A 230,686-nucleotide genomic window follows, 5' to 3' on the forward strand; every position below is an offset into this window, starting at 1 on the left:
CGGCCCCACGCGGCTGCGGTGGATCATCGGCATCGTCGGTGTGCTTGCCGGACTCGGCCTCGTCCTCGTCGGGATCCAGACCACGATGTGGGTCGGGGCGGCGGGCTTCGCCGTGATGGTGGCGGCCGTGGCGTTCGCGCTCACACCGCCGCGGCGCGGCAAGCTCGCCGTCGTGCGTGACGACGGCTCCACGGGCCCGGCCAGTTCCGGTCGCCGTCAGAAGAGCGGGTCCGGCTTCATGAACAAGCTCGACGACCGCTGGGACCGTCGCGGCCAGGACGGCTGGAACTGACAGACCACCACTGATTGCCCGTTTGGGTCAGTTGGTCGCTGCGCTCCGCGCTGGCCCAAACGGGCAATCAGTGGTGAATGAGCCTACGTGGCGAGGACGCCGATAACCCACGTGACGGCGATGAGCAGGCCGGCGCAGAGTTCGATGCCCATGCTCAGGGCGATGGCCTTGAGGGCGTGCTTGGTCCGGTCCCACGCCTGCGCACGGTCAAGGCTGCGGCCCTGCTCGACGAGGAAGATGCCGAGCACGAAGCCGACGAAGAAGCCGACAACGGGGATGACGAAGAACCCGACGATGCCGAGCAGCACCGCGAGGAGCAGGGTCGTGGTCTTGACGCCCTGCTGACGTAGCCGCTTGCCCGGGACGAGGAATTGCGTGGCGACCCCGGCGAGATAAATCGCGAGGCAGATCCCGAAGAAGGTCCAGGCCGTCGCGCCCCCGGTTTCCCAGGCCCAGAGGAGCACCCCGAGGACGGCGACGAGCAGACCGGGGATGACGGGAACGACAATGCCGACGATCCCCACGAAGATGAGGATCGCCGGCACCCAGACGGTGGTGCCCTCCGGAAGGAGGTTCACTCGACGGGGTCAGACGTCGATGTCGGCGACGGTGGGCGGCTCCGTCAGGCGGTCGCTCTCGTCCACGATGTCGGCGTGGTCGCGCAACTTCGGCAGGTGCTCACGACCGTGGTGGGCGCAGAAGAGCAGCTCGCCCCCAACGTGCAGGGTCGCGCGAACATAGGCCTGGGCTCCGCAGCGGTCGCAGCGGTCCGCGTTGGTCAGGGTGGGTGCCAGTGCGGTGGTCACATCGGCCTCCTCGGCTGATCTCGTCAGTGGGCCCACGCGGGTGCGTGGGCGTCAAGCGTTGCAACAGTCAAACACGCCAACCTCTTCCCGCGTGGGAGGTGTTCGCGTTGTGACCGATCCGATGCCGACGACTCGATCATTCCTCATGCCCCCGACAGCGCGCCTCGCCGGGCTTGTCGGCGCCCGGAGTTAGCCTGTCGCGGAACGCGAAGGTGAGCGGACGGCATACCCGATCCGCCTCTGGCGACCGACCGCGAACCGCACCTCCGCACCCGCACGACCGAAGGAACGCATGAGCCCCACGTCCACGGCCAAGAAGGCCGCGACGAGCAAGTCCTCGTCCGACTACAGCGCGCACCACCTCCAGGTCCTCGAGGGCCTCGAGGCGGTCCGCAAGCGGCCGGGCATGTACATCGGCTCGACCGACAGCCGCGGACTCATGCACTGCCTCTGGGAGATCATCGACAACGCCGTCGACGAGGCGCTCGGTGGGCACGGCGACCGCATCGAGGTCATCCTGCACAAGGATGGGTCCGTCGAGGTGCGCGACGAGGCCCGTGGCATCCCCGTCGACATCGAGCCACGCACCGGTCTCACCGGTGTCGAGGTCGTCTTCACCAAGCTGCACGCCGGCGGCAAGTTCGGTGGGGGCTCCTACACCGCGTCCGGTGGTCTGCACGGTGTCGGCGCCTCGGTCGTCAACGCGCTGTCCGCACGGCTCGACGTCGAGGTCGACCGCAGCGGCAAGACCTACGCCATGAGCTTCCGCCGTGGCGAGCCGGGCTACTTCCCGGACGTCGCCAGCAGCGACAAGAGTCCCGAGCACGAGTTCACGCCCTACGAGCGCAGCAGTGAGCTCGCCGTCGTCGGCAAGGCCAAGCGCGGCGCGACGGGCACGCGCATCCGCTACTGGGCCGATCCGCAGATCTTCCTCAAGGACGCCGAGTTCGACTACGACGGGCTCGTCGCACGCGCCCGCCAGACGTCCTTCCTCGTGCCCGGGCTCACCCTCGTCATCCGCGACGAGCGCGGACTGCCCGGGACGGCGGGGGAGATGGGGCCCCACGAGGAGGTCTTCGTCCACGACGGCGGCATCAGCGAGTTTGCCGAGTTCCTCGCCCCTGACCCGTCGGTCACCGACGTGTGGCGCCTCCAGGGCACCGGCAACTTCACCGAGACCGTCCCCGTCCTCGATTCCAAGGGGCACATGACCCCGCAGGAGGTCGAGCGCGAGTGTGAGGTCGACATCGCCGTGCGCTGGGGCACCGGCTACGACGCCAAGGTCAGCTCCTTCGTCAACATCATCGCCACACCCAAGGGCGGCACCCACATGGCCGGCTTCGAGCAGGCGCTGCTCAAGGTCTTCCGCAAGCAGCTCGAGGTCAACGCCCGCCGGCTCAAGGTCGGCAACGACAAGGTCGACAAGGACGACATCCTCGCCGGGCTCACCGCAGTCGTGACGGTGCGGCTGGCCGAGCCCCAATTCGAGGGGCAGACCAAGGAGGTCCTCGGGACCAACGCCGTGCGCGCCATCGTCGGCCGGGTGGTCGAGAAGGAACTCACGACCAACCTCACCTCGACCAAGCGCGGCGAGAAGCAGCAGGCCGCACAGCTGCTCGAGAAGGTCACCGCCGAGATGAAATCGCGCATCAGTGCGCGCCTGCACAAGGAGACGCAGCGCAAGAAGAACGCGCTCGAGACGTCATCACTGCCGGCCAAGCTCGCCGACTGCCGCAGCAACGACGTCGAGGCGACCGAACTCTTCATTGTCGAGGGGGACAGCGCGCTCGGGACCGCCAAGTTGGCCCGCAACTCCGACGTGCAGGCCCTCCTGCCGATCCGCGGCAAGATCCTCAACGTCCAGAAGGCCTCGCTCACCGACATGCTCGGCAACGCCGAGTGCGCGGCGATCATTCAGGTCATCGGCGCCGGCTCGGGGCGGACCTTCGACGTCGAGGCGGCCCGCTACGGCAAGGTCATCATCATGACCGATGCCGACGTCGACGGCGCTCACATCCGCACCCTGCTGCTGACGCTCTTCTTCCGCTACATGCGTCCGCTCGTCGAGGCCGGTCGCGTCTATGCCGCCGTGCCTCCGTTGCACCGCATCGAGGTGGCCGGCGCCGGAGCCCGCAAGGGTGAGCTCATCTACACCTACTCCGAGGGTGAGATGCGCAAGACCGTCGCCTCCCTGACCAAGCGTGGCCGCAACATCAAGCAGCCGATGCAGCGCTACAAGGGTCTGGGTGAGATGGACGCCGACCAGCTCGCCGAGACGACGATGGACCCGCACCACCGGACGCTGCGCAAGGTGACGATGGCCGACGCCGAGCAGGCCGAGCGCATCTTCGAACTCCTCATGGGCAACGAGGTCGCGCCTCGCCGCGACTTCATCGTCCGCGGCTCGGCGCAACTCGACCGCGAACGCATCGACGCCTGAGTTCGCAGGGTCGCCTGCGGCGACCAACAACGCAACGCGCCGGTATGCCGGGAAGGCGACTTCCCGGCATACCGGCGCGTTTCCGTTGCCCTGAGACGTGATGTGGGACACAGTGGGCCGATACAGGCGCCGGTTGGGCGCACCGACCAGGAGGGCTTCGAGATGAGCGGTCACACCGCAGGCGACACGGGCGTCATCGACGCACCGGGCGAGGGGCAGCACGAACTCAAGCGGGTCATGGGGCCCAGGTTGCTGCTGCTCTTCATCGTCGGTGACATTCTCGGCACCGGTGTCTACGCACTCACCGGTTCGGTGGCCGGCGAGGTCGGCGGCGCAGCGTGGGCACCGTTCCTCGTCGCGTTCACCGTCGCCACGATCACGGCGTTCTCCTACCTCGAGCTCGTGACGAAGTACCCGCAGGCTGCCGGTGCGGCGCTCTACACGCACAAGGCGTTCGGGATCCACTTCCTGACGTTCCTCGTGTGCTTCACCGTCATGTGCTCGGGCATCACGTCGGCCTCGACCGCGTCGAACGCCTTCGCCGGGTTCCTCCGGGACGGCCTCGGGATGAAGGAGGACTGGCCCGCCGGATCGACGCCGATCCTGCTCATCGCCCTGGGCTTCATGGCCCTCGTCGCGGCGATCAACTTCCGTGGCGTCGGCGAGAGCGTCAAGGCCAACGTCGTCCTCACCCTCGTCGAGCTGTCCGGTCTGCTCCTCGTGATCTTCATCGGCCTCTACGCCGTGACCCAGGGCAAGGCGGACTTCTCGCAGACGGTCGTCTTCGACAGCCCCAGTGACAAGAGCACGTTCTTCGCCATCACTGCCGCGACCTCGCTCGCGTTCTTCGCGATGGTCGGCTTCGAGGACTCGGTCAACATGGCCGAGGAGACGCACGAGCCCGAGAAGAACTTCCCCAAGATGATGCTCACCGGTCTGGGCATCACCGGCCTGATCTATGTGCTCGTCTCGATCACCGCCGTCGCACTGGTGCCCGTCGGGAAGCTCGCCGATCCGAACGAGGCCTCGGCCCTCACCCAGGTGGTCGCGGCGGGTGCGCCGAACTTCCCCTTCGACAAGGTCTTCCCGTTCATCGGCATGTTCGCGGTGGCCAACTCGGCCCTGATCAACATGTTGATGGCGAGCCGGCTGCTCTACGGCATGGCCAAGCAGGAGGTGCTTCCGCCGGTCCTCGGTCGGGTGCACCCCGGTCGTCGCACCCCCTGGGTGTCGATCCTCTTCACGACGGCCATCGCATTCGGCCTGATCATCTATGTGGTGCGGGCCAACGCCAGCAAGGACGGCGCCAACACGGTGTCCCTGCTGGGTGGCACGACGGCGCTCCTGCTCCTGTGCGTCTTCACGATCGTCAACATCGCCGTGTTGGTGCTTCGTCGGGATGGGGTGTCGCACAAGCACTTCATCGCGCCGTCGATCCTGCCGATCGTGGGCGCCATCGCCTGTGCGTTCCTGGCCGGCCCCTGGGCGCGCAGCGAGGCCCAGCAGGAGCAATACAAGATCGCCGGAGGCCTGCTGGCCGTCGGTGTCGTCCTCTGGGCGCTGACCTGGCTCGCGAACCGGTTCTTCTTCGCCAAGAAGACCTACATGCGTGATGTCGAGGAGCTCGGCGACCCCGACCACGAGCACCACTGACACATCATCTGATTGCCCGTTCGTGCCCGTGATGAGGGCAGCGACGAACTGGCCGAACGGGCAATCAGTTGGTCAGAGGGCAGTCGGGGGAGCGGTGCTGGCGCGGATGACGAGCTCGGTCGGGACGACGACTTCGGTCTCGTCACCACCGTCGGTCGCGACTCCGAGGGAGCGCAGCAGAATCTCCGCGGCCTGGCGTCCTTGTGCCGCAACGTCCTGACGGACCGTCGTCAGGCCCAGGACATTGCTCAGGGCGTGATCGTCGATGCCGATGACCGAGAGGTCCTCGGGGATGTGCAGACCTTGTGCGCGGGCGGCCGCCATGGCGCCGATGGCCATCTCGTCGGACGCTGCTGCGATAGCGGTGGGGCGATCGTCGGACGCGAGCAGGGTATGGGTGTCGGCGGAAGCACTGTCGGCCGACCAGTCGGATCCGAGGATCCACTGCTTGTGCTCCGCCAGTCCGTGCGACTGCATCACCTCGCGGAAGGCATCGAGTCGCGCCTGGGGCGTGCGGATGTGGGCCTTGTTGGACGGGACCGCGCCGATGTAGGCAATGCGTTCGTGGCCCAGGGAGACAAGGTGTTCGGTCGCCGTGCGCATGGCCTGCGCCTCGTCGATGCGAACGTTGGGGCGATCCGCGACGGGCGTTCCGATGGCCACGAGGGGGAGGCCGAGACGGTCCACGAGGTCGAGTTCGTCCTGGGTCATCGGGAGATTGAGGGTGATGACGCCGTCGACGCGCTTCCACAGCATGTTCTGTGACAGGGGGAGGCGCTGGTCGTAGGTGTCGTCCTCGAGGTCGAAGAGGAGGACATGGTGATCGTGCTGCCTCAACGTCTTCTCGATGGCGCTCACCAGGGTGGCGAAGAACCACCGGGTGAGGAAGGGCGCGACGACACCGACGACCTGGGTGCGCCCCGATGCGAGCGAAGTTGCCGTTGGGCTGGCAACGTAGTCGAGCTCGTTGGCCACCTTGAGGACGCGCTCCCGGGTGCGCGGGGACACCCGGTCGAGCCCTCGGAGTGCACGGGAGACCGTGGCCACGGAGACCCCGGCCTCCCGTGCAACATCCGTGATGGTGCTCATCCGCCGACGGCGGTCTGGAGCAGTCATGTCAGCCCTTCAGGCCGCCCGCGAGCAGACCCCGGACGAAGAAGCGCTGCAGCGACAGGAACACCACGACGGGCACGATCATCGAGATGAAGGCGCCTGCCGAGAGGAGGTACCACGCGTTGCCGCGCGTTCCGGCCAACTCGGCGACTCGCACCGTCACCGGCGCGACGTCCGGTGTTCCACCGAGGAAGACCAGCGAGACGAGAAGGTCATTCCACACCCACAGGAACTGGAAGATCCCGAAGGCCGCCAGGGCGGGCGTCAGCAGAGGCAACAGGATCTTGAAGAAGATCGTGACGTGGCCGGCGCCATCGACACGTGCGGCCTCCATGAGCTCACCCGGGAGTTCTCTCATGAAGTTGTGGATGAGGAACGTCGCCAGGGGAAGGGCGAAGATCGTGTGGGACAACCACACGCTCCAGTAGGACGCCCCGAAACCGAGCTTGTTCGTGTACATGTCGAGCAGCGGGATGAGCGCGATCTGGAGCGGCACGATCTGCAGCGCGAAGACCGCGACGAACAGGGCGTCACGTCCCGGGAACGGCATCCACGCGAAGGCGTAGGCCGCGAGCGAGGCGAGGAAGATCGGCAGCAGCACCGCGGGGATCGTGATGACGACCGTGTTGATGAAGTACTGGCTGAAGCTCGAGGTTGCTCCGGGCTCGAGCGCCTCGCGGTAGTTCTCGAGGGTGAACGCCCCCGGGTTGCCGAAGGCCGTCCACCATCCGCTCGAGTTGATGTCGCGTTGGGTGCGGAACGACGTCACGAGCAGTCCGACGGTGGGTGTCGTCCACAGCACGGCGATGATGATCGCCACGAGGGATGCCCACCGTGAGCTCACTGCGCGGGCGGCGTCGCCGGTCGCGGTCTTCTTTGCCTTGCCGGACGACGGCGGGACGGCGTCGTCGATCATCGACTCGGGCGTTGCTGCCGGTTGGAGGGTGCTCATGTCTCAGGCCTCCTTGCGCATCTGGACGATGTTGTAGGCGACGATGGGGATGACGAGGACGAAGAGCAGCACGGCCAGCGCGGCACCCAGACCGGGAGCGTTGTAGCGGAAGCTCTGGTTGTAGAACTCGTTGGCGACGACAGAGGTGTCGAACTGACCGCCCGTCATGGTGCGGACGATGTCGAAGACCTTGAGCGTGCCGATGCCGATCGTCGTGAGGACGACGACCACTGCCGCCCGGATGCTCGGCAACGTGATGTAGCGGAACATGCGGAAACCGGACACCCCATCGAGGCGAGCGGCCTCGATGATGTCGTCCGGGATGGCCTTGATCGCGGCCGAGAGGACGGTCATCGCGAAGCCCGCCTGGATCCACACCATGACGATGATCAGCATGAGCGTGTTGAGCGGCGCCTCGAGGAGGAACTGCTGGGTCTCGAGACCCACGAGCTTGAAGAGCTGGTTGAGCAGGCCGATCTGGGGGCGCTCGGTCTGCTTGTACTGGTAGACGAACTTCCAGATGATGCTGGCGCCGACCATCGAGATCGCCATCGGCAGGAAGATGAGCGCCTTGGCGAACGCCTCGCCGCGCGCCCGGTCGATGAGGATGGCGTAGAGGAGCCCGATCGCCGTGGCGAGGAAGGGCACGAGGATGACCCACAGGGCGGTGTTGCGCAGCACCGTGAGGAGTTCGGGCTGGCTGAACATCGCGCTGTAGTTCTCGAACGAGAAAGCACCGTCGCCGGACTTGCCTCGCAGCGACTGGATGATCGTCAGGACAGCGGGGTACAGCAGGCCGACCGCGAGAAGCAGCACGGCCGGTGCCGCGAACAACATGCCCTGACCCTGCTCGCCGCGCTTGCCCTTGAGCAGCGAGGCCAGGAAGAGCACAAGGCCGAAGACCGCCGCGAAGAACGCCACGGCGAAGAACATCAGGAAGAACTTGCCCGCGGTGCTCTCGGCACGCAGGAAGGGCTCCGGGATCCCGGACGGTGCGACGCTCAGCAGGCTCGCAACCATGACTCCACCTCCAGGGATGAGGGTGCTGACGGAAAGGAAAGCCGGGGTGGGGTGGACTCCACCCCACCCCGGCGTGTGACCTCGGAGTTCAGGTCAGGACTTGGGCCAGGAGTTCTCGATGTAGTCGAGCGTGGCCTTGTCGTTCTCTCCGGTGATCCAGTTGACCATGCCCTTCCAGAACGTGCCCGCGCCCACGGCACCCGGCATGAGGTCGGAGCCGTCGAAGCGGAACGTCGCGTTCTTGTCGGTGAGCATCGTGGCCGACAGGTTGTCGATCGGGTTCTTCAGGAGAGTCGGGTCAACGTTGACGTTGGCCGTGAGGCAGCCACCGGTGCCGCAGGTCTTGGCGCGCTCGACCGCCCACTCCGTGGAGGCGAGGTAGGTCTGGAACGCCTTGACCTCGGGGGCGTCGCGGAAGGCCGCGGTGACCTCACCGGCGCCGAGAACCGGCTTGGTCGTCTCGTCCTTGGCCGGCAGGTAGAAGGCCCAGATGTCGCCGTCCTCGGCGACGTTGGTGCCCTCGGGCCAGTTCGCCGCGTAGAACGACGCCTGACGGTGCATGAAGCAGGTGCCGTCGAGGATCGGCTGGCCCGCGTCCTGGAACGAGGTCGAGGCGATCGTCTTGACGTCGCCGTAGCCACCGTTGACGTACTTCGGGTTCTTGAGGATCTTGCCGACCTCGGCGAGGGCCGTGGCGACGGCGGGGTCGTTGAACGGGATCTCGTGGTTGACCCACTTGTCGTACGTCTCGGCGCCCGCGGTGCGGAGCATGACGTCCTCGACCCAGTCGGTGGCCGGCCAGCCGGTGGCGTCACCGGACTCGATCCCGGCACACCACGGCTTGGCCTCGGGGTTGTCCGTGGCGATCTTGTCGGTCAGCGCGAGGAGCTCGTCCCACGTCTTGGGGATCTCGTAGCCCTTGTCCTTGAACGCGGTGGGCGAGTACCAGACGAACGACTTCACGTTGGCGCCGAGCGGAGCGGCGTAGAACTTGCCGTCGACGGTGCCGTAGGTCTTCCAGTCGGGCATGTTCGCGTCGACGTTGGCCTCGGTCTCCGGCGGAGCGGGAATGACCTTGCCCGTCGCGACGAGGGTCTTGAGCAGACCCGGCTGGGGCAGGTACGCGATGTCGGGGGCGTTGCCACCCTTGACGCGCACGGAGATCTGGGCCTCCATCTCGCGCGAGCCTTCGTACTTGATCTTGACTCCGGTGCAGTCCTCGAACGGCTTGTACGAGGCGATGTGCGGTCCGTCCTCGGGGGCGACGATGGTCGTGTAGACCGACACTTCCTTGCCCTTGAGGTCGCCGAACTTCTCGTAGGGCGCGCAGTCGATCTTGGTCGCGGCGCTGTCGCCGCTTCCGCTGTCGCCGTCGTCGGACGAGCTACCGCAGGCAGCGAGTCCGAGGGACACCACAGCGAGGGTCGCGAGGACCTTCGCGGTGCGGCGAGGTGATTTGTGGGCCATGCCCGCCTCCATCTTTTCCAGGGGACGCGCCGGGCCAGCCACTGACCTCGGCGCTGAGGTGATCCGTTCTGCAGTGTAAAAGCGGTTACACCGGACAGGGAAGACCTCCACGCCGCCGGGATGTCACGATCGCGTAACGCGATCGTCATCCGGGAACTGTGCGGGGCGGCATACGCCGGTATGCCGTCCGCCCACCTCGGGCGACCGCGTCACCCTTCCGACTTCTTGCCCGTGTGGGACAACTCGCTGGCGCTCGCCGTCGCACACGGGCAAGAAGTCGCGCGTATCCGCCGTCCCACACGGGCAAGAAGTCGCGCGTCGTTCAGGAGAGGGGAGCGCCGATGCCGGTGATGATCGACGAGCCCTGGACGCCCGAGCCGTCGCGCCGACCGTTGGCCTCGGGCAGCTCGATGGCCACGCCACCGGCACCACTGGCCCGGGCGGGCGTGGCACCCACCCACGCGAGGATCAGCGTGTCTTCGCCCTTGAGGAAGCGGTGGGCCCGGACGCCGCCGGTGCCGCGCCCCTTGGCGGGGTACTCCGAGAAGGGCGTCACCTTGATTGCGCCCGGCTGCGTGCCGGGAAGGGCGTCGCCCGACCCCGACGCGGTGACGACGACGCCGTCGCGCGCGGGATCCACGACCCCGAAGAAGACGACCTTCTGGCCCGAGGCGACGCGGACACCGGCGATGCCGCCGCCCGAACGGCCCTGCGGCCGAACCGAATTCGCAGCAAAGCGCAGGAGCTGGGCATCGGACGTCACGAACACGAGTTCCTCGTCGCCCGAGACCACCTGCCCGACGCCGACGACCGAGTCGCCGGGCTTGAGCGAGATGACCTCCCAGTCGTGGGACTTGGGCTGGTCCGCCGTGACCCGCTTGACGATGCCCTGGGCGGTGCCCAGTGCGAGGCCCGGGCCGTCGGCAGCGAGCGACACGATCGACACCGCTTCCTCACCCTTGGGCAGGTCGACATAGGCCGCGAGCGGTGCGCCACCGGACAGCGACGGCGCGCCACCGAGCGGCGGCATCGCCGGCAGTTCGAGTGCACTGATCCGGATCATCCGGCCACGCGTCGTCACGAGACCGACCTCGCCGCGCGCCGTCGTGCGGACCGCGCCGATGATCGCGTCGTGCTTGGCCCGCGGACCCTCGGCCGGGATCGGTTCGTCGTTCGAAGTGCGCGCGAGCAGGCCGGTCGAGGACAGCAGCACCCAGCACGGGTCGTCCGCGACCTCGAGCGGAGCCGCGGCAGCGCTCACCGCACCAGTGCCGGCGGACTCGAGCAGGACGGTGCGCCGGGGCGTGCCGTACTTCTTCGCGACGTCCGCGAGCTCGTTCGAGACCGTGCGGTGGAGCAGCTTCTCGTCGCCGAGGATCGCCTCGAGCTCCTCGATCTGCTGCTGCAACTCGTCGCGCTGCTTCTCGAGCTCGAGGCGCGAGAACTTCGTCAGGCGACGGAGCTGGAGCTCGAGGATGTAGTTCGCCTGGAGCTCGCTGAGGTCGAAGACCGTCATGAGCCGCGCGCGCGCCGCCGCCGTGTCGTCACTGCTGCGGATGAGCTGGATGACCTCGTCGATGTCGAGGATCGCGATGAGCAGGCCCTCGACGAGGTGCAACTGGTCCTGCGCCTTGCCGAGCCGGAACTCGGTGCGGCGACGGACCACGTCGATGCGGAACTCGACGTAGTGGCGCAGCAGGTCCTTGAGCCCCAGCGTCTGCGGCTGCCCGTCGACGAGGGCGACGTTGTTGATGCCGAAGGAGTCCTCCATCGGCGTGAGCTTGTAGAGCTGCTCGAGCACGGCCTCGGGGTTGAAGCCGTTCTTGACCTCGATGACGAGGCGCAGTCCGTGCTTGCGGTCGGTGAGGTCCTTGACGTCGCTGATGCCCTGGAGCTTCTTGCCCTGGACGAGGGTCTTCATCCGCTCGATGACCTTTTCGGGGCCGACGAGGTAGGGGAGCTCGGTGACGACGATGCCGGACTTGCGCGGCGTCAGCTTCTCGATGCGTGCCGTGGCCCGGGTCCGGAAGGTCCCCTTGCCGGTGAGATAGGCGTCGCGGATGCCGTCGAGCCCGACGATCCGACCACCGAGGGGCAGGTCGGGGCCCGGGACGAACTTCATGAGGTCGTCGAGGCTGCAGTCGGGGTGGGAGATGAGGTGGCGGGCCGCGCCGATGACCTCGACGAGGTTGTGCGGCGGCATGTTCGTCGCGAAGCCCACGGCGATGCCGGAGACGCCGTTGACGAGCAGGTTGGGGTACGACGCCGGAAGCACGCCCGGTTGCATGAGCTGGTCGTCGTAGTTCGGGACGAAGTCGACGGTGTTCTCGTCCAGGCTCGCCGTCATGACGAGGGCCGCGGGAGCCAGACGCGCCTCGGTGTATCGCGAGGCGGCCGGGCCGTCGTCGAGCGATCCGAAGTTGCCGTGGCCGTCGACGAGCGGGAGGCGCATCGTGAACGGCTGGGCCATGCGCACCAGGGCGTCATAGATCGCGGTGTCGCCGTGCGGGTGGTACTTGCCCATGACGTCGCCGACGACGCGCGAGGACTTCACGTGCCCCTTGTCGGGACGCAGGCCCATCTCGCTCATCGAGTAGAGGATCCGGCGCTGCACCGGCTTGAGCCCGTCACGCACGTCCGGCAGGGCTCGCGAGTGGATGACCGAGACGGAGTACTCGAGGAATGCGTTCTGCATCTCGACCCCGACGTCGATGTCGACGATCTTCTCGGCGATCTCTTCGTCGGAATTCGAACTGGTGCGCTTGGCCATGTGCGGGCGGTCTACCTCGGGTCGTGTTGCCTCGCCGACGCGCGGCGAGCGATCACTCCATCTTCACTCACGCCTCCGACGGTGCCGCCCCCGACGCGCCGAACCGGCCGTGGTGGAGCACCTCACGCAGCGGCCGCCGACCGCGTCGCAGCGACGGACTCGTCACCCGTTGCGCTTCGTGACCCAACGCGATGACGCCGACGATCCGACGACCGGACGGGACGGCATACGCCGCCTTGACGGCCTCGTGCCGAGCGGCGGGTACGCCGAAGAACAACGCGCCCAGTCCGGCATCGACGGCGCCGAGCAGGAGGATCATCGCCGCCATCGCGGTGTCGGTGTCCCAGTAGGGAATCGGCCACCGATCGAGAGAGCGGTCGGTCCAGCCCTTGTCCGGCTCCGCATACCGATCGAGGTATGCCGTCGGGTCGGCGAGCATGATCAGGAGGACCGGCGCTGCGGAGACTCCGCGCAGCCACGCGCTCGGCTCACCGTCGATCTCGCGGCTCACCTCCCAGAAGCGGGCGCGGTCGGCGGGGTCGGACAGGGCGAGGACGTCCCAGCCCTGGGTGTGGCCCGCGCTCGGTGCCCGCTGGGCGAGTGCCACGAGCTGCGCGACCGTCTCGGCGGGGACATCGCGGTCGGGGTCGAAGCGCCGCACCATCCGCCGTCGCGACACCGCATCGATGAGGTCCATGGAGGTCATCGTGCCGTGCCACGATGGGCACATGAGCGACGAGCCCGAACTGCCGCCGGGCTACCCGGTCCAGTGGGAGGCCGACGTCGTGCTCCGCGATGGCAGTGTCGGCCACCTTCGTCCGATCATGCCGGCCGACGAGAAGCGCATTCGGGCCTTTCACGCGCGGCAGTCGGAGGAGTCGATCTATCTGCGGTTCTTCGCGCCGCTGCGACACCTGTCCGACAAGGACGTGCACCGCTTCACCCACGTCGACTACGAGGACCGCGTCGCGCTCGTCATCACGGTGCGGGACGAGATCATCGGCATCGGCCGTTATGACCGCACCGAGCCGTCGTCGGCGGAGGTGGCGTTCAACGTCAGCGACCACTACCAGGGGCGGGGGATCGGCTCGGTCCTGCTCGAGCACCTTGCCGCGATCGCGCAGGAGTTCGGCATCTCCCGCTTCACCGCAGAGGTGCTGCCGCAGAACCGGAAGATGCTCACCGTCTTCTCGGAGGCCGGCTACGAGGTGAGCCGCAAGGTCGAGGACGGCGTCGTCGCGCTGCACTTCGACATCGAGCCGACCGACCGGTCCAAGGCCGTCGCCATGTCGCGCGAACACCGCGCCGAGGCCATCAGCGTCAGCCGAATGCTGCGCCCCCGCACCGTCGCGGTCATCGGCGCGGGCCGTTCCCCCCAGTCGATGGGCCACCACTTCCTCAAGAATCTCCTCGCCGCTGGCTTCACGGGCGAGGCCCACCCCGTCAACGGCAACGCGAAGAAGATCCTGGGGCGCAAGGCCTACGACACGATCGGTGACGTCCCCGGCCACGTCGACCTCGCGGTCATCGCGGTCCCGGCCGACAAGGTCCTCGGGGTCGTCGACGAATGCGCTGCCGCCGACGTCGATGCGTTGCTCATCGTCAGTGCCGGCTTCGGCGAGGCGGCCGGGGACGGCGGGGACGAACTCCAGGCCGAGCTCGTCCGACGCGCTCGCGGGTCGGGCATGCGCATCGTCGGGCCGAACTCGTTCGGGCTGATCAACACGGACGCGGAGTTCTCCCTCAACGCGTCGCTCTCGCCGGACCAGCCGCCGACCGGGCACTTGGGTCTCTTCGCGCAGTCGGGCGCGTTGGGGATCGCGGTCCTCGCATCGGCGGCCCGTCGCAACCTCGGCATCTCGACCTTCGCCTCGGCCGGCAACCGCGTCGACGTGTCCGGCAACGACCTCATGCAGTACTGGATCGACGACGAGGACACCCACGCGGTCGGCCTCTATCTCGAGTCCATGGGCAACCCGCGCAAGTTCTCGCGGATCGCCCGCAACCTCGGCCGGATCAAGCCCGTGATCGTCGTCCAGTCCGGTGTGTCGTCGTACGGCACCCCGCCGGGCCACCGAGTGCGGCGAACGAAGGTGCGGCCAGCCGTGTTCGGCGCGATGCTTCGCCAGGCCGGGGCGATCCGCGTGTCCAACGTCCACCAGATGTTCGACGTCGCCCAGTTGGTCGTGCACCAGCCGCTGCCCGCAGGCCGTCGGGTTGCCATCGTCGGCAACTCCTCGGCCCTGGGCGCGCTGTCGGCCGGCGCCGTCGCGCAACGCGGATTGACCGTCACGCACGGGCCGGTGAACCTTCGGTCCGACGCGACCCCCGAGGACTTCCGGGAAGCGCTCACCAAGGCCTTCGACGACCCCGATGTCGATTCGGTCCTCACCTGCTTCATCCCGCCGATCGCCGCTCACGACGAAGAGGTCACCGACGCTGTGCGAGCGGCGGCACAGAAGTCCGACAAGACCTGTGTCGCAACGTTCCTCGGCATGCGCGGCGTCGACTCGTCCACCTCGATGGACGAGGGTGGCGCGTCCGGCCAGGCCATCCCGATCTATGCCATGCCCGAGGACGCCGCCTATGCGCTCGCCAAGGCGACGAAGTATGCCGCGTGGCGCAACAAGGACCACGGCCTGCCTGTCGCTCCGGCCGGGATCAACCGCCGTGTCGCCGAGGACGTCGTCCAGACCGTCCTGTCCGTGAGTCCCGAAGGGCGCCGACTCGACGCGGACGAGACGTCGGCGTTGCTCAGTGCCTATGGCATCGAGTTGTGGCCGTCCCGAGCGGTGGAGACGGTGGAGGAAGCCGTGCAGGCCGCCGAGGACATGGGTTATCCCGTGGTGCTGAAGTCGACGGCGCCCATGCTCCGCCACCAGGGCGGGATCACGGGTGTGCGTGTCGACCTCGCCAACGACCAGTCCGTCCGTGAGGCGTGGGCGTCCCTTCACGAACGACTGTCGCCGCTCGCCGCCGACCAGCTCGAGGTCCAACGGATGGCAACGCCGGGCGTTGCGTGCGTGGTCACCGCGGACGAGGACCCCCTGTTCGGACCCGTCGTGAGCTTCGGCGTCGCCGGTCTGCCCACGGAGCTCCTCGACGACATCGCCCACCGCATCCCACCCCTGACGGACGTCGCCGTCTCCGAGCTCATCTCCTCGGTCAAGGCGGCACCCGTCCTCCATGGGCACCGCGGGTCGACGCCGGTGCACCGTGCCGCCCTCGCCGACCTCATCGCCCGCGTGTCCGTCATGAGCGACGACATGCCCGAACTGGTCTCGCTCCGGCTCAACCCTGTCAACGCCCATCCCGGCGGTGTCGAGGTGCTCGGGGCAGAGGTGACCGTGGCCCCGATCGAGCGGCGGGCCGACCCCGGCCGGCGGTCCCTGACCTGACCGAGCCGCCTGTGGACAGCGCGGAGCAGCGCCGTCGGTGCGGCAGAATGGGCCCATGATGCGTTCGTTCGACGTCCCCACCCTCCCGGTGGACCTCACCGCCGCGATCGAGCGGGCGGGCTACTACCCGGCCCTCGTCGGTGACGTCGTCGCCGCCGCTCTCGCGGGGGAGCAGGTCCGGTCGCACCTCGTGCACCTCGAGACCACCTTTGACCGCGACGTCATTCGTCGGCACGTGACGGTGCTCGTCCTCACGCCCTCCCGACTGGTCATTGCCCACGCAGACGACCACGCCGACGAGGCGGCGGGCGCGGGGTCCGGAGATGCAGCAGGCGCCGGTGTGGGAGCCGGTGTCGACGCGGGGGGCGGGGCGCACGCCGCCGCCCTGGCCCAGGAGGTCGCGACCGCCACCACCGAGAGCATCCCGCTGTCGGCCGTGCGCGGAGTGATGCTCACGCACGTCGTCTCCGATCCCCAGAACTACGTGCCCGGTTCCCTCGGTCGCGAACTCACCCTCACCCTCGGCTGGGGTGCCGTGAGTCGGGTCGACCTCCTGCCCGCGACGTGCGGTGATCCCGGGTGCGACGCGGACCACGGCTACGACGGCACGATCTCGAGCGACGACATCGCGCTGCGTGTGTCGGCGACCGCGGATGGTGACGCCGCGCTCCAGCAGGCGCTCTCGTTTGCCCACGACCTCTCGGCCGCCCTCGGCCAGTGACCGCCACGTGACCGACCCCGGGGGTGAGGCAGTGGCGGAGCCTGCACCTCGCAAGGCGCGCAAACCACGCAAGGCGAACCCGAGCGCAACGTCAGGTGACGTGCCTCCGGGGCTGGGCGTCCCGGCATACACCGAAGGCGGTTTGTCCGACGTCCTGCCCTCGATCGCGGCCTCTCTCGGCGTCGCGGCCAGTGCGCCGCGCTGGGCCCTTCCGCGAGCGCGGAGCGCCGTCGTCGTCCTCGTCGACGGTCTGGGATACGACCTCCTGAGACGGCGTGGCGGGCACGCACCGTGGTTGCGCTCGCTCTTCGAGACGGGGCAGCGCGTCGTCAGCGGGTTCCCGTCCACGACGGCGTCGTCGATGGGTTCGTTCGGGACGGGGTTGACGCCGGGCGGGCACGGGATGCTCGGCTACGAGGTGCTCGTGCCGGAGGAGGATCGTCTCCTCAACGAGCTGTCGTGGGAGGACGGGCCGGTGCCCGAACTCTGGCAGCCCCGCAGCACGTGGTTCGAGCGCGCAGCGGCGGCGGGAATCGACGTTGTGCGGACGGGGCCGGCGTTCTTCGACGGGTCGGGTCTGACGCGAGCAGCGTTGCGGGGAGGGCGATTCGTCGCTGCCGAAGAACTCGACGCCCGCGTTGACGCCACCCTCGCGCACGCGCGGTCGCGGTCGTCGTCATTGACCTATCTCTATTGGGGGGAGCTCGACAAGGTCGGGCACGTGCACGGGTGCGAGTCCTGGCAGTGGGGCGATGAGCTGGAGTCGATCGACCGGTCGTTGGCGAGGTTGGCGGACGGCCTCCCGTCCGACTGCTCGCTGACGATCACGGCCGACCACGGCATGGTGGACGTGCCCATGGAGAACCGCATCGATCTCGCGCACGACGCCGAACTGGCCGCGGGTGTGCGGCACAGCGGGGGAGAGCCGCGCGCGCCGCAGCTCTATTGCGAGCCGGGTGCCGCCGCTGACGTGCTCGCCACGTGGCGTGGGCGCGTCGGCGAGCGTGCGTGGGTGCTCTCGCGTGACGAGGCCGTGGCCGCAGGGCTGTTCGGAGCGGTGCGGGGCGAGCACCTTTCGCGTATTGGCGACGTGGTGGTGGCGATGCGCGACGATCACGCCATCGTCGACTCGCGGCACCAGCGACCGCAGCTGCTCGCCCTTCTGGGCCTGCACGGTTCACTCACGGACGCCGAAGTGCCCGTGCCGATGTTCCACGTACCCGCTCGCGCAACATAGGGTGTCGGCTCGTGGCTGAGTTGGTGTTCTTCTCCGGGACGATGGATTGCGGCAAGTCCACGCTCGCGCTCCAGATGGACCACAACCACCGTGCCCGCTCACGTGTCGGGCTGATCTTCACCAAGCTCGACCGCATGGGTGAGTCGGTCCTGTCGTCCCGCCTCGGCCTGTCGACGGAGGCGCACGAAGTCACCGACGAACTCGACTTCTGGGACGTGGTCGTGGACCACCTCACGCACGGGCACCGGGCCGACTACCTCATCTGCGACGAGGCCCAGTTCTATACGGCCGAGCAGATCGAGCAGCTCGCCCGCATCGTCGACGAACTCGGGATCGACGTGAACTGCTTCGGCATCACGGCCGACTTCCGCACCGAACTGTTTCCCGGGGCCAAGCGACTGTTCGAACTCGCCGACCGGGTGCAGGTGCTCCAGGTCGCGGCGCTCTGCTGGTGCGGCGCCCGGGCCACGCACAACGCGCGCATCATCGACGGTGTCATGGTCGTCGAGGGCGAACAGGTCGTCGTGGGGGACACTGCCGCGGCGAGCGCGACCCTCGTCGAGTACGAGGTTCTGTGTCGCCGCCACTACATGCGGCGGATGAACAGCCACGCCGCCCGGATGGCGTCGGCCACTCCGGACGTGCTGCCGTTCGATCTCGACGTGTGTCCGGTGCCGCCGCGCGACTGACGCTGTGCTCCGGGGTGCGTTCTGACTGAGTTTCAGAAAGTGCCGCGTGCGGCCATCACGAGTTGCCGCGCCCGCCGCCGAACATGATGTCGTCCCAGCTGGGGACGCTCGGGCGCCCGCCCTTGCGACCGGAGGACTTGCGTCCTCGACCGGAGTTGTCGCCGTTCGGAACCGGCGTGAGCTTCGCCTTGTCCGAAGTCCCGCGAGCGGTCGCCTCGGCGTTGTGCGTGTCGTCGGGCCCATCGGCGTCGCTGGCCGAGTCCGCTGCGTCGGAGTCGGCTGCGTCGGAGTCCGCTGAAGCCGACTCCACCGAGTCCGAGTCCGAGTCCGCATGAGTCTCCGAGTCGACCTCGTCCGCGTTCGCCTCGTTCGTGGCGGGGTTGACCGTCGAGTTCGAGTCGTCGTCCGCGAGTGCCGGCTCAGCGGCTTCGGCCGGGGCCCGGTCGTCGAGGTGTGCCTCCACCGGGTGCTCGCCCCGGGCTGCGGGGGGCTCGGGGGCCGTCGCCGGGTCCATCACCAGTTCCTCGATGGGCAGCGCGTCGTCGCGAGGCGAGTCCTCCACCGGCGTGTGGGTCGGGGACGTGCGACGGCGCCCCCGGCCGCGACGGGAGCGGTTCGACTGCTCCCGCATCGCGGCCATGAGGTCGATCGGTTCGCGCGACGTGGCCCGCTGGGCCGAGATCGTGCCACCGCTGGCGGCAGAGTCATCGCCTGCAGCGCCATCGGACGATCCAGAGTCAGAGGACTCCGGGTGTGCTTCGGCGCCCGAAGCGGAGTCCGACGTCGAGCCGGATGCCGATTGCTGGTTCGTTCTTCGCGTGGAGCCGCCACGTGACCGTCCCTCGGCCACCCCGCCCTCGGCCTCGACATCGAAGACTGCGCTGGCGCGGTTCGCGTTGGTCGCCACGTGGGGAGTGGGAATCGCGGAATCACCGCTTGCTTCCTCACTGAGCCAACGAGCCTCGTCGTTGCCGGGCACCAGCGACTTGAGCCGCGGGTCGAACCGCCACGAGGCGGACCGCTCACGGCCACCTGCAGGGAACGTTGCCGTGACGGTCCACTGCCCGTCATCGAGTCGTGCGGAGTCCCAGCGCACCAACTCCTCGGCGACACCGCGGGACTTGAGGCGCTCATCAGCGCGGCTCCCGAGCGTTTGCTCGACCCCTGCAGACCGTCCGGAGCCGGCGCGCGGACGCGTCGTGCCGATGACGACAGCGCGGGCCTGGTTGGCGACGTATTCACGCTCGGCGAGGACGGGACCCTCGAACCGCTGCACCTTCTGCACGGTCCAGCCAGCTCGATCGGCGACTTCCTCGGTCGAGAGTCCGGAGCGGATGAGGGCCTGGACATCGCGCGGTCGGAGGCCGCCGTCGATCTCGATCTGGAGCTGACCGAGGCGCGGCCGATCGCGGCGGGCGGCAGCACGCATCGCTTCGTCGAGGGCGACGCGGTAGCGCTTGCCCTCGGCATCGGAGAGGAGGACGTGCTCTCCGTCCTCGTGGACGCCGATGAGACGAAGGTCTTGCATCAGAGATCTCCCGGGCTGTGGTCAGGTCACCCTTGACTGTGCCACCCCGGAGGCGTGGGACAAAGCAGCCCACGCCGGTCGGAGACGAGCAACCGCACCTGGCCCAGGGAACGAGGAGCCGCACCTCGTCCGTGCGCCATGCCGCACCCTCGTTAGGTTGGGACCATGTCGAACCCGTCCGTCGATGACGCACTCACGCCCTACGACGCCGTCCTCCTGCTCTCCTTCGGCGGTCCGGAAGCTCCGGAAGAGGTCGTTCCATTCCTCCGGCGGGTGACGGCGGGCCGTGACGTACCCGAAGAGCGCCTCGAGGAAGTGGCGAAGCACTACCACCACTTCGGCGGACGCAGCCCCATCAACGACCAGAACCGAGAGCTGCTTGCGGCGATCGAGGCCGAACTCGCCCGCCGCGACGAGAGCCGCCCGGTCCTGTGGGGCAACCGCAACAGCGACCCCTTCCTCACGGACACCCTGCGTGCGGCGCGGGCCGAGGGCCACCTGCGGATCTGCGTGGTCGTGACGTCGGCCTACTCGTCCTACTCCGGCTGTCGGCAGTACCGCGAGGACCTCGCCGCCGCGACGGATGAGTTGGGGCTGGCCGCCGTCGACCTGCAGCTCGACAAGATCCGGCCCTACGCGCTGCACCCCGGTTTCGTCGCCGCGAATCTTGAGCGCCTGGTCGAGGCCGTGGGCACGGTCGACCCGAAGCGCGCGACCACCACGCGGCTCCTGTTCGTGACCCACTCCGTCCCGGACGCCATGGACGACACCTCCGGCCCCGGTGACGGCGACGGCAACCTCTACATCGAGCAGCACCTGCGCGCCGGCCACCTCATCGCGCAGGGCCTCGCCGAGCGCACGGGCACGACGCTCGAGCACGAGCTCGTGTTCTGCTCCCGGTCGGGCAGCCCTCGCACACCGTGGCTCGAGCCCGACATCAACGACCGCCTCGCCGAACTCGCGGCAGGAGGCGTCACGGACGTCGTCGTCGCACCGATCGGTTTCGTCTCGGACCACATGGAGGTCGTCAACGACCTCGACCGTGAAGCGCGCGAGAGCGCCGAACGTCTCGGTCTGGGCTTCGTCCGCGTCCCGACCGCGGGGACGCATCCGCTCTTCGTCGAGGCCCTCGTCGACCTTGTCGAGGAGCGGGCGGCCGAGGCCCGGGACGAGGTGGTCGTTCCGGCCCAGGCCGACTCGGGTGACGTCCGGCCGTCGATCTGCGACTCGGGCTGCTGCCCCAACCTCCGAGAAGCCCGCCCGGCGCTCTGCGGGAGGGACTGACATGGCCGAGCAACCCCAGTCACCCGCTCTCCCGGCAACCGACCTGATCGTCGAACTCGAGGCCCTCGCGATCGATCTCGCCCGGACGGCTGGTCGTCTCGTCGTCGACGAGCGCCCTGACGCCGTCGAGGTCGCGGAGACCAAGTCCACCGCAACCGATGTCGTCACCGTCATGGACCAGCGTTCCCAGGACCACCTCATCGCGCGAATCCGCGAGGCACGTCCGGACGATGCCGTCCTGGGCGAAGAACGGGGTGGCGTCACCGGCACGTCCAGCATCACGTGGGTCATCGATCCGATCGACGGAACCGTCAACTACCTCTACGGCATACCCGCGTATGCCGTGTCGGTCGCCGCAGTCGTCGGCGACCCGACGACGCAGGGCGCGTGGCGCCCCTTCGTCGGCGCGGTCCACAACCCGGTCTCCGGCGAGCTCTTCTGTGCTCGCTCTGGCGGTGGTGCGCGCCTGCTGCGTCAGGACGGGACGGAGAGCCGACTGTCGCCGACCTCCTGCACGGAGGTGGGACAGGCGCTCATGGGAACCGGATTCGGGTATGCCGCACAGCGCCGTGAGCGTCAGGCTCGCCTGCTGCTCGACCTCCTGCCGATGGTGCGCGACATCCGTCGTATCGGCAGCGCCGCGCTCGACCTCTGCGCCATCGGCGCCGGCACGCTGGACGCGTACTACGAGACCGGGCTCAACCCCTGGGACCTCGCTGCCGGGTGGCTCGTGGCGACCGAGGCCGGGGCTTCCGTCGGGGGCTTCAACGGACCGGGGGAGTCGCTCACCTGGGCATGCGCCCCGGGGCTCGCCGGGACCTTCCCGGGACTCGTCGAAGTGGGCACCTCGCAACATCTTCAGGACTAGTTGAGGGTCCGTTGTGGCAATGCGCCCGCGAATGGTGCACAATCGCCGCTCGCACGGGCACAAAATCGACACTCCGTGCGTTGACTGGGCCAGCAGGGATGCCATCGCCGGATTCTCACCCGGTGGGTGGTCCGATTTCTTTGGGAAGGAGAGCCATGGCGACCGATTACGACGCCCCCCGCAAGACGGATGACGAGCTGTCGGAGGACTCCATTGAGGAGTTGAAGACGCGTCGCAACGACAAGCGGTCCTCGAGTGTCGACGTTGACGAGACCGAGCAGGCCGAGGGGTTCGAGCTCCCGGGCGCGGACCTGTCGGGTGAAGAGATGTCGGTGCGGGTCATCCCGCGTCAGGCCGACGAGTTCACCTGTTCCCGGTGCTTCCTCGTGCACCACCGCAGCCAGTTGGCCTCCGAGAAGAACGGCCAGATGGTCTGCAGCGAGTGCGCAGCCTGAACAGTTGTCACTGCGATCCGATCGTTGTCGGATCACGCGCCTGAGCGAGATAGGGTCAGTCCCCGTGACTGGCCCTTCTCGCATTCCGGTCGCCTTTCGGCGGCTCTCTCCGGAAGCCCGCCCACCGGCATACGCCTCCGATGGTGATGCCGGCGCCGACCTCACGGCCGTCGCGTCCGTGACGCTCGCACCCGGCGAGCGGGCGCTCGTGCCGACCGGCATCGCGCTGGCGCTGCCGCCGGGCACCGTCGGTCTGGTTCACCCGCGCTCCGGCCTGGCCGCGAAGCACGGAATCACCGTCGTCAATGCCCCTGGCACGGTCGACTCCGGCTACCGCGGCGAGATCCTCGTGAACCTCGTGAACCTCGACCAGCGTGAGCCGTTCACGGTCAACGTGGGGGACCGGATCGCCCAATTGGTCGTGCAGGAGTACCTCCACGCAGACTTCAGCGAGACCGACTCGCTCCCGGACAGCGTCCGGGGTGACACTGGACATGGATCCACCGGAGGCTTCGGTTCGACGCCCCCACACATCTTCGAGGAAGTGACCACACCGTGAGCATCTTTCGCCGGCGCAAGGCCGACGCAGAGACGGCCGTCGACGACGCGACCGCGATCGACGACACCACCGACGCCGACGCATCCGTCGACGCGGACGCCAGCCCTTCGAGCGATGCCGAGGACGGCGCCGACTCCGTGAGTGAGTCCGTCGTCGACCTGCCGGTCGACCGTTCGGCCGGACCGTTCGACGCGAGCGAGGTCCCCGACGACGACGGCCGACTGGACCTCGGAGCGCTGCGGATCAGTGGCGCCGAGGGCATGGAGTTGCGCCTCGAGATTGACCAGGAGCAGCAGCACGTCATTGCGGCGACGGCTGTTCTCGGCGAGTCCGCCCTCCAGATGCAGGCTTTTGCCGCGCCCCGTTCGGGTGGGCTGTGGGCCGACATCCGGTCCGAGATCGCCGAGGCCATCGAGGGTCAGGGCGGAACCGCGGACGTCGAGTACACCGACTTCGGCGGCGAGCTCCGCACCCGCATGCCCAGTGCCGGCCCCGACGGTCGCACCGTGTTCGCTCCCGCCCGATTCCTCGGGATCGACGGCCCCCGTTGGTTCCTCCGGGGAGTCATCTCCGGGCGGGGCGCGATCGACGAGTCGGCGGCTGAGCCGCTGCTCGAGATCTTCCGTCAGACCGTCGTGGTCCGCGGGGGCGATCCGATGGCCCCGCGTGAGCTGCTCCCGCTGCGACTGCCGCAGGAAGAGGCCGCACCGATGCCGGAGGCCCCGGCAACCGACGGTGCCCCCACCTCGACCGACGACCTCAACCCGTTCGAGCGCGGACCCGAGATCACCGAGGTGCGGTGATGGGTCTCAAGGAGCGGCTGCGCGACCTGGCCCGGACCGACGCCCAGCTCGAGGCGGACGAGATCCGGCAGCGCACCATCTCCGACCCCGAGGCGGCCGTGGCCTGCGCCGGCAAGCTGGTGGACCGCAAGCCGGCCACGGTTGCCGGCAGCATCAGGTGCATCACGATGCCCCCTCGCCAGAGCGTCCCCGTCCTCGTGGCCGAACTGTTCGACGGGGAGCGATCGGTCAACCTCGTGTGGATCGGTCGCCGCCGCATTGCCGGGATCGAGCCGGGAGTCTTCCTCATCGCCGAAGGTCGGGTCGCCACGGTCAAGGGGCAGCCGGCGATCTTCAACCCGAGCTATCAGATCGTGCCCGCCAAGTGACCGCGAACGTGGATGCGCAGACCGCCCAGACCGTCGAGGAGCTGATTCGCCACCGCCTCTCCACCGCGCTGGGTGGCTGGCGTGGGTCGCTCGAGACGGCACTGCCGACGATCGCCTTCATCGCTGTGTGGAGCTGGCGCGAGGACCTCAAGCAGGCCGTGTGGTCGGCGCTGGCCGTTGCGGTCGTGCTGGCGGTCGCCCGCATCGTGCAGCGCTCCAGCCTCCAGCACGTCCTCGGCGCCGTCTTCGCGACGGCCATCGCCGCCTTCTTCGCCATGCGCAGTGGCAAGGCGGAGGATGCCTTTCTCCCCGGGATGTTGCTCTCCGGTGGCTACCTCATCGGCACGCTCGTCTCCATCCTCGTGCGCTGGCCCGTCGTGGGTTTCCTCGTCGGTGCCGGTGACCCCAAGGCGGCGGAGGATCCGTTCGCGTGGCGACGCGACGCCGGGATGGTCCGGGTCTGCGCGCGCCTGACGTGGGTGCTCGTCGCCCTCTACGTCGTCCGCCTCGCCATCCAGATCCCGCTCTATCTCGGCGGTCAGGTCGCGGCCCTGGGCGCCGCCAAGATCGTGCTCGGCTGGCCGCTGTGGATCGGTGGCGTCGCCGTGATGGGGTGGCTGCTCATGCGCGGGAACACGCCGCAACAGCCGGATCGGGAGCAGCCCGAAGCCCAGGCCGACTGACAGCGGTCGACGGACACGGCCGTGGGCGCCAGGGGTACAGGGCAACTGAGACAACCGAACCCGATCAGTCGTCGATCTCGCGCTTCTGGCGGGTCGTCCCCGGGCTGAGCATCGACTCGAGGTCGGACTCACCGTCGGTCGTCGTGATGAAGAGCAGTTCGTCGAGCGGCTCGAGCGCGTCGTCGCGACTCGGCGCGATGGGTGCCCCTCCGCGGATGATCGCGGTCAGGACCGTATCGGCAGGGAAGGCGATGTCGCCGACTCGCGTCCCGGCATACGGGCTTCCCTCCGGCAACGTCATCTCTACCATCGCGGCGCGACCCTGCTGGAACTCGAAGATGCGCACGAGGTCTCCGACCGACACGGCCTCCTCGATGAGGGCGGTCATGAGACGCGGAGTCGACACCGCGACGTCGACGCCCCACGCCTCGTCGAACATCCACTCGTTCTTGGGGTTGTTGACCCGGGCGACCGTCCGCGGGACGCCGAACTCGGTCTTGGCGAGCAGCGACACCACGAGGTTCGCCTTGTCATCACCGGTGGCGGCGACGACGACGTCACAGTCGGCGACTCCGGCCTCGGTGAGGGCGCTCAGTTCGCACGCGTCGGCCTGGAGCCAGGCGGCGTCGGCGACCTTGGCGACCCGTTCGCCGTCGGCGTCACGGTCGATGAGGAGCAACTGGTGCCCGTTGCGGATGAGTTCGCGGGCGATGGAGCGGCCCACGCTCCCGGCTCCGGCGATGACGACGCGCATGCTTGAGGGTCCTTGTCAGTTGGCCGGGGGAGCGGCGTCGAGGATCCGCTCGGCCTCGGCGAGGCGGGTGCGGTCGAGGGCGAAGTGGACGAGGTCGCCGTCCTGGTGGACTGTGTCGTGGGAGGGGATGACGCCCTCGCCGAGGCGCGTGATGAAGGCGACGCGTCCGCCCACAACGGTCTCGAGGTCGGTGATGCGACGCCCGACCCACTCAGGGTTGACCGGCATCTCGGCGATGACGACGCGCCCGCTCGGGTCGGTGAACTCCGGCACGTGGCCCTGGGGGAGGAGGCGGCGCAGCACCTGGTCGCTCGTCCACTTGACGGTCGCGACCGTGGGGATGCCGAGCCGCTGGTAGATCTCCGCGCGGCCGGGGTCATAGATGCGGGCCACGACGTTCTCGATGCCGAACTTCTCACGGGCGACCCGGGCGGCGAGGATGTTGGAGTTGTCCCCGCTGGACACCGCCGCGAACGCGTAGGCGTCCTCGATCCCGGCCTCGCGCAACGTGTCCCGGTCGAATCCGACACCGACGACACGGCGGCCCTCGAAGGACGCGTCGAGGCGGCGGAAAGCCGTCTCGTCCTGGTCGATGATGGCCACCTCGTGCCCGGCCCGCTCGAGCGCACGCGCGAGTGAGGCACCGACACGGCCGCAGCCCATGATCACGAAATGCACGCTCCGACGCTACACCGACGAACGTGGGACCCGGCCGGGTGCGCGGATGCATAGAGTGGCGCTCGTGAGTTCCTCAGGTCGCGTGGTCAAACGCGTCATCCTCGGTCGAGCCATGCGCTCGGACCGACTCGGGGAGACGTTGCTCCCCAAGCGGTTGGCGCTCCCCGTGTTCGCCAGTGACGCCTTGTCGTCCGTGGCCTATGCGCCGGACGAGATCCTGCTGACCCTCGGCCTTGCGGGCGGCGCACTGGCCGCCACCCATTCGTGGGAGATCGCACTCGCGGTGGTCGTCGTCATGGCGGTCGTCGTCATGAGCTATCGGCAGAACGTCCACGCCTATCCCTCCGGCGGCGGCGACTACGAGGTGGCCAGCGTCAACCTCGGCCCCAAGGCCGGACTCACCGTGGGCAGTGCGCTGCTCGTCGACTACGTCCTCACGGTCGCCGTGTCCGTGTCGGCCGGGATCCAGAACGCCGCCTCCGCCTTCACCTTTCTGCGCGGCCACGAGGTGGCGGCCGCCGTCACCCTCGTCGTGCTGCTCACCGCGATGAACCTGCGGGGGGTCCGGGAGTCGGGCAAGGCCTTCGCGGTGCCCACCTACCTCTTCATGTTCACCGTGATCGGTATGGCGATCGTCGGCTTCTTCCGCGAGGCCGCGGGGACGCTCCCCAAGGCCGAGAGCGCGGCCTACGAGCTGGCGCCGGAGCCCGGCATGGGCACCCTCGGGACCGCCGCGATGGCGTTCCTGTTGCTGCGGGCCTTCTCCTCCGGATGTGCCGCGCTCACCGGTGTCGAGGCCATCTCCAACGGCGTGCCCGCCTTCCAGAAGCCCAAGAGCCGCAACGCCGCAACGACGCTGCTCCTCATGGGCAGCATCGCGATCTCGATGCTCGTGTCGATGATCGCGCTGGCCCTGTGGACCGACGTCAAGATCGCGGAGGATCCGGCCACCCAGCTCCTCAAGGACGGCGTTCCGGTCGGTGAGGGCCACGTCCAGGACACCGTCATGGGCCAGGTGGCCAAGGCGGTCTTCGACGGCTTCCACCCGGGCGTCGTCCTGGTGTCCATCGTCACCGGACTCATCCTCTTCCTCGCCGCCAACACCGCGTTCAACGGCTTCCCGGTCCTCGGCTCGATCCTGGCCCGCGATGGCTTCCTGCCGCGTCAGCTGCACACCCGCGGCGACCGCCTCGCCTACTCCAACGGCATCCTCATCCTGGCCGGAGCCGCTGCGGGACTCATCGCGATCTACGACGCCGAGGTCACCAAGCTCATCCAGCTCTACATCGTGGGTGTCTTCGTCTCGTTCACGCTGAGCCAGATCGGGATGATCCGGCACTGGAACCGCCACCTCGCCGTCGAGCGCAGTGGTCGCGAGCGTGCTCGCATGCACCGCAGCCGGATCATCAACGCGGTCGGGGCCGTCATGTCCGGCCTCGTCCTTCTGGTTGTCCTCGCCACCAAGTTCCTCCACGGTGCCGGCTTCGCCATCGCCGCAATGGCCGTGCTGTACGTGATCATGGTCGGCATCCGCAAGCACTACGACCACGTGCGCGACGAGTTGACGGTCGTCCAGGGGGATACCAAGGCCCAGCTGCTGCCCTCGCGCGTGCACGCCATCGTGCTCGTCTCCAAGGTCCACAAGCCGACCCTGAGGGCCCTCGCCTATGCCCGCGCGACCCGTCCCTCGATCCTCGAAGCGGTGACCGTCGACGTCGACCCCGAGGAGACGAAGGCGCTCCAGCTCGAGTGGGACAAGCGGGACATCCCCGTCCCGCTCAAGGCGCTGGACAGCCCCTACCGTGAGATCACGCGCCCGATCCTCGACTACGTGAAGTCGATCCGCTCGGGCAACCCGCGTGACCTCGTCGCGGTCTACATCCCCGAATACGTGCTGGGCCACTGGTGGGAACAGGTGCTGCACAACCAGAGCGCGCTGCGCCTCAAGGGGCGTCTGCTCTTCACACCCGGCGTCATGGTGTCGTCCGTCCCGTGGCAGCTCGCGTCGTCCGAGGGCTTCGAGGACCGCATGGACGGTCCCGTGGCCGGAGACGTCCGTCGAGGTGAGGGATGAGCGACCTCGCAATCGGTGACGAGGTCGAGGTCGAGGCAGGGCCCATCGCCCACGGCGGTTTCGTCGTCGCCCGCCACGAGGGTCGCGTCCTCTTCGTCCGGCACGCACTCCCGGGGGAGCGGGTCCGGGCGCGCATCACCGAAGGCGGTCCGGGAGTCCGCTTCCAGCGCGCGGACGCGATCGAGGTCCTCGACGCCTCGTCGTCGCGCGTCACTCCTCCCTGCCCGTATGCCGGCCCCGGACTCTGCGGTGGCTGCGACTTCCAGCACGTGGCCCTTGACGAGCAGCGCCGCCTCAAGGCGGCCGTCGTCGAGGAGCAGCTGCGCCGACTGGCGCACATCGAGCGGGACGTCGTCGTCGAGCCGGTCCCCGGAGACACCGGCGGGCTGCGGTGGCGCTCCCGCACCGAGTTCGCCGTTGGACCTGATGGTCGCGCAGGCATGCGGCGCCACCGCTCCCACGACCTCCTGGCGATCGACGACTGCCTCATCGCGAGCGAGCGGGTCGTGGAAACCGGTGTCCTGCAGGGCAATTGGCTGGGTGAGAAGGCCGTCGACGTCGTCGCCCCGAGCGAAGGGCCGGCCGTCATTGTGCGGGTTCCCACTGATGAGGCCGACGCGCCGGTAGTCACCGAAACCGTTGCGGCACAGGCACTCTCGCGTGATTTCGATGTGAGTGCCCGGGGCTTCTGGCAGGTCCACCCGGGCGCCGCCGCCACCTTCGTCGACGCCGTGATCGACGGCTTGCGTCCGCAGCCGGGGGAGCGGTGCCTCGACCTCTACGCCGGGGTCGGCGTCTTCGCGTCGGCACTCGCGCAGGCCGTGGGGGAGAACGGACAGGTCATTGCCATCGAGTCCGACGCCACGGCCGTGGCGCAGGCTCGGCTCAACGTCGAGTCCACGCCATGGGTGAACTACGTGCAGGGTCGGGTCGACCACGTCTTCGGGGTCGAGTCGACCGGCCGCGTCGCTGGCTCCCGCAAGGGTGGACGTCGACGGAGCGGGCCGCGCCGCCCGAACAGCGCGATGCCACCGAGTGCTGACCTCGTCGTCCTGGATCCACCGCGCACCGGGGCCGGCAAGGCAGTGATCGGTGCGGTCGCCGCACTCGCCCCGAGGGTTCTTGCCTACGTCGCCTGCGACCCGGCCGCCCTGGCTCGTGACACGGCCTACCTCGTCGAGCGAGGCTACGCTCTGGGCTCACTGCGTGCCTTCGATGCCTTTCCCATGACGCACCACATCGAGTGTGTGGCGATCTTCGAGCGCGACGAGACGTGACCACCGAAGGCGGGCACCCGGCATACCGGATTCTTGACGCCGGAACCCGCGCGTTCTGGCGCACGGTCGGTCGACGGATCGATCTCGACGGTGCCGATTCGTGGCTGCGAGGTCCGGCAGCGGACGCCGGAGTCATCGGGCCCTCCTGGCTCGACGCGGCCGCGGCGTCGGTGTCCGGCAGCGTCGAGCGCCACCCCGACAACGGCCTGCTGCCGGACCTCGCGGTCCTCGATGGGCCGGACTTCTGTGTGGCCGACGTGGACCCTCTCGTGCGCGACTTCTACGAGCACACGGGTGCGTGGACGATGGACGCCTGGTCGAGCTGGTCGCCGGTGTTCCACCCGGGCGGGATGCTCATCGAGCACCTCTTCGGGCGGCGGCTCCAACAGCTCGCCCTTCCGGTGCAACCACTCGACGTGAGCCACGGAATCGACAGCGAGATCGTCGCGATTCGGGACGCGGGCGGCGCACAGGTGTGGGCTGCGTGGCTGCGTCGCCTTCGCAGGACCGGCCAGTTCCTGTTCAGCGGTGCGTATGCCGTTCGCACCCTTCCGGGGTCCGCGCAGCCGAGTGTCCACGTCACCTTCCCGCTCGAGAAGGGGAACGTGCAGGTGTTCCTGCGGCCGCACGTGCGGGCCGATGGTGCCCTCCTGCTCTCGTCGGGGCGGGGGAGCCATGGGGCGGACGGGGCGTATGTGCTCGTTCACGGTGCGGGATCTGTCGGCTGGGCGGCGCGAGTGCCGATCCACGAGTCCTTCACGCTGTATCGCGACGAGCGCGGCGAGCTCCGCACCGACCACGAACTCCGCGTCGGCCGGGCTCGCGCACTCCGCCTCCACTATCGGATGCGGCGTGGGAAGGTTGGACAGGACGAGGCATCCGATAGTATCTTGACGTCAAGATAATTCGGTGGACCGATCAGACACGCGATGACGCGCGGAAGGGAGCAGGCTCGTGACGAGCACTGACAGCTTCAAGGCACACGGCGAACTCCAGGTGGGCGACAAGGCCTACGACATCTACCGACTGGCTGCGGTCGAGGGCAGTGAGACCCTCCCGTTCAGCCTCAAGGTCCTCCTCGAGAACCTCCTGCGGACCGAGGACGGCGCCAACATCACGGCCGACCACATCCGGGCCCTCGGTGGCTGGGACGAGAACGCCGAGCCCGACACCGAGATCCAGTTCACGCCCGGTCGCGTGATCATGCAGGACTTCACCGGCGTGCCCTGCGTCGTCGACCTCGCGACGATGCGTGAGGCCGTCGCCGACCTCGGTGGCAACCCGGAAAAGATCAACCCGCTGGCGCCGGCCGAGCTCGTCATCGACCACTCCGTCATCATCGACGTCTTCGGTCGCCAGGACGCGTTCGAGCGCAACGTCGAGATCGAGTACGAGCGCAACAACGAGCGCTACAAGTTCCTCCGCTGGGGCCAGACCGCGTTCGACGACTTCAAGGTCGTCCCGCCGGGCACCGGCATCGTCCACCAGGTCAACATCGAGCACCTGGCCCGCACGGTCATGACCCGTGAGATCGACGGAGCAACGGTCGCCTACCCGGACACCTGCGTCGGCACCGACTCGCACACGACGATGGTCAACGGCCTCGGCGTCCTCGGCTGGGGAGTCGGCGGCATCGAGGCCGAGGCGGCCATGCTCGGCCAGCCCGTCTCCATGCTCATCCCGCGCGTCGTCGGCTTCAAGCTCTCGGGCTCGATCCCGGAGGGTGCGACCGCGACCGACGTCGTCCTCACGATCACCGAGATGCTGCGCAAGCACGGTGTCGTCGGCAAGTTCGTCGAGTTCTACGGCGACGGCGTCGCCCAGGTCCCGCTGGCCAACCGCGCCACCATCGGCAACATGAGCCCGGAGTTCGGTTCGACCTGCGCGATCTTCCCGATCGACTCGGTCACCATCGACTACCTCCGCCTCACCGGCCGCTCCGAGGAGTCGCTCGCGCTCGTCGAGGCGTACGCCAAGGAGCAGGGCATGTGGCTCAACGCCGGCCCGGACCAGCCCGAGGCCCGCTACTCCGAGCGGCTCGAGCTCGACCTCTCGAGCGTCGTGCCCTCGATCGCCGGCCCGAAGCGCCCGCAGGACCGCATCGCGCTCACCGACGCCAAGGAGTCCTTCCGCAAGGTGCTGCCCACCTACGTCTCGCACCACGAGGGTGACGACGGCACGGCGAGCTCGTTCCCGGCGAGCGACCCGACGCCCCAGGGCTCGCCCGACGGCCAGAACGGCGGCGACAAGCCGGCCGACGAGGGCAACGGCTCGGACCGCCCGACCCAGAAGGTCGCCATCACGATCAACGGCCAGGAGGCCGAGGTCGACCACGGCATCGTCGCCATCGCGTCGATCACGTCGTGCACCAACACGTCCAACCCGTCGGTGATGATGGCCGCGGCCATGCTCGCCAAGAACGCGGTGGAGCGCGGTCTCACCGTCGCCCCGTGGGTCAAGACGTCGATGGCTCCGGGCTCCAAGGTCGTCACCGGCTACTACGACAAGGCCGGCATGTGGCCCTACCTCGAGAAGCTCGGCTTCCACCTCGTCGGTTACGGCTGCACGACCTGCATCGGCAACTCGGGCCCGATCATCGACGAGGTGAGCAAGGCCGTGAACGACAACGACCTTGCCGTCGTCTCGGTCCTCTCGGGCAACCGCAACTTCGAGGGTCGCATCAACCCCGACGTGAAGATGAACTACCTCGCGTCGCCGCCGCTCGTCATCGCCTACGCGCTGGCCGGGACGATGGACTTCGACTTCGAGACCGATGCGCTCGGCAAGGACACGGACGGCAACGACGTCTTCCTCAAGGACATCTGGCCGGCCCCCGCTGATGTCGAGGCGACCATCGCCGGTGCAATCAGCCAGGAGCTGTTCACCAAGGACTACGCCGACGTCTTCGCCGGTGACGAGCGCTGGCAGTCGCTGCCCACGCCCGAGGGCAACACCTTCGAGTGGGACGCCGAGTCGACCTACGTCCGCAAGCCCCCGTACTTCGACGGCATGCAGATGGAGACGACCCCCGTCACCGACATCGAGGGCGCGCGCGTCCTCGCCAAGCTCGGCGACTCGGTCACGACCGACCACATCAGCCCGGCCGGTGCCATCAAGACCGACAGCCCTGCAGGCAAGTACCTCGCCGAGCACGGTGTCGAGCGCAAGGACTTCAACTCCTACGGCTCGCGTCGCGGCAACCACGAGGTCATGATCCGTGGGACGTTCGCCAACATCCGCCTCAAGAACCTCCTGCTCGACGGCGTCGAGGGTGGCTTCACCCGCGACTTCACCCAGGGCGGCGAGCAGAGCACCATCTTCGACGCGTCGGCGAACTACCAGGCCGCGGGCACCCCGCTCGTCATCCTGGCCGGCAAGGAGTACGGCTCGGGCTCCTCACGTGACTGGGCGGCCAAGGGCACCGCACTCCTCGGTGTCCGCGCCGTCATCACCGAGAGCTACGAGCGCATCCACCGCTCCAACCTCATCGGCATGGGCGTCATCCCGCTCCAGTTCCCGCAGGGCGAGAACGCGGACTCCCTCGGCCTCGACGGCACCGAGACCTTCTCGATCTCGGGGATCACCGAGCTCAACGAGGGCCGCACGCCCAAGACGGTGAAGGTCGCCGCGTCCCGAGAGGGCAAGGATGACGTCACCTTCGACGCGGTGGTGCGTATCGACACCCCCGGTGAGGCCGACTACTACCGCAACGGCGGCATCCTCCAGTACGTCCTCCGCTCACTCGTGAAGTAACCGCGAGGACGTCGCAAAGACGAAGACGCCCGTATGCCGTGAGCTCACGGCATACGGGCGTCTCGCGTCTCCCGCTGCTCAGGGGCGAAGCGGTCCGGCCATTGGAGAGGTGGGGCAATATGGCTACACTTGTAGCCATGAGTGTGACCCCAGAGATGGCCCTGCGAGAGGTGAAGAACCGCCTGTCCGAGGTCGTGGACCAGGTCGAGCGTGAGCACGATCGTGTCGTCATCACGAGGCACGGCAAGCCGGCAGCAGTCGTCATCAGCACGGATGACCTCGCCTCGCTGGAGGAGACGCTTGAGGTCGTCGGTCGGCCGAAGTTGGTCCGTCAGATCAGCGAGAGCCTTGCTGACCTCGCATCCGGTGAGGTCGGGGTCCTCAGCAAGGACGAACTCCTGGCGAGTCTTCGTCCCTGATGCCAGAGCCGTCCGACGTCGCCTGGACGCCCACGGCGAAGCGTGCCCTGCAGAGGCTGCCAGAGAAGGTCGCCACCGCAGCGATCGAGTTCATCTACGGCCCCTTGGCGCAGAACCCCCATCGCGTGGGCAAGGCCCTGCGTTTCGAGCTCGAAGGTCTCCACAGTGCCCGCCGGGGTGATTACCGGGTGATCTTCCGGATCGAGGTTCACGTCACGATCGTGGCGATCGAACACCGTGCCGACTCATACCGCTGACAACCCCTCAGGGCGGGCCGAAGTGAGGTCAGCCCATGGTCTTCTGGCCGTCGAGGGCCTCGCGGATGATGTCGGCGTGACCGGAGTGCTGGGAGGTCTCGGCAATGATGTGCAGGATCGAGCGTCGAGCGCTGCGGACCGCACCTTCCTCGAACCACGGCGCCTTGGGCAAGGGCTGCGTGGCGCTGAGATCGGGGAGTGACTCGACGAGGGCGTCGGTGCGCGCCGCCACCTCCTCGTAGTCGGCCAGCAGTCCGGCGAGGGTCTCGTCCTCGGTCATGCGATGCGAGTTCTGGAACGCGACCACCTCGGGCGGAGGGTTGCTCCAGTCGACGTTCTCCCAGTCGATGTCGGGGGTGTCCCGAGGCCCGTCGACGATGAACCGGGCCCACTCGGCCTCGGTCTGGGCGACGTGCTTGATGAGGCCGCCGAGCGTCAGCTCGCTGACCGTGGTGCGCTCACGCGCCTGCTCGTCGGTGAGGTCCTGGGTGGTGAAGCGGAGGAACCTGCGGTGCTGTCGGAGGGACTCGATGAGGTCTGCGCGTTCGCTGTCCATGGTTCGACGCTAGTGGCCGGGCCCGACAGCCGCCCGTCGGCGCACCAACATGCTGACGTCCACTCTCCGAACTCACAGTCAGTGGGACGGGGAGTGCGCCAAGTCACAATCAGTGGGCGGTATGGGCGAGGGTGACGACGTCGCCGACGACGATGACCGCGGGGGAGCGGACGCCACGTGACGCTGCCAGGCCGGCGATGTCGTCGAGTGTGCCGAGGGTGACCCGCTGCTCGGGTGTCCATCCGCGCTCGATGATCGCGACGGGGCAGTCGGCCGGGCGGCCCTGTGCCACAAGGGTGTTCGCTGTTTCCTCGAGGCCTGAAACCCCCATGAGGAGCACGAGCGTGTGGTCCGTTCCCGGGTGCAGCGCCGGCAACTGTTCGTGGCCGGTGACCACGGTGAACGACTTCGCCAGTCCGCGGTGGGTCACCGGGATCCCAGCGGCGGCAGGGACCGAGATGGCGCTCGTGACACCGGGAACGACTTCGACCGGTATGCCGTGTGCCTCGCATGCGAGGCGTTCCTCGCCTCCGCGTCCGAGGACGTACGGATCGCCGCCCTTGAGACGGACGACGCCCAGACCGCGCTGTGCCTCCTCGACGAGGATGTCGTTGATGCGGTGCTGGGGGACCGGGTGGTGGCCCGGGGTCTTGCCGACGTCGATGACACGGACGGACCCGGGCAGGCGCGACACGACGCCTCTCGGGGCGAGGCGGTCGATGACGACGACGTCGGCGCTCGCCAGAAGCTCGTGGGCGCGGGTAGTGAGGAGCCCGTCCCCGCCGGGTCCGCCGCCGACGAGGGCGACCCAGCCGGTGTCGCGCGGGCGGTGGCGGCGGAGGTCGAGCTCGCCGGTGCGGAGCGCGAGGTCGATGCCGTTGCGCACCGTCGCGGCGAGGACGGGGTCGCCGCCACCATGGACCGCCACCTGGACCGTGCCGTCGGCGGTCGTCACGGAAGTGCGGGCAAGGACGCTCGCACGCGTCGCCCGGGCGTCGGTGGCGTCGATGCACCAGATCCGGAGGTTCTGGGCGTCGGCTCCGATGGTCGAGTCGACGTCGGGGTCGCCGGTGGCGGTGTGGACCAGCCACGCGCCGTCGAGGTCGGCCGGCCCGGCGTAGTCGCGTTGCAGCCACTCCACGCGATCCGGGTGCTCGGCGACGAGGTCGAGGACCTCCTCGCACGCCCAGGGGGTGACGACCCGAACGATGGCACCCTCGTCGAGGAAGGTGCGCAGTCGTCGTCCGGTCACCGGCCCGCCGCCGAAGACGGCGACGAGGCGGCCGGTCAGGTCGAGGGCGACCGGCAGCGCGCCCTTAGGAGGAGTCGACACCGTGCCTCCAGGCGTGGCGTTGGGGGGTGCACGGGGGGCGGAGCCCCCCGTGGGTCAGATGTCCCATTCCTCGTCACCCTCGGGCTGGGTCGGCGCGTCCGCCGCCGTCGGAAGCGTCGCACCGACCATGCCCGCGGCGACCGTGCGGCCGTCGTGGGCATCGATGAGGAGGAAGGAGCCACCCCGGCGCGACGTCGAGTAGTTCTCGACTGGCACCGGACTGGCGAGCCGCAGGGTCACGAGGCCAATGTCGTTGAGCGACAGGGCTTCTGCCGTCACCGAGTGGAGGTCGTCGAGGTCGAGGACACCGTCGAGCGTGCGCACCGCCGTCTGAACCGTGCGCGAGCCATGCTTGAAGAGGAGGCGCTGGCCCGGGCGCAGGGGTGCGTCGCCGAGCCAGCACACGACCGCCGAGATGTCCTGGGTCGGTTCCGGCGCATCGGCCGCAGCGGCGATGATGTCGCCACGCGAGATGTCGATCTCGTCCGCGAGGCGCAACGTCACCGACTGCGGGGCGAAGGCCTCCTCGAGGGTCCGCTCGCCGAGGTCGATGCCGGTCACCGTGGATCGGCGCCCCGACGGCAGGACGACGACCTCATCGCCGATGCGCACGACGCCAGAGGCGACGTGACCGGCATACCCGCGGTAGTCCCGATGAGCTTTCTCGCGAGCGGCGCCCTGGGGGCGGATGACGAGCTGGACGGGCAGCCGGAAGGCCTCGCGCGTGGGGTCGTCGGAGGTGGGCAGGGACTCGAGGAGCTCGAGAAGGCTGGGACCGGCATACCAAGGGGTTCGTGACGAGCGCTCGGCGATGTTGTCCCCGTCGAGTGCGCTCACGGGGATGGCCGTGGCCTCCTCGACGCCGAGCTCGCGCGCGACGGCCTGAACCTCGGCGTTGACGCGCTCGAAGACCTCCTGGGAGAAGTCGACGAGGTCGATCTTGTTGACGGCAACGATGACGTGCGGCACGCGCAGGAGCGCGGTCACGGCCAGGTGGCGACGGGTCTGCTCGAGGACTCCCTTGCGGGCGTCGACGAGGAGGACGACGACGTCGGCGGTCGAGCCGCCGGTGACGGTGTTGCGCGTGTACTGGACGTGGCCCGGGCAGTCGGCGAGGACGAAGGACCGGTTCGCCGTGGCGAAGTAGCGGTAGGCGACGTCGATCGTGATGCCCTGCTCACGCTCGGCACGCAGGCCGTCGGTGAGGAGTGCGAGGTCGGCGGCGGTCAGACCTCGGTCGCGCGAGACGCGTTCGACGGCGGCGAGCTGGTCGGACAGCACCGACTTCGTGTCGTGGAGGAGTCGGCCGACGAGCGTGGACTTGCCGTCGTCGACGGAGCCGGCCGTCGCGAGACGGAGCAGGGTCCCGGTGTGAGCGCCCATCAGAAATAGCCTTCCTTCTTGCGGTCCTCCATGGCGGCCTCGGAGATCCGGTCGTCGGCACGGGTCGCGCCGCGCTCGGTCAGGGTCGAGGCGGACACCTCGAGGACGATCTCGGCGTTCGTCCGAGCCGGGGACTCGACGGCCCCGGTGCACGACATGTCGCCGACGGTGCGGTATCGGACGAGGCGCGTCTCGACGGTCTCTTCCTCGCGCGGCTCCGAGTACGGGCCGACGGCGAGCCACATGCCGTCGCGCTGGAACACCTCGCGCTCGTGGGCATAGTAGAGCGGCGCGAGCGGGATGTCCTCGCGCTCGATGTAGCGCCAGACGTCGACCTCGGTCCAGTTGCTGATCGGGAAGGCGCGGACGTGCTCGCCGGGGCGGTGCCGCGGGTTGTAGAGGTTCCACAGCTCGGGCCGCTGGTTCTTCGGGTCCCACTGGCCGAACTCGTCACGCAGCGAGACGATCCGCTCCTTGGCGCGGGCCTTCTCCTCGTCGCGTCGCCCGCCGCCGAAGACACCGTCGAAGCGGTGCTCGTTGATGGCGTCGAGGAGCGGCTGGGTCTGCAGCGCGTTGCGCAGACCGTCCGCCCGCTCCCGCAGGCGACCGTCGTCGAGGTAGTCCTGGACCTTGGCGACCTCGAGCCGGAGCCCGAGACGCTCGACGGTCTCGTCGCGGTAGTCCAGAACCTCGGGGAAGTTGTGGCCGGTGTCGACGTGCAGCACCGGGAACGGGATCGGCGCCGGCCAGAAGGCCTTCGTCGCGAGGTGCAGCATGACGACGGAGTCCTTGCCGCCGCTGAAGAGCAACGCGGGCCGCTCGAGCTCACCCACGACCTCGCGGATGATCTGGATCGCCTCGGCCTCGAGGACGTCGAGCTGGTCGAGCACGCGGGAATCAGCGGCCTCGGGGGCGTCCGTCGTTCCCGTGGTCGGTGCCGACGTGGCGTCCGTCGCCTGTTCGGTTGCGATGGTCACTGCGCTCATGTGTGGATCCCGCATTCCGTCTTGGCGAGTCCGGCCCAGCGGCCGGACCTCGGGTCGTCGCCGGGGGCGACACGTTGCGTGCACGGCTCGCAGCCGATCGAGGGGTAGCCGTCGTACATCAGGAGGTTGACGGGCACGTTGTGGTCAGTCGCGTATGCCGTGAGGTCGTCGAGCGTCCACGTCACCAACGGGTTGATCTTGACCAACCCGTGCTTCTCGTCGAAGGTCACGAGCGGGGTCGTGGTGCGAGTCGGTGCCTCGTCGCGGCGCACCCCGGTCACCCAGGCCTCGTAGCCGCCGAGCGTGCGGGCCAGCGGCTCCATCTTGCGCATGGCGCAGCACCGGGCGGGGTCGCGCTCGTAGAGGTGGGGACCGTACTTCGCGTCCTGCTCGGCGACGGTGAGCTCGGGCAGGACGTCGACGATCGTCACGTCGAGCTCGTCGGCGACACGTGCTCGGGTCCCGATGGTGTCGGCGAAGTGGTAGCCGGTCTCGAGGAACAGCACGTCCACGCCCGGTGCATGCTGCGAAATCAGGTGCGGCAGAACGCCTTCGGCCATGCTGCACGCGACGGCGAGAGTTCCCGGGAATGTCTCGGCGGCCCAGCGAGCCACGCCGGCGGCGTCGGTGTCGTCGAGCTGGGCACCCTCGGCGGCGAGGGCGCGGAGCTCCTCCTCGCTGCGCTTCGTGCGTCCGGGTGTGGTGGTCGCGCTCATGTCAGCTCCTCGTCGGTGACGCGGTGGGCCCAGGTGGCGAAGGACTCGCCGGCGGCGCGCTGCTCGGCGAAACGACGGACGAGACGCTCGACGTAGTCCGCGAGCTCCGAGGCCTGCACCTTGAGCCCTCGGACGGTGCGTCCAAGCCCGGCCTCGTCGCGCTCGGGGGAGGCAAGACCGCCGCCGAGGTGGACCTGGAAGCCGGGCACGTTCTCGCCCGCGTCGTTCGTCGTGATGAGGCCCTTGAGGCCGATGTCCGCGGTCTGAATGCGGGCGCACGAGTTCGGGCAACCGTTGACGTGCAACGCGATCGGCGTGTCCAGCTCGATCCCGGCAAGGCGGTTCTCGAGCTCGGCGATGACCGCGGTGGCCGTGTCCTTGGTGTCGACGATCGCGAGCTTGCAGTACTCGATGCCGGTGCAGGCCATCGTCGTGCGGCGGAACGGGCTCGGCGTCGTCGTGAGGCCGAGCTCCTCGAGTCCGGCGACGAGCGTGTCGACACCGTCGGCCGGCACGCCGAGGACGACGAGCTTCTGGTGGGCGGTGAGACGCACACCGTCGGCACCGACCTGCTCGATGAGCTCGGCGAGGGTCGTGAGCTTCGTGCCACTGATCCGGCCGACCGTGGGGGCTGCGCCGACGTAGAAGCGGCCATCCTTCTGCTCGTGGACGCCGACGTGGTCGCCCGGGCCCGTGGCGGGCGCGGGCGCGGGGCCGTCGGGGAGCGCCCGGCCGAGGTACTCGGTCTCGAGGACCTCACGGAACTTCGCCGGCCCCCACTCGGCCATGACGAACTTCAGGCGTGCCTTGGTGCGCATCCGCCGGAAGCCGTAGTCACGGAAGATCTGGATGACGCCGTGCCAGACGTCGGGCGCGTCCTCCTCGGAGACGAAGACACCGATCCGCTCGGCCAGGCGCGGAGCGGTCGAGAGTCCGCCGCCGACCCAGAGGTCGTAGCCGGGGCCGAGCTCGGGGTGGACGACACCGACGAGGGAGATGTCGTTGATCTCGTGGACGACGTCGAGGCTCGGGTGCCCGGTGATCGCGGTCTTGAACTTGCGCGGCAGGTTCGAGAGCTCCGGGTCACCGAGCCACCGGTCGGTGATGACCTTGATGAGCTCGGTGGGGTCGATGATCTCGTCGGCGGCGACGCCCGCGACCGGGCTGCCGAGGAACCCGCGCGGAGTGTCGCCGCAGGCCTCGGTCGTCTGGAGGCCAACGGACTCGAGTCGGCGCCAGATCTCGGGGACGTCCTCGATGGCGATCCAGTGGTACTGGATGTTCTGCCGGTCGCTGATGTCCGCGCTCTCGCGGGCGAAGTCGGTCGAGATGCCGCCGAGGACGCGCAGGTGGGCGGGGGAGAGGAGCTGCCCGTCGGTGCGCACCCGGAGCATGAAGAACTTGTCCTCGAGCTCGTGCGGTTCGAGCTGGGCGGTGCGCCCGCCGTCGATGCCCGGCTTGCGCTGGGTGTAGAGGCCCCACCAGCGGAAGCGCCCGTGCAGGTCCTCACCGGGGATCGAGTCGAAGCCGTCGCGCGCGTAGGTCGTCTCGATGCGCTCGCGGACGTTGAGGCCGTTGTCGGCGGCCTTGAACGCCTCGTTGGGGTTGAGCGGCTCACGGCCGTCGACGGCCCACTGGCCGTTGGACCTGCCGGTGCGCGGCGGCCGCAGGGTGCGGCTGCCGGAGGCGACGCTCGTCATCTGTTCCTCGTTCCTCAAAGTGGCGTTGTGCTGATGGAAAGCATAAGTGTCCGTTATGAAGCGAGGGGAGTGGTCCACGATGTGACCCGAGTGACCATCTGGGTGTCTGGGTTATCATCGAACACATGTTCGAGAGTCCGGCGCCGCCTCCGCTGCGCCGTGCCGCGAGCCCCGGTGCCCCCGGCGGATCCCGCCGTCCGGGGCCTCCCGGGTGGCCCGACCGCGTGCCCCCACCGGGAGCGCCAGGCTGGCAGGTGCCCGCCGTTGGCTGGCTGCTCGACCACTGCCCGTCGGACTACCGCATGTATGCCGTGTGGCGCCGTCACCCGATCGCCCTCGCCTGGGTGACCGCGCACCACCTGGACGCGCAGCTGGGAGCGATGCGGACGGCATACAGGGGTCTGCGGGTCGACCTCGGGGAGCACGTCGAGCCCGAAGGGATCGCGGCGGCGCTCGCCGCTCTCGAGGCGGAAGGGGCGCGACTGCTCGCGGCCCGCAGGGCCGCCGGTCTCCTGCTCGAGGCGATGCAGGGGCACGCCTTCGTGCCGAGGCTCTGAGTGTGCAGGGGAGTTCTTGACCGAGGTATACGTTGAGTAAGGAGTTGACCAAGTCCCTTCCGAAGCGGTGCCGGACGCGGCTTTGATGAGGCCCACTCGCGCGTCCGCGCAGTGACCTCGACACACGACAAGGAAGTCCCCATGCGTCGATCCCTCTCCGTCCTCGCCTGCCTCGCAGCCGGCTCGGCGGCCATCGCCACGGTCGTCCCGGCGGCGTCGGCCCGGCCCGCCGACCCCATCGGTCCGCTCCGCCAACTCGACGTGGCCTCCGTGGGCGCGTCCGCGGAGCAGGCGCTGCGTGCGGCCCCCGGACTGCTGCGGCTCGCCGCCGGGGAGGACCTCATCGCGTCCTCGGCGCTCGGCGAGAGTTCCGGTGCCCGTCACGTGCGGATGAACCGAACGTATGCCGGCCTGCCCGTTCTCGGTGGTGACCTCGTGGCACACCTCGGTGCCGACGGTGCCGTCGACTCGGTCAGCCAGACCCTGCGTGCTCCGCTCACCGTCTCGACGACGCCGAAGATCACGTCCGCCAAGGCCCGACAGGCGACGCGCCCGACCCTTCCTGCCGGCGTGAACCTCGACAAGGCCGCACCGACCCTCGCCGTCGACGCCACCGACGGCACCCCGCGACTCGTGTGGGACGTGCGGGCCAGCGGAGTGCGCGAGAACGGCACCCCGAGTCGACTGCACACGTGGGTCGACGCCACGACCGGGGCCGTCGTCGGTTCGGCCGACGAGATCCACGAGGCCGACGGCAGTGGATCCTCGCTCTACAGCGGGACGGTGACGATCCAGACGACGCAGTCCGGCTCGAGCTACCAGCTCAAGGACACGACGCGCGGCAACTCCCAGGTCACCGACATGGGCAACAAGACCGACAGCATCTTCTGCCAGATCCTCCAGATCGGCTGCTCGGCCGGAACGCTCTACACCGACGCCGACAACGTGTGGGGCACGGGCTCGAATTTCAACCGGCAGACCGCCGCCGTGGACGCTGCCTACGGTCAGGCGCGCACGTGGGACTACTTCAAGAACGCCCACGGCCGCAACGGCATCTGGAACACCGGTCAGGGCTCGCCGAGCCGAGTTCACTACGGCTCGAACTACGTCAACGCGTTCTGGGACGGCAAGCAGATGACGTATGGCGACGGTGACGGGTCCTCGTTCGGGCCGCTCGTCTCGCTCGACGTCGCTGGCCACGAGATGAGCCACGGCGTCATCGAGAACTCGGCGAACCTCACCTACTCCAAGGAGTCCGGTGGCCTCAACGAGTCGACGAGCGACATCTTCGGGACGATGGTCGAGTTCAGCGCGAACAACCCGAACGACCCGGGCGACTACCTCATCGGCGAGGAGTTCGACCTCGCCAAGGGACTCGGCTTCCGCCGCATGGACAACCCGAGTTCGGACGGCTCGTCGGTCAACTGCTGGAGCTCGTCGGTCGCGAACCTCGACGTGCACTACTCCTCGGGTGTGGGCAACCACTTCTTCTACCTGCTCGCCGAGGGCTCGGGCGCCAAGACCTTCGGTGGGAAGGCGCACAACTCCACGACGTGCAACGGCACGACGATCAGCGGCATCGGCCGCGACGCCGCCGCGAAGATCTGGTACCGCGCGCTCACCGTCTACATGACGTCCTCGACGAACTACTCCGGCGCACGCGCCGCGACCGTCAAGGCTGCCGGCGACCTCTACGGAGCGTCGTCCACGCAGGCCGCCGCCGTGGCCAAGGCCTGGGACGCCGTCTCGGTGAAGTAGTCGGTCACCGGGGAGCGTCCGCTGCCGGCCCACACTCCACAGGGGGACCGACCCCGGAGGGGCGATCACGGGCTCCGCACTCCTGCCTCGCACGAGGGAGGGTGTGGAGCCCGTGAACGTTTCGTGAGGGTGGTGCGGTCGACACCCGAGGGGGAGCGGCAGCAGCAACGGAAGCACCTAGACTCTTGCGGATGGACAACCGCACCGAGAGGGAGAACGCGTGAGCGTGCTGGAGCGCATTCAGGGGCCTGACGACCTCAAGGACCTGACTCGTCCGGAGCTGGAGACCCTGGCTCAGGAGATCCGAACCTTCCTCGTCGACGAGGTGTCCCGCACCGGCGGCCACCTCGGACCGAACCTCGGCGTCGTCGAGCTCACCATCGCGATCCACCGTGTGTTCGACAGTCCGCGCGACGCCGTCGTCTTCGACACCGGCCACCAGTCCTACGTCCACAAGCTCCTCACCGGGCGCCACGACTTCTCCGGGCTCCGCAAGCAGGGCGGCCTGTCCGGCTACCCGAGCCGCGCCGAGTCCGAGCACGACGTCGTCGAGAGCTCGCACGCCTCGAGCTCGTTGTCGTGGGCCCACGGCATCGCGGCCGGACGCGTCGTCACGGGGGCGAGCGACCGGCATACCGTCGCGGTCATCGGTGACGGGGCACTCACCGGCGGCATGGCCTGGGAAGCCCTCAACAACATCGCCGCGGAGTCCGACCTCCCGCTCGTCATCGTCGTCAACGACAACGAGCGGTCCTACGCGCCGACGCGCGGCGGTCTCGCCGACCACCTCTCGACCCTGCGGACGACGCGCGGCTACGAGCGCTTCCTCGACTGGGGCAAGAACACCCTGCACCGCACGCCCGTCGTCGGCGGTGCGATGTACGAGACGCTGCACGGCGTCAAGAAGGGCATCAAGGACATCGTGGCGCCGCAGGGTCTCTTCGAGGACCTGGGGCTCAAGTACATCGGGCCGGTCGACGGGCACGACGAGGCTGCGCTCGAGCAGGCGCTGCGTCGCGCGAAGGCGTTCAACGGACCGGTCCTCGTCCACGTCATCACCCAGAAGGGCAAGGGCTACGACCCGGCGGTCAACGACGAGAGCGACCAGTTCCACGCGGTCGGCGTCATCAACCCCGAGACTGGCCTGCCGCTCGAGATCTCCGGCCGGAGCTGGACCGACGAGTTCAGTGACGCGCTCGTCGAGCTGGGGGAGGAGCGCAAGGACATCGTCGCGATCACCGCGGCCATGATGATCCCGGTTGGACTCGACGCGTTCGCCAAGCGCTTCCCGGATCGCACCTTCGACGTGGGCATCGCCGAGCAGCACGCGACGACGATGGCCGCTGGCCTGGCGTATGCCGGCCTGCATCCGGTTGTCGCGATCTATGCGACCTTCCTCAACCGGGCCTTCGACCAGCTCCTCATGGACTGCGCGCTGCACAAGGCCGGAGTGACGTTCGTCCTCGACCGATCGGGGATCACGGGGCCGGACGGCGCATCGCACCACGGCATGTGGGACATGTCGATCGCCGGCATCGTCCCGGGCCTGCACCTGGCCGCGCCTCGCGACGGGCAGCAGATCCCCATCGCCCTGCGCGCCGCCGTCGACATCGACGACGCGCCGTCCGTCATCCGCTTCCCCAAGGGGTCGGTCGCCGATGCGATCGAGGCCGTCCGGACCGTCGACGGTGTCGACGTGCTCGCCGAGCCCGACGCGGAGGAGGTCGACCTGCTCCTCGTCGGCGTCGGGTCGATGGCGGCGACGGCGCTTACCGTGGCCGAGAAGCTCGCGGCCGAAGGACTCCGCGTCCGGGTCGTCGATCCGGTCTGGGCACTGCCGGTCCACCCTGTGATCGGTGAGCTTGCCCGGAGCGCGTCGCGCATTGCCGTCGTCGAGGACAACTCGGTGTCGGGTGGTGTCGGCTCGCACGTCGTGAAGTCGTTGCGGGACAGCGGAATTGACACGCCCGTGGAGCTCTTCGGCCTGCCGCGCGAGTTCCTCGACCACGGCTCCCGCGGGCAGGTGCTCGACCTCGTCGGTCTGACTCCGGACGCGGTCAGTGCGAAGCTGCTCGACACCCTCCGCTGACACAGGCCCGCGACTCATTGCCTCGCTGGGACACGAGTTCGGCGGTCTCGGCCGAGGAGTCGTGTCCCAGCGCGGCAATAAGTCGGACGTGAGACGAGGTGGGGGCACACGACGCCGGGGGAGTTGTGGGGTCGGAACCCATGCGCGGTCCGGACCGTCCGGCATACGGTCGCAGTTCTCGGGTGGCATCCGGCGACCCGTCACGTGAAGGGGAGCCCGTGAACGTCGTCCCGGCCTACACCGTCGAGGTGCCCGACGGCACGATCGCGGTCCACGACCTCATCCCGGGGGCGGCTTCGGCCGACGTCCCGGTTGTCCTCGCCGTCCACGGCATCACTGCCAACGGACTCGCGTGGCAGGCCCTCGCCGACGAGCTCGTCCGACGGCACGGCACCGGCACCATCCGTCTGCTCGCACCGGACCTGCGCGGGCGGGCGTCGAGCCGTGGTGTGCCCGGCCCCTATGGTCTGGCCACCCATGCGCAGGACGTCCTCGCCGTCGCGTCGGCCTTCGGAGGACGGCCGCTGCTCATCGGCCACTCGATGGGTGCGTTCGTCGCGGCCCTCGCCGCCGCGGAGGAGCCGGAGCGCTATCGATCGCTCCTCCTCGTCGACGGCGGGCTGGGCTTCCCGGCTCCCGCGGGTGCGATCGATGACGCTCTCGCAGCGGTCATCGGGCCGGCCATGGCTCGGTTGTCGATGGTCTTCGACTCACCCGCGGACCACCTCGCCTTCTGGCGCCGTCATCCCGCGGTCGGGCCGTTGCTCGCCGGGCAGAGCGGCGCGATCCTGCGGCGTTACCTCGACCACGACCTGGTGCAGTCGGCGGACGGGTGGCGTTCCAGTTGTGTCCTCGACGCCGTGCGCGCCGACGGACGTGACGTGCTCGCCGATCCCGACACTCTCTCGGCCGCCAGTCGTGCCGTCGGCGCGGAGATGGACGTCGAGCTGCTCTGGGCGGAACGTGGGCTCATGGACGAGCCGCAAGGCCTCTACGACGAGGAGCGCCTGGCTGCCCTCGACCTCCCGGGGGACGTGCGGGTGACGGCGGTCCCCGACACCAACCACTACTCGGTCATCCTCGATCCGGCACCGGTGGCGGTGCTCGCCGACGCGATCGATCGTCAGCTGGCCGCGACGAGATGACGCAGCCGCAGTGCGAGCTGGAGCTCCAGGGCGCGTTCGGGTGACTGCCAGCCGTCACCGACGAGACGGGTGATCCGCTCGAGACGCTGGGCGACGGTATTGGTGTGGACGTGCAGGCGAGTGGCCGCATGGCGAGGGCTGGCGCCCGCGAGGAAGTACGCCTCGAGCGTCCCGACGAGGTCGGTGCCCCGAGCGTTGTCGTAATCGTCGAGAGGTCCAAGGATCGAGTGCACGTATGCCGTCACCTCGGGTTGGGTGCCCACGATGAGTCCCGCGAAACCCAGGTCGGCTGCTGCCGCACCGTCACCGCGGCGGCCGAGCGCAACGAGTGCTTCCGCCGTGCGCAGGGCCTCGGTGTGGGCAGCGGCGAGACCGGCAGCGAGGTCGGCCGCGACCGTGTGGGTGGACTCGTGCACCGGACCCGCCGCGCCGACAGTGACCGTCTGGTTGCGTAAGAGTCTCTGCGCGAGATCGGCTGCGGCAGAACCGGGTTCCGATCCGGGAACGAGGGCGACGACGTGACCGTCCACCTCACCCACCAGGCCTGAGCCACCCAGTGCGGCGCTGACCCCAAGGACGAGAGACCGCGCAGGGGCCGACTCCGGACCCAGCACGACGAGCAGCGACGTGGGCTCGTGCAGATCGAGTCCCAGCGAGCGAGCGGCCGGCAGGAGCAGCCCGAGGTCGCCGTGCCCGGAGACCAGCCCGGCCACGATGTCGGTGCGCTGCTGCTGTCGTGCCTCTGCGCGGTTGCGCTCTCCGAGGAGGACGAGCGCAGTGACCACGGCGGCGCGCTCGACGGTGCGCTCGTCGGAGTCATCCATGGGGGAGACGTCGCCGATGACCAGGCTCCCGAGCGGCTCCCCGGACGCGGCGATGCCGATGGCCCAGTCATCACCCAGTCGCGACAACCGACCGCCGTCGATGCCGGCGGCGGCCCGCGCAGTCAGGTCGTCGAGGGCCTGGCCCGTGGGCGGATCCTCTCCGGCGACGCTGCGGGGAGCGCCGTCCACGTCGAGGAGGAGCGCCCAGCCACCCAGCAGCCGGGTGAGCGAGGCGGTGAGGTCGTCCACCCCGCCACCCTCGAGCACGATGTCGGCGAAGCGGTCGTGCGCCGCGGCGGCCCGCTCGATTCCGGCGGCGTACTGGCTGACCCGTTCGGTGGCCTCGGACAGAGCTGCGAGCGTGCGGGACGACTCCTCGACGGCACGCACCTGGACGATCGTGACAGCGGCGAGGGCCGCGAGAGACCCGAGCAGGGCCACCTCGTCGTGCGTGAACGGGCGAGGCGTGCGGTTGGACGCGAAGAGGACCCCGACGAACTCGTCCTTGACGATGAGGGGTGTGCCGCAGATGGCGACGAGACCCTCGTCGCCGACGGCGCCATCGATGGAATGCGTGTGGCGGAAGCGTGCATCCGCGAAGTAGTCGGCCGTCCAGTACGGCTTGTGCGACTGCGCCACGAGTCCGCCGAGTCCTGCGCCGAACGCGAGTCGGACGACCTGGAACTGGGCCGACACGGATCCCGCGGTGGCGCGCATGAAGGTGTCGCCCCGCTCATGGTCGTAGAGCGTCAGGTAGGCGACGTCGGTGCCCATGAGGGCGCGGGCGCGACGAACGATGGCATCGAGGACCACCGACGGATCGCTCATCGACGCGAGCTCACCGGCGGTGTCCACGAGCGCCGCGAGCTGTTGCTCACGTCGGCGCTGGACGTCGAACGCGCCACTGATGCGCACGGCGAGATCGCGGGCGTGAGGGTCGACGTCGAGGGCGGCCAGTTCGGCGGCCGACGCGCCGGTGGCCAGGAGCTCGAGCAGTCGGGTGCCCGCATCCACGTCATCGTGCATGCCCCCGATCCTAGGCCGCCGCGGCGGTGCGATGGTGGGGCCACAACCCACCAGGACGGACAGACCATGGTGGCGCACACCATGTGTGGGGTGTTCGGCCCGCCCTAATGTCGTGCCTCATCGCCTGCGGACGTCCTGCGGAGCGAAGCACAAGGAGGTGCTGGTGAGCGCGAGCCCATCGACCACGGAACGGCAGAGCCCGTCGCAACCGCCGACCCCGGCGAGCGGTGGACCGGCCACGGCGATCCTGCGGACCGTCGACCTGACGAAGGACTTCCGCGGCTTCACTGCCGTGAACTCGGTCAACCTCGAGGTCGCGGACAACACCATCCACGCACTCGTCGGACCCAACGGTGCCGGCAAGACGACGCTCTTCAACCTGCTCACCGGCTTCCTGCAGCCGAGCTCGGGACAGATCCTTCTGCGCGGCGACGACATCGCCGGCAAGCAGCCCGAGCAGATCGCCCACCTGGGCGTGGCTCGCTCGTTCCAGATCACGAGCCTCTTCGACGAAATGACCCTCATCGAGCATCTCGAGCTGGCACTCGCCTCCCCGACGGGACTGGGCTACAAGTTCTGGACCTCTCGCAAGCAGCTCGGCCAGTTCAAGGCACGGGCCATGGAGCTGTTGGACCAGGTTGGCCTCGCCGACCGTGCCGGTGTCCGGGCGGGCTCGCTCGCCTACGGCCAGAAGCGCGCCCTGGAGATTGCTCTCGCCCTCGCGAACGATCCCTCGCTGCTCCTGCTCGACGAACCCACCGCGGGCATGGGGCTCGAGGACGTCGATCGGACCATCGAGCTCGTCAAGAAGGTCTCGGGTGGCCGCGCCGTCGTCTTCGTGGACCACAACATGCACGTCGTCGGCTCTCTCGCCGACCGCGTCACCGTGCTCCAGTCCGGCGAGGTCCTCGCCGAGGGCACCTACGAGCGGGTGCGCAGCGACGAGCGCGTCATCACGGCATACCTCGGTGAGACCAACGACGGAGACGGACACCACTGATGAGTGACACCCTGCTCAGGGTCGAGGACCTCTCGGCCTTCTACGGAGAGGCGCAGGTTCTGCGCAACGTCTCCCTCGACGTCGCCCACGGCGAGGTGGTGACCCTCGTCGGCCGCAACGGCGCCGGCAAGACCACCCTGCTGCGCTCGATCATGGGCCTGCACAAAGGCACGCGCGGAGTCGTCGCGCTCGACGGGCAGAGCCTCGACGGCAAGTCCGCCGACAAGCGAGCCCGACTCGGCCTCGGCTGGGTGCCCGACAACCGAGGCATCTACGCCACCCTGTCCGTGTCCGAGAACCTCAGCCTTCCTCCCGTCGTCGACAAGTCCGCGGCGTGGAGCCTGGACCGGATCTACGAACAGTTCCCCGTCCTGCACGAGCGCCGTGACTTCCCGGGCACCAAGCTCTCCGGCGGCGAGCAGCAGATGCTCGCCATGGCTCGACCACTCCGCGCCGGATCTCGACTCCTGCTCCTCGACGAGCCCAGCGAAGGACTGGCCCCGGTGATCGTCAACCAGATCGGCCAGATCATCCGCGACATCAAGGCACAGGGCGTCGCCGTGCTGCTCGTCGAGCAGAACGTGAAGTTCGCGTCCACGGTCGCCGACCGCCACAACCTCCTCGCCCAGGGCGAGGTTGTCGCAAGCCTCGACAACGACGAATTCCATTCCCGCACAACGGAACTGCTCGAACACCTCGGCATGTGACCACATGGCGGGCTCCACGACCCATCCCTGAAGCACCACCCTGACCAACCCAGCAACACCGGAACGCCACTCCCACGACAGACCGCCGGGCACGGCATACACACCCCAGGAGGGGAACATGCGACACACCAGAATGATCAGCCTCGCGGCACTCGTGGCCAGCTCTGGCCTCGTCCTCACCGCCTGCGGAAGCGCAGGCGGAGGCCCGTCCTCGGGCGGCGGCAAGATCAGTGACGACAAGGTCGTCCTCGGTCTGCTCAACGACCAGTCCGGCGTCTACAAGGACCTGTCCGGACCCAACTCGAAGGTCGCCATCGAGATGGCCGTCGCCGACTACAAGGCGAAGTACGGCGACAAGGCGGTGGCCAAGAACATCGAGATCACCATGGCCGACCACCAGAACAAGCCGGACATCGCCAACAGCAAGGCGCAGGAGATGTACGACCGCGACAAGGCCGACATCATCCTCGACGTGCCCACCTCCTCGGCGGGTCTCGCCGTGGCGACGCAGGCCAAGGCGAAGAAGAAGCTCTACATCAACATCGGCGCCGGTACGACTGCGCTCACCGGTGCGCAGTGCAACAAGTACACGTTCCACTGGGCCTACGACACGGCGATGCTCGCGGCTGGCACGGCCGGCGGAATCGTCGACGGCGGCGGCAAGAACTGGTCGATCGTCTACCCCGACTACGCCTTCGGCCAGGACATGAACAAGTCCTTCACGGCCGCCGTCGAGAAGGCGGGCGGCACGGTGCAGCAGTCCATCGCGACGCCGTTCCCCAACGACAACTTCGCGACCTTCATCACCAAGGCCGAGTCGAGCAAGCCCGACGTCATGGGCATCATGGCTGCCGGCGGCGACCTCGTGAACTTCGTCAAGCAGTTCAACCAGGCCGGGTTGCAGGGCAAGACCCAGCTCGCCGTCGGTCTCATGTTCATCACGGACATCCACTCCCTGGGTGTCGACCAGTTCCAGGGCACCCAGTTCACCGACGCCTGGTACTGGAACTTCGACGACCAGAACCGCGCGTGGGCCGACAAGTTCAAGGAGAAGACGAACACCCGTCCGTCCTTCGCCCACGCCGGCAACTACTCGGCCGCGTTGAACTACCTCGAGGCGATCCAGGCCGCCGGCACCGACGACGCAGACGCTGTCGTCAAGGAGCTCGAGGGCAAGAAGATCAACGACATCTTCCTGCGCAACGGTGAGGTTCGGGCCGCCGACCACAACGTCATCCACGACGTCTACCTGGCCGAGGTCAAGAGCAAGGCCGAGGTCAAGGAGGACTGGGACTACGAAAAGATCGTCAAGACGATCCCGGCCGCCGACGCCTACGCAGCCCCCAGCGGCGCCTGCTCGATGTGATTCCGCGCCGACGGTCCGTCTCCGTCGGCGACCCACAGCCCTTCCGTATGCCGTCCGCTCACCGCGGGCGGACGGCATACGGAAGCGGGTGAACCACCGAACGAACGAGAGAGGGACCTCCGGTGACCCAGTTCTTGCAGTACACCCTTCAAGGCCTTGCGGCCGGAGGGTTCTACGCGCTGGCGGCGCTCGGGCTGGCGGTGATCTTCGGCGTTCTCGGCGTCGTCAACTTCAGCCACGGCGCCTGCTACATGCTCGGCGCGATGATCTCGGCGCTCCTGTTGGAGCACTTCTCCCTGGGATTCTGGCCGGCCCTCGTCATCGTCCCCGTCATCATGTTTTTCGTCGGGGTCCTCGTGGAGCGGTTGCTCGTCCAGTGGCTGCTCAGGCTTGACCCTCTCTACAACTTCCTCCTGACCTTCGGGCTCACCCTGCTGACCGTGGACATCATGAAGAGGCAATTCGGCGTCTCCTCGCTCAAGTACGAGGTGCCGGCCGGCCTCGGAGGGCGCATCTCGCTCGGATCGGTCGACCTCTCCATCTATCAGCTCTTCGCCGCCGCGTTCGCCGTGGTGATCTGCCTGCTCGTGTGGGTGGGCCTCACCAAGACCCGCGTCGGCATGATCGTGCGTGCCGCGACCGAGGACGCCGAACGCTCCCGCGCCCTCGGCATCAACGTGGCCCGCTGGGTGACACCGGTGTTTGGCTTCGGCATCGCCCTGGCGGGGCTGGCCGGGGTCCTCGCCGCGCCCTACCGCGCCATCAACGCAGACATGGGCAGCAACTTCATCATCATCCTGTTCGCCATCGTCGTCATCGGCGGTCTCGGGTCCATCCTCGGCGCGGTCGTCGCCGGCTTCCTCGTGGGCCTCGTCGAGGCCTACGGCCAGGGCTATTACGGACAGCTGTCCCAGGTCCTCATCTTCGTTCTCATGGCCGCGGTCGTCCTCGTCCGTCCGGCCGGACTCTTTGGAAGGGAGGAGGCGGCATGAGCGCGCAACTCACCGAAACCAGTCGCGTCGAGACAGCGGCATCGTCGGCTCCCGAGCGTCGGGTCAACCCCTTCGTTCGGGCCGGGTTGCTGCTCCTCGCACTGCTCGTCGTCCTCGCACTGCCGTGGTACATCTACCCGCCGGTCGCCATGGACATCCTCGCGTGGGGACTGTTCGCGATCTCCGTCGACCTGCTCCTCGGCTTCACCGGCCTGCTGAGCTTCGGCCATGCGGCCTTTTGGGGGATGTCGGCCTATGTCACCGGGATCATCGCGACCCGTGCCGGCGTCCCGTTCCCCGTGGCCATCCTCGGTGGCGCGGCAGCGGCGATGATCCTCGCCGTGCCCACCGGCTATCTCGCCGTGCGGCGGACGGGGATCTACTTCGCCATGGTGACGCTCGCGTTTGCGCAGATGCTCTACTTCATCGCGAATCAGGCCAGTGACCTCACCGGCGGTGAAAACGGACTCCAGGGCATCCCGAAGTCCTTCTTCGGCATCGAGCTCGTCGAGACCGATGCGTTCTACTTCTACTACGCGGGCCTGCCGATCATCCTGCTCGGAGCCTTCATCGCCTGGCGCACGGTCTCATCGCCCTTCGGTCGAGTCCTCCTCGCCATCCGGGACAACCCGGCCCGGGCCCGGGCTCTCGGCTACGACGTCGAGCGCTACAAGATCATGGTGTTCGTCATCTCGTCGGGCATCGCCGGGCTGGCCGGGGGAGTGTTCTCGGTGAGCCACGGCTTCGCCTCGCTGCAAGAGCTCGCCTGGCAGACCTCGGGCAAGGTCGTCCTCATCACGGTGCTCGGTGGCATCGGCACCCTCTGGGGAGGCCCTCTCGGGGCGGCCGTCGTGGTGCTTCTCGAGGACCAGCTCGCCTCATCGGGATTCGACGGCATCGGCATCATCACCGGCGCGATCTTCGTCCTCATCGTGCTGCTCTTCCGCAAGGGGATCTGGGGCACGGTGTCCGACCTGGTCACCCGTGTCCGTGGCCGGGCGGCAACCGATGCACAGGGGAAGCACGATGCTTGACGGTCGACGTGCGCTCGTGACGGGCGCCGGGAGTGGGATCGGTGCCGCCGTCGTGGACCGCCTCGTCGCCGACGGAGCGCAGGTGCACGCGGTCGACATCGACGGTGACGCACTCAAGGCCCTCGTCGACCGCCTGGGCGCCGAGCGGGTCACGCCGTGGGTCGTGGACCTGTCGGATCTCGACGCGCATGCCGACCTACCCGTGGACGTCGACATCCTCGTCAACAACGCCGGCATCCAGCACGTGTCGCCGGTCCACGAGTTCCCCGTCGAGACCTTTGAGCGGATCCACAGGATCATGCTGCTCTCGCCGTTCCGGCTCGTGCGTGCGTGTCTTCCCCACATGTATGCCGGTGGGTGGGGTCGCGTCGTCAACGTCTCGTCGGTGCACGGGCTGAGGGCGAGCGAGTTCAAGTCGGCCTATGTCTCGGCCAAGCACGGCCTCGAAGGCCTGAGCAAGGTCGTCGCGCTCGAAGCCGGCGACAAGGGCGTCACGAGCAACTGCATCAACCCGGCCTATGTGCGAACTCCGCTGGTGGAGAAGCAGGTTGCCGACCAGGCCCGGACGCATGGCATCGGCGAGGACGAGGTTCTCGAGAAGGTCATGCTCACGCCGGTCGCGATCAAGCGGCTCATTGAGCCCTCCGAAGTGGCGGATCTCGTGGCGTTCCTCTGCGGGCCCTCGTCCGAGTCGATCACTGGCAGCTCGTTCACCATGGACGGCGGCTGGACGGCCCACTGAAGGCGGGTCCGCTTTCATGCGTCGATTCGCCGCTGTCCCATCCGCACTCGCGCGCTGAGCGCGCTTCGCGCTCCCGCCAGTCCCAGCCGGCGGCGAATCGACGCATGAACGCTTCCCCATGTCCCGGCGCGCGCTTCCGCCAGGCCCAGCCGGCGGCGAACACGACTGTCCGCGCTCCCGTGCCGGTCGGTCCGCTCAGTTCGTTGGTGGCCTCAGGGCTTGTGGCTGACGGTGAGGGTGAACTTGCTCGTGCGATGGGCCTGCTGGGTGGGCCCGACGGCTCGCTGGAGGGCTGGGCGGTAGTGGAGGTGGGAGTTCCAGACGGTCCAGAGTTGACCGCCGGGGGCGAGGGCTCGACCGGCGTCGGCGAAGAGGCGATCGGCGAGGCCGGTGTGGACGCTGGCGCCGACGTGGAACGGCGGGTTGAGCAGGACGAGTTCTGCGGAGTCGTCCGGGACGGTCTCGAGGCCGTCGGCGCGGACGACTTCGACGCGGTCCGCGACCCCGTTGGCCTCGGCCGTCGCGCGGGCTGAGGCGACGGCGGCGGCGGACTGGTCGGTCGCAAGGACGCGCAGATCGGGGCGCGCGAGGGCCAGGGCGCTGGCCACGATGCCGTTGCCGCAGGCGAGGTCGATGGCCCGCTCGGCCGATCGCATGGACGGGATCGCGTCGAGGAGCAGACGCGTCCCGATATCGATGCTCGTCCCGGCGAAAACCCCACCGTGGGCGACGAGGGTCAGTCCGGCATCGTCGTGGCGTTGGGTTCGCGGCCACGGGGTGGCCTGCGACGGCAATGGTTGGGTCGCGTGGAGGACCCGCGACTTCTGTCGGGCCAGACTGGCAGTCACGCTCTGGAACGACTGTGCGAGAACGTCATTCATCGCCCGGGTCATGTGCTTGACGCGACCGCCGGCGACGATGCGGACGTCGGGCGCTGCGTGAGCGGCCACGAGTCGGGCGATCTCGTCGAGGGCATCCAGAGAGCGGGGGAGTTGCAGCAGGACAACCCGGGCACCCTCGACAAGTGACGCGTCGAGCGGAAGGTGGGCGAACGGCATACCCGATCCGCCAGCGCCCAGACCGCGCCGTTCGGCATTGGCGACCAGAGCGCGTTCCCCAAGGATCCCGTCCTGGTGAACCCGCACGCGTGACGCGCCCGAGGCCAGGGCGCCGAGGGTCAGCGCGCCGTGCCGGTCGCCGATGACGACGACGTCATCGGCACCGAAAGGCAGCGCGCTGGCCTCGTCAAGGATGAGGCGGTCGCTGGCATCCCAGGCCTGGAGGTTGTCGGCCTCGACGTCGGGCCAGCGGCGCAGGTCGCTCCAGTCGTCCACTGCGATCCTCTCGAAGGGTCAGCTGGCCAGCTCGACCCGACTTCGGCCCGCTCCACCCGAGGTGCCAACCGGGGTGGAGCGGACCCTTATCGGGTCACCCGATAAAGGGGGCGGGCGGGCGGATCAGATGTCGCGGAAGATCTCGATCGTCGCGCCGAGGGCGTTGAGGCGCTCGGCGAGGTCCTCATAGCCACGGTTGATGACGTAGACGTTGCGCAGCACCGACGTGCCGTTGGCGGCGAGCATCGCGAGGAGCACGACGACACCGGGACGCAGAGCCGGCGGGCACATGACCTCGGCCGGACGCCACTTCGGGGTCTTGCCCGTGATCATGACCCGGTGCGGGTCGAGCAGCTGCACGGTCGCACCGACCTTGGTGAGCTCGGTGAGGTAGATCGCGCGGTTCTCGTAGACCCAGTCGTGGATCATCGTCGTGCCCTCGGCGCAGGCCGCGATGAGCGCGAAGAACGGCAGGTTGTCGATGTTGAGGCCAGGGAACGGCATCGGCGCGATCTTGTCGATCGGCGCGGTCAACTTGCTCGGCAGGATCGTGATGTCGGCGAGTCGGGTGTGGCCGTTCTTGGCGAGGTACTCGTCCGACATGTCGTACTGCAGACCCATGCCCTCGAGCGTGGCGAGCTCGATCTCGAGGAACTCGATCGGTGCGCGCTCGATGGTGATCGACGACTCCGTGACCACGGCGGCGGCGATGAGGCTCATGGCCTCGATCGGGTCCTCGCTGGGGGAGTAGTCGACGTCGACGTCGATGCTCTCGCGGCCGGTGACCGTGAGGGTCGTCGTGCCGATGCCCTGGATCTCGACGCCGAGCTTCTCGAGGAAGAAGCACACGTCCTGGACCATGTAGTTCGACGACGCGTTGCGGATGATCGTCGTGCCCGGGCTGAGCGCCGCGGCGAAGAGGGCGTTCTCGGTCACCGTGTCGCCACGCTCGGTGAGCACGATGGCCTTCTCGGGGCGGGTGCCCTTGTCGACCTTGGCCTCGTAGAAGCCGTGCGTCGCCGTGACGTCGAGACCGAACGACTGGAGCGCCGTGAGGTGCGGCTCGACGGTGCGCGTGCCGAGGTCGCAGCCACCGGCGTAGGGGAGGGAGAACTCGTCGAACTGGTGGAGCAGTGGCCCGAGGAACATGATCACGGTGCGGGTGCGGCGGGCCGCGGCCACGTCGATCGCTCCGAGGTCGAGCGTGGCCGGCGGGATGATCTCGAGGTCGCTCGTGCCCTCGAGCCAGCGGACCTTGACGCCCATCGAGGTGAGGACCTCGATGATGCGGTTGACCTCCTCGATGCGGGCGAGGTTGCGCAGCGTCGTGCGGCCCTTGTTGAGCAGCGCGGCGCAGAGGAGGCCGACGGCGGCGTTCTTGGAGGTCTTGACGGGGATCGAGCCGGACAGCTTCGCGCCGCCGACGATCCGCAGGTGCTGGGGGCCGCTGTGGCCGAGGGAGACGAACTCGCTGCCGAGCGTCTCGCCGACACGGGCGAGCATCTCGAGGCTGAGGTTCTGCCGTCCTTGTTCGATGCGGGCGACCGCGCTCTGGCTCGTGCCGAGCTTGTCGGCGAGCTCGCTCTGGGTCAGGCCCTGGTGGCGTCGAGCGTCCCGGATGAGGGTGCCGATGCGGGTGAGGTAGCTGGACTCGGTCATGCCTTCCAGCGTATATCGGATATGAGATAACGCAAGCCTGAGCACTCGACGAACTTGCTCTGTGGCAACGGTGACAGGAGACGAAAAGGTGGGCGGCCGGCATACCGAATCGTCTGTATGCCGGCCGCCCACCTCAGGTGCGACGCTCGCGGATCAGGCGGGCACGCTGGCCGCGCCGGCCGGGAGGAAGCGCTGTCCGACGACCTTCTCCGAGATGCCCTCGCGGTCGAGGAGCGGGGTGAGGCCGCCGTTCCAGAACTGGAAGCCCGCACCCGTGATGAGCGCTAGGTCGATGTCCATCGGCGCCTGCGCGACGCCCTCCTTGAGCATGAGGCCGACCTCCTCGGCGAGGACCGAGAGGACCCGCTCGCGGACCTGGGCGACGTCGAGCTCGACCGGGTTCTCGGGGGCGATGAAGGCCGCCTCGATCTCCGGGTCGACGACGGGCTTGCCGTCGACGAGCTGGTAGTAGCCCGGCTTCTTGAGCTCGACCATCTTCTGCAGGTTCGGTGAGATGTGGAAGCGGTCTCCGAAGGCGCGGTGCAGCGTCTCGCTGTTGTGCAGCGCGATCGCCGGACCGACGAGCCCGAGGAGGACAAACGGCGGCATCGGAGCGAGACCGGCGACGGCCTTCTCGGCGACGGGGACGGGGGTGCCCTCGTCGACGATCTTGCTGAACTCGCCCATGAACCGGCCGAGGAGGCGGTTGACGATGAAGGACGCCGAGTCCTTGACGAGGATCGTCGTCTTCTTGAGGCCCTTGCCGGTGGCGAACGCCGTGGCGAGGGTCGCGTCGTCCGTGTTCTCGCCCGGGATGATCTCGAGGAGCGGCATGACCGCGACCGGGTTGAAGAAGTGCAGACCGACGACCCGCTCGGGGTTCTTGAGGTCGGCAGCCATCTCGGTGATGGACAGCGAGCTCGTGTTGGAGGCGAGGACGCACTCGGGCGAGACCACGGCCTCGACCTCGGCCCACACCTGCTTCTTGACCGACATCTCCTCGAACACCGCCTCGATGACGAGGTCGGCATCGGCGAAGCCGTCCTTGCTCGTCGAACCGGTGACGAGACCGGTGAGGTGGTTCGCGCGGTCACGGCCGATCTTGCCGGCCTCGAGCGACTTGGCGATCTCGGCGTGGACAAAGTCGACGCCGCGGGCAACCCTTTCTTCGTCCAGGTCGGTCATGACAACCGGCACCCGCAGGTTGCGGGCGAAGAGGAGGGCGAGCTGGCTGGCCATGAGACCGGCACCGACGACGCCGACCTTGGTGACCTTGCGAGCCAGGGCCTTGTCGGGGGCACCAGCCGGACGCTTCGCGCGACGCTGGACGAGGTCGAACGAGTAGAGACCGGCGCGGAGCTCGTCGGCCATCAGGAGGTCGGCGAGCGCCTCGTCCTCGGCGGCGAAGGCCTCGTCGCGGGTGGCCGTGCGGGCCGCCTCGACGAGCTCGATGGCGCGGAGCGGACCGGGGGAGCGACCCGCGGTCTTGGCGAGCACGAGACCCTTGGCGGCCTTGAGGGCGGTGGCCCACTCGGTCTCGTCGCGGGACACCTCGCGGCGCTCGACCTTCGTCTCGCCCGTGACGACCTTGGCCGCCCAGGCGATCGACTCCTCGAGGAAGTCGGCCGGCTCGAGGAGCAGGTCGGCGATGCCGAGCTTGAAGGCCGCGGGGCCGCTCAGCATCTTGTTCATGTTCATCGGGTTCTCGATGATGACCTTGAGCGCGTTCGCCGGACCGACGAGGTTCGGGAGCAGGTAGCAGCCACCCCAGCCGGGGACGAGCCCGAGGAACGTCTCGGGCAGGGCCAGCGCCGGGACGCCACCGCTGATGGTGCGGTAGTCGGCGGACAGCGCGATCTCGACGCCGCCACCCATCGCCGCGCCGTTGACGAACGCGAACGTCGGGACGGTCAGGTCGCTGATCGCGCCGAACGCCCGGTGACCGGCACGAGCGATCTCGAGCGCCTGCTCGCGACTGGACACGGTCGGGACGCCGGTGAGGTCGGCGCCGACGGCGAAGATGAACGGCTTGCCGGTGATGCCGACGGCCTGGATCTCGCCGGCCTCGGCGCGCGTGCGCAGGGTGTCGACGACGCCCTGGAGCTCGGCGATGCCCTCGGGGCCGAACGTGTTGGGCTTCGTGTGGTCGAAGCCGTTGTCGAGCGTGATGAGCGCCATCGTGCCGGCGTCGCCGGCCATCGTGACGTCCTGGACGCGGGCGTGGGTGACGACCTCGCCGCGGGGCTCGCGGGACTCGCGCGCCTCGGGTGCGGTGGTGTTCTCGGTCATGCTCAGGCGTCCTTCTCGTCGCTCTTGCCGTAGTCGGCGTGGTGCGGGTTCTCCCAGATGACGGAGCCGCCCATGCCGATGCCGATGCACATGGCGGTGAGGCCGTAGCGGACCTCCGGGTGCTCCTTGAACTGCGCAGCGAGCTGCGTCATGAGACGCACACCCGAGGACGCGAGCGGGTGGCCGGTGGCGATGGCGCCGCCGTACTCGTTGACGCGCGGGTCGTCGTCGGCGATGCCGAAGTGGTCGAGGAAGGCGAGCACCTGCACGGCGAACGCCTCGTTGAGCTCGAAGAGACCGATGTCCTCGATCGTCAGACCGGCCTTGGCCAGCGCCTTCTCGGTCGCCGGGACCGGGCCGATGCCCATGACCTCGGGCTCGACGCCGACGAAGCCGAAGGAGACGAGACGCATCTTCACCGGCAGACCGAGCTCCTCGGCCGTCGCCTCGGAGGCGAGGATGCACGCGGTCGCACCGTCGTTGAGACCGGCCGCGTTGCCGGCGGTCACGCCACCGTGCGGACGGAACGGCGTCTTCAGACCCGCCAGCTCCTCCATCGTCGTGCCGGGGCGCGGCGGCTCGTCCTTCGTCGCGAGACCGGAGCCGCGCTCGGCGTGGCGAGTGGCCATCGGGGCGAGGTCGGGCTGGATCTTGCCGTCGGCGTAGGCCTTGGCGAGCTTGGCTTGGCTATTGACGGCAAAGGCGTCCGAGCGTTCCTTGGTCAGCTGCGGGAAGCGGTCGTGCAGGTTCTCCGCGGTGTTGCCCATGGAGAGCGCGGACTGGTCGACGATCTTCTCGCCGATCAGGCGCGGGTTGGGGTCGATTCCCTCACCCATGGGGTGGCGGCCCATGTGCTCGACGCCGCCGGCGATGGCGATGTCGTAGGCGCCGTAGCCGATCGACGACGCCACGTTGGTCACGGCGGTCATGGCGCCGGCGCACATGCGGTCGACGGAATAGCCGGGGGTCGTGTTGGGCAGTCCCGACAGCAGCGCGGCGAGGCGGCCGAGGGTGAGACCCTGGTCGCCGATCTGGGTGGTCGCGGCGATGGCGACCTCCTCGACGCGGTCCTTGGGGAGCTGCGGGTTGCGCTTGAGGAGCTCGCGGATGCAACGGACGACGAGGTCATCGGCGCGAGTCTGGGCATACATGCCCTTCTCGCCGGCCTTGCCGAAGGGAGTGCGCACGCCGTCGACGAAGACGACCTCATTCAGGGTGCGGGGCACGGTGGGCCTCTCTGATCGGAGATGTGGAGCTCCGCTCAGGCTACTAAGCGCACGCTTAGTTTCGTATGCCGGTCGGCCGTGAGAGCGGTCACCTCACCTGCGCCGGAGCCGTTCAGTCGGCGTCGGGGTGCGCCTCGAACGCGCGGGCGAGCATCGGCGCGACGATGGCCGCCTGCCAACGCCGGACGCCGTGACCGAGCAGCGCGTCGACGAACGACGCTTCGTCGTGCACGCTCGGCGGTCGCCACACGACGCGGCGCAACGGGTCGGGGGAGACGACGTTCTCGACCGGGATCTGGCGTTCTTCGGCGTATGCCGTCAGCTCGGCTCGCGTGTCCGCCAACCGTTCCGCTGCGGTCGGGTCCTTGTCGACCCAGGACCGGGCCGGCGGTGGCCCGTCCGCCCGGACGGTGCGCGGGGGCAGGTCTGCCTCGTCGAACGCGTTGGCGCGCTTCACTGCAGCCACCCACTGACGACCATAGCGGGCGATGGCGCGATGACCGCTGGGGAGGTCGCTGGTCGAGGTGGGTGCTGCGGCGGCGATGGCGACGAGCCCGGCATCGGGCAGGACCCGTCCCGGAGAGGTGTCGCGGTCGCGGGCGATGTCATCGCGGGCGTACCAGAGTTCGCGCACGACGGCGATGCCGCGTCGGCTGCGGATGGTGTTGAGTCCACTCGTCCGTCGCCATGGGTCGACGCGTTCGGTGGGTGCCCAGGCGAGGAGTGACTCGAACTCCTGACGGGCCCACTCGGACTTGTCCTGCCGCGCGAGGTCGACGCCCATGAGGTTGCGGAGCTCGGTCAACACCTCGACGTCGAGGGCGGCGTAGCGCAGCCACGGCTCGGGGAGCGGTCGGGTCGACCAGTCCACCGCCGAGTGCTCCTTGGCCAGGGCCAGGCCGAGGTAGTGCTCGACGACGGCGGCCAGGCCGACTCGGGGCAGTCCGAGCAGCCGCGCACCGAGCTCGGTGTCGAACAGCTGCCGCGGACGCAGTCCGACCTCGGCGAGGCACGCAAGGTCCTGGGTGGCAGCGTGCAGGATCCACTCGGCGCGACCGATGGCGTCGTTGAGTGGGCTGAGGTCGGGGCAGGCGATCGGGTCGATGAGCCAGGTGCCCGAACCTTCGCGGCGCAGCTGGACGAGGTAGGCGCGCTGTCCGTAGCGGTAGCCCGAGGCGCGTTCGGCGTCGACGGCAACGGGTCCCTCGCCCGCGGCGATGGCCGCGGCGGCTTCGAGCAGGCCTCGCTCGGAGTCGACGACGTCCGGCGTGCCCTCGGCCGGTTCGTCCAGTGGCGTCGGAGGCGGCAGGGCGGGCGCGTCAGGAGCCTCGGCACCCTCCTGGACGGGAACGTCCTCGGCCGGTGCGGTCGTGGAATCGGTCATGTCAGCGCCGTGGCCCCGGGAGGGCGACGACACCTTCGGGGAGCGGCGGGAGGCCGGCGATGGTGCACAGCAGGTCGGACCACGCGAGCAGGTGGCGGCCGGCATCGGGACCGATCGGGGTCCACGACGCCCGCACCTCCATCTCGACGCTCGCCGGACGGTCGGCGAGCCCGGCAAAGCTCTGGCTCACGACGCGGGTCACCGTGCCGGCTTCCGCAATCGCCTCGACCTCACGGTTGGCCAGGGCATCGACGAGCCACGTCCACCCGACCTCACCCAGGAGCGGGTCGGACGCGAACTCGGCCTCGAGTTCGGCACGGGCAAACGTCACGGCCCGCCACTCGCCACCCCACGGTTCGGGCGCCGATGGGTCGTGCAGCAGGACGAACCGGCCCGACGCCAACTCCTCCTCGTCGCCGGCAGAGCCGAGGACATCGGCCGTGAGCGCGACGGCATACGGCGCAATGCGTTGCGGAGCGGGCACCTCGGTGATGCGGACCTCGGGACGCAACCGGACGTGCCGCAGGGCCTCGAGAGCCTCGGTGAACTCCGGGGACTCGCGGCCGGGAAGGGAGCGTGTTGCCACCCGAAGAGGGTATGCCGGGTGGCTGGGTTCGCGTGGAGGCCACGCCGTTGGAGGGGAGTCCCGTCACCCGTTCGGCCGGTCCGTGGATGGCCCACGGCATGGTGGACGGTCTGCTTCTAGGCTGCGCCTGTGCTCTCCCTCCTCGCTCTGGGTTCGTCGGTGGTGTGGGGCACGTCCGACTTCTTCGGCGGCCTCATGGCCAAGCGACTTCCGGCCGTGGCCGTCGTCGGGATCACCCAGTCACTCGCGTTCGTCGTCCTGTGCATCGCGGTGCTCGTGCAGTTCTCACTCGGGAACCCACCGGAGTGGGGCAGCTGGGTGGTGTGGGCCGTCGTGGCGGGCATCAGCGGGACGACCGGGCTCGTGGCGTTCTATACGGCGTTGGCCGGCGGGACGATGGGTGTGGTTGCGCCCATCGCGTCCATGGGCGTCATCGTCACGGTGTCGCTGGGTGTGCTGAGCGGGGAATCGCCCTCGCGGTGGACCTGGGTCGGAATCATCGTCGCCATCTTCGGGATCGTCCTCGCCTCGGGCCCGGAGATCTCGGGCGCCGTGTCGCCGCGGCCCGTCGTGCTGGCGGGAGTCGCTGCTCTCGCCTTCGGGTTGGGGCTCTTCTCCATTGACCGTGGCTCGCGCGAGTCCCTCCTCATGACCCTGTGGGGGATGCGGCTCACGTCGGTCACGATCTTCGCCGTGGCCGCGCTCGCCCTGCGCAGCGTCGGCGGCGCCCGTCGCGCACACCTGCTGCCGCTCGCCGCGATCGGGTGCGCCGACCTGCTGGCGAACGTCCTCTTCGGCACGGCCTCCTCACGCGGCCAGGTCAGCGTCGCCGCGGTGTTGGGCTCGCTCTACCCCGTGGCGACGATCCTGCTCGCTCGGGTTGTCCTCAAGGAGCGGTTGCGCCGAATCCAGCAGGTCGGGGTCGTGCTGGCCCTGACCGGCGCCGTCCTCATCTCTCTCTGACCCACCTCACCATCGGTGCTGGTGCGGGACTGTGCGAAGTCGCCATCAGTCGGGGTTTCTTGGGCTGGTTGCCGCAATGAGAGGATCCATCGGTGATCGCCGACAGCCCGCTCGTCCTTGCCGCCACCCGCCAGCCGGTCCCGCACACGCCCGTCTGGTTCATGCGTCAGGCCGGACGCTCGCTGCCGGAGTACCGCGAGCTGCGAGAGGGCACACAGATGCTCGAGGCGTGCCGGACGCCCGACCTCGTCACCGAGATCACGATCCAGCCCGTGCGCCGCCACAAGGTCGACGCGGCCATCTTCTTCTCGGACATCGTCGTGCCGCTCGCCGCAGTGGGCGTCGACCTCGACATCGTCCCGGGCACGGGACCCGTTGTGCCCCAACCGTTCCGGACCCGAGCCGACCTCGACCGACTCCCCGACCTCACCCCGGACGCGATCCCGGACATCACCGAGTCCGTCCATCGCCTCGTCGCAGAGCTCGGTTCGACGGCCCTCATTGGCTTCGCCGGCGCACCCTTCACGCTCGCGTCCTACCTCGTCGAGGGCGGTCCCTCGCGCACCCACGAGCGCACCAAGGCGCTCATGGTCGGTGACCCACAACTCTGGAACGACCTCTGTGAGCGGCTCGCCCAGATCTCCGGCGCCTTCCTCCGAGTCCAGGTCGAGGCCGGGGCCAGTGCCGTCCAACTCTTCGACTCGTGGGTCGGGGCTCTGTCGCGAGCCGACTACACGGCATACGTGCAGAAGCACTCTGCGACAGCGCTTGCCGCGGTCGCCGACACAGGCGTGCCGCGCATCCACTTCGGCGTGGGCACCGGTGAGCTCCTCGACCTCATGGGCGCCGCAGGCGCCGACGTCGTCGGTGTGGACTACCGCGTTTCACTCACCGATGCCGTTGCGCGACTGGGGGATGCGTACGCCGTGCAGGGCAATCTCGATCCCGCTCTCCTCGGTGCCCCGTGGGAGGTGCTCGAGGCCCGCGTGCGCGCCATCGTCGACGAGGGGCGTGCTGCTCCCGGACACATCTTCAACCTCGGTCACGGCGTCCCGCCGCACACCGACCCCGACGTCCTCACGAGGATCGTCGAGGTCGTGCACGAGCACTCAGCCCGCTGACGGCGGCGCGGGTCCGGCCGGCTGCGCCACCGGTGCGACCAGAGGCAGGCGACCCGCTCGACGGCGCCGGAGCCACCACAGGAGCGGCACGAGCACCAGGGCGAGGGCCGCGACGAACGGCAGCACTGCGCCGAGGACGGTGACGAGCACCGACAACGACGTGACGAACGCCGACCACCCGGACTTCAGGCCGGACAGGAAACCGGGCGCAGTCACCGCCTCGAAGTCGTCGGTCGACAGCGAGATGGTGATGGGCGACTCCGCGACCTGGTCCTTGAGGTTCGTGAGCTGAGCTGTGAGCGAGTCGAGCTCGGCCTGGCGCTGGGAGAGTTCGTTCTCGAGGGCGACGAGGTCGTTGACCGTCGACGCCTTGGCGATGAGGTCGCGGATCCGCTGCACGCTGGCCGTCATCGACTTCACCCGTGCCTCGGTGTCGACGTAGGCCGCCGTGACGTCCTCGCTCGAGGTGTTGCGGAACTGCACGTCGCCGACCTTCTCGATGAGGGCGATCGTCGCGTCGAGCGACGTGGCAGGAACGTTGATCGTCATCGTGCCGGAGGTGTCGTGCGCCTGCTCGCCGGAGTAGAGCTCCTCGGTGACGACGACACCGCCCTGCTGCGCGGCGATGGCGCGGATGCGTTGGGCCGCACCGGTCAGGGAGTCGACCTTGAGATTGAGGTTGGCCCGCCTGACGAGCTTCTGTCCGACGCTGGCGCGGGCCGACTCCGGTGAGACCACGCTCGCGCGGTCGGCATCGCCGCCGGACTTGGCCGCCGCGTCGTACTGCGCGGCCGGGGCGCCGCCAGAGTCGGCCGTGGCGGAGTCGTCGCTCGAACCGCCGCACGCGGTCAGTGCCCCCACTGTCAGGAGTCCAGCGAGAACCGCGCTCGTCGCCCGACGACCCCACCGCGCTGAGGTGAACCGTGCCTTCATCGTGCCCTCCGATCCACGTGACGGCACCGGACCGGCGCTGTCTGTCGAGGCTCAGACTCCTCCAGGTGGCTCATCGGTTCCCTCGCTTCCGGTCACGAGTTGGGAGAGACCCGGTCACGGGCCGGTGACGGTCGGTGAGAGAGTGACGACGTGAGTTCTGCAGGCCCCGAGAAGTCGTCCCCGACCGTCGTCGTCATCGGTGGAGGCCTCGCCGGCCTCACGGCGGCGCGCGAGATCCTCGTCAGGATGCCGGGGGCCGCGGTCACCGTTCTCGACGCGTCCGACCGCGTCGGCGGCAAGCTCCGACGGGAAGAGATCGCCGGTCATCTCGTCGACGTGGGCGCCGAGGCGATGCTCTCGATGCGACCCGAGGCGGTGGACCTCGTGGCCGAACTGGCGTCGCCCGAGGACGTCGTGACTCCTGCCACGACCGCTGCTCGCATTTGGTCGCGTGGAGAGCTGTATCCGTTGCCGCGCACTCGAATTGGCGTTCCGTTCGCCGACTCGGTCGTGACCGGACTCCTGTCGCGGGGCGAGGAGGAGCGGATGCGCTCCGAGTCGTCGGCTCCCGAGGTCGGGGAGGACGTGTCCGTCGGCGATTACGTCGCATCTCGGCTGGGTGACGCTGTCGTCGAACGGCTCGTGGAGCCGATGCTCGGCGGTGTGTATGCCGGTCACGCCCGTTCGTTGTCCCTGCAGGCCACGATGCCGGCCGTGTGGGGAGTGGCCCGTGGTGGCGGTTCGCTGCTCGAGCCGCCGGTCGTCGATCCCCAGGGTGGCGCGCCGCGGTCACCGTTCATCGGTCTCGTCGGGGGAGTGGGACGTCTGCCGGAGCTGCTCCTCTCCGACGTGGAGCGCCGACGCGGGACCGTCGAGTCGGGCGTCATCGTGCGCGGACTCGAACGCAGGGGATCGGGGTGGCGCGTGCTGTCGGGTCCGACGACCGAGCCGCGCTGGATCGAGGCGGACGCTGTGGTCGTGGCCGTGCCGCCACCCGCGGCAGCACGCCTCCTCGGACCCGTGGCACCCGACGCCGCCGGGGCGCTCGGCGAGGTCGAGGTTGCCTCGGTCGGCGTCATCACGCTCGCCGTGCCGGCCGCCGAGGTGGCGACCTGGGAGGGGTCCGGTTTCCTGGTGCCGCCGGTCGACGGACGGGGTATCAAGGCCTCGACGTTCAGCTCGGCCAAGTGGGGTTGGCTGGCAGCGGAAGGCGGGCGGACGGCATACCTCCGCGCGTCCGTCGGGCGAGCGGGCGAGACGGCGACGCTGCAGCGAGAGGACGGCGAGCTCGTCGAGATCGCGGCCCGCGAGGTCGCCGAGGCGCTTGGGGCATCGCCCCTGACGATCATCGACAGCCACGTGCAGCGCTGGGGTGGGGCGCTGCCGCAATATGCCGTCGGGCACGTCGACCGGGTGGCTCGGGTGCGGCGAGGGGTGGCTTCCGTCGACGGACTCGAGGTGGCGGGCGCGGCCTATGACGGCGTCGGTATCCCGGCCGTCATCGGCACGGGGCGGGCTGCCGGTGCGGCGACCGTGACCCACCTTCGAGGGCTCACCTCACGCGCGGGAGAATGAGGCCATGAGCACCCCCACCTCCGGTCGACCCGTTCCCAGCAAGCCCAGCCCCGCGCAGATGCGCGAGATCAACGAGTCGATCCGCTACACGATGTGGTCGGTGTTCGAGGTGACCGAGCCGCTCGGGTCGGATGACCGGGCGGCGATGGTGGCCGAGGTCGAGGCGCTCGTCGCGGACCTCGAGTCGGGGGACGTCGCCGTGCGAGGGTTCTATGACGTCGCGGGACTGCGCGGCGACGCCGACCTCATGGTGTGGTGGCACGCAGAGCGGATCGAGGACCTCCAGGACGCCTATCACCGGCTGCTGCGCACCGAGTTCGGCTCGCACCTGTCGTCGGTCTGGTCCAACGCGGCATTGCACCGGCCGGCGGAGTTCAACAAGAGCCACATCCCCGCGTTCATGGCAGGGGAGGAGCCGCGCAACTACGTGTGCGTCTACCCGTTCGTGCGGTCCTACGAGTGGTACCTCCTCGAGGACGCCGAGCGCCGCGACATGCTGCGCGAGCACGGCCAGATGGCGCGGGACTTCCCGGACGTGCGGGCCAACACGATCGCGTCGTTCGCCCTCGGTGACTACGAGTGGATCCTCGCGTTCGAGGCCGACGAGCTGCACCGCATCGTCGACCTCATGCGCGAACTGCGTGCGTCGCGCGCCCGTCTGCACGTGCGCGAAGAAGTCCCGTTCTTCACCGGACCCCGCGTCGAGGTCGGGGAGCTGATCCAGCGCCAGCGCTGACCCGCCTCACCTGCCTCACTTTTTACGGGGCCCCCGCTAAACGGTTCCCGAGCAAGGGAACAGTTCTCTTGCTCGGGAACCGTTTCCCTTGTCCAGCGCTCCTGCCAGCCGCCCTCGGCCGATTGTCCACAGGGCTGCGCAGAGGCTACGGCTCATCCACAGATCGCTGTGACGCCTTCCGCCACACAGGCCCATCGAGAAATGGTGCGTGGATGGACAACGAACTCGGACGCGTCGCGCGTGCCCAACACGGCATGTTCACCACCGCACAGGCGAATGCCGCGGGAGTGGGGCGGCAAGGCTTGCGAGAGGCGGTCAAGGCAGGCGTCTTGTCTCATCCTGCTCGAGGCCTGTATGCCGTGTGCGACCTTGTCGACACCGCACCAGTTTCGTGGCAGAGACATCTCGCGGCTGGCGCCGCGTTGCTGTACGACGATGCTGTGCTCACGGGGGTCACTGCGGTGCTTCAGTACGAACTGCCCACCTGGGGGTGCCCGCTCGATCGGTGCGACCTGCTCCGACCCGTCAAGCGGCAGGTGGACTACGGTCCCTTTCGTGTCCGACCTGCCCGAACCTCGGTGGTCGACGGACCCTGGGGGCCGAGTGTGCCCTTGGCCGAGGCCCTCGTTCAGCTCGCCATGGATCACGGCATCGTTCAGGGTGTCGTCACCGCGGACGCGGCACTCCATCGTGAACTGGTCACCGTCGACGAGCTGAAAGCGGCCGTCGATGCGGTGGCCGCGTGGGCAAGGTCGCACCGAGCGCGGGCGATGCTCACGCACATCGACCCAAAGTGTGAGTCCGTGGCAGAGAGCCGCGCGCGCGTCGAATTCGCTTCACACGGCATACGCGTCGTGTCGCAGGTGGAGGTACGGCGGAAGGATGGTTCTCTCATCGGCCGAGCCGACTTCGGGGTCGAGGGCACCAATGTCCTGATCGAGGTCGACGGGAAGCTCAAGTACGCGGAGGGGGATCCCAGCGTGCTGTGGCAGGAAAAGCGCCGCGAGGACGACATGCGGGCGGAAGGCAAAGTGTTCGTCCGTGTGACGTGGGCCGATCTGGAACGGCCGGGCAAGGCCTCCGCCAAAGTGAGGCGCGTCCTGCCCCCGGAGGCCGCTCAGGCGAGCTGAACAAGAGAAACGGTTCCTGAACAAGGGAACAGTTCTCTTGCTCGGGAACCGTTTAGCGGGGGCCCCGTAAAAGGTGAGACGGGTGGGGTCACCACGCGGGGTTGAGGGGCGGCGGGCTGGACCTCAGTCGGTGGCGGGGCGCAGTGTCATCGCGATGCTGTTCATGCAGAACCGCTGGTCGGTCGGGGTGTCGTAGCCCTCGCCCTCGAAGACGTGCCCGAGGTGGCTGCCGCAGGAGGCGCAGCGGACCTCGACGCGCGGGCGACCGGGAAGGCTCGAGTCCTCGAGATACTCCACCGAGTCGCCGGCGAGCGGGCTGTAGAACGACGGCCAGCCGCAGTGGCTGTCGAACTTCGTCTCCGACGTGAAGAGCTCCGCACCGCAGGCGCGGCACGCGTAGACGCCCTCGGTCTTGGTGTCGGTGTATTCACCGACGAAGGGGCGCTCGGTGCCGGCCTGGCGCAGGACGGCGTACTCCTCGGGGCTGAGCTCTGCACGCCACTCCTCGTCGGACTTGGTGACGGCGTACTCGCGGTTCGTGGGCTCCATGTCATGAGCAAACCACGAGGCCCCCGGGAACGTTCCCGGGGGCCTCGCGTGCTGTCGAGATTCAGCTGACCGTCAGCGTGTCGTCAGCCGTGCTTCATCGGGTTCAGCGTGGGCCGCGACCGTTGACCTTGACCCCGATGACGAGCGGGTCGTGGTCGGACGAGGCGAACGGCTGCGTCGTGTAGAAGTCGGTCACGTTGTAGTTGCGACGCGAGTACTGCATCGCGACCGACTCGTCACCGTTGATGTCCCACACGCCAGCACCGGTGACCTGCTTGAGGGCCTTGGCGTTGGCGAATCCGTGGTCGAGGGAGCCGAGGCGCCCGCTGAACTGGTAGCTCGTCGACTCCGGCTCGAACTTCTTGGCGAGGTTGGTGAAGCCAGCCGCCTCGATCTCGCGCACCGGGTCCTCCATGGAGTACGAGTTGAAGTCACCGACGAGGAAGACGGCCTCGTCCGCGAACACCGTGTTGACCCAGGACGTCACGGCCTTGGCCTGCGCGATGCGCGAGGGGTTGGAGTTGCCCTGGCCGGTGCCGTCGTCCTCGCCCGAACCCTTGGACTTGAAGTGGTTGGCCACCACGACGAAGGGTGAGCCCGCGTTCTTGGCCTTGAACTTCTGGGCCAGTGGGTAGCGGGCGTTGGCGAAGGCCTCGTCGAGCAGGATCTGCGAGGCGTCGAGCGCCTGGATGCGGTCCTTGCGGTAGATGAAGGCCGTGCGGATGACGTCCTCCGAGCTCGGCGTCACCGTGGGGGACTGGACGTATGCCCACTGCCCACCGCCCTTGTTGAGGGCGGTGACGAGCGTGGCGAGGGCCTTGTCGCGAGGCTGCCCGGGAAGGTAGCTGATCATCGAGGAGGTCTCGATCTCCTCGAGGGAGACGACGTCCGCGGTGAGGCCGTTGATGGCCGTGACGATCTTGGCCTCCTGGTCCTTGAACGCGGCCTGGGTCCATGCGCCGCGGACCTCGCAGAAGTCCGTGGCGACAGGCGTGCCGTCACGGTCGGCGAAGAAGTCGCAGTTCTTGTAGGTGTCCTCGGTCTCACCGAGGTCGGTGAAGTAGTTGAGGACGTTGAACGTCGCGATGCGAACGTCGCCGCCGACCTTGGGCGCGGTGAACTCGCGGTCGTTCTCGGTCGTGATCGGGTCGTCGGCGTCGGTGGCCCCGACGATGTGACCGACCGGCTGGTAGTTCCACTGGAACCGGTAGTCGAGGATCACCGGCTTGGTGAACGTCACGTGCGAACCCGTGCGCATCGGCTCGTCCTGCGAGAGGTACGGCAGCGGCGAGTCCTGAGCGGCTGCGTTGCGCAAGTAGTTCGCGCTGGAGCCGTCGTCGAGGGTGATGTACTTCTTGAGGTTCTCCGCCTCGTAGGCAGCGGCCTCGGCGCCCGGACGGACGACATCGGTCGACTGGTAGAGCGGCTTGTCACCCACGGCGAGACCGAGCTGGCCGTACTGGTTGAGCGCGTAATTGTTCGTGATCGTGTAGGTGCCCTCTGGCTGCACGAGCATGCCCTCGTACTGCTCCTTCTCGGCGTCGGTCACGGGAACCGTCGCGAGCGGGGTGGGCGTGACGGGCGCACAGTCCGTGGCCGGCGTGAGGGTGGCGTCCGTGAGCTCGGTGAGGCCGCTGAACTCGGTGACCGTCGCCTCGACGTCGAAGCAGTCGCCGATCTCCGCGTCCGTCTGCCGGAACACGAAGATGCCGTCCGAGGCGCCCGGCGTCGCGTCAGTGGTGCCACCCGTGCCCGGCGTCTGCAGATACAGACCGTTGAACCCACCGGTGGGGTAGACCGCGGTGACGACACCCTTGGTGGTGACGAGCTTGCCCTGCATCGCCGAGGCCGCGCCGGTGCCCTGGATCTCCGCGATCGTCGCCGTGGTGGGCTCGGGGTCGGGGTCCGGGTCGGTTCCGCCGCCGGATCCGGCCGGGGAGGGAGCCCCAACGGTGAAGTCGACGGAGTTGTTGTCGGTGTCAACGGTGCCGGAACGCGAAGCCGACGTCGTCGCCGAGAGGTTCCCCGTGGGCGCTGTCTCCGAGTAGTTCGCTGCCGCGCCGAAACCGACGAAGTCAACGATCGACGTCACCGAGCCGCAATTGGTGCTGCACGACAGGGCCGACGTGCTATTGACGAGGGCGACCTTGCCGCTGGTCCCGCTCATGGGGATGGTGCCCGTGGCGTTCGGAGTGGGCAGTGGGGTTGTTCCACCCGAGCCCGCCGCCTCCTGGACGAGGTAGTGGGCACCCGGCGCGAGGGTCCCGCTCAGGGGCGTGACCTGCCAGGTGTTGCCAGCGGACGACGCGTACTGCACCGACATCCCCGCGAGGCTCACGGGGGATGAGCCGACGTTGCGCAACTCGATGAAGTCATTGGTCCACGTTGCTCCGGAGTTACCACCTCCTCCATAGACCTCGGAGATGACGACGGTGGTGGACACGGCGGCAGCCGGTGCGGCGGTGAGCAGAGCCGTGGCTCCGGCCAGGGGAAGGGCGACGAGCGGTGCGGCGATCGCGGCACACGTTCGGCGAGTGAACGCGGACATGTGGGTCCTAACAGGGAGTGGACAGGGAACGAACCACCGCACCGTATGCCGCCCGCTCACCTTTCGCGGGCGAAAATGGTAAGCGTTCGGCAAAGTCTTGATGACCACGAGTTCATCGAGGCTCGGTGAGGACGGCCACGTGTCATGGGCACGGCCTAGGCTGACCGCCATGGCGTCCCCACTGACGATGGAGATCGACGGCCCGGACGGAATGCGGGAGGTGCGGCTCTCCAGCCCGGATCGGCTCATGTGGCCGGGTGACGGGATCACGAAGGGTGACCTCGCGGCATACATGGTCTCGGTCGGTGAACCCCTGGTGCGCGCGATCGGGGACCGGCCGGTCACCCTCCAGCGTTTCCCCGAGGGCATCGACGGCGAGGAGTTTTATCAAAAGAATCCACCGAAGGGGATGCCCGACTGGATCCGCACGGTGTCGTGCCGCTACCCGTCGGGGAGGCGGCATCCTCAACTCGTCGTCGACGAGGTCGCCGCGGCGGTGTGGGCGGTGCAGATGAACACGGTGACCTTCCACCCGTGGCCGGTCCGGACGGCGAACAACGACAACCCCGACGAGTTGCGCATCGACCTCGACCCGCAGCCGGGCCGCACGTTCACCGACGCGGTCGAGGCGGCGGTGGCGCTCCGCGAACTGCTTGCCGAGCTCGGACTGACGGGGTGGGCGAAGACGTCCGGCAACCGCGGCGTCCACGTCTTCGCGCGCATCGAGCCCACACACGAGTTCCTCGACGTGCGGCACGGCGTCATCGGGATCGCCCGCGAGCTCGAGCGGCGTCTGCCCGATCTCGTGACGACGAGCTGGTGGAAGGAGGAGCGCGGGGAGCGCGTCTTCGTCGACTTCAACCAGGCCTGCCGCGACCGGACCATCGCCTCGGCCTACAGCCCCCGACCTCTGGCCGGGGCGCCGGTCTCCATGCCGGTGACGTGGGACGAGCTGCCGACGGTCGCACCGGGTGACTTCACCGTCCTCACCGTCCCCGAGATCGTCGCCGACCGCGGCGACGCATGGGAGGGCATGGACGACACGGTCGGCGACATCGCGCCCGCAATGACGTTGTGGGACAACGACATCGAGCGTGGTCTGGGCGAGCTGAACTTCCCGCCCGACTACCCGAAGATGCCGGGCGAGCCACCGCGAGTGCAGCCGAGCAAGCGGCGTCAGGACAAGTCGGATGCTGAGTACATGGCGCCCAAGGCGGAGCGCGACGCTGCGCTTCGCGAGGAGTGGGGTATGCCGGTCGTGCCCCCGATCCCGCCGATGCTCGCCAAGCCGTCGAAGAAGCTCGTCGAGGGCGAGGTGAGCTACGAGCCGAAGTGGGACGGGTTCCGTTCGATCATCTATCGCTCCGGCGACCTCGTGGAGATCGGCAGTCGCAACGAGAAGCCCATGACGCGCTACTTCCCGGACGTCGTCGAGGCCGTCCTCGCGAACTTCCCCGAGAAGTGCGTCGTCGACGGCGAGATCATCCTCGTGCGACCGGGGGAGGACCGTCTCGACTTCGACCTGCTCCAGCAGCGCATCCACCCGGCCGCATCGCGGGTCAAGAAGCTCGCTGCCGAGACCCCGGCGAGTTTTGTCGCGTTCGACCTGCTGGCGTTGGGGGAGCGCGACCTCATGGGCGACCCGTTCGAGGTGCGCCGGGCCGAGCTGGAGAAGGCGTTCGCCGGCGTCGAGGCACCGATCCACCTCACCCGCGCGACCCGCGATCCCGCCGAGGCCCAGCAGTGGTTCGAGCAGTTCGAGGGGGCCGGCCTGGACGGTGTCATGGTCAAGCCGCTCGACGGGACCTACGAGCCGGACAAGCGGACCATGCACAAGTTCAAGCACGAACGCACCGCCGACTGCGTCGTCGCGGGCTACCGCACGCACAAGAGCGGCGACGATCTCATCGGCTCGCTCCTGCTCGGTCTCTACGACGACGAGGGGACGTTGGCGAGTGTCGGCGTGATCGGGGCCTTCCCGATGGCCCGGCGCAAGGAGTTGTTCGAGGAGCTCCAGCCGCTCGAGACCGACTTCGACGACCACCCGTGGGCCTGGGCCAAGCAGGAGGAGGGCACCCGCACCCCGCAGAACGCCGCCGGCTCGCGATGGGCCGCCGGCAAAGACCTGTCGTTCACGCCGCTCCGTCCCGAGCGGGTCGTCGAGGTGCGCTATGACCACATGGAGGGCGTCCGCTTCCGCCACACGGCGCAGTTCGTGCGGTGGCGCGAGGACCGCGACCCCGAGTCCTGCACCTACGCCCAGCTCGAGGAGCCCGTGTCCTACGACCTTGCCGACGTCCTCCGTGGCTAGTCGATCGGGGCTGCGCCGGGCGGCGACGGCGGCGGCAGCAGTGGGGGCCACCACGACGCTGGCGAGCGCTGCAGGGTCCCTCGCGGCAGCGGCATACTTCGCCAGAAAGGTGCTCACTCCGGAACGGAAGCGGCCCGACGACGTCGAACTCCTCGAGGTTCGTGACGATCGGCTGCTGCTGAGCGCGACCGCCGAGACGGTCGTGCCGGGACTCTATGGCCTCTGGCTCGATGGCGGTCGCGGACACGTGCGCATCGGCGATCTCACGGGGACCGACGTGGCGGACGGAACCGTCGAACGCCTCGTCCTCGGGCTCGACGCGGGACGGCTCGCGCCCGGAGGTGCGCGCTTCAACGGCTACCACTACGCCGGCACGCCCGACTCCGACCTGGGATTGCCGACGGAGCATGTCGACGTCGAGGGCGAGCTCGGTCGCCTCCCGGCGTGGGTCGTGCCGGCGCGGGAGGGGCGCGGGTCGCGCTGGGCTGTCCTCGTGCACGGCCGGGGTGCGCGACGGCAGGAGGCGCTCCGCGCTCTCCCGGCGCTGCACGCGGCTGGATGGACCTCGCTCGTGCCGACCTATCGCAACGATGAGGACGTCCCGGCCGGCCCCGACGGGCGCTACAACCTGGGACTGTCCGAATGGCGCGACATCGAATCCGCGGTGGAGTATGCCGTCCGGTCCGGTGCCCGAGAGATCCTCCTCGTGGGGTGGTCCATGGGGGGAGCCATCACCCTGCAGTTCCTCGACCGTTCGCCCCTCGCCGACCTCGTGTCACGTGTCGTGCTCGATGGCCCGGTCATCGACTGGGCCGACGTGCTCGATCACCACGCACGCATGCACCACGTGCCCCGCCCGGTCGGGACCCTGTCGCGCACGATGATGGGCCGCCCCTGGGGCAAACGCTTCGTGGGCGTTCACGAGTCCGTCGACGTCGCACAGACCGACTGGGTGCGCCGGGCCGACGAGCTGCGTCACTCGATCCTGCTCATCCACTCGGCCGACGACGAGTTCGTCCCCGTCGGCCCGTCCAGGGCTCTCGCCCAACACCGCCCGGACCTCGTCCACTTCGAGGAGTGGCGGGTGGCTCGGCACTGCAAGGAGTGGAACACCGATCCCGAGCGGTGGGAGCAGCTCGTCCGCGACTTCGCCGCCAACTGAGTTCCGATGGGTGGACGTGTCGAGGTCGGTGGGAATAGCCGCGCGGTGATCTCGGTTGCCGCCCTCGTGTGCACTCCCGCCATGACTCCTGACCTGTGGCGCAAGCTTCACGTGGACCTGCGGATGGATGCGAGCGACCGCTGTCGTCCCTGACGGCCTCCGACCCCCATCCACTTCTCCTCCAGGAGTTTCGTCATGTCCAGCATCACTCCCGAAGCCACTGAGCCCGAACCCGCGCAGGCTGCGCCCACGGCAGGCCCCAAGCGTCCACGCGTCCCCTTCTGGGCCCAGGTCTTCATCGGCCTCGCTGCCGGTGTCGTGCTCGGCTTCGTCGCCCGCCAGTTCGACCAGGCCTGGCTGGCCGAGACCCTCAAGACCGTCGGCGGCATCTTCGTCCAGCTGCTCAAGGTCATCGTCGTCCCGCTCGTCCTCACGGCGATCATCGTGTCCATCGCCAACCTGCGGCAGGTGACGAACGCGGCGCGTCTCGCAGGGGAGACCCTCGTGTGGTTCGCCATCACGGCGGCCGCGTCCGTCGTCGTCGGCATCACCCTCGGCCTGCTCACCAATCCCGGTGCGCGCGCCACGCTCGACACGAGCGCCGCCAAGGCGCCGAGCCACACCGGGAGTTGGCTCGACTTCCTCACCTCGATCGTGCCCGGCAACTTCCTCGGCCTCGAGGTCTCGACGTCCGCCGACGAGGCCGGAGCGCTCACGTCGAGCCCCGACTTCAACATCCTGCAACTCGTCGTCCTCGGCATCGCACTCGGCGCCGCGACGCTCTCGGTCGGAGCCAAGGCCGAGCCGTTCGTCAACCTCACCCGCAGCGCGCTCGAGGTCTTCAGCAAGCTCGTCTGGTGGGTCATCAAGCTCTCCCCGCTCGGCACTGCGGCCCTCATCGGCTCGGCCGTCGCGAACTACGGCTGGGACCTGCTCGGGCCGCTGGCGATCTTCACGGCCGACGTCTACATCGGCTGCGCCATCGTGCTCCTCGTGATCTACCCGATCGTCGCTCGTGCCAACGGTTTGAGCCCGGTGAAGTTCTTTGCCGGGGCTTGGCCCGCGATCCAGTTCGCTTTCGTCTCACGGAGCTCCATCGGCACCCTGCCCCTGACACAGCGCGTCGTGACGCACAACCTCGGGGTCTCGCGTGACTACGCCTCCTTCGCCGTGCCGATCGGTGCGACGACGAAGATGGACGGCTGCGCCGCGGTCTATCCGGCGCTGGCGGCGATCACCGTCGCGCAACTCTTCGGTGTGGACCTTGGTCTCACCGACTACCTCCTCATCGCCTTCGTGTCGGTCGTCGGCTCGGCCGCGACGGCGGGTCTCACCGGCGCCGTCGTGATGCTGACCCTGACGCTGTCGACGCTCGGCCTGCCGCTCGAGGGCGTGGGGCTGCTTCTCGCCATCGACCCGATCATCGACATGATCCGGACGGCGACCAACGTCGCCGGTCAGGCGCTCATCCCGACGGTCGTGGCCAAGCGTCACGGGCTGCTCGACGAGGGCGTCTACAACGCGAACACCTTCGGTGGCGCTGACGCTCGTCTCGAGCTCGACGAGGACGAGGTCAGCGTGTCGCACTCCAGCGACACACGCGCCGACGACGAGTCCCGCGTGGCGGTCCCGGCATGAGCCACGCAGGACCGCGGCTCTCGCTGCTCGACCTCGCCACGGTCGGGCGCGACCAGCCGATCAGTGAGGCGCTCGAGGCGAGCGTGACGTTGGCGCAGAAGGCGGATGAGCTGGGCACCTTCGAGCGCCTCTGGTTCGCCGAGCACCACAACATGCCCTCGATCGCCTCCGCGGCGACCGCGGTCCTGCTCGCGCACGTCGCCGCCCGGACCGAGCGCATCCGCGTCGGTTCGGGCGGCGTCATGCTGCCCAACCACTCGCCCCTCGTCATCGCCGAGCAGTTCGGCACCCTGGCCGAGCTGCACCCCGACCGGATCGACCTCGGCCTCGGACGGGCCCCGGGGACCGACCAGGTGACGATGCGCGCCCTGCGTGTCGACCCGCGCGCCTCCGATCGGTTCGAGCAGGACGTCCTCGAGCTGCAGGGCTACCTGTCGGACGAGAGCATCGTCCCGACGATCAACGCCATTCCCGGGCGCGGCACGAAGGTCCCACTGCACATCCTCGGCAGTTCACTCTTCGGCGCGCACCTCGCGGCGCGCCTCGGCCTGCCCTACGCCTTCGCCAGCCACTTCGCGCCGGATGCGCTCCAGGCCGCAGTTGCGGTGTATCGCAACGAGTTCCAGCCCTCGGAGCAGTTGTCCGTACCACACGTCATCGCCGCGCTCAACGTCGTCGTCGCCGACGAGCAGGAACAGGCGGAAGCGCTGGGCGCCTCGGTGCTCAGGTCGCGTGTGCGTTCGCTCGCCTCGCGCGTGCCGGCGTATGCCGGCCGGCTGACTGACGCTGACATCGACCTCCTGCTCCACTCACCCGTGGGGCAGCAGGCTCAGCACATGCTGACGTACTCGGCCGTCGGCGATGCCGACACGGTCGGCCGCTACCTGACGTGGTTCGCCGAGCACGCGGACGCCGACGAGCTCATGGTCGTCAACGCGGCGCCGGGTCTCGACAGCAGGCTCCGCGCGCTCGAACTCCTCGCCGGCTGACGTCCCCGCCACAGGTCGCATCCCGAAGTCACCCAATTGGACACGCGAGCCGTCCCGAAGTCACCCAATTGGACACGCGAGCCGTCCCGAAGTCACCCAATTGGGTGACTTCGGGACGGGGGTGGACCAGGGCCTACGGAGAGGTGACGCGCCAGAGGCCCAAGAGCGAGCCGTCCTCCTCGAGGAGGTGGACGATCTCGGCGTCGAGACCGGACGTCTCACCCAGCGGGGAACCGGCGACGACGCGCAGGTGGTCGCCACCGACGAGGCGCGGCGCCAACGTCAGGGCGAACTCGTCGACGACTCCTGCCTCGAGGAGGTCGTGGAAGAGGTGAGGACCGCCCTCGGCGAGGACGGCCGGCATACCGGATTCTCGCAGGCGACTCACGACGGCCGGGAGGTCGACGACATCGTCTCCGACGACCCAGACGTCGTCGTCCTCGGTGCGCCCCGACGCGGCGCAGGTGACGAGGATGGCCCGGCCCTCCCCATCGGCGAGTGACTCGGGGAGGTGGCCGTGGGCGCTCACGACGACGATCGGTGTGGAGCCCCGCCGATAGCCCTCTGCGCGGGCGGTTCCCGCGCCGACGAGGACACAGTCGGCGAGCTCCCGCTGGAGGTGGAAGACCCGACCGTCGGCGTCCGTGTTGATCGACCCGCTTCGCCCGTCTGCGCCCACGGCAGACCCGTCGAGAGTGCTGACGAAGTTCGCACGCACGCCGCCGCCCGAGGGCCACGCGTAGAGCCGCGCGAGAGCGTCGTCGCCGAGCAGGCCAGGGGAGAAGGAGCGTGAGCGGCTGTCGAGGAGGAGGCGCACAGCGCGAGTCTCGCACCACCTGCGGCACCCATCACTGACAGGATGCTGGCATGGCGAAGAAGAAGGCGAAGGACAGCAAGGACAAGAAGAGCTCGAAGGACGCCAAGGGCAAGGGCTCGGCGTCCGCACCCACGTCGTTCAGGGAGGCCCTGCGCGCAGGTGAGGGCTTCGACCTGGCTTCCCTCGACCCGCGATCGACACCCGGATTCGACGGGGACAAGGTGGCAGGGGAGGAGGCCCTGGCCGGTCTCGGTGACGAACTCGCCGAGCTCCAGGAGCGCCTCTACGCCGAGTCCAAGGGCGGAGGCAAGCGCTCGGTCCTCCTGATCATTCAGGGCATGGACACGTCCGGGAAGGGCGGGATCATGCGCCACGTCGTGGGCGCGTTCGACCCGCAGGGTGTGGAGATCACCTCCTTCAAGGCGCCCACCGACGAGGAGAAGAAGCACCCGTTCCTGTGGCGCATTCGCAACGCCCTGCCCAGCCCGGGTGACATCGGGGTGTTCGACCGCTCGCACTACGAGGACGTCCTCATCGTGCGTGTCCACGACCTCGTGCCACCCTCGCAGTGGTCGCGGCGCTACGCACAGATCAACGCCTTCGAGAAGAAGGTCGTCGAGTCCGGCACGACCGTCATCAAGGTGATGCTGCACATCTCGAGCGACGAGCAGAAGGCACGTCTGGCCGAACGGCTCGACCGACCGGACAAGCACTGGAAGTTCAACCCCGGCGACCTCGACGAGCGTGCGTTCTGGGCGGACTACCAGGAGGCCTACCAGGTCGCCATCGACAAGTGCTCGACCGAGGTGGCGCCGTGGTTCGTCGTGCCGGCGGACCGCAAGTGGTACGCCCGCCTCGCCGTGACCGAGCTCGTCCTCGAGCACCTGCGCGCCCTCGATCCGCAGTGGCCGAAGGCCGACTTCGACGTCAAGGCGGAGCAGAAGCGCCTGGCTGCCATGCCCTGATCACCCCCTGTGCCTTGTGTGCCCCAGCGCGAGCCAGAGGTCGCGCTGGGGCACACAAGGCAGGTTTCAGGCCAAGGTGCGGTCGAGGATCTGCGTGACCTCGGCCTCGCCGACGGCCTCGAGGGTGCCGAAGGCGAGACCACAGGCCCCTTCGCCAAGGCGGTTCGCGACGAACGTGTCGGCCATGGGGGCGGGGGAGTGCTGGACGAGCAGGGCGGCCTGCAGCGTGACGGCCAGGTGCTCGACGATCCGACGGGCCTGCCACGGGGCGTCCTGTGCGCCCGCTGCTGCCACGAGCTCCGACACGGCGTCGATCGCCCGGTCGAGACGTCGGTCGTGCCCGCGGGCCAGCGAGAGTTCCTTGTCGAGGGCCGCGACGCTCGCAGGTTCACGCGTCATGGCGCGCAACACGTCGAGCGCGCTGACATTTCCCGATCCTTCCCAGATCGAGTTCAGCGGGGCCTCGCGGTAGAGGCGGGCCAGTCCGTTCTCCTCGACGTACCCCGGGCCGCCGAGGCATTCGAGCGCCTCTCCGACGACCGTGGGGGTGCGCTTGCAGACCCAGAACTTCCCGAGGGCAACCCCGAGCCGGGCGAACTCGGTGTCACCCGAGTCGACGGCGTGGGCCAGCCTCAGGCCGAGCAGTTCCGAGGCCTCGGCCTCGATCGCGAGGTCGGCCAGCACGTTGCGCATGAGCGGTTGATCGACGAGCGGCGAGCCGAATGCCGAACGGTGACGGGCGTGGTGCACGGCCCGGACGACGGCCTGACGCATCGTCGCGGACGAACCGAGGACGCAGTCGAGCCGGGTCGACGACACCATGTCGAGGATCGTGCGGATACCGCGGCCGTCCTCGCCGACGCGCACCGCCCACGCCTCCTCGAACTCGACCTCGGACGAGGCGTTGGACCGGTTGCCGAGCTTGTCCTTGAGGCGTTGCAGCCGCAGGGCGTTGCGGGACCCGTCGTCGAGGACGCGGGGGACGAGGAAGCACGTGACCCCGGCGTCCGTCGTCGCGAGGACGAGGAAGATGTCGCTCATCGGTGCCGAGAAGAACCACTTGTGGCCCGTGAGTCGATACGTCTCTCCGCCCTCGATCGGGCCTCCGGGCGCGGCGACGGCACGGGTCGCGTTGGCCCGAACGTCCGACCCGCCCTGCTTCTCGGTCATGCCCATGCCGGCGATGGCCGAGACCTTCTCCCCGAAGGGAGCAAGCTCCGGAGCATACGTGCGCGAGGCGAGCCGGGGGAGCCAGCGCTCCGCAAGAGCGGGCGTCGACCGCAGAGCCGGCGCCGCGGCATACGTCATCGAAATCGGGCAGAGGTGACCCGCCTCGGCGCGGGACCACGTGAGGAACCCAACGGCCCGCCGCAGGTGCGCCCCGGAGCCGGCCGGCTGCGTCCAGGCCTCGGCAGTGAGCCCGTGACCGACCGCGGTGCGCATGAGGTCGTGGTAGCTCCGGGTGTATGCCACCTCGTCGAGGCGGCGTCCCGTGCGGTCGTGCGTCAGGAGCCGCGGCAGGTCGCGGTGTGCATCGTCGGCCCACCCCTGCACCTCCGAACTGCCGGCCAGGGCCCCGAGTTCGGTCAGCCCGGCGACGTCGTCGGCCCGGCCCCAGCGCGCCACGGCCTCGACCGCGACCGCATCGGTGGTGAAGAGGTTGTGCCCAGAGAAGTCCGGCACCTGGTTCACGACGTCGTGGGTCTGCACGCGCCGAACGGTAGCCCGACCTGACGCCCCGTGCCCATCACTGTGACCACGTCGTGTCCGGCGCAGGGCCGTGTCACGTGCCGGAGCGTGCTAGGTGGGCGGCTAGCGTGAACGGGTGACCGACGCGAAGCGACGCCTCCGCCAGTGGCTGGCGCGCTTCCCTGCCCTCGAGGCCCTCGCCCGGCTGACGGTGGAGACGATCCGCATCTGCCTGCGCTACCGCGTGACCGGGCTGGCGTCCGAGGCCGGGTTCTTCGCGCTCCTGTCGCTGCCGCCGCTGGTCCTCGGACTCTTCGGTGGCGTCGGTTACGTCGGCCGCTGGCTCGGTTCCGACACCGTGGAGGAGGTGCGCTCGGCGATCACGGAGTATGCCGCTCGCTTCCTCACCGAGGACGTCATCTCGTCGACGTTGTCACCGACCGTCAACGACGTCTTCCGGGATGGGCGCTTCGACCTCATCTCCGCAGGCTTCGTGCTGTCGCTGTGGTCGGGTTCGCGCGCCCTCAACGTGCTCGTCGACACGGTGTCGATCATGTATGGCCAGTCCGGCGTGCGCGGCATCGTCCAGACGCGGGCGCTGAGCTTCTCCCTCTACGTCGTCGCGCTGCTCGTCGGGGTCGTGACGATCCCCTTGGTGCTCATTGGCCCGACTCTCCTGGGGGACGTGCTCCCGGACCGCCTGGACTTCCTCACCTATCTCTATTGGCCCGTGGTCTCGCTGCTCGTCATTGCGGGCTTCACGAGCCTCTATCACGTGTCCACGCCGGTCCGGAGTCCGTGGACGCGCGACATCCCCGGAGCGGTGCTTACCCTGCTCATCTGGGTCATGGCCTCGTTCGCAGTGCGCGGATCGATCGCAGCCTCGCTGGGTGGCACCTCCATCTATGGTCCGCTGAGCGCCCCGATCGTCCTGCTCATCTGGCTCTACATGCTCGCCATCGCGGTGCTCATCGGCGCGGCGCTCAACGCAGCGATCCGCAACCTCTGGCCCTCGGATGACGAGCGCGGTCTGCGGACCCGGATCGCCGACCTCGTGGTGCCGGGCCGAGCAGGCGTGCGTCGCTCGGAGGAGGCCTCGGCGGAGATGTCGGGTGGTGACGCCGAAGAGGAGAGTTCGGACGAGGACGACGACCTGGACCTGCGGGGCCTGCGCGACGCAGCACGTCGCCCACTCACGCCGATCAGCGACGACGAGACCCTCGTGATCCCGCGGATCCGGGTCGGATCGGGCCGGTGAGGGGCCCAGTTTGGAATTCACCGGGATGATCAGTTAAGTTTCTTCCCGCACGCCAGCGAGGGAAACCGAGCAGGGCGCAGTGCGGATGTAGCTCAGTTGGTAGAGCGCAACCTTGCCAAGGTTGAGGTCGCCGGTTCGAACCCGGTCATCCGCTCGGAGGGTAGCCACCCCTCAGTGGTGGAGTGGCCGAGAGGCGAGGCAGCGGCCTGCAAAGCCGTTTACACGGGTTCAAATCCCGTCTCCACCTCGAAGATTTACCCCTCACGGGCGATTGGCGCAGCGGTAGCGCGCTTCCCTGACACGGAAGAGGTCACTGGTTCAAACCCAGTATCGCCCACCACAGGAACCGCGGTTCCGGACTTCGGTCCGGGCCGCGGTTCCGTCGTTGTGGGGGCCTGACAGGCCGCCTTTCGTCGGTCGGCCTCTCAGACGAGGTCGACGCTGCGGACTCCCGGAACGGTTGCGACGACGGCGCGTACTGCGTCGTCCAGGCCGTCATCCGAGCCGGTGAGCGTGACATGTCCCGACTGGACCATCGTGGGGCGCGGGGGCAGGCCGGCGATGGCGAGGGCCGTCGCGATGGCGTCGGCGAGGACGGGATTCGGAGCCGAGAGGACTCGGACAAGATCGCTGCGGCTCACGACGCCGAGGAGCAGGCCTTGGTCGTCGACGACCGGCAGGCTCTTGAAGCTGGTCCCGGCGAAGGTCTGCGCGACGTCGGAGCAGTCCGCAACCGGAGTGACTGTCGTCGGGGCGGAGGACATGACCTCCGCGAGGAGCAGGCGGGGACGGGTGCTCGGGGCGTCGGGGCGGAGGTGGGCTCTGGGATCCCGGGGGAGGTGGTCTCGCAGGAGGTCGGCCTCGGAGACGATGCCGATGACGCGGCCGTGGTCGTCGACGACCGGGACCGCGCTGATGCGCAGGCCGCCGAGAAGCTCTATGGCGTCGTCGACTGTCGCGCTCTGGTGCAGGCTGCGGGCAGGGCTGGTCATGACCTCAGAAACGAGCATGGATGGGCCTTTCGGTGTGTGGAGTCCGGGCGGGACGGTCGAGCAGGCCTCGGGCAGCCGCCCGTGTCATGCCTGACGCACCCCGCCCTCGACCCGGATCCGCCGACCAGTGAGGGTGGTCGGCAGCAACCGGAGAAGGTGCGGCTTCGACCCGCTTGCCCACGGCAGCAGTGGGAGCCGCATCACCGCGATCGTCTCGTCGAGATCGGTGACTTCGTGGACGGTGCCTCGCGCGACGACGCTCCAGGCCTCGGCCCGTTCGAGGTCGTAGCCGTCGACCTCGAACGCGACGGCCTGGTTGCGTGCGGACGCGTGCTTCGTGCCCGCGGCCGTCCTTACGACGACGGTGCCGTGGGCGACCGCGAAGTTGACCGGGAAGATGTCCGGCGTGCCGTCGTGGATGACGGCCAGCCGCCCGATGACCGCTTGGCGAAGCAGGTCCCAGCACTCGTGGGAGTCGAGTTCGCGCGTCCCGTCGATGAGGGGTTCGTGCCGCATGGTGTCCATGGCTCCAGCGTGCCGCCCTCGGCCGGAGCCACACAGGGTCCTTGGTCCCGGTTCTCCATCGTTGCTCCGAGGCGGGTGCAGGCATGAATGAGCCCGGCCCGCCGAGGGGGCGGACCGGGCTCCTGACGGTGGCGCGGCTACTTGAGGGCGGCGTTGCGCTGGACGATCGGAAGGCTCTCCCACCAGCGACCGAGACCGAGGTAGCGACCGGCCGACACCGTTGCGAGCATGCCGAGCACGAGGGCGTAGACGATGTGGTCGTCGATGATCGGGTTGTTCTCCGGCAGGAGCGTGGCGCTCCACATCAGCACGAGCATCAGGGCGCCGGAGACGCTCGCGATCCTCGTGGCGACTCCGAGGGTGAGTGCGATGCCGATGCCGGCCAGTCCGATCATGAATAGCCAGTTGGCCCACGTGGCGCCGGCGAAGCTCTGGTAGAAGTCCGCGAGCGGCCCCTTGGTGCCGAACTTGAGGAAGCCTTCGGTGGGCGACCCCTCGTGGATCCAGGCAGCCGACCCGAAGCGGTCGACGACCCCGGTCTCGGGATTGCGGCCGGTCGAGAAGCCCAGGGCGAGGAGTTTGTCGAGGAAGGCCCACAGGAAGACCCAGCCGAGAGCGATGCGGGTCAGTCCGGCGAACCACGTGAAGGCGGACGAACCCTTCACGTCCGCCTCCGGCGTCGCCGGCGCGGTGGCGTGCGGGCCCTTCACGTTGTCACGAATGCGGACGGTGGAGCTCATGGTCGTTGCCTCTCCTTGAGGTGTGTCAGCGGCTTGCTGACAGCTCAAGCGTCGCCTCCGGGGCCCACACGGCACAGGGACCAAAGGCCCGACCCGTAGGACCTCCGGAGGTCGGTCGGGAACGTGGTTGGGTCGCTCCGTGGTCGCAGCGCGCGAACCGAGCTTCGTCGTCCCCGGCGCCGCCGCTCTCTTCGTTCATTCCGTATGCCGTTCGCCCAGGTGGGAGCGAACGAAGAGTGGGATGACGAGCCAGTTGACGACGAAGACGAGCGCCGCGACGACCGTCGAGACGACGGCCGCCCCGCGCCCGACGACGACGTCGAAGATGAGGAACGTGGCCGACGCGATGCTCACGGCGAGCGTGACGAGGCCAACCCGGGCAGCGGTGTCGGCGAACCCGACGAGCAGGGCCTTGGCGTGGCGGCGGAACATGAGGCGGTGGGCGCTGACGGGCGCGACAAGGAGGGTCGTGGCGACGATGGCCGAGGCGAGCGCCACGAGGTAGGCCGTGCGCTGCCCACTGCTGATCTGGGCGAACCGCTGCTGGAACGGCAGCGTGAGGAGGAAGCCGGCCAGGAGCTGCACGCCGGTCTGCGTGACGCGCAGCTCCTGGAGAAGCTCCTCCCAGTTGCGGTCGAGGCGCTCGGTCGGAGTCTCGTTCTCACGTGCGGGCTCGTGGTCACGGATCCAACCTGGTTGCAGGGTGTGGCCGAGCGTGAGGGACTGCCATCAGCCCACGCGTCGGTCAGCCCACGCGCTCGACGAGGAGCGCCACACCCTGCCCACCGCCGACGGCGATCGCGGCGAGACCGAGCCTCGGCCCGTCCGCACGCACCATCTGGCTGAAGAGGCGCACGACGAGGACGGCGCCCGATGCGCCCCAGGGGTGCCCGAGCGCCAGCGCTCCACCCTCGACGCAGACTCGTTCCTCATCGAGGCCGAGCTCGTCGCAGCAGGCGAGCACCTGGGCTGCGAAGGCCTCGTTGATCTCGATGACGTCGATCGAGTCGAGCGTGAGGTCGTTGCGCTGCAACAGGTTCCGGATCGCCGGGACCGGACCCACGCCGGGAAGGTTGGGGTCGACGCCGACGGTTTCCCAGTCGAGACAGGCCACACCGGGTATGCCGGCCGCTCGCCTTCGTGCCTCCGTCACCATGGCGACTGCGGCCGCTCCGTCGTTGATGCCGCACGCATTGCCCACCGTGACAGTGCCTCCTTCGGTGAAGGCTGCCGGCAGCCGGGCCAGGGTCGCAACCCGCAGGTTGTCGCGCACCCGCTCGTCATGGCCGAGGCGGGGGAGGGGCACGAGCTCGTCGTCAAAGGCACCGGCAGCGCGAGCCGCGGCGGCACGAGAATGGGAGCGGACGGCATACGCGTCCTGTCGTTCACGAGCGATGCCCCAACGGAGGGCGATGTCGTCCGCGGCCACGCCCATCTCTGGGTCACCGACGTCTGCCGGAGCAAAGGGGGCGCGTGAATAGCGCTGTGGCTCAGCACCATTGGCAGGGGGCCACATGCGCCACGGTGCGGTGCTTGCGCTCTCGGCACCGCCGGCGAGGACGGCATCGGTCGTCCCCGAGCGGATGAGGGCGCACGCGGTCGTGATGGCCGCGAGCCCGCTTCCACACTGGAGGTCGACAGTGAGCGCCGGTGTGGCGAGGTCGAATCCGGCGGCGAGGGCCGTGACGCGGGCGATGTTGCCGCCGGGACCCATGCAGTTCCCGAGCACGACGTGGCCCGGGTCGCTGAGTCCGACATCGTCGGCGACAGCCCTCAGGACGGGAGTGCCAAGATCGGCGACGGGGACGTCGCGCAGAGCGAGACCCGATGTCCCGATGGGCGTGCGGCGGGCCGCGATCACGACCGGCGTCGAGGGCGCGAGGACGCGGCTTGAGTCGGACACGGTCATGGCGCCACCTCGCTGGGCACCGTCGCGGTTCGTTCCTCGACGAGTCGGCGTGACACCTCACTGCGGTCGACCTTGCCAGCGGCCGTCAGTGGAAGGCGATCCCATCGGTGCCAGCGTCGCGGCAGGTGCGTCGCGGCGACGAGGGAAGCTGTGCGAGAACGGAGTTCGTCCAGATCGAGATCTGGGTGGCCGATGACGACCACCTCCAGGACCTCGCCGAGGTGCGGGTGCGGCGTCCCCACGGCGACCGCCTCCGTGACCGACGTGAACGATCGCACGGCCTCCTCGACGTCGGAACACGGGACGGTCGTCCCACCCGTCGTCACGGTGTCATCCCCACGCCCGAGCACGACAAGCCCGAGCTCCGGGTCGAAGCGTCCCAGGTCGCCGACAGTCGCCCAGCCGTGTTCGTCGGTGCGGAGCGGGCCTGACTGTCCCGCCGCGTACCCCTGTGCCAGCCATGGGCTGCGCGCCCAGATCACACCGTCGCGCAGGTCGAGCTCGACCTCGGGGAACGGGTCGAGGCGCTCACCTCGACGAATCGCGACGAAACTCAGCTCTGCGGCCCCGTAGTAGTCGACAACCCGGAGCCCCGCCGCCAGCGCGCCCCGACGCACCCCATCAGGAAGCACCGCACCCGCGCACACGACCGTCCGAAGAAGACCGAGATCGCGCTCGAGCAGGCCCGCGAGCATGGCCGGTGTGAGGTGAGCAACGTTGCAGGACACCAGTGCTCGCTCGGCCTCGCGAAGACTCCAGCGGTTCAGTGCGACGACATCGGCACCGACGTGGGCGGCGTGGGCATGTGCGAAGGCGAACATGGACCCTGTCGGCGGCGCGGGGACGAGAACACGATCCTCGGCGGTCGTCCCGGTGAGATCGCTCAGGTGGTCGTAGCTGTCCTCCCAGGACGCGAGGGAGCGGACGACCGTGCGCGGGCGAGTCGTCGTCCCGGACGTCGACAGCTCCAGCCACGCATGCCCTTCGGCCTCGTGCAGCACACCCATGTCCCGCAGCACCGCGCGCGAAGGCGTCTCGATCACGGGCACACGCTCTCACAGTCCGGGCGTGCGCAGGGGCCCCTGTCAAGAACCCGTCAACGGTTGTCAGGGTGGCGTCAACGCCGTCGTCACGGACGGTTGGCAGGCCTTGACTCGAAGCGTGATCGACAACCTCATCGGCGCCATCGTCGGGCTCGCCGTTCTCGCCTACCTCGTGTACGCCCTCATCCGCCCGGACAAGTTCTGATGGGCGACACCGTGAGCGGACTGCTCACCCTCGGTGTCCTTGTCTCGCTCCTCGTCGGCGTCGGACTTCCCCTTGGGTCGTGGATCGCCGCGACCCTCACCGACACCCGCCACTGGCGCATCGAGCGAGCGATCCATCGGTTCGTCGGCGTCGACACGAGTGCCGAACAGGGGTGGAGGTCGTACGCCACGAGCGTCGTGGCGTTCTCGGTCGCGGGCATCGCCGTGCTGTTCGCCCTCATCGTCGCCCAGACGTCGCTGCCCCTCGCCCAGGGAACCGCCGGAATGCACTGGCACACCGCGCTCAACACCGCCGTCTCGTTCGTGACGAACACGAACTGGCAGTCGTATGCCGGTGAGTTGGGGGCCGGCCCGCTCGTCCAGACCGTGGGTCTCACCGTGCAGAACTTCGTCTCGGCGGCAGTTGGCATCGCCGTCGCTGGAGCGCTGATGCGGGCGCTGGCCCGCTCGGAGGGGACGTCGATCGGCAATTTCTGGGTGGACCTCACCCGCGTGGTCGTGCGGGTGCTCCTGCCCGGGGCCTTCATCGGGGCCGTGCTGCTGCTCCTCGGCGGCGTCATCCAGAACCTCCGGGCGCCGATGACGATCACGTCGATCGACGGTGTCGACCAGGTCATCCGTGGCGGACTCGTCGCCTCCCAGGAGGCCATCAAGGAGCTCGGCACCAATGGGGGTGGCTACTTCAACGCGAACTCGGCCCACCCCTTCGAGAACCCGACGCCACTGACGAACCTGCTCGAGGTCTTCCTGCTGCTCGTCATCCCGTTCGCGCTGACCCGGACGTTCGGCATCCTCGTCGGTGACCGTCGGCAGGGATGGGCGTTGGCGGCGTTCGCCGGTGTGCTCTGGCTCGGCAGCGTCACCCTGGCGACGTGGGCCGAGGTGTCGGCGTCCAGTGCCCCCACGGGCTCGATGGAGGGCAAGGAGGTGCGCTTGGGCCTCTGGTCGTCGACGATCTTCGCCGCCTCGACGACCGGCACGTCGACCGGCGCGGTGAACTCGATGCACGAGAGCTACAGCCCGCTCGGAGGTGGCGTGCTGCTCGGCAACATGCTCCTCGGAGAGATATCGCCGGGCGGGGTGGGATCGGGCCTCTACGGCATCGTCATCGTGGCCGTTCTCTCTGTCTTCGTCGCCGGCCTCATGGTCGGACGCACCCCGGAGTACCTCGGCAAGACCATCGGACGCCCCGAGATCACGGCGGCCGCCCTCTACACCCTCCTCATGCCGGTGCTCGTCCTCGGCTTCACCGGGGCCTCGCTCGTCCTCGACGGGGCCACGGGCCAGATGTCGGCGTCCGGGCCGCACGGGCTGTCCGAGGTGCTCTACGCCTACGCGTCGGCGGCCAACAACAACGGCAGCGCCTTCGCCGGACTGAGCGCCGACATACCCTGGTTCAACCTCACGCTCGCACTCTGCATGCTCCTCGGCCGGTTCCTGCCGATGCTGCTGGTGCTGCGCCTTGCCGGTCTGCTCGTCGAGCAGCGCAAGCGCCCGGAGACAGCCGGGACCATGCCGACCCACACGCCGCTCTTCGTCGGCCTGCTCCTCGGCATTGCCCTCATCCTCGCCGGACTCACGTTCTTCCCTGCACTGGCCCTCGGACCCCTCGCGGAGGCACTCGCATGAACACCGCAACCCTGACCACTGTTGCCCCCCAGGCGATCCGCAAGCTCGACCCACGCCATGTGTGGCGTTCCCCCGTGATCTTCGTCGTGTGGGTCGGGTCCGTGCTCACCACTGCACTCGCCATCGTCGACCCCAGCATCTTCGCCTGGTCCGGCGGAGGCCTAGCATCGTCGCCGTGGCGTGGGCGAGGTTCACTTCCCTGGACGGGGGAGTCATCGAGGCGAGTGGGGTCGACGCCGTCACCCACGACGTCGACGACCTGACGTCCGGCTTCTGGGCCGTCGTCGTCACCTTCGAGGGAGACCTGACAGCGGTGCGTATGCCGTCCGTGTCCCACCCGGAGGAGCGCTCACCTTCCGTGGAGGGCTGGCCCGGAGCGGACGGTGAGTGGACCGCGAGCCTGGACGACCCGGCATACGTCCAAGGGGTTGAAGCGGTGCGCGAGAGCATCGCGCGCGGCACGGTCTATCAGGTCAACCTCTGTCGCGTGCTCAGCACGGAGATCGGGATCGGCAGCATCCGAGCGCTGGGCGACGTTCTCGCACAGGGCAATCCGGCTCCGTACGCCGCGACGATCGACATCCCCGAGGCGGGGCTCGAGGTCGCGTGCGCGTCTCCGGAGGCCTACCTCGTTCGGCGCGGTGACCTGCTGACGTCGAGCCCGATCAAGGGGACGGCGCCGACGGCGGCAGAGATGTTGGCGAAGGACTACGCCGAGAACGTCATGATCGTCGACCTCGTGCGGAACGACCTGCAGCACGTATGCCGGCCGGGCACCGTTCGCGTCGACCACCTGTGCCGCGTCGAGGACCATCCGGGCCTTGTGCACCTGGTTTCGGACGTCACGGGGCAGCTGCGTACGGGGGTTGGGTGGCGCGAGGTGTTCGACGCGTCGTTCCCACCGGGGTCGGTGTCGGGGGCGCCGAAACACACGGCGCTGCAGGCGATTGCGCACCTGGAGACGGCCGAGAGAGGGCCGTACTGCGGGGCCATCGGCTGGATCGACGCGGACCGGGACGAGGCGCTGCTCGCGGTCGGGATCCGGACGTTCTGGGTGACGACCGAGGAGTCCGGGCGTCGGGTCCTTCGCTTCGGAACCGGTGCAGGGATCACCTGGGGCTCGGACGCCGTCGGTGAACTGCGCGAGACCGAGCTCAAGGCGGCGCGGCTCATGGCGCTGGCGCGTGGTTCGGCCCGCGACTGACCGTTGGGGCGAGTCCCCGCTGGCGAGGTGGTGCGCATCTGTCATGGTTGGTCCATGAGCGAGATCCGGGTGTGGGTGGACGGTCAGGTCGTCGACATGAACGCGCCGACGTTGCGCGCCCTCGACCACGGTGTGACGGTTGGTGACGGCGCGTTCGAGACGTGCAAGATCGTGGACGGCAAGGCGTTCGCGCTGACGCGGCACTTCCGTCGGTTGGGTCGCACACTCGATGGGCTCGGGCTCCCGCAGGTCGACGAGGCACACGTGCGCGAGGGCATCGAGGCCGTGCTCTCCGGTGACCCCATCCCGTTCGGACGCGTGCGCATCACGGTGACTGGCGGTCTCGGGCCGCTCAGCTCCGACCGCACCGACTCGCCGGCGACCGTCATCGTGGCGGCCACGCCGTCCAGGCCGCACAAGCCGTCGGCCGCCGTCATCACTGTCCCGTGGGTGCGCAATGAGCGGGGTGCGACGGCCGGGCTCAAGACGACGTCCTACGCCGAGAACGTCATCGCCATCAGCCGCGCCATCTCGCAGGGCGCCGAAGAAGCGCTGATGGCCAACACGCGCGATGAGCTGTGCGAGGGCACGGCCTCCAACGTCTTCGTCGTCACCGACGGGGTTCTGCGCACGCCTCCGCTCGAGAGTGGCTGCCTCGCGGGCATCACCCGCGAACTCGCCATCGAATGGGGCCGGGCCGCTGGGCTGGAGGTCGTCGAGGAGACGTTGCCGTTCTCCGTCCTCGAGACCGCCGACGAGGTCATCATCAGCAACTCCTCGCGCGACGTGCAGGGCGTGCACGTGGTCGACGGGAGGCAATTGGCCGCACCGGGTCCGATCACGCAGAAGCTGGTCGACGTGTGGCGGCAGGCCGAACGCGACCTCGGGATGGACCCGTGACGGACGAGCGCGTGCCGGAGAACTCTGGCGCCGAAGCCTCGAAAGGCGCAGATGGCCTGCAGAGCGGGGACGGCGTCGACCACCACGTCCTCATCGACGCCGAGGACGACGACTGGGCCTGGCGCCGACGCATTCGGGCCAACCCTACGAGCGCGAAGGTCTATCGCGTCGCGGTGTTCCTGCTCGGACTGGTCATCGTCGTCGTCGGTCTGCTGCTCATCCCGTTCCCCGGGCCGGGCTGGCTCATCGTCATCGGCGGGTTGGTCGTGTGGTCGAGCGAGTTCGAGAAGGCGCAGAGCGTCCTCGAGTTCGTCAAGAAGAACCTCCGCCTGTGGGAGGAGTGGGTCCGGCGACAGAACATCGTCGTCAAGGCACTCGTCGGGCTCATCGGCATCGTGTTCATCGCCACCGTGCTGTGGCTGACCTTCCACTTCTCCGGCATCCCCGGGTTCTTCCCGGACTGGCTCGTGGACTGGATGCGCACCACGGCCCGGGTCTGATCGGGACCCGCCCACCCCTGATTTCGTCGGGGGAGGAGCGGCAGGTATCCTCATCCAGCCTGCTCACGAGCAGGAGCCGGACGTGTAGCTCAGCTGGTTAGAGCGCTCGCCTCACACGCGAGAGGTCAGGGGTTCGAGTCCCTTCACGTCCACCCTCTGGAAGGCCCGGTCACGCATGTCGTGTCCGGGCCTTCGTCGTACCCGTCCGAGCGACTGCTCGCGAAGGCGAGAGGAAGCGGATCGGGGGCGGACGGCATACGCGCCGCTTGTCCACCCTTGAAGAACCCCCGCGACGGGTGTCGCACCACAGGCGTAACGTGCGTCACATGGAGCAAACCCTCCCGTCGGCGATCCGTACCGAGGGGGAGCGGCGGCTGCTCGACAGCTTCGCCGCGATCCCGAGCACCGAGCGCGTTCGGCTGGCCAAGCGCACCTCCAACCTCTTCCGGCAGCGGCAGAAGACCTCGACGCCGGGCCTGGACACGAGTGGGCTCAGCGGTGTGCGCGTCGTCGATGCCGGCGCGCGTACGGCTGACGTCGACGGAATGTGCACCTACGAGAACCTCGTCGCGGCGACCCTGCCGCATGGGCTCGCGCCGCTCGTCGTGCCGCAACTACGGACGATCACCCTCGGAGGCGCGGTGACCGGGCTCGGTATCGAGTCGTCGTCGTTCCGCAACGGCCTGCCGCACGAGTCCGTCATCGAGATGGACATCCTCACGGGCAATGGCGAGATCGTGACGGCCACCCGCGACAACGAGCATGCCGACCTCTTCCACGGCTTCCCCAATTCCTACGGGTCGCTCGGCTACGCCACGCGGCTGCGCATCGAGCTCGAACCGGTGAAGCGCTACGTCGCGCTGCGTCACGTCCGCTTCGATGGCGTCGATGCCCTGTGCGCCGCCATCGACGCCGTGACGACGCAGCGCGAGCACGATGGCGAGCCGGTGGACTACATCGACGGGGTGGTGTTCACGCGCGACGAGGCCTACCTCACCCTCGGGCGTCAGGTCGACGAGCCGCCGGCTGGTGGGCCGCGCTCCCCGAGCGATTACACGGGGCAGCAGATCTTCTACCGGTCGATCCAGCACGACGGCCCCGCGCCGAAGCGTGACCTCCTCACGACGCACGACTACCTGTGGCGCTGGGACACCGACTGGTTCTGGTGTTCGCGAGCTTTTGGGGCGCAGAACCCGCGGGTCCGCCGACTGTGGCCGAGGCGATGGCGGCGATCGAGCGTCTACTGGAAGCTCGTCGCCGTTGACCACCGCATCGGCTACTCCGACCGCGTCGAGGCGCGCAAGGGCAACCCGCCGCGAGAGCGCGTCGTCCAGGACGTCGAGCTGCCGCTGGACCGCACGGCCGAGTTCGTCGAATGGTTCCTCGACGACGTGCCCATCGAGCCAATCTGGTTGTGCCCGTTGCGTCTTCGCGGTGAAACCCGGTGGGGGCTCTACCCACTCGAGCCGGACCGGATGTACGTCAACGTCGGCTTCTGGTCCACAGTCCCGGGCAACCAGCACGGCAACGAGCCGGGCGCCACGAACCGCGCCATCGAGCGCAAGGTCGGCCAGCTCGACGGCCACAAATCGCTCTACTCCGACTCCTTCTACTCCCGTGAGGACTTCGACGCGCTCTACGGCGGCGACGAGTACGCCCCGCTCAAGGCGGCGCACGACCCGAACGGACGCTTCCCCGATCTCTACGACAAGGCGGTGCGAAACGCATGACCAGCACGACCCGCGAAACGCCGACGATTGCGGAACTCGTCGATGCGGCGGTGGACCGTCCACTGCCCCTGCGAATCACGGCATACGACGGTTCCAAGACGGGCCCCGACAGCGCTCCGCGCGCGCTCCACATCGCCAATCACCGCGCGGTGTCCTACATCGCGACGGCGCCGGGTGATCTGGGCATGGCCCGGGCCTACACGACCGGCGATCTCGTCGTGGAGGGTGTGCACCCGGGGGACCCCTATGACGCGCTGGTCGATCTCGAGGAACTGCACTTCCGCCGACCCGACCCGAAGTTGGTCCTTGATCTGGCACGGGTTCTCGGGCTGCGCGGCCTGACTCCGCCCCCGCCGCCGCCGCAGGAGGCTCTGCCTCGCTGGCGCCGCGTGACGGAAGGGCTCCGCCACTCGTTCAAGCGAGACAGCGAGGCGATCCACCACCACTACGACGTCTCCAACCGCTTCTACGAACTCGTGCTCGGTCCCTCGATGGCCTACACCTGTGCGGTGTTCCCGCAACGGGACGCGCATCTCGATGAGGCGCAGGAGAACAAGTACCGCCTCGTCTTCGACAAACTCGGTCTCACCGCCAGTGACACCCTCCTCGACATCGGTTGTGGTTGGGGCGGGATGGTCCGGTATGCCGCTCGGCAGGGTGTCCGTGCCACGGGAGTCACGCTGTCGCAGGAGCAGGCCGAGTGGGCGCAGGCGGCCATCGAGCGCGAGGGCCTGAGTGACCTTGCATCGGTGCGCTTCGACGACTATCGCAATGTCACCGAGACCGGGTTCGACGCCATCTCGTCGATCGGCATCACCGAGCACATCGGGGTACGCAACTACCCCGCGTACTTCCAGTGGATGCTCGACCACGTCAAGGAGGGTGGGAAGGTCCTCAACCACTGCATCACTCGCCCCGACAACCGCCCGCGGAGCACGGGCGCGTTCATCGACCGCTACATCTTCCCGGACGGCGAGCTGACCGGGTCCGGACGCATCATCACGACGATGCAGGACACGGGTTTCGAGGTGTTGCACGAGGAGAACCTGCGTGAGCACTACGCCCTGACCCTGACCGGGTGGAACGCCAACCTCGTCGAGAACTGGGACGCGTGCGTGGCCGAGGTCGGCGAGGCCACCGCCAAGGTCTGGGGGCTCTACCTCGCCGGATCTCGGCGCGGCTTCGAGCGCAACGTCGTCCAGTTGCACCAGGTCCTCGCCCTGCGACTGGACGAGTCCCGTTTGCCCCAGGTGCCGTTGCGGCCCTGGTGGAAGTCCTGAGAGGAGAGTGGCATGACCGGACGCGTCGTCATCGTCGGTGGAGGTCTGGCCGGAGCAACTGCCGCGGAGGCCCTGCGCGACCGTGGGTTCGAGGGCGAGATCGTGATCCTCGGCGTCGAGGAGCACCTGCCCTATGAGCGGCCCCCGCTGAGCAAGAGCGTGCTGCTCGGCGCCAAGGAGGCCGGCACCGCGACCGTCCATGACGCCGCATGGTGGACCGAGCACGACGTGGACGTGCGCACTGGTGTCGAGGTGCAGTCCATCGACCTCGGGGGTCGCCGGGTCGTGACGAACGCGGGGGAGGAGTCCTACGACTGGCTCGTGCTCGCGACGGGCTCCGAACCGCGCCCCTTGCGCCTGGCGGACGAGGCAGGTCGGCCGGTCCACTACCTCCGCACCATCGAGGACTCGCTCGCCCTCAAGGAGGCGCTCGGCCCGGGCACGAAGGTGGCGATCATCGGTGCAGGATGGATCGGGCTCGAAGTGGCCTCAGCGGCGCGCGCTGCGGGCGCCGAGGTCACGGTCCACGAGAGCGCCGAGCTGCCGTTACTCGCCGTGCTCGGCCCCGAAGTCGCCCAGCATTTCGCCGACCTGCACCGGGACCACGGCGTGGACCTCCGCCTGGGCGTCGCGGTCACGGCCGAGGACCTCGCCGACGCGGACCTCGTCGTGGTGGGCATTGGCGCCGCCCCGCGCACCGACCTCGCTGCGGCTGCCGGACTCGATGTCGACAACGGGGTTCTCGTCGACGAACTCCTGCGGACCTCCGACCCGCACGTCGTGGCCATCGGTGACATCGCGAACGAGGCGCATCCCGTGCTGGGACGTCGCGTGCGAGTTGAGCACTGGGACAACGCGATTGGCCAGGGCAAGGCCGCGGCAGCGACGATCGTCGGTGCCGCCGAGCCCTACGACAAGCTGCCCTACTTCTTCACCGACCAGTACGACCTCGGGATGGAGTACTTCGGGCACACCGGCCCGGACGGCTACGACCGGGTCATCACCCGTGGCGACTTCTCGGGCCCGTTCCGCGCGTGGTGGGTCAAGGACGACCGCGTCGTCGCCGCGATGCAGGCCAACGACTGGGACGCGTCGGACGAGATGCGCGCGAGTATCGGCCAGCCACCGCCGGCCGGCTGACCCGACCCCTCAGGAAGGTGAGTCGTCCCGGCTGAGCAGCCACACGGCATACTCCTCGTTCGCCGGATGGAGTTCATAACTGCCGGCGCGCAGGTCCACGGTGAGGCCGGCGGCGGTCGCGTCCGCGACGAACTCCTCGGGCGCATAGGTCCGGCTACCTGCCGGGCCAGCGCTCAGGTGGAAGCCGATGAGCATCCGGCCACCCGGCGCGAGGAGGTCGCGCAGGGTCCTGAGCGCGCGTTGCTCGGTGCCCTCGGCAAGGAGGATGAAGACGTTGCCGACGGCAACGACGAGCGCGTATGCCGTGGGGCGGCCGTGTGCCTCCAGCACCTCGGGCGTCGTCTCGAGGATGTCGAGGGGGAGCAGTCCGAGCCCGGGATAGGTGGCCTCGGCCTGGGCGACCAGGGAGCGGTCGGGCTCGATGCCGGTGACCGTGTGGCCGCGGGCGCGCAGCCCTGCTGTCACGCGGCCCATGCCGGCACCGGCGTCGAGAATGGTCGCGCCTCGCTGGGTCAGCGCGTCCGCGAGACGCGCCTCGCCGTCAACGTCCTCTCCCTGGGCGACGAGTTCGGCGAAGCGCGAGCTGTAGCCATGCGTCCCGGGTTCGGCCAGCGACCACCGGGTGGGCGGGACATCGGGAGTGTCCGGGTGGCCGGTCATGACTCCGGGAACGTGTCGGGGAGCGGTTCGAGGAGGCCGGGGGCGCCGAGCCAGGCGTCGGGGATGGCGAAGGCGTCGACGAGGGTGCGAGCGTGAGGTGCGAGGTCCTTGCAGAGGACCCCCACGCTGCGGATGACAGCCTTGGAACCAGTGGGGGTGAGGCGACCGTGCTCGAGGTACCAGCCGCGGTGGCGCTCGATAGTCGAGAGGGCGAAGAGATCGGTGACGTCGTCGAGGAGCTCCTGGACCGGACCCTCCTCGCAGGCCTCGACGGCGGCGCACATGCCCTCGAGGAGCACCCGCTCGATGTGGGCCTCGGCGGCCGTCAGCATGTGGTCCTGGGCGTTGTTGAAGACCCGGAACGCGTCGGCTGGTTCGGCCTTGGCGGCCTTAGAGAGACGCAGTGCGACGCCCTCGAGCAGGTGCCGTTCGCGGTCGAGGAAGAGCGAGAGCTGGCGTCCGCGGTTGCGCTCGGATTCATCGTCGTCGGTGCTCGGGGCGCGCGACCGGAGCTTGGCGAGGAGGCCCGCGGCAGGGGTCTTCTCGAGGATCGACGACGCCGTGAAGCGCGAGGCGAAGGCGATCATCGCGAGCGGCGAGTTGTCCTCGAAGGTCTCCTGGAACTCCGTGAGCAGGCCCTTCGCGACGAGCTGCAGCAGGACCGTGTTGTCACCCTCGAACGTCGTGAAGACGTCGGTGTCCGCCTTGAGTGCGGTGAGCCGGTTCGCGGCCATGTAGCCGGCGCCGCCGCACGCCTCGCGGCACATCTGGATCGTGTCGGTGGCATGGCGCGTGCCGATCGCCTTGAGTCCGGCCGCGCGCGCCTCCAGTTCGCGCTGCCGCTCCTCTGGGGCGTTGCCCTCGAAGTCGGCGACCTCGTGCATCATCTCGACGAGGTCGTTCTGGGCGAGCAGGAGGGCATAGCTCTTGGCGATGGCCGGCAGAAGCTTGCGTTGGTGGGCGCGGTAGCTGAGGATCGTCAACTCCTCCTCGCCCCCGGGAGAGCTGAATTGCCTTCTGTGCAGGGCGTATCGGGTCGCCAGCGTCAGCGCGGACCGGGTCGCCGCCCCCGCGCCGCCGGCCACCGAGACGCGACCGCGGACGAGGGTTCCGAGCATCGTGAAGAAGCGGCGGGACGAATTGTCGATTGGCGAGGTGTAGGTGCCGTCGGCGGCGATGTCGCCGTAGCGATTGAGGAGGTTCCACCGGGGGACCCGGACGGAGTCGAACTCCAGGGTTCCGTTGTCGACACCGGGCAGCCCGCCCTTGGCGCCGCAGTCGCCGATCGTCACGCCGGGCATCGGCTGGCCGCCCTCGTCACGGATGGGGACGAGGACGCAATGCACGCCGTGGCTCTCGCCATCGGCGGTGACGAGTTGGGCAAACACGGCCGCCATCCGTCCATCGCGCGCCGCGTTGCCGATGTAGTTCTTCTGGGCGCCGGGCGTGGGGGAGTGGATGACGATCTCGTCGCTGGTGGGGTCGTGCGTCGCGGTCGTCTCGAGGTGTTGGACGTCGGAACCGTGCCCGGTCTCCGTCATCGCGAAGCAGCCCAGGAGCGTTCCGTCCAGCATGCCGGGCAGGTATGCCGTGTGGTGACGTCCCGTGCCCAGGTTGGCGACCGCTCCGCCGAAGAGTCCGAACTGCACCCCGGCCTTGACGAGGAGCGACAGATCCCCGTGGCCGAGCATCTCGAACGCGGTCACCGACGCCCCGAAGTTCCCGGTGCCACCCATGCCTCGAGTCAATCCGTCCGGGGCGAAGGGCTCCGAGGTGAGGGCGAGCAGCTGGCGCTTGGTGTACGCCCGGTGCTCCTCCATCGACAGCGGCTTCGGCGGGGGCGCGTAGCGCAGCGGGTCGCCCTCGGTGCGCAGCCGCTGTCGCACCTCGCCCCAGCGACCATCGAGAATTCGGGTGAGGTCAGGGGCGAGGTCGGTCACGGTCACTCCTTGTCGGGTGTGGCGTCCGCTGTCGGCCAGGCCGACGACAGGCCGCCCCAGATGAGTTCGGTGAGGTGCTCCTTGAGGGTCTCACGCGGCGTGCCCGAGGCGGCCGCTCCCGCGCGGAGCCATTCGTCCCCGGCGGCGCGGACCATGCCGACGACCGCGTGCCCCCACGTGGCAGCGGGAGCGGTGTCACGGCCACGAGCCTCCAAGGCCACTGCGATGACCGTCCCGATGCGGACGGCCACGACCTGGCTCACCGAGGACGCGAGGTCGAGCGTCTCGGTGCGCTCGGACGGAGGCACGAGCGGCGCGGCGACGATGAACCGATAGACCTCGGGGTCGTCCTCGACGAGCGAGAGGTAGGCGTCGACTGCCGCGGCGAGGAGGACACGAGGGTGTGCGGACGTCTCGCTCTGCCCACCCGTGAACGCGACGAAGTCGCCTCCGACGGCCTTGGTGATGTTGCGCAGGATGATCTGGTTGACCCGCTCCGCCACGGCCGAGTAGAGCCCGGCGCGGTCGGTGAAGTGCCGGTAGAAGACCGTCTTCGACGTGCCCGCGCCCGAGGCGATGCCGTCGATGCCCACGCCGGCGCCCTGGTCACGGATGGCGCGCAGGGTTGCCTCGACGAGCTCCTTGCGCCGCTGCGCCCGGTGCTCGGCCCATCGGCTGCTCCGCCCGTCGACGACGGTGTCCTCGTCGTTCGGGGTGCTCGGCGTGCTCGTGGTGCTGGTCACAAGGTCGGACCGTAGCAGGTGAAGACAGGTACCTGCTACCGTCAGTACCGGATATGTGTCGCGTCCCACGCGATCCCTTCACCACCGACCACAGGAGCTTCCGGTGACCACTGCAAGTCCCCGCCGCGCCGCCATCCTCGGCGGCAACCGCATCCCCTTCGCCCGGCAGTTCGGCCCGTACGCGAAGGCCTCGAACCAGGACATGTTCACGGCGGCCCTGGAAGGCCTCGTCGCCCGCTACGGCCTGGCCGGCGAGCGCCTCGGAGAGGTCGTCGGCGGTGCTGTCATCAAGCACAGCCGCGACTTCAACCTCACCCGCGAGGCCGTCCTCGGCTCGAGCCTTGCGCCCGAGACCACGGCGTTCGACGTCCAGCAGGCCTGTGGCACGGGCCTCGAGAACGCGATCCTCGTCTCCAACAAGATCAAGCTCGGCCAGATCGAGTCCGGAATCGCCGGTGGCGTCGACACCGCGTCCGACGCCCCGATCATGGTGACCGAGAAGCTGCGTCAGAAGCTGCTCAAGATCAACCGAGCCAAGTCGACGGTCGACATGGCCAAGGTCGCGCTGGAGATCCGTCCCGGCGACTTCGGCGTCGAGACGCCGGCCAACACCGAGCCGCGCACCGGCCTGTCCATGGGTGAGCACATGGCGATCACGGCCAAGAAGTGGGGCATCACCCGCGAGGCCCAGGACGAGCTGGCGGCGCTGAGCCACCAGAACCTCGCCGCGGCCTACGACCGCGGCTTCTTCGACGACCTCATGACGTCCTACCTCGGACTCGCCAAGGACCAGAACCTGCGTCCCGACTCGACCGTCGAGAAGCTTGCCAAGCTCAAGCCGGTCTTCGGCAAGGGCGAGGGCGCGACGATGACGGCCGGCAACTCGACCCCGCTGACCGACGGCGCGTCCGCCGTCCTCCTCGGCAGTGAGGAGTGGGCCGCCGCCCACAACATCCCCGTCCAGGCGTACTTCGTCGACGGTGAGGTTGCCGCTGTGGACTACGTCCACGGTGACGAGGGCCTGCTCATGGCTCCCGCGTATGCCGTGCCGCGCCTTCTCGCGCGTCAGGGCCTCTCGCTGCAGGACTTCGACTACTACGAGATCCACGAGGCCTTCGCCTCCACGGTCCTGTCGACGATGAAGGCGTGGGAGGACGAGGAGTTCTGCACCCAGCGTCTCGGCCTCGAGAAGCCCCTCGGTTCGATCGACCGCTCCAAGCTCAACGTCAACGGCTCGTCGCTCGCGGCCGGCCACCCGTTCGCGGCCACCGGCGGCCGCATCGTCGCCTCCCTCGCCAAGATGCTGCACGAGAAGGGCCCGGGCAGCCGCGGCCTCATCTCGATCTGCGCCGCTGGTGGCCAGGGCGTCGTCGCGATCCTCGAAGGAGCCTGATCCATGGCGTTCAACTACGGACAGTTCGTCAGTGGCGGCGTCGGCAAGCAGCTCGCCACGACTCTCGGCCTGCCGCGTCCCACGAAGCTGCGCCGCCACAAGCTGGGCGCGTCGCTGGTCCCGGGTGAGGTCCTCGTCGCGGGCCACGGTGACGCTCCCGTCGCCGAGCGCGTCCGGCACCTCCTCTCCGAGGCGGGCGTCAAGGTCGCGACCTCGCCGTCGACCTCGGTCGCCGGTGTCGTGCTCGACCTCACGGCGATCGAGACCCCGGCCGACCTCGAGACGCTGCGCGGCGTCGTCGGCCCGGCCCTGAAGACGCTCGCCCCGACCGGGCGCGTCATCGTCATCGGTCGCCCGCCCGAGTCGGCCACCTCGGTGGCACAGGCTGCCGCTCGCCGCGCCGTCGAGGGCATCGTGCGTTCGATCGGCAAGGAGATGCGTGGCGGCGGCACCGCCAACACGGTTCTCGTCGCCGAGGGCGCCGACGCAGGTGTCGACGCGACGGTGCGCTTCCTCCTTTCGGGTCGGTCGGCCTATGTCTCGGCCCAGGTCTTCCACGTCGCCAAGCCGGTCGCCGACATCGCTGCCCCCGCCGACTGGGACCTGCCGCTCGCCGGCAAGGTCGCCGTCGTCACGGGTGCCGTCCGCGGCATTGGTGCGGCGATCGCCGACACCCTGGCCCGCGACGGCGCGACGATCATCGCCGTCGACGTCCCGCAGGCCGGCGGCCCGCTCGCCGAGGTGGCCAACCGCCTCGGTGGCACGGCGCTCCAGCTCGACGTCACCGCGGAGGACGCCGGCGCCAAGATCGTCGAGCACGCGAAGGCCCGTCACGGCGGCTTCGACATCGTCGTGCACAACGCCGGCATCACCCGCGACAAGCTGCTCGCCAACACTGAGGCCGACCGGTGGGACTCCGTCCTCCAGGTCAATCTCCTGTCGATCCTGCGGATGAACGAGGCGCTCATCCCCGCGATCAACGACGGCGGGCACATCGTCAACGTCTCCTCGATCGCCGGCATCGCGGGCAACCGTGGCCAGACGAACTACGCTGCGTCCAAGGCTGGTGTCATCGGCATGACTCAGTCACTCGCGGCGGACAAGACGGTCGTCAAGAAGGGCATCACCGTCAACGCGGTTGCGCCCGGCTTCATCGAGACCGAGATGACCGCCAAGGTGCCGTTCGCGACGCGTGAGGTCGGCCGTCTCATGAACTCCCTGTCCCAGGGCGGCCAGCCTGTCGACGTCGCCGAGACCATCGGCTTCTTCGCCTGGGACGCGAACCGTGGCGTCACGGGCAACGTCGTGCGCGTCTGCGGCCAGATGCTCATGGGGGCCTGATGTCGCAGCAGGAGACCTTCAGCCAGGCACCGTCTCTGGCCAAGGTGTTCGTGCGGGCTGCGGTCGCGGGCAAGAAGTCCGGGACCTCGCTCCCCGCGAGCGAGCTGGTCCTCACGGGGCACAAGGTCGACCGCGACCACCTCATGAGCTATCAGCGGCTGTGCGGATTCGGCGTCGATGACGTTCTGCCGCACACCTATCCGCACATCCTGGGCTTCCCGCTGCAGGCCGAGCTCATGGCGCGCTCGTCGTTCCCGCTGCCCCTCGCCGGGCTCGTGCACGTCGAGAACACCATCACCGTTCGACGTCTGCTCACCGCCGACGACGTCCTCGACGTGGCGATCCACGCCGAGGGCCTGCGTGACCACGCCAAGGGCCGCCAGGTCGACCTCGTCACCGAGGTCACGGTCGAGGGCGAGTCAGTGTGGAGCGGCCGCTCGACCTATCTCGCGCGCGGCAAGGGCAACCCCGACGCCGAGCGCGGGGCTGAGCCGCCGGCGGTGCCGCAGGGCATCGCCGCCGCGCAGTGGTCATTGCCGGGCGATCTCGGTCGTCAGTACGCCGCGATCTCGGGTGACGTCAACCCGATCCACATGCACCCGCTCACGGCCAAGGCGATGGGCTTCCCCAAGGCGATCGCCCACGGCATGTGGACGTACGCGCGTGTCCTCGGAGCGCTCGGCCGCCACGTCAACGGGCCGAGCACGTCGAACGTGTGGTTCAAGAAGCCGGTGCTCCTGCCGAGCAAGGTCGACTTCGTCGTGGATCGCAACCAGGCGCTGGTCATCGCGGGGCTGCGCTCCACGCGCAAGCCCGAGGTCGAGCACCTCGCCCTCACCCTCGAGACGGCTCGCTGACCCGAGCCCACCCCGTCGAGAGGAGAAGGATCTCCGCCTGACATCAGGTCAGGCTGAGATCCTTCTCCTCTCGTCTGTCTAGGGTGGCTGGTGTGAGGCGCGTTCAGGCTGTCGGTGCCTTCGTCGCTGGCGCCCTGCTGGCGAGCGGAGGTGCGCTGTTCTGGGTTGGGCAGCGGGAGCGCGTCGCCGACAACGCGACCTGGCAGCAACCCGTCGTCACGATCGACGACAAGCAGGCCGTCGCGGTCGCTCAACAGTGGGACGCGCCGTTCGAGATCCGCTATGCCGCGGCGGACCCCGACATCGACGTCGTTCGAGGAGTGACGGGGTGGGACACCGGGACGGGTTCGACGGTCGGTGGCAAGGCCTTTCCGCCCACCCTCGACGGTGACCGCATCACCCACTGCGCCATTCTCGTCAACCACGAGCACGTCACCGACGCGGTCCTGGCCCACGAGATCGGCCACTGCCTCGGCCTGCACCACAGCACCGACCCGGCCCGCCTCATGTACGAGGTGACCGGCTCTCCTCGCAGCGCGATCGGCGTCACCGACGCCGACCGCACTGCCCTGCGTCGCCTCTACAGCGACTGACCCACAAGGGCCCTGAGGTCGGTCGGACTCAGGCGGGGGTGAAGCCGAGGACCCGTCCGTAGAACGCGAGTTCGCGTGTCAGTGAGTCCTCGATCGCCGACGCCGCGCGGAACCCATGCCCCTCGTCCGGATAGATGACGAGGTCGACGTCCTGTCCAGCGGCCCGCATGCCCGCAGCCATCGCCTCGGCCTGGTTCGGGAGGACGACCTTGTCCTCCCCGCCCTGAAGCAGCAGCACCGCTGCGTGCACCGAGTCGAGGTGATGGATGGGGGAGCGCTCGACATAGACGTCCTTGGCATCGGGGTACGGCCCCACGACCTGGTCGAGGTAGCGCGACTCGAACTTGTGCGTGTCCGTCGCGAGCCCTTCGAGGTCGGCCACCCCGAAGTAGCTCGTCCCCGCCGCGAAGGCGTCGCTCGTTGTGAGAGCCCGCAGGACGGCATACCCACCGGCACTGCCACCGCGGATGGCGAGCCGCACGCCGTCGACGAGTCCAGCGGCAGCCAGCGACCGGGCGCCCGTGATGATGTCGTCGTTGTCGACGACGCCCCACTGGCCGCGCAGACGGTTGCGGTATTCGCGCCCGTACCCGGTGCTTCCCGAGTAGTTGACGTCGAGCACCGCGAAGCCGCGCGTCGTCCAGAATGCCCGGGCGAGTTGGAGCCCGGCCTCGGTCCGTGAGGTCGGGCCTCCGTGGACGAAGATCAGCAGCGGCGGCAGCTCACCCTCGGGCCCGGACGCGTCGGGGTTGGTCGGCGGGAGGAAGACTCCGTGTGCCGGCAGCCCCGCGCTGTTGGTCCAGGTCCACGGCTGCGCCGTGCTCGCGTATGCCGGGTCGAGACCCTCGTCGCTGCTGCGCCGAATCGTCGTGAGCGTTCCGCCGGCCGGGCCGCGCACGATCACGGGCAGCTCGTCGAGGGTGCCCATGCGAACGACGATGTCACCGTCGGCGGCCTGGAGCTGGTCGAACTGGACGCCAGCGAGGTCGAGCTGGGTGATCGCGCCCGATCCGGCGTCGAGCACGCCGAGGTGCCCGACCTCGTCGGCCCACCAGTGAACCAGCAGGCGTGAGTCGTCGACGAAGGCGAAGTCAGACATGCCCAGACCCCACTGCGGCATCATCAGGTCGGCCTCGACGGAGTGCACCGACACGACGCCAGAACCGTTGTCCCGCTTGAGGTTCCACCATCCCGACTCGTCGGAGGAGAACCACAGGGACCCGTCGGGGGCGAAGCGAGGCTGACCCACGGAGACCTCGTCATGGCCAGCGACGACGGTCCACTCGAGCGGACCCTCGTTCGTCAGGGCAGCGCGGCGCAGGGTCGTCGTGTCCCACGGCATGTTGGGGTGGTCCCACGTCACGACGGCCACCTGCGACCCGTCGTCGCTCAGGGCGGGACGCGACACGAAGTCGGTGCCCTCCCACAGGACCCGACCACCGTCGGCGTTGTCACCGTCGAGCCGGAGCTGGACGAGCGTGTTGACCGGCTCGCCACCAGCAGAGTGGTCCTCACGCACGGCCAGCGCGAAGCCGTCGCCGAGGACGAGACCGCCGTAGCGGAACCCACCTTCCGGCGTGATCGCCCGCAGCCCACCGTCGGACTCGACGACGTCGACGCGCAGGTCCGGCACCGTCGTGACGACGACGACACCGTCGCGGACGGCATACGGTCCACCGCCGTACTCGTGAACCCGGGAACGGACGTTGACCCCGGCGCCGACCACGTCCTCGACCTCACCGGTCGCTCCGCTGTGCCGGACGAGGACCTCGCGTCCGTTCTCCCAGGGTCGTCCCTCGATCCAGTAGGTGTCGGGACCGTCCACCCGAACCTCATCGAGACGCCGGGTCGCGGCGGTGAGGTCGGACGCGGACAGGGGAGAGGGCCAGGAGCCGAAGGGGAGCGTGGACATGCCGGCCAACCTACGTCGCTCAGAGGCGGTGACGGACCCAAACACCCGGCTCGACGTAGACCGCGTGGTCGTGCTCGACGCTCACGTGCACCGGATTGAGGGCGAGCGGCACCTCGACGTCGCCGGACTCGTCGAAGGGGAGGCCGGTCCACCCACGCCACTCCGCGAGCGTCCCCGAGATCGTCATGGCCCGCGGGCACACGCCCTCGATCGTGCCGCCAACCCGTACGTGCAGTCGCAGCCATGGGTCGACCGGCAGGCCGTCGTCGCGCGTCCGGCACGCGTACTCCGTCATCGGTGTGTGCGGTTCGTGATGCTTGCCGTTGGGCCGGACTGGCGCATAGAGGTCGGACACCCCGAGGCGAATGGCGTTGCGCCGCTTGGCTTCCAGCATCACCGAGGCCAGTCCGGTGCCCTGGAGGTCCGGCCGGATCGCGACCTCCAGCGCGGAGGCGTGCGTGGGTTCTCGGCCGGCGACCTCGTCGAGGAAGGACCAGAGGATGATGCCGTCCCAGCCGTCCTCGGGCAGCTCGGTCCGACCGAGCTCCTCACCCATGGCGAACGGGATGGAGTGCGACTTGGCCACGAGCCGAGTCGGATCGGCCGCGTCCCAGGCGAGCAACGTCCACTCCGGGTAGGTCGTCGACACGCGTGAGTAGTAGAGATCACCGACCGGGTCCCACTTCATGAATTCCGGCCACGGGTCGTCGAAATCGCGGAGCAGGTGGGCGAGGTCCGGGCGCTCCGCGAGGGTAGCGATCTGCAGGTCCATGGATCGAAGGTCCCACAGGCGAACTCCGTCGCGCCCCGCATTTTCCGGCGGATAGCATCGGTATGCCGGGTCGGGACGTCCGCATCCGGCATACCTTCCGCTTTTGGTCACCCCCCAGGAGAAGCCCGTGTCATCGCAGATCACCGTTCACGTCGCCGGAGACGAGCGATCGGTCGGTCTGGAGACGACGGCGGGTGAGCTGTTCGACGGCCAGCGCGACGTCCTGGTCGCCCGGGTCAACGGTGAGCTGCGCGACCTCGCGCACGTCCTCGCCGACGGCGACGTCGTCGAGCCGGTGACCGCGCAGGAGCAGGACGGGCTGGATGTGTTGCGGCACAGCGCTGCCCACGTCCTCGCCCAGGCCGTGCAACAGGTCAACCCCGACGCCAAGCTCGGCATCGGCCCGCCCGTGCGCGACGGCTTCTACTACGACTTCGACGTCGAGGAGCCGTTCACCCCGGACGACCTCAAGGCCCTCGAGAAGGCCATGCAGAAGATCGTCAACGAGGGGCAGACCTTCGTCCGCCGCGAGATCTCCGACGAGGACGCGCTCGTCGAGCTCAAGGACGAGCCCTACAAGTGCGAGCTCATCGGGCTCAAAGGGGGCAGCGCCGCTGGGGACCTGAACAACATGGCCGAGGGAGCGGACGTCGAGGTGGGCGGCGCCCAGCTGACGATCTACGACAACGTCCGCCGTGACGGCACCCGCGCGTGGGGCGACCTCTGCCGCGGTCCGCACGTGCCGACCACCAAGGTCCTCGGCAACGCCTTCAAGGTGATGCGCAGCGCCGCCGCCTACTGGCGCGGCTCCGAGAAGAACCCGCAGCTGCAGCGCATCTACGGCACCGCCTGGCCGGACAAGGAAGGCCTGCGCGCCTATCTTGACCGCCTCGCCGAGGCCGAGCGCCGCGACCACCGCAAGCTCGGTGCCGAGCTCGACCTGTTCAGTTTCCCCGACGAGCTCGGCTCCGGCCTGCCCGTCTTCCACCCCAAGGGTGGCGTCATCAAGCGCGAGATGGAGGACTACGTCCGCGCCCGCCACATCGAGGAGGGTTTCGACTACGTCGGGACCCCGCACATCACCAAGGACGGGCTCTTCCACACCTCGGGCCACCTGCCGTACTACGCCGACACGATGTTCCCGCCGATGGAGCTCGAGGGCGCGAAGTACCAGCTCAAGGCGATGAACTGCCCGATGCACAACCTCATCTTCAAGTCACGTGGCCGGTCCTACCGCGAGCTGCCGCTGCGCTTCTTCGAGTTCGGGTCGGTCTACCGCTACGAGAAGTCGGGTGTCGTGCACGGCCTCACCCGCGTGCGCGGCCTGACCCAGGACGACTCGCACTCCTACGTCACCCCCGAGCAGGCCCCGGGCGAGATCAAGCACCTTCTCGACTTCGTGCTCTCGCTCCTGCGCGACTTCGGCCTCGACGACTTCTACCTCGAGCTGTCGACCCGCGACGAGACCGGGGAGAAGAAGGACAAGTTCATCGGCAGCGAAGAGCAGTGGAAGATCGCGACCGAGGTTCTCGAGAAGGTCGCCACCGAGTCCGGCCTCGAGCTCGTCGCCGACCCGGGCGGGGCCGCGTTCTACGGCCCGAAGATCTCGGTCCAGGCCCGCGACGCCATCGGCCGCACCTGGCAGATGTCGACGATCCAGTACGACTTCAACCAGCCGCACCGCTTCGGTCTCGAGTTCCAGGCCGCGGACGGCTCCCGCCAGGAGCCGGTGATGATCCACTCGGCGAAGTTCGGCTCGATCGAGCGCTTCTTCGGCGTCCTCGTCGAGCACTACGCCGGCGCCTTCCCGGTGTGGCTCAGCCCGGTTCAGGTCCTCGGTGTCCCGGTCGCGGACGAATACAACGACTACCTCTGGGACGTCCTGTCGCAGATGAAGGCCAAGGGCATCCGCGTCGAGCTCGACGAGAGCGACGACCGCTTCCCGAAGAAGATCCGCAACGCGAGCAAGTCCAAGGTGCCCTTCACGCTCATCGCCGGCGAGGAGGACCGCAGCAACAACGCGGTGTCCTTCCGCTACCGCGACGGGTCGCAGAAGAACGGCGTCGCGATCGAGGACGCCATCGCCGAGGTCCTCACCGCCATCGAGACCCGCGCGCAGGTCTGAGCCGGAAGGCAACAGCCATGACCAGGAGCCCGCGAACGTGAGCGCCGTCATCCGGCTCGCCGAGCCACGTGACGCGTTCGCGATCGCGGCCCTGACCATGCAGGACGACCGGGAGACCGGGGCCACGATCGAGTCGGGTTTCCTCGACCGCTACGCCGACGCCTGGTTGGCCGACCGGCACCGGGTGACCTTCATCGCCGAGGCCACGGACGGGCGACCCATCGGGATGGTCACCGCAGCCGTCGTGACCAAGCTGCCCAGCTCCCGACGTCCGGACTCGCGATGGCTGCACGTCTCGCTGCTCTTCGTGACGCCCGATGCCCGCGGAGCAGGGCTGGGCGCACGGTTGCTCGCCACCCTCAAGGAATGGGGCCGCGCCCACGCCGTCACACGCATGCAGCTCAACGCCGCACCGGAGGCGCGCTCCCTGTACGAGCGAGCGGGTTTCACGGCCGCCACGGCCGAGTTCATGGAATGGCACGCACCGAACACCTGAGCCGGAATCTTTTCCGAGAGGCGACGCAACCTTTCACCCGGGCCACCTCGTCTGGGTGCAGTGAGGGGGCGGGGCCACAGGGGGTATCCGCCTCTCACCACCGAGAGGATCCACGATGTTCAATCGCACCACTCGACTCGCTGCCGTTGTCGGCGCCGCGGCTCTGGCCGCGTCGATTCTGGGGGTCGGCCCGGCCTCGGCCAAGCCGGCCCGATCCGTGCTGCCTCAGACCATGGGGGGAGTGCCGCTCAGCATGGAGCTCTACAACGCACCCCAGGGACCCACCGTTCTCGGGCCTCAGGCCTGCGACCCCGACAACAACCCGGACGCCTCGTGGGCGAGGTCGCGCTGGGTCGGCAGCTACTGGGACGGCGACAACGCGACGCCCAACCTCACCTACGACGCCGTGATCTCGACCTGGCGCGACTCGCGTCAGGCGTTCACCGACGTCATCGAGAACACCGGGCACTGTGCCTTCTTCGGCGTCCCGAACCGTGTCGACTGGCCCGGCCAGGACCCCGCAACCCACGCACTCTTCGACAACGGGGGTAGTTTCTCGGCCGTCATCCGCGACGGGCGGAGCCTCATCGCCGTCGACGCCGTCGACTGGAACGGTGACGGTGAGGCAGGTGACCCGGACCAGCGCGCGGCCGCGATCCGCGAGGCGCTGGCGCTGGAAGCCGCGCTCTGATCGGAAGGTGAGCGGACGGCATACGAACGTCGTTTCTTCGTATGCCGTCCGGTCCGGGAAAGTTTTTCGGTTCCCGAAGCAACCTTTTGGCGCCGAGCGGCGTCTCAGTAGGTGAAGGGGCGGGACGCCGGGCAGGGGCCGGTGTCCCGCCCTTCGGCTTGGGGGCCTGGAGCGGTGTCTAGGATCGTGCTCATGGATGAGGTTCCGACGACTGACGCCGAGGACTTCGCGGGGGTTCCGGACGGGTTCGACCGGCTGTGGACGCCGCACCGTCTGGCCTACGTCACGGGGGAGCGGCCGACCAAGGAGGCCGGCGACGGCTGCCCGTTCTGCGCGGCACCCGGTCGTGACGACGAGGAGGGGCTCATCGTCCACCGGGGGGAGCACTGCTACGTCGTCATGAACCTCTTCCCCTACAACCCCGGGCACGTCCTCATCTGCCCCTACCGCCACGTCTCGCTCTACGTCGACCTCACGGACGAGGAGACGCTGGAGTTCACTGCGCTGACGAAGGCGGCGATCGCGGCTCTGGGGGAGTCGTCCGGGCCGCAGGGCTACAACATCGGGATGAACCAGGGGGAGGTGGCCGGGGCAGGGGTCGCCGCGCACCTGCACCAGCACGTCGTCCCACGGTGGGGCGGGGACATGAACTTCCTCCCGGTCGTCGGCCAGACCAAGGCACTGCCGGTCCTTCTCGAGGACGCGCGGCGCCGTCTCGTCGACGCGTGGCCGGAAGCCTGAGCCCGGCCCACTAGGCTGACCGCACCATGCTCAACAAGTACGCGCGCCCGTTCTTCACCAAGCTCTTCACCCCAATGGCCTCCCTGCTGCTGCGCCTCGGGGTGAGCCCTGACGTCGTGACGGTCGTCGGCACCCTTGGTGTGAGCCTCGGTGCCCTGATCTTCTATCCGCGCGGTGAGTTCCTCATCGGCACGCTCGTCATCACGGCCTTCGTCTTCTCGGACACCGTGGACGGGATCATGGCGCGCCGGATGGAGCGCTCGAGCGTGTGGGGGGCCTATCTCGACTCGACCCTCGACCGCGTGGCCGACGCGTCGGTGTTCGGCGGGCTCGTCCTGTTCTATGCCGGCGGACACAACCTCCGCTCGGACAGTGCCTTCGGCGTCCGGCCGGGTGTCATGGCGGCGTTGGCCCTTGCCTGCCTCATCCTCGGAATGGTCGTGTCCTATGCCAAGGCTCGTGCCGAGGGCCTCGGGATGACCGCCAACGTGGGTATTGCGGAACGAGCCGAGCGGCTGGTCGCGGTGCTCGTGACCACGGGGTTGGTTGGCTGGTTCCTCCCGGAGTTCTTCCTCACGATCGTGCTGGCGCTGTTGGCCCTGGCCAGCCTGATCACGGTCGTACAGCGCATGCTCGAGGTGCGCCGACAGGCCCTCGACGTCGCGTGAGCACCGTCCCCGCTGGCCTGGTCCGCCGCGCCACCGACACCGTGACGGTGGCCGGCTTCCGGATCGGCTGGACCGTCATCCGGCGTATGCCGGAGCGCGCCGCGTACGCGTTCTTCGACCGGATCGCGGACCTCACCGTTGCCCGCGGGGGTGGTGCGCGCCTGCGAGCGAACTATGCGACGGTGCGACCCGAGCTCGACGACGCGGAGTTGGATGCGTTGGTGCGAGAGGGCATGCGGGCCTACATGCGCTACTACTGCGAGGCCTTCCGGCTGCCGGTGCTCACACCTGACGAGCTCGCTGCGCGTGTGCGGGTCGAGGGGGACGGTCCCGTGCGGGAGGTTCTCGATGCCGACGGTTCGCTCGTCTGCTTCCTCGGGCACATGGGCAACTGGGACCTTGCCGGGGCCTGGGGCGCCGTGCATCTCGGGCCGGTGACCACGGTCGCCGAGCGGCTCAAGCCCGAGGAGGTCTTCGAGGAGTTCCTCGCGTTCCGCACGGGTCTCGGGATGACGATCCATCCCCTGACGGGTGGTCCGGCTCCCTTTCCCTTGCTGCGTCAGGCGGCCCGTCGTCGCGGCCTCATCCCGCTGCTGTCCGACCGCGATCTGTCGCGCGACGGCGTCGAGGTGGAGTTCTGTGGTGAACCCGCACGAATGGCCGCCGGGCCTGCTGCGCTGGCCCTCGCCGAACGTCGTCCACTCTTCCCGGTCTCGATCCGGCACGAGCAGCGTGAAGGGGGCGGTTGGGGTATCGTCATCACCTTCCACGAGCCGGTCGTCGTGCCTCCATCGGGGACGACCCGCGAGAGGGTCAGCGCGATGACCCAGGCCTGCGCCGACGCCCTCGGCTCGGCCGTGCGGACCCACACCGCCGACTGGCACATGCTCCAGCCGGTCTTCACCAAGGACCTCGACGTCGAGCGTCTTGCGAGAGTCGGCGCCCGATGAGGATCGGCCTCGTCTGTCCCTACGCCTTCGACGTCCCCGGAGGCGTGCAGTTCCACATCCGTGACCTCGCCGAGTACTTCATCGCTCAGGGGCACATGGTCTCCGTCCTCGCACCGGTGGACGACGACGATGCCGAGCTACCGGCATACGTCACGTCGTGCGGACGCGCCGTTCCGGTGCGCTACAACGGATCCGTCGCCCGCCTCACGTTTGGCCCGGTGACCTCCTCGCGGGTGAGCCGGTGGCTCGAGGAGGGTGAGTTCGACGTCCTCCACCTGCACGAGCCGGTGACGCCCAGCGCCTCCCTCATGGCCCTGTGGGCCTCGTCCGAGCCGGTCGTCGCGACGTTCCACACCTCGAACCTCAGGTCGCGGGCCATGCACGCCGCCAACCCGCTGCTGCGGCCCTCGACCGAGAAGATCCGCGCACGGATCGCCGTGTCCGAGGAGGCCCGACGCACGGTGGTGCGCCACCTCGGCGGCGATGCCTACATCATCCCCAACGGCGTCGACACCCGACGGTTCGCGCCCGACGGTGCCGCGACGCAGTGGACCGGGACTCCTGAACGGCCGACGCTGGCGTTCCTCGGTCGCCTGGACGAGCCGCGCAAGGGCCTGGCCGTCCTGCTCGAGGCGATGCCCGCGATCCTCGACGCCCTGCCCGGTGCTCGACTCATCGTGGCCGGTCCGGGCGAGATCGACGAGATCTCGGCAAGGCTCGACCCTCGGGTGCGCTCCGCCACGGAGTTCCTCGGCGCGGTGTCCGAGGACGACAAGGTGGCGCTGCTGCGGTCGGCCGATGTCTACATCGCCCCGCAGACGGGTGGCGAGAGCTTCGGCATCGTGCTGGTCGAGGCGATGGCCGCGGGTGCCCCCGTGGTCGCCAGCGATCTGGAGGCGTTCATCGCAGTGCTCGGTGACGGGCCCGCTGGTCGAACCTTCCCGGTGGGGGACAGCAGTGCGCTGGCCGTCACCGTCATCGATCTCATCGGCTCTCCCGAGGAGCGCCAGCGCCTGCGCGATCTCGGTCTGAGGCGAGCCCGCTCGTTCGACTGGAACGTCGTCGCCGGGCGCGTGATGGCCGTCTACGAGACCGTCATCGAGGGCGCGGACCACTCGCCGGTCGATCCGGTCCTGCGTGCCGGGTTGCTCAGCCGTCTGCGCTGGCCCCTGAGAGGTGAAGCCTGATGGACGTCCTGCAGGTCGCAACGATCGTCGCGCTCGTCGTGCTCGCGATCGCCTGGTATCTCTCGTACTCCGCGTCCCGCCTCGACAGACTCCACGCCAAGGTGGAGGGTGCCGTGTCGGCTCTCGACGCCCAGCTCGTCCGCCGCGCCGAGGCGACTCTCGAACTGGCCACGAGCGGCGACGTGGACCCGGCGAGTTCCCTGTTGCTGGCCGATGCCGCGAGCGAGGCCCTGGAGCGGCACACGCATCAGCCGCTCAGCCACGACCCGCTCGACGGACAGACCTTCGCCGGACGCGAGGGGACTGAGACCAACCTCACGGAGGCGTTGCGTGCAGCGCTGACGGAGGAGACGGTCGCCGAGTTGCGCAGTGACGTGGATAGCGCTGGGGCACAGGGACTTTCGCGCGTCGAGGCCAGTGCCCTGCGTGTCCAACTGGCCCGCCGATTCCACAACGACGCCGTGCGCGAAGTGCGACGCGTGCGTGCGAAAGCGGTTGTGCGCGCGTTCCGACTGGCCGGGCACGCAGCACTGCCGCAGGCGGTGGACTTCGACGATGGCCTTCCGCCTGCAGTGGTCGACTGACGCGGCCCTACACTTGCGCGCATGAGTGAGACCTCCACCCCCGACACCGCCTCCACGACCGCCTCGCAGGGCACCCACACGGGCACGACCCGCGTGAAGCGTGGCATGGCCGAAATGCTCAAGGGCGGCGTCATCATGGACGTCGTCAACGCCGAGCAGGCCAAGATCGCCGAGGACGCCGGCGCCGTTGCCGTCATGGCCCTCGAGCGGGTCCCGGCCGACATCCGTGCACAGGGTGGCGTGTCGCGCATGTCCGACCCCGACATGATCGACGGCATCGTCGAGGCGGTCTCGATCCCCGTCATGGCCAAGGCCCGCATCGGCCACTTCGTCGAGGCCCAGGTCCTGCAGTCCCTCGGCGTCGACTACATCGACGAGTCCGAGGTCCTCACGCCGGCCGACTACGCCAACCACATCGACAAGTGGCAGTTCACCGTGCCCTTCGTCTGCGGTGCGACGAACCTCGGCGAGGCCCTGCGCCGCATCACCGAGGGCGCGGCGATGATCCGTTCCAAGGGTGAGGCCGGCACCGGTGACGTCTCCAACGCCACGACGCACATGCGCAAGATCCGCGCCGAGATCAAGCGCCTCCAGAACCTCCCCGAGGACGAGCTCTACGTCGCGGCCAAGGAGCTCCAGGCGCCATACGACCTCGTCAAGGAGGTCGCCCAGGCCGGCAAGCTCCCCGTCGTGCTCTTCACCGCGGGCGGCATCGCGACCCCGGCCGACGCCGCCATGATGATGCAGCTCGGCGCCGAGGGCGTCTTCGTCGGGTCCGGCATCTTCAAGTCCGGCAACCCGGCCCAGCGCGCCGAGGCGATCGTCAAGGCGACGACCTTCCACGACGACCCCGACGTCATCGCCAAGGTCTCCCGCGGCCTGGGTGAGGCGATGGTCGGCATCAACGTCGACGAGATCCCGGAGCCGCACCGCCTCGCCGAGCGCGGTTGGTGACCCCCAACTTTTGCTCCCCATGAGAGAACCTGAGGGGTCCGGAGGCTTCATAGGCCTCCGGACCCCTCATCTTCCCTCCGGTCGTGCGTTCCCCCGCTCCAGAGTCAGGCTGCCGCGATGACCTTTGTCACGATCCTTCTGTGGGCCGTTCAGGGCCTCGTCCTCCTGGTCGGGGTGTACTTCCTCTACCGGGTTGCCACGCACGGGCGCAGAGTCCGGGCCAGCGGCGCACCCGGTTTCGCTGCGGTCCAGCCGGGAGCCCTGTCGGGGACCTGGAACGCCGTGGTCACGGATGAGGGCAGCCACCCGAGCTTCTCGGGTCGGCGCGGCCACGTGCGCGTCGACAACGGCTGGATCGGGTTCCATGCCGATGGATCACCTCAACCCACCTGGATCGTCCCGGCGAGCCAGGTCCGCGGGGGCCGCAACACGATGTTCGCCATGTCGGAGGTGTGGCTCGAGTCTGCGCAGACAGGGCGGATCAACCTCACGGTGAGTCACGAGCACATCAACGGGTTCGTGGACAACGACTTCAAGGACATGCGCGAGCGCCGATACGCCCACGAGTTCTTGCTGATGCTCGGTCGTCACGGCGCCCACGTCGCCCCTTAGCCATCACCACAGGTCGACTCTTCGCAGCCGGTCCCGGAAGCAGGGAAGGCGCGTCAGTGTGGGATGCGGTGTGAGTGGGAGTAGACGCTCAGACGCCGACCGCGCGCGAAGGCCACCAGGGTCACCCCGAGGCGGTCGGCGGCCTCGATCGCCAGGCTGGACGGCGCGGAGACGCAGGCCAATACGGAGACGCCCGCGACCGCAGCCTTCTGGACGATCTCGAAGCTCGCCCGGCTCGACATGACCAGCAGCCCGCCGCGGGTGTCGACCTCGCCGACGAGTGCCGCACCAAGCACCTTGTCGGCGGCGTTGTGGCGGCCGATGTCCTCCCGAACGATCGCCAGCTTCACGGGGGAGTCCGGACCAGTCGTCCCGGCCGGGGCCGGAGCCAGCCCCGCGGCGTGGGTGCCTCCCGTCTTGGCGAAAACCTGCTGGCGGGTTCGCAGCTCATCGAGGGCAGCCACCACCGAGGCGGCTTCCCACACGACCTCCGGCGGTCGGTCGGACACGACGGACTCGACTGCCTCGACCGCGGTCGTTCCGCACAACCCGCACCCACCGAGTGTGGCGAGGTTGCGCGTACCGGTGGCCGCCGACGCGACGGAGCGGCCGGGAATGGTGAGGTTCAGGACGTTGAGCGTGTCGAGGTCGGAGCAGAAGACGGCCGACAGTACGTCCTCACGTTGAGCGATGACGCCTTCGGCGCGGAGCAGTCCGTGCGCCAGGTCGACGTCGGCACCCGGCGTCCGCATCGTCACCGTGAAGGTCTCGCCGTTGACGCGGATCTCGAGGGGTTCCTCGCCGGCGACCGTGTCGATCGAGCGGGTGGTCTCGCGGTCGAGGTCGATGCGGACGACCTTGTGCCGCGACGTGACGCGTCCCATCAGCGGGCCTCCAACCGCACGACGACCGACTTGGATGTCGGAGTGTTGCTGCCGCGAGCCGTCGAGTCGAGCGGCACAAGCACATTCGTCTCGGGGAAATAGGCCGCGGCGCAGCCCCGCGCCGTCGGGTAGGCCACGATCCGGAACTCCTCCGCGCGTCGCTCCGTGAGTGCGTCGTCGCCGTCGACGCCTCGCCACTCGGACACGATGTCGACGATCTGTCCGTCGGCGAGCCCGAGCTCGGAGACATCGGTCGGGTTGACGAAGACGACACGCCGCCCGGCCTTGATGCCCCGATAGTGGTCGTCGAGCCCATAGATCGTGGTGTTGTACTGATCGTGGCTGCGGACGGTCTGGAGCAGCAGGCGCCCCGGAGGGCACGACGGGTACGCGAGCGGGTGGACGGTGAAGCGGGCACGTCCGCCCTCCACGGTGAAGGTCCGTTCGCGCGGTGGCAAGGGGAGCTGGAACCCGCCGCGGTCCTGGATCCGCTCCTCGAACCGCTCGAACCCGGGGACGACACGTGCGATGTGTTGCCGGATGACGCGGTAGTCGCCGCGCAGGCCCGCCCAGTCGACGGACGACCCGGGGAGGGCCCGACGAGCCAGCTCACACACGATGGCGACCTCACTGAGCAACGTGTCGCTCGCCGGTGCGAGCCGCCCGCGAGACGCGTGCACCATGGCCATGGAGTCCTCGACCGTCACGACCTGTTCGCCGGTGAGTTGTACGTCGCGCTCCGTGCGACCGAGCGTCGGCAGGATGAGGGCCTCGCGACCGGTGACAGTGTGCGACCGGTTGAGCTTCGTCGACACATGGCAGGTCAGACCGACGCGCTCGAGAGCGGCTTCGGTGACGTCACTGTCGGACATGGCGCGCACGAAGTTGCCACCCATGGCGAAGAACACGCGCCCGCGGCCGTCGCGCATGGACCGGACTGCCTCGACCGCGTCGACGCCGTGTTCGCGTGGTGACTCGATCGAGAACTCCGCATCGAGGGCGTCGAGGAACGCAGCCGAGGGCCTCTCGAAGATGCCCATGGTCCGATCGCCCTGCACGTTGGAGTGGCCACGAACCGGGCACACGCCCGCACCCTCACGCCCGATGTGGCCGCCGAGGAGGAGCACGTTGACCATCTCCTGGATCGTGGCCACGGCATGCCGGTGCTGGGTGATGCCCATCGCCCAACAGACGATGACCGACCCGGCCGTGGCGACCTCGTCGGCCAGTCCGCGAATCTCCTGCTCGGTGAGCCCCGTCGCGAGCAGCGTTGTCTCCCAGTCGATCTCGCGCCGCGCCTCGGCATAGGCATCAAAACCCGTCGTATGCCGGTCGATGAAGTCCCGATCCACCGTACCTCGGGCGAGGAGCAGGTGTCCGACCGCCTGGAAGAGCGCCTGGTCCCCGCCGAGGCGCACCCCGAGGTGACGGTCGGCCAGCGGAGTCCCACGGCCCACGACGCCACGGACCGTCTGCGGATTGCGGAAGGTCATGAGCCCGGCCTCGGGCAGCGGATTCACGGAGATGACGCGAGCGCCGTTGTCCTTCGCGGCTTCCAGGGTCGACAGCATGCGGGGGTGGTTGGTGCCGGGGTTCTGTCCGACGACGAGCACGAGGTCGGCGGCGACGAGGTCGTCGATGGTCACGGTCCCCTTGCCGATGCCGATCGTCTCCATGAGCGCCGTGCCGCTCGACTCGTGGCACATGTTGGAGCAGTCGGGCAGGTTGTTGGTGCCGAACTCGCGCACGAACAATTGATAGGCGAACGCTGCCTCGTTGCTCGTGCGTCCGGACGTATAGAAGATCGCCTCGTCGGGCGAGTCCAGTTCGCGCAGGTGCCGGGCCACGATGTCGAGCGCGCGCTCCCACGTCACGGGTTCGTAGTGCGAAGCCCCCTCGGGCTTGTGCATCGGAGTCGTCAGCCGACCCTGGCGGCCGAGCCAGTGGTCGGACTTCTCGCGCAGCGACGCGATCGAGTGCTCCGCGAAGAACGCGGGCTCCACGCGTCGCTTCGTCGCCTCCTCTGCCACGGCCTTGGCGCCGTTCTCGCAGAACTCGGCCCGGTGAGAGTGCGCCGGATCGGGCCACGCGCAGCCCGGACAGTCGAACCCCTTGTCCTGGTTGACCCGCAGCAGGGTGCGCGCTGTCCGTACGACGCCCATCTGCTCGACCGACATCCGCATCGAGCGCACAACTGCGGGCACGCCTGCGGCAGACGTCTTCGGCGAACCCACTTCGAGGTGGGCGTCGCCCTGGTCATCGAGTACGTCTTTGCGTGCCATCGGTGCCATTGTCTCCCGGTCAGGTCACGGTTGCGCGCGAGCGAAACTCCTCGCGCTCGAACTCCCGCCCGGTGATGACGTCCCGGACGTGCACGGCGGCCGCCAGCACGTCCTCGTGCGAGAGGTAGAGCGGCGCGAATCCCAGCCGCACGATGTCCGGCTCGCGGAAGTCCCCGATGACTCCGCGTGCGATGAGCGCCTGCACGACGGCATACGCGTCGGGGTGCCGGAGGCTCACCTGCGAGCCGCGCCGATCGTCACGAGGCGTGACGACCGGAAGGTCGATGCCGAGTCCGTCGAGGCACTCGACGAAGAATCCGGTCAGCGAGAGCGAACGACGCCTCACGTCCGAGACAGACAATCCGTCGTATGCCGTGAGCGCGCCTTCCAGCGCAGCGATCCCGAGCACCGGGGGAGTTCCCACACGGGCCCGGGTGATGCCCTCGGCAGGAACATGGTCGGGCGACATGGCGAAAGGGGTGGCGTGCCCGTTCCAGCCGAGGATCGGGTTGGTGAACTCCGAGAGGTGCTCCGGCGCGACGTAGAGGAAGGCCGGCGCACCCGGCCCACCACTCAAGTACTTGTAGCCACACCCCACCGCGAAGTCCGCTCCACCGTCGGCGAGACCCACCTCGACGACACCGGCGGAGTGGCACAGGTCCCAGCACGCCAGGGCGCCAGCATCGTGGGCCGCTGCCGTGATGGCAGCGAGGTCCCAGAGCTCGCCGGTGCGGTAGTCGACGTGCGAATAGGCAGCGAGCGCAACGTCATTGGATCCCTGGAGTCGCGTGACGGCCTCGCCCGGGGACACGAGTTCAAGGGTGAGTCCAAGCTGCTCGCACACGCCCCGGGTCACGTGGACGTCGGTGGGGAAGGAGTCGGGGTCGGTGAGGACGACACGACGGTTGGGGCGCAGGCGAGCGGCCGCGTGGACGGCCTTGTAGAGGCTCACCGTCGTCGAGTCACCTACGACCACCGAGCCACCAGGTGCGCCGAGGAGTGCCGCGATCCGATCACCGACGCGCTCCGGCGCGGTCCACCAGGCCGACTCGTTCCACGCCCGGATGAGCTGCTTGCCCCATTGCCGTTCGACAGCGTCGCGCGTCGCTTCCCGAGCAGCGACCGAGAGAGCTCCGAGGGAGTTGCCGTCCAGATAGATGACGCCGTCGGGGAGCTCGAAAGCGTCTCGGCGATCGGTGCCGGCGTGCTCCGCGTCGAGGTTCTGGGCTCGCCGAGTCAGCTCGGTCAGGGCGTCGTCGCTCATGCAGTGAAGCATGTCACTTGCGGTCAGGTGCGGTCCTGCCGGGGAGAACCATGAACGCGACGTCGGGTTGGCCGTCGGGGAGCCAGGCCGGGCGGGCATGGCCCACGGTCGTCCAGCCTCGGCGCCGATAGAACCGGCCGGCGCGCGTGTCCTCGCCGACGACGTCGAGCACGGGCTCACGCCCCAACGCGCGAATCTCCGCGACGGCCCGGTCGAGGAGGGCGCCGCCGACACCGGTGCCGCCCTGGTCGAGGCCCACGAAGAGGATCGACACCTCGCCGAGCTCCGAGCCGGGCCGACCCAGCACCTCTGACCAGGTTGCCGACATCCAGTTCGTGGCGACGTCGGTCGCGGCCACATGACCAACGATCGAACCCTCGGCGACGGCCACCCAGGCGCCGAGTTCACCCGGGCGCACGATGAACTCCTCGACCGGGAAGGGGAGTGGCCAGCGGTGGGGGTAGCCCGACGAAGGTGCCTGGGCCGAGAGCACCTCGACGAGTTCGGGGAGGTCGTCGGGTCGGCGTTCGCGGATCGTCAGGGACACGACCGCACCGTATGCCGCGTGCCCGCCTCCCGCTGCGGGCGGGCCCAGCAGTGTCCAGCGAGCGACGTAGCATTCCGGGCGTGACCCTGCAGCCCACCATCGGAGTCCTCGCCGTCCAGGGCGACGTCCGCGAACACGTGCGCGCCCTCGAGTCGGCCGGAGCCAGGGCTGTCGCTGTGCGCCGCCCCAGTGAGGTGGAGGCGATCGACGGGCTCGTCATCCCCGGTGGGGAGTCGACCACGATGGACAAGCTGTGCCGGATCTTCGATCTGCGCGACCCGCTCGTGGCGCGGCTCCGGGCCGGCATGCCGGCCTACGGGTCCTGCGCCGGAATGATCATGCTCGCCGACCGCATCCTCGATGGACACCGCGACCAACAGACACTCGGAGGCCTCGACATCACGGTGCGGCGCAACGCGTTCGGGCGCCAGGTCGACTCCTTCGAGGACGACCTGCGGATCCGTGAGCTCGGCCCCGAGCCGGTGCGTGCCGTCTTCATCCGTGCGCCGTGGGTCGAGGAGACCGGCGACGACGTGCACGTCCTGGCGAGTGTCCACGTCGGGGGAGCGGACCACCCGGTCGCCGTCCGCCAGGGGGACATCGTCGCCACGAGCTTCCACCCCGAGGTCACCGGCGACCACCGGTTCCACCAGTACTTCGTCGACGTGGTCCGCCAGCGCTGAGCTTCACTGCGGAACGGGGGCGGACGGCATACGCCTTAGGATCGACGACGAGCACCTGACGATCGACAGCACGAGGAGACACCTTGTCCGGCCACTCCAAATGGGCGACCACGAAGCACAAGAAGGCCGCCATCGACGCCAAGCGCGGCAAGCTCTTCGCCAAGCTGATCAAGAACATCGAGGTCGCGGCGCGCACCGGGGGCGGGGACCCGACGGGCAACCCGACGCTCTACGACGCCATCCAGAAGGCCAAGAAGAGCTCGGTCCCCAACAACAACATCGACAACGCCGTCAAGCGTGGTTCGGGTGCGACGGCCGGTGGCGCCGACTGGGAGACCATCACCTATGAGGGCTACGCGCCCGGTGGTGTCGCGATCCTTATCGAGTGCCTCACCGACAACCGCAACCGCGCCGCGGCAGAGGTTCGCACGGCGCTGACACGAAACGGTGGCCAGCTCGGTGACCCGGGTTCGGTCGCCTATGTCTTCGACCGCAAGGGCGTCGTCGTCGTCCCCAAGGGTGACAAGTCTGAAGACGACATTCTCGAGATCGTCCTCGACGCCGGCGCCGACGAGGTCAACGACCTCGGCGAGTCCTTCGAGATCATCTCCGAGGCGACCGACTTCGTCGCCGTGCGCAAGGCCGTTCAGGACGCCGGCATCGACTACGACTCCGCCGAGGCGTCGTGGGTGCCCAACCTCCAGGTCCCGCTCGACCTTGAGGGCGCCAAGAAGATGATCCGCGTCATCGAGGCGCTCGAGGACTCCGACGACGTCCAGGACGTCTTCGCCAACGGCGACATCCCCGACGACGTCCTGGCCCAGCTCGACGCCGAGGACTGACTCGGAAGACGGACTCTGCGGCTGAACGCCGCTGAGCGCCTGCGTGTTGCTGCGCGCCGCCTCCCACCATGCTGTGTAGCGTGGCACCGAACACCTGTTCGGTCTCGTGGAAGGCGGCGCGCGTGCGCGTTCTCGGCATGGATCCCGGTCTCACCCGGTGCGGCCTCGGGGTCGTCGACGGGCGAGCCGGTCGCGCATCGATGGTCGCCGTCGGCGTCGTCCGCACCCCTTCGGACGCCGAGGCGTCGCAGCGGCTCATCTTCCTCGAGCGCGAGTTCGAGGGTTGGCTGCGCAAGTTCACGCCCGACGTCGTGGCCGTCGAACGGGTCTTCGCCGACACCAACGTCACCCAGGTCATGAACACCGCCCACGCCACGGCGATCGCGCTCCTCACGGCCGGCAAACGCGGCATACCCGTCGTCTTCCACACGCCGACCGAGGTCAAGGCGTCGGTCACCGGAACGGGCCGCGCCGACAAGGCGCAGGTGACCGCGATGGTGACCCGCATCCTCAAGCTCGACTCGCCGCCGAAGCCCGCGGACGCCGCCGATGCCCTCGCCCTGGCCATCTGCCATCTCTGGCGCGGTGCGGCAACGGCCAGGCTCGACGCCCTCGCGAAGGCAGGTGCCCGATGATCGCGTCACTCACTGGTCGCGTCGGACACGTCGGGCTCGACCGCCTCGTCATCGAGGTCGGCGGCGTCGGCATGCTCGTCCACACGACACCGCGCACGGCGGCTGAGCTGCGGACCGGTCAGGAGGCCAGTGTCGCCACGACTCTCGTCGTGCGGGAGGACTCGCTGACCCTCTTCGGATTCGGGTCGGTAGCCGAGCGAGACATGTTCGAGACGGTGCAGACCGTCTCGGGCGTGGGGCCGCGACTCGCACTCGCGATGCTGTCGGTGCTCACTCCCGACGAGGTGAGTGCGGCGCTGCGCGGCGGAGACCTCGCGACCCTGACCAAGATTCCCGGTGTGGGCAAGAAGAGCGCCGAACGCCTCGTTCTCGAGCTCAAGGACAAGGTGGGTATGCCGTCCGCCCCCCAAGGTGCCTCCGCCACCTCTGCGGCCGCGCCCTCGGGAGACGTCCGTCGCGACCAGGTCGCCGAGGCGCTCGTCGGACTCGGCTGGTCGGCCAAGCAGGCCGGTGACGCCGTCGCAGTGGTGTCGAAGTCGGCCGATCCGGATGCCTCGGTTGCGGCGCTGCTGCGCATGGCCCTGCGAGAGCTCGGCCGATGAGTCCGTCACCGATGCGTCCGACGGATACGAGCGAGGACGATGCCGGCGGCTCGGTGCGGGGCTTCCGCTCCGACATCGTCGAGGTCGACGGGTTCGACGATCGCGCCGAGGACGGTTCGCTCGACGCGACGGCACGCATCGTCGACGCCGGTGCCGACAGTGACGACGAGCGCGTGGTCGAGGCCGCCCTGCGTCCCAAGCGACTCTCCGAGTTCCCCGGTCAGGCGCGGGTGCGCGACCAGCTGTCGTTGGTTCTCGAGGCTGCTCGTCGACGGGGGAGCGTGCCCGACCACATCCTGCTCTCGGGTCCGCCCGGCCTCGGCAAGACAACGCTGGCCCTCATCGTTGCGGCGGAGCTCGAGCGCCCGATCCGGATCACCTCGGGTCCCGCCATTCAGCACGCGGGCGACCTCGCCGCAGTGCTGTCATCCCTCGACGAGGGCGAGGTGCTCTTCCTCGACGAGATCCACCGCATGTCGCGTTCGGCCGAGGAGATGCTCTATCTCGCGATGGAGGACTTCCGGGTCGACGTGATCGTGGGCAAGGGTCCGGGTGCGACGGCCATCCCGCTCGAGTTGCCGCCGTTCACCGTCGTCGGCGCCACGACGCGATCGGGTCTGCTCCCGGCGCCATTGCGGGACCGGTTCGGATTCACCGGACATCTCGACTACTACGACGCGGCCGACCTCACGACCATCCTGCGGCGCTCGGCCGGGCTGCTCGGCGTCGATGCCGACGAGAACGGCATCGCCGAGATCGCCGGTCGCTCGCGTGGCACGCCTCGCATCGCCAACCGCCTCCTTCGCCGGGTGCGCGACTGGGCGCAGGTGCACGGGTCCGGTCGCGTCGACCTCGAGGCGGCACACGAGGCCCTCGGCCTGTTCGATGTCGACGACGCCGGCCTCGACCGACTCGACCGGGCCGTGCTCGACGCCCTGTGCCGTCGCTTTGGTGGGGGACCAGTCGGACTGTCGACGCTCGCGATCGCCGTGGGGGAGGAGTCGGACACCGTCGAGACGGTGGCCGAGCCCTATCTCGTCCGCGAGGGGTTCATGGTGCGGACGCCGCGAGGCCGGGCCGCATCACCTCGGGCCTGGTCACACCTCGGTCTCACCCCGCCCAAGGAGTTCGCGACCCAGGACGCACTGCCCCTGGACGACAGCGTGGGCCGGCTCGGCGGGTGACGGAGGCGCCCCACGGCACGGTTGCATCACGATCCGGCATCGTCTGAGCGCCGGGCACGTGGGGCGGGTGTGGTGCGTTGGTCGTGGGTGTGACCGTCACCTATGCTGACTCGACGGCCCGGCGTCGACCGGGCCGTCGACGTGCCCAGCAGTGTGGCGGGCGCGCTCTGATCCAGACTCGAAGGACTCTTCATGAATTCCGGTGCCGGTGTCGGCAACCTCCTCGTGCTTGCCCTGCCCCTTCTGCTGCTGGCGTTCCTCATGTTCAGCCAGCGCAAGCGCGGTCGGCAGATCCAGGAGTTCCAGTCCGCTCTGTCGGTCGGCGACAAGGTCGTGCTGACCTCGGGTCTCTACGGCACCATCACGGCGCTGGACGACGTCGTGGCCACCCTCGAGATCGCGCCCGGCGTGCAGGTGCGAGTCGACCGTCGTGCGGTCGGTCTCACCCAGCCCGGTGCCACCGCCACGGACGCCACTGGCACCGTGAGCCCAGGTTCCGACACCACGCCCGAGGGCAACTGACATGGCCCAGATGAGTCACGCGACGTTCGCGCGCCGTGCCCTGGCCGGCATGGCCGTTCTTGCCATCGCCCTCATGGGTCTGCTGTTCGGGGCGAACCAGTTCGGCGACGGCAGCTATGCCCCCAAGCTCGGTCTCGACCTCGAGGGCGGCACGGAGATCATCCTCAAGCCGCGCCTCACCGGCGACAGGTCGGTCTCGCCGGAGCAGATCAACCAGGCTCGCGACATCATCGTCCAGCGCGTTGACGCCGGTGGCGTCGCCGGCGCCGAGGTGACGACGCAGGGCGGCAACAACATCGTCATCAGCATGCCGGGAACGCCGAGCAAGCAGCAGGAGGACGGGATCCGTCGCTCCTCGCAGCTCCAGTTCCGTCCCGTTCTCGCCATCGCAGCCGGCACGCCCGAGCCGGCGCCGTCTGCCAGCCCGAGCGGCTCCGCGAGCCCGACGCCCAGCGGCTCGGCCAGCCCCAGCGCCAGCCCGTCGGCCAGCGCCCCGGTTGCCAGCCCGGCGCCGTCCGCGACGAACAATTCGGCCATACCCGGTGCGCTCTCGACCGAGGCGAGCCCGTCGCCGTCGGCCAGCGCATCGGCAACGCCGTCGACGTCCGCCAGCCCGTCCCCGAGCCCCAGCCCCAGCGCCAGCACGTCGGGCGCGGGTCAGGCTGCGGGCGACCCCTACAGCCTCGACCAGATCACCGAGGAGATGACGGCGCAGTTCACCGCGCTCGACTGCTCCAAGCCGGAGGCTCTCGAGGGACTCGTCGACGACGAGACCAAGCCCATCGTGACCTGCGACCAGGACGGTGCCGCGAAGTACATCCTCGGCCCGGTCGTCGTGTCCGGTGACAAGATCTCCGACGCCAGCGCCGGATACCAGGTCACCCCGCAGGGCCAGCAGACGACGACGGTCGAGATCCAGCTCAGCCTCAACAGCGAGGGCACGAAGCAGTACGCCGACGTGTCGCGCAAGATGGTGGGCCTCCAGCAGCCGCAGAACCAGCTCGCGGCCACGCTCGACTCGCGCGTCATCGTCGCCCCCTCATTCAACGAGGCGATCCCCAACGGCAAGGCGAGCATCACGGGCGGTTTCGGCATCACCGAGGCGCGTGACCTGGCCCAGCAGCTCAAGTTCGGTGCCCTGCCGATCTCGTTCGACCTGCAGACCCGCAACCAGATCAGCCCCACCCTCGGTAGCGAGCAGCTGCGCTACGGCTTCTACGCCGGCCTCGTCGGTCTGCTCCTCGTGACGATCTACTCGTTGCTCCAGTACCGCGTGCTCGGGTTCGTCACCATCGCGTCGATCGTCGCGGCGGGTCTCCTGACCTACCTCGCGATCACGATCCTCGGCTGGTCGCACAACTACCGCCTCGACATGGCCGGAGTCACCGGTCTCATCGTGGCCATCGGCTTCACCGCGGACTCGTTCATCGTCTACTTCGAACGCATCCGCGACGAGCTGCGTGAGGGACGCTCGCTCGAGAGCGCCGTCGCCACCGGTTGGGACCGGGCCAAGCGCACGATCCTCATCGCCGATGGCGTGAACTTCCTCGCGGCCATCGTGCTCTACCTGCTCGCGAGCTCCAGCGTCCGCGGCTTCGCCTTCACGCTCGGCCTGACCACGCTGCTCGACATCCTCATCGTCTTCCTCTTCACGCACCCGCTCGTGACGTTGCTCGCGCGCCGGAAGTTCTTCCGTGGTGGGCACCCGATGTCGGGTCTCGACCCGGAGAAGCTCGGTGCCGTGAAGAAGACCTCGTATGCCGGCCGCGGTCGGTTCACGACGAACCCGCCCCGCGTTGCGGGCGGCGAAGGGAGTGCGTCGTGAAGTTCTCGGACCTCGGCAACGACCTCTACACCGGCAAGCGGTCGATCCCGGTCGTCCCCAAGCGCCGGACGTTCTACCTCGTCTCGCTCGTCCTCATGGCGATCGCCATCGCGGGTCTGGGCATCAACAAGCTCAACCTGGGCCTCGAGTTCAGTGGTGGCTCCGAGTTCCGTGTGACCACTCCGGCGGTGCCGAGCGACTACGAGTCGCAGGCCCGTGACGCTCTGGGTGCCGCGGATGACTCCACCGGCGTCCGCGTGTCGAAGCTGGGCGCCACGACCGTGCGCGTCCAGACCGAGCGGCTGTCCGAGGCCGAGAGTGCCCGGGTCGCGTCGGAGCTCGCGAAGACGTTCGAGGTCGACTCCGACAAGGTCAGCTCGACCTTCATCGGACCCTCGTGGGGTGACTCGGTCACGAAGCAGGCTCTGCGCGCCCTGATCATCTTCCTCATCCTCGTGGCCGCCGTCCTCGCCATCTACTTCCGCAACTGGAAGATGGCCGTGGCGGCGCTCATCGCCCTGGCGCACGACCTCGTCATCACGGTCGGGATCTACTCGTTCTCCAAGTTCGAGGTCTCGCCGGCCACGATGATCGGCTTCCTCACGGTCCTCGGCTACTCGATCTACGACACGGTCGTCGTCTTCGACAAGGTCCGCGAGAACACCACCGAGGCCTTCGCCAACGGCCGGATGAGCTTCGCCAAGGCTGCCAACCTCGCCGTCAACCAGACGCTCGTCCGGTCGATCAACACGACGGCCATCGGCATCCTCCCCATCCTCTCCGTTCTGGTCGTCGGCACCATCTTCCTCGGCCCGGGCACCCTGCTCGACCTCGCGCTCGTCCTCTTCATCGGCATCCTCGTCGGTGCCTACTCGTCGATCTTCCTCGCGACGCCACTCCTCGTCAGCCTGCGGAGCAAGGACCAGTCGGTCGTCGAACTCGACAAGCGGTCCGCCCGCTCCGAGGCCAAGCGTGCCAAGGAGGCCAAGGAGGCGCCGGTTACGGTCGGCGCTCCGGCGCGCGGCCAGGCGTCCCCGGAAGGGTCGTCTGCCGTGGAGGAGGTATCCGGCTCGTCGGCACCTCTCGCGGACGACGAGTCGCCGGCCACCGTCACCGGTCGCCAGGTCCACAAGTACGCACAGTCCGGCCCGCGCAACCAGCCGAAGCGCGCGCCGAAGTCCCGACGGAAGTAGTCACCACCGTGGCCGAACCGGACATCAGCGACCTCGTCGCGAACCGTCTGCGGGACGTCGCCGACTTCCCGAAGCAGGGCGTGGTGTTCAAGGACATCACGCCACTGCTGGGGGACGGCGACGTCTTCGGTGCGGTGATCCGGGAACTTGCGTCACGGCATACGGGATCGTCGTCGGCTCAGCCGATCGACGCGGTCGCCGGCGTGGAAGCGCGAGGATTCATCATCGGAGCCGCGCTGGCCCACGAGCTCGGCGTGGGCTTCGTGCCCGTCCGCAAGGTCGGCAAACTGCCCGGCGACACGGTGCAGCGGACCTACGACCTCGAGTACGGCACGGCGACGATCGAGATCCAGTCGGATGCGGTGAGTCCGGGCCAGCGGGTGCTGCTCGTCGACGACGTGCTCGCCACCGGTGGGACAGCGATCGCGGCGTGGGACCTGCTTGGCGGGGTGGGTGCCGAGGTCGTCGAGTTCGCCACCATCGTCGAGCTCGCGTTCCTCGGTGGGCGAAAAGCCATGGGGGAGCGGCCCGTTCGCGCCCTGCATGTCGTGGGTGACGGCGAGGACGCCTAGACTCCGTTCATGGCAGAGGAAACCACGCCGATTCCGGTGCGCAGCGGGGCAACCGCCTCGAGCCGCGCCCGCGCGCGTGCCCGCATCGCCCGCTTCGGCGGCGCGCGGCCCTCTGCCCATCCGGTCCTCGAGCCGCTCCTGACGACGGTGCGGCTCACGCACCCCAAGGCCGACCTCAGCATCATCGAGCGTGCCTACGACGTCGCCGAACGTGCGCACGAGGGGCAGATGCGCAAGAGCGGGGACGCCTACATCACTCACCCGCTGGCCGTCACGACGATCCTGGCCGAGCTGGGCATGACCCCGCCGACGCTGGCAGCGGCCCTGCTCCACGACACCGTCGAGGACACCGACTACAGCCTCACGCAGCTCGAGAAGGACTTCGGGTCCGAGATCGCCATGCTCGTGGACGGCGTCACCAAGCTCGACAAGGTGACCTACGGCCAGGCGGCCGCAGCCGAGACGGTGCGCAAGATGGTCGTGGCCATGGCCCGTGACATTCGCGTCCTGGTCATCAAGCTCGCCGACCGACTGCACAACGCGCGCACGTGGCGCTACGTGTCCAAGGAGTCGGCGCAGCGCAAGGCACGAGAGACCCTCGAGATCTATGCCCCGCTGGCGCACCGCCTCGGCATGAACACGATCAAATGGGAGCTGGAGGACCTGTCCTTCCAGACCCTCTATCCCAAGGTCTACGACGAGATCGTGCGGCTCGTCGCCGACCGCGCGCCGGCCCGCGAGGAGTACCTCGCGACGGTGCGCGCCAGCGTCGAGGGCGACCTGCGCGCCGCCAAACTCAAGGCGACGGTGACCGGCCGACCGAAGCACTACTACTCCGTCTACCAAAAGATGATCGTCGGCGGCCGCGACTTCGAGCAGATCTACGACCTCGTGGCCGTGCGGGTCCTCGTCGACACGGTGCGCGACTGCTATGCGGCGCTGGGTGCGATGCACGCGCGGTGGACGCCGGTGCCGGGCCGCTTCAAGGACTACATCGCGACCCCGAAGTTCAACATGTACCAGTCGCTGCACACGACGGTCATCGGACCCGAGGGCAAACCGGTCGAGATCCAGATCCGGACCCACACGATGCACCGCCGCGCCGAGTACGGCGTGGCCGCCCACTGGAAATACAAGGAGAAGTCCGGCAGCGCCGAGGCGGCTCCGGGGCAGACCGGTGCCAACGACATGGCCTGGCTGCGACAGCTCCTCGACTGGCAGAAGGAGACCGCCGACCCGGGGGAGTTCCTCGAGTCCCTGCGCTTCGAGATCAACGCCAGCGAGGTCTACGTCTTCACGCCGAAGGGTCAGCTCGTCGGGCTGCCGGCGAACTCGACGCCCGTCGACTTCGCCTACGCCGTCCACACCGAGGTCGGACACCACACGATCGGCGCCAAGGTCAACGGTCGCCTCGTGCCCCTCGAGTCCCGCCTGGACAACGGGGACACGGTCGAGGTCCTGACGTCCAAGGCTGATGGCGCGGGGCCCTCACGGGACTGGCTCTCCTTCGTCAAGTCCGCTCGGGCCCGCAACAAGATCCGCCACTGGTTCACCCTCGAGCGCCGCGAGGAGATGATCGACAACGGCAAGGAGTCGCTGGCCAAGGCCATGCGCAAGCGCAACCTCCCGGTCGCGCGTTTGTCGTCGGTCGAGTCACTCACGGGTGTCGCCGAGGAGCTCAAGGTCAACGGCATCGAGGGCCTGTATGCCGCGATCGGCGAGGGCCACGTCAGCGCCCAGCACGTCGTCGCGCGACTCGTGGCTGCCCAGGGCGGTGAGGAGGCCAGCGACGACATCGCCGAGGTCACCATGCCGCGGCCGATCTCGAACCGCCGCCGACGTGCCGGTGACCCCGGTGTGGTGGTCAAGGGCACCTCCGACGTGTGGGTCAAGCTCGCCCGCTGCTGCACCCCGGTCCCTGGGGACGACATCCTCGGCTTCGTGACGCGCGGCCAAGGGGTCTCGGTTCACCGTCGTGACTGCACGAACGCGGAGGCGCTGCTCCGTCAGGACGACAAGATCATCGAGGTCGAGTGGGCGCCGACCGCCAACAGCGTCTTCCTCGTCCAGCTGCAGGTCGAGGCCCTGGACCGCTCGGCCCTGCTGTCGGACGTGACCCGCGTCCTCTCCGAGAGCGGCGTCAACATCCTCAGTGCGTCGGTGCACACCTCGAGAGACCGTGTGGCCGGGCTGAAGTTCACCTTCGAGATGGGCGACCCCAGCCACCTCGACCACGTCATCAAGGCCGTGCGCAACGTCGGCGGCGTGTTCGACGCCTACCGCATCACGCAGAACTGACGCTCGCAGCGCTGCTCGGTCGGCGTCGCCGACCCTTGCGCCGGGGGCGCCGACCCTTGCGCCGTGAGGCGCGCGCTCAGTCGTCCGGTGCTCCGCGCGCGACTTCGTGGGATCGCTCAGCTTTCGCGGCCGGCGCGCTCCGTCACCGGCCGAACGCACGCACCTCACGGCGCTGAGTGTCGGCTCAGGTCGGCCACATCGTCACCGGCCGAACGCACGCACCTCACGGCGCACAAGGTCGGCTCGGGAGCCGGGTGCTGGCTCGGAAGCCGCATCGATCAGGCTCGCGAGCGCAGGTCCGGCTCGGGAGCCGGTTCTGATGTGACGACGCCCGACGCACCGCACGAGGGGCGGCGACCCGGCCCACCGATGGCGGGCCGGGTCGGCTCAGGTCAGGCGCCGAACTCGTTGCCGGCGGCCTCGGCCTGCTTGAGCCAGGCCTGTTGGGACTCGAGCTTCGCGGTGAGGTCCTTGACCTTCTTGTCGTTGCCCGCGGCAGTGGCCTTGGCCAGGTCGGCCTCGAGCGACTCGATGGAGCCACGGAGCTGCGTGACGAGGGAGTTGGCGCGAGCGGCGACCTCCGGGTTGGAGGACTTCCACTTCGCCTCCTCCTGCTCTCGCACGGCCGTCTCGATCCGGCGGATGGCCTTCTCGGTGCGGTCGATGTCGGCACGCGGGACCTTGCCGGCGGCGTCCCACTTGTCCTGGATCGTGCGCAATTGGGCCTTGGCCTGGTCGAGGTCGGTGACCGGCAGGATCTGCTCGGCCTCCTTGAGGAGCTCCTCCTTGACCGCGAGGTTCGCCCTGAACTCCTCCTCCTCGGCCGCGGAGACCTCGTCCTTGGCGTTGAAGAAGTTGTCCTGGGCGGTCTTGAAACGCTCCCACAGGGCATCGTCCTCGGCGCGCGAGGCGCGACCGGCCTGACGCCACTGGTCCATGAGGTTCTTGAAGGCGCGAGCCGTCGGACCCCAGTCCTTGCTCGTGGAGAGGGCTTCGGCCTCCTTGACCAGTGCCTCCTTCGCGGACTTCGCCGACGCGCGGGTCGAGTCGAGCTGGGCGAAGTAGGTGCGGCGGCCCTTGTCGAAGTGGTTGCGGGCGTGGCTGAACCGCTGCCAGAGGGCATTCTCCGTGGGCTTGTCGAGCTTGGTGCCCGAGCGCTGGTGCTGCTTCCACGTGTCGAGAAGCGCGCGCATCCGCTCGCCGCTCTGCTTCCACTGGGTCTGGTCCGGGTGCTGACCGGCGATGGACTCGGCCTCGGCCACGATGGCCTCGCGCTCGACGGTCGCGGCGGCCCGCGCCTCGGCACGGGCGGCCTGCTCGGTCTCGCGCTTCGTCGCGAGTCCGGACTCGATCGACGCGACCGTTGCGTCCAGCGCGGCGAGGTCGCCGACGACGTGCGCCTCGGCGATGTGGTCCTTGAGCGTGCTCAGCCCGTCAGCGACCTCCTTGGCCGGGACGTCGGGGTTCGCCAGGCGCTGGACCAGCAGGTCGGCGGAGGACGCGATCTCGTCGTACTTGCGGGCGAAGTACTGGAGGGCCTCGTCCGGGGTGGCCCCGGGGTACGAACCGACCTCGCGCTCCTCGTCACCCACCTTGACGAAGACGTGGCCCTCATCGTCGACGCGACCGAACTTCGCCGACTCGGAGTGCTCGTGGACGACTGGAGCGACCGGCGGCGCGGGACGAGCGGCCATCTTCGAGGCCAGCGCGGCAGGAGAGGGGACCGCCGGCATCGGCTTGGGAGCAGCAGCAGGTGCCGGGACAGCAGGTGCCTCGGGCGCGCTCTCGTCGACCACCGGGGCTTCCTCGGGGGCGCTCTCCTCGACGACGGGTGCGTCCTCGACGCCGGGTGCGTCCTCGGTGACCGACGCGTCGACGGCGACTTCCTCCACGGCAGGAGCTTCCTCCGCGACAGCGGCCTCCTCGGCGACCGGGGCTTGCTCGGTGACCTCTTCGGCCGATGCCTGGGGGGCTTCCTCGGCGCCCGGGGTCTGCGGCGTGACCTCTTCGTTCACCTCCGCGGCGGGCGTCTCCTGCGGGGTGGCGGCCTCCACGGGCTCGTCCGCCGGGGTGGTGCTGGTCGTCTCGTCGCTCACGGCTGTGCCTTCTTCTCAGTCACCGCAACCCGAAGGATGCTGATGGGCGCGTTGGGGGCGCCGATGGTCTCCGACTCGCCGCCGGGCTGGACACCCTGTGCAGCGACCTTGTCGACGATATCCAAACCCTTGGTCACCGTGCCGAAGATCGTGTAGCCATTCGGGTCCGGGAGGGAGGTCTCGCCGTTGATGATGAAGAACTGACCGCCGTTGCCGGCCTTCGGATCGCTGGTGCGCGCCATCGCGACCGCCCCGCGGGGGTACTTGCCGTCCGTCGGGGCGTTCTCGACGCCGAACCCATAGCCGGGGCTGTCATCGCCAGCTCCCGAGGGCGAGCCGCACTGGAGCAGCTTGAAGCCGTCAGCGACTCCGAGCCGGTGGCACGGAGAGTTGAGCCAGTAGTCGGCGCGTGCCAGCTGCACGAACGACGCGACTGCCTGGGGTGCCTTGGCGCCGTCGAGGTCCATGACGATGTCCCCGCAGTTCGTCGTCAGCGTCGCCGTCCACGTCGCGCCCTTGGCCGTCGCCTTGTCGGGCAGCTCGAGCTTGGCCGACGTCCCGAGCGGCTGGGGCGGCTGCTCGCACCCGGCGGCGGTCAGCTGCGGCTTGGCCGGCTCCTCGGGCTTGAGGGCAACGGCCAAGCCGCCGACGAGCGCAGCCACGACGATGGCGGTGCCGGCGATGGCCGCGATGCGCTTGGTGCGGGCGCGGTTCTCCGCCCGTGCGGCCTGTGTCGCCTGCTGCTTTTCCCAGCGACGACGGGCCCGGTCGCGTTCCTGCTTCTTGGTCACGCGGCTGAGTCTAGGGAGCGTGTATGCCGTGTGCTCACCCGACTAGGGTTGGTCACCGTGTTGACCATCGCCTTTCCCGCCGCAGCGTTCGGCACCAACTGCTACGTCCTCGCCCAGGGGGAGGGGGAGGAGTGCGTCGTCGTCGACCCCGGCATCGGGATCGAGGAGACGCTGCGGGAGGTGCTCACCCAGCACCGGCTCAAGCCGTCGGCCGTGCTGCTCACTCACGGGCACATCGACCACGTCTATTCGGTGACGCCGGTCTGCGGAGGCGACACCGCGGCATACATTCATTCGGATGACCGCTATCGGCTCACCGACCCGCTCGGGTCCGCCAGCCCGGGGATCGTCGGGATGCTTGAGCAGCAGTTCGGGAGCAAGGCGACGTGGCGCGAACCCGAGACGGTCGTTGAGATCACGGACCGCCAGGCGCTCACGGTCGCGGGACTGGACCTCGAGGTTCTTCACGCGCCGGGCCACACCGAAGGTTCCGCGATGTTCGGAATCGGGCTGCTCCCCGAGGGCGTGCGTGCGCCCGAGGAACTCGACCGGACGATGATCACGGGCGACGTCCTCTTCGCCGGATCGATCGGCCGCACCGACCTGCCCGGTGGCAGCCACGACGCGATGCAGCGCTCGTTGCGGGACGTCGTCCTCCCGCGCCCCGACTCCACCCTCGTGCTCCCCGGGCACGGCCCCGCGACCACGATGCGGCACGAACGGACCACCAACCCCTACCTGCAAGGATTGACCGCGTGAAGGTCACCAAACTCAGCGGCTTCCCCGAGTACCTCCCGGCCGAGCGGATCGTCGAGCAGCACTTCCTCGATGTCATCCGCCGCACCTTCGAGCTGCACGGGTTCACCTCGCTGGAGACCCGCGCGGTCGAGCCGGTCGATCGGTTGCTCGGAAAGGGCGGCGACGCCGACAAGGAGATCTACGGCGTCACCCGTCTCGCGGACCGTGGCGCCGAGACGTCGTCACGTGAGCCGGACCTCGGTCTGCACTTCGACCTCACCGTGCCGTTCGCCCGCTTCGTCCTGGAGAACGCGGGCAAGCTGACCTTCCCGTACCGCCGCTACCAGATCCAGAAGGTCTGGCGCGGTGAGCGGCCGCAGGAGGGGCGCTACCGCGAGTTCACCCAGGCCGACATCGACGTCGTAGACGTCGGCGAGCTCGCGCCGCACTTCGAGGCGGAGATGCCCCTGGTCATCGCCGAGATCTTCGCGCAGCTGCCGATCGGTCGGATGACGATCCAGGTCAACAACCGCAAGATCCCCGAGGGCTTCTATCAGGGCATCGGCATCGCACCCGAGGACGTCGCGGGCACTCTGCGGATCATCGACAAGCTCGACAAGATCGGACCCGACAAAGTCCGGGCCCTGCTCGTCGAGGCGGGCCGGAGCACCGAGCAGGCCGACCAGTGCCTCGCCCTGGCCGCCATTCGCACCGAGGACCTGTCCTTCGTCGAGCGGGTGCGCGGGTTGGGCGTCGAGCACCCGCTGCTGGACGAAGGGCTCGAGGCCCTCGCCGCCGTGATCACGGCAGGACTCGACAACGCACCCGGGGCGATGGTGGCCGACCTCAAGATCGCGCGAGGCCTCGACTACTACACGGGCACCGTCTACGAGACGCAGCTCGAGGGCTACGAGTCATGGGGTTCGTTCTGTTCCGGCGGGCGCTACGACGCGCTCGCCAGCGACGGCAGGACGACCTATCCCGGTGTCGGCATCTCGATCGGCGTCTCCCGACTGCTCGGCCTCCTTCTCGGCAAGGGGCTGGTCACGGCGTCCCGCGCCACCCCGGCCGCCGTGCTCGTCGCCGTCGTCGAGGAGGACTCGCGAGCGGCGTCGACGTCCGTGGCCCGCGCGCTGCGTTCGCGGGGGATTCCCTGTGAGGTTGCGCCGTCCGCCGCGAAGTTCGGCAAGCAGATCCGCTACGCCGACCGGCGCGGCATACCTTTCGTCTGGTTCCCCGGCGAAGGCGACGTCTCGCACCAGGTCAAGGACATCCGGTCCGGTGAGCAGGTCGATGTCGACGTCGACACCTGGGCTCCGCCGACAGAGGACCTCAAGCCGTCCGTGGTGGCTTCAAACCCGAATCCCTGAGTTCGAGCACGGCCAGGGCACGGATCGTCTCGAGGTCTCCCCGACGCCACGCCCCGCTCGGGTCGGCGGACACCGCGGCCAGGGCCGCCATCGGCTGATTCGCCATGGCTCGCAGGGCGAAGAGGTCGAGGTCCTGGTCAGCGTCGATGAACCGTTGCGCTGCTGTGGCACGACGCACGAAGCGGCCCCGGGCCCACAGCCACCACGCCCCGATGATGAGGATTGGAACGAGCGCCGTCGTCCAACCGATGAGAAGCGCGAACTTCTCGACGGCGTGGACGAGGTTGGTGCCCGCGGACTCGATGTCGGTGCCGGCCTCGGCAGCCGAGCGGAAGGGGCCTGCGACCCTGTCGTCGAGCACGGGGAGGTTGTCGACGCCGTCTCCGGCCGCGTTGAGCTTGTCGCGGAAGCCGACCCCGGCGCCCTGGAGCTGGCGGCCGGGCTCGGCCAACTCCATCGTCACCTCGTGGACGCGGCGCCCGACCCACGCCCACAGGGCGATCCAGGCGACGAAGCCGAGGTCGGCGAGGATCTGGACGAGTCGTCGTCCGGGCAGGTCTGCATAGAGCTTCACGAGTCCTAGAATCGCACTGCGGCACACCCACCGCAGATCACGACGAAGGAGTCACCCGGTGCGCATCGGCATTCCCAGCGAGGTCAAGAACAACGAGTTCCGGGTGGGCATCACTCCGGTGGGCGTCCACGAGCTGGTGCAGAACGGACACGACGTGCTCATCCAGAAGGGCGCCGGTCTCGGTTCGTCCATCACCGACGACGAGTTCACCTCGCAGGGTGCGCGCATTCTCGACTCCGCCGACGACGTGTGGGGCGAGGTCGAGATGGTCATGAAGGTCAAGGAGCCCATCGCGGAGGAGTACCACCGGCTCCGCGATGACCTCACGCTCTTCACCTACCTCCACCTGGCTGCCGACGAGGCACTCACCAAGGAGCTCGTGGCCCGGCGGACCACGTCGATCGCCTACGAAACCGTCCAGCTCCCGTCCGGCCTGCTGCCGCTGCTCTACCCGATGTCCGAAGTGGCGGGCTGTCTCGCTCCGCAGGTCGGTGCCTACGCGCTGACCCGGCCGCAGGGCGGTCGAGGCGTCCTCATGGGTGGCGTGGGCGGCGTGGCAAATGCCAAGGTCGTCATCATCGGTGCCGGCGTGTCCGGCCAGAACGCCGCGAACATCGCGCTCGGCATGGGTGCCGACGTCACGCTCCTCGACACCGACCTGGACAAGCTCCGGATGAGCTTCTGGCGCTACAACAACCGCGTCCACGGGCTCGCCTCGTCGGCGCTGGCGATCCGGCAGCAGGTGATGGAGGCCGACATGGTCATCGGCGCCGTGCTCATCCCCGGGGCCAAGGCCCCCACGCTCGTCTCCAACGAACTCGTCTCGCAGATGAAGCCGGGCTCGGTGCTCGTCGACATCGCCGTCGACCAAGGAGGGTGCTTCGAGGACACGCACGCCACGACGCACGCCGATCCCACCTACGAAGTGCACAACTCTGTCTTCTACTGCGTCGCCAACATGCCCGGAGCGGTCCCCAACACCTCCACGTGGGCCCTGACCAACGCCACGCTTCCGTATGCCGTCCGCCTCGCGAACCGCGGTTGGCTCGAGGCCTCGCGCGCAGACCAGTCACTGGCCCTAGGACTCAACACCCACGCCGGCGACATCGTCTGTGCACCCGTTGCCGAGGCGCACGGACTCGAGTCCCGCGATCTCGCAGAGGTGCTCGCCTGAGCGCGGTCGAGCGCTCGGTGCGGTCGTGGCTGACCCACCTCGACGTCGAGCGCGGGTTGTCGGCCAACACGCTCAAGGCGTACCGGCGAGACCTCGGCCGTTGGACGGCATACCTCACCGCCGTTGGGATCGACGATCCCGGCAAGGTGACCGAGAAGGACGTCAGCGGATTCCTCGCGCACCTGCGTGAGGGGGACGACGCGCACCCGGCCCTGGCCGCAAACTCGGCGGCCCGCACCCTGGTCGCCGTCCGGGGCCTGCACAAGTTCCTCGCCCTCGAGGGAGACCTCGAGGTCGATCCTGCCGCGGCCGTCAGCCCGCCACCTCCGCCGTCGCGACTGCCCAAGGCCATCAGCGTGGGGGAGGTGGAGCGGCTCCTCGACGCGGCCGCCGTAGGGGACACGCCGGCCAGCCTGCGCGACAAGGCCCTCCTTGAGCTCCTCTACGGCACCGGCGCACGCATCTCGGAGGCCGTCGGCCTCGACATCGACGACGTCGATACCGAGGCGGGCGTCGTGCGGCTCGAGGGCAAGGGTGGAAAGCAGCGACTCGTGCCCCTCGGGTCGTTCGCCCGCGAGTCCCTGACGGCCTATCTCGTCAGGGGGCGCGCGACGTTTGCGGCCAAGGGCCGAGGAACTCCGGCGATCTTCCTCAACCAACGCGGGTCCCGACTGTCGCGGCAGAGTGCGTGGTCGATCCTGCGGGCTGCGGCTGAGCGCGCGCACCTCGACGGACACCTCTCGCCGCACACGCTGCGCCACTCGTTCGCCACCCACCTGTTGGAGGGTGGGGCGGACGTGCGCGTCGTCCAGGAGCTCCTCGGGCACGCGTCGGTGACGACGACGCAGGTCTACACGCTCGTCACGGTGCAGCAATTGCGCGAGGTCTATGCCCAAAGTCATCCGCGTGCGCGCTGATAGTGTCGTGGCGATCAGCGGGACGCTGACCGCCTGCACGCCAGTTCCGGGAGAGAGATGGATTCGTCGAACATCGAGGCCGTGGTGACCACTGTGTCTGATTTCAACGCAGCGGATGAGCCCACCGAATCCACGAGCCGACACGGACACCTGCCCGGAACCGAGGATGCTGGCGAGGGCCAGCTCGGTCCGACCGGTCGTCCCATGCCGTCCTTCCCCGAGCCGGCCCCTTTGACCGGCCACGGCCCGGCGCGCGTCATCGCCATGTGCAACCAGAAGGGCGGCGTCGGCAAGACGACGACGACGATCAACCTCGGGGCCGCTCTGGCGGAGTACGGCCGCAAGGTGCTGCTCGTCGACTTCGACCCTCAGGGCGCGCTGTCCGTGGGTCTGGGCATCCCGACCCACCAGCTCGACGTCACCGTCTACAACCTGCTCACCGAGCGTGGCCACGACGTGCGCGACGTCGTGCAACACACCAAGGTCGAGGGTCTCGACGTCCTCCCGGCCAACATCGACCTGTCCGCGGCCGAGGTGCAGCTCGTCGGGGAGGTGGCTCGAGAGCAGATCCTCAGCCGCGTCCTGCGCCCGATCCTCGACGACTACGACGTCATCCTCATCGACTGCCAGCCGTCGTTGGGCCTGCTCACCGTCAATGCCCTCACTGCGGCGCACGGTGTGCTCATCCCGCTCGAGTGCGAGTTCTTCGCCATGCGTGGTGTGGCCCTGCTCGTCGAGACGATCGAGAAGATCATCGACCGGCTCAACCCGCGCCTCGAGATCGACGGCATCCTCGCGACGATGTACGACGGGCGCACCCTCCACTCGCGCGAGGTCGTCGCGAGCGTCGTCGAGCACTTCGGCGACCGGGTCTTCCACACGGTCATCAGCCGCACGGTGAAGTTCCCCGACGCGTCTCTGGCAGCGGAGCCGATCACCACCTACGAATCGACCCACAAGGGGGCCGGCGCCTACCGCCAGCTGGCCAGGGAGCTCATCGCTCGTGGCGGGGCAGCGTGACACGGTGACCGAGGCGCCCGGGGGTGTCATCACCCGCCGGGCAGCGTCGACGGCCTTCGAGGTCCACCTCGAGAACTTCTCCGGCCCGTTCGACCTGCTCCTCGGTCTCATCTCGAAACACAAGCTCGACATCACCGAGGTCGCGCTGGCCAAGGTCACCGACGAGTTCATCGCGCACATCAAGGCCGGTCAGGAGGGGGCCGACGGCTGGGACCTCTCCCAGGCCTCGGAGTTCCTCCTCGTGGCCGCGACCCTGCTCGACATCAAGGCGGCGCGACTGTTGCCGCAGGCAGGGCCCGAGGACGAGGAGGACCTCGCCCTCATCGAGGCGCGCGACCTGCTCTTCGCCCGGCTCCTGCAGTACCGCGCGTTCAAGGACATCGCCCGGACCTTCGACGAGCGGATGACCTCCGCCGGTCGGATGACGGCGCGGCAGGCCGGGATCGAGCCGCAGTTCGCCATGCTGCTGCCCGAACTCGTCATGACGATCACCCCGGAGCAGCTGGCGATGATCGCCGCCGCCGCGCTGACCCCCAAGGTGCCGGACACCGTCGGGCTCGGTCACCTGCACGCACCCGCCGTGAGCGTGCGCGAACAGGCGACGATCATCGGAGAGCGGCTGCGCCGCGACCGCGTGGCGTCGTTCCGCAACCTCGTGCGTGATGCGGACAGCACCCTCGTCATCGTGGCCCGGTTCCTCGCGCTGCTCGAGCTCTTCCGCGAAGCCTCGATCACCTTCGAACAGGCCGAGGCACTGGGGGAGCTCACGGTCCGGTGGACCGGGTCAATGGACGGGGACATCGAGGTGACGGACGAGTTCGACGAGGGCGACGAGGATGGAGCCGCCGGTGACACGAGCGCCGAGCCAACCACCGATCAGCGAGAGGCTGACCATGAGTGAGACAGAGGTGACTGCGGTCGCCGACGACGCGAACACCGAGGATGACCTGCTCGAGGACGGGCCTGCCGACGAGGGCCTCGTCGAGGAGCCGCAGGACCAGCTCGCCTTCGACGTCAACGACTTCCCCGGTGGTCTGACCAGCGCCATCGAGGCGGTGCTCATGGTCGTCGAAGAGCCCGTGACCACACTCGAGCTCGCCTCGGCCCTCGAGATCCCCGTGCCTGACGTCGAGGAGGCCCTCGTCACCCTCGAGGCCGGCTATGCCGAACAACTGCGGGGCTTCACGCTGCGCGAGGTGGGTGGCGGCTGGCGCATCTACAGCCGCGCCGACTACGCACCGGTCGTCAGCAAGTTCATCCTCGCCGGACAGCAGGCCAAGCTCACCCAGGCCTCCCTGGAGACGCTGGCGGTCATCGCCTACCGACAGCCGGTCTCGCGGGCCCGGGTGTCGGCCGTCCGTGGCGTCAACGTCGACGGTGTCATCCGCACCCTCCTCACGCGTGGTCTCATCGAGGAGGTCGGCACCGACGAGGAGTCGACAGCGACGTTCTACGGCACGACCACCTACTTCCTCGAGCGACTGGGACTCCAGACCCTCGATGACCTGCCCGCCCTTGCTCCCTACCTTCCGGAGGTCGACGTGCTCGACGAGATCGCAGAGAGCGGTCGGGCATGACCCCGCCGCAGAACCGTCGCGGTGGTCCCGCGAAGAAGCCCAGCGGTCGCGGCAGCACCCCTGGAGGTCGAGCCGGAGGCCGCTCCGGCGGCGCCGCCGCTGGATCCGCCCGCGGTGCGGCCAATGCCCGGCCGCGTGGCATGGGCACGACCAAGAAGAGCCAGCCGACCGCACTCCCGAACGAACCGAAGCGGGCCCGGATCGACGTTCACGACCCGGACGGCATTCGCCTCCAGAAGTTGCTGGCCTCGGCCGGAGTCGGCTCGCGCCGCGTCTGCGAACAGATGATCACCGAGGGCCGCGTCGAGGTCGACGGCCAGGTCGTCACCGAACTCGGTGTGCGCATCAACGCCGACCAGGTCGTCCACGTCGACGGGGTGCGGGTCACTCTCGACGAGTCCCGGGTCTACCTCGCCTTCAACAAGCCGCTCAACGTCGTCACCTCGATGAACGACGAGCTCGGCCGCATCGACATCGGTGACTACTTCGGGGACCGCAAGGAGCGGCTCTTCCACGTCGGCCGTCTCGACGCCGACACCGAGGGTTTGCTGCTGCTCACCAACGACGGCGACCTGGCCCATCGGCTGCAGCACCCGAAGTACGGCGTTCTCAAGACCTACCTCGCCCAGATCCGCGGACCGGTTCCGCGTGACCTGGGGAAGCGACTGCGCGAGGGCATCGAACTCGAGGACGGCCCGGTGCAGGTGGACTCGTTCCGCGTGGTCGACAGCCAGCCGGGCAAGGCCATCGTCGAGGTGATCCTGCACGAGGGGCGCAAGCACATCGTGCGCCGGATGCTCGCCGAGGCGGGCCACCCGGTCTTGTCGCTGGTGCGCACCCAGGTCGGACCGATCCGCCTCGGTGACACCAAACCCGGCAAGTTCCGTCGTCTCACCAAGGGTGAGGTCGGCGACCTCTACACCGCGGCGGGAATGTGACGCACGAGGTCGCTCCGCCTCGTGTGCACCTGCTCGGCACCGGGCTCATCGGGACCAGTCTGGGGTTGGCGCTGACGCGTGCCGGGCACGAGGTGACACTCGAGGACATCTCGAGCACCAACGCCGCGCTGGCCCGAGACCTCGGTGCCGGAACCGCAGCTACGGCGGGGACCGCCACGGACCCCGACCTCGTCGTCGTGGCGACCCCGCCGGACGTCACCGCCGCCTGCGTCGCCGTGGCCCTGGAGCGGTGGCCCCGTGCCATGGTCACCGACGTGGCCTCGGTCAAGGGTGCCGTCATCGACGGATTGCGTTCTCGCGGAGCCGATCTGACACGCTTCTGCGGCTCCCACCCCATGGCCGGGCGGGAGCGCAGCGGAGCCGTCGCGGGACGCCATGACCTCTTCCACGGGCGCGCCTGGGTGCTGACTCCCACGGCGGAGACGAGTGATCGGGCCCGCAGTCTCGTGACCGAGGTCGCCCGGACCGTGGGTGCGCAGGTCCTCACCCTCGAGCCCACTGACCACGACGCGGCCGTGGCTTCGGTGTCCCACGTCCCGCAACTCATGGCGAGCCTGGTCGCGGCTCGTCTCGAGGACCTCGCCGAGTCATCCGTGGCCCTGGCCGGTCAGGGATTGCGTGACGTGACCAGGATCGCGGCGAGCGACCCGCACCTGTGGACGCAGATCCTCTCCGGCAACGCGGGCGCGGTCCGCGATGTCCTCGCAGCCCTGGCCGCCGACCTCGACGCGGTGCGCACTGCCCTCGACGCGTTGGAGTCCGACGACGACGCGCCGGGAGCCCGCGGAACTCTGGCCCGCACCATTGCCGCCGGCAACGCCGGCCACGCACGGATTCCGGGCAAGCACGGAGCGGCGCCCACGGCATACACGACGGTTCGCGTGCTCATCCCCGACGAGCCGGGACAGCTCGGCAGGCTCTTCGCCGATGTGGGGCAGACGGGCACCAACATCGAGGAATTCCACCTCGACCACGGGCTCGGGCAGGCGTTCGGACTGGCCGAGATCGACGTCGTCCCCGCGGCGGCAGCGGCCCTCGCCGAAGGGCTCGAGCAGCGAGGCTGGCGGCTGCACGGGTGACGACGGGGCCGCACTAGGCTGACCGCCATGTCGCCCGAAGCCAGTGCCCTCATCATCGCCATCGACGGTCCCTCCGGGTCGGGCAAGTCCAGCGTCTCCAAGGCCGTCGCCGCGCAGCTCGGGGTGGGCTACCTCGACACCGGTGCCATGTATCGCGCGCTCACGTGGTGGTGCCTCGATCAGGGCATCGACCTGACCGACGAGGCCGCCGTCGTCGAGGCGGCGCGCTCCCTCCCTCTCGAGCAGTCGACCGATCCGACCGACCAGCGGGTGAGCGTCGGAGGCACGGACGTCACCGACGAGATCCGCACGACGGCGATCAGCTCCGAGGTCTCCAAGGTCGCGACGAACACCGGCGTCCGGCCCATCCTCCAGCAGGCGCAGCGTGACCGGATGTCGGCCATCGCTGCCGAGACCGGGGGAGTCGTGGCTGAGGGACGTGACATCACGACCGTCGTAGCACCCGACGCGCCCGTGCGGATCCTGCTCACCGCGAGTGAGGAGGCGCGCCTGCGTCGTCGGTCGGCCGAGGTCCACGGAACCGCCGACGAGGAGGCGATCGCCGCCACTCGCGACCAGGTGCTGCGCCGAGACCGCGACGACTCCGCCGTTTCCCAGTTCACGGTTGCGGCCGATGGCGTGGTCACGGTCGACACCTCAGACCTCGACTTCGACGAGAGTGTCGAGGCGGTGCTCGCCGTCGTCGCCTCACTCACCGGGGACGCCGAACCCGACCCTCGATGACCGGGTCGCCTCCCGCGGCGTGGCGTGCCGCGTTGGGTCGCCACATCGGTCGGACGCTTGTCACGTCCCTGTATGCCGCCCGCTCCCACGGCGTCGAGAACGTTCCCCTGTCCGGGCCGGTCATCTTCGCGGCGAACCACACGGGGTACCTCGACGGCGCCGTCGTCTTCGGACTCGCACCGCGCCCGGCGCACTTCCTCGTCCTCGCGTCCACCTTCGAGCTCGGCGTCGGACCGCTCCTGCACCTCACCGGTCAGATCCCGCTGCAGCAGGACCGAGGTGACCGCACGGCGCTGTCCTCGGCACTGGGGGTCCTCCAGCGCGGCGGTGCCGTCGGCATCTTCCCCGAGGGCGGCCGGGGTCGTGGGGACCTCGAGAAGGCCGGCAAGGGGGTCGCCTGGCTCGCCCTCCAGGGGCATGCGCCGGTCGTGCCCGTCGCCTGCCTCGGCACCCGGGCCACGGGAGAGCTCGCCTCGTCGTGGCCGCGCCTGCGGAGCAGGCTCGTGGTCGACTTCGGTGAGCCGATCTCGGTGACGCGGGCGAACGGCATACCGGGTCGGGTTCGTCTGGAACGGGCAGCGGAGGAGATTCGCGTCGCACTCGCCGACCACGTCGCACGGGCGAGTGCGCATCACGGCATCGAGCTGCCCACCGACGTGCCGCCCGACCTCTGGGACTGAGCACGGCCTCTTCTGGGGGAGAATGGTGCCCATGAACACCCCCGAGACCGACGAGACCGTGACCGACACCGGGTCGCTGGACGAGTCCGTCACGCATGCCCTGCGTGCTGGCCTGGACGACTTCGAGCTGAGCGAGGAGGACCTCGCGCTCGTCGACCGGGGTGACGGTGAGGTCCCGGAGGAGGAGTTCGAGGGTGGTGTTCCCGTCGTCGCCGTCGTCGGGCGCCCGAACGTCGGCAAGTCGACCCTCGTCAACCGCATCATCGGTCGCCGCGAGGCCGTCGTCGAGGACGTCCCCGGCGTGACCCGCGACCGCGTCGCCTATGACGCGGAGTGGACCGGCACCAGATTCACCCTCGTCGACACCGGCGGGTGGGCGATCGACGCCAAGGGCATCCACCTGCGCGTGGCCGAGCAGGCAGAGATCGCGGTCGAGCTCGCCGACGCCGTGCTCTTCGTCGTGGACGCCGTCGTGGGTGCCACCGACGACGACGAGGCCGTCGTCAAGTTGCTGCGCCGTTCGGGCAAGCCGGTCGTGCTCGTCGCCAACAAGGTCGACGACCAGCGCACCGAGGCCGACGCCGCCGCGCTGTGGAACCTCGGCCTCGGCCAGCCCTGGCCGGTCTCCGCACTGCACGGGCGGGGGAGTGGTGACGTCCTCGACGCGGTCCTCGAGGTGCTGCCCGAGAGGTCCGCGGTGAGCGCCTACCAGCGCGGTGGGCCCCGTCGGGTTGCCCTGCTCGGACGTCCGAACGTCGGCAAGTCCTCGATGCTCAACAAGCTCGCCGGTGAGGACCGCGTCGTCGTCGACGACCTCGCGGGCACGACGCGCGACCCGGTCGACGAGTTCATCGAGCTCGGCGGCAAGACGTGGCGCTTCGTCGACACGGCCGGCATCCGTCGCCGCGTGCACCAGACGCGTGGAGCCGACTTCTACGCCTCGCTGCGCACGCAGACCGCACTCGAGAAGGCCGAGGTGGCCGTCGTCCTCATCGACGCCGCCGAGTCCATCACCGAGCAGGACATCCGCGTCATCCAGCAGGTCGTCGACTCCGGTCGCGCCCTCGTCGTCGCCTACAACAAGTGGGACCTCACCGATGAGGAGCGTCGTCGCTACCTCGAGCGCGAGATCGAGCGTGAGCTCGTCCAGATCCCGTGGGCACCCCGCGTCAACGTCTCGGCGTCGACGGGTCGGCACATGGAGCGGCTCGTCCCCGCACTCGAGAAGGCGCTGGATTCGTGGGACACGCGCATCCCCACCGGGCGGCTCAACGCCTTCCTCGGTGAGGTCGTCGCCGGGCACCCGCACCCGGTCCGTGGTGGCAAGCAGCCCCGCATCCTTTTCGCGACCCAGGCGTCGACCCGTCCGCCGCGGTTCGTGCTGTTCGCGTCGGGCTTCATCGAGGCCGGATACCGCCGCTTCGTCGAACGTCGTCTCCGGGAGGAGTTCGGCTTCGAGGGCACGCCCATCGAGGTGTCGGTGCGGGTGCGCGAGAAGCGGTCCCGCCGCAGCTGAGCCTCGCCTCGAACTCATGTCATGGGGCCAGACGCGCGATCTGTCGCGCGTCTGGCCCCATGAACGTTCCCCGGCGCCGAGCAATCAGCGGGTCGGGCGTGTACGACGACGAGAGGCCGTCTCCTGATCTCTCAGGAAACGGCCTCTGACCTGCAATTTTCGCTGGTCGGGCTGACAGGATTTGAACCTGCGACCCCTTGACCCCCAGTCAAGTGCGCTACCAAGCTGCGCCACAGCCCGTGGCTTGCTCTCGCGTTGCCGCTCGAGCGAACGAAACCATATCCCATGCGTGGCACGGCGACCGAATCGGTCCGGCGACGCTCAGAACTCGTGTCGCCGTCGGAGCTCTCGTGGCCGCCCATCGGGGTCGCCGACGAGCCGTTGAGGAACCTCGAAGGCGCGTCGCTGCCACGAGCTCATCGCCGGCGGATCCAGCGGGCGGAGGCGACCGGCGGGCCGTGGACCCACGCGACCCGCGTCGTGCCATGCCTGCAGAGCGGCAGCCGCCGTCGCGTAGGCGACGAAGGCGCCCCGGGGCGTGACGCAGTCGGCCATCGCCTCCTCGTGCTCGGAGCCGGCCAATGGGCGGTCGAGGTGCTCGGCGGCCAGCCGCAGACGCAGGGCCCGGGCATAGGGGGAGTGGTCCGTCCCGGCTTCGTCGACGACCAGGGCGGCGAGCTCGGAGTCGTGCGTCCACGAGCGCCGGTTGACGTTGTCCGAGCCGATCGTGGCGTACCAGTCGTCGATGACGAAGACCTTCGCATGGACGTAGACGGGCCAACCCGTGTGGTTCTCGATGCCGTAGGCCGCGAACCGATCCCCGCCGGCCGCCCGCAGTTGCTCGAGCGCCTGGGTTCGGCCCTCGAGCTGCATCAGCGCACCGGCACCGTCAATGTCGGGGCGGTGGGGCAGGACGGCGATGACCCGGAGTTCGGGGCGGGCCGTCAGGGCCGCAGCGAGGTCCTCGGTAATCGAGGAGGACCAGAGGTACTGGTCCTCGATGTAGATGAGTTCCTCGGCCCGACCGATCGCGGCCATGTGTGCCCGGGCAATGGAACGCTCTCCACTCCGGGCGAACGGGTAGGCGCGCGGCCGGTGGAGGTGCGGATAGGTCCGCAGGATCTGGACGACATGGGTGCCACCGACGACAGGGGGTGGGGGAGGAGCCTGCGGGGGCAGCGGCGAGGCTTCGCGGCGCACCCGGCTGAGGCGGTCGCGAAGTCGTGAGTGGAGGGCCGGCGCGAGAGGGCTCGGATCCTCCCACCGCTCGCGGAAGACCGTCTCGACGTCGAACACGGCTGGCCCGGTGACGGCGCAGTGGACGTCGTGCCACCCCGGCCGTGGCCCGTATGCGTCGGCGAGACGCTCGCCCTGCGGATCCCCGTGGTGGTCGGACGTGTCCCGGCGGTTGTGAGCAACGTCGATGCCGCCGACGAAGGCGATGTCGCGCGATGGATCGTCCCGATGCCGGACGACAACGAACTTCTGGTGGTGAGCCCCGCCGCGCCGCACGCGCATGTCGAGCAGGACCTCGGCGTGTTCGTCATCCTCGTCAGCGAGTTCCTCGGCAACCTCGCGGTTCTTCTCCGCGGCGAAGTCGAGCTGTTCCGTGTGCGAGCGCCACACGAGTCCGTGCACCTTGACCTTGCGATTCTCGGCCCGGTCCAGCACGGCCAGGATCGCGCTCTGCGGGTCATCGGTGAGCAGCTGGTCGGCGTCGATCTGCCAACCCGCGAGGAAGACCGTGTCGCCCTCCGTCGTGGCTTCGAGGACCCGGTGCAACGCGGCGAAATACTCGGCACCGTCGACCAGTGGTGTCACGACGTTCCCGGCCGACCATGCGTCCTCGCCCGGGTGGTGGGCGTCGATGGTCGTGTCGGGGTTGTCTCGCTCGGACTCGCTCAACAGCCAGCGGGTGACCTCGGGCTTCACGAAAGCGCACGAGCCATGCGGGCCACCGCTTCGGTGAGGATCTCGGGTGACGTCGCGAGGTTCAGTCGCACGAACCCCACTCCGGTGGCCCCGTACGACGGTCCGGACGAGAGTGCCACTCGGCCCCGATCCCGGAACTGGACCGACGGGTCGTCTCCCAGGTCGAGCTCGCGACAGTCCAGCCACGCGAGATACGTGCTGGCCGGTGGGACATAGCCGATCCGGGGGAGTTGTTCGGACAGCAGCTCGCCCAGGAGGGCGGCGTTGTCCGCAATCTCGGAGGTCAGCTGCCGCAGCCAGTCTTCACCGGAGGTCCACGCCGCCACTGACGCGATCTGAGCCAGGTGGCTCGACGCGTGCGTGTGCACCTCGTGCAGCGCAAGTTCGGGCAGCGCTTCGCCGCCGAGCACGACGACCGCCGACTTGAGGGCGGCCAGGTTCCACGCCTTCGACGCGGAGTGGAGAGCGACGCCCCGCTCGCCACCGGGCACCGTGAGGTACGGCGTGAACCGCCCCTGATGGACGATCGGTGCGTGGATCTCGTCGGAGATCACGACGACGCCGTGACGGTTCGCGATCTCGGCCAACGTTGCGAGGTCGGCGGCCGTGTGCACCGTGCCTGTGGGGTTCTGGGGGTTGCACAGCAGGTATGCCGCTCGCTCGCCTCCCGCAGTCGCCTCACCGAACGTCCGGTCCAGTGACTCGGGGTCGAGGCGTCCCTCGGCGTTCAACGGTGCGTCGAGGGTCTTGCGACCGAGCATGTCGAGGGCGTCGAAGAAGGCGTTGTAGACGGGTGAGGACACGATGACGGGGTCCCCGGGCGATGTGACGGAGCGCAGCAGCTCACTCACGCCGCAGATGACGTCTGCGACGGGTGTGACTCGGGACGGGTCGATCGTCCACGACCAGGTGCGACCGGCATACGCGGCTGCGGTCTCGACGAATTCGCGACCCAGGCCGTAGCCCGTGTCACCGCGTCGCAGTGCCGCGGTGACCGCATCGATCACGGGCTCGCAGGGCTCGGCGTCCATCTCGGCGACCCACAGCGGAAGCACGTCGGCGGGGTAGACGCCCCACTTCACTCCCGTCCGGCGCGAGCGCCACGAATCTGCCGTTCCGGCAAGGATGCGGGAAGTCATGAACCGACTGTAGTCACGACCACATAGGCTGATCCCATGACTGCCGGTGAGAGTGTCCGGGGGACCGACAGCGCCCCCGTCGATCGCGTCCTCACCGTGCCCAACGCACTCTCGGCGCTGCGACTCCTCGGCGTGCCAGCCTTCATCTGGGCGATCGCCACGCGCCACGACGCGATCGCGCTCGTCATCCTCATGGCGTCCGGGATCACGGACTACCTCGATGGCAAGATCGCGCGGCACTACGGCCTCGTCTCGCGGGTCGGCCAGTTGCTCGACCCGATCGCCGACCGCCTCTACATCGTCACGACACTCGTCGGATTGGCGTGGCGCGACATCATCCCGTGGTGGCTCGTCGCGATCCTCTTTGCCCGTGAAGCCTTCATGGCCGTCGTCGTGCTCATCGCCAAGCGTCACGGGTGGACCGGGCTGCCGGTTCACTTCATCGGGAAGGCCGCGACCTTCAACCTCCTGTATGCCTTCCCGGCACTGCTCATGGCCGAGGGGGACGGCTGGCTCGCCTCGCTCGCCCGTCCGATCGGTTGGGGCTTTGCGTGGTGGGGCACCGTGCTCTATTGGGTTGCCGGGATCCTGTATGCCGTCCAGTTGCGTCAGCTCATCGCTCGCCGGGGTGCCCGATGAGTTCGCCGACGAAGGTGACCCCGCCGCGTCGCGTCGATGCCTCGATGACGCTCATCACCTCGATGCTCGAGCGTCCCCTCGACCCCGGCTACGCCGCCGCCGCTGAGCGGCGCGAGGCCGCGGGTCTGCCGCGGGAGACGACGCTGCGGTCGCCGAAGCTCATCGCCTTCGCGATCCTCATCGGTCTCCTGGTCGGCATTGCAGCAATGCAGTTGCGTGGGGGCGAGACGACCAAGGAACGCACCAAGGCCAGCCTCATCCAGCGCATCGAGGCGCAACAGAAGAGCGTCGACAGTCAGGCCGCACAGGCGAGTGCCCTCCGGTCCGAGATCGCGGCCCTCGATGCCGAGACCTTGCAGAAGGTGAGCGACTCGCTCTCCAAGGATGTGCAGCGACTGGCTCTGGTGACCGGTGCCGTGCCCGTTCGTGGCCCGGGCTTCGTCGTGACCATCGACGACGCGCCCACCTCGGCGGAGGAGGGGACGAACTCGGATCCGCGCGACAACACGGGCTCGTTGGACAGCAAGGTCCAGGCCCGCGACCTCCAGATCCTCGTCAACAGTCTCTGGGAGGCCGGGGCCGAGGCGGTGTCGGTCAATGGGCAGCGACTCACGACCACGTCCTCGATCCGGTTCGCCGGCGAGGCGTTGCTCGTCGACTACCGCCCCCTCAAGCGGCCATATGTGGTGACCTCCATCGGAGACCCCGGGAAGCTGCCGTCCGCTTTTGCCCGAGGCAACGGCGGCACGTACCTCGCGACGCTGAAGTCCTCGTTCGGCATCAGGGTCGACACCGTGGTCAGCAAAGAGGTCACAATTCCGGCATCCGCCACGCTGGGCACCAGAGCGGCCACGCCCGCAGATAGGGTCGGGGGCGCAGCCACGCCCACACCTGAAGGAGACTCGTCGTGATCCCCGCTCTGGGACTCGTCATCGGCATCGTCGCCGGAGTTCTGCTCCAGCCCGAGGTCCCCCTGTGGCTGCAGCCCTACTTGCCCATCGCCGTCATCGCGGCGCTCGATGCGGTCTTCGGTGCGGTGCGCGCCGTCCTGGACGGGATATTCAACGACAAGGTCTTCGTGATCTCGTTCCTCTCCAATGTCGTCGTCGCTGCCTTCATCGTCTTCCTCGGTGATCAGCTCGGTGTCGGCAGCCAGCTCTCCACGGGGGTCGTCGTCGTCCTCGGCGTCCGGATCTTCTCCAACGTGGCCTCGATCCGACGACACCTCTTCAACGCGTGAGCTGCCCCGGATGAGTCGCAGGAAGCAGAAGCGCAAGGGCGCCGCGAGGCGGCCGAACCCGCCACGTCAGGTCGCTCCATCGCAGCCGTCCCCGGTCGAAGAGAGCGCGTCCGAGGAGATCGCGTCCAAGGAGGCTGCGGTCGACGAGCAGCCCGTTGAGGACGCTGCTGAGGAGGTCACGGCCGACGAGCCGTCGGGCGACGGGGCGCAGATCGACGACGCTGCGGTGGAGGAGCCTTCCGTCGAGGACGTCGAGGACGTCGCGGCGGAGGAGCAGCCCGCTGAGGACGAGGCCGCGGTCGAGACGCCTGTCGAGGACTCGCCGTCCGAGGACACCGTCGTCGAAGAGCAGGCTGTGGACGACGCGGCTGCTGAGGAGATCCCCGACGAGGACGTGCCGTCCGATGGCGCCGTGCTGGAGGACTCTCCCGTGGAGGACGCTGCTGAGGAGGACCGAGCCGCGGTCGAGGCACCGGATGTGGACGTCCCGTCGGAGGACGCTGCGGTCGACGAGCAGCCCGCCGAGGACGCTGCTGAGGAGGTCGCGGCCGACGAGACGTCCGACGAGGACGCACCCGCCGACGGGCCTGAGCTCGAAGACGCGGCTGCGGACGACGCCCCGAATTCCGAGGCAGTCGCTGAAGAGGCCGGGGCCGAAGCCACCGAGCAGCCCATCGAGGATGCTGTGGTCGAGGAGCCTCTGGATGAGGGCCCTCTGGACGAGGACAAGCAGACCGGGGAGGCATCCGCTCCGGCTGCCGCGGTCCCGAGTTCCGAACCGTCACGCACTGCCTGGTCCCGGTTGGGTCGGGCAGGTCGGCCCCGCCCGACCAAGGCGAACGTCCTGGCGACCCTGCTGGCGCTGGGCCTGGGCTTCGCCATCGCTGCACAGGTTCACCAGACCTCCATCGAGGGTCTCGAGGATCTGCGTGAGGACGAACTCATCCGCATCCTCGACACGGTCGACCAGGACGGCAACCGCCTGGCCGAGGAGATCCAGACCCTGCAGTTCTCACGTGACCGGCTTCAGAGCGACACGACGAGCCTCACCGAGGCCCAGCAAGCGGCGCAGCAGCGGCTCGACTCGCTCGGCATCATGGCCGGCACGGTCCCTGCCAAGGGTCCGGGCATCGTGCTGACCATTCGCGATCCCGAACACGGCGTGACGGCACCGATCCTGCTCGACACTCTCCAGGAGCTGCGTGATGCCGGCGCCGAGGCGGTCGAGATCAACGACATCCGTGTCGTGGCCAACACCTACTTCACCGATGGTGAAGGTGGCATCGCGATCTCGGGCAAGGACGTGTCGCCGCCCTACGTCATCAGTGTCATCGGCGATGGTTCCACCCTCGCGTCCGCGATGGAGATCCCCGGTGGGGTCGCCAACACGGTGCGAAGCGTCGGCGGACAGGCCGGCATCGAGATCAAGAGCGAGGTCACGGTGTCCGCATTGCAGAGCGTTTCCGAGCCTCAGTACGCTCGGCCCGTACCCAGTCCCACGAAGTCCTGAAACCCACATCCCGAACGGATCTGAAGGAGCCCCAGATGAGCGACCTCGAGTACCCGAGCGACCTGCGCTACACGGCCGAGCACGAGTGGGTGCGCTCGGCCGACGACGGTGTCGTCCGCATCGGGATCACGTCCTTCGCGCAGGACGCGCTGGGTGACGTTGTCTACGTTTCCCTTCCGGCTGTCGGTGACACGGTCGCCGTCGGGGACGCCTGCGGTGAGGTCGAGTCGACGAAGTCGGTCAGCGACCTGTACGCCCCGCTGGCAGGCGAGGTCACGGCAGTCAACGCCGCACTCGACGCCTCGCCCGAGCTCGTCAACTCCGACCCCTACGGTGAGGGTTGGATGTACGAGCTGCGCCCGGCCGACTCCGGTGCGGTCGACGGACTGCTCGACGTCGAGGCGTACCAGCAGCAACTCGGCTGATTCTCGGCCCTTCCGCAGCCAACCTTCTGTTCATCCCTCGAGTGGTCATCTAGGGTGAATGCTCCAGATGACCAGCCCAGACTAGGAGCGCCACAGATGAGTGACGTGAGTCGCGAGACGCCGGAGCACGAGCCGGAGTCGACTCCCGGACAGACGCCCAGGTCGATCCCCGAGCGCGAGCCCGAGTCGTCGACGACGATGCGGTTCCAGCCCGTCGACGGCATCGAACAGTCCGAGATCGTCCACGAGAGCGAGCACGTCCTCACCCGGGCCGACCAGGCGACGGTGGAAGCCCTTCGCCCCGGCACCGCGCTGCTGGTCGTCCTTCGAGGCCCCAACACCGGCGCGCGGTTCCTCCTCGACGACGATGTCGTGTCGTCGGGGCGTCACCCGGAGAGTGACATCTTCCTCGACGACGTCACGGTCTCCCGGCAGCACGCGACTTTCGAGCGCACCGGTGGGCAGTTCGTGGTCAAGGACGTGGGTTCCCTCAACGGCACCTACGTGAACCGCGAACGCATCGACGAGTCGGTTCTCCAGACGGGCGACGAGGTCCAGATCGGCAAGTACCGTCTGGTCTTCTATGCCGCAAAGCAGGGCTGAGCGCCCCCTGACCATTGGGAAGGTCCTCGACGCGTTGCGTGAGGAGTTTCCCCAGGTCAGTATTTCCAAGATTCGGTTCCTCGAGGCCGAGGGCCTCGTGGAACCGACTCGGACGGCTGCGGGGTACCGCACCTACAGTGCCGCGGACCTCGATCGCCTGCGCTACATCCTGCGGGCTCAACGGGATCGCTTCTGGCCCCTCAAGGTGATCCGGGACGCGCTCGATGCGCTCGACCGCGGCCTGGAGCCGGACGCCGGTGGGGACGCCACGCCACGAGCGCCCCAACTGCGTGCCGACCCCGACGTCCCCTCGACGGCCGAACTCCAGGAGGGTCGTGCCGTCCGCCTCACCGCGGACGAGGTCGCGGCAGCCACCGGCCTCGACCAGGAAACCGTTGCCTCACTCGTGGGATTCGGTGTGCTGCAGCCCGGCGCCGATGGACACTACTCGGCCACAGACCTCCAGGCGGCGCACGCGGCAGCCGGCCTCGCGGCATACGGGATCGAAGCACGGCACCTGCGGCCCTTTCGCACGGCCGCGGACCGCGAAGTCGGCCTCGTCGAGCAGGCGATGAGCACGCGTCGCACCGAGGGACGGGCGCACGATCAGGCCGAGGTCGCTCGCCTGTGTCTCCAGTTGCACGCTGCGCTGGTCAAGGGTGGTCTGGCGCGACCGTGACGACGTACGGTGGAGCAGTGAAGCCACTGGACGTCCTCGGTGTCCGCGTCGAGATGCCGACCAACCAGCCCATCGTCCTTCTGCGCGAACGCGACGGGAGTCGCTACCTGCCGATCTGGGTGGGAGCTGCCGAGGCCGCCGCGATCGCCTATGCGCAGCAGGGGGTGGTCCCGCCGCGTCCATTGACCCATGACCTCCTCAAGAACATCCTCGACGAGATCGGGCACACGCTGAGTCGGGTTCGCATTCGGGCTCTCGAGGAGGGGGTCTTCCACGCGGTGCTCGAGATCGATGGCGGCACGGCGGCGGGTGGTGCAGACGTCGACTCTCGATCGTCGGACGCCATCGCCCTCGCGCTGCGCTGCGGCGTCGAGATCGTCACGAGCGAAGCCCTGCTCGACGAAGCGGGGGTCGCGATGGCCGAGGACGACCAGGAGGAGAACGAGGTCGAGAAGTTCAAGGAGTTCCTGGACCACGTGTCCGCCGACGACTTCGACACCGGTGGGCAACCCTCCAGTTGAGGGTTAGTGTTACGGATGTTACTCACGACACGCATGAGGTTAGGGTCCAGTGGTAGTTGACCCCGACTTGTCGGGCCTTTAGCGTCACCTCCAGAGAACGACGTCCGTGTAGTTACATCAGGTCCGTGTCACAGCAGGAGGTTGGCGTGAACGCCATCGAAGAGAACCCCAAGGGCCATGTGCCGATCGCGGCCCAGGGCCTGCTGTTCACCGACGACCTGCCCGAGCTGGACGAGGAAATGGGCTACCGCGGTCCCACCGCGTGCAAGGCGGCCGGTATCACCTACCGCCAGCTCGACTACTGGGCACGCACGTCCCTTGTCGAACCCTCGGTGAGGGGTGCGGCCGGGTCTGGCTCCCAACGCCTCTACGGCTTCCGCGACATCCTCGCGCTCAAGATCGTCAAGCGGCTCCTCGACACCGGCGTCTCCCTCCAGCAGATCCGTGGCGCCGTGCAGGTCCTGCGGGACCGGGGCGTCGAGGACCTCGCCCAGATCACGCTGATGAGCGACGGCGCGTCCGTCTATGAGTGCACGTCCAACGAGGAAGTCATCGACCTGCTTCAGGGCGGCCAGGGTGTGTTCGGCATTGCCGTCGGCAAGGTCTGGCGCGAGGTGGAGGGCGACCTGTCGCACCTCCCGAGCGAGCGACTCACCGACGAGGCACCTGCAGCCCACCCGGGCGACGAGCTGAGCGCACGGCGCGCCGCCCGTATGGCCTGACCTTCGGCTGTTCGACACCCACGGCGCGTGCCCACTCGGGCACGCGCCGTTTGTTACGCTGACCGCGCCGCAAACACCGTGCGGGAGAGTCCCCAATCCACCGCGTGGAGCCGGGGCGCCGAAGGGGCAAACTCCCCGGAACCTCTCAGGCGCAAAGGACCGCACGGATCAGGCACCTCTGAGACGGCTTCGCCGCGACAGAAGGGGAGGCCCGTGCCCGACCGTGCGCCAGGAGCCTCACCCATGACCCAGACGACCGTCACCACCAGCGATCTGCCCGCCTTCGCCGGACGCCACATCGGCCCGGACGAGGCGGAGGTGTCCGCCATGCTCGAGACCATCGGTCTCGGCAGTCTCGACGAACTGACGCAGACCGCGGTCCCCAGCGCGATCCGCGCGACCGAGGCGATGACCGTGGAGGCCGCCGAGTCCGAGGCCGCAGTGGTCGCGGAACTGCGCGGGCTCGCTGCGCGCAACACCGTGCGCACGTCCATGATCGGCCTGGGCTACTACGGGACGCTCACTCCGGCCGTCATCCAGCGGAACGTGCTGGAGAACCCGGCCTGGTACACCGCCTACACGCCGTATCAGCCCGAGATCTCGCAGGGACGACTCGAGGCCCTCCTCAATTTCCAGACCGTCGTCAGCGACCTCACCGGGCTCACCACGTCCGGCGCGTCGCTGCTCGATGAGGCCACGGCCGCGGCCGAGGCCATGACGCTCATGCGCCGCTCGAGCAAGGCGCCGGCGGATGCCGTACTCCTCGTCGACGAATCCGTCTTCCCACAGACTCTTGCTGTGATGCAGACCCGCGCGCTGCCGCTCGGCATCGAGATCGTCGCGGCAGATCTGACCGGCGTCACGACGACGGAGGAACTCCGGACCGCATCGGGAGACCGTGACGTCTTCGGTGTCGTCGTGCAGTACCCCGACCTGCACGGCCGCCTGCGCGATCACCGCGCCCTCGCGGAGGCTGCGCACGGGACGGGAGCGCTCGTCACGGCGGCTGCGGATCTCATGGCGCTGACGCTGGCGACGGCGCCGGGGGAGTGGGGTGCCGACATCGCCGTGGGCACGACCCAGCGCTTTGGTGTTCCGATGGGCTTCGGGGGACCGCACGCCGGCTACATGTCGGTGCGCGCCGGTCTCGAGCGGACGCTCCCCGGACGGCTCGTCGGCGTCTCCGTGGACGCCGTCGGCGCGCCGGCATACCGGCTGGCGCTCCAGACCCGCGAGCAGCACATCCGGCGTGAGAAGGCCACCTCCAACATCTGTACCGCGCAGGTCCTCCTCGCGGTCATGGCCAGCATGTATGCCGTGTACCACGGCCCCCTCGGGCTCCGGGCGATTGCGCTCCGCATCCACGGGCACGCCACGGCCCTGGCCGACGCGCTGCGGTCGGGTGGGCTGGATGTCCACGAAGGCGCGTTCTTCGACACCCTCTCGGTCGGGGTGCCCGGGCGAGCCGATGAGGTGGTGGCGGCCGCGCTGGCCGAGGGCACGAACGTCTGGCGTCACGACGGCGACACCGTGATCCTCTCGGTCGACGAGACGACCACGCTCGACGAGGTCGCAGGTGTGGCCCGGGCGTTCGGCGTGCCGGTCCCGAGCCGGATCGATGTTGCGGAGCCGGTGTGGGGCGACGCGCTGCGTCGCACCTCCGACTACCTGACCCACCCCGTTTTCTCGAGTCACCACAGCGAGACGTCGATGCTGCGCTACCTGCGGCGACTGTCCGATCGCGACTTTGCGCTCGACCGCGGCATGATCCCCCTCGGCTCGTGCACCATGAAGCTCAACGCGACCACCGAGATGCTCGCCATCACCTGGCCGGAGTTCGCGGGGCTGCACCCGTTCGCGCCGCTCGACCAGACCGAGGGCATCCGCAGCCTCGTCAGTGAACTGGAGCAATGGCTCTGTGACATCACCGGCTACGACGCGGTCTCGCTTCAGCCCAATGCCGGCTCCCAGGGCGAGTTCGCGGGGTTGCTGGCGATCGCGGCCTATCACCGTTCGCGCGGAGACGATGCGCGCAACATCTGCCTCATCCCGGCCAGTGCCCATGGCACCAACGCGGCCAGTGCCGTGATGGCGGGCATGAAGGTCGTCGTCGTCAAGACCGATGTCATCACCGGCAACGTGGACATGGACGACCTCAAGGCCAAGGTCGAGGAGCACCGCACCGACCTTGCGGCGATCATGGTGACCTATCCGTCGACGCACGGAGTGTTCGAGGACACGATCACCGACCTGTGCGCCATGGTGCACGATGCCGGCGGTCAGGTCTACGTCGATGGTGCCAACCTCAACGCCCTCGTCGGGTTGGCCCAGCCGGGTCGGTTCGGCGCCGACGTGTCGCACCTCAACCTGCACAAGACCTTCTGCATCCCGCATGGTGGCGGCGGGCCGGGCGTCGGGCCCGTGGCACTGCGTGAGCACCTCGCTCCGTTCCTGCCCAACCACCCGCTGGACCCCGAGGCGGGCCCGGAGACGGGCGTTGGACCCGTGTCTGCTGCGCCCTACGGGTCGGCCGGAATCCTGCCCATCTCGTGGGCCTACGTGCGGCTCATGGGGGCTGCAGGTCTGCGCCGCGCGACCGAAGTGGCCGTGCTCAACGCGAACTATGTGGCGGCCCGACTGCGCGATCACTACCCGGTGCTCTACTCGGGTGAGGGTGGCCTCGTGGCGCACGAGTGCATCCTCGACGTGCGGCCGCTGACCAAGGAGACGGGCGTGACGGTCGACGACATCGCCAAGCGCCTCATCGACTACGGCTTCCACGCACCGACCATGTCCTTCCCGGTGGCGGGAACCCTCATGGTGGAGCCCACCGAGAGCGAGGACAAGCTGGAACTCGACCGGTTCTGCGACGCGATGATCGCCATCCGTGAGGAGATCGCCGCCGTGGGCGCCACCGGGAACGCCGACACGAGCGTCCTGCGTGGTGCGCCGCACACGGCGCTCTCCCTCGCCGGTGACTGGACCGTCGACTACACCCGCGAGGAGGCGGCCTTCCCCAAGGGGGTCGACCCACTGGCCAAGTACTGGCCGCCGGTCCGTCGCATCGACGGCGCCTACGGCGATCGCCACCTCGTCTGTTCGTGCCCGCCTCCCGAGGCCTTCGAGGACTGAGGTCAGGCGGCACTCTCCGAACCGGGGCCGGCAATGGCCACGGTGCTGCCGCTGGCGGTCTTGCGGACGACCAGTTGGTGGGTGATGCGGCTGCGGAGCTCACCCACGTGCGAGACCACACCGACGGCACGTCCGCCTTCGCGCAAGGAGTCCAGGACGGAGATCACTTGCTCGAGGCTCTCGTCGTCGAGCGTGCCGAAGCCCTCGTCGACGAACAGCGTCCCCAGGTCGAACCCTCCCGACTCCTCACGCACGGCGTCGGCGAGGCCGAGGGCCAGTGCGAGCGAAGCCATGAAGGCCTCACCACCGGACAGGGTCGAGGTCTCGCGACTGACGCCGGTCCACTGATCCAGGACGCGGAGTCCGAGGCCACTGCGGGCGCCCCGTGCAGCGAGACGGTCGGAGTGCTCGAGGCTGTAGCGGCCGTCGCCCATGATCCGGAGTCGTTCGTTGGCCAACCTGGCGACCTTGTCCAGTCTCGCGGCCAGAACGTAGGACGTGAGTCGCATCCGCAGGGTGTTGTTGAGGCCGCCGCCGGAGAACGTGTCGGCCAGATCCTTGACGCGGTGGTGGTGCGCCAACGCCGGGCCAGCGGCATCCAATCCCGCGGTCAGGCTCGATCGAATGGCCCTGAACGAGCGTTGAGCGCCAGCCGCCTCGGTCTGGGCGGACTTCGCGGCGAGGAGAGCAGAGCGCGCCGCCACGGCTTCACGCTCCAACAGGGCGAGGTCGGGCGGGAGCGCTTCCTCGGCGGCCATCACCATCGGGTCATGGAGCACAGACAGCGCCCCCGCGCGGGCACGATCGTGATCACGCAACCGGTCACCGATGCGTTGGAGCTCACCGGACGGAAGCACGGCGTCCGTGGCCTCGGAGAACGACTCGAAGCCGGCGTCGGTGACGGCGATCAGCCCGGCGTCGAGGGCTGCCTTCAGGCGCTCGGCGGTCTCCGCGTGCCGTGCCACGGCCTCCGCCCACGCGGCGGCTGAGTCGACGGCGGCCCTGTGCCGGCTCGCGAGTTCGGCCACCGCGTCCGAACCGGGGAAGGGCTCACTGTCGGCAGCGTGAGCCTCCGTCCGAGCCGCGTTGTCGCTGCTCTCGGCCGCGGACGTCGAGCCGCACGGACAGTCAGCGTGCGAGATCCAGAGCGCGGACATGGCGACTCGTGCGGATTCCTCGTCCTCGCGAGTCTGCTCAGCCATGGCCGACACCCTCGTGAGTTCGTGACGGGCCGCGGCGACCGAATCTTCGAGGGCCGTCAGGGCAGCCCGGGCTGCATCGAGGTGTGCCGTGCGCTGTGCGTGCTCGGCGGCCAGCGCGCGCGCGGTGTCGTGGCGGCGCGTGGCCTCGACGGATCCGAACTCGAACGCGTCCAGATCCAACTCCTCGACACTCGCGACGGCGAGCTGTCGCAGGGCTTCCTCGATGCGCGTCCGTGTGGTGGTGACCCGAACCTCGCACTCGTGATGTGCGGCGACGAGGTCGGCGTGCGCGACACGAGCGGCGTCGAGCTCCGCCTCGGTCACCTGCCGTCCGCCCTGTGCCGGGGAAGGGTGTGCGGTCGCACCGCACACCGAACACGCCTCGCCGTCCACGAGGCGCTCCGCGAGTTCTGCGGCCATCTGCGAGAGGCGGCGCGCAACGAGATCGAGCTCGTGGTCCCGGGCATCCTGGGCGCGTGAGCGGGCATCGGCGGATTCCCGGACGAGGCGATCGAGCAGGGCCCCGTCGTCGAGCGTGCGACGGGCGAGGTCGACGCGCGACCTGGCCTCGGCAGCGGCCTGCTCCAGACCGGCGAGTGAGGTTGTCGCGTCGAGCGATGCTGTCACCGCTGCGGTGGCCGCCTCCACACGATCGCTCGCCGTCGTGCGCCGCTCGGCAGCGCTCTGGAGCACCGACGTTGCCGCCTCCATGTCGCGCAGTTGCTCGCGTGCCCGTCGGGCCCGAGCGGTGCGCTCAGCGTCGAGACGGAGCAGTTCCCTCAGATTGTCGTCGTGCTGGCGCAGTACGCGCACGAGGGCCTCGGGGGAGCGTCCGTGCACCACCTCGGCGTCCACGCGATCAGTGCCCCGGTCCTTGTCGACGAGTCCACTGTCGGGGAGTGCAGTGCGGGGGACAGCACTGTCGCCTACTGCGGTGTCACTCGAGTCGAACCCGGTGGTGACGAGCCGGCTGACTGCGGCGTGTGCCTCGGCGACCGACGCCTGACGTCGGTGCACCTCGGCCCGCGCCCTCTCTACAGCCGCCAGATCGCCCCGGACCGAACCGGCCCGGGTCGCCCGGTCGTGAACCGAGCGCGCCCGCGCAATCTCGTCCTGAGCGGACTCCAGAGCGCCGAGGCTGACTCGGGCGGCACTCGCGCGCTCACGCAGCGACTGCACCGATCGGCCGTCCTGAAAGGCGCTGGCCGCGGCCACATCCGCGGAGGATGCAGCGTCGAGCCGCACCATCGCCTCGGAGAGTGTGACCTCGATTCGGGTGGCCATCGTCTCGAGCAGTCCCCGGATGGCGTCGGGGGAGTCGGGATCGAGGGCTGGGAGCCCCTCGAGGAGCCGCTCATCGGAGCCGGCGGCGTCATCAGAAGCGCCTGCGTGGCTCTCGTCCTCGCCGGATGCCGTCGAGCGGGCCACGACGTCTGCCAACCTCGCCAGATCGGTGTCGATGCCCGCACGCAGACCGGCCACGGTGGCCTCGCTGCTGCGCCGAGCATCGACGAGCCACTCCTCGACGTCCGCGAACCGAGTGATGTCGAAGAGCTTCTCGAGAAGAGCCCGCCGTTCGTCGTCCTTGGCTGTCAGGAAGGCCGCGAACTCGCCCTGGGGCAGCATGGCCACCTTGGCGAACTGCTCCTTGCCCATGCCGAGGACGTCGTGCAGGACCTCCGCGGTTTCGTCGTTGCGGGTCGACACGACGACCCACTCGCCGTCGAGGTGCTCGGACAACGCAACTGTCGCGGGTGTCTCGATGGTTCCGGTTCCCCGCTTCTTGGCGCGAAGATGGGCGGGGGAGCGACGAAGAATGAATCGGCGTGTGCCACAGGTGAATTCGAGCTCGACCGAGGGGACTGCTGACGGCGCGGCGTGGTCGCTGACGATGCCGCGTTTGTCGCGGAGTCCGGGCACGTCGGCGAAGAGGGCGAAACAGATGGCGTCGAGGAGGCTCGTCTTGCCGGCTCCGGTTGGGCCGTGGATGAGGAAGAGTCCCGCGGCGGTCAGCTCATCGAAGTCGACCGAGACCTCGTCGGGGAACGGTCCGAAAGCCGTGGCGCGGAGGTGGTGGATCCTCATGCGGCCCCCGACCTGCTGGAACCTGAGGCGCGGCCTTCACCCTCGCGGTTCGCGCGGCGGACCCGAGCGCCTTCGACGGCGTCACGAAGCAGTGCCCGTTCGGCCTCGTCGGCCCCATGTCCACCCCGGACGTGCCCGAGGAAGTCACAGCACACGTCGAGGTCCGAGCGCTCGGTGAGCGACGCGGCATACGCGGTCATGGTCGTCACGGTGCCGGAAGGCTCGAACCGCAGGTCGAGCGTGTGCGGGAACCGCACCCGAAGCCGCTCCATCGCACCCAGAGGTCGGATCGGGTCGGTCAGCGTCACCTGGCACCAGGCCGACTCGGCGGCTGCGTGCTGCCGCTCGCTGAGCAACTCGTCGAGAGTGCCGCGCAAGAGGGCAAGGGGGCGCTCCACCGGTGCGGGGACGAACTCAGTGCTCGGCGCGTCACCGGCGAGATCGACCAACCATGAGCCCTTGGTGTGCCGTGCCTCGCTGAACGACATCGCGACGGGCGAGCCCGAATAGCGCACGGTCTCGGCAACCTGCTGGCGCCCGTGCAGGTGCCCCAGTGCCGCGTAGTCCACCCCGTCGAACACTTCCGGCGGGACGGCCGCGACGCCGCCGACGGCGATGTCCCGCTCCGACTCACTCGTGGCTCCACCGGTCACGAAGGCGTGTGCCATGACGACCGACCGGGATTCCGAGCCCGACGCCAAGGACGCCCGGACACGGTCCATCGCGGCCCGAAGCACGGCTGCGTGGGTGCGGTCGGACGCCCCGAGCGGACCAGCGGTCAGGGACGGTTCGAGATAGGGGAGTGGGTGGATGGCGACACCGTCGACGACGACCGGGCGGCCGATGTCGTCGACGCTCGTGCGGATGTGCAGGCCCGATCGCTCGAGGAGGCGCGACGCGAAGCCCAGGCGGATGGCGGAGTCGTGGTTGCCACTGGACAGCACGACGGCTGCTCCGGCGTCGATGAGCCGCTCGACGGTGTCGGAGAGGAGTGCCACGGTGTCCGGCGCCGGCAGCGCCCGGTCGTAGACGTCTCCCGAGACCACGACGGCGTCGACCTCTTCACTCCTGACGACGTCGACGAGGTCGTCCAGGAAGCGGGCGTGGGCGCGCTGCAGACCCACCTGGTGGAAGGACCGCCCCAGGTGCCAGTCGGAGGTGTGGATCATGCGCACGTCACCGAGGCTAGATCCGGCCACGGACAGCGTCGGTGACCGAAACGCGAAATGTCCCTCGTTCCCGTCGCGTGCTGCGCCACGGGGTGATTGAGTGGCCCCACGAGCAGGCAATGCGTACCGGGAAGCCGACGAATCGGAGGTGGTGGGCGTGGGAGCTGAGGTCAGCGCGCAGAGCTACACGCGTGAGGAGCGCCAGCGCTATCGCGAGAAGGTCCGCCAGAACCTCGACGTGTTCGAGCGCATGCTCACCCAGCATTCCTTCGAGTTCGAGAGGCCGATGACGGGTCTCGAGATCGAGCTCAACCTCGTCAACGGCGACTACGACCCACACTTCGCCAACGCCGAGGTGCTGCACGCCATCGCCGACCCGGGCTACCAGACCGAACTGGCGCAGTACAACATCGAGCTCAACGTGCCGCCTCGCCCCCTGCCGGGCGACTCCGCCCTCGAGCTGGAGCGTGATCTGCGCCAGTCCCTCAACGACGCCGATGCCAAGGCCCGTGAGGTCGGTTCACGACTGGTGACGATCGGGATCCTGCCGACGATCATGCCCGAGCACTACGAGGGCGAATGGATCAGCGACAACAACCGCTACACCGCCCTCAACGACTCGATCTTCGTGGCTCGCGGGGAGGACATCTACCTCGACATCCATGGCCCCTACGGCGAACGGGTGGCGACCTACTGCGACTCGATCGCCCCCGAATCCGCGTGCACCAGCGTCCAGCTGCACCTACAGGTGGCACCTGCCGACTTCGCGGACCACTGGAACGCCGCCCAGGCGCTCTCGCCGGTGCAGGTCGCCCTCGCCGCCAACTCGCCGTTCTTCTTCGGGCAGCGCCTGCACGCGGAGACGCGGATCGAGCTGTTCAAGCAGGCCACCGACACTCGGCCCATCGAACTCAAGAACCAGGGAGTCCGTCCTCGGGTCTTCTTCGGTGAACGCTGGATCACGAGCATCTTCGACCTCTTCGAGGAGAACTCGCTCTACTTTCCTGCACTGCTCGCGGAAACCACCGACGAGGACCCGATGGCGCGTCTCGAGGCGGGCGAGGCACCGGACCTGGCCGAGCTGCGCCTGCACAACGGCACGGTCTATCGCTGGAACCGACCGATCTACGACATCGTCAACGGTCGCCCACACCTCCGTGTCGAGAACCGGGTGCTGCCCGCTGGACCGACGATCGCCGACACCCTCGCCAACGCCGCGTTCTACTACGGTGCGATCCGCAAGCTCGCCGGCACCGAGCGTCCGGTGTGGACCAAGATGAGTTTCGCCGCCTGCGAGGAGAACTTCGAGCGGGCCGCGCGCGACGGGATCGATGCCCGGTTGTACTGGCCCGGATTCGGCCAGGTGGGCGCCGACGAGCTCGTGCTGCGACACCTCCTCCCGCTGGCGCACCAGGGCCTCGAGGAGTGGGGCGTGTCGCAGGCCGTCCGGGAGCGCTTCCTCGGCATCATCGAGGCGCGCTGCCAGGCCGGGGTCAACGGTGCCACGTGGCAGACCGATGCCGTGCAACGGTTCGAGGACAAGGGCTCGGATCGTCGAACAGCCCTGCATCAGATGCTCGAGCTCTATGCGGAGCACATGGGCACCAACGAGCCGGTGCACACCTGGCCGCTGCCCTGACGTCAGCCAGGATTCGACGGGATTCGACGGGATTCGACAGGTCGCACTCAGCCCAGGCTGTTCCAGAGCTTGATCGCCGGCTGCTCCCGCTCGTACTCCAGCACGCTCACCGACCCGGCATCGAGGAGCAACTTCGCCCCGAATCGAGGTTGTTCACGAAGGAACACCGTCGCGAGGATGCGCAGTGCGTGACCGTGCCCGAAGAGAAGGACGTCCCGTGCGGCCAGCACTGGCGTCGCGCGAAGCAGCACTCGCGATGCACGGGCTGCCACCTCCTCCACCGTCTCGCCGGGCGAGGCTCCGGGCACGACGCCATCCTCGAACACGGTCCAGTCATGCCCCAGATCGGCTCGGATCTCCTTGGTGGTCCGTCCCTCGTAGGCGCCGTAGTCCCACTCGACGAGGTTGGGATCCACCTCGGGAGAGGGGAATCCGGCGATCTCGGCGGTGCGGCGTGCGCGCTGCATGGGCGAGGTCAGGACGAGGCCGAAGTCAAAGGGGGACAGCCGCTCGGCGAGCGTCGCGGCGTCGGCCTCACCCTGTTCGGTGAGCGGAATGTCGGTCGTGCCCGTGTGCTGTCCGGACTCGCTCCACTCGGTCTTGCCGTGACGGACGAGGACGAGTCGGCCCTCGGGGACTGGGGGTGCGCCGGTCATGACGTCACTCTCGCACCGATTCCGAACCCGGTGCCAGCAAGCGGCGGCGTCCGGTGGCTTCGGTGGCCGGCTGAGCGCGTGGTCCCCGTCGCCCACCGCTCTGGCAGGATCGATGTATGCCGCGCCATTTCGCCTTCCTGCGCGCCGTCAACGTCGGCGGCCGCTACGTGAAGATGGCCGAATTGCGCTCGTGCCTCGAGACCGCCGGATTCACCGACGTGGAGACCCACATCCAGACGGGCAACGTCGCGCTCACCTCGACGATGCGCTCCCAGGGCAAGGTCGAGGCCGCCATCGAGGAGTGCCTCGGTGAGTGGGCGGGCTTCGAGATCCCGACGATGGTGCGATCGCCGGACGAGTTCGCCGACCTCGTCGCGGCGGTCGAGTCCACACCACCCCTGCTGTCGCCGACCGCACGTCGGTACGTCGCGTTCGCCAAGGGGACGGTGAGCAAGGACGCGGAAGCCGCGCTCACGGCATACAGGGACACTTCCGAGCGTTCCTGCCTCGTGGGGCGAGACGTCCTCCTCGAGATCGACCTGGACTTCAACGTGTCCAAGCTGGCCGGGGCCAGGCTCGAACGCCTCGCCGGCACGCCCCTGACGGCACGCGACCTCAAGGTCGTGCGCGCCATCGACGAGAAATGGAGCACCCGATGACCGACACCACCAGCCCGAGCCGAACCGAGCCGGAGACCGGTGGGACCGGACCGGGATTCCGCTCCGTGACCCTGAGCCGGACCGCGCACGGTGAGTTCGACGTGACCAACATCCGCGGCGGGACGATCCACATCGGCACGGGCGACACCGACGACTTCACGCCCGTGGAGCTGCTCCTCACTGCCATCGCGGGCTGCAGCGCGGTGGACGTCGACTTCATCACCGCCAAGCGCGCCGAACCGAGTGAGTTCACCGTCGAGAGCACCGGGGTCAAGGCCAAGAGCGCCGAGAAGGGCAACCACATGGAGGACCTCGAGGTCACCTTTCGGGTGCGCTTCCCCGAGGGTCCCGAAGGCGACAGGGCCCGCGAGATGCTCCCGCGCGCGATCGCCCAGTCGCACGACCGGCTGTGCAGCGTGTCGCGAACGGTCCAGCTCGGCACTCCCGTGACGATGCGCGAGGACTGACATGGCTCGCTACCTCGACGTGCACCCGGTGGATCCGCAGCCTCGCTCCATCACCCAGGCGGTCGCGACGCTCCGGGACGGCGGACTCCTCGCCTATCCGACCGACTCCGGCTACGCCCTGGGCGCCGCGCTCGGCAACCAGTCGGCGAAGGACCGGATCCGCGACATCCGCCGGCTCGACGACAAGCACCACTACACCCTCGTGTGTGCCGACTTCGCACAGCTCGGGCACTTCGTCCACGTCGACAACGCGGTGTTCCGGGCCGTCAAGGCGTCGACGCCGGGCCCCTACACGTTCATCCTCCCGGCCACGGGCGAGGTGCCTCGCAAGTTGCTGCACCCCAAGAAGAAGACGGTCGGGGTGCGCATCCCGGAGCATCCTGTCGTGCGGGCCCTGCTTGCCGAACTCGGCGAGCCGATGCTCACCTCGACGCTCATCCTGCCGGGGGAGTCGGAGCCCATGACGGACGGCTGGCAGGTCAAGGAGGAGCTCGACCACGTCGTGGACGTCGTCATCGATTCGGGGGAGTGCGGATCGGAACCGACGACCGTCGTGGACCTCTCCGGAGACGGGGCTGAGGTGCTCCGCGTCGGAGCCGGGGATCCGGGCCGCTTCCAGGCCTGAGCGGGATCGACGTCATGCCCGACGCGACGTTCCCGGACATCGTCCCTCGGACGATGTCGCGTCACGGCGTCGTGCCCGCGCGGGGCCACGCCATCCTCGGTCACGAGGAGGCATTGATCAGTCACTTCCCGCCCGAACCGGATCGTCCGTTCGTCGTCCACTGGACCCGGTCCGACCGTGACGCTCACGCGGTCCTCGACGACCTCGTGGCTCACCTTGCGGCAGCGGGCGCGCGCAGTGTGGAGTGGTGGTTCCGTGGGGATTCCACTCCGCCGGGGCTCGAGGACCTGCTGATTGCCCGAGGGGCACGGCAGGTCGAGGACCAGGTGGGCCTGGCACGCACCGTGGACGCCGGGCTCCCGACGATCGCCGACGGAGTTCGGGTCACGCTCGTTGAGGATCGTGCCGCCCTGGACGCCGTTGTCGACATTGGGGTCGAGGTCTTCGGGGATCCCGACACGGGCGACCGGGAGCACTTCTTCGACGAGGTCAACGACGAACTCGACCGGGGCGTGGGTGCCTGGGTCGTGGGTTGGTTGGACAGAGAGCCCGTGGGGCGGGCCCATGTCGGCTTCGAATGGGGCGTTGCGCCTTTGGTCGGTGCCGCGGTCCTTCCCCGTGCCCGACGATGAGGTGTGTATGCCGCGATGCTCGCCGCTCGACTCGATCTCGCCTCCACCGCGGGGTGCCACACCGCGGTGGTCAAGGCACGCCGTGGACAGTCCCTGCCCGTCCTGCTCCGGGAGGGCTTCGTCCCGATCGGGTGGGAGCGGGCCCACCTCCTGACGATCGCCCCCTGACGCGCGTCACCCCCACCGGCGCCTGAGCCCCTGGGCCGGTGGGGGTGACGATGACCTGCTCGGGAGGAAGTCGAACAGGTGCGGTCTCGGACGGTTGTGAGACTCCCTGACCCACACCACCGCGACACGACAACCGTAGGAACGAGCCGGTCAAGTCCGGGTTCGCGGCAGGTCAAGACTTGGTATGCCGGGTCAAGACTCCGTGCCTCCACTCAATCACTGAGGAGGGCGGCCAGGGTGGCACCGAGTTCGGTGGCCCGTTCGCGGGCGATGGAGTCGACGTCGCCGACGACCTCGTGGACGTCCGCGGCCTGGGTCCAGCCGAGCGCACCGACGATGGACGTCACGGCGCGGACGGCGCCGGTGACGTCGTAGCGTCCGTGGATCCACAGGCCGTAGGGCCGTCGTGCCGTGAGGCCAGCTGGACTGGCCCCGGCGCCGCCGGAGTCGTCCAGGCTGCCCCCGACTGCGAGGAAGGTCGAGTCGAAGAAGTGCTTGAGCGCCCCCGACATGTAGCCGAAGTTGGCCGGTGTTCCCACGAGGTAACCATCGGCCCCGAGCACGTCCTCGGCCGTGGCCTCGAGGGCAGCGACCACCCGCACGTCCACCCCGAGGATCTCCGGGTGCGTCGCCCCCTCGAGTGCGGCGTCGAGGAGTGCCCGGGTGGATCGGGTGGGGCTGTGGTGGACGACGAGCAGGCGTGGCATACACCCATCTTGGCCTCTCGGTCCTAGGCTTTTGCCCATGGCTGACCTCACCGAACCGTGCCCCAACTGTGGACAATTCATGCGCTGGGAGACGTCGCACGAGCGGTGCGACGGGTGTGGCTACATCCGGCCGTGCTGCGAGGGCGCGCCCTGCCCCATCCCGTGACGCATTCGGGTGTCGAGCGTCTGACTCCGGGTCAGGCGGCGCTCGTGGGGGAGTGGCTGCCCGGTTTCGTCGTCGTGCACGACCACAGTTGGGGGCTGACGAGCACGGTCGTCCTCGAGGTGCGGGCTGCGGGTGCGCACTTCGTCGTCAAGGCCGCTGATGCGTCGGACGGACACTTTCCTCGTGAGGTTCGCGCGCACCGAGAGTGGCTGGAGCCCTGGACTGCTCGGGGACGTGCGCCGAGGCTGCGCCACGTCGACGAGGGCCAGCGGGTGCTCGTGACGGAGTTCCTGCCGGGCACGCTCGTGCAGGGGGGTGCCGGCGAGGGTGAGCCGGACGTCTATCGACAGGCGGGTGAACTCCTGGCACAGCTGCACGGGCAGGGGTCGCGAGTTGTTGCCGGTTACGAGGAGGCGGAGCGCGCAAAGGCTCTGGCATGGCTGGAGAAGCCGCACCGCATCCCCGATCTGGCCGTGGAGCGGCTGCGTGAGGATGTGTCGTCCTGGATCGTTCCAGCGGCGACGAAAGTCGTTGCGACACACGGCGATTGGCAACCTCGCAACTGGATCATCGATGGGGGACTGGTCTCGGCCATCGACTTCGGGCGGGCTGACCTTCGTCCGGCCCTGACCGACTTCTCACGCCTGTCGGTGCAGCAGTTCAGGGGTCGTCCCGATCTCGAACGAGCCTTTATCGAGGGCTACGGCTCGGACCCGCGCGACGACGAATCGTGGCGTCGGCAGCGGGTGCGCGAGGCGATCTCCACGGCGGCTTGGGCCCATCAGGTTGGGGATGACGAGTTCGAGCAGCAGGGGCACCGCATGATCGCGGATGTCCTGGAGACGGAAGGAGCGGGCACGTGAACGCAGGTGCAAGCGCAGGCGGAGAGGGCGAGCGTCAGGTCCGACCGGAGGATGTGGATGTCAGCGCGCTGGCGATCAACGTCGCCGTCCCTGCGGCGCTCCAGTGGACTGACGAGCGTCGCGGCGAGGAGTTCGTCCTGACGACGCTCAACATCAGGTTGTTACCGGACGGTCACGTCGCAGCCAAGGCCTACGGAAGGCCCGTTGCCGGCGGACGTGGTGGCTACACGTCGTTCCGGGTTCCGGATCGGCCGGAGCTCGGCGCCCTCATCGACGCTGCAGCCACGCGTGCCAGCGCACTCTGGGCGGCTCACCGGGGTCTCGGCTGAACAGTGACGGGGGAGGTCCGTCCGCACCCTCCCTTCCCTGAGTTGACATAATGTCGATTATCGGCGTTATTTACGGAACGGACGTGGAGAAGGTCCTCGTGCGCCACCGGGCCAGCCACCTCGGAAGCCTCCGGCCGGTCGAGATGGACCCACACGCTGGCGTGGGTTCCGGCGAACCGCGCGTCCGTCTACCTCGACTCGACCGGTGCCGACGGCGGCACCGCAGCTTGACATAATCCGCGTCTCCCCGGCTGTGAGCACAGTCCGGAAAACGCGTTGCGGCGGTCGCTCGGCGGCTCCTAGCGTGGAGGAATGACGACCGCGACGCTGTACGCCGTCCGTATCGACTCCCTCGACGCCGAGAAGGTGGCCCGGTTCTGGGCGGGCGTCCTGGGTTGGGATGCCGTGCCGGATGAGGGCGGCGACATCAGCGTCGTTCCCGCGGACGGCACTACGTACCGGTTGGTGGTCCACCCGTCCGAGACGGAAAAGGTCGACCAGAACCGCATTCACTTCGATCTCACGAGCACTGATCAGGCAGCCATGGACGCCACGGTGGCGCGCGTCCTCGAGCTCGGTGGCCAGCACATCGACATCGGTCAGACGCCTGACGACGGCCATGTGGTCATGGCCGACCCCGAGGGCAATGAGCTCTGCGTCATCGAGCCCGGCAACAACTTCCTGTCCAACACCGGCATCATCGGCGGCATCAACTGTGATGGGTCCCAGGCCGTCGGCCACTTCTGGAGCAAGGCGCTCGACTGGCCACTCGTGTGGGACCAGGACGAGGAGACGGCCATCCAGTCACCCGCCGGCGGTTCGAAGGTGACGTGGAGCGGTCCGCCCCTCATGGACGCGCCGGAGATCGACAGATTCCGGCTCGAACTCGGGGTCCTGACCGAGAGCGACCTCCGCTCGGAGACGGAGCGCCTCGTCGAACTCGGGGCAACTCTGGTCGCTCCACCGACGACTGATGGCGCCGGACTGCTCGACCCCGATGGGACAGCGTTCCGCATCGTCGTGACCGCCTGACGCACTACTCCCCCGGGCTGCGCTCCCCCGAACACGACCCACCCCGAAGGTCCCCGCAAACACGAAGAAGGACGCGTGTGCGTCCTTCCACTTCCAAGGTATAGCCGATGGGGGGCCTTGCCGCAAGCGGCAATTCGTGTCCAGAATTTACGGTCGTGGCCGGAAATTCCGGCCGGATGGAGCCGCTGAGTGACCACCACGACGACCCCCTTCTTCACCCTTCCCCCGCGCCTCTCCCCCAAGGCCGATCCGCTCCTCATTGCCCGCGATGACGCCCACTTCGCAACGATCGCCGACACCCTCGACGCCACCATCGCCGAGCTGTCGGAAAGGCTCCGACAGACACGGCTGGAACCCGGAGGAGCCGGTCGTGCCGCACTGGACCGCGACCTGGAAGTCCACCGACTCACGGCACGCCTGCGAGCCCTCGGACGCTACGGCGTCGACCTCTGCCTGGGTCGCATCGATCCGCTCGGTGAGGATGAGCCGATCTACGTGGGCCGGCTGGGCCTCTCGGACGCAGAGGGGACCCCGATCCTCGTCGACTGGCGCTCCCCCGCTGCCGAGCCGTTCTTCGGCGCGACGCACGCTGATCCGATGGGCCTGGCGAGTCGACGCCGTTACCGGTGGCAGGCCGGACGGGTGGTCGACTACTGGGACGAAGTCTTCACTGCGGATGGCCTGACGTCCTCCGCGGCCCTCGACGACCAGTCGGCCTTCATCGCCAGCCTCGGCACGACCCGGTCGGAACGCATGCGTGACGTCCTCGGAACCATCCAGGCCGACCAGGACGCCATCGTCCGCGCAGGCTCCAAGGGAGCCCTCGTCGTCGACGGAGGTCCCGGGACGGGGAAGACGGTCGTGGCACTGCACCGGACGGCATACCTGCTCTATTCGGATCCGCGGCTCGGCCACCGCAAGGGCGGCGTGCTCTTCGTCGGACCTCACGAGCCCTATCTCGCCTACGTCTCGGACGTACTGCCGAGCCTCGGCGAGGAAGGCGTCCTCACCTGCACTGTCCGCGACCTCGTGCCTGAAGGCGCCCAGGCGCCAATTGAGGCTGATGAGAGCGTTGCTCGACTCAAGGCGAGTGCGGTCATGGTCTCTGCCATCGAACCGGCAGTGGCCCTTTACGAGGAGCCGCCGACCGACGCCATGATCGTCGAAACGCCGTGGGCCGACGTGGCGCTGAGTGCTGACGACTGGTCCGTCGCCTTCGATGCTCCAGCGCCCGGGACACCGCACAACGAGGCACGAGAGGAGATCTGGGAGGAGCTCGTGACCATCGCCCTCGACCGGCTCGAGGACGAGGACGTCGACGCATCCCGCGAACTGTTGACGCGCGTGCTCCGCCAGGACGAAGAGCTCGTCGACACCTTCCACCGGGCGTGGCCGCTGCTCGAGGCGACCGACGTGGTCGGCGACCTGTGGACCGTCCCGGCGTATCTCAAACGCTGCGCGCCGTGGCTCTCACGCGACGAGGTCTTCGCCCTGCAGCGTGAGGATCCTCAGGCCTGGACAGTGTCCGACCTGCCGATCCTCGATGCCGCCCGCCAGCGACTCGGGGACCCCACGACCTCCCGGCGCCGTCAGCGCGAGGCGGACACCGATGCCGTGGAGCGGGAACAGATGGCCCAGGTCATCGACAACCTCATCGCTGCGGACGACGACGGTGAGGGTCTCGTGACGATGTTGCGCCACCCGGACCTGCGCGAGAACTTCGTCGAGGACCGGACCGGACCGTCGAACCGCGCCGAGTTGCTGGCGGGGCGGTTCGCCCACATCGTCGTCGACGAGGCACAGGAACTCACGGATGCGGAGTGGCAGATGCTCCTCCTGCGGTGTCCCTCCCGGAGCTTCACGATCGTCGGTGACCGGGCGCAGGCGCGACGCGGCTTCACGGAGACCTGGGAGGAGCGACTCGGTCGGATCGGTCTCGACCACGCTCGGATCGCGTCCCTGACGGTCAACTACCGCACCCCGGCCGAGGTCATGGACTACGCGGCACCTCACATCCGCGCAGTGCTGCCGGACGCCAACGTGCCGAGGTCGATCCGCTCGACCGGAGTCCCCGTCGAGCACGGCAGGATCGACGACCTCGAGTCGACACTGGCCCGCTGGTCCGAGGAACACGCCGAGGGCGTCGCCTGTGTCATTGGCGCCCCGTGGTTCGAGGCGACCGAGCGGGTCCAGTCCCTGACCCCCGAACTGGCCAAGGGTCTCGAGTTCGACCTCGTCGTCCTCGTCGACCCCGACCGAATGGGTGGCGGGATCGAAGGTGCTGTCGACCGCTATGTCGCGATGACCCGGGCGACCCAGCGCCTCGTCGTCCTGTCGAGCACCTGATCAGCCGAAGCGGTCCGTCCTCGGGTCGCGCCCGCGCAGCCGACTCGAGGACGACCCGAGGACGACGGATCAGGCCTGGTTGATGCGAATGTGGTTGCCGGCCGGGTCGCGGAACGCACAGTCGCGCACACCCCACGGCTGGTCGGTGGGTTCCTGGGTGACCTCGGCGCCCGTGGCCTGAACCGCGTCGAACGTCTCTTCGAGGTTCGGCGTCGTCAGGACGAGCGTCGCGTACGTGCCCTTGGCCATCATCTCGGCGATCGCGGTGCGCTCGTCCTCGGTGATGCCGGGGTCTGCGGCCGGTGGCGTGAGTACGACCGAGGGCGCCGTCGTGCCTGCGGGGGCCACGGTGATCCAGCGCATCGTGCCCTGGCCCACGTCGTTCAGGACGTCGAAACCGAGGGCGTCGCGATAGAAGGCGAGCGAGGCCTCGGGGTCGGTGTGCGGAAGGAAGGAGTGGTGAATGCTGATGTCCATGTCGGCGAAACTAGTCCGGCAGGAGCGGCGGTGCTTCTCGATTCCTGACCGGTCTCGTGACCGCCTTCATGACACACGACGGAAGCTCCGCCGGCGACTCCTCGGCGCGCCGTCGGTACTCGCTCGGCGACATGCCCACGAGCTCTGTAAACCGGGTGCTGAAGGTCCCCAGAGACGAGAAGCCCACGGTGAAACAGACGTCGGTGACACTGAGGTCGCCCCGGCGGAACAGCGCCATCGCCCGCTCGATGCGTCGCGTCATGAGATAGCTGTAGGGCGACTCGCCGTACGCCGCCTTGAACGATCGGCTCAGGTGTCCCGACGACATGTGCACGTCGCGAGCGAGTGCGTCGACGTTGAGCGGCTGGTCGAATTCGCGATCCATGCGGTCCCGCACTCGACGCAGCAGGGCGAGGTCGCGGAGCCGTTCGGCGGGGACCAGTGGCTCGCTCACACCTCCGAGTATCGCCCCTCGCTGGCCCGGCCCACCGACCGCCCGTCACCGCTTTGCCACTATTTCCCCGATGTGACACCCTCGAACCAGAGTCCACTCTGTGACTCCCGGACGAGGGGCGCCGTACCCGGCACGCGACAAGACGGCCCGCAGGAGTCAGTCATGTCGTGGATCGTCCTCGTCCTCTCCGGTGTCCTCGAAGCGGTGTGGGCCACCGCCCTGGGCAAGTCCGAGGGCTTCACCCGGATCGGGCCGAGCATCACCTTCGCGGTGGCACTCGTGCTGAGCATGGGCGGCCTCGCCTTCGCGATGCGCGACCTTCCGATCGGGACGTCGTATGCCGTGTGGGTCGGCATCGGTGCCGTCCTCACGGTCGCCTATGCCATGGCGACCGGCCAGGAACCGGTTTCGGCCATCCGCATCCTGCTGGTCGGCATGATCGTCGCCGGTGTTGTCGGCCTTAAGCTCACGCACTGACCCGTTGACGGGACAGCTTGCCCACCTCGACCTCGTAGCGACTCGCCGCCCCACCGGGCGTTCGGAAGAAGCGTCGCCGTAGCGCACCGGTCACGTGTACGTGGTCCCCGTCGCCCACCCGGCCAGCCGCCCGGCGGGCCGCGCCTGACCAGCAGGCCAGGTCAATGGTGTCGACCGGTCCGCCGGCGGGACGGGCGACCACGAGTCGCAGGGTCACGAGCTCGTCCCCACTGGGCAGGGTGCGTGCCTCCGGGTCCCCGCTGACGCGTCCGGCCAACTCCACAGTGTTGACGGGCTCACCGGACGGTTCCGCCTTCTTCGTCGCCATGCTCCACTCCCCTGTTCACGCCGCACGCGGCACCTGTCATTTGGGTGCCAGCGTGCGGCGCAGGAAGCAGGACCCGCCACCCCGTCGACCACATCTGTGGACAGCGGTGGGGGCATCGACGGCCTGTGGACAGAAGTTCACTCCACTGTCAGTGCGTACACCTCGAACCGCGGGTCGTTGGGGAGAGTGATGGACTGGAGTTCCTTGGCGCTGTTGGTGGCCGCGGAGTGAGCGAACAGCTGGACCGGAGGCCCGTCCACCCCCGAGCCGTTCCTGATCCGGTGGTCCATGTCCAGTGCCACCGTGTTGCCGTTGCGGCCACTGCTGGCCGCCCAGTCGGTGAGTGCGACGGGGACGTCGGCCGTCGACCCGTCCGTATAGGTGACCCGCAGCGACGTCGTCACGTCTCCGTTGTGGGTGGCGCCAACGAGCCGCAGCCGCGAACGTTGACCGGCCGGCACGAGCAGGGTCTGGCCCCGGGCCTCGACGAAGTTGGGCGTGGTCCCGGAAGCCGACGGGACGGCATACTCCACTCCGTCGTGTTCCCAGGCGCCGGCGGCCGGAAGCAGCGCGGCGTCGTAGGCCCACCCGCTCCCGTCGAAGTTGCCCTCGCTCGACGCGCCCACCGTGGCGGTGCCGTCGTGGTTGCGTTCGTCTCCCAGATCGACGGCGCACGGTGAAGCACCGGAAGCGCAGGTCAGGGCTTCCTTGAGTGTCACCGTGAGGGTGCGGACGACGTCCGGAACGCCCGGAGCCGATGCCGTGACCACCACCTCGTGGTCCTCGGGCGCAACTCCTTCAGGGAGCCCGAGCACCACCGGAAAGGTTGCCGACGCCGGCACTCCGTTGCTCTTGAGGACGACATCTGTCGACGGCTTCGTGGCGCTCCACCCCTCAGGGACGGACACCGTCACGCGCGTCGGCAGGCTCTTCTGGGCCTGTCCGACGAGGTCGACATTGAAGCGCCCAGAGGTCGAATTCGTGCCCAGCACAAGGGGATTCGGTCGCACGGTCGCACTCAACGTGACCTTCGACGACCCCTTGGACGTGGACACGGTCGGCGGCACGTCCGCGGGTCGCGTGCCCCAGGAACTGGGCTGCGCCCCGACGACGTGCTGAATCGAACCGCCGGATCGCAACGCGTCCCAACCGATCCAGCTCTTCGTCGAGCGCGCACCGTTGACCGAGAGCGACTGGATGTAAGGCCGCTCGTCCGAGACGCCGGGGGCCGCGATGGCCAGGTGGCCGCCCTGTCGCGCGCTTCCCGTGGCGGGTCGGCCGACGGTGATGTCGGTCCGCTCGAACTGCGGGCTCGACACGACGAAGTAGTTCGCCCCGCTCATCGTCGGATGGAGTCCCCAGGACGACATGACGTACCAGGCCGACATCGTTCCGAGGTCGTCGTTCCCGGTCATCCCGTCCGGTCCGGGATTGAAGAGCGTGTATGCCGCACGCGCCACTGTCGCGGTCCGCGCGGGCTCGCGCACCCACGCGTAGAGGTAGGGCGCGAGGAGGTCGGGCTCGTTGTTCGGGTTGTAGGTCGGCTTGCTGTAGTAGGCGTACGTCGCCTCGATCCAGTCCTCTCGCACCGTCCGCTCTGGGTCGGTGAGCAGTTTGTCGTAGGCGAAGAAGTCGTCGAGGCGCTGTGCCGCCTTCTCCTCACCGCCGAGCAGGGACACGAGGTCGGCCGGGTCCTGGGGCACGAGCCACTGGTACTGGTAGGCGCCACCCTCGTGGAACGCGTGCGAGGCCTCGACGGGGTCATAGGGGTCGAGCCACGAACCGTCCTCGAGACGCGGCCGGAAGGTTCCGGTCCCGGCGTCGAACAGGTTGCGGTAGTTGCGTCCTCGCTCATCGAACATCGCGGCGTCGGCGGTGTGCCCCAACGCCTTGGCCATGATCGCGAGCGACGCGTCGGCGGCTGCATACTCCAGCGTTGCCGATGCCGGGTGCACACAGTCGTTGTCACCGCCGTGGTGGACGCAGTCCGTGCCGAGCTCCAGGCCGAACGGGATGTAGCCGAGCCGTTCGTAGTAGTGCTGACCGCTCCGTCCGTTGAACTGGCTGTCGACGGGAGGACGTTCGGTGGCGTTCTGACGAAGCAGCGCGTAGGCCTCCGCCTCGTGCCCCGCGAGGAAGCCCTTGGACCAGCCCTCGACGAGGAACGGCGTGACCGGGTCGCCGGTCATGATGTTGGTCTCGCTGTTCGCAAGCGCCCACCGCGGCAGCCACCCTCCCTCGCGACCGATGGCGAGGATCGACAGGTACGAGTCGCGAGCGACGTCCGGTTCGAGGATCTCGAGGAGCTGGTTCTGCGGCCGGTAGGTGTCCCACAGGGAAAAGTTCTGCCTGGCCGTCCAGCCGTCGCTCGTGTGGATCTGCCCGTCCCAGCCGAAGTACTTCCCGTCGACGTCCTCGGCGAGGTTCGGGTGGAGCAAGGCGTGGTAGAGCGCCGAGTAATAGGCCGTGCGTCGGGCGTCACTCCCGCCCGAGATGCGGGCGCGGCCGAGTTGCTCCTCCCAGCGTTGGGTGAGCGCCGCGCGCGTGGCGTCGAAGTCGAACGAGTCCGCGGTCTCGGCCTCGAGGTTGGCCCGCGCCCCGGCCACGCCGGTGTAGCTCAGACCGACCTTGAGGGTGCTGCTCGTAGTGCCCGCCGGGAAGGTCACCCAGGCACCGTTGCCGCCCCGCACTGTCGCCGCGTCCCTCGCCCCCGGCGTGCGGGTCGAACCCGTCCACGTCCCGAAGCTCTCGAACGGGGTGTCGAACCGGGCCGTGAAATAGATCGTGTGCTCGTCCTTGCCGGCGCAGAAGTTGCCGTTGTGGATGCGGCCCTCGATCGTCCGGTCACCCACGACGTGGACCTCGGAGTCGAAGACCGTGCTGTTGGCCTTGGCGGTGTTGAAGAGGACGTTCGCCTGCTGCCCGGCCGGGAACGTGTAGCGCTGCCATCCGGTCCGGTCGGTCGCGGTGAGCTCGACGTCGATGTCGTACTTCGTGAGACCCACCCGGTAGTACCCCGGTGTCGCCTCCTCGTCGGCGTGCGAGAAACCGCTCCGGTATGCCGTGTGGTCCGTTGTCGAGACCGCTCCCGTCGTCGGCATGACGGGGAGTTCACCCACCACCGGACAGCCGACACCGGACAGGTGCGTCTGGCTGAATCCGTGGATGAACGACTGGGAGTAGTCGTAGCCGCCCTCTCCCCCGGTGTCCGGGCTGACCTGCACCATCCCGAACGGCGCGCTGGCACCGGGGAAGGTGTTGCCGTTGTCCTGGGTCCCGATGAACGGATTGACCGCAGAGGTGAGCAGGGAATCCGCGGCCGCGGACGGCATACCCGGTCCGTTGGACGGGGCACCCAGGCCTGCGGCGAGCAGGAGGGCGCCGAGGGATCCGGCGGCGATCCGGGTCAGGATGCGGGGTCGCATGGGGGCTCCTTGTGGGGCGACGGTGATCCACGAGCTGGCGATGTCACCCTCCCGGGGGTGCGAACGGCGGTCAAACGCAGTGACCCGCTCTGTCCGATCGGGTCGACGGACCGGACAGGACTGCCTCCCCGACGTGGCGTCGTCCGCGTGGAAAACTGCCGGACATGAACGACCGCCAGCGCAACGGTGCCCTTGCCGGACTCCTCGTTCTCGTGCTCCTGATCGCCGGTTTCCTCCTGCGTTCCCGCGATGACGACGACCCGGCGGCGGCCGGGCCCAGCCCCTCACCGTCGAGCGCGAGTTCATCGAGTCCCAGCCCCACTGCCACTGCGGTCGGCGGTCCCGTGGTCTTCCTCGGCGACTCCATGACCGAGGGCAAGGACGCGACGGGTCCGGCCAGGCGGTGGACTGCGCTGGTGGCCGCCGAACTCGGTGGCACCGAGGTCAACCTCGCGCATGCCGGGACCGGCTACGTGCGGGCCGGCGCGGAGGGTTCGTGCGGTGCGTCGGCCTGCGCGAACTACCAGGGCCAGGTGGCCGAAGCGGTCAAGGCCGCCCCCGCTGTGGTGTTCGTGACGGGAGGTGGCAACGACGCATCCACCTCCCCCACTGACTTCGCCAAGGCCGCCACCGACCTCGTCGCCGCTCTCACGACGGCCCTGCCCCGCGCGAAGGTGTACGTCGTGAACCCGTGGTGGGACCTCAGGCCCGTCCCGGGCACCCTGGCCGCCCAGACGACGGCTGTCCAGACCGCCGCCACAGCGGGGAAGGCGACCTTTCTCGACACGGGTCAGCCCCTCGTCGGCAAGCCGCAACTCATGGTCGCCAACGGCGCAAACCCGAACGATGCGGGCCATGCCGCGCTCGCTCAGGCGGTCCAGAAGGCTCTCGGAACGGTCGGGGCGGTCGGCGCTGACAGCGGGGGCGCCTCGGCGAACGGCTGACAGGCCGCTGGTGCTGTTCTAGGGTGGACCTGAAGAGAGCCGGGTTCGCCCGGTGAGCGCAGGGGGCGCGGTCAGGGCCCCGGAGAGAGAACGTTCGTCATGCACCGCACCCGCCTGTCGCGCATCGCGACGGGTCTTGCTGCCTCGGGGGTCGCAGTGACCCTCACCTTCGGGGTGGCCTCGGCCGAGCCCACGGACCCGACGACGACGGCCACTCCCCTGGCCGCCGAGCCCTCCGACACGAGCAGCCCCTCGAGCACGCCCGACCCGACGACCGCGACGCCCATTCCGACCACGACGACGCGCTCGACCCGGCCCACCACGACCCCCACGACGGGGACGTCCACCCCGGGCACGACCTCGACACCCCGGCCCAGCGAGTCTCCCCGCCTGCCCTGGCAGCCTCCGCGGCCCGACGCTCCGGACGACGGCCCGCGCTCGTTCGACCCGGACGACCGACTCTCGACGGCCGACCTGGCCAGTCAGATCGCCGCCGCCGACCAGATCTGGGCCCAGATCATGGCGTCGAACACCGGCCTGTCCACGGCTCTCAAGGAGCTGCAGGCGCTGGCCACGAAGTCCAACGCCCTCCTCGAGTCACTCACCGAGGCGCGTGCCACGGAGAAGGCCGCGACCGAGTCCGCCGACCAGGCCAAGGTCGAGCTCGGTGTGCTTCAGGGGCGACTGGATCGCGCCCGGGCCATCGTCCGCGAATGGGCCTTCCAGGCCTACGCCGAGGGCGGCACGGGTGGCGAGATGCTGTCCGTCCTCGACGCCATGCAGGCCGAGGAGTCCAAGGTCGGCGACCCGCTGGGTGACCTGTCCTACCTGACCGACCAACGCGTTCGGGCCGTGGACGAGGTGCGGACCCTCACCGCTCGCCAACACGAACTCACCCAGAACCGGGCCGCGGCCCAGAAGGCCGCGACCGAGGCCGCGGCCAAGATCGTCACCGAGAAGGCCTCCCTCGACACCCTCGTCAAGACGCAACAGGCCAAGCTCACCGCACTCCAGAAAACGCACGCGGCGGAGGTCGCCAAGGCCGGTCCCGTCGCGGCATACCTCGTCGGGATCCAGACGCCGGACGCGAAGGCGGCGTACGACCGGCTCGCCAAGGCGCTCGGCTCCGCCATCGAGACAGCAGGCATCGGCAAGCCGTGCAGCACGGCGTCGAGCAACTACCCCAACGGCCTCTTCCCCACGTCGGCCCTGTGCCCGCTGTGGCAGGCGCCCGGAGAGATGCTCTCGCCACGAGCCGCCGCCGCGTTCAACGCGATGAGCCAGGCCTACGCGCGCCAGACCGGCAGCCCGATCTGCGTGACCGACTCCTACCGATCGCTCAGCCAGCAGTACGTCACCAAGGCCAAGCGTGGTCGGTTCGCTGCCCGCCCCGGGACGAGCCGTCACGGCCTCGGCATGGCCCTCGACCTGTGCGGTGGCATCAACAACTTCGGCTCCCCCGCGCACCTCTGGATGAAGCAGAACGCCCCGCTCTACGGCTGGTTCCACCCGAGTTGGGCCGGTCCGTCGGGTGCCACTCCCGAGCCCTGGCACTGGGAGTTTGCAGGCTGAGTAGACGTACTCGCCCCCTGACCGGGGAGTGTGTGCCAAAGTTCGGCACATGACGACGCAGTCGGCCGAGGACATTGCCGAGGACTACGCCTCCAACGCCCGCTACCAACGCCCTTGGTACTGGTACGACTGGGCCAACTCGGCCTTTGTGACGACGACGGCCACCGTGCTCTTCGGGCCGTATCTCACCGCGATCGCCGAAGAAGCCGCGTGTCCCGGACTGGCCGAGGACGCCACGTGCACCACCGACCTCAGCGTCCTCGGGGTACCCATCGACCCGGGATCGCTGCACCCCTACACCGTTGCCCTCTCGACCTTCATCGGCGCCGTCCTCCTCATCTTCGTCGGCGCCATCGCCGACCGGGTCAAGCGTCCCGCGCGGCTCATGGCCGCCTTCGCCGGGATCGGTGCCGTGGCCGCCTCGCTGATGTTCTTCGTCGAGGGCACGAACTGGCAGTTGGGCGTCGTCCTGCTCATGATCGCGAGCATCGCCCTCGGTGCGTCACTCGTCGTCTATGACGCCATCCTCGTCCGCATCGCTCACCCCGACGACCGCGACAAGGTGTCGTCGCGGGGCTGGGCGCTCGGCTACCTCGGCGGCGGCCTCCTGCTCGCCGTCAACTTCCTCATGCTGAGCAACGCCGATTCCTTCGGCGGGACCGGGCAGACCGTTCGGATCAGCATGCTCATGGCCGGTCTCTGGTGGGGACTCTTCACCCTCATCCCGGTGCTCGGCATGTGGCAGATGCGAGGCGTCGAACGCCCCGTCGTCGCAGCGAAGGCGGGAGTCGTCGGTGGCACCCTGAAGCAGCTCAGGGACACGTTCGCCCACCTGCGCGCACTCCCCCAGACTCTGCTCTTCCTCGTGGCGTACATGTTCTTCAACGACGGCATCCAGACGGTCATCGGGCAGTCCAGCCTCTACGGCACGGCAGAACTCGGCTTCTCCGAGACGACGATGCTCAGCCTCTTCCTCATGGTCCAGTTCGTCGCGTTCGGTGGGGCCCTCATCTTCGGCCGGATCGCCCGCAAGCAGGGCGCCTGGCGCACCGTGCTCGGCGGCATCGCGATGTGGCTGCTCGTGATCGTCGCGGCCTTCTTCGTGCCCGAGAAGGCGTTGGCAGCGCTCTTCGCCCTCGGTGTCGGCATCGGACTCGTCATGGGCGGCACGCAGGCCCTGAGCCGGTCGATGTACTCGCAACTCGTCCCCCGCGACCGTGAGGCGGAGTTCTTCAGCCTCTACCAGGCGCTGGAGCGCGGCACGAGCTGGTTCGGCGCCGTCATCTTCGGTGTCGTGCACCAGCTCACCGACTCCTACCGGCCGGCGATCCTGGCGCTCATGGTGTTCTTCGTGCTGGGCGGGGTGCTCCTTGCCAAGGTCGACATGCGCAAGGGCATCCAGGAGGCCGGCAACGAGGTGCCTGCGGTCGTCTGAGGCCCGTCCAGATTGCGCGGATGTGCGCTGAGGTCCCGATTTCCGCTATCCTGATGTGTCGCGCCGCTTCGGCGTGCTCACGTCACAGGGGGACGCGCCCCAGAGGGCGCATTGGTGCGGTCAACGCCTGCGCCCGGAACAACGGATGCATTCCGGTCGTTCCACCCTGTGACACCCGGCGCAGCCACCCATCCGCCGGGATCCACGATTTCGTTGGGAGATACCCCATGGCAGAACGCAGCCTGCGCGGCAGCCGTCTCGGCGCCCTCAGCATGGAGACGGACGAGAACGTCGTTCCGAGCGAGCGTCAGATCACGACCTACCTGTGCCCCCAGGGTCACAAGATCGAGCTTCCGTTCTCGATCGAGGCCGAGATTCCCCCGGTGTGGGAGTGCCGCTGCGGCGAGGAGGCCAAGCTCGTCGGAGATGGCCCCGAGCCCGAGGTCAAGGCCGTGAAGCCGGCCCGCACCCACTGGGACATGCTGCTCGAGCGTCGCTCCATCCCCGAGCTCGAGGAGCTCCTCGAGGAGCGCCTCACTCTCCTGCGCGCGTCGCGCGGTGAGAAGCCGGGCAAGAAGAAGACTGCCTGAGTCCTTCCCGAATCAGACGCCGTATGCCGTGTGCCCTCGTCGGGCACACGGCATACGTGCGTTTCGGGGTTGCCCCATTATCGGGTCACCCCACAAGGGGCTACTTCACCCCGGGTGCCACCTCGGGTTGAGCACCCGTATATCGGGTCACCCGATAAAGGGGCAGGTCGTCAGTCGATGACTTCGCCGCGGATCGTGCCACCCGGACCGCCGCTGGCGCTGGTCGGCCCAGTCGGGCCGGCTGGCCCCGCAGACGGCCCACCCGGGAATGGAGCGCTGCCGGGGAACGACGGCACGCTCACGAGGACCCGGCTCGTGACGAACACCTCGAGCAGGCGCCGCGCGAAGACCCGCGTGAAGGGCAGCACGAAGAAGAGCCCGATGACGTCGCTCACGAAGCCGGGCAGGAGCAGGAAGGCACCGCCGATCAGGACCAGCGCACCGTCGGCGAGCTCACGGCTCGGCATGCGGCCGGTGCGTGAGGCCTCGCGCAGGGCCTTCCACGTGCGGGCGCCTTCTCGACGCATCAGCCACGTGCCCAACACGGTCAGCACGAGCAGTGCAACGAGGGTCCAGGCCAGCCCGATGGTCTTGCCCACGGCCACGAGGACCGCGATCTCGATGATCGGCGCCAGGACCAGCCCGAGAAGCACGAACGTCAGCCAGCGAGGCCGCTTCTGACGACGGGCGTAGGGGGTCGAGCCGATCCTTTGGTTCACAACTTGTGCCAACGAGCGCGGCCCGCCAGCCGTTCCCTCAGCTGGTCGGCTCGGCGCTGGACGCCCCAGACGGTGATGCGGCCGAGCGACTCGCGGACGATGTTCTGGTCCATCTTCGATTGACCGATCTCGCGTTCGACGAACGTGATGGGCACCTCGACGACAGTGAGTCCCTCGAACACTGCCCGGCGCGTGAGATCGACCTGGAAGCAGTAGCCAGCCGACTCGACGCTGCCGAGGTCCAGCCGCCGCAGGGTCTCCGCGCGATAGACGCGGTAGCCGGCAGTGGCGTCGTTGACGTGCATCCCGAGCAGGACACGGGTGTAGATGTTGCCGCCGACGCTGAGCGCCTTGCGGTGCGCCGGCCAGTTGACGACCTCACCGCCCTTGACCCACCGGGACCCGATGACGACGTCGGCGTCCTCAGCCGCGTCGAGAAGCCGATGCAGGTCCTCCGGGCGGTGCGACCCGTCGGCGTCCATCTCGATGACGGCGTCATAGCCCTGCTCCAGCGCCCAGGCAAAACCGTGGAGGTAGGCCGCGCCGAGACCCTCCTTGCCCTTCCGGTGCAGGACGTGGATCTGGTCGTCGGTGGCGGCGAGCTGGTCGGCCACGTCGCCTGTGCCGTCGGGTGAGTTGTCGTCGAGGACGCAGACGTCGACGTCGGGCACCGCGCGCCGGACGCGGTCGACGATCAGTGGCAGGTTCTCGCGCTCGTTGTAGGTGGGGATGAGCACGACGACTCGGTCGAGAGTGGGACGTTCAGTCAACGGGGTCCTTCGTGGAGCGCGCCGGCACGGACTGATCGACCCTATCCCCTCGGCCGCTCGCGATGGCCGCGCCGCACAGGGCCGCGAGGAACGCAACGGCCAGCCACTCGGGCCAGGGTCCGAGTTGGTCCGCCAGCGTGCGGTCACTGCGGACGACGACCGAACCGATTCCCTGCTCGGCCGTGAACAGGCCCGTCTTGCCGGTGACCGAACCGTCGGGGGCGATGAACCCGGAGACGCCCACGGTCGAGACGTGAGCGACGGACCGTCCGTGCTCGATGGCCCGGATCCGAGAGATCGCGAACTGCTGCTCCGACTCCGCCGTGTAGCCGAACGTGGCGTTGTTCGTCTGGACGAGCAGGATGCTCGACTCCTTGCCCGGTTGGGTCACCGAGTCGCGCATCAGCCCGTCGTAGGCCACCTCGAAGCAGATCGTCGGCAGCGCCCAGTACTCCCCCGAAGGCGCCTCGACACGGAACGCTCCGAGGCCCTTCCCCTTCGTGAAGTCCTTCGTCACGAGGTCGACCTTGTCGCTGAACTTCCGGAAGAAGGAGCGATAGGGGATGTACTCCGCGAACGGCACCGGGTGGTTCTTGACATAACGTCCGGGCTCCCCTCCCCCGGGCGTGTAGAAGAGTGAGACGTTCGAGACGTCGGGTGCGGGCTCCTGGAGGACGGCACCAACGATGACGGGGACGCCCACCGCGGTGACAGCGCGCTGCACTTGGGCAGCGGCGTCGCCGTTGCGGAAGGGGTCGATGTCCGAGGAGTTCTCGGGCCACACGACGAGGCTCAGCGGTTCGGGCACCCGCTCCCCCAGGTCGCCCTTCGCCTTCTCCGCAAGGAGTTCGGTGCCGCGCACGTGGTTGTCGAGGACGGCGCGACGCTCGGCGTTGAAGTCCAGTCCGGGGTGCGGGACGTTGCCCTGCACGATCCCCACCGTGACCCGACGTCCGTCGAGCGAGGGCACGGCGCTCGAGCACAGCAGGACGAACGAGGCCAGAGCGGCCGCGATGATGAAGGACGTCTGCCATCGCACGCGCAGCCTCGCGGCTGCAGCCATCAGTGCCGCGCCGACACCGGCCACCGCAAAGGTCACTCCCGGCGCACCGAACCACTGGGCGATGTTGGCCAGGGGGCTGTCGGCCTGGCTGAACGCGAGCCGGGCCCAGGGGAATCCACCGAAGGGCGTCGTGCCGCGCGCGAGTTCCTGGACCACCCAGGCAAGTGGAATGACCATGTATGCCGTCCACGGACTTCCGCGGTCGAGTCGCCGGCCGACGTAGCCGACGACCGCGCACATCAGCGCGAAGTAGAGCGCCTCGAGAGTGGCCAGGGCGAACCAGGGCAACTTGCCGACATAGATGCCCGACCAGGACAACACGGGGACGAAGAAGGCCCACCCGGCGAGCAGGCCGAGGACGAAGCCGCGACGCCCCCCGACCGCCCACGTCGACGCTCCCAGAAGCGCGACGGCGACGGGTGCGAGCCACCAGAGGTTGTGCGTCGGGAAAGCCAGCCAGAGGGCGAGACCAGACAGGACCGCGAGAAGTGCGCGGACGGCATACGGGATTCTCGGTGGCACGGAGCCACCGTAGGTCACCGACCTCAGCGCGGCGGCACCACCACGACGCCGCGCGCCGTCGTCGCGACGATCGCGAGGTCGAGGACGTCCGCGGCGGACTCGCCACGCTCGGGATTTCCGCGGGCGACGACGCGCACCGCGAAGTCCATCTCGCGGCTGCGCGTGCCGACCCGCACGAGGGTCGCCTCGATCTCGATGCAGTCACCGGCGCGCACCGGCGCGAGGAACTGGACGTCGCTGTAGGACGCGAAGAGGCCCTCGTCGCCGTCGGTGATGATGCACATCTCCGTGGCGACGTCGCCGAACGCGGCCAGTGAGTAGGCGCCGTCGACGAGGTTTCCGGCGTAGTGCGCGTGGCTGTAGGGGACGTAGCGGCGGTGGGTGACCTTCTGGCCAACGGTCGAAGTCATGCGGTCATGCTCCCTTGCTCTTGGAGGCTGCGGAACCCTGCGGCACGAGGGCGTGGACGAGGTAGCTCGCGACCTCACCGGGAGTGGTGCCGCGGCCGAAGATGCGGTCGACGCCGAGCGTTCCGGCCGAGCCCTCCTCGAAGCGCGGACCACCGACGACGAGGTGCGGGACCTTGCCCGCGGGGAAGGCCTCGCGGAAGGCCGCCGACATCGCGGTCGTGTTGTGGATGTGCGCATCCCGTTGTGTCACAACCTGACTCACGAGGACGGCGTCGGCCTTCTCCTCACGGGCGCGCTCGACGAGGTCCGGGATGAGGACCTGGGCGCCGAGGTTCACCACCTTGATCTCGCGGTGGTACTCAAGGCCCTTCTCCCCCGCGAACCCCTTGATGTTGAGGATCGCGTCGATGCCGACCGTGTGCGCGTCTGTGCCGATGCAGGCGCCAACGACGACGAGCTTGCGGCGAAGGTGCTTCTTGATCGCCGTGTTGATCTCCTTGCCGGAGAGCAGCGGGAACTCGCGCTCGACGACCTCGACGAGGTGCGGTTCGACGAGGTGCTTTACGGAGCCGTAGACGACGAAGAAGGTGAAGCCGTCGCCAATGGCCTTGCTGTGCACCACGATTGCGGGCTCGATGCCCATCTTGCCGGCGAGCTGGAGGGCGGCACCCTCGGCTCGCTTACCGCTCGGCATCGGCAGGGTGAAGGAGACCTGGACCATGCCGTCGCCGGTCTGGTCCCCATAGGGACGGATGACCTGGGGCAGCTCGGTGACGTCGGCGGCAGCCCCGGTCGAGGTGGGCTTCGGGGTCATCGGGTGGCTCCCGTCTCGAGGAGGTCAATGGCCGGGTTGACGTAACCGTCCGCGCGCTCGGCGACACCGTCGAGGCCCTTGCCGGCCGTGGCGGGGCGCTTCATCTCACCGAACGTTCCGTCGGCGATGGCCTCGAGCAGTGGCGCCTTGCCGGGCTCGGCCGCGATGTCGTCGAGGAGACCGATGGCCTCGCCGAGGACCTGGCGGGCGCGCGTCTGGATGAAGCCGTCGCGCGGCGGGTGGAAGTCCTCCGTGAGTCCCCCGGCGGCGTTGAGCACGTAGCGGACGTTCTGCAGCGCGATGTCGCGGTCGGAGATCCACGGCGTCACGACGGCCTCGGTCATCATGCCGACGAGGAGGATCCCCTGGCCGGTGAGCGTGCCCACGAGGTTGAAGAACCCGTCGAGCAGGTTGCCACGGAAGACGTCGCCGGTCATGTGCTTCGTCGGCGGCATCCACTTGAGCGGTGCGTCCGGGAAGAGGGTGCGCGCGAGGAGCGCGTGGGCCAGCTCCATCCGGAAGCTGTCGTGGAGGTCCGGGTTGATCTCGAACGCGTGGCCCAGGCCGAGCTGCCAGTCCTCGAGCCCGGCCTCCTTGGCGAAGTACTCGTTGAGCAGCTGGCTCACGGTGACCGTGTGCGCGGCCTCGACGGCGTCGCTCGTCGTGAGGTAGTTGTCCTCGCCGGTGTTGATGATGATCCCGGCACGGGCGTGGATCTGGCGGCTGAACCGCTGGTCGACGAACGTGCGGATCGGGTTGATGTCGCGGAAGAGGATGCCGTACATCGAGTCGTTGAGCATCATGTCGAGACGCTCGAGGCCGGCCAACGTCGCGATCTCGGGCATGCAGAGCCCGGACGCGTAGTTCGTCAGCCGGATGTAGCGCCCGAGCTCCTTGCTCGTCTCGTCGAGCGCGGCCCGCATGAGCCGGAAGTTCTCCTGCGTGGCGTAGGTGCCGGCATACCCCTCGCGCGTCGCGCCCTCGGGCACGTAGTCGAGCAGGCTCTGCCCCGTCGACCGGATGACGGCGATGATGTCGGCGCCCTCGCGCGCGGCGGCCTGGGCCTGCGGGATGTCCTCGTAGATGTCGCCGGTGGCGACGATGAGGTAGATCCAGGGCCGCTGCTTCGGGTCGCCGTGGCGGGTGATGAGCCGGTCGCGCTGGGCGCGCTGCTTGTCAATCGTCCGTATGCCGGCCGCGACGTCCTTGCGGGCCGCCTTGCCTGCCGCTGTGGCCGCCTTGGCTTCGGGGATGCGGAAGTCGACCGAGCGACTGCTCGCCTTCTGCGCAAGGGTGAGGAGGTCGGGTGCCTCGCCGCGGCTCAGGGCGTCCCACACGGGAAGGCTCACGCCATGCTCAAGCCCCACGCCCTCACGGACGGCGTCGACGAGGTGGTTGACCCACGGGACGCGCTCATGGTCGGCGCCGCTCAGGCCCGCCAGGCGGAGCGTGGCGCGCTCGACCGAGACGGTCGTGTGCTTGGTGGCGATGTCGACGACCGGCTTGCCGACCTTGCGGGCCAGGCTGCGGGCCCGTCGGACGTCGGCCTTGTCGAGCTCGAGGATGGGGCGGTTCCGTGAAGACACGCGGCAAATCTAACAGTGGAGCGCAGAACTTCCGGTCCGACATACATCTGGCCGCAAATCCGCCGCCATGGGCACTTCCTCCTAGTCGGCGGAGTCCATACCCCAGAAGCCCATCCAGGCTCTGGCGAAGGACCGATCGGCTCCACGCCCTCAACGCCGCCACCTGCTCGTGTGACGACACACCGGACAGCCGGGCCCGCCGACACCACCAAGTCTCTGCGGCTTGAAGCGAGCCCGGAGGCTAATAGGCCTGTAGGCCCCACCGTAGAACGCCCCGCTGGATATCGGTGAAGCACCGGTAGCCGTTATCACTGACACCGCTGAGAATGCCCACGCCTATTGCCGTGGAGTTGTTACCGCCAGATTTCCACAACGGCGCCCCGCTATCGCCGCTCTCTGTCGGCAGAGCCACCATGAGCATGCCGCTCATCTCGGGGACTCCTGAGTACTTGCATATGCCGAAGCCAGACTGGATGTAATTGCACAACTTGGTAAGGCTGCGAGCACCGAACGTGCAAACCCAATCGTCCGTGTTTCCCCAAGCCGTACCGATGACGTCGATCTGGGGCCCGCCCGGGTATATCACTCCGTACATCGCGATGCTGTTCGTCGTGCTGTAGACCGCAGCGGCAAGGTCACCACTGGGCGGTTCGATGAGCGAACCCGACTGTTGACCAAGGTACTCCGTGTCGCTTAAGGAGGGGGTCGAGTAGCCTCCGCTCCACACGAATGAGTAGCGAAGATCTGCGATCCCACTGTACGGAGTCGACTGAAAGCAGTGCGCTGCCGTGACGAAATGCTTGACTCCGTTCTTCACCATGTTGAAACCAAGCGTGCATGGAAGGTATGGATCCTTTGCCTGATTCGTCGAAGCGATGCCGTATCCACCCTTGGTCACCAACGATTGAGGTCCCGACTTGATGTTGGACGTCTGAACAACCAAATGATCCGGGTATTTGGCCTTGACCTTCTCCACGATGGCCAAGAACGCAACGTCTTCCGTCTGACCATAGGTCAGGGTCGATTTGCCAATAGTCAGATCCGTCATGACGGTATATCCAGGACCGACGTCATCAGGCAACACGGCAAGCGCGTCTCCGACAGCCCGCGACACTGCATCCAGCTCATCCTTGGAAGGGCCATCGGCTCCGGGTGAGTACTTGCCCACTACCGCGCCCTCGTAACGCTCACCCACCGCCCTCATCCAGTGACCGTATTCTTTCGGGTCCGCAGGCCCGTAGGGGATCTCGACAAAGGCACCCTTCGCGGTAATCGGCCGCTGAGGCCACTCCGGGTGGGACGCAAGCTCGCGCTCAACCTCGAGGACCCGCGCGGCAACGACCGGATCCCCCGTCGAGGCATTGTGGGTCGAGGTAGCCAAAGCCATGGGGCCAGCCAACACGCCTGCAATCAGCAGGAGCGCAAGTTTACGAGTCACGGCTCATCCCTCCTTACAGACCGAGGATGGATTCTATCGCTGTCGTGTTGGCGACGTCGAGGGCGGAACCACTGACCGAACCCCGTCCATCTAGGTCCCGGTCTCCGAAGTATTTCGCGCTGATCGAAGTGATCGCGTGGCCGCAAAGTGGGGACGACGAGCCTTGGTCGTGACCGGTAGCAGTGTCTTCTTGCCGACAGCGCGCTGTCGATGCGGTAAGCCGGTTGCGACGGGCATTGCGGTCGGCAGAGGGTGGCCGTATGGCCCAGGACCTCACGCGACTCGACCACCTCTCCCAGGACGAACTCTGGGATGCCGGCCGCGCGGCGGCATACGACACTCCCGGTGAAGGAATGGACGCGGACGCCATCGTCGGGCCGACCGTCGACCGGCTCGCCGACCTCGCGGAGGGTGGAGCGGCGCTGGAGTTCGCCATCGGAACGGGGCGCGTGGCCATCCCGCTCCTGGAACGGGGCGTGCCCGTGACGGGGATCGAGTTCTCCCAGCCGATGATCGATCGCCTGCGAGAGAAGGTCGACGAGCGCGAGCTCCCTGCCGTTCACGGCGACATGGCGAGCGTTCGTGTCGAGGGCGAGTTCTCGCTCGTCTACCTCGTCTTCAACACCATCGCGAACCTCCTCACCCAGGACGAGCAGGTCGAGTGCTTCCGCAACGCCGCAGCACACCTGCGTCCGGGCGGGCGGTTCGTCATCGAGCTCTGGGTGCCGGACCTGCGTGGACTCTCCCCCGGCGCACCGGCACAGGTCTTCGCAACCCGCGATGACTACCTCGGGCTCGACGTCGTCGACCTTGCGAACCAGCGCGTCATCTCGCACCACGTGCACTTCGGTCACGACCCCGCAGACCGTCGGGCCGCCGAGATCGGGATGACGCCCCACCGGTGGATCTGGCCGTCAGAGCTCGACCTCATGGGGCGGCTGGCCGGGTTCGAGCTCGAGTCACGCCACGCCGACTGGACCGGAACCCCATTCACGTCCGACTCCCGCTCCCACGTCTCCGTCTATCGGCTCGCGGACCACGAGCCCGCTCCATAGAGTCGCCACCATGCGGGTCCTCACACGTGCCGAGCTCAACCGATCACTCCTGGCTCGCAACCTGCTGCTGGAGAGGGCGACGCTGGATCCCGTCTCCGCGACCGAGCACCTCGTGGGGCTGCAGGCCCAGGAGCCTCAGGAGCCGTACGTCGGACTGTTCTCGCGCGTGGCCGACTTCGACCCGGCCGCGGCCAGCACGCTGCTCGAGTCCCGTGAACTCGTTCGCACGCTGATGATGCGGCGCACGATCCACCTGCTCAGCGCGGCTGATTGCCTGGGCCTGCGGGCACTGCACCAGCCGATGCTCGAGCAACGCATGCGCTCCGTCCTGCGCGCCCGACTCGTGGGAGTCGACGAGGAGGAACTGCGTGCAGCGGGGACACCCCTGTTCGAGGGCGACCCGAGGCAGTTGGCCGATGCCGGACGTGCACTCGCGGACCGCTGGCCGAACGCCGCCGCCCGGGACCTCGGCGATGCACTGAGTTCGCTGGTGCCACTCGTCCAGGTGCCACCACGCGGGCTGTGGCGTCAGGCCGGACCGGCGAGGAACACCACCATCGCCACCTGGCTCGGCCGTGACGCACCCACGACGACGGACACGGGGGAAATCGACGCAGAGGCCCTGGTGATTCGGTACCTGCGGGCGTACGGCCCGGCCGCGAGCGCGGACGTCCGGGCCTGGTCCGGACTTGCCCGCCTCCCGGCCGCGATCAAGAACCTCGCGCCGGATTTGGTGACCTACCGCGACGAGCGCGGCCGGACACTCCTCGACGTTCCCGACGGCATCCTCCCGGACCCGGACACTCCCGCACCATCACGCTTCCTGCCGGCCTTCGACAACGCTGTACTCGGCTACGACGACCGATCCCGAATCATCGACGACGAGCACAAGGGGCTCAGTGTCGCGGGCGCCCGCTACCTGCTCGTCGACGGTCGCGTACGAGGAACCTGGACGACACGTACGGACGACGAGACGACCGTCCTTGTGATCTCACCGCTGTCAGGGCTGACGCGCGCCGAGGCCGGTGACGACGTCGAGTCAGAGGGCCACCTGCTGTTGGGCATGCTCACCGACGGTGTCGGCGAGCATCGCATCGAGTGGGCTGCCTGACGGGGACCCTTCGACCCGCCAGGGCGAGACCTCGAGATCACGCCGTGCGGCAGAGGATTTCGCCGTGGAGCAGGGAGAACCACCCGTCCTCGGCGGTCGCCCACGTCCGCCAGCCCTCGCTGAGGCGCTGAAGGTCGTCGGTCGTCGCCATGCCGGAGTCAAGGATCTGCCGGGCCATGGCCGACTCCACGATGCGGTCGGCCCACAGCCCGCCCCACGACTGCCGGTCGTCCGTGGTGGCAAAGCACCACGTGCTCGAACTCGCCGTGATGTCGCTCAGGCCTGCCTGCTGCGCCCACGACAGCAACCGTCGACCGGCATCGGGTTCGCCACCGTTGGCGCGAGCCGCCGCCTGGTACAGGTCCATCCACTCATCCAGCTCCGGGAGGCGCGGCCACCACGCGAAGGCGGCGTAGTCGCTGTCCCTCACCGCCACGAGTCCACCCGGCTTCGTGACGCGGTGCATCTCCCGGAGGGCCTGCACGGGATCACCGACGTGCTGAAGCACCTGATGAGCGTGGACGACGTCAAAGCTGTCATCGGGGAGGTCGAGGGCGTGCACGTCAGCCACGACGAAGTCCATGTTGGTGAGTCCGCGCGCGGTCGCCGTGTCCCTGGCCAGGTCCACCTCGTCCGGGCCCACCTCGGTGGCGGTGACACGCGTGACGATCTCCGCCAGGTCCGCGCTGATGGTGCCCGGACCAGCGCCAATGTCGAGGACCGCATCGGTCGGACGCAGGTGCGGCAGCACGTAGGCGGCGGAGTTCTCGGCGGTTCGCCATCGGTGCGAGCGGAGGACGGACTCATGGTGTCCGTGCGTATAGGTCGCCATGCCTCGCAACCCTGCCGGACGACCGTTCACTCGTGCAGACGCGTCTCGAAGAGTCGCCGCACCTCCGCGTTGCCGCGCAGGAGTTCGAGCGCGTATGCCGCGTGGCCGGGGACGTAGCCGTTGCCGACCAGCATCGTGACGTCGGCCGCCAAACCCTCTGCGCCCAGGGCCGCGGCGGCGAAGTTCGTGGCCATGGAGAAGAAGATGACCGTGCCGCCCTCGGCCGTGGCGAGGATGGCCGGCTGCTCGCAACCGGTGACGTCGACGCACACGACAGTGAGGTCGGCCGGTCCACCCGCAGGCACGAGCGCCTCGGCCAGACCCAACGGGTTGCGGGCATCGGCGATGACGACGTGGGTGGCCAGACCGGTGCCCTCGAGGAGCGCGGCCTCCGCCGCGTCCCGCACGACGGCGACGCGCCGGGTGGCACCCGCCTCCGCAGCAGCGGCCAGCGACAGCGAACCCGACTTGCCCGCTCCGCCGAGCACGACGACGGAAGGCGACTCACCGGCATACGTGCGGAGTGTCCGGGCCACGAGGGCCGGTGCGCCGCAAACGTCCATGACCATGAGCGCGAGCTCGGGCGTGAGGTCGTCCGGGAGCTTCGCGGCGATCGAGCGGCCGAAGAGGATGGCGTGGCCGCGGGCCGGCACCCGCTCCCCCGCCCCGTCCCACCGTTCCAGTCCGTCGGTGATCGCGAGTGGCGTGAGCGAGAGCGAGACGAGGGTCGCGACGCGGTCGCCGACCTCGAGACCGAGCGTCGATTGCGGCCCCACTTCCGCCACCGTGCCGATGAGCATGCCGCCGCTGCCGGTCACGGGGTTCTGCATCTTGCCGCGCGTCGCGACGATGTCGAGGACCTCCGCGCGGATCGCGTCACCGTCGCCGGTGTGCTTGTCGCTCAGCTGGCGGTAGGACGCGGCGTCGAGGTTGAGCGTCTCGATGTCGATCCGCACCTCGTCGGGCCAGATCTCGGGGCGCGGGTCGAGCACGCGCGCGGCCTGGGGCAGCGACTCCCCCACGGGTTCGAGGACGCGGTGCACACCGAAGGGCGAGGATCCGGACACGCAATTTCTCCTGTCTGGCGACACGCAACGGTAAATATTGCGGCACAAGTGTGACGAACGAGTGATCTATCCGTATCCTCGCAGACATGACGACGAACATCGAGCAGCCCTACGTCTACCGGCGTCGCGAGCTCATCGAGCCCGACTGGACCCGCTTCCCGGGATGGCGCGACGTGACCCGCGCCGACTGGGAGAACGCCCAGTGGCAGCGCGTGAACTGCGTGAAGAACTTCGGCCAGCTGCGCACCGTGATGGGCGACCTGCTCACGGACGAGTTCTACGCGGACCTCGAGCGCGACCAGGCCGAGCGCGCGACGATGTCGATGCTCGTCCCGCCGCAGATGATCAACACGATGGTCCCCTCGACCGTCGAGCCGATGCCGGCCGCGGGCGCCGACTTCACCGAGGCGTTCATGGCCGACCCGGTGCGCCGCTACATGCTCCCCGTGTTCAGCGACCGTCGCACCGACTGGGCCTCGCACCCATTCGCCGCGCGCGACAGCCTCCACGAGCACGACATGTGGGCCGTCGAGGGTCTGACCCACCGCTACCCCACCAAGGTCCTCGCCGAGATGCTGCCGACGTGCCCGCAGTACTGCGGCCACTGCACGCGCATGGACCTCGTCGGCAACTCCACGCCGCAGATCGTCAAGCTCAAGCTCGAGGGCAAGCCGGTCGACCGCCACGCCGCGATGCTCGACTACCTCCAGCGCACCCCCGGCGTCCGTGACGTCGTGGTCTCCGGTGGCGACGTCGCCAACATGCCGTGGAAGAACCTCGAGGGCTTCCTCGACAAGCTCCTGCGCATCGACAACATCCGCGACATCCGCCTCGCCACCAAGGCGCTCATGGGCCTGCCGCAGCACTGGCTCCAGCCTGACGTCGTCGAGGGTGTCGGTCGCGTGTCGGCCCTGGCGCGCTCCCGCGGCGTCTCGCTCGCGATCCACACGCACGTCAACCACGCGAACTCGGTGACGCCGCTCGTTGCGGACGCCGCCAAGGCCATGCTCGAGGCCGGCGTCCGCGACGTCCGCAACCAGGGCGTGCTCATGCGTGGTGTCAACGACTCGACCGAGCAGCTCCTCGACCTCTGCTTCGCCCTCCAGGACGAGGCCATGATCACGCCGTACTACTTCTACATGTGCGACATGATCCCGTTCTCGGAGCACTGGCGACTCGCGCTCCACGAGGCGCAGCACCTGCAGCACTCGATGATGGGCTACCTCCCCGGCTTCGCGACGCCGCGCATCGTCTGCGACGTGCCGTTCGTCGGCAAGCGGTGGGTGCACCAGGTCGACAGCTACGACCTCGACAAGGGCATGTCCTTCTGGCGCAAGAACTACCGCACGTCCATCGAGGGATCGGACGAGCAGGCGCTGTCGCGCGAGTACGTCTACTACGACCCGATCTACACCCTCCCCGAGTCCGGGCAGCAGTGGTGGCGCACGAACACCGACGTCGACCAGGTGCACGCCGCGGCGCTCGCCGGCGCCACGGCCAGCCGGGACGCGTCGGCGGCCGACCTGGCCTGACCGCCCGAGAGGCTCCCGCAGGCCCGAACCCCATTTCCCGGGGTTCGGGCCTGCGTGCGTTGTGCTCCGCGCCGCGGCATACCCTCGCGTCATGGGACGCAAGGACCGCGGTGGTTCGGTGGGCACTCCGGCGACGGTCGCGCTGACGCGCGCGAAGATTCCGTATGCCGTCCGCGCCTACGAGCACGACCCTGCGGCTGAGTCGTTCGGTCTCGAAGCGGCGGAGGCACTCGGGGTCGAGCCCGGGCGCGTGTTCAAGACGTTGCTCGTCGACACGGGCTCCGGACTGGCCGTCGGCGTCGTTCCGGTGGATCGCTCACTCGATCTCAAGGCGATGGCATCTGCCCTCGGCGTGAAGAAGGTTGCGATGGCGGATCCCGTTGCGGCAGAGCGCAGTTCGGGCTACGTCGTCGGAGGAATCTCTCCGATTGGACAGAAGCGCGCCCTGCCGACGGTGGTGGATGCTTCGGCTTCCGAGCACAAGACCGTGCTTGTGTCCGGCGGGCGTCGGGGCCTCGACATCGAGCTCTCCCCCGCCGACCTGGTCACTGCCACCTCTGGAAGCACGGCCCCGATCGCGCGTTAGGACGCCATCCGCAGGTGGTCGGGCAGCTCCCGCACCGCGTTCTCTGTCGCGACGTAGGTCGCCAGGAGGTCGACGCCGACGTCACGAGTGATGTCGACGAGGATCTGGTGCGTTGACCGGTCCCTGTCCGTGAAGAGTGCCGAACCGTCACGACCGATGGCCGCAACCACTGCCGGAGGTCGTAACTGCTCGAGCATCATGGTCACCGGAACTCTGAGCTCCTCCGGGTCGACCGATCCCATCTCGCCGATGAGGACGGGCTGGACACAACGGTGTTCGTCGTCGAGCAGGACGAGGGCGAGGCAGCCCTCCACCCGGTCAAAGTGCCCGACGAACAGGTCCACGGCGTCAGCGCGCAGGATCGGGTCGTCGAGGGGGAGGTCGCGGAAGTTCTGGGGCAGGTTCTCGAAGGTCATGAACCAGATCGTGCCCAAAATCGCGAAAGTCGCCGCGAGGTTTTCCACAGCCCCGTTCCCGCAGGAGCCGGCGGGCTACTCCCAGGGGGTCGAGAGAACGACCGTCGTCTTGGTCGAGACGTTGGCCTTGCCCCGGATCGTGGCCAGCAATTCCTCGAGCTCCAACGGAGTCGCGACGCGGACCTTGAGGACGTAGTTCATGTCACCGGCGACGGAGTGGCACTCCTCGATCGCCGGGACATCACGCAGGCGCTCCGGGATGTCGTCGGGAGCCGCTGGGTCGAGCGGTGTGATCGAGATGAAGGCCGTCATGGCCACGCCGATCGCTGCATGGTCGACGCGGGCGGTGTAGCCCTTGATGACGCCGCGCTTCTCGAGGCGTCGGACCCGCTGGTGCACGGCGGACGTCGACATTCCGAGAGTTCGTCCGAGGTCGGTGTAGCTCATCCGTCCATCGGTCGAGAGTTGCTCGACGATCTTGCGGTCCAGGTCCTCCACAGCGCCACCCTAGTCATTTCGGGGCAGGATGCAGGACATGTCCACGCCGACGCCGTCCACCCGCCGCCCCCGTGGCTCACTCATCGTCCTCGTCGTGCTCGCGGTGGCCTGGGTGCTGTGGGCGATCTGGTGGGCGAGCGCCCCTGACCACAACGCCAACGGACAGTGCGAGGGCCTCGGGTGGGGATGCACGCTCACACCGCGCGATTTCGCCTCGTTCGCGGGCGCGATCCTGCTCGCACCACTGAGCGCGCTGGCGCTGTTCGTGACGGGTGTCGTGCGGTTGGTGCGGATCGGCAAGGGGTCGGCCAGGACCCTCTGGGACCTCGTGATCGGAGCGCTCCTCCTTGCGGGGGCCGCATGGTTCCTCGTCGGTCTCGTGCGAGGTGCCATCTGAGGCAGGGAGGCCCGGTCCGGCCCAACTAGGGTGAACGCCATGACGAATCGGCTGCTGCTGCTCGACTCCGCCTCGCTCTACTTCCGGGCGTTCTACGGCGTTCCGGACCAGCGGAGTTCCTCATCGGAGCACCCGACGAACGCCCTGCGCGGCTTCCTCGACATGATCGCCACGCTCGTCGCGGCTCACCACCCGACACATCTCGTGGCCTGCTGGGACAACGACTGGCGACCGCAGTTCCGGGTCGATCTCATCCCGAGCTACAAGGCGCACCGAGTTGCAGAGCCGGCGGGTTCGGCGCCTGCGCCCACGATTGGTGACGCGCCCGACCAAGCACACCCCGCCTCGGCCGACACGGCCGCCGAGGAGGTCCCCGATGACCTGGCGCCCCAGGTCCCGCTCATCGCCGATGCCCTCGCGGCCCTGGGCATCGCCCGCCTCGGCGCGGATGGGTTCGAGGCCGATGACGTCATCGGCACTCTCGTCGAACGGCACCGGGGTTCGATGCCCATCGACGTCGTCACTGGCGACCGCGACCTCCTCCAGCTCATCGACGACGCCAACGGCGTCCGCGTGCTCTACACAGGCAAAGGCGGTGTGCGAGAACCGGATCAGGGCACCGAGGCGTACCTGGAGCAGCGGTATGCCGTGTCGTCCGGTGACGCGTACCTCGACATGTCGATCCTTCGTGGAGACACCAGCGACGGGCTTCCGGGAGTCAAGGGCATCGGCGACAAGACCGCGGCACAGTTGATCACGGCATACGGATCGCTCCAAGGCCTTCGCAAGGCGGTCGCGGACGGCGACCCGACGATCAAGGGCGCTCGTCGGACGAACCTCGAGGCGGCGTCGGACTACCTCGATGTCGCACCACGGGTCGTGCGGGTCGCCCGCGATGCCCCCGTGGCCGACTTCGACATCGCGCTGCCCACGGCCGTCGCCGACACCCGCTTGCTCAGCGAGCTCGCGTCGACCTACGGGATCACGAACCCGATCAACCGCGTCCTCGCCGCGCTCCAGATCCCCTGATCACCACCATGCCCACGCAGAGCGTGGGACCCGCGCCGAAGGTGGGATGTTCTGACTTCGCTTGATCGCGGCGATGAAGCGAAGTGAGAGAAACCCACTTCAGGCGGGAAAGTTGCGGTCAGTCGAGGCGGTCGGCGGCGACCACACCGCGCATGACACCGTCGATCGCCTTGCGAGCCGTGCGCCGCAGCTCGGTGTCAGGTGCCGCGTCGGCGATCTGACCGAGCAGGTCCACGATCTGCTTGCAGCGGCGCACGAAGTCACCCGCCGCCATGTCCTGACCGCGCAGCACCGTGTCGAGGCGCTCGCCGCTCGCCCACCGGTGGACCATCCACGCCATGCCCGCATCGGGCAACTCCGTTGTCTCGAGGCCGTGCTCGCCCTCGAGGTCGTCGAGTTCGCTCCATCGCCGCTGCATCTGCGTGACGGCCTCGGCGACCTCGTCGTTGGGCATGCGCGGTGACGGGTCGGCCTGGTCGTGGCGGGGCTCGTGGACGAGCGTCGAGACGCACGCGGCCAGTCCGGGCGCGTCGAGCCGCTTCCAGATGTCCTGACGCAGGCACTCGGCCGCGAGCAGATCGCGCTCGGTGTAGAGCCGGCGCAGTCGCTCACCACGCTCGGTGACCGTGTCGTCCTCCAGGTAGCCCAGCTGGGTCAGCACGATGCAGATCCGGTCGAAGGTGCGCGCGACCGAGTTGGTGCGACCTTCCACCTTGCGCTTGAGTCCCGACGTCTCCCGTTGCAGACGGTGCCAACGCTCGGCCCATCGGGCGTGGTTCTCACGGTCCGGGCACTCGTGGCATGGGTGCGCCTTGAGCTCGGCACGCAGGTGCGCGATGCGGTCGTTCTCCGGGGCCTGCTCCTCGCGCCCCGCCTTGGGCGCCGACGGCTCAAGGTCGTACGGCACCGCGATCCGCATCGTCGTTGCCAGGTCGCGACGGGACTTCGGGGACTTCGGGTTGAAGTGCTTCGGGACCGTGATCCGGGTCGCGGCCTCGACCGGCACCGGCACGTCAGTGAGTGTGAGCCGACGGAACTGCTTGTCCTCGGTCACCACGCCCGGGCCGCTCGGAGCACCCTTGCCCGTGCGCGCGGACTGGACGACGACTGCCCATCCGGCTCGTCGCCCGGCCGGCACCCTGAACACGTCACCGACCTTGAGGTTCTCCAGGCTGAGGGCGGCCTCCGCGCGACGCCCGGCAGACCGCTTGCGCGCGCCATCCTTCTCCGCGTCGGCGATGGCACGGCGCAGCGCTGCATACTCGCGGAAGTCGCCGAGATGACAGTGCATCGACTCGGCGTAACCCTCGAGCGCTTCATCGTTGCGGCGGACCTTCGTTGCCAACCCGACCACGGCCCGGTCCGCCTGGAATTGGGCGAAGGACGTCTCGAGGATCTCCCTGGCCACCGGCCGCCCCACCTGCGCAACGAGGTTCACCGCCATGTTGTAGGTCGGCTTGAAGCTCGACCTCAGTGGATAGGTGCGCGTTGAGGCCAGACCACCCACAGCGAGCGGATCGAGACCACGGCTCCACTGCACGACGGCATGGCCCTCGATGTCGATGCCTCGACGGCCCGCGCGCCCGGTGAGCTGGGTGTATTCGGCCGGCGTCACATCGGCGTGGGTCTCACCGTTGAACTTCACGAGCTTCTCGAGGACGACGGTGCGAGCCGGCATGTTGATGCCGAGCGCCAGCGTCTCCGTGGCAAAGACTGCCCGGATGCGCCCCGCGGTGAAGAGCTCCTCGACGATTTCGCGGAAGAGCGGCAGCATCCCCGCATGGTGGCAGGCGAAGCCGCGCGACAGCCCCTCGACGAAGTCGAAATAGCCGAGGATCCCGAGGTCCTCGTCGGCCAGGGAGCCCATTCGTTCCTCGACGAGCCGCCGAATGCGCTCACCCTCGCGTTGCGGGATGAGGCGGGTGTCGGCAGACAGCAGCTGCCCAACGGCCCCCTCGCAGCCCATTCGACTGAAGATGAAGGTGATCGCCGGCAGCAGCCCCTCGCGATCGAGCTGCGCGATGACCTCGGCCCGGGTTGCTCCTCCCCCGGGTCGGCCTCCGCGCACGAAGCCCCGCTGCTCGCGCTCGGTTCGGGCACCACCGACCGACGCACCCCCGCGCCCGGGCCCACGCCGGTCTCGGTGGTCGCGGTGGTCGCGGTGGTCGCGATGACCGTCACGACCCTGGCGACCGTGTCGCGGCCCGAAGTCCGCTCCACGTCCGCGGTCGCGGGTGCTCCCCCGCACCCAGCCGTCGTCGGCTCGACGCTGCTCGGTACCCCGAATCGCCTGCAGCAGTTCGGGATTCACGCGTGAAGTGGACCCGTCCTCGCGCGGCTCGGCCGTCTCGTCGACGAAGAGATCGAACATCGAGGTGCCCACGAGCATGTGCTGCCACAGGGGCACCGGACGGTGCTCCGACACCACGACGGAATGGTTCCCCCGAACCTCCGCGAGCCAGTCACCGAACTCCTCGGCGTTGCTCACCGTCGCCGACAACGAGATCACCTGGACGGACTCCGGCAGGTGGATGATGACCTCTTCCCAGACGGCGCCTCGGAAGCGGTCGGCGAGGTAGTGGACCTCGTCCATGACGACGAAACCCAGTCCCTGCAAGGTGGTCGACCCGGCATACACCATGTTGCGCAGCACCTCGGTCGTCATGACGACGACAGGCGCCTCACCGTTGATCGACGAGTCGCCCGTGAGCAGCCCGACCTTGTCGGCACCGTGGGCGGCGACGAGGTCGTGGTACTTCTGGTTCGACAGGGCCTTGATCGGCGTCGTGTAGAACGCCTTGCGCCCAGTCGCCAGGGCGAGGTGCACGGCGAACTCACCGACGATGGTCTTGCCGGCGCCCGTCGGTGCGGCGACGAGGACGCCCTGTCCGGCCTCGACGGCGGTGCAGCCCTCGATCTGGAACGCGTCGAGGGGGAAGCCCTTGGTCGCGATGAAGGCGGACAGATGGGGACCGTAATCACGTGTCTGACCGCTCATGGCGTCAGGCTACGTCAGGACGGTGACTGCTCCCGGGACGACCTCGCACTCCATCGGCAGCGGCTCGAAGCGCTCGCCATCGGCATACGACACGATGCCCGTCGCCTCGAGCCGCACCCGTCGCCCGCGGAGGATCTCGACGGCGGGGTGCGACACGTGCTCGCCCTTGAAGACCTTGGGGAAGACACGCATGAGGGTCGGGATCGAGACCTCGTGGAGGATGAGGACATCGAGCAGTCCGTCGTCGTAACTCGCCTCCGGGACGACCTTCATGCCCCCTCCGTATGCCGGCCCGTTGGCGATCGCGACGAGCATCGCCTTGGTCTCGTGCCGGGTACCGTCGACCTCGACGACGTAGGGAATGGGCTTGAAGACGCCGAGTTCGCGGGCGATGGCGAGGTTGTAGCGCATCTGCCCCTTGGGCCAGCTCCACCCGTTGGCCCGCTCGTTGACGACGGCGTCGAAACCGGCGGCGAGGACACCCACGAACCACCGGTCGTTCCCGTGTGGGTCGACGGTCCGCACCGCGTCGATCCTGCGGGTGGCGCCGTGGGTGATGCGCTCGACGGCCTTCGCGGCGTCCCGGACGGCGAGGCCGAGCTCCCGGGCGTTGTCGTTGCCCGTGCCGGCGGCGATGATGCCGAGCGGCATGTCCGTTCCAGCGACGAGGTTGACGCCCAGGTGCACCATGCCGTCGCCGCCTGCGACGACGATGCAGTCCACGGCGCGGTCGGCGATCGCGGCCCGCGCACGCTCGACGGCGTGAGCGCCGTCCATAGCGGAGAGGTCGACGATGTCGTGACCCGAGGCGGCGAGAAGCGACGCGGCTTCGCGGCCGATCCGTGCGCCCGTGTTCTTGCCGGCGGTCGGGTTGATGACCAGGCCGATGCGGCGCGATGCGGCGGTCACAGGGACGAGGCCTCGTCGTCGGCCGTCTCCAGCCAGTCCGGTCGATCGGCGGCGCGGCGCCGGTCGAGCAGCCTGGCGATGCCGTAGGCGACGAAGTAGAGGACGACGAGCGGCGCCGCCAGCAACAACATCGTGTAGGGGTCCGGGGTCGGCGTGGCGATCGCCGCGAAGAGGACGATGATGACGATCGCCGGTCGCCATCCCCTGAGCATCACGTGGGACGGGAGAACCCGGGCGACATTGAGCGCCACAAGGACGACCGGAAAGAGGAAGGCGATCCCGAAAACCAGGATGAAGCGGGTCACGAAGGAGAAGTACAGCGCGGCCTCGGGGAGGTTCGCCGCGCCCTCCGGAGTGAAACCGAGAAGGATCTCGACGGCCTTGGGAAGCGTCACGTATCCGAACCAGCAACCGCCGAGGAAGAGCGGGACGATCGCCGCGATGAACATCAGGGAGACGCGCTTCTCCCTGCGGGTCAGCCCGGGAACGATGAACGCCCAGGCCTGCCACAGCCACATCGGTGCGGACAGGATCGTCCCGGCCCAGATGGCCAGGCTGAGTCGCTGCGAAAAGGCTGCCGTGAGGCCGGCGTAGTTGAGATCGATGATCGACTCTTGACCACGCTGCTTGGCGATGTTCTCGATGGGCGCCGTCAGGTGCTCATAGATGACGTCAAAGAGATACCAGCCGATCACGGAGCACACCACGAGTGCTACGGCTGCGATGAAGAGTCGACGACGGAACTCCCGCAGGTGGTCGCCCAGCGACATCCGACCCTCGGGGTCGCGTCGTCGCCGTCGAGGCAGGCGGGCGCGACCGGGTTTCGCGACTCGGGGCATTGATCAGACGGCTCAGACGGCGCTGCCGGACGTCGGACCGGACTGGTTGTCCGTCCGGGGTGCGTTCTCCTCGATCGGCGAGGTCGACGTGGTGGAACTGGCCGACGTGCCGTCCGCGTCGCGACGCACGGTCTCACCGGGAACGGTCTCGGACGCCTTCTTGCCCTCGGCCTTCATCTCGTCCACCTCGGACTTGAAGACCCGAGCCGAGCGACCCAGGCTGCGGGCCGCGTCCGGCAGGCGCTTCCAGCCAAAGATCACGATGAGCAGGACGGCGATGATGATGATCTCGGGGGCTCCGAGTCGTCCACCAAACATGAGTTGCCTTCTTCCGATGTGAGGTCTGTGGTCAGTCTACGTCGTGGGTCTGTGGCTCGAGGGCGGCCATCGCCCGCGAGACGATGCGTTCGCTGAGATCCTGTGGCGACAGGACCACGGCGTGCCCGCCCATGCGAAGGACGAGGCGCTCGATCCATGCCGTGTCGGCCGTGCGCAGCGTGATCGTGCGTGATCCGTCCTCGGCATCCGTGGCGGACTCGACCGGGTAGTAGTCGCTCACCCAGAGCGCACCGGGCAGCAGCCGCACCGTGACGAGCAGGTCATCCTCGGCGGGGCTGAAGATGCTCTCCCCGATGTCGCGGGGAGCCACTCCTTCGGGCGGGGTCCCGTCCTCGTCCAGGACCGTGAGGTCCTCGACCCGGTCGAGGCGGAAGATGCGCACACCCTCGGCGCGGTGGCACCAGCCCTCGAGGTACCAGTGGCCGTCCGCCGCGATGACCCGCATCGGGTCGACGTCGCGTTCGGTGGACTCGTCACGACCGGGCACGTGGTAGGTCAGGTGGAGGCGCCGGTCCTCCTGCACACCCTGGCGGGCGCGCGACAGCACCTCGTCGTCCACTCCCCTGCCGGCCAGGTCCACCGAGACACGCGCTGCCGGCTCGGCGGCTGTCCCTGCGGCGGACTCCAACTTGGCCAGGGCGCGCTCGATCGCGCCCTGATCGGTCAGCCCGGGCACGTCGAGCAGCGTGCGCAGGCCGACGATGAGGGTCACGGCCTCGTCGACGCCGAGTCGCAGGGGACGCGAGATCGTGTCGGCGTTGCCGACGAAGACTCGACCCTCTTCCCAGTCGGCCTCGATGAGTTCGTCCGGCATCTGGCCGTAGCCGCAGAGGAAGAGCAGGTTGAGGTCGGCCTCGAGCTGCGCCACGGAGACGCCCAGCCCGTCGGCGGCCTCCTCGAGCGCAATGCCCTGCCGGTTGACGAGCCACGGCACCATCGTGAGCAGCCGGGCGAGTCGGTTCGTCGCGGTTTCGGCCGCCATCAGGCACCTGCCTCGTGCACGGCGAGCACGGCTCGCAGCTGGGTCTGCACCCGCTCGACGAGGTCTGCGGGCTCGACCACCTGGACGTTGTCGGCGTGACCGGCGATCTCGGCCGCGAACCCGTCTACGTCACGGAACTCGATGGCCAGCTCGGTCCAGCCGCTGTCCACCTCCGAGCTGGACGTGGCGCGCCGTCGCAGGCTGTGCGCGGCACCCGGGCGCACGAGAAGACGAGCCGGGCGCGCCTCTCCCCGTGGAGCCGAGCGCTGCACCATGATGCGCGCCTCGTGGTCGGCCGGAACCTCGAAGGACCCGGCGCGACCGGCCGTCCGCACCCCGCCATCGACCCGGGACAGGCGGAAGACGCGGGTGTCGTCCCGGTCGAGGTCGAAGCCGGTGAGGTACCAGCGGCCGTTCCACTGCACGAGCGACCAGGGCTGCACCCTGCGAACCGATGCCTCGCTGCTCTCCGGGCGTCGGTAGGTGAAGGTGATGGGCGTCCGGCTCAGGACGGCGTCCTTGACGGCGTCGAAGGCCGGCTCCTTGGTCCGCAGCCGTGGCTCGATGCCGATGAGGGCACCCTCGTCGCGCTCCACACCGGCGGCGCGCAGCTTGCGCAGCGCCTGGGCAGCGGGACCGGCCATCGAGGCGTGCGCCCAGCTGCGGCTCGCCAGACCGAGAACGGCCAGCTCGTCCGGCTCGAACTCGAGGTCGGGCAGGGCGTAGTCGCGCTGGTGGATGCGGTAGCCCGGCTCGTCCTCGTGGAAGGCGTCGATCTCCTCCGTGGCCAGTGGCACGCCGAGTGCGCGCAATTCGTCCTTGTCGCGCTCGAACATCCGGTCGAAGGCCTCGGTCGACGCGGTCTCGCCGTACTGCGGGACGAGGCCACGGATCTGGGCCTTGGAGAGGGGTCGTCGCGTGTAGAGAAGGACGAGCACGAGGTTGAGGAGGCGCTCGGTCTTCGCCGCCGGCCCCGTCGCTGCACTCATGCAACCGACGCTACTCGATAGCCTGCACCTCGTGATGCAGTGGCGCGAGGGTGTGGTGGTCCGTGAGGTGAGTGCGTGGCCGGGGGCGGTGGAGTATGCCGTCCGGCTGGGTTCCGAGACCGACCCCGGTGAGGAGGTGCGCGCCCTCGCCTACACGGCGATGGTGGGACGACCGGAGCCGGGCGACCGCGTGGTGCTCAATGCGTCGGCGCTGCTCAAGGGCCTGGGAACCGGAGGTCTGGCCTTCATCGTCGCGATGCCCGACCGGCTGCCTGTGGACGCCCCCGAGTCCGACGGCCACATCGTCAAGGCGCGCTACACACCGCAGCAGCAGATGTTCCTGGCCGTCGACGAGCAGGACAGCCCGCACCATCACGTCCTGCGTGATGCCGAGTCGATCGACGGCATGCCGGTGGTCGTCGCCGACCTCCACTCGGCCCTGCCCGCGATCATCACCGGTGTGCGGATCGTCCGTCCCGACGCGCGCATCGCCTATGTCATGACGGACGGCGGCGCCCTGCCGCTTGCGTTCTCGCGGGCCGTCGCCGGGCTCAAGGAAGCCGGGTGGGTGACCGAGACGATCACCGTAGGTCAGGCCTTCGGCGGCGACCACGAGGCGGTGTCGCTGCACAGCGGACTCCTCGCGGCCAGGCACGTCGTCGGAGCCGATGTCACCGTCGTCGTCCAGGGCCCGGGCAACGTCGGCACCGGCACGCCCTGGGGCTACTCCGGCGTCGCCGTGGCGGACGCCCTCCACGCTGCCGACGTCCTCGGTGGCACGTGCATCGCCGCGCTGCGCGTCTCGGGAGCCGACCCCCGACCCAGGCACCGCGGCATCTCGCACCACAGCACCACGGCATACGGGAAGGCGTTGCTCTCCCCCGCAATCGTCCCGGTGCCCGCGGGCGGCGGCGAGCTCGCGGCACTCGTCCGCACCCAGGCTGCGAAGCTCGCCGAACGCAGCCGTGCCGATCTCGACATCGTCGAGATCGGCACGGAAGGTGTGCTGGAAGCGCTGCGTCAGTCGCCGGTGAAACTGTCAACAATGGGCAGGGGCCTCGAGGAGGACCTGGCCGCGTTCGTCGTCAGTGCCATCGCGGGCGTCTGCGCGGCGCAGCGAATCAGCGAACGCTGACGAGGTCCACCACGAAGATGAGGCTCTCGCCCGGCTTGATGGCGGCGCCGGCGCCGCGCTCGCCGTAGGCCAGGTGGCTCGGGATGAGGAGACGACGACGGCCGCCTTCCTTCATGCCGACGATGCCGTCGTCCCAGCCCTTGATGACCTGACCGATACCGAGGCGGAAGTCGAGGGGCGCACCGCGGTTCCACGAGGCGTCGAACTCCTCGCCGGTCGAGTGCGCGACACCGACGTAGTGGGCCGAGATGGTCGAACCGACCGTGGCCTCGGCGCCGTCGCCGACGGTGATGTCCTCGATGACGAGGTCGGTGGGCGCTTCGTCGCCGGGGAAATCGATCTCGGGACGGGTGGTGTTGGGGTCAAAACCCATGACGGATCCTTTCGGGAGGTCGTGCGGAGAGGGACGAACGTGCGTTGGGGGCCGGTCAGACAGCCGCGAGGATGTCGACGACGAAGACCATCGTGTCAGTGCCCTTGATCTCGCCCTGACCCTGCGCGCCGTAGCCGTCAGCCGGCGGGACGACGAGGAGCAGGCGGCTGCCGACGGGCTGGCCGACGATCGACTTGTCCCAGCCGGGAACGACCTGGCCGACACCGATCGGCGTGGTGTATCCGTCGGCATTCGAGTCGAAGACCTTGCCGTTCACCCACAGGGCGCCGGTGTAGCTCACGCGGACGGTCTGGCCGGACTCGACCTTGGCGCCCTTGCCCGTGACGAGGGGCTGGGTGACGAGCTTGGTGGGGGCCGCGGCCTTGGGCATCGTGATCGTCGCCGCCTTGCCGGGGTTCCACTTCACCGTGGGGAGACCTGCCTTGGGCGCGACGGCCGTGCCCTCGGCCTCCTTGAGCGAGGCGCCGCCCTTGATGACGTCGACGACGAAGAGCACCGGGTCCGTGGCCTTGAGGTTGAAGTTGCTGTTGCCCTGCTCGCCCCACACGTCCTTGGTGGGCGCGGCGAGCAGCAGACGTGCTCCCGGCTTCGACCCGGGCAGCTGGTTCGTGAGGATCGGCAGCATCCGGTCGCTGGAGAGATCGACGCCGAGCGTCTGCTTGTCGGTCCAGGTGCTCGTCGCGACCTTGCCGTCGGTGCCGTTGACGACCTGGATGTGGACCGACGCGAGGTCGGTCTTGCCGAGCGGAGTGCCGGAACCCTCGGTGAGGACCCGCTTCTCCTCCTTGGTCACCGTGAGGGGCGTGGGCGAGACCGTGACCTTGGGCTCCGCGCCAGAGTCACCCGTGACGGTGATCTTGGCGAGCGGACCGGACGCAGCGGCGTCCTTGTCGCCGTCGGAGGCCTCACCACAGCCGGCGAGGGCGACGACCGCCACCGTCAGGGCAGCAGCAAGGGGGGCAAAACGGGCGCGGGACACAGTGATACCTCAGATCGAGCTTGGGGGGATTGCGCCCACCATAACCACAGAACCTGTCAGGACCCTGATCGTCACATGCCCGCGATGAGGCGCTCGACCCGTGGATCCTCGTGTCGGAACGGGTCCTTGCAGAGCACCGTCCGCTGGGCCTGGTCGTTGAGCTTGAGGTGCACCCAGTCGACGGTGAAGTCGCGCCGGTGGGCCTGCGCGGCACGGATGAAGTCACCGCGCAGTTTGGCCCGCGTCGTGGGAGGCGGCTTGACCTTGGCCTCGAAGATCTCGGGGTCGGTCACGGCGCGCGCCGCCCTCCCCCGTGCCTGCAGGAGGTAGAACAAGCCACGTCGCCGGTTGACGTCGTGATACGCGAGGTCGATCTGCGCGAGCCTCGGGTGGTCGAGATCGAGGCCGTGCCTGGTCGCGTAGTCACTGATCAGCCGGTACTTGATGATCCAGTCGATCTCGGTGTCGACCTTGCTGTGGTCGCCTGTCTCGACAGCGTCGAGGGTGCGTTCCCACAGGTCGAGGACGGTCTTGTGGTCGGGGTCGCTCGCGCCTTCACGATCCACGTATGCCGCTGCCGCCGTGAGGTATTCGCGCTGCAGATCCAGGGCGCTGAGTTCACGGCCGTTGGCCAGGCGGACGAGCCGTCGGCCGGTCATGTCGTGGCTGATCTCGCGGATCGCCCGAATGGGGTTCTCGAGCGTGAGGTCGCGCATGACGACGCCGTCCTCGATCATCCGCAGCACGAGGTCGCACGAGCCGACCTTGAGCAGCGTCGTCGTCTCGCTCATGTTCGAGTCGCCGACGATGACGTGCAGTCGGCGGTAGTGCTCGGCGTCGGCATGCGGCTCGTCGCGGGTATTGATGATCGGACGACTGCGGGTTGTCGCCGACGACACGCCTTCCCAGATGTGGTCCGCGCGCTGGCTCACGGCATACTCCACGCCTTTGGAGGTGCGCACGAGCTTGCCTGCGCCGCAGATGATCTGGCGACTGATGAGGAACGGGAGCAAGGCGTCCGAGAAGACCTGGAAGTCGCCGGCCCGGCCGACGAGGTAGTTCTCGTGGCAGCCGTAGGAGTTGCCTGCCGAGTCGGTGTTGTTCTTGAAGACATAGATGTCTCCGCGCACGCCGTCCTCGTGCAAGCGTGCCTCGGCATCGGCGACGAGGCCCTCCACGATCCGCTCCCCCGCGCGGTCGTGCGCGACCAGCTGACGCAGCGAGTCACACTCGGCCGTGGCGTACTCGGGGTGGCTGCCCACGTCGAGATAGAGCCGCGAGCCATTGGCGAGGAACACGTTGCTGGACCGCCCCCAGGCGACGACCTTGCGGAAGAGGTAGCGGGCAACCTCGTCAGGGGTGAGCGTGCGCTGGCCCTCGGACGAGGCGGTGATGCCGTACTCGTTCTCGATCCCGAAGATCCGTCGCTCCATGACCTCACCCTAGTTCCGCGCCCCGTCCTGCCGCGGGACTGTTTGGGTGGCGAGCCAGGTCCAGCATCCGGGACGCAGGTACCAGCATCTGGCACTTAACGGCATGTTGGGGTTTCGACAACTTTGCGTTACCAATGAGAGGACCGTCCATGGCCACGCTGCGTCTCGGCGACACCGCCCCCGACTTCACGGCTGAGACCACCGAGGGTGAGATCAGCTTCCACGACTGGAAGGGCGACGGTTGGGCCGTCCTCTTCAGCCACCCCGCCGACTTCACCCCGGTCTGCACCACCGAACTGGGCCGTGTCGCCGCGCTCAAGGACGAGTGGGCCCAGCGCAACGCCAAGGTCCTCGCCGTGTCGGTCGACGCCATCGACGACCACAACGCGTGGAAGAAGGACATCGAGGAGGTCGGCGGCTCCGCCGTGACCTACCCGATCATCGCCGACAAGGACCGCAAGGTCGCCGAGCTCTACGACATGATCCACCCGAACGAGGGTGACACCTCGAGCGTGCGCTCCGTCTTCCTCATCGACCCCAAGGGCAAGGTCCGCCTGTCCCTGACCTACCCCAAGAGCGCCGGCCGCAACTTCGACGAGATCCTGCGCGCCCTCGACGCCCTCCAGGTCAACGACGCTGGTCCCTTCTCCACGCCGGCCGACTGGAAGAAGGGCGACCGCATCATCGTCGCCCCCACCGTCTCCACCGACGACGCCCGCGAGAAGTTCAAGGACGTCGAAGAGGTCAAGCCCTACCTGCGCTACGCCGCCGCTCCCACGGCCTGAACCAACCGCCTTTTCCAAGGCACAACCACGACGTATGCCGTGTGGTCCCGATCCCGGGACCACACGGCATACGTTGTCCTCATGGCCGATTCGATCGCACTGGACATTCCGACCGACCTGCTCGTGCCCGAGACCGCCAACGGTCACGGCATCGTCCTCTTCCAGGAAATCTTCGGCGTCACGGACTACATCCGGTCCCGAGCACAGGACCTCGCCGATCTCGGCTTCCACGTCCTTGTGCCCCACTTCTACGGTCGGCAGGGCGACCCCGTCATCGATGAGGGAGCCGACGGACTCCCCCGCGCCATGGCGCTCCTCCAGGAGCTCGACTGGGAGGTGGCCGTCGCGGACGGCATTGCCGCACTGGAGGCACTGCGTGCGCACCCAGACGTGACCGGTCGGGTGGGACTCTTGGGCTTCTGCTTCGGCGGCGGACTGGCCTTCAACGTCGCGGCCGCGGCGCAGCGCAAACCGGATGGTCTGGTGAGCTACTACGGCTCGGCGCTGCCCAACCTGCTCGCGCTGGCACCCGACGTGCCCGTGCCGAGCCTGCACCACTTCGGTGACAGCGACACCTACATCCCGATGACGACCGTTCGCGACATCGAGAAGGCGGTGACGTCCGGCCATGACGACGTCACCTTCGACCTTCACCCGGGCGCCGGGCATGCCTTCGACAACCCGTCGCCGATGTTCCACCACCCCGAGGCCGCTGGCAAGGCGTGGGCTCGGACGACAGACTGGCTCTCGACCCACTTCCCCGGCGCCTGATCCCGAGCGTCGCGTCAGTCGGAGTCGGGTGTCGGCTCGTCTCCGTGCCGCTGCGTCTGCGGGTTGCTCGCTGCCTGCCGCGGGCTGTCGTGGTCCACGGGCGGAACGTCGTCCGTCGGGTCGTCGTCCGAGAGCAACTGGCCGAGCAGATCACCGTTGATCCGACGGAACGTCCGGCGTGAGCGGGTGCGGTCGAGAACCGCCACCTCGAGCGACTCCGGGCCGAGCTCACGGTCCGGTCCACCGGCCGGGTCATGGGCCAGGCCGGCAACTGCCAGCTGGAGCGACTGGGCCAGAGTGAGGCCCACCCGCCACTGCTCGGTGAGCCGCTCCTCGATCTGGTCCGAGGCACCGCCCATCGCCACGAGTCCGCGCTCGTCGGCGACGGAGCCGTCGTAGGTGAGGCGATAGATCTGGTCGCTGTCCGGGTCATCACCGACCTCGGCCACGACGATCTCGACCTCATAGGGCTTGGACTCCTGGGTGAAGACCGACCCGAGCGTCTGGGCGTAGGCGTTGGCCAGGCCGCGCGCCGTGACGTCACTGCGGTCGTAGGAATAGCCCCGCAGGTCGGCGTAGCGCACGCCGGCCACACGCAGGTTCTCGAACTCGTTGTACTTGCCGACTGCCGCGAAGGCGATGCGGTCGTAGATCTCACCGATCTTGTGAAGCGTGCGCGAGGGGTTCTCCGCGACGAACGCGATGCCGTGGTCGTAGCCGAGCACGACGACGGACCGGCCACGGGCGATGCCCTTGCGCGCGAAGTCGGCCCGATCCTTCATGAGTTGCTCGGGCGAGACGTAGAACGGCATACCGGCGGTCATGCGGCACCTCCCCCACGTCGGCCACCGGGATTGCCCTGGCGGTCGGCGATGATCGCGTCGACGACCGGTGCGACGCCGTCGTCGGGGATGAACCGGGCACCGTCGGCGGTGACGAGCGCGACCGTGGGCCAGATGCGCCGACCGACGTCGGGACCGCCGGTCGCGGAGTCGTCGTCGGCCGCGTCCCAGAGCGCCTCGACGGCAACCCGCACGGCCTCGTCACCCGACATGCCGGGGCGGTAGAGCTTCTTGAGCGCGCCGCGGGCGAAGAGCGACCCGGACCCCACGCTGTGGTGGTCGTGCTCCTCGTAGCAGCCCCCGGTCACGTCGTAGGAGAAGATCCTGCCGAGCCCGGCCTGGTGGTCGTAGCCGGCGAAGATGGGGACCACGCTCAAACCCTGCATCGCCATCCCGAGGTTGCCGCGGATCATCGAGGCGAGCCGGTTGGCCTTGCCCTCGAGGGACATCAGTGCACCCTCGATCTTTTCGTAGTGCTCGAGTTCGACCTGGAACAGCCGCACCAGCTCGATGGCCAGACCGGCCGTGCCTGCGATGCCGACCACTGAGAACTCGTCGGTCGCGAAGACCTTCTCCATGTCTCGGTTGGCAATGATGTTGCCCATCGTGGCCCGGCGGTCACCGGCCATGAGCACCCCGCCCTCGAAGATCACCGTGACGATCGTCGTGCCGTGCGGGGCGTCGATGCTCGCGCCCGGCGGCAAACCGCGCCGCGACGGGATGAGGCTCGGCTCGTGCTCGGCGACGAAGTCGGTGAACGACGACGAACCCGTCCTGAGGTATGCCGCGGGGAGACCGCCGCCGTCGGCCACCGGTGTCACTGGCCGCCCTTCTGGACGAAGCCGCGGACGAACTCCTCCGCATTGGTCTCGAGGACACCGTCGATCTCGTCGAGGATGTCGTCGATGTCGGTGTCGGCCACCTGGGCCGCAGGTGCTGCGGGCGCGGGAGTGTCGTCCGGTCCGTCGTCACGTCGCCCCGGCTTGATCTGTTCCTGGCCGGCCATGGGCTCCTCCTCGGGTCGCGACGGCACCGACGCGGTGCCTGTGACTGCGAGCCTAGTCCGAGCCCCTGTCCGCGGCGGCGAGCGACTCGAGCAGCGACCGGATGTCGGACGCTCCATCGACGAGGTCGCCCACGGCGTCCTTGGTGCCGCGGAGTGGCTCGAGGATGGGAATCCGCTGCAACGAGCGCTCCCCCGGCACTTCGACGACGACCGAGTCCCACGAGGCCGCGACGACCGAGTCCGGGAACTTGCGCAGGCAGGCACCACGGAACCAGGCGCGCGTGTCCTCAGGGGCCGCGTCCATGGCCGCTGCCGCCTCGGCCTCGGGCACGAGCACCTCGACCCGATCAGTGGCGGCCATGCGGTTCGCGAGCCCGCGATCGGCGCGCACGTCCGACCATTGGATGTCGACCGCCTTGAGTCGCGGGTCGCCCCAACCGAGCGAGTCGCGCTCGCGGTAGCCCTCGAGGACGGACAGTTTGGCCACCCAGTCGACCCAACGACGGGCATCCATCGGGTCGCCCTCGAGCGCCGTGAGCACCCGGTCCCACCAGCCGAGAACCTCGACGGTCGACTCGTCGACGTCGCTCCCCCACTTGTCGTCGACGTAGGCCGCGGCGAGTTCGTGGAAGGTTCGCAGGAGTTCGACGGGGCGGATGGAGCGACCGTCGGTGAGTTCGATCGTGGAGCGCAGCGTCGGGTCGTGACTCACCGCCTGCAGCGTCTTGACCGGCGCGCGGACACCGAGGTCCTGGGTGAACGCGTCGTCCTCGATCATGGCGAGCACGAGCGAAGTCGAGCCCATCTTGACGAGGTTCGCGACGTCGCAGTGGTTCGCGTCGCCGAGGATGACGTGCAGCCGGCGGTAGAGGTCGGCCACGGCGTGCGGCTCGTCCCGGGTGTTGATGATCGGGCGCTTGAGTGTCGTCTCGAGCCCCACCTCGGCCTCGAAGAAGTCGCTCCGCTGCGCGATCTGGTAGCCGGTCGTGCGCGAGTCGACACCGATGCCGACCCGACCCGACCCGCACATCACCTGTCGCACGACGAAGAAGGGCGTGAGCTGGGCGATGATCCGCGCGAACGGCGTCCGGCGCGACATGAGGTAGTTCTCGTGGGTGCCGTAGGACGCACCCTTGCCGTCGGTGTTGTTCTTGTAGAGGTTGACCCCGGGAGGGACGGTCGCGAGCCGCTGCACGGCCTCCCGCATGACGAGCTCGCCCGCCTTGTCCCAGACGACGGCGTCACGAGGGGTGGTCACCTCGGGCGAGGAGTACTCCGGGTGCGCGTGATCGACGTAGAGCCGGGCTCCGTTGGTCAGGACGACGTTGGCCATCGTCGGGTCCTCGACGTCGGTGAGCTGGCTCGGGTGCGCCACGCCGCGACCCATGTCGAAGCCGCGCGCGTCGCGCAGAGGTGCCTCGTCGGCGTAGTCCCAGGACGCCTGGGCTGGTCGGATCCCCCGACTCGCGGCATACGTCGTGACGACGTCCCCCGACAGGACCATGGGGTTGGCCCCCGGCTGCCCCGGCACCGAGATGCCGTACTCCGTCTCGATTCCCATGACCCGGCGCACTGACATGGCTGCTAGCCAACCACGTCACCGGCATACTCCCGGCATGCGCTCCTACCGTGGGATGTCCCCGCTCACCACTGCGGTCGTCGCCGTCATCGACCGGATGCGGGTTCCGGTCGAGCAACAGGACGACGAGCAGCGGCAGCGCTCGCGGTCCGAGGTCTATCCGCGGCGTCCCCCGCACTCGTGGGTGACGGGCCGTGTCGACCCCGCCGTCGGGATCTCCTTCGGCACGGCGCCGGCGCGCGACGGATGGGACATCCCGCTGCGCCTCTATCGTCCAAGAGCGTTGCGGGACAGCAGAACTGACGTTCCGGTCATCGTCTACTTCCACGGCGGCGGGTGGGTCCAGGGCAATGTCGTCAATTACGACCCGCTGTGCACGCACCTCGCCGCCGAGGTGGGTGCCGTTGTTGTGAGCGTCGACTACCGCAAGGCGCCCGAACACCCGGCACCCACAGCGGTTCACGACGCCGTCGATGCGACGACGTGGGTCGCGGCCCAGTCGGACGTCCTGCGCGCCGACGCGCACCGACTCGCCGTGTGCGGCGACTCCGCCGGGGGCCACCTCGCCGCCGTCGTCGCCCAGGTCGTGGCCGGAAGCGGTGCCGACTGGATCCGGCACCAGGCGCTGATCTATCCGGCCGTCGACCTCACGATGCAGTCCCCGTCGATCGAGGAGCACGCGGACGCGCCCATCCTCACCAAGACGTCCATCCTCGAATTCAGGGAGTTGTATGCCGGTGGGCAGGATTTCCGGGACCCGCTCAACTCACCGTTGTTCGGCTCCCTTGAAGGCCTCCCGCCGACGCTGATCCAGACCGCGGACCTCGACCCCATCCGCGATGACGGTGCCCGCTATGCGGAGGCGCTGCGCTCCGCGGGGGTGAGCACCCGGCATACGAACTATCTCGGTGTGCCACACGGCTTCGCGAGCTTCCCGGGCGCCTGCGCGGCCGGCCGCCAGCACCGGTGGGAGCTCGTGAGTGAACTCCGCCGTCACCTGACCTGAGCTCTGCCCTAGGGTCGACCCCATGCGCGAGATCGTCGTCTTCTCCGGTAGCGCCCACCCCGCCCTCGCCCAACAGATCTGTGACCAGCTGGGGGTACCCCTGTCCGGGACGGACATCAAGCGATTCAGCAACGACTGCCTCCAGGCACAGCTGCTCGCGAACTGCCGGCAGCGCGACGTCTACATCGTCCAGCCGCTCGTGCCTCCCACGCAGGAGCACCTCATGGAGCTGCTCCTCATGATCGACGCGGCGCGGGGTGCGTCAGCCGCGCAGATCACCGCGGTCATCCCGCACTTCGCGTATGCGCGCTCGGACAAGAAGGACGCATCCCGCATCTCCCTCGGCGGTCGACTCGTGGCCGATCTCATCCACACCGCCGGCGCTCATCGCGTCCTCACCATGAACCTGCACGCGCCGCAGGTTCACGGGTTCTTCTCGGTTCCGGTCGACCACCTCACAGCGCTCGGGGTCCTCGCCGACCACTTCCGCGGGACCGACCTCACGAACTCCGTCGTCGTCTCCCCCGACCTCGGCAACGCCAAGGAAGCCACACAGTTCTCACGGCTCCTGGGCCTGCCCGTGGCCGCCGGCAGCAAGCAGCGCAAGTCCGACGACAAGGTCGTCATCGACTCCATCGTCGGCGACGTGCGCGGCAAGCGGGCCATCGTCCTCGACGACGAGATCGCCACCGGCGGCTCCATCATCGAACTCCTCGACAAGCTCGGCGAGTTCGGTGTCACCGAGGCAGCCGTCGCGTGCACGCACGGGCTGTTCGCCGGGCGGGCCGTCGAACGGCTGCGCGACCACCCGATGGTCACCCAGGTCGTCACGACGGACACGGTGCCGGCGCCGAACGGATGGCCGGAGCTCCAGGTGCGGACGGTGTCCGGCCTCTTCGCCGAGGCGATCACGCGCATCCACGAGGGCGAGTCGGTGAGCATCCTCTTCGACGGGGTCGACCCGACGCACGCCCCGCCCCAGGCTTCGCTCTTCGACAAGGTGGGTGGCTGACGTGTCGCGCATGGTTGCACCGTTGCTCGACGTGCTGGTCGTGCTGGTCTTCGCGTTGGTGGGGCGACGCTCCCACGCGCACGGGATCACGCTGGGCGGGGTGCTCGAGACGGCGGCGCCGTTCCTGTGTGGCACGGCCGCTGGGTGGTTGCTCGCGTCGTTGGCCTTGGACAGCTCGCCGCGGTCGTGGCAGTTCGGGGCGGTCGTCGTGGCGGCGACCGTGGTCGTGGGGATGCTCCTGCGAAGGCTCGCGGCGGCGGGCACGGCCCCGTCGTTCATCGTCGTGGCGACGGTCTTCCTCACCGTGACACTGCTCGGCTGGCGGCTCGTCGCCCGCGCCCTCTCCTCCGACTGACGGGTGACGAGAGGCCTGCTGGTCGAGCGGTTTGCTCGACCGTCCTGATGACCCATTGATCATCAGGACGATGACCCACAGGTCATCGAGCCTTGCGGGACCCCCGGGTCAGAGGTACTGGCCGGTGTTGGCGATCGTGGAGATCGAGCGGCCCGGCTCGTTGCCCTCCTTGGTCTTGATGAGCGTGCGGATGTAGACGATCCGCTCGCCCTTCTTGCCGGAGATGCGCGCCCAGTCGTCCGGGTTCGTCGTGTTGGGCAGGTCCTCGTTCTCCTTGAACTCGTCGACGACGCTCTGGAGCAGGTGGTCGACGCGCAGACCGCGCTGATCGGTGGTGAGGAAGTCCTTGATCGCCATCTTCTTCGCGCGGTCGACGATGTTCTGGATCATCGCGCCACTGTTGAAGTCCTTGAAGTAGAGAACTTCCTTGTCGCCGCCGGCGTACGTGACCTCGAGGAACTCGTTCTCCTCGTCCTCGGTGTACATGCGGGTCACGACAGCCTCGGTCATGGCCTGCACCGTTGCCTCGGGTGACCCGCCATTCACCGCGAGGTCATCGGCGTGCAGCGGGAGGTCGGCCGTGAGGTACTTGGCGAAGATCTCGGTCGCGGCCTGGGCGTCGGGTCGCTCGATCTTGATCTTCACGTCGAGGCGACCGGGCCGCAGGATGGCCGGGTCGATCATGTCCTCACGGTTGCTCGCACCGATGACGATGACGTTCTCGAGGCCCTCGACCCCGTCGATCTCACTGAGGAGCTGGGGCACGATCGTCGTCTCGACATCGCTCGAGACCCCGGATCCACGGGTGCGGAACAGCGAGTCCATCTCGTCGAAGAACACGACGACCGGGAAGCCTTCCGAGGACTTCTCACGAGCCCGCTGGAAGATGAGGCGGATGTGCCGCTCGGTCTCACCGACGTACTTGTTGAGCAGCTCCGGACCCTTGATATTGAGGAAGTAGCTCTTGCCCGGCTCGCGCCCCTCCTTCTCGGCGATCTTGCGCGACAGCGACGCGGCCACGGCCTTGGCGATCATCGTCTTGCCGCAGCCGGGAGGGCCGTAGAGGAGTACGCCCTTGGGCGCCTTGAGGTGGTGCTCGGTGAACAGGTCGGGGTGCAGGTAGGGCAGCTCGACCGCATCGCGGATGAGTTCGATCTGATTGCCGAGGCCACCAATGTCGTCGTAGGCGATGTCCGGGACCTCCTCCAGGACGAGATCCGCAACTTCCGCCTTGGGGATCTGCTCGTAGACGAAGGCCGAGCGCGGCTCGAGCAGGAGCGCGTCGCCGACGCGCAACCGGACGTCCTTGAGGGAGGCGGCCACGCGGCAAACGCGCTCCTCGTCGCCGCGGGACAGGACGAGCACGCGATCCTCGTCGAGGATCTCCTTGAGCAGGACGAGCTCGCCGGCACGCTCGAAACCGTGCACGGCCACGACGTTCATGGCCTCGTTGAGCATGACCTCACGGCCGACCTCGATCTCACCCGGCTCGATCGTCGGACTGACGGCCACATGCATCTTGCGTCCGCCCGTGAGGACGTCCACGGTCTTGTCCTCGTAGGTCTCGACGACGACGCCGAAGCCCGACGGGGGCTGCCCGAGCCGGTCGACCTCGGACTTGAGCGTGACGATCTGCTCGCGGGCGTCGCGAAGCGTCCGCACGAGGCGCTCGTTCTGCGCCGAGACGGTGTTGACCTGCGAGCGCAGATCGGTGACCGTGCCCTCGAGTCGGCGCAGCGCGGCGCTGTCGGAGGAAGTGGGGTGTTCGGTCATCGTTGCCTCCTGGGCTCGGCGGACACCTCCACGCTAACCCGTGACGCTGCGACGCACCTTCCTGACTCGCTTGTCGGACGGAATGCGTTCCCCGATGGCTTCCGGGGTCCACTCGGCGTCGTCCGCCCCCGGCAGCGGCTCACCCGGACGCACGTCGGTGTCCTCCGTGCCTTCATAGCCCTTGCCGGGCCGGCGCTTGCGCAGCGGCGGTGTGACACCGGGAGCGAGACGACGCGTCGTGATGAGGAAGCCCGTGTGGCCGTGCATGCGGTGCTGTGGACGCACGGCCAGGCCCTCGAGGTGCCAGCCGCGCACCAGCGACTCCCAGGCCGACGGCTCGGTCCAGTTGCCGGCGTCGCGCATCGCCTCGGCCACCTTGGACAGCTGGGTCGCCGTGGCGACGTAACAGATCAGGACGCCACCCGGCGCCAGAGCCTCACCCACGACGTCGAGGCACTCCCAGGGCGCCAGCATGTCGAGGACGACGCGGTCGACCGTGCCCGGTTCGACGTGCTCCGGCAGCGCCTCGACGAGGTCTCCGACGGTCACGGTCCACGCCGGGTGGTCCTCACCGAAGTAGGTCCGTGCATTGGCCCTGGCGATGTCGGCGAAGTCTTCACGGCGTTCGAACGAGTGCAGCCGCCCGGTCTCCCCCACCGCCCGCAGCAACGACATCGACAGGGCACCCGACCCGACGCCTGCCTCGACCACCACCGCGCCCGGGAAGATGTCGGCCATGGTGACGATCTGGCCGGCGTCCTTGGGATAGACCACTGCGGCGCCACGCGGCATCGACATCACGTAGTCGGACAGCAACGGCCGCAGGGCGAGGTACTCGAATCCCGCCGTGTTCGTGACCGTCGATCCGTCGGGCGCACCGATCAGGTCGTCGTGCTGCAGGTAGCCCCGGTGGGTGTGGAACTGCTTCCCCGCTCCCAGGGTGATGGTGTGGAGGCGGCCCTTGGCGTCCGTGAGCTGCACCCGCTCACCTTCGGCAAAGGGTCCACGTCGAAGGTCGGCACCGGTCGCACTCATGGGCGGTGAGTCTAGTTGGCCCCAATGGCCGCGTTGACCGCCTCGACGGTGACCAACCCGAGCACGCGCCCGGCCTCGGTCGCCACGACGATCGGACTGCCGGACAACTGGATCGCCGTCACCACGGACGTGAGGTCCTCATCGCGAGTCGTGGGCGCGATCCACCCGTCCGGCTGGACGCGCGCGAGCGCCGTCACGGGCGTCACGCCCCAGCGGTCGCGGGGCACGGTCTGGGCGTCCTCGGGGAGCACGAGGGACGTGGGCCGTCCGTCCGGGTCGACCACCACGGCCAGGCCGCCGGTAGCGGCAGCGGCCTCGAGCACGTCGCCCGGACCGAGGACCGGTACCGGTCGCACGACCTGGGCCACGGTGCCGCGCGCCAGCATCTCGCGGGCCTGGCCGGTCCGGATCGCGGCGGTCGCGCCCTGCCACATGAACGCCCCGATGAGGCCCATCCACAGGATGGAGGTGAGGGACGGACTGTTGCCGGCCAGGAGCGGTCGGACGACGAACCACAGCACGACGGCGAGCGTGACCACCCGCCCGGTCCAGCCCGCGGCGATGAGTCCCTTCTCGCGCCGTCCCGTGATGCGCCAGACGAGGGCGTCGACGAGCTGCCCGCCGTCGAGGGGCAGTCCCGGCAGGAGGTTGAACACCGCGAGGAGGAAGTTCACGAAGGCGATTCCATAGAGGATCTGACCCGGAATGCCTGTCCCCACCACGAGGGACGCAACCCAGGCCACCCCCGCGAGTGCGAGGTTCGCGACGGGGCCCACGACCGCGATCGCCGCGGCTTTTCCCGGTGTCGACAAACGCGCGTCGTATGCCGTGTGCCCACCCCACAGGTCGGCCACCACTCGGTGGACCGGGAGCCCCATCCCCCGGGCCATCCCGGCGTGCGCCCCCTCGTGGACGAGAACCGAGATCAGGAGCGAGACGGCATACGCGACACCGACGCCGTAGGCGGCGGCTCCCCCGTCCGGGGAGCTGCTGCCCACGAGGTAGGTGATGACGGCGGCGAGGATCAGCCAGCTGGCACCGATCTGGATCGGGACGCCACCGACCCGCGCGATGACGAATCCCGTCGAGTGCGTCTCATTGGCTTCGGCCACGCGGCGACCCTACACAGCACGACGGCATACTGGGCCGGGTGAGCACTTCCACCACGACGTCATCTCCGGACACCCGGGTCAACCACCGTCCCGACGCGACAGCGGACCTCTCCGCCGCGCTGCGGGATCGGGTTCTCGTCCTCGACGGGGCGATGGGGACGATGATCCAGCGCGAAGGGCTCTCCGAGGAGGACTACCGCGGCGAACGGTTCGCTGACTGGCCGAGCGACCTGCGGGGCAACAACGACCTGCTGAGCCTCACCAAACCCGAGATCATCGAGGGGATCCACCGCGCGTACCTCGAGGCCGGTGCGGACCTCGTCGAGACGAACACGTTCAACGCGCAGCGGATCTCGCTGGCCGACTACGACATGGCCGAGCTGGCGTACGAGATGAACGTCGCCGCTGCCCGGCTGGCGCGCAGCGCGTGCGACGCCGTGGCCTCCGAGACGGGACGACCCCGGTGGGTCATGGGCGCCCTCGGCCCGACCACCCGCACGGCCTCCATCTCCCCCGACGTCAACGACCCGGGCGCGCGCAACATCAGCTTCGACCAGCTCGCCGAGGCCTACCTCGAGCAGGCCCGCGGACTCGTCGACGGTGGTGCCGACGCCCTGCTCATCGAGACGATCTTCGACACGCTCAACGCCAAGGCGGCGATCTTCGCGGTCGAGACACTGTTCGAGGAAACCGGCCGACGCTGGCCGGTGCTCATCTCGGGAACGATCACCGACGCCTCCGGTCGCACCCTGTCCGGTCAGGTGACCGAGGCGTTCTGGAACTCCGTGCGCCACGCCCGCCCCCTGGTCGTCGGGCTCAACTGCGCCCTCGGTGCCGATGAGCTCCGCCCCTACATCGCCGAGCTGTCCCGCATCGCGGACTGCTTCGTGTCGGCCTACCCCAACGCCGGACTGCCCAATGCCTTCGGTGAGTACGACGAGACCCCGGACCAGATGGCCTCCGTCGTCGGGGAGTTCGCGAGCAGCGGGCTCGTCAACATCCTCGGTGGCTGCTGCGGCACGACCCCCGAGCACATCGGCGCCATCGCGGCCGCCGCCGCTCAGGGCACGCCACGGGTCCCCGGTGAGGTCCCGCCGGCCATGCGGCTCAGCGGTCTCGAACCGCTGACGGTCGACGAGGACTCGCTCTTCGTGAACGTCGGCGAACGCACCAACATCACCGGTTCGGCCCGCTTCCGCCGGCTCATCAAGGAAGAGGACTACCCCACCGCCCTGTCCGTCGCTCGCCAGCAGGTCGAGGCCGGCGCCCAGGTCATCGACATCAACATGGACGAGGGCATGATCGACGGCGTCGCGGCGATGGACCGCTTCGTCAAACTCGTGGCGAGCGAGCCCGACATCTGCCGCGTGCCGCTCATGATCGACTCGAGCAAGTGGGAGGTCATCGAGGCCGGACTCAAGTGCTCGCAGGGCAAGCCGATCGTCAACTCGATCTCGATGAAGGAGGGCGTCGAGCCCTTCCTCGCACAGGCCCGGCTCTGCCGCAAGTACGGCGCGGCCGTCGTCGTCATGGCGTTCGACGAGGAGGGTCAGGCCGACTCGCTCGAGCGTCGCAAGGAGATCTGTCAGCGCGCCTACGACCTGCTCACGGGCGAGGTCGGCATGGACCCGCACGACATCATCTTCGACCCCAACATCTTCGCGGTGGCCACGGGCATCGAGGAGCACGCGGCCTACGGCACGGACTTCATCGAGGCGACGCGCTGGATCAAGCAGAATCTCCCCGGCGCGCTCGTGTCGGGCGGCGTCTCCAACGTGTCCTTCTCGTTCCGTGGCAACAACCCCGTGCGCGAGGCGATCCACGCCGTCTTCCTCTTCCACGCCATCGAGGCCGGCATGGACATGGGCATCGTCAACGCCGGCGCGCTCGTCGTCCTCGACGACATCGATCCCGAGCTGCGCGAGCGCATCGAGGACGTCGTGCTCAACCGCCGCCCCGACTCGACCGAGCGTCTGCTCGAGATCGCGGACCGGTTCAACACCACAGGCGAGGAGGCGCCCGAAGCCACGCAGTCGGAGTGGCGCGGACTCCCCGTCCGCGAACGCATCACGCACTCCCTCGTCAAGGGCATCGACGACTTCGTCGTGGAGGACACCGAGGAGCTCCGCCAGGAGATCGACGCCGCCGGCGGGAAGCCGATCGAGGTCATCGAGGGCCCGCTCATGGACGGCATGGGCGTCGTCGGCGACCTCTTCGGGGCGGGGAAGATGTTCCTCCCGCAGGTCGTGAAGTCGGCGCGCGTCATGAAGAAGGCCGTGGCACACCTCATCCCCTTCATCGAGGAGGAGAAGGAAAAATCCGGCGTCTCGACGCAGAAGAGCAAGGGCCTCATCGTCATGGCCACGGTCAAGGGCGACGTCCACGACATCGGCAAGAACATCGTCGGCGTCGTGCTCCAGTGCAACAACTACGACGTCATCGACCTCGGCGTCATGGTCCCGGCCCAGACCATCCTCGACACGGCCAAGGAGAAGGGCGCCGACATCATCGGCCTCTCCGGACTCATCACCCCGTCGCTCGACGAGATGGTGCGCGTGGCGGGCGAGATGGAGCGCCAGGGCTTCGACATCCCGCTGCTCATCGGCGGGGCCACCACGTCCCGGGCCCACACGGCCGTCAAGGTGGACGGCCAGTACAGCGGCCCCGTCGTCTGGGTCAAGGACGCCTCGCGATCGGTGCCGGTCGCGAGCCAGCTCCTCTCGGAGACCCAGCGCGGCCCGCTCCTCGAGAGCATCAAGGCCGACTACGACTCGATGCGGGCTCGGCACGCCGCCAAGGCGACCGAGCGTCCGCTCGTCTCGATCGACGCGGCCCGCAAGGCGCGCACCCCGCTCGACTGGACGGCATACCGGCCCGTCCGTCCCCATCTCCTCGCCCAGCAGAGCAAGGACGTCTGGTCCGGCCACACCGACACCAAGTGGCACCGCGCGGCGGCCCAGTTCACCCGCGAGTTCGCCGGCTACTCACTCGAGGAGCTGCGCCGCTACATCGACTGGACGCCGTTCTTCCAGGCGTGGGAGATGAAGGGGCGCTACCCCGACATCCTCTCCAACCCGGCCACGGGAGAAGCGGCCCGCAAGCTCTACGACGATGCCAACGCGATGCTCGACCGGATCGTTGCCGAGAAGTGGCTCACCGCCAACGGTGTCATCGGCCTCTTCCCGGCCAACGCCGTCGGTGACGACATCGAGGTCTACACGGACGAGTCGCGCGGCACCGTGCTCACGACGATCCATGGACTGCGTCAGCAGGGTCAGCACCGCGAGGGCGTCCCGAACCGGTGCCTCTCCGACTTCGTCGCGCCCAGGGAGACCGGTCTGGCCGACTACGTGGGCGGGTTCGCCGTGACCGCCGGGCTCGGCGCGCACGAACGGATCATGGCGTTCAAGGAGGAGCTCGACGACTACAGCGCGATCCTCCTCGAGGCCCTCGCGGACCGTCTCGCGGAGGCCTTCGCGGAGCGGCTGCACGAGCGGGTCCGCAAGGAGTTCTGGGGCCACGCGGGCGATGAGCACCTGTCCAACGACGACCTCATCGCCGAGAAGTACTCCGGTATCCGCCCGGCGCCCGGCTACCCCGCCTGCCCCGACCACACCGAGAAGGAGACGCTGTTCGCCCTCCTGCGCGCGAGCGAGCGCACCGGCATCGAACTCACGGAGTCGATGGCGATGCAACCCGGTGCCGCGGTGAGCGGATGGTACTTCGGGCATCCACAGAGTCAGTACTTCGTCGTCGGGCGACTCGGGCGCGACCAGGTCGAGGACTACGCGGAGCGCAAGGGCTGGACCCTCGCCGAGGCCGAGCGCTGGCTGGGTCCGAACCTCGGCTACCAGCCCGAGGACTGACCGTCCGGACCGCTCACGGACGGAATCCGGTATGCCGTCCGCCCACCTCGCTCGATCGTCAGGCCTCGACGTCGTCGAGGTGGGTGATGACGTCCTCGAGCAGGCGCGCGAGCTCACGACGCTCCGTCGCGCTGAGCCCACGCAGGACGTCGCTCTCGACGACGTCGGACTCGCGGATCGACTGAGTGAACAGCTCCCACCCGTCCGGCGTGAGCGAGACGAGCGTGCGGGTGCGATTGTCGGCGTCCGGTCGGCGCTGCACCAGGCCCCGCTCGGTCATCTTGTCGAGCCGGTGCGTCATTGAGGACGGCGCCACACTCGTGAGCTCGGCAAGCTGGCTCGGGGTGAGGCACTCCTCCCCTGCCTTGGCCAGCGCCGCGACAACGGCCCACTCCCCCTGAGTGAGGTCGAGGTCGGCCAGCTGTCGGGCGTACCACTGGTCGAGCTTCTTCGTCACTCCGTAGACCGCAGTGATGACGCGCTGGACCGACTCCTCACCGCCGGCTGCCACGTAGGCGGCGACGGCGTCGCGGTGCTGTTGCGCGGCGGTCTTCTGGCGTCGGGGCATAACCCGATTCTCCCATGCGTTGTTCGAGTGCTAACCTTTCGATATCGAACGTTCGAGTTCGAATATCTCGGCATCGAAGCCTGTGGGGCGGCTCGAGCCGAACCCACCTCTCTCCTCTCCCAGAAGGGTGTGAACTCGTCATGCGCGCCAAGCTCCTCGTCCTCGCCTCGTCCATCGGAATGCTCGGCTGGGGAGCCGTGCTGCCCTACCAGTACGCGTATGCCGCAGACACCCGCGGCTGGGGGGCCTTCGTCGCCGCTGCCGCGTCGTCCCTCTTCTCCGTTGGTGCGCTCGTGGCGGCCCCCGTCGCGGGTCGGCTCAGTGACCGCTACAACCCCGTCGCCGTCGCGGTCATCGCCCAGCTCGTCGGTGCACTCGGCGTGGGCGCCCTCGTGGTGGTCGACACCCGCGAGGCCTTCCTCGCCGGGATGTTCGTCTTCGGCCTCGGTCTGACCGCGGCCGTGCCCGCCAAGCAGGTCCTCGTCCTGCGCTGGGTGCCGAGCGCCGACCGTCGCAAGATCTTCGCCTACAAGTTCACCGGCGAGGCACTCGGCATGGCGGCCGGTGCGTACATCGCCGGACACCTGGTCAACCTGCGCGATCCGCAGGGTCTCGACATCGGATTCCTCACTGCCGCAGCGGGATTCGCGGTCTCCTCACTCATCATCGGCCTCGCCGGGCGCGGATCCGACCTCCACGCCGGCAGCGACGCGGTGACCGAGGCGGCCCTGTCCGCGAGCCCCCGTGAGGCCCTGCGCACGATCTTCGCCAACCCCGCCCTGCGCTGGACGGCCGTCATCACCGTGACCCTCGCCCTGGGCTTCTACGCCCAATTCGAGTCCGGACTCCCGGCCTACGCGATCACCGAACTCGACGTCGACACGACCGCCATCGGCACCGCGGCCGCGGTGAACTCGATCGTCATCGTCGCCCTCCAGGTCGTCGTCGTGCGACTCACGGCCAAGCGCAGCGCACCCAGCCTGCTCATGGCAGTCGGTGCCATCTGGGTGCTCTCCTGGCTCGTGCTCTCGGCCGCGCAGTTCGCTCCCGGGGTGGCCGCGGCTCTCTTCGTCACGACCTTCGGCATCTTCGCCGTGGGCGAGACGATGTACAGCCCCGTCCTCAACCCCCTGACGGCGTCCCTCGCCCCCGCCGGGATGGTGGGCCGCACCCTCGGGATCTTCGCTGCCCTCCAGACGACGTTCTCGGCCATCGGTCCGCTCGTGGCCGGAGCGCTGCTCGGTGCGGGACTGGCCAACGGATTCCTCGGACTCCACATCGTGATCAGCCTCCTGGCGGTGTATGCCGCGTGGCGCCTGCGTGCGGTCATGCGTGCCGCTGACCCGGCACGGAACGCGACGACGACGGCACTCGGCGACGACGCGGTCCTGGCCGCCTGAGGCGGGCGGACGGCATACCCGAAAGAGGGTTTGACCCTCACACGGTGTCAGGCTGTCTCGTGGTGGTGTCGCCCGGGCGCAGGACCCGGGGACGAGACCAGAACCGAAGGGACCCTCGTGCTCGGAATCGGTGAGTTCGCCCTCCACGGCCGCGTGTCGGTCAGGATGCTGCGGCACTACGACGCCCTCGGGCTCCTCGTGCCGGCTGCGGTCGACCCGCACAGCGGCTACCGGAGCTACACGGCCGATCAGCTCAGCAGGCTCAACCGGCTCGTGGCCCTCAAGGATCTCGGCTTCGCCCTCTCCGAGATCGGGCCGATCCTCGACGCGGATGTCGGGCCGGACGAACTGCGAGCCATGTTGGTGCTGCGCCGGTCGCAGGTGTCGGCACGCATCGAGGAGGACCGCACCCGCCTCGCCGAGATCGAGCGTCGCCTTCGGACCATCGAGAAGGAGCACGACATGTCTGACCTCCAGTTCACCACCAAGCCGCTTCCCGAGCTCACCCTCGCCCAGCGCGCCGCCGCGGTGACCGACCGCGCCGACATCGGTCCCGTCATCGGGCCGATGTTCGGCGCACTCCTCGCCGATGCCGGACGCGCCGGTCTCGACACGGAGCAGCCGACCGTTGCGTGGTACGACGGGGATGAGGACGAGATCCGCTTCGCGGCGGGTATGCCGTTGCGCGAGAACGAATCGATCCCCGGTTACGACGTGGAGACTCTGCCGACCGTCGAGCGCGCTGTCACCGTGGTCCACCGTGGCTCGATGGAGACCATCGGTGACACGTGGCAGGCGCTCATGCAGTACATCGGTGCCGCCGGCCTGTCCCCGAGTGGCCGGTGCCGGGAGGTCTACATCTCGACACCGTTGGACGACGAGGACGCCTGGGTCACCGAACTCCAGCAGCCCGTCGCCTGAGCCACCCGTCCGACGACGCCACCCGGTCCCGCGCGCCACGCCGGGCGTGCGGGACCGGGAGGTGTCGGTGGCACGACATACGGTGTGATTCATGGTTCCCGCCCTGTCCCCGAGCCGCGCAGCGGACTTCAAGCAGTGCCCGCTGCTCTTCCGTTTCCGGACCATCGACAAGCTCGATGGCCCGCCGTCGCCGGCCGCTGCACGTGGGACGTTGGTGCACGAGGTCCTGGAGCACCTCTTCGAGCTCCCCACCGCCGAGCGGACCCCTGAGGCGGCGCTCGCCCTGCTCCGGCCGCGCTGGGCCAGCCTGGTCGAGGAGCGCCCCGAACTGGCCACCATGCTCGAGGAGGACGACTCGCTCGACGAGGACGGCTGGTTCAAGGACGCCGGCGCGCTCGTCGAGCGGTGGTTCACCCTCGAGAACCCGCAATGGCTCGAGCCCGCCGAGCGCGAACTCTACGTCGAGACCGAGATCGACGGACTCACGTTGAGGGGTTACGTCGATCGTCTCGACATCGCACCCGACGGGGCGATGCGCGTCGTCGACTACAAGACCGGGCGGTCGCCCCGTGAGGCCTTCGAGGGCAAGGCCCTCTTCCAGATGAAGTTCTATGCGCTCGTGCTGTGGCGCCAGCGCGGTGTCATCCCCAAACAGCTCCAGCTGGTCTATCTCGGCAATGGCGAGATCGTGCGCTACGAGCCCGACGAACACGACCTGCTCGGGCTCGAGCGCAACGTCAGGGCCGTGTGGCAGGCGATCGTCCGCGCCAGCGAAACGGGAGACTGGCGACCGCGAACCTCTCGGTTGTGTGACTGGTGCGACTTCAAGGAGTTCTGCCCCGAGTGGGGTGGCACTCCCCCGCCGCTACCGGCCGATGCCGGTCGACTCGTCCTCGATCCGAGCGTCACCGGCGAGGCGCACGTCGGCGACGACTGACGCGAGGTCGCTCGGCGTCAGCCCACGCAGGCTCGGGAGCTGGACCGCTCCCCGCGTCACCGGCACGGGGACGACGTGCGGGACGGCGATCGTCGGGACTCCGGCCGCGACGGCCGAACGCACGCCCGTGGGTGAGTCCTCGATCGCCACGCAGTCCCGCGCGTCCACCCCGAGCATCCGCGCCGCCGCGTGGTAGGGCTCCGGGTGGGGTTTGCCGTGCTCGACCTCGTCGCCGGTGACGAGGGCGGTGAACGTCCCCTCGGGCAACGCCTCCACGACTGCCGAGGCCAACGATCGCCACGACATGGTCACAAGGGCGTTGGGAACCCCGGCGTCGACCAGCGATGAGAGCAGCTCGCGAGCACCGGGGCGCCACGGCACGTGCTCCCGCACCTGCGCGGTGACCCGGACGAGGAGCTCGTCGATGATCCGCTCCGGCTCCCACGTGATGGGTGAGTTGTCCCGGATGAACTGGGCGCTCACCATGAGGTCGTTGCCCACGAGCTGGTGCGCGTACTCGTCGGACCAGACACCCCCGTGCTCCTCGACGATGTCGTGCTCGGCAGCGATCCAATAGGGCTCGGTGTCGACGAGAGTTCCGTCCATGTCCCACAGAACGGCGGCAGGCAGCGTCATGCACCGAGTCTACGAATAGGCTGGAGTGCCATACCCCGGCGGACCCTGAGCAGCACCACGAGGAGGACGCGTTGATCGAGCTGGACGACCTGCCCGAGTTGGAGAATGCGGTGATGATCGCGGCCTTCGAGGGCTGGAACGACGCCGGTGAAGCGGCCAGCGGTGTCATCGAACACCTCGCCCGCCTCTGGGATGCCGAGCCGGTCGCGGCAATGGACCCGGAGGACTACTACGACTTCCAGGTCAACCGGCCTCGCGTCCTCACGGAGGACGGTCAACGCCGGATCAGTTGGCGCACCACGCGCATCCTCGTCGCGACCGACACCACCCTCGGCCGCGACGTCGTCCTGGTCCAGGGAGTGGAGCCGTCCTTCCGCTGGCGCTCCTTCGCGATCGAGCTCATGGAACTTGCCCAGGCCGCCGACGTCACCACCGTCATCACCCTCGGCGCCCTCTTGGCCGACGTCGCCCACACCCGCCCCATCCAGGTCACGGCAACCTCGGACAACGAGGACACCCGCCACCGGCACGACCTCGAGGCCAGCACCTACGA

At 68.8% G+C, this 230,686-nt stretch carries 213 protein-coding genes, 5 tRNA genes, 1 pseudogene and 2 riboswitches (2 of these 221 running past the window's edge); of the genes and pseudogenes, 132 read left to right on the plus strand and 87 right to left on the minus strand.

The features are described from left to right. Positions 1–292, plus strand: the 3' portion of a protein-coding gene (locus N803_RS04030; RefSeq protein ID WP_035902880.1) for a DUF3040 domain-containing protein. 104 nt of this gene lie to the left of the window's left edge; only the last 292 of its 396 coding nucleotides appear in the window; its start codon lies off the left edge, out of view; its stop codon occupies positions 290–292. Between the two features lie 83 nt (positions 293–375). On the opposite strand, the gene N803_RS04035 is transcribed toward N803_RS04030, so the two are convergent. Continuing rightward, the gene (locus N803_RS04035) at positions 376–870 is read right to left on the minus strand and encodes a DUF456 domain-containing protein (protein ID WP_035902881.1); all 495 of its coding nucleotides are present in this window, start codon (positions 868–870) and stop codon (positions 376–378) included. Positions 871–879: 9 nt separating this feature from the next. Beyond that, entirely contained in the window at positions 880–1,098 is a 219-nt protein-coding gene (locus N803_RS04040) for a DUF7455 domain-containing protein (protein WP_035902882.1), read from the minus strand. 292 nt (positions 1,099–1,390) lie between these two features. Between N803_RS04040 and N803_RS04045 the strand changes: the two genes are divergently transcribed. Together N803_RS04045 and N803_RS04050 are read left to right on the plus strand one after the other, a co-directional pair. Further along, positions 1,391–3,538, plus strand: a complete 2,148-nt coding sequence (locus N803_RS04045; protein ID WP_035902884.1) for a DNA gyrase/topoisomerase IV subunit B — start codon at positions 1,391–1,393, stop codon at positions 3,536–3,538. 162 nt (positions 3,539–3,700) lie between these two features. Then, a complete protein-coding gene (locus N803_RS04050) occupies positions 3,701–5,191 on the plus strand; it encodes an APC family permease (RefSeq protein WP_035902887.1) in 1,491 nt (496 codons plus the stop codon). Between the two features lie 72 nt (positions 5,192–5,263). Here N803_RS04050 and N803_RS04055 read toward each other — a convergent pair whose 3' ends face one another. The 6 genes from N803_RS04055 to N803_RS04080 form a co-directional block, all read right to left on the minus strand. Beyond that, entirely contained in the window at positions 5,264–6,307 is a 1,044-nt protein-coding gene (locus tag N803_RS04055; protein ID WP_245616998.1) for a LacI family DNA-binding transcriptional regulator, read from the minus strand. Between the two features lies 1 nt (position 6,308). Then, entirely contained in the window at positions 6,309–7,256 is a 948-nt protein-coding gene (locus N803_RS04060) for a carbohydrate ABC transporter permease (RefSeq protein ID WP_035902890.1), read from the minus strand. 3 nt (positions 7,257–7,259) lie between these two features. After that, the gene (locus tag N803_RS04065) at positions 7,260–8,276 is read right to left on the minus strand and encodes a carbohydrate ABC transporter permease (RefSeq protein ID WP_052111759.1); all 1,017 of its coding nucleotides are present in this window, start codon (positions 8,274–8,276) and stop codon (positions 7,260–7,262) included. Positions 8,277–8,369: 93 nt separating this feature from the next. Beyond that, complete coding sequence (locus N803_RS04070) at positions 8,370–9,743, minus strand: ABC transporter substrate-binding protein (protein ID WP_035902891.1); 1,374 nt, start codon at positions 9,741–9,743, stop codon at positions 8,370–8,372. 322 nt (positions 9,744–10,065) lie between these two features. Beyond that, positions 10,066–12,513, minus strand: coding sequence for a DNA gyrase/topoisomerase IV subunit A (locus tag N803_RS04075; protein WP_035902892.1), 2,448 nt, complete (start codon positions 12,511–12,513; stop codon positions 10,066–10,068). Between the two features lie 67 nt (positions 12,514–12,580). Continuing rightward, complete coding sequence (locus N803_RS04080; protein ID WP_035902893.1) at positions 12,581–13,210, minus strand: nitroreductase family protein; 630 nt, start codon at positions 13,208–13,210, stop codon at positions 12,581–12,583. Positions 13,211–13,241: 31 nt separating this feature from the next. Between N803_RS04080 and N803_RS04085 the strand changes: the two genes are divergently transcribed. The 4 genes from N803_RS04085 (at position 13,242) to N803_RS04100 (ending at position 18,558) form a co-directional block, all read left to right on the plus strand. Then, positions 13,242–15,911, plus strand: coding sequence for a bifunctional acetate--CoA ligase family protein/GNAT family N-acetyltransferase (locus N803_RS04085; RefSeq protein WP_035903312.1), 2,670 nt, complete (start codon positions 13,242–13,244; stop codon positions 15,909–15,911). A gap of 55 nt (positions 15,912–15,966) precedes the next feature. Further along, the gene (locus N803_RS04090) at positions 15,967–16,632 is read left to right on the plus strand and encodes a DUF5998 family protein (RefSeq protein ID WP_156969652.1); all 666 of its coding nucleotides are present in this window, start codon (positions 15,967–15,969) and stop codon (positions 16,630–16,632) included. Positions 16,633–16,732: 100 nt separating this feature from the next. Continuing rightward, the gene (locus tag N803_RS04095; RefSeq protein ID WP_035903315.1) at positions 16,733–17,869 is read left to right on the plus strand and encodes an alkaline phosphatase family protein; all 1,137 of its coding nucleotides are present in this window, start codon (positions 16,733–16,735) and stop codon (positions 17,867–17,869) included. Between the two features lie 11 nt (positions 17,870–17,880). Then, positions 17,881–18,558 (plus strand): thymidine kinase, encoded by a 678-nt coding sequence (locus tag N803_RS04100; protein WP_035902895.1) that lies wholly within the window; start codon positions 17,881–17,883, stop codon positions 18,556–18,558. Positions 18,559–18,613: 55 nt separating this feature from the next. On the opposite strand, the gene sepH is transcribed toward N803_RS04100, so the two are convergent. Then, on the minus strand, positions 18,614–20,086 hold the full coding sequence (sepH, locus tag N803_RS17310; protein ID WP_052111760.1) for a septation protein SepH: 1,473 nt from the start codon (positions 20,084–20,086) through the stop codon (positions 18,614–18,616). Positions 20,087–20,251: 165 nt separating this feature from the next. Here sepH and N803_RS04110 point away from each other — a divergent pair, with 165 nt between their 5' ends. The 7 genes from N803_RS04110 to N803_RS04140 all read left to right on the plus strand — a co-directional run bounded on the left by N803_RS04110 (position 20,252) and on the right by N803_RS04140 (position 25,106). After that, the gene (locus N803_RS04110) at positions 20,252–21,370 is read left to right on the plus strand and encodes a ferrochelatase (RefSeq protein ID WP_035902896.1); all 1,119 of its coding nucleotides are present in this window, start codon (positions 20,252–20,254) and stop codon (positions 21,368–21,370) included. 1 nt (position 21,371) lies between these two features. Continuing rightward, positions 21,372–22,238 carry an inositol monophosphatase family protein gene (locus tag N803_RS04115; protein WP_035902898.1) on the plus strand — a complete coding sequence of 289 codons (867 nt, stop codon included), beginning with the start codon at positions 21,372–21,374 and terminating at the stop codon, positions 22,236–22,238. Between the two features lie 155 nt (positions 22,239–22,393). After that, positions 22,394–22,693: a DUF4193 domain-containing protein gene (locus N803_RS04120; RefSeq protein WP_035902900.1), complete on the plus strand. Its 300-nt coding sequence runs from the start codon at positions 22,394–22,396 to the stop codon at positions 22,691–22,693. Positions 22,694–22,757: 64 nt separating this feature from the next. Then, complete coding sequence (gene dut / locus N803_RS04125; protein ID WP_035902902.1) at positions 22,758–23,252, plus strand: dUTP diphosphatase; 495 nt, start codon at positions 22,758–22,760, stop codon at positions 23,250–23,252. After that, positions 23,249–24,055: a DUF3710 domain-containing protein gene (locus N803_RS04130; RefSeq protein WP_035902903.1), complete on the plus strand. Its 807-nt coding sequence runs from the start codon at positions 23,249–23,251 to the stop codon at positions 24,053–24,055. The genes dut and N803_RS04130 overlap by 4 nt, the downstream gene beginning before the upstream one ends. Beyond that, positions 24,055–24,423, plus strand: a complete 369-nt coding sequence (locus N803_RS04135; protein ID WP_035902906.1) for an OB-fold nucleic acid binding domain-containing protein — start codon at positions 24,055–24,057, stop codon at positions 24,421–24,423. Before N803_RS04130 ends, N803_RS04135 begins: the two co-directional genes overlap by 1 nt. Then, positions 24,420–25,106 carry a DUF3159 domain-containing protein gene (locus N803_RS04140; protein WP_035902907.1) on the plus strand — a complete coding sequence of 229 codons (687 nt, stop codon included), beginning with the start codon at positions 24,420–24,422 and terminating at the stop codon, positions 25,104–25,106. Before N803_RS04135 ends, N803_RS04140 begins: the two co-directional genes overlap by 4 nt. Positions 25,107–25,170: 64 nt before the next feature. On the opposite strand, the gene N803_RS04145 is transcribed toward N803_RS04140, so the two are convergent. Together N803_RS04145 and N803_RS04150 are read right to left on the minus strand one after the other, a co-directional pair. After that, a complete protein-coding gene (locus N803_RS04145; protein ID WP_035902910.1) occupies positions 25,171–25,860 on the minus strand; it encodes a potassium channel family protein in 690 nt (229 codons plus the stop codon). A 15-nt stretch (positions 25,861–25,875) separates the two neighbouring features. Next, the gene (locus tag N803_RS04150; protein ID WP_035902911.1) at positions 25,876–26,538 is read right to left on the minus strand and encodes a potassium channel family protein; all 663 of its coding nucleotides are present in this window, start codon (positions 26,536–26,538) and stop codon (positions 25,876–25,878) included. Between the two features lie 46 nt (positions 26,539–26,584). On the opposite strand from N803_RS04150, the gene N803_RS04155 reads away from it, so the two are divergent. The 6 genes from N803_RS04155 to N803_RS04180 all read left to right on the plus strand — a co-directional run bounded on the left by N803_RS04155 (position 26,585) and on the right by N803_RS04180 (position 34,318). Beyond that, a complete protein-coding gene (locus tag N803_RS04155) occupies positions 26,585–28,612 on the plus strand; it encodes an APC family permease (RefSeq protein WP_052111761.1) in 2,028 nt (675 codons plus the stop codon). Further along, entirely contained in the window at positions 28,609–29,889 is a 1,281-nt protein-coding gene (locus tag N803_RS04160; RefSeq protein WP_035902912.1) for a class I SAM-dependent RNA methyltransferase, read from the plus strand. Before N803_RS04155 ends, N803_RS04160 begins: the two co-directional genes overlap by 4 nt. After that, positions 29,886–30,794 (plus strand): hypothetical protein, encoded by a 909-nt coding sequence (locus N803_RS04165; protein WP_035902913.1) that lies wholly within the window; start codon positions 29,886–29,888, stop codon positions 30,792–30,794. Before N803_RS04160 ends, N803_RS04165 begins: the two co-directional genes overlap by 4 nt. Positions 30,795–30,843: 49 nt before the next feature. Further along, positions 30,844–33,642 carry an aconitate hydratase AcnA gene (acnA, locus tag N803_RS04170; protein WP_035902914.1) on the plus strand — a complete coding sequence of 933 codons (2,799 nt, stop codon included), beginning with the start codon at positions 30,844–30,846 and terminating at the stop codon, positions 33,640–33,642. 137 nt (positions 33,643–33,779) lie between these two features. After that, positions 33,780–34,061 (plus strand): type II toxin-antitoxin system Phd/YefM family antitoxin, encoded by a 282-nt coding sequence (locus N803_RS04175; RefSeq protein ID WP_035902916.1) that lies wholly within the window; start codon positions 33,780–33,782, stop codon positions 34,059–34,061. Then, on the plus strand, positions 34,061–34,318 hold the full coding sequence (locus N803_RS04180) for a type II toxin-antitoxin system RelE family toxin (protein WP_035902917.1): 258 nt from the start codon (positions 34,061–34,063) through the stop codon (positions 34,316–34,318). Before N803_RS04175 ends, N803_RS04180 begins: the two co-directional genes overlap by 1 nt. A 28-nt stretch (positions 34,319–34,346) precedes the next feature. On the opposite strand, the gene N803_RS04185 is transcribed toward N803_RS04180, so the two are convergent. The 6 genes from N803_RS04185 to N803_RS04210 all read right to left on the minus strand — a co-directional run bounded on the left by N803_RS04185 (position 34,347) and on the right by N803_RS04210 (position 40,992). Continuing rightward, entirely contained in the window at positions 34,347–34,874 is a 528-nt protein-coding gene (locus N803_RS04185) for a DinB family protein (RefSeq protein ID WP_035902918.1), read from the minus strand. Between the two features lie 109 nt (positions 34,875–34,983). Further along, positions 34,984–36,207: a uroporphyrinogen-III C-methyltransferase gene (gene cobA / locus N803_RS04190; RefSeq protein ID WP_052111763.1), complete on the minus strand. Its 1,224-nt coding sequence runs from the start codon at positions 36,205–36,207 to the stop codon at positions 34,984–34,986. 54 nt (positions 36,208–36,261) lie between these two features. Continuing rightward, the gene (locus N803_RS04195; protein WP_035902919.1) at positions 36,262–37,590 is read right to left on the minus strand and encodes a sulfate adenylyltransferase subunit 1; all 1,329 of its coding nucleotides are present in this window, start codon (positions 37,588–37,590) and stop codon (positions 36,262–36,264) included. Beyond that, positions 37,590–38,576 carry a sulfate adenylyltransferase subunit CysD gene (gene cysD, locus N803_RS04200; protein WP_084763992.1) on the minus strand — a complete coding sequence of 329 codons (987 nt, stop codon included), beginning with the start codon at positions 38,574–38,576 and terminating at the stop codon, positions 37,590–37,592. The genes N803_RS04195 and cysD overlap by 1 nt, the downstream gene beginning before the upstream one ends. Continuing rightward, entirely contained in the window at positions 38,573–39,292 is a 720-nt protein-coding gene (locus N803_RS04205) for a phosphoadenylyl-sulfate reductase (protein WP_035902921.1), read from the minus strand. The genes cysD and N803_RS04205 overlap by 4 nt, the downstream gene beginning before the upstream one ends. Beyond that, positions 39,289–40,992 (minus strand): nitrite/sulfite reductase, encoded by a 1,704-nt coding sequence (locus tag N803_RS04210; protein WP_035902922.1) that lies wholly within the window; start codon positions 40,990–40,992, stop codon positions 39,289–39,291. The genes N803_RS04205 and N803_RS04210 overlap by 4 nt, the downstream gene beginning before the upstream one ends. A gap of 125 nt (positions 40,993–41,117) precedes the next feature. On the opposite strand from N803_RS04210, the gene N803_RS04215 reads away from it, so the two are divergent. The 4 genes from N803_RS04215 to N803_RS04230 all read left to right on the plus strand — a co-directional run bounded on the left by N803_RS04215 (position 41,118) and on the right by N803_RS04230 (position 46,541). Beyond that, complete coding sequence (locus N803_RS04215; protein WP_245616999.1) at positions 41,118–41,549, plus strand: hypothetical protein; 432 nt, start codon at positions 41,118–41,120, stop codon at positions 41,547–41,549. Between the two features lie 141 nt (positions 41,550–41,690). Then, on the plus strand, positions 41,691–43,307 hold the full coding sequence (locus N803_RS04220; RefSeq protein WP_035902925.1) for a M4 family metallopeptidase: 1,617 nt from the start codon (positions 41,691–41,693) through the stop codon (positions 43,305–43,307). 220 nt (positions 43,308–43,527) lie between these two features. Next, positions 43,528–45,396 (plus strand): 1-deoxy-D-xylulose-5-phosphate synthase, encoded by a 1,869-nt coding sequence (dxs, locus tag N803_RS04225; protein ID WP_035902926.1) that lies wholly within the window; start codon positions 43,528–43,530, stop codon positions 45,394–45,396. 218 nt (positions 45,397–45,614) lie between these two features. Further along, positions 45,615–46,541 (plus strand): alpha/beta hydrolase, encoded by a 927-nt coding sequence (locus N803_RS04230; protein ID WP_035902927.1) that lies wholly within the window; start codon positions 45,615–45,617, stop codon positions 46,539–46,541. Here the strand turns inward: N803_RS04230 and N803_RS04235 are convergent. Then, positions 46,520–48,391, minus strand: a complete 1,872-nt coding sequence (locus N803_RS04235; protein WP_035902928.1) for a helix-turn-helix domain-containing protein — start codon at positions 48,389–48,391, stop codon at positions 46,520–46,522. The two genes, N803_RS04230 and N803_RS04235, sit on opposite strands and share 22 nt — an antisense overlap. 163 nt (positions 48,392–48,554) lie before the next feature. On the opposite strand from N803_RS04235, the gene N803_RS04240 reads away from it, so the two are divergent. The 6 genes from N803_RS04240 (at position 48,555) to N803_RS04265 (ending at position 54,232) form a co-directional block, all read left to right on the plus strand. Further along, complete coding sequence (locus tag N803_RS04240) at positions 48,555–49,391, plus strand: ABC transporter ATP-binding protein (protein ID WP_245617001.1); 837 nt, start codon at positions 48,555–48,557, stop codon at positions 49,389–49,391. Then, positions 49,391–50,098, plus strand: a complete 708-nt coding sequence (locus N803_RS04245; protein ID WP_035902930.1) for an ABC transporter ATP-binding protein — start codon at positions 49,391–49,393, stop codon at positions 50,096–50,098. The genes N803_RS04240 and N803_RS04245 overlap by 1 nt, the downstream gene beginning before the upstream one ends. Before the next feature lie 118 nt (positions 50,099–50,216). Next, positions 50,217–51,464 carry an ABC transporter substrate-binding protein gene (locus tag N803_RS04250; protein ID WP_035902931.1) on the plus strand — a complete coding sequence of 416 codons (1,248 nt, stop codon included), beginning with the start codon at positions 50,217–50,219 and terminating at the stop codon, positions 51,462–51,464. 122 nt (positions 51,465–51,586) lie between these two features. Continuing rightward, on the plus strand, positions 51,587–52,456 hold the full coding sequence (locus tag N803_RS04255; protein ID WP_035902932.1) for a branched-chain amino acid ABC transporter permease: 870 nt from the start codon (positions 51,587–51,589) through the stop codon (positions 52,454–52,456). Next, positions 52,453–53,490 carry a branched-chain amino acid ABC transporter permease gene (locus N803_RS04260; RefSeq protein ID WP_035902933.1) on the plus strand — a complete coding sequence of 346 codons (1,038 nt, stop codon included), beginning with the start codon at positions 52,453–52,455 and terminating at the stop codon, positions 53,488–53,490. The genes N803_RS04255 and N803_RS04260 overlap by 4 nt, the downstream gene beginning before the upstream one ends. Beyond that, positions 53,483–54,232, plus strand: a complete 750-nt coding sequence (locus N803_RS04265) for a 3-hydroxybutyrate dehydrogenase (protein ID WP_035902935.1) — start codon at positions 53,483–53,485, stop codon at positions 54,230–54,232. Before N803_RS04260 ends, N803_RS04265 begins: the two co-directional genes overlap by 8 nt. A 212-nt stretch (positions 54,233–54,444) precedes the next feature. On the opposite strand, the gene N803_RS04270 is transcribed toward N803_RS04265, so the two are convergent. From N803_RS04270 to N803_RS04295, 6 genes are all read right to left on the minus strand, one after another. Further along, positions 54,445–55,566, minus strand: coding sequence for a class I SAM-dependent methyltransferase (locus tag N803_RS04270; protein ID WP_052111766.1), 1,122 nt, complete (start codon positions 55,564–55,566; stop codon positions 54,445–54,447). A gap of 123 nt (positions 55,567–55,689) precedes the next feature. Then, on the minus strand, positions 55,690–57,225 hold the full coding sequence (locus tag N803_RS04275; protein ID WP_035902937.1) for a helix-turn-helix domain-containing protein: 1,536 nt from the start codon (positions 57,223–57,225) through the stop codon (positions 55,690–55,692). A gap of 153 nt (positions 57,226–57,378) precedes the next feature. Further along, entirely contained in the window at positions 57,379–59,514 is a 2,136-nt protein-coding gene (locus N803_RS04280) for a 3-hydroxyacyl-CoA dehydrogenase NAD-binding domain-containing protein (RefSeq protein ID WP_035902939.1), read from the minus strand. A 2-nt stretch (positions 59,515–59,516) separates the two neighbouring features. Next, complete coding sequence (locus N803_RS04285; RefSeq protein ID WP_035902940.1) at positions 59,517–60,740, minus strand: thiolase family protein; 1,224 nt, start codon at positions 60,738–60,740, stop codon at positions 59,517–59,519. Positions 60,741–60,852: 112 nt separating this feature from the next. Continuing rightward, complete coding sequence (locus N803_RS04290) at positions 60,853–62,124, minus strand: HRDC domain-containing protein (RefSeq protein ID WP_035902941.1); 1,272 nt, start codon at positions 62,122–62,124, stop codon at positions 60,853–60,855. Between the two features lies 1 nt (position 62,125). Continuing rightward, the gene (locus tag N803_RS04295) at positions 62,126–62,710 is read right to left on the minus strand and encodes a DUF3000 domain-containing protein (RefSeq protein ID WP_035902942.1); all 585 of its coding nucleotides are present in this window, start codon (positions 62,708–62,710) and stop codon (positions 62,126–62,128) included. A gap of 129 nt (positions 62,711–62,839) precedes the next feature. On the opposite strand from N803_RS04295, the gene N803_RS04300 reads away from it, so the two are divergent. After that, on the plus strand, positions 62,840–63,673 hold the full coding sequence (locus N803_RS04300) for a DMT family transporter (protein WP_035902943.1): 834 nt from the start codon (positions 62,840–62,842) through the stop codon (positions 63,671–63,673). Between the two features lie 92 nt (positions 63,674–63,765). Continuing rightward, positions 63,766–64,794: a uroporphyrinogen decarboxylase gene (gene hemE, locus N803_RS04305; RefSeq protein WP_035902944.1), complete on the plus strand. Its 1,029-nt coding sequence runs from the start codon at positions 63,766–63,768 to the stop codon at positions 64,792–64,794. On the opposite strand, the gene N803_RS17315 is transcribed toward hemE, so the two are convergent. Beyond that, positions 64,783–65,727, minus strand: a complete 945-nt coding sequence (locus tag N803_RS17315; protein WP_052111767.1) for a DUF4349 domain-containing protein — start codon at positions 65,725–65,727, stop codon at positions 64,783–64,785. The two genes, hemE and N803_RS17315, sit on opposite strands and share 12 nt — an antisense overlap. A gap of 150 nt (positions 65,728–65,877) precedes the next feature. Between N803_RS17315 and hemG the strand changes: the two genes are divergently transcribed. The 4 genes and pseudogenes from hemG (at position 65,878) to N803_RS18830 (ending at position 69,168) form a co-directional block, all read left to right on the plus strand. Further along, on the plus strand, positions 65,878–67,302 hold the full coding sequence (hemG, locus tag N803_RS04315) for a protoporphyrinogen oxidase (RefSeq protein ID WP_035902945.1): 1,425 nt from the start codon (positions 65,878–65,880) through the stop codon (positions 67,300–67,302). Positions 67,303–67,306: 4 nt separating this feature from the next. After that, positions 67,307–68,038 carry a hydrogen peroxide-dependent heme synthase gene (gene hemQ, locus N803_RS04320; protein ID WP_035902947.1) on the plus strand — a complete coding sequence of 244 codons (732 nt, stop codon included), beginning with the start codon at positions 67,307–67,309 and terminating at the stop codon, positions 68,036–68,038. 212 nt (positions 68,039–68,250) lie between these two features. Beyond that, positions 68,251–68,388, plus strand: a pseudogene (locus tag N803_RS19155) (type IV toxin-antitoxin system AbiEi family antitoxin domain-containing protein); the annotation flags it as partial. A gap of 261 nt (positions 68,389–68,649) precedes the next feature. Continuing rightward, complete coding sequence (locus N803_RS18830) at positions 68,650–69,168, plus strand: hypothetical protein (RefSeq protein WP_245617003.1); 519 nt, start codon at positions 68,650–68,652, stop codon at positions 69,166–69,168. A gap of 123 nt (positions 69,169–69,291) precedes the next feature. Here the strand turns inward: N803_RS18830 and msrB are convergent, their stop codons facing one another. Together msrB and N803_RS04335 are read right to left on the minus strand one after the other, a co-directional pair. Beyond that, positions 69,292–69,717, minus strand: a complete 426-nt coding sequence (gene msrB / locus N803_RS04330) for a peptide-methionine (R)-S-oxide reductase MsrB (protein WP_035902948.1) — start codon at positions 69,715–69,717, stop codon at positions 69,292–69,294. 103 nt (positions 69,718–69,820) lie between these two features. Then, complete coding sequence (locus N803_RS04335) at positions 69,821–72,265, minus strand: ExeM/NucH family extracellular endonuclease (protein WP_035902949.1); 2,445 nt, start codon at positions 72,263–72,265, stop codon at positions 69,821–69,823. Positions 72,266–72,434: 169 nt separating this feature from the next. Between N803_RS04335 and N803_RS17855 the strand changes: the two genes are divergently transcribed. From N803_RS17855 to N803_RS04355, 4 genes are all read left to right on the plus strand, one after another. Continuing rightward, on the plus strand, positions 72,435–74,576 hold the full coding sequence (locus tag N803_RS17855) for an ATP-dependent DNA ligase (protein ID WP_084764001.1): 2,142 nt from the start codon (positions 72,435–72,437) through the stop codon (positions 74,574–74,576). Continuing rightward, positions 74,569–75,738, plus strand: a complete 1,170-nt coding sequence (locus tag N803_RS04345) for an alpha/beta hydrolase family protein (protein ID WP_156969654.1) — start codon at positions 74,569–74,571, stop codon at positions 75,736–75,738. The genes N803_RS17855 and N803_RS04345 overlap by 8 nt, the downstream gene beginning before the upstream one ends. 195 nt (positions 75,739–75,933) lie before the next feature. Continuing rightward, on the plus strand, positions 75,934–77,376 hold the full coding sequence (locus N803_RS04350) for a dicarboxylate/amino acid:cation symporter (RefSeq protein ID WP_035902950.1): 1,443 nt from the start codon (positions 75,934–75,936) through the stop codon (positions 77,374–77,376). Next, complete coding sequence (locus N803_RS04355; protein ID WP_035902951.1) at positions 77,373–78,365, plus strand: LLM class flavin-dependent oxidoreductase; 993 nt, start codon at positions 77,373–77,375, stop codon at positions 78,363–78,365. Before N803_RS04350 ends, N803_RS04355 begins: the two co-directional genes overlap by 4 nt. Before the next feature lie 133 nt (positions 78,366–78,498). On the opposite strand, the gene N803_RS04360 is transcribed toward N803_RS04355, so the two are convergent. Further along, entirely contained in the window at positions 78,499–79,182 is a 684-nt protein-coding gene (locus N803_RS04360) for a dihydrofolate reductase family protein (RefSeq protein WP_035902952.1), read from the minus strand. Positions 79,183–79,232: 50 nt separating this feature from the next. On the opposite strand from N803_RS04360, the gene N803_RS04365 reads away from it, so the two are divergent. Continuing rightward, complete coding sequence (locus tag N803_RS04365; protein WP_035902953.1) at positions 79,233–80,147, plus strand: polyphosphate kinase 2 family protein; 915 nt, start codon at positions 79,233–79,235, stop codon at positions 80,145–80,147. 66 nt (positions 80,148–80,213) lie between these two features. Here N803_RS04365 and N803_RS04370 read toward each other — a convergent pair whose 3' ends face one another. Then, positions 80,214–81,857 carry an acyl-CoA dehydrogenase family protein gene (locus tag N803_RS04370; protein ID WP_035902954.1) on the minus strand — a complete coding sequence of 548 codons (1,644 nt, stop codon included), beginning with the start codon at positions 81,855–81,857 and terminating at the stop codon, positions 80,214–80,216. Positions 81,858–81,972: 115 nt separating this feature from the next. Here N803_RS04370 and N803_RS04375 point away from each other — a divergent pair, with 115 nt between their 5' ends. The 4 genes from N803_RS04375 to N803_RS04390 all read left to right on the plus strand — a co-directional run bounded on the left by N803_RS04375 (position 81,973) and on the right by N803_RS04390 (position 83,434). Continuing rightward, positions 81,973–83,094, plus strand: coding sequence for a YihY/virulence factor BrkB family protein (locus N803_RS04375; protein WP_035902955.1), 1,122 nt, complete (start codon positions 81,973–81,975; stop codon positions 83,092–83,094). A gap of 81 nt (positions 83,095–83,175) precedes the next feature. Further along, positions 83,176–83,248, plus strand: a tRNA-Gly gene (locus N803_RS04380). 22 nt (positions 83,249–83,270) lie between these two features. Next, positions 83,271–83,341: transfer RNA gene (locus N803_RS04385), tRNA-Cys, on the plus strand. A gap of 18 nt (positions 83,342–83,359) precedes the next feature. Continuing rightward, positions 83,360–83,434, plus strand: a tRNA-Val gene (locus tag N803_RS04390). Positions 83,435–83,519: 85 nt separating this feature from the next. On the opposite strand, the gene N803_RS04395 is transcribed toward N803_RS04390, so the two are convergent. The 6 genes from N803_RS04395 to N803_RS04420 form a co-directional block, all read right to left on the minus strand. Continuing rightward, positions 83,520–84,104: a CBS domain-containing protein gene (locus N803_RS04395; RefSeq protein ID WP_035902957.1), complete on the minus strand. Its 585-nt coding sequence runs from the start codon at positions 84,102–84,104 to the stop codon at positions 83,520–83,522. 66 nt (positions 84,105–84,170) lie between these two features. Continuing rightward, on the minus strand, positions 84,171–84,611 hold the full coding sequence (locus N803_RS04400; RefSeq protein WP_156969655.1) for a pyridoxamine 5'-phosphate oxidase family protein: 441 nt from the start codon (positions 84,609–84,611) through the stop codon (positions 84,171–84,173). A 137-nt stretch (positions 84,612–84,748) separates the two neighbouring features. Further along, positions 84,749–85,351 (minus strand): DoxX family membrane protein, encoded by a 603-nt coding sequence (locus tag N803_RS04405; protein ID WP_035902958.1) that lies wholly within the window; start codon positions 85,349–85,351, stop codon positions 84,749–84,751. A gap of 195 nt (positions 85,352–85,546) precedes the next feature. Beyond that, positions 85,547–86,053 (minus strand): DUF6328 family protein, encoded by a 507-nt coding sequence (locus N803_RS04410; RefSeq protein ID WP_052111770.1) that lies wholly within the window; start codon positions 86,051–86,053, stop codon positions 85,547–85,549. Positions 86,054–86,096: 43 nt separating this feature from the next. After that, a complete protein-coding gene (locus N803_RS04415) occupies positions 86,097–87,260 on the minus strand; it encodes a thiolase family protein (protein ID WP_052111771.1) in 1,164 nt (387 codons plus the stop codon). Continuing rightward, positions 87,257–88,303 carry an AMP-binding protein gene (locus N803_RS04420; RefSeq protein WP_052111773.1) on the minus strand — a complete coding sequence of 349 codons (1,047 nt, stop codon included), beginning with the start codon at positions 88,301–88,303 and terminating at the stop codon, positions 87,257–87,259. Before N803_RS04420 ends, N803_RS04415 begins: the two co-directional genes overlap by 4 nt. 106 nt (positions 88,304–88,409) lie before the next feature. On the opposite strand from N803_RS04420, the gene kdpF reads away from it, so the two are divergent. The 9 genes from kdpF (at position 88,410) to N803_RS04460 (ending at position 96,911) form a co-directional block, all read left to right on the plus strand. Beyond that, positions 88,410–88,508 (plus strand): K(+)-transporting ATPase subunit F, encoded by a 99-nt coding sequence (gene kdpF, locus N803_RS18680; protein ID WP_211253453.1) that lies wholly within the window; start codon positions 88,410–88,412, stop codon positions 88,506–88,508. Then, on the plus strand, positions 88,508–90,157 hold the full coding sequence (gene kdpA / locus N803_RS04425; protein ID WP_035902960.1) for a potassium-transporting ATPase subunit KdpA: 1,650 nt from the start codon (positions 88,508–88,510) through the stop codon (positions 90,155–90,157). Before kdpF ends, kdpA begins: the two co-directional genes overlap by 1 nt. 175 nt (positions 90,158–90,332) lie before the next feature. Continuing rightward, positions 90,333–91,361 (plus strand): chorismate-binding protein, encoded by a 1,029-nt coding sequence (locus tag N803_RS04430; protein WP_084764013.1) that lies wholly within the window; start codon positions 90,333–90,335, stop codon positions 91,359–91,361. A gap of 54 nt (positions 91,362–91,415) precedes the next feature. Next, on the plus strand, positions 91,416–92,261 hold the full coding sequence (locus N803_RS04435; RefSeq protein ID WP_211253454.1) for an aminotransferase class IV: 846 nt from the start codon (positions 91,416–91,418) through the stop codon (positions 92,259–92,261). Continuing rightward, positions 92,258–92,761, plus strand: coding sequence for a TIGR02611 family protein (locus tag N803_RS04440; protein WP_245617005.1), 504 nt, complete (start codon positions 92,258–92,260; stop codon positions 92,759–92,761). Before N803_RS04435 ends, N803_RS04440 begins: the two co-directional genes overlap by 4 nt. Positions 92,762–92,839: 78 nt before the next feature. After that, a tRNA-Val gene (locus N803_RS04445) sits at positions 92,840–92,913 on the plus strand. 174 nt (positions 92,914–93,087) lie between these two features. Then, the gene (locus tag N803_RS04450) at positions 93,088–94,491 is read left to right on the plus strand and encodes an FAD-binding oxidoreductase (RefSeq protein ID WP_035902961.1); all 1,404 of its coding nucleotides are present in this window, start codon (positions 93,088–93,090) and stop codon (positions 94,489–94,491) included. Next, positions 94,488–95,771: an SAM-dependent methyltransferase gene (locus N803_RS04455; protein ID WP_035902963.1), complete on the plus strand. Its 1,284-nt coding sequence runs from the start codon at positions 94,488–94,490 to the stop codon at positions 95,769–95,771. The genes N803_RS04450 and N803_RS04455 overlap by 4 nt, the downstream gene beginning before the upstream one ends. Positions 95,772–95,783: 12 nt before the next feature. Continuing rightward, positions 95,784–96,911 (plus strand): NAD(P)/FAD-dependent oxidoreductase, encoded by a 1,128-nt coding sequence (locus tag N803_RS04460; RefSeq protein WP_035902964.1) that lies wholly within the window; start codon positions 95,784–95,786, stop codon positions 96,909–96,911. A gap of 9 nt (positions 96,912–96,920) precedes the next feature. On the opposite strand, the gene N803_RS04465 is transcribed toward N803_RS04460, so the two are convergent. Genes N803_RS04465 through N803_RS04475 form a run of 3 tightly spaced genes read right to left on the minus strand, consistent with a single transcriptional unit; the run spans position 96,921 to position 100,254 of the window. Further along, positions 96,921–97,571 (minus strand): class I SAM-dependent methyltransferase, encoded by a 651-nt coding sequence (locus tag N803_RS04465; protein WP_052111774.1) that lies wholly within the window; start codon positions 97,569–97,571, stop codon positions 96,921–96,923. Further along, positions 97,568–99,511 (minus strand): acyl-CoA dehydrogenase family protein, encoded by a 1,944-nt coding sequence (locus tag N803_RS04470; protein ID WP_035902965.1) that lies wholly within the window; start codon positions 99,509–99,511, stop codon positions 97,568–97,570. Before N803_RS04470 ends, N803_RS04465 begins: the two co-directional genes overlap by 4 nt. A 2-nt stretch (positions 99,512–99,513) precedes the next feature. Then, positions 99,514–100,254 (minus strand): TetR family transcriptional regulator, encoded by a 741-nt coding sequence (locus N803_RS04475; RefSeq protein WP_035902967.1) that lies wholly within the window; start codon positions 100,252–100,254, stop codon positions 99,514–99,516. Positions 100,255–100,357: 103 nt separating this feature from the next. Here N803_RS04475 and N803_RS04480 point away from each other — a divergent pair, with 103 nt between their 5' ends. From N803_RS04480 to N803_RS04495, 4 genes are all read left to right on the plus strand, one after another. Beyond that, a complete protein-coding gene (locus tag N803_RS04480; RefSeq protein WP_035902968.1) occupies positions 100,358–101,647 on the plus strand; it encodes an acetyl-CoA C-acetyltransferase in 1,290 nt (429 codons plus the stop codon). A gap of 3 nt (positions 101,648–101,650) precedes the next feature. Continuing rightward, the gene (locus tag N803_RS04485; RefSeq protein ID WP_035902969.1) at positions 101,651–102,988 is read left to right on the plus strand and encodes a 3-oxoacyl-ACP reductase; all 1,338 of its coding nucleotides are present in this window, start codon (positions 101,651–101,653) and stop codon (positions 102,986–102,988) included. Further along, positions 102,988–103,845, plus strand: coding sequence for a MaoC/PaaZ C-terminal domain-containing protein (locus N803_RS04490; RefSeq protein WP_035902970.1), 858 nt, complete (start codon positions 102,988–102,990; stop codon positions 103,843–103,845). The genes N803_RS04485 and N803_RS04490 overlap by 1 nt, the downstream gene beginning before the upstream one ends. 92 nt (positions 103,846–103,937) lie before the next feature. Then, a complete protein-coding gene (locus N803_RS04495; RefSeq protein ID WP_035902971.1) occupies positions 103,938–104,438 on the plus strand; it encodes a matrixin family metalloprotease in 501 nt (166 codons plus the stop codon). A gap of 28 nt (positions 104,439–104,466) precedes the next feature. On the opposite strand, the gene N803_RS04500 is transcribed toward N803_RS04495, so the two are convergent. Both N803_RS04500 and N803_RS04505 read right to left on the minus strand, forming a co-directional pair. Next, on the minus strand, positions 104,467–106,350 hold the full coding sequence (locus tag N803_RS04500; protein ID WP_035902972.1) for an alpha/beta hydrolase family protein: 1,884 nt from the start codon (positions 106,348–106,350) through the stop codon (positions 104,467–104,469). A 19-nt stretch (positions 106,351–106,369) separates the two neighbouring features. Then, a complete protein-coding gene (locus N803_RS04505; RefSeq protein WP_035902974.1) occupies positions 106,370–107,122 on the minus strand; it encodes a hypothetical protein in 753 nt (250 codons plus the stop codon). A 127-nt stretch (positions 107,123–107,249) separates the two neighbouring features. On the opposite strand from N803_RS04505, the gene thrS reads away from it, so the two are divergent. The 10 genes from thrS (at position 107,250) to N803_RS04555 (ending at position 116,130) form a co-directional block, all read left to right on the plus strand. After that, positions 107,250–109,247: a threonine--tRNA ligase gene (thrS, locus tag N803_RS04510; RefSeq protein WP_035902975.1), complete on the plus strand. Its 1,998-nt coding sequence runs from the start codon at positions 107,250–107,252 to the stop codon at positions 109,245–109,247. A gap of 37 nt (positions 109,248–109,284) precedes the next feature. Continuing rightward, positions 109,285–109,743, plus strand: coding sequence for a GNAT family N-acetyltransferase (locus tag N803_RS04515; protein ID WP_035902976.1), 459 nt, complete (start codon positions 109,285–109,287; stop codon positions 109,741–109,743). A gap of 115 nt (positions 109,744–109,858) precedes the next feature. Continuing rightward, complete coding sequence (locus N803_RS04520; protein ID WP_035902977.1) at positions 109,859–110,434, plus strand: hypothetical protein; 576 nt, start codon at positions 109,859–109,861, stop codon at positions 110,432–110,434. Between the two features lie 192 nt (positions 110,435–110,626). Further along, entirely contained in the window at positions 110,627–111,175 is a 549-nt protein-coding gene (locus N803_RS04525; RefSeq protein ID WP_035902978.1) for an HIT family protein, read from the plus strand. A 26-nt stretch (positions 111,176–111,201) separates the two neighbouring features. Then, entirely contained in the window at positions 111,202–111,843 is a 642-nt protein-coding gene (pgsA, locus tag N803_RS04530) for a phosphatidylinositol phosphate synthase (protein WP_035902981.1), read from the plus strand. Next, positions 111,840–112,793 (plus strand): phosphatidylinositol mannoside acyltransferase, encoded by a 954-nt coding sequence (locus tag N803_RS04535; protein ID WP_245617008.1) that lies wholly within the window; start codon positions 111,840–111,842, stop codon positions 112,791–112,793. Before pgsA ends, N803_RS04535 begins: the two co-directional genes overlap by 4 nt. Further along, on the plus strand, positions 112,790–113,980 hold the full coding sequence (locus tag N803_RS04540; protein ID WP_035902982.1) for a glycosyltransferase family 4 protein: 1,191 nt from the start codon (positions 112,790–112,792) through the stop codon (positions 113,978–113,980). The genes N803_RS04535 and N803_RS04540 overlap by 4 nt, the downstream gene beginning before the upstream one ends. Next, positions 113,980–114,564, plus strand: coding sequence for a hypothetical protein (locus N803_RS04545; protein ID WP_035902984.1), 585 nt, complete (start codon positions 113,980–113,982; stop codon positions 114,562–114,564). The genes N803_RS04540 and N803_RS04545 overlap by 1 nt, the downstream gene beginning before the upstream one ends. 21 nt (positions 114,565–114,585) lie before the next feature. Then, on the plus strand, positions 114,586–115,518 hold the full coding sequence (pdxS, locus tag N803_RS04550; protein ID WP_035902985.1) for a pyridoxal 5'-phosphate synthase lyase subunit PdxS: 933 nt from the start codon (positions 114,586–114,588) through the stop codon (positions 115,516–115,518). Between the two features lie 117 nt (positions 115,519–115,635). Next, complete coding sequence (locus tag N803_RS04555; RefSeq protein WP_035902986.1) at positions 115,636–116,130, plus strand: hypothetical protein; 495 nt, start codon at positions 115,636–115,638, stop codon at positions 116,128–116,130. A 53-nt stretch (positions 116,131–116,183) separates the two neighbouring features. Here N803_RS04555 and fdhD read toward each other — a convergent pair whose 3' ends face one another. From fdhD to N803_RS04575, 4 genes are read right to left on the minus strand one after another with little or no spacing between them, the layout of a single operon-like run. Then, a complete protein-coding gene (gene fdhD, locus N803_RS04560) occupies positions 116,184–117,014 on the minus strand; it encodes a formate dehydrogenase accessory sulfurtransferase FdhD (protein ID WP_035902988.1) in 831 nt (276 codons plus the stop codon). After that, positions 117,014–119,296: an FdhF/YdeP family oxidoreductase gene (locus N803_RS04565; RefSeq protein WP_035903337.1), complete on the minus strand. Its 2,283-nt coding sequence runs from the start codon at positions 119,294–119,296 to the stop codon at positions 117,014–117,016. Before N803_RS04565 ends, fdhD begins: the two co-directional genes overlap by 1 nt. Positions 119,297–119,315: 19 nt before the next feature. Continuing rightward, complete coding sequence (gene kynU, locus N803_RS04570) at positions 119,316–120,560, minus strand: kynureninase (protein ID WP_035903339.1); 1,245 nt, start codon at positions 120,558–120,560, stop codon at positions 119,316–119,318. Between the two features lie 13 nt (positions 120,561–120,573). Further along, positions 120,574–121,107 (minus strand): GNAT family N-acetyltransferase, encoded by a 534-nt coding sequence (locus N803_RS04575; RefSeq protein ID WP_052111776.1) that lies wholly within the window; start codon positions 121,105–121,107, stop codon positions 120,574–120,576. A 71-nt stretch (positions 121,108–121,178) separates the two neighbouring features. Here N803_RS04575 and pdxT point away from each other — a divergent pair, with 71 nt between their 5' ends. From pdxT to N803_RS04625, 10 genes are all read left to right on the plus strand, one after another. Next, positions 121,179–121,790, plus strand: coding sequence for a pyridoxal 5'-phosphate synthase glutaminase subunit PdxT (pdxT, locus tag N803_RS04580; protein ID WP_245617034.1), 612 nt, complete (start codon positions 121,179–121,181; stop codon positions 121,788–121,790). Positions 121,791–121,873: 83 nt separating this feature from the next. After that, complete coding sequence (locus tag N803_RS04585; RefSeq protein ID WP_035902991.1) at positions 121,874–122,632, plus strand: YebC/PmpR family DNA-binding transcriptional regulator; 759 nt, start codon at positions 121,874–121,876, stop codon at positions 122,630–122,632. Positions 122,633–122,754: 122 nt separating this feature from the next. Continuing rightward, on the plus strand, positions 122,755–123,267 hold the full coding sequence (ruvC, locus tag N803_RS04590; RefSeq protein ID WP_035903341.1) for a crossover junction endodeoxyribonuclease RuvC: 513 nt from the start codon (positions 122,755–122,757) through the stop codon (positions 123,265–123,267). Beyond that, on the plus strand, positions 123,264–123,869 hold the full coding sequence (ruvA, locus tag N803_RS04595; protein ID WP_035902994.1) for a Holliday junction branch migration protein RuvA: 606 nt from the start codon (positions 123,264–123,266) through the stop codon (positions 123,867–123,869). Before ruvC ends, ruvA begins: the two co-directional genes overlap by 4 nt. Positions 123,870–123,880: 11 nt before the next feature. Continuing rightward, entirely contained in the window at positions 123,881–125,053 is a 1,173-nt protein-coding gene (gene ruvB, locus N803_RS04600; protein WP_245617010.1) for a Holliday junction branch migration DNA helicase RuvB, read from the plus strand. Between the two features lie 192 nt (positions 125,054–125,245). Then, entirely contained in the window at positions 125,246–125,575 is a 330-nt protein-coding gene (gene yajC, locus N803_RS04605) for a preprotein translocase subunit YajC (protein ID WP_035902996.1), read from the plus strand. Between the two features lies 1 nt (position 125,576). Beyond that, positions 125,577–127,400 carry a protein translocase subunit SecD gene (gene secD / locus N803_RS04610; RefSeq protein WP_035902997.1) on the plus strand — a complete coding sequence of 608 codons (1,824 nt, stop codon included), beginning with the start codon at positions 125,577–125,579 and terminating at the stop codon, positions 127,398–127,400. Next, positions 127,397–128,593, plus strand: a complete 1,197-nt coding sequence (secF, locus tag N803_RS04615; RefSeq protein WP_035902998.1) for a protein translocase subunit SecF — start codon at positions 127,397–127,399, stop codon at positions 128,591–128,593. The genes secD and secF overlap by 4 nt, the downstream gene beginning before the upstream one ends. Positions 128,594–128,601: 8 nt before the next feature. Beyond that, complete coding sequence (locus N803_RS04620) at positions 128,602–129,165, plus strand: adenine phosphoribosyltransferase (protein ID WP_035903000.1); 564 nt, start codon at positions 128,602–128,604, stop codon at positions 129,163–129,165. Positions 129,166–129,174: 9 nt separating this feature from the next. Then, positions 129,175–131,463, plus strand: coding sequence for a RelA/SpoT family protein (locus tag N803_RS04625; RefSeq protein WP_035903001.1), 2,289 nt, complete (start codon positions 129,175–129,177; stop codon positions 131,461–131,463). A gap of 392 nt (positions 131,464–131,855) precedes the next feature. Here the strand turns inward: N803_RS04625 and N803_RS04630 are convergent, their stop codons facing one another. Next, the gene (locus tag N803_RS04630; RefSeq protein WP_035903004.1) at positions 131,856–133,559 is read right to left on the minus strand and encodes a DUF349 domain-containing protein; all 1,704 of its coding nucleotides are present in this window, start codon (positions 133,557–133,559) and stop codon (positions 131,856–131,858) included. Further along, complete coding sequence (locus N803_RS04635; protein ID WP_035903005.1) at positions 133,556–134,350, minus strand: peptidylprolyl isomerase; 795 nt, start codon at positions 134,348–134,350, stop codon at positions 133,556–133,558. The genes N803_RS04630 and N803_RS04635 overlap by 4 nt, the downstream gene beginning before the upstream one ends. 57 nt (positions 134,351–134,407) lie before the next feature. Here N803_RS04635 and N803_RS04640 point away from each other — a divergent pair, with 57 nt between their 5' ends. Further along, entirely contained in the window at positions 134,408–135,109 is a 702-nt protein-coding gene (locus tag N803_RS04640) for an MBL fold metallo-hydrolase (RefSeq protein WP_035903344.1), read from the plus strand. Beyond that, positions 135,106–136,458 (plus strand): histidine--tRNA ligase, encoded by a 1,353-nt coding sequence (gene hisS / locus N803_RS04645; RefSeq protein WP_084764023.1) that lies wholly within the window; start codon positions 135,106–135,108, stop codon positions 136,456–136,458. Before N803_RS04640 ends, hisS begins: the two co-directional genes overlap by 4 nt. On the opposite strand, the gene N803_RS04650 is transcribed toward hisS, so the two are convergent. Further along, entirely contained in the window at positions 136,421–137,032 is a 612-nt protein-coding gene (locus N803_RS04650; RefSeq protein WP_035903007.1) for a hypothetical protein, read from the minus strand. The genes hisS and N803_RS04650 overlap by 38 nt on opposite strands. A 58-nt stretch (positions 137,033–137,090) precedes the next feature. On the opposite strand from N803_RS04650, the gene ald reads away from it, so the two are divergent. From ald to der, 10 genes are read left to right on the plus strand one after another with little or no spacing between them, the layout of a single operon-like run. Continuing rightward, complete coding sequence (gene ald / locus N803_RS04655; RefSeq protein ID WP_035903008.1) at positions 137,091–138,206, plus strand: alanine dehydrogenase; 1,116 nt, start codon at positions 137,091–137,093, stop codon at positions 138,204–138,206. A gap of 17 nt (positions 138,207–138,223) precedes the next feature. Further along, positions 138,224–139,123 (plus strand): site-specific tyrosine recombinase XerD, encoded by a 900-nt coding sequence (xerD, locus tag N803_RS04660; protein WP_084764025.1) that lies wholly within the window; start codon positions 138,224–138,226, stop codon positions 139,121–139,123. Between the two features lie 57 nt (positions 139,124–139,180). Beyond that, on the plus strand, positions 139,181–140,143 hold the full coding sequence (locus N803_RS04665) for an AAA family ATPase (RefSeq protein ID WP_035903009.1): 963 nt from the start codon (positions 139,181–139,183) through the stop codon (positions 140,141–140,143). A 4-nt stretch (positions 140,144–140,147) separates the two neighbouring features. Further along, positions 140,148–141,044, plus strand: a complete 897-nt coding sequence (locus tag N803_RS04670; RefSeq protein WP_342666675.1) for a segregation and condensation protein A — start codon at positions 140,148–140,150, stop codon at positions 141,042–141,044. Continuing rightward, positions 141,037–141,720, plus strand: coding sequence for an SMC-Scp complex subunit ScpB (scpB, locus tag N803_RS04675; protein ID WP_052111777.1), 684 nt, complete (start codon positions 141,037–141,039; stop codon positions 141,718–141,720). Before N803_RS04670 ends, scpB begins: the two co-directional genes overlap by 8 nt. Beyond that, positions 141,717–142,658 carry a pseudouridine synthase gene (locus tag N803_RS04680; protein WP_035903011.1) on the plus strand — a complete coding sequence of 314 codons (942 nt, stop codon included), beginning with the start codon at positions 141,717–141,719 and terminating at the stop codon, positions 142,656–142,658. The genes scpB and N803_RS04680 overlap by 4 nt, the downstream gene beginning before the upstream one ends. Further along, the gene (locus N803_RS04685) at positions 142,655–143,758 is read left to right on the plus strand and encodes a prephenate dehydrogenase (protein ID WP_035903012.1); all 1,104 of its coding nucleotides are present in this window, start codon (positions 142,655–142,657) and stop codon (positions 143,756–143,758) included. Before N803_RS04680 ends, N803_RS04685 begins: the two co-directional genes overlap by 4 nt. 27 nt (positions 143,759–143,785) lie before the next feature. Then, the gene (gene cmk / locus N803_RS04690) at positions 143,786–144,502 is read left to right on the plus strand and encodes a (d)CMP kinase (RefSeq protein WP_035903013.1); all 717 of its coding nucleotides are present in this window, start codon (positions 143,786–143,788) and stop codon (positions 144,500–144,502) included. Next, entirely contained in the window at positions 144,499–145,182 is a 684-nt protein-coding gene (locus N803_RS04695; protein ID WP_035903014.1) for a lysophospholipid acyltransferase family protein, read from the plus strand. Before cmk ends, N803_RS04695 begins: the two co-directional genes overlap by 4 nt. Before the next feature lie 31 nt (positions 145,183–145,213). Continuing rightward, entirely contained in the window at positions 145,214–146,698 is a 1,485-nt protein-coding gene (der, locus tag N803_RS04700; RefSeq protein WP_156969656.1) for a ribosome biogenesis GTPase Der, read from the plus strand. Between the two features lie 163 nt (positions 146,699–146,861). Here der and N803_RS04705 read toward each other — a convergent pair. The 3 genes from N803_RS04705 to N803_RS04715 form a co-directional block, all read right to left on the minus strand. Continuing rightward, positions 146,862–146,938 (minus strand) — tRNA-Pro (locus N803_RS04705). An 81-nt stretch (positions 146,939–147,019) separates the two neighbouring features. Continuing rightward, positions 147,020–148,630, minus strand: coding sequence for a phospholipase D family protein (locus N803_RS04710; RefSeq protein ID WP_052111779.1), 1,611 nt, complete (start codon positions 148,628–148,630; stop codon positions 147,020–147,022). After that, complete coding sequence (locus N803_RS04715) at positions 148,627–149,769, minus strand: MalY/PatB family protein (protein WP_035903017.1); 1,143 nt, start codon at positions 149,767–149,769, stop codon at positions 148,627–148,629. Before N803_RS04715 ends, N803_RS04710 begins: the two co-directional genes overlap by 4 nt. A 36-nt stretch (positions 149,770–149,805) precedes the next feature. On the opposite strand from N803_RS04715, the gene clsA reads away from it, so the two are divergent. From clsA to gcvP, 10 genes are all read left to right on the plus strand, one after another. Further along, positions 149,806–150,408 carry a cardiolipin synthase ClsA gene (gene clsA, locus N803_RS04720; protein WP_035903018.1) on the plus strand — a complete coding sequence of 201 codons (603 nt, stop codon included), beginning with the start codon at positions 149,806–149,808 and terminating at the stop codon, positions 150,406–150,408. After that, positions 150,405–151,319: a DUF881 domain-containing protein gene (locus N803_RS04725; protein WP_035903020.1), complete on the plus strand. Its 915-nt coding sequence runs from the start codon at positions 150,405–150,407 to the stop codon at positions 151,317–151,319. The genes clsA and N803_RS04725 overlap by 4 nt, the downstream gene beginning before the upstream one ends. Next, positions 151,316–151,648: a small basic family protein gene (locus N803_RS04730; RefSeq protein WP_035903021.1), complete on the plus strand. Its 333-nt coding sequence runs from the start codon at positions 151,316–151,318 to the stop codon at positions 151,646–151,648. The genes N803_RS04725 and N803_RS04730 overlap by 4 nt, the downstream gene beginning before the upstream one ends. Positions 151,649–151,658: 10 nt before the next feature. Then, positions 151,659–153,158, plus strand: coding sequence for a DUF881 domain-containing protein (locus tag N803_RS18835; RefSeq protein ID WP_245617012.1), 1,500 nt, complete (start codon positions 151,659–151,661; stop codon positions 153,156–153,158). Positions 153,159–153,193: 35 nt separating this feature from the next. Then, positions 153,194–153,583 carry a glycine cleavage system protein GcvH gene (gene gcvH, locus N803_RS04740; protein WP_035903022.1) on the plus strand — a complete coding sequence of 130 codons (390 nt, stop codon included), beginning with the start codon at positions 153,194–153,196 and terminating at the stop codon, positions 153,581–153,583. 96 nt (positions 153,584–153,679) lie between these two features. After that, the gene (locus N803_RS04745) at positions 153,680–154,186 is read left to right on the plus strand and encodes an FHA domain-containing protein (protein WP_052111780.1); all 507 of its coding nucleotides are present in this window, start codon (positions 153,680–153,682) and stop codon (positions 154,184–154,186) included. Then, positions 154,167–154,865 (plus strand): transcriptional regulator FtsR, encoded by a 699-nt coding sequence (gene ftsR, locus N803_RS04750; protein ID WP_035903023.1) that lies wholly within the window; start codon positions 154,167–154,169, stop codon positions 154,863–154,865. The genes N803_RS04745 and ftsR overlap by 20 nt, the downstream gene beginning before the upstream one ends. Positions 154,866–154,882: 17 nt before the next feature. Continuing rightward, a complete protein-coding gene (locus N803_RS04755) occupies positions 154,883–155,386 on the plus strand; it encodes a bifunctional nuclease family protein (RefSeq protein WP_035903351.1) in 504 nt (167 codons plus the stop codon). Positions 155,387–155,532: 146 nt separating this feature from the next. Next, positions 155,533–156,108 carry a MerR family transcriptional regulator gene (locus N803_RS04760; RefSeq protein WP_035903024.1) on the plus strand — a complete coding sequence of 192 codons (576 nt, stop codon included), beginning with the start codon at positions 155,533–155,535 and terminating at the stop codon, positions 156,106–156,108. Between the two features lie 71 nt (positions 156,109–156,179). Beyond that, positions 156,180–156,280, plus strand: a riboswitch (glycine riboswitch). A 71-nt stretch (positions 156,281–156,351) separates the two neighbouring features. Next, a complete protein-coding gene (gene gcvP / locus N803_RS04765) occupies positions 156,352–159,240 on the plus strand; it encodes an aminomethyl-transferring glycine dehydrogenase (protein WP_035903026.1) in 2,889 nt (962 codons plus the stop codon). 2 nt (positions 159,241–159,242) lie between these two features. Here gcvP and N803_RS04770 read toward each other — a convergent pair whose 3' ends face one another. Continuing rightward, complete coding sequence (locus N803_RS04770) at positions 159,243–162,527, minus strand: AAA family ATPase (RefSeq protein ID WP_035903027.1); 3,285 nt, start codon at positions 162,525–162,527, stop codon at positions 159,243–159,245. Continuing rightward, on the minus strand, positions 162,524–163,702 hold the full coding sequence (locus tag N803_RS04775; protein WP_052111873.1) for an exonuclease SbcCD subunit D: 1,179 nt from the start codon (positions 163,700–163,702) through the stop codon (positions 162,524–162,526). The genes N803_RS04770 and N803_RS04775 overlap by 4 nt, the downstream gene beginning before the upstream one ends. 151 nt (positions 163,703–163,853) lie before the next feature. Between N803_RS04775 and N803_RS04780 the strand changes: the two genes are divergently transcribed. Continuing rightward, positions 163,854–165,335 (plus strand): glutamate-cysteine ligase family protein, encoded by a 1,482-nt coding sequence (locus tag N803_RS04780; RefSeq protein ID WP_084764026.1) that lies wholly within the window; start codon positions 163,854–163,856, stop codon positions 165,333–165,335. 47 nt (positions 165,336–165,382) lie between these two features. On the opposite strand, the gene N803_RS04785 is transcribed toward N803_RS04780, so the two are convergent. Then, on the minus strand, positions 165,383–165,991 hold the full coding sequence (locus N803_RS04785) for a histidine phosphatase family protein (RefSeq protein WP_035903029.1): 609 nt from the start codon (positions 165,989–165,991) through the stop codon (positions 165,383–165,385). 116 nt (positions 165,992–166,107) lie between these two features. On the opposite strand from N803_RS04785, the gene N803_RS17325 reads away from it, so the two are divergent. Genes N803_RS17325 through N803_RS18220 form a run of 5 tightly spaced genes read left to right on the plus strand, consistent with a single transcriptional unit; the run spans position 166,108 to position 168,542 of the window. Beyond that, positions 166,108–166,650, plus strand: coding sequence for a DUF1697 domain-containing protein (locus N803_RS17325; protein ID WP_052111783.1), 543 nt, complete (start codon positions 166,108–166,110; stop codon positions 166,648–166,650). Beyond that, positions 166,647–167,117 carry an OsmC family protein gene (locus N803_RS04795; RefSeq protein WP_052111784.1) on the plus strand — a complete coding sequence of 157 codons (471 nt, stop codon included), beginning with the start codon at positions 166,647–166,649 and terminating at the stop codon, positions 167,115–167,117. Before N803_RS17325 ends, N803_RS04795 begins: the two co-directional genes overlap by 4 nt. Before the next feature lies 1 nt (position 167,118). Continuing rightward, on the plus strand, positions 167,119–167,742 hold the full coding sequence (locus N803_RS04800) for an L-threonylcarbamoyladenylate synthase (RefSeq protein ID WP_035903030.1): 624 nt from the start codon (positions 167,119–167,121) through the stop codon (positions 167,740–167,742). 14 nt (positions 167,743–167,756) lie between these two features. Continuing rightward, positions 167,757–168,374, plus strand: coding sequence for a hypothetical protein (locus N803_RS04805; protein ID WP_035903031.1), 618 nt, complete (start codon positions 167,757–167,759; stop codon positions 168,372–168,374). 3 nt (positions 168,375–168,377) lie between these two features. After that, positions 168,378–168,542, plus strand: coding sequence for a hypothetical protein (locus N803_RS18220; protein WP_156969657.1), 165 nt, complete (start codon positions 168,378–168,380; stop codon positions 168,540–168,542). 212 nt (positions 168,543–168,754) lie between these two features. Here the strand turns inward: N803_RS18220 and N803_RS04810 are convergent, their stop codons facing one another. Next, complete coding sequence (locus N803_RS04810) at positions 168,755–169,249, minus strand: flavodoxin family protein (protein WP_035903033.1); 495 nt, start codon at positions 169,247–169,249, stop codon at positions 168,755–168,757. Positions 169,250–169,381: 132 nt separating this feature from the next. On the opposite strand from N803_RS04810, the gene N803_RS04815 reads away from it, so the two are divergent. The 4 genes from N803_RS04815 (at position 169,382) to helR (ending at position 173,985) form a co-directional block, all read left to right on the plus strand. Then, entirely contained in the window at positions 169,382–170,278 is an 897-nt protein-coding gene (locus N803_RS04815; RefSeq protein WP_245617014.1) for a phosphotransferase, read from the plus strand. Further along, a complete protein-coding gene (locus N803_RS04820; RefSeq protein ID WP_052111786.1) occupies positions 170,275–170,607 on the plus strand; it encodes a hypothetical protein in 333 nt (110 codons plus the stop codon). The genes N803_RS04815 and N803_RS04820 overlap by 4 nt, the downstream gene beginning before the upstream one ends. A gap of 312 nt (positions 170,608–170,919) precedes the next feature. Then, a complete protein-coding gene (locus tag N803_RS04825; protein WP_035903035.1) occupies positions 170,920–171,639 on the plus strand; it encodes a VOC family protein in 720 nt (239 codons plus the stop codon). A gap of 189 nt (positions 171,640–171,828) precedes the next feature. Continuing rightward, the gene (helR, locus tag N803_RS04830; protein WP_035903036.1) at positions 171,829–173,985 is read left to right on the plus strand and encodes an RNA polymerase recycling motor ATPase HelR; all 2,157 of its coding nucleotides are present in this window, start codon (positions 171,829–171,831) and stop codon (positions 173,983–173,985) included. 69 nt (positions 173,986–174,054) lie between these two features. On the opposite strand, the gene N803_RS04835 is transcribed toward helR, so the two are convergent. Then, a complete protein-coding gene (locus tag N803_RS04835; RefSeq protein WP_035903037.1) occupies positions 174,055–174,462 on the minus strand; it encodes a VOC family protein in 408 nt (135 codons plus the stop codon). A gap of 10 nt (positions 174,463–174,472) precedes the next feature. Next, a complete protein-coding gene (locus N803_RS04840) occupies positions 174,473–174,916 on the minus strand; it encodes a helix-turn-helix transcriptional regulator (protein ID WP_035903038.1) in 444 nt (147 codons plus the stop codon). An 86-nt stretch (positions 174,917–175,002) separates the two neighbouring features. Further along, positions 175,003–175,068: riboswitch (guanidine-III (ykkC-III) riboswitch) on the plus strand. A 10-nt stretch (positions 175,069–175,078) separates the two neighbouring features. Here N803_RS04840 and N803_RS04845 point away from each other — a divergent pair. Continuing rightward, positions 175,079–175,393, plus strand: coding sequence for a DMT family transporter (locus tag N803_RS04845; protein WP_035903040.1), 315 nt, complete (start codon positions 175,079–175,081; stop codon positions 175,391–175,393). Here N803_RS04845 and N803_RS04850 read toward each other — a convergent pair. Together N803_RS04850 and N803_RS04855 are read right to left on the minus strand one after the other, a co-directional pair. Beyond that, entirely contained in the window at positions 175,383–175,721 is a 339-nt protein-coding gene (locus N803_RS04850) for a single-stranded DNA-binding protein (protein ID WP_035903041.1), read from the minus strand. The two genes, N803_RS04845 and N803_RS04850, sit on opposite strands and share 11 nt — an antisense overlap. A 137-nt stretch (positions 175,722–175,858) precedes the next feature. Further along, positions 175,859–179,146 carry a GH92 family glycosyl hydrolase gene (locus tag N803_RS04855; protein ID WP_035903042.1) on the minus strand — a complete coding sequence of 1,096 codons (3,288 nt, stop codon included), beginning with the start codon at positions 179,144–179,146 and terminating at the stop codon, positions 175,859–175,861. A gap of 164 nt (positions 179,147–179,310) precedes the next feature. On the opposite strand from N803_RS04855, the gene N803_RS04860 reads away from it, so the two are divergent. From N803_RS04860 to N803_RS04875, 4 genes are all read left to right on the plus strand, one after another. Further along, positions 179,311–180,090: an SGNH/GDSL hydrolase family protein gene (locus N803_RS04860; protein WP_035903043.1), complete on the plus strand. Its 780-nt coding sequence runs from the start codon at positions 179,311–179,313 to the stop codon at positions 180,088–180,090. Between the two features lie 99 nt (positions 180,091–180,189). Further along, the gene (locus N803_RS17330) at positions 180,190–181,662 is read left to right on the plus strand and encodes a D-alanyl-D-alanine carboxypeptidase family protein (protein ID WP_052111788.1); all 1,473 of its coding nucleotides are present in this window, start codon (positions 180,190–180,192) and stop codon (positions 181,660–181,662) included. Positions 181,663–181,711: 49 nt separating this feature from the next. Beyond that, positions 181,712–183,097, plus strand: a complete 1,386-nt coding sequence (locus N803_RS04870; protein WP_052111790.1) for an MFS transporter — start codon at positions 181,712–181,714, stop codon at positions 183,095–183,097. A gap of 227 nt (positions 183,098–183,324) precedes the next feature. Continuing rightward, positions 183,325–183,687 (plus strand): RNA polymerase-binding protein RbpA, encoded by a 363-nt coding sequence (locus tag N803_RS04875; RefSeq protein ID WP_035903045.1) that lies wholly within the window; start codon positions 183,325–183,327, stop codon positions 183,685–183,687. 170 nt (positions 183,688–183,857) lie between these two features. Here N803_RS04875 and N803_RS04880 read toward each other — a convergent pair whose 3' ends face one another. The 7 genes from N803_RS04880 to N803_RS04910 all read right to left on the minus strand — a co-directional run bounded on the left by N803_RS04880 (position 183,858) and on the right by N803_RS04910 (position 191,009). Then, on the minus strand, positions 183,858–184,406 hold the full coding sequence (locus tag N803_RS04880; RefSeq protein ID WP_245617016.1) for an FxsA family protein: 549 nt from the start codon (positions 184,404–184,406) through the stop codon (positions 183,858–183,860). Next, complete coding sequence (locus N803_RS04885) at positions 184,403–185,176, minus strand: polyprenol monophosphomannose synthase (protein WP_035903046.1); 774 nt, start codon at positions 185,174–185,176, stop codon at positions 184,403–184,405. The genes N803_RS04880 and N803_RS04885 overlap by 4 nt, the downstream gene beginning before the upstream one ends. Further along, a complete protein-coding gene (gene lnt, locus N803_RS04890; protein WP_035903364.1) occupies positions 185,169–186,761 on the minus strand; it encodes an apolipoprotein N-acyltransferase in 1,593 nt (530 codons plus the stop codon). The genes N803_RS04885 and lnt overlap by 8 nt, the downstream gene beginning before the upstream one ends. 23 nt (positions 186,762–186,784) lie before the next feature. Continuing rightward, on the minus strand, positions 186,785–187,171 hold the full coding sequence (gene kal, locus N803_RS04895; RefSeq protein ID WP_035903048.1) for a 3-aminobutyryl-CoA ammonia lyase: 387 nt from the start codon (positions 187,169–187,171) through the stop codon (positions 186,785–186,787). A 4-nt stretch (positions 187,172–187,175) separates the two neighbouring features. Further along, positions 187,176–187,985 (minus strand): lysine 5,6-aminomutase subunit beta, encoded by an 810-nt coding sequence (kamE, locus tag N803_RS04900; RefSeq protein WP_052111794.1) that lies wholly within the window; start codon positions 187,983–187,985, stop codon positions 187,176–187,178. After that, positions 187,982–189,571, minus strand: a complete 1,590-nt coding sequence (gene kamD, locus N803_RS04905; RefSeq protein ID WP_211253456.1) for a lysine 5,6-aminomutase subunit alpha — start codon at positions 189,569–189,571, stop codon at positions 187,982–187,984. Before kamD ends, kamE begins: the two co-directional genes overlap by 4 nt. A gap of 241 nt (positions 189,572–189,812) precedes the next feature. Next, on the minus strand, positions 189,813–191,009 hold the full coding sequence (locus tag N803_RS04910) for a chymotrypsin family serine protease (protein ID WP_035903049.1): 1,197 nt from the start codon (positions 191,007–191,009) through the stop codon (positions 189,813–189,815). Between the two features lie 260 nt (positions 191,010–191,269). Between N803_RS04910 and N803_RS04915 the strand changes: the two genes are divergently transcribed. Beyond that, positions 191,270–192,064: a class I SAM-dependent DNA methyltransferase gene (locus N803_RS04915; protein WP_035903050.1), complete on the plus strand. Its 795-nt coding sequence runs from the start codon at positions 191,270–191,272 to the stop codon at positions 192,062–192,064. 10 nt (positions 192,065–192,074) lie between these two features. Next, the gene (locus tag N803_RS04920) at positions 192,075–193,175 is read left to right on the plus strand and encodes a winged helix DNA-binding domain-containing protein (protein WP_035903053.1); all 1,101 of its coding nucleotides are present in this window, start codon (positions 192,075–192,077) and stop codon (positions 193,173–193,175) included. Positions 193,176–193,212: 37 nt separating this feature from the next. On the opposite strand, the gene N803_RS04925 is transcribed toward N803_RS04920, so the two are convergent. Together N803_RS04925 and kdd are read right to left on the minus strand one after the other, a co-directional pair. Next, positions 193,213–194,007 carry a class I SAM-dependent methyltransferase gene (locus N803_RS04925; RefSeq protein ID WP_035903054.1) on the minus strand — a complete coding sequence of 265 codons (795 nt, stop codon included), beginning with the start codon at positions 194,005–194,007 and terminating at the stop codon, positions 193,213–193,215. 26 nt (positions 194,008–194,033) lie between these two features. Further along, complete coding sequence (gene kdd / locus N803_RS04930; protein WP_035903055.1) at positions 194,034–195,074, minus strand: L-erythro-3,5-diaminohexanoate dehydrogenase; 1,041 nt, start codon at positions 195,072–195,074, stop codon at positions 194,034–194,036. An 86-nt stretch (positions 195,075–195,160) separates the two neighbouring features. Between kdd and N803_RS04935 the strand changes: the two genes are divergently transcribed. Beyond that, positions 195,161–196,606 carry a KamA family radical SAM protein gene (locus N803_RS04935; protein WP_035903056.1) on the plus strand — a complete coding sequence of 482 codons (1,446 nt, stop codon included), beginning with the start codon at positions 195,161–195,163 and terminating at the stop codon, positions 196,604–196,606. Between the two features lie 91 nt (positions 196,607–196,697). Then, positions 196,698–197,192, plus strand: coding sequence for a Cys-tRNA(Pro) deacylase (gene ybaK / locus N803_RS04940; RefSeq protein ID WP_035903368.1), 495 nt, complete (start codon positions 196,698–196,700; stop codon positions 197,190–197,192). Here ybaK and N803_RS04945 read toward each other — a convergent pair. Then, on the minus strand, positions 197,189–197,608 hold the full coding sequence (locus N803_RS04945) for a hypothetical protein (protein WP_035903057.1): 420 nt from the start codon (positions 197,606–197,608) through the stop codon (positions 197,189–197,191). The genes ybaK and N803_RS04945 overlap by 4 nt on opposite strands. Before the next feature lie 75 nt (positions 197,609–197,683). Then, positions 197,684–198,106: an Lrp/AsnC family transcriptional regulator gene (locus tag N803_RS04950; RefSeq protein ID WP_035903059.1), complete on the minus strand. Its 423-nt coding sequence runs from the start codon at positions 198,104–198,106 to the stop codon at positions 197,684–197,686. A 37-nt stretch (positions 198,107–198,143) separates the two neighbouring features. Between N803_RS04950 and N803_RS04955 the strand changes: the two genes are divergently transcribed. Together N803_RS04955 and N803_RS04960 are read left to right on the plus strand one after the other, a co-directional pair. Continuing rightward, positions 198,144–198,503: a hypothetical protein gene (locus N803_RS04955; RefSeq protein WP_035903060.1), complete on the plus strand. Its 360-nt coding sequence runs from the start codon at positions 198,144–198,146 to the stop codon at positions 198,501–198,503. Positions 198,504–198,542: 39 nt separating this feature from the next. After that, a complete protein-coding gene (locus tag N803_RS04960; RefSeq protein ID WP_035903061.1) occupies positions 198,543–199,532 on the plus strand; it encodes a 5'-3' exonuclease in 990 nt (329 codons plus the stop codon). Positions 199,533–199,650: 118 nt separating this feature from the next. On the opposite strand, the gene N803_RS04965 is transcribed toward N803_RS04960, so the two are convergent. From N803_RS04965 to N803_RS04990, 6 genes are read right to left on the minus strand one after another with little or no spacing between them, the layout of a single operon-like run. Then, positions 199,651–202,530, minus strand: coding sequence for a DEAD/DEAH box helicase (locus N803_RS04965; RefSeq protein WP_035903062.1), 2,880 nt, complete (start codon positions 202,528–202,530; stop codon positions 199,651–199,653). Positions 202,531–202,539: 9 nt separating this feature from the next. Further along, positions 202,540–203,439: a diacylglycerol/lipid kinase family protein gene (locus N803_RS04970; protein ID WP_035903064.1), complete on the minus strand. Its 900-nt coding sequence runs from the start codon at positions 203,437–203,439 to the stop codon at positions 202,540–202,542. Then, complete coding sequence (tatC, locus tag N803_RS04975) at positions 203,436–204,278, minus strand: twin-arginine translocase subunit TatC (protein ID WP_052111797.1); 843 nt, start codon at positions 204,276–204,278, stop codon at positions 203,436–203,438. Before tatC ends, N803_RS04970 begins: the two co-directional genes overlap by 4 nt. A 12-nt stretch (positions 204,279–204,290) precedes the next feature. Further along, positions 204,291–204,596 (minus strand): Sec-independent protein translocase subunit TatA, encoded by a 306-nt coding sequence (tatA, locus tag N803_RS04980; RefSeq protein ID WP_035903065.1) that lies wholly within the window; start codon positions 204,594–204,596, stop codon positions 204,291–204,293. Between the two features lie 31 nt (positions 204,597–204,627). After that, entirely contained in the window at positions 204,628–205,599 is a 972-nt protein-coding gene (locus N803_RS04985; protein WP_035903067.1) for a helix-turn-helix transcriptional regulator, read from the minus strand. After that, entirely contained in the window at positions 205,599–206,588 is a 990-nt protein-coding gene (locus tag N803_RS04990; protein ID WP_035903068.1) for a helix-turn-helix transcriptional regulator, read from the minus strand. The genes N803_RS04985 and N803_RS04990 overlap by 1 nt, the downstream gene beginning before the upstream one ends. 31 nt (positions 206,589–206,619) lie before the next feature. Here N803_RS04990 and N803_RS04995 point away from each other — a divergent pair, with 31 nt between their 5' ends. After that, a complete protein-coding gene (locus N803_RS04995; protein ID WP_425402397.1) occupies positions 206,620–207,723 on the plus strand; it encodes a DUF3866 family protein in 1,104 nt (367 codons plus the stop codon). On the opposite strand, the gene N803_RS05000 is transcribed toward N803_RS04995, so the two are convergent. The 3 genes from N803_RS05000 to pafA form a co-directional block, all read right to left on the minus strand. Continuing rightward, positions 207,710–208,096: an FKBP-type peptidyl-prolyl cis-trans isomerase gene (locus tag N803_RS05000; RefSeq protein WP_035903070.1), complete on the minus strand. Its 387-nt coding sequence runs from the start codon at positions 208,094–208,096 to the stop codon at positions 207,710–207,712. The two genes, N803_RS04995 and N803_RS05000, sit on opposite strands and share 14 nt — an antisense overlap. Before the next feature lie 55 nt (positions 208,097–208,151). Beyond that, positions 208,152–209,096 carry an FKBP-type peptidyl-prolyl cis-trans isomerase gene (locus N803_RS05005; RefSeq protein WP_156969658.1) on the minus strand — a complete coding sequence of 315 codons (945 nt, stop codon included), beginning with the start codon at positions 209,094–209,096 and terminating at the stop codon, positions 208,152–208,154. Between the two features lie 71 nt (positions 209,097–209,167). Continuing rightward, positions 209,168–210,529, minus strand: a complete 1,362-nt coding sequence (gene pafA, locus N803_RS05010) for a Pup--protein ligase (protein WP_035903071.1) — start codon at positions 210,527–210,529, stop codon at positions 209,168–209,170. A 149-nt stretch (positions 210,530–210,678) separates the two neighbouring features. On the opposite strand from pafA, the gene N803_RS05015 reads away from it, so the two are divergent. Both N803_RS05015 and N803_RS05020 read left to right on the plus strand, forming a co-directional pair. Then, a complete protein-coding gene (locus tag N803_RS05015; RefSeq protein WP_035903072.1) occupies positions 210,679–211,314 on the plus strand; it encodes a peroxiredoxin in 636 nt (211 codons plus the stop codon). An 81-nt stretch (positions 211,315–211,395) separates the two neighbouring features. Beyond that, positions 211,396–212,085, plus strand: a complete 690-nt coding sequence (locus tag N803_RS05020) for a dienelactone hydrolase family protein (protein ID WP_035903073.1) — start codon at positions 211,396–211,398, stop codon at positions 212,083–212,085. Between the two features lie 14 nt (positions 212,086–212,099). Here N803_RS05020 and prcA read toward each other — a convergent pair whose 3' ends face one another. The 4 genes from prcA to dop are packed head-to-tail and all read right to left on the minus strand — an operon-like array spanning position 212,100 to position 215,512. Next, positions 212,100–212,909 (minus strand): proteasome subunit alpha, encoded by an 810-nt coding sequence (prcA, locus tag N803_RS05025; protein ID WP_035903075.1) that lies wholly within the window; start codon positions 212,907–212,909, stop codon positions 212,100–212,102. Next, positions 212,906–213,748, minus strand: coding sequence for a proteasome subunit beta (prcB, locus tag N803_RS05030; protein ID WP_035903077.1), 843 nt, complete (start codon positions 213,746–213,748; stop codon positions 212,906–212,908). The genes prcA and prcB overlap by 4 nt, the downstream gene beginning before the upstream one ends. Next, entirely contained in the window at positions 213,745–213,933 is a 189-nt protein-coding gene (locus N803_RS05035) for a ubiquitin-like protein Pup (RefSeq protein ID WP_035903078.1), read from the minus strand. The genes prcB and N803_RS05035 overlap by 4 nt, the downstream gene beginning before the upstream one ends. Positions 213,934–213,985: 52 nt before the next feature. Beyond that, positions 213,986–215,512: a depupylase/deamidase Dop gene (gene dop / locus N803_RS05040; RefSeq protein WP_035903080.1), complete on the minus strand. Its 1,527-nt coding sequence runs from the start codon at positions 215,510–215,512 to the stop codon at positions 213,986–213,988. 37 nt (positions 215,513–215,549) lie between these two features. Between dop and N803_RS05045 the strand changes: the two genes are divergently transcribed. From N803_RS05045 to N803_RS05055, 3 genes are read left to right on the plus strand one after another with little or no spacing between them, the layout of a single operon-like run. Further along, positions 215,550–216,518, plus strand: a complete 969-nt coding sequence (locus N803_RS05045) for an alpha/beta hydrolase (RefSeq protein WP_035903081.1) — start codon at positions 215,550–215,552, stop codon at positions 216,516–216,518. Between the two features lie 22 nt (positions 216,519–216,540). Next, the gene (locus tag N803_RS05050) at positions 216,541–217,530 is read left to right on the plus strand and encodes a ribose-phosphate diphosphokinase (protein ID WP_035903083.1); all 990 of its coding nucleotides are present in this window, start codon (positions 216,541–216,543) and stop codon (positions 217,528–217,530) included. A gap of 10 nt (positions 217,531–217,540) precedes the next feature. Then, positions 217,541–217,885, plus strand: a complete 345-nt coding sequence (locus tag N803_RS05055; protein ID WP_035903373.1) for a DUF3054 domain-containing protein — start codon at positions 217,541–217,543, stop codon at positions 217,883–217,885. A 108-nt stretch (positions 217,886–217,993) separates the two neighbouring features. On the opposite strand, the gene arc is transcribed toward N803_RS05055, so the two are convergent. Genes arc through N803_RS05070 form a run of 3 tightly spaced genes read right to left on the minus strand, consistent with a single transcriptional unit; the run spans position 217,994 to position 221,805 of the window. After that, complete coding sequence (gene arc, locus N803_RS05060) at positions 217,994–219,658, minus strand: proteasome ATPase (protein WP_035903084.1); 1,665 nt, start codon at positions 219,656–219,658, stop codon at positions 217,994–217,996. Positions 219,659–219,691: 33 nt separating this feature from the next. Next, the gene (locus N803_RS05065) at positions 219,692–220,693 is read right to left on the minus strand and encodes a tRNA (adenine-N1)-methyltransferase (RefSeq protein WP_035903085.1); all 1,002 of its coding nucleotides are present in this window, start codon (positions 220,691–220,693) and stop codon (positions 219,692–219,694) included. A gap of 11 nt (positions 220,694–220,704) precedes the next feature. Next, positions 220,705–221,805: a site-2 protease family protein gene (locus N803_RS05070; RefSeq protein ID WP_035903086.1), complete on the minus strand. Its 1,101-nt coding sequence runs from the start codon at positions 221,803–221,805 to the stop codon at positions 220,705–220,707. A 38-nt stretch (positions 221,806–221,843) separates the two neighbouring features. Between N803_RS05070 and metH the strand changes: the two genes are divergently transcribed. After that, entirely contained in the window at positions 221,844–225,671 is a 3,828-nt protein-coding gene (metH, locus tag N803_RS05075) for a methionine synthase (RefSeq protein ID WP_035903087.1), read from the plus strand. A gap of 58 nt (positions 225,672–225,729) precedes the next feature. On the opposite strand, the gene N803_RS05080 is transcribed toward metH, so the two are convergent. Beyond that, positions 225,730–226,239 carry a MarR family winged helix-turn-helix transcriptional regulator gene (locus N803_RS05080; protein ID WP_035903088.1) on the minus strand — a complete coding sequence of 170 codons (510 nt, stop codon included), beginning with the start codon at positions 226,237–226,239 and terminating at the stop codon, positions 225,730–225,732. Between the two features lie 140 nt (positions 226,240–226,379). Here N803_RS05080 and N803_RS05085 point away from each other — a divergent pair, with 140 nt between their 5' ends. The 3 genes from N803_RS05085 (at position 226,380) to N803_RS05095 (ending at position 229,497) form a co-directional block, all read left to right on the plus strand. Further along, positions 226,380–227,639, plus strand: a complete 1,260-nt coding sequence (locus N803_RS05085; RefSeq protein ID WP_035903090.1) for an MFS transporter — start codon at positions 226,380–226,382, stop codon at positions 227,637–227,639. Between the two features lie 117 nt (positions 227,640–227,756). Beyond that, positions 227,757–228,560 carry a MerR family transcriptional regulator gene (locus tag N803_RS05090; protein ID WP_035903091.1) on the plus strand — a complete coding sequence of 268 codons (804 nt, stop codon included), beginning with the start codon at positions 227,757–227,759 and terminating at the stop codon, positions 228,558–228,560. 91 nt (positions 228,561–228,651) lie between these two features. After that, the gene (locus N803_RS05095) at positions 228,652–229,497 is read left to right on the plus strand and encodes a RecB family exonuclease (protein ID WP_035903092.1); all 846 of its coding nucleotides are present in this window, start codon (positions 228,652–228,654) and stop codon (positions 229,495–229,497) included. Here the strand turns inward: N803_RS05095 and N803_RS05100 are convergent. Then, the gene (locus N803_RS05100; protein ID WP_035903093.1) at positions 229,426–230,133 is read right to left on the minus strand and encodes an HAD family hydrolase; all 708 of its coding nucleotides are present in this window, start codon (positions 230,131–230,133) and stop codon (positions 229,426–229,428) included. The genes N803_RS05095 and N803_RS05100 overlap by 72 nt on opposite strands. 71 nt (positions 230,134–230,204) lie before the next feature. Between N803_RS05100 and N803_RS05105 the strand changes: the two genes are divergently transcribed. Next, positions 230,205–230,686 carry the 5' portion of a PAC2 family protein gene (locus tag N803_RS05105; protein WP_035903094.1) on the plus strand. It continues 364 nt past the right edge of the window, so only the first 482 of its 846 coding nucleotides appear in the window; its start codon is at positions 230,205–230,207; its stop codon lies beyond the right edge, outside the window.

Origin of the sequence: Knoellia subterranea KCTC 19937 (assembly GCF_000768685.1) — a bacterium.
In the GTDB taxonomy this organism is placed as follows: Bacteria; Actinomycetota; Actinomycetes; order Actinomycetales; family Dermatophilaceae; genus Knoellia; species Knoellia subterranea.

What these genes read in the sequence shown, in the direction of transcription:
- N803_RS04045 (WP_035902884.1), top strand. Translation starts at nt 1,391, where the DNA reads ATGAGCCCCACGTCCACGGCCAAGAAGGCCGCGACGAGCAAGTCCTCG.
- N803_RS04050 (WP_035902887.1), top strand. Translation starts at nt 3,701, where the DNA reads ATGAGCGGTCACACCGCAGGCGACACGGGCGTCATCGACGCACCGGGC.
- N803_RS04055 (WP_245616998.1), bottom strand. Translation starts at nt 6,307, where the DNA reads ATGACTGCTCCAGACCGCCGTCGGCGGATGAGCACCATCACGGATGTT.
- N803_RS04060 (WP_035902890.1), bottom strand. Translation starts at nt 7,256, where the DNA reads ATGAGCACCCTCCAACCGGCAGCAACGCCCGAGTCGATGATCGACGAC.
- N803_RS04065 (WP_052111759.1), bottom strand. Translation starts at nt 8,276, where the DNA reads ATGGTTGCGAGCCTGCTGAGCGTCGCACCGTCCGGGATCCCGGAGCCC.
- N803_RS04070 (WP_035902891.1), bottom strand. Translation starts at nt 9,743, where the DNA reads ATGGCCCACAAATCACCTCGCCGCACCGCGAAGGTCCTCGCGACCCTC.
- N803_RS04075 (WP_035902892.1), bottom strand. Translation starts at nt 12,513, where the DNA reads ATGGCCAAGCGCACCAGTTCGAATTCCGACGAAGAGATCGCCGAGAAG.
- N803_RS04080 (WP_035902893.1), bottom strand. Translation starts at nt 13,210, where the DNA reads ATGGACCTCATCGATGCGGTGTCGCGACGGCGGATGGTGCGGCGCTTC.
- N803_RS04085 (WP_035903312.1), top strand. Translation starts at nt 13,242, where the DNA reads ATGAGCGACGAGCCCGAACTGCCGCCGGGCTACCCGGTCCAGTGGGAG.
- N803_RS04090 (WP_156969652.1), top strand. Translation starts at nt 15,967, where the DNA reads ATGATGCGTTCGTTCGACGTCCCCACCCTCCCGGTGGACCTCACCGCC.
- sepH (WP_052111760.1), bottom strand. Translation starts at nt 20,086, where the DNA reads ATGCAAGACCTTCGTCTCATCGGCGTCCACGAGGACGGAGAGCACGTC.
- N803_RS04110 (WP_035902896.1), top strand. Translation starts at nt 20,252, where the DNA reads ATGTCGAACCCGTCCGTCGATGACGCACTCACGCCCTACGACGCCGTC.
- N803_RS04115 (WP_035902898.1), top strand. Translation starts at nt 21,372, where the DNA reads ATGGCCGAGCAACCCCAGTCACCCGCTCTCCCGGCAACCGACCTGATC.
- N803_RS04120 (WP_035902900.1), top strand. Translation starts at nt 22,394, where the DNA reads ATGGCGACCGATTACGACGCCCCCCGCAAGACGGATGACGAGCTGTCG.
- N803_RS04135 (WP_035902906.1), top strand. Translation starts at nt 24,055, where the DNA reads ATGGGTCTCAAGGAGCGGCTGCGCGACCTGGCCCGGACCGACGCCCAG.
- N803_RS04145 (WP_035902910.1), bottom strand. Translation starts at nt 25,860, where the DNA reads ATGCGCGTCGTCATCGCCGGAGCCGGGAGCGTGGGCCGCTCCATCGCC.
- N803_RS04155 (WP_052111761.1), top strand. Translation starts at nt 26,585, where the DNA reads ATGCATAGAGTGGCGCTCGTGAGTTCCTCAGGTCGCGTGGTCAAACGC.
- N803_RS04160 (WP_035902912.1), top strand. Translation starts at nt 28,609, where the DNA reads ATGAGCGACCTCGCAATCGGTGACGAGGTCGAGGTCGAGGCAGGGCCC.
- N803_RS04175 (WP_035902916.1), top strand. Translation starts at nt 33,780, where the DNA reads ATGAGTGTGACCCCAGAGATGGCCCTGCGAGAGGTGAAGAACCGCCTG.
- N803_RS04180 (WP_035902917.1), top strand. Translation starts at nt 34,061, where the DNA reads ATGCCAGAGCCGTCCGACGTCGCCTGGACGCCCACGGCGAAGCGTGCC.
- N803_RS04185 (WP_035902918.1), bottom strand. Translation starts at nt 34,874, where the DNA reads ATGGACAGCGAACGCGCAGACCTCATCGAGTCCCTCCGACAGCACCGC.
- N803_RS04195 (WP_035902919.1), bottom strand. Translation starts at nt 37,590, where the DNA reads ATGGGCGCTCACACCGGGACCCTGCTCCGTCTCGCGACGGCCGGCTCC.
- cysD (WP_084763992.1), bottom strand. Translation starts at nt 38,576, where the DNA reads ATGAGCGCAGTGACCATCGCAACCGAACAGGCGACGGACGCCACGTCG.
- N803_RS04205 (WP_035902921.1), bottom strand. Translation starts at nt 39,292, where the DNA reads ATGAGCGCGACCACCACACCCGGACGCACGAAGCGCAGCGAGGAGGAG.
- N803_RS04210 (WP_035902922.1), bottom strand. Translation starts at nt 40,992, where the DNA reads ATGACGAGCGTCGCCTCCGGCAGCCGCACCCTGCGGCCGCCGCGCACC.
- N803_RS04215 (WP_245616999.1), top strand. Translation starts at nt 41,118, where the DNA reads ATGTTCGAGAGTCCGGCGCCGCCTCCGCTGCGCCGTGCCGCGAGCCCC.
- N803_RS04220 (WP_035902925.1), top strand. Translation starts at nt 41,691, where the DNA reads ATGCGTCGATCCCTCTCCGTCCTCGCCTGCCTCGCAGCCGGCTCGGCG.
- N803_RS04235 (WP_035902928.1), bottom strand. Translation starts at nt 48,391, where the DNA reads ATGCACGATGACGTGGATGCGGGCACCCGACTGCTCGAGCTCCTGGCC.
- N803_RS04245 (WP_035902930.1), top strand. Translation starts at nt 49,391, where the DNA reads ATGAGTGACACCCTGCTCAGGGTCGAGGACCTCTCGGCCTTCTACGGA.
- N803_RS04250 (WP_035902931.1), top strand. Translation starts at nt 50,217, where the DNA reads ATGCGACACACCAGAATGATCAGCCTCGCGGCACTCGTGGCCAGCTCT.
- N803_RS04260 (WP_035902933.1), top strand. Translation starts at nt 52,453, where the DNA reads ATGAGCGCGCAACTCACCGAAACCAGTCGCGTCGAGACAGCGGCATCG.
- N803_RS04265 (WP_035902935.1), top strand. Translation starts at nt 53,483, where the DNA reads ATGCTTGACGGTCGACGTGCGCTCGTGACGGGCGCCGGGAGTGGGATC.
- N803_RS04275 (WP_035902937.1), bottom strand. Translation starts at nt 57,225, where the DNA reads ATGACCGAGTCCAGCTACCTCACCCGCATCGGCACCCTCATCCGGGAC.
- N803_RS04280 (WP_035902939.1), bottom strand. Translation starts at nt 59,514, where the DNA reads ATGACCGAGAACACCACCGCACCCGAGGCGCGCGAGTCCCGCGAGCCC.
- N803_RS04290 (WP_035902941.1), bottom strand. Translation starts at nt 62,124, where the DNA reads ATGACCGATTCCACGACCGCACCGGCCGAGGACGTTCCCGTCCAGGAG.
- N803_RS17315 (WP_052111767.1), bottom strand. Translation starts at nt 65,727, where the DNA reads ATGAAGGCACGGTTCACCTCAGCGCGGTGGGGTCGTCGGGCGACGAGC.
- hemQ (WP_035902947.1), top strand. Translation starts at nt 67,307, where the DNA reads ATGAGCACCCCCACCTCCGGTCGACCCGTTCCCAGCAAGCCCAGCCCC.
- msrB (WP_035902948.1), bottom strand. Translation starts at nt 69,717, where the DNA reads ATGGAGCCCACGAACCGCGAGTACGCCGTCACCAAGTCCGACGAGGAG.
- N803_RS04335 (WP_035902949.1), bottom strand. Translation starts at nt 72,265, where the DNA reads ATGTCCGCGTTCACTCGCCGAACGTGTGCCGCGATCGCCGCACCGCTC.
- N803_RS17855 (WP_084764001.1), top strand. Translation starts at nt 72,435, where the DNA reads ATGGCGTCCCCACTGACGATGGAGATCGACGGCCCGGACGGAATGCGG.
- N803_RS04350 (WP_035902950.1), top strand. Translation starts at nt 75,934, where the DNA reads ATGTCCAGCATCACTCCCGAAGCCACTGAGCCCGAACCCGCGCAGGCT.
- N803_RS04355 (WP_035902951.1), top strand. Translation starts at nt 77,373, where the DNA reads ATGAGCCACGCAGGACCGCGGCTCTCGCTGCTCGACCTCGCCACGGTC.
- N803_RS04365 (WP_035902953.1), top strand. Translation starts at nt 79,233, where the DNA reads ATGGCGAAGAAGAAGGCGAAGGACAGCAAGGACAAGAAGAGCTCGAAG.
- N803_RS04395 (WP_035902957.1), bottom strand. Translation starts at nt 84,104, where the DNA reads ATGCTCGTTTCTGAGGTCATGACCAGCCCTGCCCGCAGCCTGCACCAG.
- N803_RS04400 (WP_156969655.1), bottom strand. Translation starts at nt 84,611, where the DNA reads ATGGACACCATGCGGCACGAACCCCTCATCGACGGGACGCGCGAACTC.
- N803_RS04405 (WP_035902958.1), bottom strand. Translation starts at nt 85,351, where the DNA reads ATGAGCTCCACCGTCCGCATTCGTGACAACGTGAAGGGCCCGCACGCC.
- N803_RS04415 (WP_052111771.1), bottom strand. Translation starts at nt 87,260, where the DNA reads ATGACCGTGTCCGACTCAAGCCGCGTCCTCGCGCCCTCGACGCCGGTC.
- kdpA (WP_035902960.1), top strand. Translation starts at nt 88,508, where the DNA reads ATGGGCGACACCGTGAGCGGACTGCTCACCCTCGGTGTCCTTGTCTCG.
- N803_RS04435 (WP_211253454.1), top strand. Translation starts at nt 91,416, where the DNA reads ATGAGCGAGATCCGGGTGTGGGTGGACGGTCAGGTCGTCGACATGAAC.
- N803_RS04450 (WP_035902961.1), top strand. Translation starts at nt 93,088, where the DNA reads ATGGAGCAAACCCTCCCGTCGGCGATCCGTACCGAGGGGGAGCGGCGG.
- N803_RS04455 (WP_035902963.1), top strand. Translation starts at nt 94,488, where the DNA reads ATGACCAGCACGACCCGCGAAACGCCGACGATTGCGGAACTCGTCGAT.
- N803_RS04460 (WP_035902964.1), top strand. Translation starts at nt 95,784, where the DNA reads ATGACCGGACGCGTCGTCATCGTCGGTGGAGGTCTGGCCGGAGCAACT.
- N803_RS04465 (WP_052111774.1), bottom strand. Translation starts at nt 97,571, where the DNA reads ATGACCGGCCACCCGGACACTCCCGATGTCCCGCCCACCCGGTGGTCG.
- N803_RS04485 (WP_035902969.1), top strand. Translation starts at nt 101,651, where the DNA reads ATGGCGTTCAACTACGGACAGTTCGTCAGTGGCGGCGTCGGCAAGCAG.
- N803_RS04490 (WP_035902970.1), top strand. Translation starts at nt 102,988, where the DNA reads ATGTCGCAGCAGGAGACCTTCAGCCAGGCACCGTCTCTGGCCAAGGTG.
- N803_RS04500 (WP_035902972.1), bottom strand. Translation starts at nt 106,350, where the DNA reads ATGTCCACGCTCCCCTTCGGCTCCTGGCCCTCTCCCCTGTCCGCGTCC.
- N803_RS04505 (WP_035902974.1), bottom strand. Translation starts at nt 107,122, where the DNA reads ATGGACCTGCAGATCGCTACCCTCGCGGAGCGCCCGGACCTCGCCCAC.
- N803_RS04520 (WP_035902977.1), top strand. Translation starts at nt 109,859, where the DNA reads ATGTTCAATCGCACCACTCGACTCGCTGCCGTTGTCGGCGCCGCGGCT.
- N803_RS04525 (WP_035902978.1), top strand. Translation starts at nt 110,627, where the DNA reads ATGGATGAGGTTCCGACGACTGACGCCGAGGACTTCGCGGGGGTTCCG.
- pgsA (WP_035902981.1), top strand. Translation starts at nt 111,202, where the DNA reads ATGCTCAACAAGTACGCGCGCCCGTTCTTCACCAAGCTCTTCACCCCA.
- N803_RS04540 (WP_035902982.1), top strand. Translation starts at nt 112,790, where the DNA reads ATGAGGATCGGCCTCGTCTGTCCCTACGCCTTCGACGTCCCCGGAGGC.
- N803_RS04545 (WP_035902984.1), top strand. Translation starts at nt 113,980, where the DNA reads ATGGACGTCCTGCAGGTCGCAACGATCGTCGCGCTCGTCGTGCTCGCG.
- pdxS (WP_035902985.1), top strand. Translation starts at nt 114,586, where the DNA reads ATGAGTGAGACCTCCACCCCCGACACCGCCTCCACGACCGCCTCGCAG.
- N803_RS04555 (WP_035902986.1), top strand. Translation starts at nt 115,636, where the DNA reads ATGACCTTTGTCACGATCCTTCTGTGGGCCGTTCAGGGCCTCGTCCTC.
- fdhD (WP_035902988.1), bottom strand. Translation starts at nt 117,014, where the DNA reads ATGGGACGCGTCACGTCGCGGCACAAGGTCGTCCGCATCGACCTCGAC.
- N803_RS04565 (WP_035903337.1), bottom strand. Translation starts at nt 119,296, where the DNA reads ATGGCACGCAAAGACGTACTCGATGACCAGGGCGACGCCCACCTCGAA.
- kynU (WP_035903339.1), bottom strand. Translation starts at nt 120,560, where the DNA reads ATGAGCGACGACGCCCTGACCGAGCTGACTCGGCGAGCCCAGAACCTC.
- ruvA (WP_035902994.1), top strand. Translation starts at nt 123,264, where the DNA reads ATGATCGCGTCACTCACTGGTCGCGTCGGACACGTCGGGCTCGACCGC.
- ruvB (WP_245617010.1), top strand. Translation starts at nt 123,881, where the DNA reads ATGCGTCCGACGGATACGAGCGAGGACGATGCCGGCGGCTCGGTGCGG.
- yajC (WP_035902996.1), top strand. Translation starts at nt 125,246, where the DNA reads ATGAATTCCGGTGCCGGTGTCGGCAACCTCCTCGTGCTTGCCCTGCCC.
- secD (WP_035902997.1), top strand. Translation starts at nt 125,577, where the DNA reads ATGGCCCAGATGAGTCACGCGACGTTCGCGCGCCGTGCCCTGGCCGGC.
- N803_RS04625 (WP_035903001.1), top strand. Translation starts at nt 129,175, where the DNA reads ATGGCAGAGGAAACCACGCCGATTCCGGTGCGCAGCGGGGCAACCGCC.
- N803_RS04665 (WP_035903009.1), top strand. Translation starts at nt 139,181, where the DNA reads ATGGATTCGTCGAACATCGAGGCCGTGGTGACCACTGTGTCTGATTTC.
- scpB (WP_052111777.1), top strand. Translation starts at nt 141,037, where the DNA reads ATGAGTGAGACAGAGGTGACTGCGGTCGCCGACGACGCGAACACCGAG.
- N803_RS04680 (WP_035903011.1), top strand. Translation starts at nt 141,717, where the DNA reads ATGACCCCGCCGCAGAACCGTCGCGGTGGTCCCGCGAAGAAGCCCAGC.
- cmk (WP_035903013.1), top strand. Translation starts at nt 143,786, where the DNA reads ATGTCGCCCGAAGCCAGTGCCCTCATCATCGCCATCGACGGTCCCTCC.
- N803_RS04695 (WP_035903014.1), top strand. Translation starts at nt 144,499, where the DNA reads ATGACCGGGTCGCCTCCCGCGGCGTGGCGTGCCGCGTTGGGTCGCCAC.
- der (WP_156969656.1), top strand. Translation starts at nt 145,214, where the DNA reads ATGAACACCCCCGAGACCGACGAGACCGTGACCGACACCGGGTCGCTG.
- N803_RS04715 (WP_035903017.1), bottom strand. Translation starts at nt 149,769, where the DNA reads ATGACTTCCCGCATCCTTGCCGGAACGGCAGATTCGTGGCGCTCGCGC.
- clsA (WP_035903018.1), top strand. Translation starts at nt 149,806, where the DNA reads ATGACTGCCGGTGAGAGTGTCCGGGGGACCGACAGCGCCCCCGTCGAT.
- N803_RS04725 (WP_035903020.1), top strand. Translation starts at nt 150,405, where the DNA reads ATGAGTTCGCCGACGAAGGTGACCCCGCCGCGTCGCGTCGATGCCTCG.
- N803_RS18835 (WP_245617012.1), top strand. Translation starts at nt 151,659, where the DNA reads ATGAGTCGCAGGAAGCAGAAGCGCAAGGGCGCCGCGAGGCGGCCGAAC.
- gcvH (WP_035903022.1), top strand. Translation starts at nt 153,194, where the DNA reads ATGAGCGACCTCGAGTACCCGAGCGACCTGCGCTACACGGCCGAGCAC.
- N803_RS04745 (WP_052111780.1), top strand. Translation starts at nt 153,680, where the DNA reads ATGAGTGACGTGAGTCGCGAGACGCCGGAGCACGAGCCGGAGTCGACT.
- ftsR (WP_035903023.1), top strand. Translation starts at nt 154,167, where the DNA reads ATGCCGCAAAGCAGGGCTGAGCGCCCCCTGACCATTGGGAAGGTCCTC.
- gcvP (WP_035903026.1), top strand. Translation starts at nt 156,352, where the DNA reads ATGACCCAGACGACCGTCACCACCAGCGATCTGCCCGCCTTCGCCGGA.
- N803_RS04770 (WP_035903027.1), bottom strand. Translation starts at nt 162,527, where the DNA reads ATGAGGATCCACCACCTCCGCGCCACGGCTTTCGGACCGTTCCCCGAC.
- N803_RS04785 (WP_035903029.1), bottom strand. Translation starts at nt 165,991, where the DNA reads ATGACCGGCGCACCCCCAGTCCCCGAGGGCCGACTCGTCCTCGTCCGT.
- N803_RS17325 (WP_052111783.1), top strand. Translation starts at nt 166,108, where the DNA reads ATGCCGCGCCATTTCGCCTTCCTGCGCGCCGTCAACGTCGGCGGCCGC.
- N803_RS04795 (WP_052111784.1), top strand. Translation starts at nt 166,647, where the DNA reads ATGACCGACACCACCAGCCCGAGCCGAACCGAGCCGGAGACCGGTGGG.
- N803_RS04800 (WP_035903030.1), top strand. Translation starts at nt 167,119, where the DNA reads ATGGCTCGCTACCTCGACGTGCACCCGGTGGATCCGCAGCCTCGCTCC.
- N803_RS04805 (WP_035903031.1), top strand. Translation starts at nt 167,757, where the DNA reads ATGCCCGACGCGACGTTCCCGGACATCGTCCCTCGGACGATGTCGCGT.
- N803_RS04810 (WP_035903033.1), bottom strand. Translation starts at nt 169,249, where the DNA reads ATGCCACGCCTGCTCGTCGTCCACCACAGCCCCACCCGATCCACCCGG.
- N803_RS04825 (WP_035903035.1), top strand. Translation starts at nt 170,920, where the DNA reads ATGACGACCGCGACGCTGTACGCCGTCCGTATCGACTCCCTCGACGCC.
- N803_RS04835 (WP_035903037.1), bottom strand. Translation starts at nt 174,462, where the DNA reads ATGGACATCAGCATTCACCACTCCTTCCTTCCGCACACCGACCCCGAG.
- N803_RS04845 (WP_035903040.1), top strand. Translation starts at nt 175,079, where the DNA reads ATGTCGTGGATCGTCCTCGTCCTCTCCGGTGTCCTCGAAGCGGTGTGG.
- N803_RS04850 (WP_035903041.1), bottom strand. Translation starts at nt 175,721, where the DNA reads ATGGCGACGAAGAAGGCGGAACCGTCCGGTGAGCCCGTCAACACTGTG.
- N803_RS04855 (WP_035903042.1), bottom strand. Translation starts at nt 179,146, where the DNA reads ATGCGACCCCGCATCCTGACCCGGATCGCCGCCGGATCCCTCGGCGCC.
- N803_RS04860 (WP_035903043.1), top strand. Translation starts at nt 179,311, where the DNA reads ATGAACGACCGCCAGCGCAACGGTGCCCTTGCCGGACTCCTCGTTCTC.
- N803_RS17330 (WP_052111788.1), top strand. Translation starts at nt 180,190, where the DNA reads ATGCACCGCACCCGCCTGTCGCGCATCGCGACGGGTCTTGCTGCCTCG.
- N803_RS04870 (WP_052111790.1), top strand. Translation starts at nt 181,712, where the DNA reads ATGACGACGCAGTCGGCCGAGGACATTGCCGAGGACTACGCCTCCAAC.
- N803_RS04875 (WP_035903045.1), top strand. Translation starts at nt 183,325, where the DNA reads ATGGCAGAACGCAGCCTGCGCGGCAGCCGTCTCGGCGCCCTCAGCATG.
- kal (WP_035903048.1), bottom strand. Translation starts at nt 187,171, where the DNA reads ATGACTTCGACCGTTGGCCAGAAGGTCACCCACCGCCGCTACGTCCCC.
- kamE (WP_052111794.1), bottom strand. Translation starts at nt 187,985, where the DNA reads ATGACCCCGAAGCCCACCTCGACCGGGGCTGCCGCCGACGTCACCGAG.
- N803_RS04915 (WP_035903050.1), top strand. Translation starts at nt 191,270, where the DNA reads ATGGCCCAGGACCTCACGCGACTCGACCACCTCTCCCAGGACGAACTC.
- N803_RS04920 (WP_035903053.1), top strand. Translation starts at nt 192,075, where the DNA reads ATGCGGGTCCTCACACGTGCCGAGCTCAACCGATCACTCCTGGCTCGC.
- N803_RS04925 (WP_035903054.1), bottom strand. Translation starts at nt 194,007, where the DNA reads ATGGCGACCTATACGCACGGACACCATGAGTCCGTCCTCCGCTCGCAC.
- N803_RS04935 (WP_035903056.1), top strand. Translation starts at nt 195,161, where the DNA reads ATGACGACGAACATCGAGCAGCCCTACGTCTACCGGCGTCGCGAGCTC.
- ybaK (WP_035903368.1), top strand. Translation starts at nt 196,698, where the DNA reads ATGGGACGCAAGGACCGCGGTGGTTCGGTGGGCACTCCGGCGACGGTC.
- N803_RS04945 (WP_035903057.1), bottom strand. Translation starts at nt 197,608, where the DNA reads ATGACCTTCGAGAACCTGCCCCAGAACTTCCGCGACCTCCCCCTCGAC.
- N803_RS04955 (WP_035903060.1), top strand. Translation starts at nt 198,144, where the DNA reads ATGTCCACGCCGACGCCGTCCACCCGCCGCCCCCGTGGCTCACTCATC.
- N803_RS04960 (WP_035903061.1), top strand. Translation starts at nt 198,543, where the DNA reads ATGACGAATCGGCTGCTGCTGCTCGACTCCGCCTCGCTCTACTTCCGG.
- N803_RS04965 (WP_035903062.1), bottom strand. Translation starts at nt 202,530, where the DNA reads ATGAGCGGTCAGACACGTGATTACGGTCCCCATCTGTCCGCCTTCATC.
- tatC (WP_052111797.1), bottom strand. Translation starts at nt 204,278, where the DNA reads ATGCCCCGAGTCGCGAAACCCGGTCGCGCCCGCCTGCCTCGACGGCGA.
- tatA (WP_035903065.1), bottom strand. Translation starts at nt 204,596, where the DNA reads ATGTTTGGTGGACGACTCGGAGCCCCCGAGATCATCATCATCGCCGTC.
- N803_RS04985 (WP_035903067.1), bottom strand. Translation starts at nt 205,599, where the DNA reads ATGGCGGCCGAAACCGCGACGAACCGACTCGCCCGGCTGCTCACGATG.
- N803_RS04990 (WP_035903068.1), bottom strand. Translation starts at nt 206,588, where the DNA reads ATGAGTGCAGCGACGGGGCCGGCGGCGAAGACCGAGCGCCTCCTCAAC.
- N803_RS05000 (WP_035903070.1), bottom strand. Translation starts at nt 208,096, where the DNA reads ATGGGTTTTGACCCCAACACCACCCGTCCCGAGATCGATTTCCCCGGC.
- pafA (WP_035903071.1), bottom strand. Translation starts at nt 210,529, where the DNA reads ATGGAGCGACGGATCTTCGGGATCGAGAACGAGTACGGCATCACCGCC.
- N803_RS05015 (WP_035903072.1), top strand. Translation starts at nt 210,679, where the DNA reads ATGGCCACGCTGCGTCTCGGCGACACCGCCCCCGACTTCACGGCTGAG.
- N803_RS05020 (WP_035903073.1), top strand. Translation starts at nt 211,396, where the DNA reads ATGGCCGATTCGATCGCACTGGACATTCCGACCGACCTGCTCGTGCCC.
- prcA (WP_035903075.1), bottom strand. Translation starts at nt 212,909, where the DNA reads ATGACCGCCGGTATGCCGTTCTACGTCTCGCCCGAGCAACTCATGAAG.
- N803_RS05035 (WP_035903078.1), bottom strand. Translation starts at nt 213,933, where the DNA reads ATGGCCGGCCAGGAACAGATCAAGCCGGGGCGACGTGACGACGGACCG.
- dop (WP_035903080.1), bottom strand. Translation starts at nt 215,512, where the DNA reads ATGTCAGTGCGCCGGGTCATGGGAATCGAGACGGAGTACGGCATCTCG.
- N803_RS05045 (WP_035903081.1), top strand. Translation starts at nt 215,550, where the DNA reads ATGCGCTCCTACCGTGGGATGTCCCCGCTCACCACTGCGGTCGTCGCC.
- N803_RS05050 (WP_035903083.1), top strand. Translation starts at nt 216,541, where the DNA reads ATGCGCGAGATCGTCGTCTTCTCCGGTAGCGCCCACCCCGCCCTCGCC.
- N803_RS05055 (WP_035903373.1), top strand. Translation starts at nt 217,541, where the DNA reads ATGGTTGCACCGTTGCTCGACGTGCTGGTCGTGCTGGTCTTCGCGTTG.
- arc (WP_035903084.1), bottom strand. Translation starts at nt 219,658, where the DNA reads ATGACCGAACACCCCACTTCCTCCGACAGCGCCGCGCTGCGCCGACTC.
- N803_RS05065 (WP_035903085.1), bottom strand. Translation starts at nt 220,693, where the DNA reads ATGAGTGCGACCGGTGCCGACCTTCGACGTGGACCCTTTGCCGAAGGT.
- N803_RS05080 (WP_035903088.1), bottom strand. Translation starts at nt 226,239, where the DNA reads ATGCCCCGACGCCAGAAGACCGCCGCGCAACAGCACCGCGACGCCGTC.
- N803_RS05085 (WP_035903090.1), top strand. Translation starts at nt 226,380, where the DNA reads ATGCGCGCCAAGCTCCTCGTCCTCGCCTCGTCCATCGGAATGCTCGGC.
- N803_RS05095 (WP_035903092.1), top strand. Translation starts at nt 228,652, where the DNA reads ATGGTTCCCGCCCTGTCCCCGAGCCGCGCAGCGGACTTCAAGCAGTGC.
- N803_RS05100 (WP_035903093.1), bottom strand. Translation starts at nt 230,133, where the DNA reads ATGACGCTGCCTGCCGCCGTTCTGTGGGACATGGACGGAACTCTCGTC.